Here is a 222963-nt window from a genome sequence, read left to right on the forward strand (position 1 = left end):
TCGCGCTCTTCATCGATGGAGCCAATCTCTACGCGACGGCGAAAACTCTGGGCTTCGACATCGATTACAAGCGCCTGCTGAAGGAGTTTCAGAGTCGCGGGACGCTGCTGAGGGCGTTCTACTACACCGCCATCATCGAGGATCAGGAGTACTCCTCGATCCGCCCGCTGATCGACTGGCTCGACTACAACGGCTACACCGTCGTCACCAAGGCGACCAAGGAGTTCATCGACGCCTCCGGCCGCCGCAAGGTCAAGGGCAACATGGACATCGAGCTCGCCGTGAACGCCATGGAGCTCGCCGAGCACATCGATCAGATGGTGCTGTTCTCCGGTGACGGCGACTTCCGCTCCCTGGTCGAGGCCGTTCAGCGCCGCGGCGTGCGGGTCACCGTGATTTCCACGATCGCGAGCCAGCCGCCGATGATCGCCGACGAGCTGCGCCGGCAGGCCGACGTCTTCACCGACCTCGTCGAGCTGCAGTCCAAGCTCGGTCGCGACCCGTCCGAGCGCCCCGCCCCGCGTGACCGCGGCGACCGCGAGGCGCGCCACCACGCTCCGCAGTTCCTCCAGCGCGCGACCACGATGGCGCCGGCGAGGGGCGATGACGACTTCGAGGAGTGAGGCGGCCCGGTCAAGCCGCCAGCCTCTCAGCCTCGTCCCCGACCGTGACTGTCCGCTCTGTCCGCGCCTGGTCGCCTTTCGCGAGGCGAACCGCGCGCGCGAGCCATTGTGGCACAATGCACCGGTTGCGCCTTTCGGCGACATCAAGGCGCGCCTGCTGATCGTCGGCCTCGCGCCGGGGATGCAGGGCGCCAACCGTACCGGCCGTCCCTTCACCGGCGATTATGCCGGCGACCTGCTCTACGCGACGCTGCTCGAATACGGCTTCGCCAAGGGCAAATATCAGGCGCGTCCCGACGACGGCCTGAAGCTGGTCGACTGTCGGATCGCCAATGCGGTGCATTGCGTGCCGCCGCAGAACAAGCCGCTGCCGGTCGAGATCAACACCTGCCGGCAGTTCCTCGCGGCGAATCTCGCAACGATGCCGAACCTGCGCGCGATCGTCGCCCTCGGGCGTATTGCGCACGACACCGTGCTCAAGCCGCTGAACCTGAAGGGATCACAGGCCCCCTTCGGCCACGGCGCCGTGCATCAGGCCGGCGCATTCAGGCTCTACGACAGCTATCACTGCTCCCGCTACAACACGAACACCCGCGTGCTGACGCCGGACATGTTCCGCTCCGTGTTCGCGAAGGTGAAGGCCGACCTCGACTAGTCCTTAGACGAGCCCGTGGCGGGATTGCCCTTCAGCCAGTCCAGGACATCGCCGGCGTTTCGGTCGGGCGGAAACACCGGATAGAACACACGCGTGATCCTGGCGTCGTCAACGATCAGCGCGAGGCGCTTGATCAGCGTCAGGCCCGCGACCTCCATGGTCGGCAAATTCAGGGCGCGCGTCAGCGCCAGCTTCTCGTCCGAGAGCACCGGGAACGGCAGATGCAGCCGCGAGGCCATCTCGGTCTGGTACGCGTTGCTCTGGGTCGAGAGGCCGAACACCTGCGCGGCACCGGCGGCCTTCAGCTCGGCGAACAGATCGCGAAATGCGCAGGTCTGCGGCGTGCAGCCGCGCGCGCCCGGGATCATGTCCCAATCGTCGACCAGCGCGATCTTGCCGGGCTCGCCGGTGCGCGGATAGGCGAACACCACGGTTCGGCCACGCAGCGCCGACAGCGCGACCGACGTGTCGTCAGTCGCGAGCAGGCTGACCGGCGGCAATGTCATGCCTTTCAGGTGCGCGGCACCACCGTCGTCCGCGGGTGCGGGAATCCGGCTCCAATCGACCTCGAGCAGGTTTCTCTGAGTCATCCCGCTATCCCCTCGCACGCATCAGCCGGCCCTTCTCCCGGCTCCAGTCGCGCTTCTTCTCGGACTCGCGCTTATCGTGCAGCTTCTTGCCCTTTGCAACCGCTAGCTGCAATTTCGCGCGGCCACGCTCGTTGAAGTAAAGCTTGAGCGGGATCAGCGTCATGCCTTCGCGGTCGACCGCGCCCATCAGCTTGTTGATCTGCTTGCGATGCAGCAGCAGTTTTCGCGGCCGCTTGGGCTCGTGATTGAAGCGGTTGCCCTGGAGATATTCCGGAATGGTGGCGTTGATCAGCCAGATCTCGCCGTCCTTGGAATCGGCGTAGGATTCCGCGATCGTGCTCTTGCCGCTGCGGATCGACTTGACCTCGGTACCGGTCAACGCAATGCCGACCTCGATCGTATCCTCGATTGCATAGTTGAAGCGGGCCTTGCGATTTTCCGCCATGACCTTGATCGGACGTTCGTTCTTGTCGGCCATGGAAGACAAACCTGATCGAGATGCGCGAGGACGCTAACAGTTTGGATGAAGCGCGCGCGTCAAGACTTCTTGAGGAGATCGCGGATCTCGGTCAGCAGCTCGACCTCGGCCGACGGCTTCGGCGGAGCGGCAGGCTCTGCCTCGTCCTTGCGCTTCAACTTGTTCATGGCACGGATCACCAGGAACAGCACGAAGGCAATGATGATGAAGTTGATCGTCAGCGTGAGGAAGTTGCCCCAAGCCAAGACGGCGCCCTGCTTTTTCGCGTCCGCGAGATTTGCCGCGGTGACCTTGCCCGAAAGCGGCGTGAAGTAGTTCGAGAAGTCGAGACCGCCGGTGGCCGCACCGATGATCGGCATGATCACGTCGCCGACCAGCGACGTCACGATGGCGCCGAAGGCCGCGCCGATGATGACGCCGACCGCGAGGTCGACGACGTTGCCCTTCATGGCGAACTCGCGGAACTCCGTGAGCATCCGCGTGCCTCTTTCCTCGATCGCCATGAAAAGCTCCCCGTTCGGCTAGCGCGTCAGTTGATGAGGCCAGCATGAACCATCGCGCTGCGCACGGCAACGCGGGTCGGTTCGGTGACCGGCACCATCGGCAGCCGCAGCGTTTCGTCGAGCTTGCCGAGCAGCGACAGCGCGTACTTGATCGGCGCCGGATTGCTCTCGATGAAGAGGTTGTTGTGCAGCGGCATCAGCTTGTCATGCAGCTTCAACGCGGTGGCATGGTCGCCCTTCGCCCAGGCGGCCTGGAACTCGGAGCACAGCCGCGGCGCGACGTTCGATGTCACCGAGATGCAGCCATGGCCGCCATGCGCCATGTAACCGAGGATGGTCGCATCCTCGCCCGAGAGCTGGTTGAAGTCCTCGCCCATCGCCGCGCGCTGCTGCGAGACGCGGACCATGCTGGCGGTGGCGTCCTTGACGCCGGCGATGTTCTTCAGCTCCCAGAGCCGCGCCATGGTGTCGACCGACATGTCGATCACCGAGCGCGGCGGAATGTTGTAGATGATGATCGGAATCCCGATCGCGTCGTTGATCGCCTTGAAGTGCTGGTACATGCCTTCCTGGGTCGGCTTGTTGTAGTAGGGCGTCACGACCAAAACCGCGTTCGCGCCCGCCTTCTCGGCGTGCTGGGCGAGCTCGATCGCCTCCTTGGTCGAGTTGGAGCCGGCGCCGGCGACGACAGGCACGCGGCCTTTCGCTTCCTCGATGCACCATTCGACGACCTTCTTGTGCTCGTCATGGCTCAGCGTCGGGCTCTCTCCGGTGGTGCCGACGGGAACCAGGCCGTTGGTGCCCTCTGAAATCTGCCAGTTGACCAGGGAGCGAAACGCCGCCTCGTCCAGCGAGCCGTTCTTGAAGGGCGTGACCAAGGCGGTGAACGATCCCCGGAATTTTGTCTTGGCTGCCATGGACTTCCTCCGTACGCGGCAATCTTGAGCGCAGGCCGCATTCATATCGGGTCTATCCCGCCGGTAAAAGACCCGCTCCCGTCTGACGCACCGTTTAGGCCGCGATTTTGCCGCGGTGGTGGTGCAAACCGGGCGAAGGTAAGCGGCTGTTGGTAATTTGTCCGCATATTCAATCAAATACAGCCAGATCTTGTACAGCTAGGTCTTGAGCCAATTGACTGATTCGGGGCGACGAAACGCCGTGATCTCATTTCCGCGCGCCGCATGGCGATCCACCGGCCTGATCGTGTGCCTGATGGCAGGGCTGTCGGCCGGCTGCGCCGCCTGGGCCAAATCCAATGAGACAACCGCGGAAACGGCCAAGGATACCGCGAAGGAAACCGCGAAACCCGCAGCCAAGCCAGCCGCCAAGGACACTGCGAAAGGTGCGTCCAAGGGAACCGGCAAGGAAACTCCGAAGGACGCCGCCAAGGGAGCAAGCAAGGGCGCGACCAGTGCCCCCGCCAAGGATGCCGCGAAGAAGCCTGCCAAGGATGTGGGCAAGGATGCTGGCAAGAACGCTGGCAAGGAACCTGCGAAGGACAAGCTGAAGCCTACGGCTGCCGCGCCAAAGTCAACGCCGACCGTTGGCGGCTCGGTCCCGAAGACCGCCCCCGCGCCGGCTGCGACGGCCATCGTCAGACCGACCGCCCCGGCCCCCGCCAAGCCCGTCGCGGCTCCTGTCCTGGCTCCTGCGACCCGCCAACATGCCGCCCCGCGCAAGCCGGTCACACCGGCTGCGGTTGCTGCGACCTCCTCGACGTCGCAAGCCGACAAGGACACGCTGGAGACCGTGATCGAGCTCGTGCGCAAGCGCAAGGCGGGCGACGCCACCAATGCCGCGGCCGCGATCTCGGATCCCGTCGCGCGAAAACTCGCGGAATGGATCATCCTGCGCAGCGAGGACAATGGCGCGACTGTGGAGCGCTACCGCGCCTTCCTCTCCGCCAATCCGAGCTGGCCGTCACAGACCTTCCTGCGCCGGCGACTGGAGGCCGCGATGTGGGACGACAGGCGCGACGACCAGGTCGCGTGGTCGTGGTTCGAGAACGAATCGCCCGTGTCCGCCAAGGGCCGCTTCACGCTCGCGAAGGCGATGCTGGCGCGCGGCGACCGCGCCAACGCCGAACGTCTGGTGCGCGATGCCTGGCGCAGCGACCCGATGTCGGAAGACACCGAGAACAACGCACTCGACCAGTTCGGCGCGCTGCTGACGCCCGGCGATCAGAAGGCGCGGATGGACACGCTGCTCTACGGCAGCGAGAACGAGGCTGCACTGCGTGCTGCGAAGCGCCTCGGCGCCGGCTATGTCGCACTCGCCAAGGCCCGCATCGCCTCGCTCAAGAAAGCGCCGAATGCCCGAGCGCTGCTCGAAGCCGTGCCGCGCGAGCTGCACGGCGATCCCGGCTTCATCTTCAGCAAGATCCAACTGCTGCGCCGTGATGAGAAATTTGCGGAAGCCGCCCAGCTCATGCTGTCGGCACCGAAGGATCCGGGCCGGCTCTACAATCTCGACGAATGGTGGATCGAGCGGCGCCTCCTGGCGCGCAAGATGATCGACACCGAGGAGTTCCGCAGCGCCTATCTGATCGCGCGCGATGCCGCCCTGCCCTCGCGCGACATCTACAAGACCGAGCAGGAGTTCACCGCCGGCTGGATCGCATTGCGCTTCCTCAACGATCCCGCGGCTGCCACCCAGCATTTTGGCCGAATCGGGATCGGCAGCGTCAATCCGACCACGCTGGCGCGCGCCGGCTATTGGCAGGGCCGCGCTGCGGAAGCTGCAGGCCGCCAGCAGGAGGCGCGCAACGCCTACGCGCGGGCAGCCGAGCAATCGACCAGCTATTACGGCCAGCTCGCACGCGCCAAGCTCGGCCTGCCGCAGATCGAGCTCAACGCTCAGCCGCGCAGCCGCGGTGCCGAACGGCTGGAGATCGTGCGCGCCGCGCAGCTGCTCTACGAGCTCGACGAGCGCGAGATGGCGATACCTGTTCTCGCCGACATGGGCGAGAACGGCGATCCCGAAGCGCTGGCCGGCCTCGGCGAGCTCACCCAGCGCCACAGCGACGCGCGCGGCATGCTGCTGCTCGGCAAGGCCGCGCTCAATCGCGGGCTGCCGTTCGATTTCTATGCCTATCCCATAAACGGCATTCCGCAGTTCACGCCGATCGGCCCCGAGGTCGAGCGCAGCATCATCTACGCCATCGCGCGGCAGGAGAGCGCCTTCAATCCCTCGGTCGTCTCGCCGGCCCAGGCCTATGGGCTGATGCAGGTGACGCCGGACGCCGCGCGCTATGTCTGCAAGCGGCACGGCGGGACCTACGATCTGGGACGTCTGAAGAACGATTCGGCCTACAACGCCACGCTCGGCTCGGCCGAGCTCGGTGGGCTGCTCGAGGACTATCGCGGCTCCTACATCATGACCTTCGCCGCCTACAATGCCGGCCGCGGCAGTGTGAAGAAGTGGGTCGATCGTTACGGCGATCCGCGCGATCCCAAGGTCGACGCGGTCGACTGGGTCGAGCTGATTCCGTTCTCCGAGACACGCAACTACGTGCAGCGGATCATGGAGAACCTTCAGGTCTACCGCGCCCGCTTCGGCGGTGGCACGCGGTTGCAGATCGAAGCCGATTTGCGCCGCGGCGCCGGCAGCGTGGAGTAGCGGCATCTTCCCTCGACTCGCTGCCGGGAAGCCCTTTGGTGGCGGCCGCCAATGTCGCCGGGACTTGAGCCACCGAAGAAGAACTGACGTGTGATCGTCAGCCGGGGCTTTCTCGACACGCGCCTCGTGAGTGCTAGAATCTTCGAGACTGCCAGAACCTTGGAACTGCCAGAACCTTGTGGAGCTGCCAAGCTCTTCGGGCCTGCAGGGTCGTGGTCAGATCGGTGAGCTCTCCGTTGCCCTGCGGCTCCAAGAAGGCATCGATCCCTTCCGGCTGAACACCTGATAAGCGGGGGTTCGCAGGTCCGCGATGGTTCAACGACGGCCAGAACCCGCGCCTCGGTCGGGGCTGGCGTGCAGCGCAGAGATCCCCTCTCCCCGACGCAGCTTCGATCAGGTCACGACGAACGATCGAGCAATGGACAGCGACGCTCCAACGCGGTCGCCATGGGCGGAGGCAAAAACAAGCATCACCGGCAAAAGAAAAAGCCCCGGCGGTTTCCCGCCGGGGCTTTCTATCAGGTCGTTAGACCGAACTTACCAGTTGCGCTGAGCGCGGAGGAGCAGGGTAACGGTGTCCTGATCCTTCAGCTCGTAGGCTGCAAGCGGCTTGCCCGTCGTACCGGACGGAGTAACGGTGCCAATGACACCAGAATACTTCTGGTCGATACGGGTCCAGGCAACGTCAGCCGAGAACGTCAAGTTCTTGACCGGGGTCCAGCGGGTGATGAGACCCACCGAGCCGACGGCGAAGTCCGGGTTACAACCCGTCACACCGGCAATGCCGCCGAACACGCCACCAGCACCACCGGCGCCGCAGATCGTGGTCTTGGCCAAGGAACCGAACTGGGCCTGGGCGTAAGCACCGTAGATCGCGGTGTTCCAGTAGGGATCCCAGTTGTGGGTGTACGCACCGCGGAAGCCCCAAGTCTTGACCGTTTCCTGCTGGCTGCCCGTGACGAACACGGTGTCCGGAGCATTGGCGAAGCCGACGCTCTGGTAGGCAACGCCGGAGCTGCCAAACATCGAGTAGCTGCTGCCCGCGAGGTTCTGGAAGTTGTAGCGGGTCGCACCGTCGGTGTAGACGCCCTGGATGTTGATCACGTCACCCGCACCGGTCGGGATGTTCTTGATCGACAGAGCGAGCTGAACCGCCCAACCCCACTTGTCATCGGGATGACCGGTGGGTTCGGTCGCGCCGTAGTAGGCAACGTGGTTGTCATGTGCAGCCACCGACGCCTGGAAGAGACCCCAGGCCTGGTCGACGCGGACCATACCAACGAGGTTCGGCGAACGCGTGCCGCCGATGGCGTTGGAGCCATACGAGCCACCAAGAATGCCAGCCGCAGACGCGCCGGTCATGTTCAGGTTGCCGGCGTCATAGTAGGCCGCCCTATCTTCAGCCGAGAACGCTGCCGTCACGCCCTGACCGAAGTCAGCGGTGTAGGAGAACTGGTTGACACCAGTGACCGTGCCGCTGCCGCCGACGAGACCGTCGTAGTTGTTGCCCGGGTAGTTGGTCCAGGGCGCGTCGAACTGCGACACGGCCTTACCCATCGTGAAGCCAGCGAACTGGATGAAGGCGTAGTACACGCCGAGCGAGCCGCCCGAGGTGCCGCCGTCGTTTCCGTTGATCGAGGAACCGACGAGAGCCGGGGCCGCACCCGAGGTGTTGAGGGCCAGCGTGCTGCTGTAGGCGGTCGTGCCGGTCGCGCTGCCGGTGCCGTTGTAGTTGCCGGTCGTCCAGGAGAACACGCCGTCGAAGAAGGTACGGACAACGCCGTACTCGGTCGCGGTGCGCGTGTCGATGTTGAGATCTTCACGAGCGCGCATGGTGTAGTAGTTCGTCAGACGGTTGCGGGCACCGTTATTGCCGGTGAACTGACCGCTGTAGTCCGAGTTGGTGTTCAGCGCGACTTCAGCGCGCAGATAACCACCCAGCTTGATGCAGGTGTCCGTGCCGGGGATGTAGTAGAAACCCGCACCGTACAGGGAGCAGATCTTCACGTATTCGACCGCTTTGGCCTTCACGGGGAGATCGGCTGCCTGCGCTCCGCCGACAGCGATCAGACCCGCTGCGGAACCGAGCAAAAGGCTCTTAACCAACTTCATGTTAAACCTCCAAGTTTGCCATAGGGAAGGTTCCGGATCCGCTGGGTGAAGACACCCTAAGGTTGGTTCCCTTGTCCCTTAAATTCACCGCTTAGTCGCTTCGCGCCTTCGGACACACCCGCTGAACGCGAGGGACTTAAGCGAACCACCTAAGACGGGACGACCTCGGGATGCCCCCCTCCGTCGCTCAGTCACAATTACCGAACGCCCTTGCACACACAACAACAGAACGCTTCAGAACGAGCCGATGGAGCGTGTTTTCCGCCAGGTGTTGCACAAATAACACGCAGATGTGATCAGGGCGACTTTGTAACGGCTTGAATTTGTTGGATTTTTTCGACGGGTTTCATTTGCCGTCAAAAGTTCCGGCACCGGCCCCTCACACCCGTGGAGACGCTCTGCTGTGGATCTGAGCCGGTCGAATCGTGGAATCAACCTAAGGACTCGGCGCGGGCCACCCCTTCGGGAACTGGCTGGCCTGACCATTAAGCGGCTGCGATCGTCATCCCCATCCGCGCGCTGGAACTTCGATATGATCCGGCGCCAAGCCGTCTGATATCGTTGATACATAGCCTCGAAAGCTGTCTCCAGCCGCTTGGCGTAGAGCGCGGCATCAAACAGTGATGCGGTCAGGTGGTTCCCTTGCAGCCGTCCGCGAATATCCGCCAGCTTCTGTTTATCAAGCGCCAGCTCGATCGCGAGTGCTTCATAATCCGCACGCGTTCGCGTGATCAGCTCAGGCAGGCCGACAGCGCTCAGCAAGCTTGCCGCCACGCGGCCGGCGAAACTGTTCCCGATGTGGGTCACCACCGGCAGACCAGCCCACAGCGCGTCGCTGGCCGTCGTATGTGCGTTGTAGGGCAGCGTATCCAGGAAGAGGTCGGCGAGGCGATGGCGCCCCAAATGTTCGGATGAAGACGCAACGCGCCTTGCAAACACCAGGCGATCCGGGTCGACGCCCCTGCCCTTGGCTTCCTTCCGCAGATTCGATTTTGCGATCTCGCCGACGTCGGACAGCCACAAGACCGACTGGTCCACGCTCTTCAAGATATTCATCCAGGAGCCAAAGACAGCCGGATTGATCTTGTAGGCGTTGTTGAAGCAGCAAAACACAGTCCATTCCTGCCGCAAATCGTGGTCGGCCCGATCGGGCGCAGCATCGTCGATTGTCCCGACGCGATTATCACGCGGCATGAAGCTGCCGGGCAAACGAACGACCTTCTCGTCGAAGAATTCGCTGTTTTGATCTGGCAGCACGATCGGATCGGCAATGATGTAGTCGACTAGCTCCCCGCTCCCCAACGTCCCCGCGAACCCAAGATAGTTGACGACGATCGGAGCCGGACTGGCCGCGAACAACGACAGCCTGGCATTGTGCGTATGGCCAGCAAGATCGACTAGAATATCGATCTGCGCATCGTCGATCGCTTTCAGGACTTCACCGTCGAGCTTGTGCTCGCAATCGACAAAGCGATGAAATGACTTTTCGAGCCGCTTGCGGAGATCGCTGTTGTCGTCAGGACCGATTGAAAACGCATACGTCTCGAAGCGGTCGGGATCGTGACTCTCGAATATCTCGGCGGTGAGGTACCCGACCGGATGCTTGCGAAAATCAGGCGAAACATATCCGACCCGGATCTTGTCGTGGCGACGGATTTCACCCCCCCTCTCGTTTTGGAGGCATGCGGGAGCTTTGCCCTCACCAACTCCTGGCGCAGCTGAGCTGATCATCGGGAGAATCCGTCAGGGACAGCAAAGCAAAGGGAGAGCTATTGGCCTTCCCGAGCCGTATTGCTGCCGTCAACCGGCCGATCTCTTCGTCCAGATTGTCCCAATTGCACAGGTTCATCTTCGCAAGGAGACGCAAACCCTCGATGCCCTCCAGGTCGGGCCTGATCGACACCGCCTTGTCGAAGGCGATGAAGGCTTCGTCATGGCGCCCGAGCTCGGTAAAGACGTTGCCACGGCCAATCCAGGCCCCCTCGATGTCGGCCTTGATCGCGAGCGCCTTGTCATACGCGGCAAGAGCCTCCTCGTAGCGCTTGAGCCCCCACGCAACATTGCCGCGACCAAGCCACGCCTCGGCGAGATCAGGCTTGATCGACAGCGCCCGGTCGTACGCAGCGAGTGCATCGTCACGGCGCTTGAGCTCGGTGAGAACATTGCCGCGGCCAAGCCAGGCTTCCGCCAGATCAGGGCGGATCGACAACGCCTGTCATAGGCAGCCAACGCCTCGTCAAGGCGCTTGAGATCGAAGGACACGTTGCCCCGACCAAGCCACGCGTTCTCCAGGTCGGACTTGATCGAGAGCGCCCTGTCATAGGCTGTCGAGGCTTCGTCGTAGCGCTTCAGGCTCCAGAAAACATGCCCCCGGGCAACCCACGCGCTCTCGAGGTCGGGCTTGATCGAGATCGCCTTGTCGTACGCAGCCAGCGCCTCGTCGTGGCGCTTGAGATCGGTGAGAACTTCACCTCGGCCAACCCATGCACTCGGGACATCCGGCCTGGCCGACAGCGCCTGGTCGTACGTGGCAAATGCGTCGTCGTACCGCCTGAGATTCCGGAGTGCGTTGCCTCGACCAAGCCATGCAGTCTCCAGGTCAGGCCTGATCGACAACGCCTTGTCGTAGGCGACGAGGGCATCCTCGAAACGTCTGAGCTTTTCAAGGCAGCCGCCCTTGCTTGCGTAGGCATCGGCAAAGTTCGGATTGTAGAATGTCGCCTTGTCGAATTGCTCAATCGCTTCGCCATAGCTTCTCGCGAACTCGGCCAGGATCGTACCTCTGTTGTGATACGAAAGGGGATTGCGCGGATTCACCGCCAATGCGCGCGTGAAATAGGCCAGGGCTTCCTGAGGCCGATTCAGCGCTTTGAGCGCATATCCATAATTGCTGAGGGCCTCGTCGCTGCTTCCGTTCAGGGCCACGGCCGCCCTGAGATGCATCTCGGCCTCCGCAAATCGACCTTGTACGAGCTTCACCACGCCCAGGAGATGTTCGACTTCGAAGATGTTCCTGGCGGATTTTGCGATCTGCTGCAGTATTCTTTCCGCTTTGACCAAATCATGGGCGTGAAAGGCTTCGACAGCACGTCGAAATTTGGTCTGCAGTTCACCCGCCAAGTCCATTCCTCCCTCGGGACGTCGGTCAATCATACCATCGGTCCCGACATTGCAAGATGAGACCGTAGCGGCATGAGAACGTAGCGGCGTAGCCCGGCAGCCCTTCCCCGCTTTGGTCTCGAGGGCGCGGTTCCAACCGAAAGAGCAATCGCGCCAAGACAGGCTCTCCTTGATTGCGGCGACCTCCGGCGCGACGGGGTAGCCCCTCAGCCGGCGAGCGAGTTATCCCGACTAATAGTAAGAGCGCCCTTCCCGCAGCCTGACACGGGACCCCGTCGGCCGATCTGAGGGCAATCACCGCTCCATAGCTTGTGGCGAATGGCGGAGAGAGACAATCAAATCAATCACTTGCAACTGAATCACTTGATAGAGGCGGTCGGCGACGAAGGCAATCGTCCCACGCGCGGGCCATCCGATCCAATTTGAAAGCAAAATCAATCGTTTATGTGGATGAAGGGAGCCTTTGTCCGCGCCAGAACCGCTCTAAATACGGGCGCCAGAACCTCCAGCTTTGTGTCCGTTATCGCGGCGTTACGTTCTCGCGCGGAGAGCAAACCGCTTGGTTTCGGAATTCGCTGGGAATATTCGAGCAAAAACACACGCTTCCAAATTGACCAGCCCGAGTAATTAGATGCATAAGGCTCGCACCGGAGAGGTGGCCGAGTGGCTGAAGGCAACGCTTTGCTAAAGCGTCATACGGTCTCAAGCTGTATCGAGGGTTCGAATCCCTCCCTCTCCGCCACCCCGCCGCGGAATCCGAGATCTGTGCGTTCCTTCACCTGACACGCGACGGTGGCCTCATGCCGCTCCGAATCCGGTTGGCGGACCACGAGGGAACCTGATTCAGCACAAATCAGCTTCACCTGTGAAACCAAGAACGAGATTCTCCGCTCAGTGGGCGGCGACCCACGCCCTCGCCTCGCGCTGCGCGGCCGAGATGTCCGCGTCCGACATCTGCCCGGCAACTTCCTGGCGCAGCGTCACGGCGTCCTTGCGGCCCTTCAGCGCGGCGAGGTTGAACCATTTGTGCGCGGCGACGAGATCGACGAGACCGGAGCGTCCGCTCGCCCAATACAGGCCGCGCTCGAACAGCACGTCCGACAGCGCGCCTGCGTCGATCGGCGTCGCGGTCTCCAGATCAAAAGTACCCTGAAACATAACGCATCCCCTTTTTTCTTATGCCGCCTCGTCCCCGAGCGCGGCTCCCGTCCAATCAACTGTTCAACTCATCCCCGAGGCTTGTTGCCCGTGCCGTTTGCCGGCTTGTTGGAGGTAATGTGGCGGGCAAATTTGAATGGCAGTTTAAGTATCGCGATGAAGCAGACGTAAACGCGCCCGCCCCAGGCGCGCACGACAAATGCAAGAAGTCCCGGTTTTGCAGGCACTTCTGCAATTCGTCAGATTCGGTTTACCTTGGGATTTTGGGAGAACGATAACCATCGCGCACGGTGACGGGCGTGCAGTGATGTCCCCTCCGCTCTCGTCACCGGTATTCCAGAGACAGCAATGGTCCCACGAGAAGCTGCGGCGTACTGGATCCCGGTCGGAGCCGGGCGATGACACCGCGAATGAGAAGCGGCGCGCGAACAGCGTGCAATTGCGCCGCAGCCTCCCTGTTCAAGCAGGGCGCGCCTATGAAGAAACATATGGCGGGAAGCTCGACTGCGGCCATCTTTCGAGACGCCCGCCTGCGGCGGCCCTCAGGATGAGGGACGAGTATGCGGCAACATCAACGCAGATGGATGCAGCTGAGGCACATCCCGAGGAGGCCGCGAACCAGTCGTCTCGAAGGACGAGGCGCTCGCTCAGGCATCGCTGAGACTTCATATGCGACAGCCCTGCCTGCTCAAGGGCAGCACAGCCACGCCGCGATCAGATCAACAATGTGGGGATATGGGAATGCCGGCAATACCCCGGCCTCATGAGAACGAGGGCGTCGGCGAACACGTCAGGACCAGCTTCCACGTCGGCCCGAAGGCCACTTGTGAAATTGCGGAGCCCCTTACGGAGAACCGCACGAACGAAGAAAACTTGTTTCTTCTGCCGGACCGGCCTTTGGCGAGCGAACCCGCGAAAGAGAACGATCCGACCGTTGACCTGATGTCTCGCCGACACCCTCTATCGTCGACCAGAACCTTCGAGAAGGCGCTGATGACGTGCCGGCTCTCTAGGAGCCGGCAACTTCAAAAAGCGAAGTTACTTCTTCTTGGCGACCTTGCGGGTCTTCTTCGCAGTCTTCTTCACTGCGCTCTTCGCCTTCTTCGCCTTCTTTGCCTTCTTAGCTTTCTTGGCCATGTTGCCCTCCGATGTGTGAGATGGCTTAATCGCTGCATGCAGTCGGGGATCGAGTGCACACTCATCCCGAATACACCAACACAACGAAAAAAACAGCGTCTCGCTTAAAGAAGTGTTGACGGCGAAACGCGCCTGCGCTGGCGAACACGATGCAAACGGACTGCACGATGTGTGCATGCGAGCGCAGAGAGTCCCCGCGGCATCGACGTTCGCAAAAGATGCGACTGCAGAAAAACACTATGCAGCAAGTATTTTTCTGCACGCGCGCATCGCGCACGATCGATGTAATGACCTGTCGCGTCAATCGCGCGAGCGCCTCGCGAGGGCGCTTCGCGGACTCTGAGTCGCGACTTTTGGCAACGAAAATATTTTCATGATTAACGGCGCGAGCGCTCGTCGGAGCGTGTGCAAGTCGCCGTTTTGCGCGAATCGCGTGACGGCGATTCGGTCGGCGTATCGCGTTCGATCGGGATGAAGTTCGTCGCCGAGGATGCGCGCGAGCGTCGCATCGCGAACCGAAAGCGAGGTGACGACGCCTGTCCGTCACCTCGTTCGAACGTGCGAGGTCAGATGCCGAGCTTGGACTTGAGCAGCTCGTTGACGCTCTGCGGGTTGGCCTTGCCGCCGGATGCCTTCATCACCTGGCCGACGAACCAGCCGAGTGACTGCGGCTTGTCCTTGACCTGCGCCGCCTTGTCGGGATTGGCCGCGATGATGTCGTCGACGACCTTTTCGATCGCCGAAAGATCCGTGACCTGCTTCATGCCGCGGCTTTCGACCAGCGCGCGGGGATCGCCGCCCTCCTGCCAGACGATCTCGAACAGATCCTTGGCGATCTTGCCGGAGATCGTACCCTCGCCGATCAGGTCGATGATCCCTGAGAGCTGTGCGGCATCGACCGGAGAGTCCGTAATATCCCGGCCTTCCTTGTTGAGACGACCGAACAGCTCGTTGATCACCCAGTTGGCGGCGACCTTGCCGTCGCGCGCGCGGTTGGCGAGCTTTTCCAGCACGGTCTCGTAGAACACCGCGCTCTCGCGCTCGGCGACCAGCACGCTGGCGTCGTAGGCGGACAGGCCGAGATCCGCGACGAAGCGCATCTTCTTCTGGTCCGGCAACTCGGGCAGCTCAGCCTTCAGTTCGTCGACGAAGCTTTGCGAAAACTCCAGCGGCAGCAGGTCGGGATCGGGGAAGTAGCGGTAGTCGTGCGCCTCCTCCTTGGACCGCATCGACCGCGTCTCGCCCTTGTTTGGATCGTAAAGCCGGGTCTCCTGGTCGATCGCGCCGCCGTCTTCGAGGATTTCGATCTGGCGCCGGGCCTCGTACTCGATCGCCTGGCCGATGAAGGTGATCGAGTTCATGTTCTTGATCTCGCAGCGGGTGCCGAGCGGCGCGCCCGGCTTGCGCACGGAGACGTTGACGTCGGCGCGCAGGGATCCCTTCTCCATGTCGCCGTCGCAGGTGCCGAGATAGCGCAGGATCGAGCGCAGCTTGGTCACATAGGCCTTGGCCTGCTCGGCATCGCGGATGTCGGGTTTGGAGACGATCTCCATCAGCGCCACGCCGCATCGGTTGAGGTCGACATAGGACATGGTCGGCGACTGATCGTGCAGCAACTTGCCGGCATCCTGTTCCAGATGCAGCCGCTCGATGCCGATCGTGGCGGTCTTGCCGCCGTCCAGTTCGACCACGACCTCGCCTTCGCCGACGATCGGCGACTTGTACTGGCTGATCTGGTAGCCCTGCGGCGAGTCCGGATAGAAATAATTCTTGCGGTCGAACACCGAGCGCAGATTGATCTGCGCGTTCAGCCCGAGCCCGGTCCGGACAGCCTGTCTGACGCATTCCTCGTTGATGACCGGCAGCATGCCCGGCATCGCCGCGTCGACCAGCGACACATGCGTGTTCGGCTCGCCGCCGAACGCGGTGGAGGCGCCGGAGAACAGCTTCGCGTTCGACGTCACCTGAGCGTGGACCTCCAGGCCGATGACCATCTCCCAGTCACCGGTTGAGCCCTTGAGAAGCTTGTGGGGTGCGGCAGGTGCGTTCATGGCTTGACTGGTTCCTTCATTGACCCCTTGGCCGCTCGCGCTTGCCCCCCTTCGAGAAGCCCGTTGAGCGATCGAAGCACATCGGCCGGCTGGCGCAGCGCGATCTCGCGGCGGCCCATCACCTCGATCTCTCCGAACAGCGCGTCGACCTCCGGTGAGGAGGCGAACACGAAGCCGTCGAACGACGTGCTCTGCTCCTCGAAATCGTTGGAGATCTCGACGCGGTAACCGTGCGCCTTGAGACGATCGACGACCTCCTGATGGAGAGCCTGCGAATGGGTTGCGATGAAGAGATAATCGACGCGGCGCTTGGCGAGCACGCTCTCCGCGCCCTGCAGCATCTCGACCTCGAAGGCCTGGATATCGGCATGCAAGATGTCGAGATGCTTGATCTTCCTGTCCCTGAAGAAGGCATCGACCTCGAATTTGCCCTTGCCGACGAAGGCCTTGACGAACTCGGCTCGCAAACCATTGCGCGCGAAATTATCCTGACCGGTCTTGAGACATGCGGGATCCGGCTCGACCAGAATGACCTCCGCCTTGGGCCGCGCCTTCTTGAGCCACATCGAATAGTGGCCCCAATAGGCGCCGAGCTCGATCATGGACGGCAGCTCGCCGAGCCGCTTCAGCAATTCCTGGAAGACATATTCTTCCAGCGGCTCGTGGACGCCGCGATTGATGATGAGCACACTGCTGAAAGGGCCGTAATAGGCTCCGGGCCCGATGCCCGGAACCTTCAGGCCGTTATGCAGATAGACCTGGTCGCCTTCGACGAGGCCTGCCATCGGGACGCGTTCGATCAGGAGGTTGAGCGGATCGGAAACGATCTCGCGAAAGCGGCCGAATAAATCCTCCGGCTTCGCTTTCGGACTCGTGAAACCAGGCTCGCTCATGTGGATGCACTCCCACCCAGCGCATCGACGATGCGCTGCCATTCTGCTTCAAGCGAATCCGTTGCCACGGGCCGGCCAGCCTGGCGGTACCAATAGCCGGCATTGCCGAGGTCGCCCTCGACCCGGTGCAGATAGGCGTGCACCCAGGCGGCCTCGCGGCTGCTCTCGTCCTGAACGATTCTGTGCGCCTGGTCCCAGTCGCCCTTGGCGGCCCACCACAGTGCGGCGAGCGGCGCGCTGAGATCCGGGGGCGGCGCGGCGCCGTCGAGGCTGCCGATATACGCCGCCATGTTCACCACCATTTCGCCGGCGTGAAGCGGCCGGCGGCCTGCTCGATCACCTCGCCGAGCGAGAACAGCGTCTCCTCGTCGAAAGGTCGGCCGATCAACTGCAAGCCGAGCGGCAGGCCCTGCGCGTCCTTGCCGGCCGGCACGGCGATGCCCGGCAGGCCCGCCATGTTCACGGTCACCGTGAAGATGTCGTTGAGGTACATCTCGACGGGGTCCGCCCCACCCTTCTCGCCGATGCCGAAGGCCGCCGACGGCGTCGCCGGCGTCAGGATCGCGTCCACGCCCTTGGCGAAGCAGTCCTCAAAGTCCTTCTTGATCAGCGTGCGCACCTTCTGGGCCCGCAAATAATAGGCGTCGTAATAGCCGGCCGAGAGCACGTAGGTGCCGATCATGACGCGGCGCTTCACCTCCGCGCCAAACCCTTCGGCGCGGGTGTTCTCGTAGAGTTCGTTGACGTTCCGGCCCTGCTCGCGCAGGCCGAAGCGCACCCCGTCGTAGCGCGCGAGGTTGGAGGACGCCTCCGCCGGCGCCACAATGTAATAGGCCGGCAAGGCGTATTTGGTGTGCGGCAGTGACACTTCAACGAGTTCGGCGCCGGCCGCTTTCAGCCAGGCCGCACCCGCTTCCCAAAGCTTTTCGATCTCGGCCGGCATGCCGTCGAGACGGTATTCCCTGGGAATGCCGATCTTCATGCCCTTCACGGACTTGCCGATCGCAGCCTCGTAGTCCGGCACGGCCATGTCGACCGAGGTCGTGTCCTTCGGATCGTGGCCGGCCATCGAGCGCAGCAGCATCGCGGCATCGCGCGTGCTGCGCGCGATCGGACCGGCCTGGTCGAGCGAGGAGGCAAAGGCGACGATGCCCCAACGCGAGCAGCGGCCATAGGTCGGCTTGATGCCGACGGTTGCGGTGAACGCCGCCGGCTGGCGGATCGAGCCGCCGGTGTCGGTCGCGGTTGCGCCCATGCACAGCAGCGCCGCCACGGCGGAGGCCGAGCCGCCGGACGAGCCGCCCGGCACCAGCGTCGTGTTGCTCCCGTCGCGCCGCCAGGGATTGCCGACCGGGCCGAAGCACGAGGTCTCGTTCGACGAGCCCATCGCGAACTCGTCATTGTTGAGCTTGCCCAGCATCACCGCGCCGTCGCGCCAGAGCTGCGAGGTGATGGTGGACTCGTAAGTCGGCACGAAATTGCCGAGGATTTTCGAGCACGCCGTGGTGCGCACGCCCTTGGTCGCGAACAGGTCCTTGATGCCGAGCGGAATGCCGGCGAGCGGCCCCGCATCGCCCTTCCCGATCCTGGCGTCCGCTTCGCGCGCCATGGACCGCGCCTGGTCCGGGGTCTCCATGACGAAAGCATTGAGCACGCGCGCGGCTTCGATCGCGTTCAGATGCGCGTCGGTCAGCTCGAGGGACGTGAAAGTCTTGGCCGCGAGGCCCATGCGGGCCTCGGCGAGCGTCAGCGATGTCAAATCGGTCATTTATTGATCGGGCTGCAGAAGAACGGAGACAGGGACTTGTCGTTGGCCGGGTCGTCTTTTTTGGCGGCCGCTTTCGCAGCCGCTTCGATCTCGTCGAGCACGGCATTCACCGCGACGTTGGGGTCGGCAGCCTTGCCCTGCCGCTCCATCTTGTCGAGATAGTTCATGTAAGCCTGATAGGCCTTCTCGTCGTCGCAAAGCATGCACATCGGACTTCGTCCTGAGACTCTTTTGACGCGTTTTCTTTACGCGAACCGGCTTCCACTTCGCTCGAAAACGCTACGTAAATTACTCAACAACCTTCGGCACCAGGAAGAAGTGACCTTCGGTCGCGGGCGCGTTGGCAACGATATCGTCGGCGATCTCGCCGTCATTGACCAAATCCTGCCGCTTCTTCATCTGCATCGGGGTGACCGAGGTCATGGGCTCCACACCCTCGACATTGACCTCCGAGAGCTGCTCGACAAAGGCGAGCATGGCGTTGAGCTCGCCCTGCAGATGCGGAACCTCGCCCTCGGAAACCGCAATGCGCGCCAGATGCGCGATGCGGCGGACGGTAGCGGCGTCGACGGACATTATATAAGGCCTCTCACGGCAAAACCTATGTGCCGTATAGCAGAGGCCGCTTTTGCGCCGCAACCGGCGGCGGGATCTATCCGGCGAGAGCTTTCAGGCGGGCCAGGGCCGATTTGGCGAGATCGCGGGTCAGTTCAGCCGCCGGGACCTCGCGGCCCAGGGCGATGGCCTGCCCGGCCCAGAGGTTGGTGAAATCCACCGTGCCCTGCTTTTCGGCAGCCGCCTTCAGCGGTCCCAGCGCCGTTGCGGCATGAGGAAATGGCGGTGCGTCCGGCGAAATCGGGCCGGCCTCGCGCATCAGGCGGTTCTGGACGCCGCGCGCCGGGCGCCCCGTCATGACATTGGTGATGACGGTGGAATCATCCCGCCCTTCGGCGAGCGCCGCGCGGGCCGCCGCACTGACCTTGGATTCCGGACAGCGCAGATAGGCACTTCCGATCTGCACGCCTGCCGCGCCGAGCGCGAACGCCGCCGCGATGCCGCGGCCATCCGCAACGCCGCCAGCCGCAATCACCGGGACCTTCACCGCGTCGACCACCTGCGGCACCAGCGCAAAGGTGCCGGGCTGTTCCGAGATCTTGTCGGTCAGGAACATGCCGCGATGGCCGCCGGCCTCCGCACCTTGTGCGATCACCGCGTCAGCGCCGTGCTGCTCGAGCCAGATCGCTTCCCTCACCGTGGTCGCCGAGGAGATGACGAGACATCCTGCCGCTTTGACCCGCTTGAGCAGCGCGGCCTCCGGCAGGCCGAAATGGAAGCTGACGATCTCCGGCTTCAGCTCCTCCACCACCGCGCAGAAGCCGGCGTCGAACGGCGCGCGATTCGCGGCATTGATGGGTGCGGCGGGATCAAGGCCATGCTCACGGTAGTAGCCCGCGAGGCGCTGCTTCCAGCGCGCCTCCGCCTCGGCCGTGAGCTCGATCGGTGTGTGGCAGAAGAAATTCATGTTCACCGGCGCGGAGACCCGCTGCCGGATGATGTTGACCTGCTCGCGCGCCTTGTCCGGCGACAGCATCGCGCTCGGCAGCGAGCCGAGCCCCCCGCCTTGCGCAACGGCGATCACCAGCTCCGCGTCCATCACGCCAGCCATCGGCGCCAGCACGATCGGGAATTCGGTCTTGAAGAGGTCAATCAGTCGACGGTTCGGCCACATGGTTGTTCTCTCGCAGTTTAGGCGGACACGCTGGAATTACGCCGACCGGCTAGCAATTGCTCGGCCTCGGTCGCGATCCGTTCGACGATTTCGGCGGCGGACGGAATATCATGGATCAGGCCGACAGCCTCACCGGCAAAGACCGCGGCGACCTCAAAATTGCCCGCTGCCCTTGCCGCGGCATAGTCGACGGTCACCTCGGCGGCGCGCTGCAGCAGCTCGACCTCGCGGCCGGTCCAGCGCCTGATATGATCGTTGACCAGCGTTCGCGCGGTGAACGGCGCCGGCCAGAACAGGCTGCGCGACCAGTCGACGATGACGCCGCGCACCGTGTCATTGGGATCGGCGTCGCGAATGCGCTGCTTGGCCTCCTCCGCACCATTGGCCTCCACGCTCGCATAGAAGCGCGTGCCGATCAGCACCCCGGAGGCGCCCAGCATCATCATCGCCGCGAGCCCGCGACCATCGGCAATTCCGCCGGCGGCAACCACCGGCACGCGGCCGGCCGCGAAATCGACGATCGCAGGCACGATGTCGACGGTGGTGCGCGATGCGCCATGGCCCCCGGCTTCGGTCCCCTGCGCGATCAGGATGTCCGCACCGGCGTCGAGCGCCTGCTTCGCCATGTCCTCGCTCTGCACCTGGCAGATCAAGCGCGCCCCGCACGCCTTGATGCGCGCTGCAAATGGTGCGGGATCGCCGAATGACAGCATGATCGCTTGCGGATTGGCAGCGAGCGCGATGTCGAGAAGTTTTGGTTGTTTTGCCAGGCTCCAGGTGATGAAGCCGATACCGAACGACGCAAAGCCGATCAGCTGCCTGGTCTCGGCCTCGAGCCGCTCCTGATCGCCGTAGCCACCACCCAGGATCCCGAAGCCGCCGGCCTCGCTGACAGCCCGCGTCAGCCGGCTGCCGGCGATCGTGTCCATCGGAGCCAGCAGGATCGGATGCTTGATCCCCAGGAGCTGGGTCAGCGGCGTGGTGATCGGCATGGCTCCTCCGCTCTCGACACGAACATTAGTCCAGAATACCATTCTCTAAAATTGAATTCAAACGAACGCTACCATCTCAAAAGCGAAACGATGCCATGGAACTCAGCGACATCCAGACCTTCGCCGCCGTCGCCCGCACCGGGGGCATCACCCGCGCGGCCGAAGAGCTCAACACGGTGCAGTCGAACGTCACCCAGCGCGTGAAGGCGCTGGAGGCGGAGATCGGTACGCCGCTGTTCGAACGGCATAGCCGCGGCATGACCCTGACCGGCGCGGGCAAGCGCCTTTTGCCCTACGCGCAACGGATGTCCGCATTAGCGCGCGAGGCCGTGCTCGCTGCCTGCGACGACGGCGAGCCCAAGGGACCGCTAGCGATCGGCTCGATGGAAACGACCGCGGCCGTGCGGTTGCCGCCGCTGCTGGCTGATTTTCATCGCCGCTTTCCCGCCGTGCGGCTGAGCCTGCGCACCGCGCCCACAGCCGACCTCGTCGCTTGCGTGCTCGAAGGCACGCTCGACGGCGCCTTCGTCGCAGGTCCGATCGCGCATGCAGATCTCACCACGACAAGCGCGTTCCGCGAAGAGCTGGTGCTGGTGAGCGCGCGGCGCTGGGCCACGCTCGCCGAGCTGCGCGCCGGGACGCCGGAATCCGGCCCGACCGCGCTGACGTTCCGCACCGGCTGCACCTACCGGCAGCGGCTGGAACAGATCTTTGTCGAGTTCGGCTGGCCGTCGGCCGCACGCTTCGAGCTCGGCACGCTCGACGGCATGATCGGCTGTGTCGCCGCCGACATGGGCGTGACGCTGCTGCCGCGCGCCGTGGTCGAACGCAGTGCGATCAACGGCAGCGTATCGATCCACGCGCTGAGCCATTCGCACGCGCACGTCGAGACGCTCTTCATCCAGCGTCGTGCCGGACATCAAACCAGTGCGCTGAACGGATTTGCCGCTTGCCTGAAGCAAGACGACGATGTCATCGCGGCCTGAGATGCCAGCGCCGCAACGCAACCAAAGCCCAGATCGCCTCGACCACGCCGAACGGCCAGGCCCCCTGCAGGAAGCCGTAAGCCGAACCGAGCACGCAGGACATCGCGAACAGCAGCACGAACCAGTGGCTGCGGTCTTCCAGGGCGTAAGTGACCAGCATCGCTGTCACGGCGACCAAGCCGAATAATGTCAGCGCATCCATAGTTACAGGTTCACTCCGCAGCCTGACGCGTGATATGCGCTGATCCCATGCCGGCTCTTATCCTGCCTCTCGTCGATGCTGCAACCCACTGGCCCGAACGCGGCGGGTTGGTCGGCCTTGATCTCGGTACCAAGACCATCGGCGTTGCCGTCTCCAATCCGGACCGTCGGTTAGCGACCGGCGTCGAGACCATCCAGCGCAAGGCGTTCAAGCAGGATGCCGCCCGGCTGCTCGCGATTGCCAGTGAACGTAAGGCCGTCGGCTTCGTGCTCGGCCTGCCCATCAACATGGACGGCAGCGAAGGCCCGCGCGCGCAATCGACCCGGGCGTTTGCCCGCAACCTCGCCGGCCTGACCGCGCTGCCCATCGGCCTCTGGGACGAGCGTCTGTCGACCGCCGCGGTCGAGCGCGAGCTGATCGGCATGGACGTCAGCCGCGCCAAGCGCGCCGAAGTGATCGACGAGCACGCCGCGATCTTCATCCTGCAAGGCGCGCTCGACCGCCTCGCCAATCTGCGCGCAGCCCCGGGGCCCGGCTGATCCATGGCCGTCGTGATCGCGGCGCTCCTTCCCGTCTTTATCCTCATCGTGCTCGGCGTGGTGCTGAAGCGCACCCTGATGCGGCTCGACACGCAATGGAACGGGCTGGAGCGGCTGACCTATTTCGTGCTGTTTCCGATGCTGCTGATCCAGACGCTGGTGAAGGCCGACCTGTCCAGGGTGCCGGTCGCCGGCGTCGGCGGCGCGCTGCTGCTCTCCGCGCTCGCGATGTCGCTGCTCTGCCTCGCGCTCCGCCCGGCCCTGTCGCGTCTCGATATCGACGGCCCCGCCTTCACCTCGATCTTCCAGGGCGCGATCCGCTGGCAGACCTATGTGGCGCTGTCCGTCTCCGCCAATATGTTCGGCGAGGTCGGGCTGGCGCTCGCCTCCGTCGCGATGGTGGCGATCATTCCGCTGGTCAACGTCCTCAGCGTGGCGGTGCTCGCGCACTACGCCGCTCCGGAGAAGCAATCCGCGCGCGCGATCGTCATGACGGTTGTCCGCAATCCCCTGATCTGGGCCTGCGTGATCGGTCTCGTCATCAATGTCATCCACCTGCCGCTGCCCAGGATCTGGCATGAGGTGGCAGACGCACTCGGCCGCTCCTCCCTCGCCATCGGCCTGCTCGTCACCGGCGCCGGCCTGCATCTTGAAGGCCTGCTCCGCCCCAGCGCAGGCGCCGCTATCGGCGTGGTGTTCAAGCTGGTGCTGATGCCCGTGGTCGCCCTGGTGCTCGCCGTCTGGTTCGGACTGTCCGGCGACAGCCTCGCCATCGTCGCGATCTGCGCCGCCGTGCCGACTTCCACCAGCGCCTATGTGCTGGCCCGACAGATGGGCGGCGATGCCCCACTACTGGCGCAGATCATCACGCTGCAGACGATCCTGGCGGCGATCACGATGCCGATCGTGATCGCGCTGGTGGCCTAGAATTCGTCATTGCGGGCGCAGCTCTCCTTCTCGTCATTGCGAGGAACCCTTGCGACGAAGCAATCCAGAGTCTCTCCGCGGACAGATTCTGGATTGATTCGCTTCGCTCGCAATGACGGAACTTGGGCGACCGTCGGGCTAGCTCCCCAGCCACATCGTCAGCACCACCGCCGTCAGATTGTTCAGCGCGTGCAGCACGATCGTGAGCCAGAGCGAGCTGCTGCGATAGCGCATATAGCCAAACCACAGGCCGATGGAGAAGACCTCGGCGAGGAAGTACAGGTCGTATTGCAGGTGCACGACCGTCCACAGCAGCGACGACAGGATGATCGCGCCGGGCACGCGCAGGAAGCTCGCCGACCAGCCGCGATAGAGGAAGCCGCGCGCCAAAACCTCTTCCGACATCGGCGCTGCCACGCTGAAGGCGAACAGCAGGAAGAAGGCTGCGCCCTTGTCGCGACCAGATTTCAACAGATCGGTCATGAAGCCCGGCGTGGCCTCGCGGCCGAGGCTCCGCGACATCGTCTCCCAGGCCACGACGATCAGGATGAGGCCAACAGCGCCAAACAGGAGTTGCTTCCAGGACGGCCAGCGTAGCGCGAGATAGTCGACGAAGGAGGCCCTCTTGATGCGGATGGCAAGCCACACCGCAGCCAGTGTCGCCGGCAAGCCCAGTATCACCGACAGCGCGAGCGCCTGCGGCTCGCCGCCGACGAGCTGAAGCGAGGCGAGGTCCATCGGCAGGCCACGCTGCACCGCCAGCAGAACGATGGCGCCGATCTGCCCGACGAACATTGCAGCGAAGATAACGATCCCCCACAGCGCCGTGCCCCAGAATTTCCAGACGCGCGGCGCCTCGTGCGCAGGCGTCACGGTCGGCGGCGGATGATCGGGATTGAGCGAATCCATCAAAGCGCTTTCATTGGGAGGCATTCCGGGCGGGTCGGTTGCGATCTACTTCATCCGCGGCGGAATCGGGAAATCATAGGCCGCCCCGCCCGCCCCCGGCAGTGAAAAGTGCCACCACTCCTTCGCATAGTTCACAAAGCCTTGCCTCGCCATCGCAGCCACGAGCCGCTTGCGCCAGGCGCGCTGGTCCGGACTGACCGTTGGCGCGGAGGTGTGCCCTTTCACGTCGGTACAGTCGTAACCTGTGCCCATGTCGACACTGCCCTCGGGCGGGCGCGCCTCGACCGGCGCGGTACAGTCGGCGTAGGCCTTTGACGGGTCGTATTTGCCTGAATTGTCCGCCTTGAGATCGACCAGCGTGAGATCGAGCGCGGCGCCCGTCGAATGCTGCGAGCGGCTTGCGATGTAGCCGAGGCGGAACAGCTCGGTCTTGGGAATTTTGGGATTGTAGCGCCGCTCGGCAACCGTCTCCTGGCCGTTCTGCGACCACCTGACCATGTCGAGCGAGGCCCGCGCCGGCCGGTAGCAGTCGAACATTTTAAGCGAGAGATTTTGCGCCACCAGTTCCTGCTGCACCGCCTTCAACCGCAGCCCAATCTCCCGCTTCACCACGCATTCGCCGACGCCGTAGCCGGCGAGCGGACGGCCGACGAAATTGTTCGAGGTGGCGTAGCGGATGTCCTGGATGATGCTGGGGTCGATGTCGCGCAAATAGACGAAACCGCCGGGAAGCGATTGGGCGTGGGCGGTGCTGATCGTCATGAGCGCCAGGAGCGCTGCCAGAATTGATTTCACGAAATGCATCCCAGTCGTCATGGCCGGGCTTGCCCCCCCCATCCACGCCTTTTCTGCGACAGCACCTTAAGAAAGTGGATGCCCGGGACAAGCCCGGGCATGACGAAGAAGACGGAGACAGCTCACGCCACAGCGATAAGACCGACAGATCGGGGGATAACTCCCCTCATGGGCTTTGGCCCTTGCCCCCCCGGCCATCCCCGCCTATAGCTCTCGCTTTAATGACATCGAAATCGACCTTTGTCCTCGGCCACCGGCATTTGCTGGGCATCGAGGGCCTTTCCGCGGCCGACATCACCGGCCTCCTCGACCTGTCCGAAGAATATGTCGAGCTCAACCGCCAGGTTGACAAGAAGCGCACCGTCCTGCGTGGACGGACGCAGGTAAACCTCTTCTTCGAGGCTTCCACCCGGACCCAATCCTCGTTCGAGCTCGCCGGCAAACGGCTGGGCGCCGACGTCATGAACATGTCGGTGTCCTCCTCGTCCATCAAAAAGGGCGAGACGCTGGTCGACACCGCCATGACGCTCAACGCCATGCACCCGGATATCCTGGTGGTGCGCCATCACGCCTCCGGCGCGGTGGAACTGCTGGCCCGCAAGGTCGACGGTTCCGTGATCAATGCCGGCGACGGCGCGCATGAGCATCCGACACAAGCCCTGCTCGACGCGCTGACCATCCGCCGCAACAAGGGGCGGCTCGAAGGCCTCGTGGTCGCGATCTGTGGCGACGTGCTGCATTCGCGCGTCGCCCGCTCCAACATCATCCTGCTCAACGCGATGGGCGCCCGCGTCCGCGTCGTGGGCCCCTCCACGCTGCTGCCGCCCGGCATCGAGCGGATGGGCGTCGAGGTCGCGCGCGACATGCGCGAGGGGCTCAACGGCGCCGATATCGTCATGATGTTGCGGCTCCAGCGCGAGCGCATGAACGGCTCCTTCGTGCCGTCGACCTCCGAGTATTTCCATTATTTCGGGCTGGACCAGAAGAAGCTTGCCTACGCCAAGCCAGACGCCCTTGTCATGCATCCCGGCCCCATGAACCGCGGCGTCGAGATCGACACGGCCGTCGCTGACGGCGCGCAGTCCCTGATCCGCGAACAGGTGGAAATGGGCGTGGCCGTGCGCATGGCGGTGCTGGAAGCGCTCGCCCGCAACCTGCCGAACGCGTGATGCTCATGTTGACCGACCGCCGACCCATCCTGCTTGCCAACGCCCGCGTCGTCGACCCCTCCCGGGATTTCGATGGTCCCGGCGATGTCCTGATTGCCGACGGCATCATCCGGGAGACCCGCCGCGGCATTGGCGCTGCCGGCGTCCCCGAGGGCACCGACGTCGTCAACTGCGCCGGCAAGATCGTCGCACCCGGCCTGATCGACATGCGCGCCTTCGTCGGCGAGCCCGGCTTCAGCCATCGCGAGACCTTTGCGTCTGCGAGCCAGGCGGCTGCGACCGGCGGCATCACCACCATCATCTGCCAGCCCGATACCTTGCCGGTGATCGACAACTCGGCGACCGTCGACTTCGTGATGCGTCGCGCCCGCGACACCGCGATCGTCAACATCCAGCCGATGGCGGCGCTGACCAAGGGCATGCAAGGCGAGGAGATGACCGAGTTCGGCCTCCTCAAGGCGGCCGGCGCGATCGCCTTCAGCGACTGCGACAAGAGCGTGATCAATGCGCAGGTGATGCGCCGCGCCTTGACCTACGCGCGCGATTTCGACGCGCTGATCGTGCACTACACCGAGGATCGCGATCTCGTCGGCGAAGGCGTGATGAACGAGGGCGAATTCGCCTCGCGACTCGGACTGATGGGCATCCCGAACGCGGCGGAGGCCGTGATGCTGGAGCGCGACATGCGCCTGGTCGCGCTCACCGGCGGCCGCTATCACGCGGCGTCGCTGACCTGCATCGAGTCGCTCGAAATCCTCCGGCGCGCCCGCGACGCCGGCCTCGCCGTGACCGCCTCGGCCTCGATCAACCACCTTGCGCTGAACGAGAACGACATCGGCCCTTACCGTTCGTTCCTGAAGTTGTCGCCGCCACTGCGCACCGAGGACGACCGCCGCGCGCTGGTCGCCGCCGTCGCCTCCGGCCTCGTCGACGTCATCATGTCCGACCACAATCCGCAGGACGTCGAGGTCAAGCGCCTGCCTTTCGCGGAAGCGGCCCCCGGCGCCATCGGGCTGGAGACCATGCTCCCGGCGGGCCTTCGCCTCGTGCACAATGACGAGCTGGATCTCAAGACGCTGATCCGCGCGATGTCGACCCGGCCGGCCGAGATTTTGGGATTGCCTGGCGGAACCCTGCGCACAGGCAGCCCCGCCGACGTCATCGTGATCGACCCCGATGTCCCCTGGGTGGTCGATCCCGCCGACCTCAAATCGCCCTGCAAGAACACGCCGTTCGACGAGGCCCGCTTTACAGGTCGCGTGGTGCGCACCATTGTCGGCGGACGGACGGTATACGAGCATGTCTGACGTGCGGAGCTGCAGCCAGGGAATTTGCAGACATGGCGCTTGAATTGTTCCTGCCGGTGGCTTTTGTCATCGGATACCTGCTCGGCTCGATTCCGTTCGGACTGATCCTGACGAAACTCGGCGGCACGCAGGACATCCGCTCGATCGGCTCCGGCAGCATCGGCGCCACCAACGTGCTGCGCACGGGGCGCAAGGGCCTTGCCGCCGCAACCCTGCTGTTCGACGCGCTCAAGGGCACCGTGGCGGTGGTGATCGCGGGCTACATCGCCGGTCCCAATGCCGCGATGCTGGCCGGGCTCGGCGCCTTCCTCGGCCATCTCTTCCCGGTCTGGCTCAAGTTCAAAGGCGGCAAGGGTGTCGCCGTCTATATCGGCATTATGCTCGGGCTGTTCTGGCCGGCTGCGGTGGTGTTCTGCCTGCTCTGGTTGGCGACCGCCTTCACCGCCCGCTATTCCTCGCTCTCGGCCCTGGTCGCCTCGTTCATCACCCCGCTGTTCCTGTTGTGGTTCGGCCAGCCCGCACTCGCGACGCTGGCGGCGGTGCTGACGCTGCTGTTGTTCTACGCTCATCGCGAGAACATCAAGCGGCTGCAATCGGGCAAGGAAAGCCGGATCGGCGAGAAGGCATAAGCCGGGAATCCACGGATACCGCGGCACCCCTTCTGCATTATATCGCAAATGGTGTTCGCAACTTGCAGCCGAATCACGGCTGTATGGACGAACGGGTTCCAGGCCTTGGCCCTGATCATGGACATGGCTCTACGCGGTTGCTCAGAATGAGCGAGAAGATTGTCAGCGCGCATGTTGAAGATGGCTTGCAGGGCACTGCGGCAAGCCGGATGCTCTCGACCACGGATATCTGGTCCGGTGCGCCCTCGCCGGTTCCTGCTCCCAAGCCTGTGCCCGTTTCGCCACCAGCGCCGCAGCCTGCTCGCATCGCGCAAGCTCCTCTAACAGTTGAGGCAGTGATCGCCGCGGGACCAGTTGCACCCGCGCAACCCCTAGCGAACCAATGGCCGCCGCAAAAGCTATCGCTGGCGCTTCAGGGCGGCGGCACCTTCGCCGCGTTCACCTGGGGCGTGCTGGAGCGGCTGCTGGAAGAGCCATCCATCGCAATCGACACCATCAGCGGCGCCAGCGCCGGCGCCATCAACGCGCTGCTGCTCGCCTCCGGTTTCGCCGAGGGTGGCCGCGAAGGCGCGCGTGCGCGGCTGAACCGGTTCTGGATCCGGCTGATGCACGAAGCCTCGTTCCGATCGCTGATGCTGATCGGCGGCTTCTCGCCGGCGGGAAGCTCGGTCGCGTTCGGTCCGACGCTGCGCTCCGGCCAGTTCGATCCGTTCGATCTCGATCCGCTGCGGCAGGCGCTGTCGCGCGACATCAACTTTTCCGCCTTGCGCGACCCACGCTGCCCGAAGCTGCAGATCGCAGCGACCCGGATCCGCGACGGGCAGCAGCAGATCTTCCGCAACGACGTGATCACGGCCGACGTCGCGCTGGCCTCGACCTGTCCACCGCTGGTTCATTGCGCGGTGGAGATCGACGGCGAGGCTTATTGGGACGGCGGCCTCGGCGGCAACCCGCCCCTGCTGCGGCTCGTGCAGGACACGACGAGCACCGAAATCCTGCTGGTCCAGGTCACGCCGGCGCGCGACAGCTACGTGCCGATCACGCTCGCCGCGATCGACCGCAGGCTGGATCAGATCGCGGCCAACGCCGCCCTCAATGCCGAGATCGCAGCGATGGAATGGGCGCAATCGCAGGCCGCATCGTCGCTGCGGCTCTCCAGGATCGCCGCGGAAGATTTCGTCGACGGCCTGGCGCAGCGCTCGTCCACCGACCTCGGCCGCGGCTTCATTCGTGCGCTGCACCGGAGCGGCCGCGAGGCCGCCGGACGCTGGCTCAAGCAAGGTGCCGATCACGGTCCAGCGCCGGCCGCATCCGGCCAGCGCATCGTTCCCCGCGAGCCTGCGCTAGCCTGATTTCGCCAGCGCCTGCTCCAGGAACCACGCCGTCGCCAGCGCATGCGCGTCGTTGCCGAAGCGTGCGATCACCTGCACGCCGATCGGCAGGCCATTGGCCTTGAGCACGGGCACGTTGACGCAAGGATTGCCCATCAGTGTCCAGAGCCTGTTGTAGCGGGGGTCGCCGGTGCTCGCGAGCTCCTTGGCCGGCGGAGTGCCCGGCGCCGAATAGGTCAGCAGCACGTCGAACCCCTCGAACAATTCGCCGATCTCGCGGCGTCCGCGGCGGCTGATCCGGCGTGCGTCGTCATAGTCCTTGGGTGTGAGACCGACCGTCGCATCGAGACTGGCGCGCAGCATCGGCGCGATCTCGTCGTGGCGTTCGGAAAATTCCCAGGCGAGCGCGCGATGCGCCTCGAAGTCCTGGATCACAGGATGGATGCGCCAAGCCTCCTGCACCGCCTCCGGCAGATCGATAGTCTTCACGCTGGCGCCAGCCTTCTCGGCGGCCTTGATCGCGGCTTGCAGCCCCTCTTCGGCGGCCGGCTCCACGGCACCGGCAAACTCCTGCCTGACCACGCCGATGCGCGGCGCCTTCGCCGGGACGATGCCGGCGAATTCGGTGCGGCCGGTCATCGCCAGCAATCCGCGCGCGAGATCTTCCGCGCGCGCGCCGAACAGGCCGACCGTGTCGAGCGCCCACGAATAGCATTTGACGCCGACCGTCGGCAGCATCCGGAACGACGGCTTGATCGCGGTGGTGCCGCAATAGGCCGCGGGCCGGATCACCGAGCCGCCGGTCTGGGTGCCCAGAGCCAGTGGGATCATGCCGGCACCGACGGCCGCGGCCGAGCCCGAGGACGAGCCGCCCGGCGTATGGCCAAGATTGTGCGGATTGAGTGTCGGGGTCGGATCGCGCGAGGCGAACGCGGTGGTCGTGGTCTTGCCGATGATGGTGGCGCCCGCACGCTTCAGCATCATCACGACAGGCGCGTCGGCGCGCGGTTGCCAGCCACGATAGATCGACGATCCCATCTCGGTCGGGAAATCGGCGGTGTCGATGATGTCCTTGATCCCAACCGCGATACCGCGCAGCGGCCCCGCGCCTTGCGCCTTCGCGGAGCTGTCGTGACGGACGAAGGCGTGGACCTCCTTCTCCCGCGCCTCGATCGCCGCATGCGATTGCGCTATGGCGGACTCGGGCGAAAGCTCGCCCGCTTCGATGCGGCGCTGGAGGTCGGCGAGTGAGATCATGGCAATACCCTTCTTATTGGGATCGCTTTTAGCATCGCGACGAAGCCGCGCAAGCGCACGCCGCTGTTGCCCACGCCCTCAGGTTGTTCCATGCTGTGCCTGCAAGGAGCCGCCGTGGACGCCATCAATCCAAGTGTAGAGCTGACCGAGGCCGACCGGATCGACCGCCTGCGGCTGATCCGGTCCGACAATGTCGGGCCACGCACGTTCCGGTCGCTGGTCGATCATTTCGGCACGGCGCGCGCGGCGCTGGAGCGGCTGCCGGATCTCGCACGCCGCGGCGGTGCGCAGCGATCGGCGCGCATCTGTGGCACCGACGAGGCGCAGGCCGAGCTCGCCGCGAGCCGCAAATTCGGAATTGCCTGGCTCGCGTCCGGCGAGGACGGTTATCCGGCGCGGCTGGCAACGCTCGACGATGCGCCGCCGCTGCTCGCCGTGCGCGGCGACAATGCAACGCTGATGCGGCCGATGATCGCGATCGTCGGCTCGCGCAACGCCTCCGGTGCGGGCTTGAAATTCGCCGGTCAGCTCGCCCGCGAGCTTGGCGAGGCCGGCTTTGTCGTCATCTCGGGGCTCGCCCGCGGCGTCGACCAGGCCGCGCACCGCGCCAGCGTGGAGAGCGGCACCATCGCCGTGCTCGCCGGCGGCCATGACTGCATCTATCCGCCGGAGCACGGCGATTTGCTGGCCTCGATCCTCGACCGCAAGGGTGCCGCGATCTCCGAGATGCCGCTCGGCCACGAGCCGCGCGCCCGCGACTTCCCCCGCCGCAACCGGCTGATCTCTGGCGCCGCGCTCGGCGTCGTCGTGGTGGAGGCGGCGCACCGCTCGGGCTCGCTGATCACCGCACGCATGGCGGCCGAACAGGGCCGCGAGGTGTTCGCGGTGCCGGGCTCGCCGCTCGATCCGCGCGCCGCCGGCACCAACGACCTGATCAAGCAGGGCGCGACGCTCGTCACCGAAGCCGCCGACGTCGTCAACGCGGTCGCACCGATCATGGAGCGGCCGCTGATGCGCACCGCGAACGAGCCCGACAGCGAGCCGTTCGAAAGCGATCCGCAAGGACACGACCGCGATCAGATCACCAGCCTGCTCGGCCCCGCCCCTGTCACGATCGACGATCTCGTGCGGATGTCCGGCGCCTCGCCGGCCATCGTGCGCACCGTGCTCTTAGAGCTCGAGCTCGCCGGCCGGCTCGAACGCCACGGCGGTGGCTTGGTCTCGCTGCTTTAAGGAGTGTTCCGCTCGTCGAAGCGCGTGCGCGCCGAGGCGATCTGCTCCTGATGCGTGATCGCCCATTCGCCGAGTGCCCTCACCGGCTGCTGCAGTCCGCGGCCGAGATCGGTCAGCTCGTAATCCACGCGCGGCGGAATGGTCGGGAAGATCGTGCGTGTGACCAGCCCGTCGCGCTCGAGCCCGCGCAACGTCAGGGTCAACATCCGCTGCGAGATGCCGTTGATCATGCGCTTGAGCTCGTTGAAGCGCTTGGGCCCGTCGCTCAGCATCATGATCACGAACACGCTCCATTTGTCGCCGACGCGCGCGAGGATCGAGGCGACGCCGCGGCAGTCCGCGTGGTCGCGATCCGGCATCGGCGGGGCAGTCAAATCGATGTGCGCAGGTTTCAAGGATGTGCCCATGGCTCAAAAAGGTGCGTTCTTGCGGGGATTTCGATAGTCACTCATGTAGCTCTGGTTACAAACATATACCAGGGTGATCCCGAATGAAACTCCTCCACATCGACTCCAGCGTGCTCGGCCCCCACTCCGTTTCCCGGCAGGTCTCCGCCGCCATCGTCGACCGTCTCAGGCAGGCGACACCGTCGCTCGACATCGTCTACCGCGACCTGACGCAGAGCCCGCTCGCCCATCTCTCCGGTTCGCATCTGGCGGCCGCGCAAGGCGCGCCTGCGCCGGCGGAACTCGGCCCCGACCTCGCCGCTAGCAAGGCCGCGCTGGACGAATTCCTTGCCGCCGACATCGTCGTGATCGGCGCGCCGATGTACAATTTCACCATTCCGAGCCAGCTCAAGGCCTGGATCGACCGGGTCCTGGTGGCGGGGAAGACGTTCAGCTACGGCGCGAACGGACCGCAGGGCCTTGCCGGCGGCAAGCGCGTGATCTTCGCGATCTCGCGCGGGGGCTATTACGGCGCGGGCACGCCCGCCGCGTCGCTGGAGCACCTCGAAAGCTATCTGCGTGGCGTGTTCGGCTTCATGGGCATCCATCATCCCGAATTCATCAGCGCCGATGGCATCCAGGTCGGGCCGGAGCATCGCGAGAAGTCGCTCGCAAGCGCGCTTGAGGCGGCAACCAGCCTCCGCGCGGCCTGACGCAACGCGCACATCGTCAGCCGCCGCAACATCGCTTGCGGCGGCTGATCGACCGGTGCGCGGTCGGCGAAGCTAAAACCAGGCGCCCTGAATGCCGAGGATGACGGCGACGAGCGAAACGAACAGGCCGATGCCGGAGAAAAGAGCGACCCCGATGAATTCGGAGGTGTCGGAACGCTTGGCGGGAATGGTGGAGTTATCGGTGTAAATACGCGGTGCTGAAATCGGGGAAATAATACGAGCTGCCTTTGGCATATCGGGCTCCCTTGAAAATGAGTCTTCGTGACCCCCTGCCCGTAAAAGTGTCTTGGCAGCGCAAGCGAAGGTTCAACGCCTCACGCAACGTTCAGAAAATACAGCTCGCGAGAGGTGGGAACCGGTCGGCGCAACCGGTTTGCGTGCGCCGACCGATTCAATTTTCACTTCAATTGATCAGCCGCGATAGATCGGCGCGCCGCTCGGCGAGGCGACTGCGCCGCCGTCGACGAAGATTTCCTGGCCCTGCACATGCGCGGAATCGTCGGAGGCGAGGAACAGCACCGTCTTCGCGACGTGATCTGTTTCACCAATGCGCCCCAGCGGCGTCGTCAGCGCGATCCGCTTCTCGAACGCCTTCTCGGCTTCGGGCGTCGCGGTCGCAGGTCCCCAGATCGGCGTGCGGATCGCACCTGGCGCGACCACGTTGACGCGAATGCCGCGCGGCGACAGTTCTGATGCCATGATCCGCGCCATCGCGCGCACGCCGGCCTTGGCGGCGCCATACGCCGAATAGCCGGGAATGCCGAGCACGGAGATCACCGAGCCGCTGAGGATGATCGAAGCGTTGTCGTTGAGATAAGGCAGCGCGGAATGCACGGTGAAGAACACGCCGGTCAGATTGGTGCTGATGACCTTCTCGAAGACCTCCAGCGTGGCCGACCCCAGCGGCGTGCCGCCGGCGATGCCGGCATTGGCGAACACGATGTCGAACTTGCCGAACTTTTCGGCGCCCTTCTTGATCGCAGCTTCGGTCGCCGCAATGTCGGTGGCGTCCGCGGCGAGCGCGAGCGCGTTCGGCCCGAGCTCCTTCGCGGCCGCCTCGAGCGTCTCCTTGTTGCGCCCGGTGATCACCACCTTGGCGCCCTCGGCCACGAACAGCTTTGCCGTTGCCAGCCCAATGCCGCTATTGCCGCCGGTGATCAGGGCCGTCTTGTTCTTCAGTCTCACGTTCGCCTCCAGTGGTTGCATCATAAAACTATGATTGCCATCTAGGCTATCTGGTTTTAAGATGCAACCACACGAGCGCGTGAACGGCGACTGGACCGTGCGATCGCGAAAGGACCGGACCATGGTGAAACGAACGAGCTTCGAGGGGGATGCCTGCCCGATCGCACGCTCGCTGGAGGCGATCGGCGACTGGTGGTCGCTGCTGATCATCCGTGAGGCGCTGTTAGGCCTGCGCCGCTTCGGCGAGTTTCAGAACAAGCTCGGCATGGCCAAGAACATCTTGTCGGCCCGGCTGCGCGCGCTGGTCGACCACGGCATCCTGACCACGGCCCCCGCCTCCGACGGCAGCGCCTACCAGGAATATGTGTTGACGGAAAAGGGCCGCGGCACTTTCCCGATCCTGGTAGCCCTGCGGCAATGGAGCGAGGAATTCGACGATCGGCCGTCGGAGATCTCGACCATCCTGGTCGATCGCGAGAAAGGCCGCCCGGTGAAGAAGCTCGAGCTACGCGCCGAAGACGGGCGGCTGCTGACGCAAGCCGATACCATGCTGAAGCCGCGGCCAGCGCCGCGACGGCGGTCGGCCTAGTAACGTCGAACTGCCACCACCCCGTCATTGCGAGCGCAGCGAAGCAATCCAGACTGCCACCGTGGAAAGACTCTGGATTGCTTCGCCGCGCTCGCAATGACTGCGTGGGGACTTGTACAAAACATCGACGGCGTCAAAGATGGCGAGACACAGCAAGTGGCACCACGATGCCCCTCCTCGCCATCGTCTATTTTTCCATCTCAGGCACCACCGAGAAGCTGGCGCACGCGGTCGCGCGCGGTGCGGATGGCATGGCGGATGTCACGCTCTGTCGCATCACCGGCGGCGATATCGTATCAGGCCGGTTTAAGAATGAGAGCTTGCTGGAGACGATTGACGGCGCTAGCGCCGTTGCGTTTGGCAGCCCCACCTACATGGGCGGACCGGCCGCTCAATTCAAAGCGTTTGCCGACGCTTCAAGCGATCGATGGAGCCAGCAACAATGGGCCAACAAGATCGCAGCAGGATTCACGACGGGCGCCTGCGCTGGCGGCGACCAACTCCACACGCTGTCCTACTTTTCCATTCTGGCCGCGCAACACGGCATGCTCTGGTGCGGACTGGATATTCCGGGTGGCGAGGACCCGAGCGGTCGGAATCGTTTAGGCAGCCAGCTTGGCTTGGCAACACACTTGATTGACGGCTCGTTGCCTCAGAGCGACCTCGGCACGGCCGAATATCTCGGTCAGCGATTGGCCAGAATGGCAAGCCGCAACGGCTAACCTCACCCGTCATTGCGAGCGAAGCGAAGCAATCCAGAGTCCGCGGTGCGATTCTGGATTGCTTCGCTGCGCTCGCAATGACGACTTTGGTGCAGCGTGCTCCAATCTCTCGCCGTCATCCTGAGGTGCTCGTCCTGCAAAGCAGGGCGAGCCTCGAAGGACGACAGCCCGGCTGCATCCCGGCCGCTCATCCTTCGAGGCTCCCGGCGCGATGCTTTGCATCGCGCCACTCGCGCCTCAGGATGACGGGTCTGATACTCGCCGGGTGCCCTCACGACAGCTTGCGCTTGCTCCGCAGCCGCAGATGCTCGTCGGCCTCCAGCTTGGTCATTCCCAGGAGATAATGCAGCACGTCGAGCTTGTGCCGCTCGGCAAGCTTGCGCAGCGCCCCGACCTGCTCGGCGATGAAGGCGACCGCCTCCTCGACGCCGCCCTCCCCCGGTTCCTCGTGACGCGAGCCTCCCGCCGCGCGCGATGCGGCGCCCGCCCGTTTCTTTCCTGGCTTAGTCACCAGCCCCCACCCGAATCCATGCCCCGCGGAAACATTACGCCGACATCGGCCGCAACTCAAAGGTGGTATTTTGCAACTTTCTCGATATGAAACTTTTCCCATCGGGATGGCTTTCAACACCCCTCGATTTGACAGCGACGGCCTCACCACCCATGTTCGGGACGAAAGGGCCGACCCGAATCTCATCGAATTCGGCCCCAAATTTCCCCATAAGTTACTGGAACTACATGAATATCGTCATTGTGGAGTCGCCGGCGAAAGCCAAGACGATCAACAAGTATTTGGGCTCGTCCTACGAGGTTCTGGCCTCGTTTGGCCATGTCCGCGACTTGCCGGCGAAGAACGGCTCCGTCGATCCCGACGCCAATTTCAAGATGATCTGGGAGATCGACCCCAAGGCGGCCGGCCGGCTCAACGACATTGCCAAGTCCCTCAAGAACGCTGACCGCCTGATTCTCGCCACCGACCCTGATCGCGAGGGCGAGGCCATCTCCTGGCACGTGCTGGAGGTCTTGAAAGAGAAGCGCGCGATCAAGGACCACAAGATCGAGCGCGTGGTGTTCAACGCCATCACCAAGCAGGCGGTCACGGACGCCATGAAGCATCCGCGCCAGATCGACGGTGCGCTGGTCGACGCCTATATGGCGCGCCGCGCGCTGGACTATCTGGTCGGCTTCACCCTTTCCCCCGTGCTGTGGCGCAAGCTGCCGGGTGCCCGCTCGGCGGGCCGCGTGCAGTCGGTAGCGCTGCGGCTGGTCTGCGACCGCGAGCTCGAGATCGAAAAGTTCGTTGCCCGCGAATACTGGTCGCTGATCGCGACCCTGCTGACGCCGCGCGGCGACGCCTTCGAAGCCCGTCTCGTCGGCGCCGACGGCAAGAAGATCCAGCGCCTCGACATCGGCACCGGCGCGGAAGCCGAAGACTTCAAGAAGGCGCTGGAAGCAGCCGCCTACGCGGTGACCACGGTCGATGCCAAGCCGGCCCGGCGTAATCCGCAGGCCCCCTTCACCACCTCGACGCTGCAGCAGGAAGCCAGTCGCAAATACGGCTTTGCGCCGGCGCACACCATGCGCATCGCGCAGCGGCTCTATGAAGGCATCGATATCGGCGGCGAGACCACCGGACTCATTACTTATATGCGTACCGACGGCGTGCAGATCGACCCGTCCGCGATCACCCAGGCCCGCAAGGTGATCGGCGAGGATTACGGCAACGCTTACGTTCCGGACGCGCCGCGCCAGTACCAGGCCAAGGCCAAGAACGCCCAGGAAGCCCACGAAGCGATCCGGCCGACCGACATGTCGCGCCGCCCCGATAGCATGAGCCGCAAGCTCGAGTCCGATCAGGCGAGGCTCTATGAGCTGATCTGGAAGCGCACCATCGCGAGCCAGATGGAATCGGCCGAACTGGAACGCACCACGGTCGACATCACGGCGAAGGTTGGCGGCCGCACGCTGGACCTGCGCGCCACCGGCCAGGTCGTCAAGTTCGACGGCTTCCTCGCACTTTATCAGGAAGGCCGCGACGACGAGGAGGACGAGGACTCCCGCCGCCTGCCCGCGATGAGCCCGAATGACGCGCTGAAGCGGCAGTCGCTCGCCGTCACCCAGCATTTCACCGAGCCGCCGCCGCGCTTCTCCGAAGCCTCGCTGGTCAAGCGCATGGAAGAGCTTGGCATCGGCCGGCCCTCGACCTATGCCTCGATCCTCCAGGTCCTCAAAGACCGCGGCTACGTCAAGCTCGAAAAGAAGCGCCTGCACGGCGAGGACAAGGGCCGGGTCGTGGTCGCGTTCCTCGAAAGCTTCTTTGCCCGATACGTCGAATACGATTTCACCGCCAATCTGGAAGAGCAACTCGACCGCATCTCCAACAACGAGATCTCCTGGCAGCAGGTGCTGAAGGATTTCTGGACCGGCTTCATCGGCGCGGTGGACGAGATCAAGGATCTGCGCGTAGCCCAGGTGCTCGACGTGCTCGACGACATGCTGGGCCAGCACATCTATCCGCCCCGCACCGATGGCGGCGACATCCGGCAATGCCCGAGCTGCGGCAACGGCCGGCTCAATCTGAAGGCCGGCAAGTTCGGCGCCTTCGTCGGCTGCTCGAACTATCCGGAATGCCGCTACACCCGTCAGCTTGCCGCCGACGGCGAGGCCACGGCCGATCGTTCGCTCGGCCAGGACCCTGATACGGGTCGCGATGTCTGGGTCAAGGCCGGCCGGTTCGGCCCCTACATCCAGCTCGGCGAGCAGAAGGATTATGCGGAGGGCGAGAAGCCGAAGCGCGCGGGCATTCCGAAGGGGACTTCTCCGGGAGATGTCGAGCTCGAGCTTGCGCTCAAGCTGCTGTCACTGCCGCGCGAGATCGGCAAGCACCCGGAAACCGGTGAACCGATCACCGCAGGTCTCGGCCGCTTCGGGCCGTTCGTGAAGCACGAGAAGACCTATGCCAGCCTCGAGGCCGGCGACGAAGTGTTCGACATCGGCATCAACCGGGCCGTGACGCTGATCGCGGAGAAAATCGCCAAGGGCCCGAGCCGCCGCTTCGGCGCCGATCCCGGCAAGGCAATCGGCGACCATCCCACCCTCGGCACCGTCACGGTGAAGGGCGGCCGCTACGGCGCCTATGTCACCGCCGGCGGCGTCAACGCGACGATCCCGAGTGACATCGAGAAAGACGCCATCACGCTGCCGCAGGCGATCGCGCTGATCGACGAGCGCGCGGCCAAGGGCGGCGGCAAGAAGCCGAAGAAGGCGGCGAAGCCCGCCAAGGCCAAGAAGGCTGCGGCCAAGGCCGCCGACGGCGATGACGCCGCGCCAAAAACCAAAAAGCCGGCCGCGAAGAAGGCGGCCAAACCCAAATCCGAATCCACCAGCAAGGCGCGCGCCGCCGTGTCGTCGACGGCCAAGACTTCGGCCATCAAGACGTCGCCGACCAAGGCAGCTGGCGCCAAAGCTCCGGCCAAGAAAAGTGCCGGCACCAAATAGAGGCTAAGTGAAACGCAAGAATGACCGTGGCTTTCCCGACAGGGCAGCCATCGTCGCCTTCATCAAGGCAAATCCCGGAAAGGTCGGAACCCGCGAAATTGCGCGCGAGTTCGGCCTGAAGAACGCCGACCGCATCGAGCTCAAGCGCATGCTGCGCGAGCTCGCCGACGACGGGCTCGTCAAGAAAAAGCGCCATACGATTTCAGAGCCGGACAGCCTGCCGCCGACGCTGGTCGCCGACATCACCGGCCGCGACACCGACGGCGAGCTGGTGGCCTCCCCCACCGAATGGGACGAGGTCGAAAGCGGCGAACCGCCAAAGATCCTCATCACGATGCCGCGCCGGCCAAAACCCGGCACCGCGGCCGGCGTTGGCGATCGCGCGCTGCTGCGGGTCGAGCGCTCCGACGAGACCGAAGGCCCGGCCTATCGCGGCCACATCATCAAGGTCTTCGACAAGACCAAGAGCCGCATCCTCGGCGTCTTCCGCAGCCTGCCCGAGGGCGGCGGACGGATCATCCCCGTCGACAAGAAGTCCGCCGACCGCGAGCTGAACATCGCGCCGACCGAGACACACGGCGCGCAGGACGGCGATCTCGTCAGCGTCGACATCATCCGCTCGCGCGGCTTTGGGCTGGCATCAGGCCGGGTCAAGGAGAAGCTCGGCTCGGTCAAGTCGGAGAAGGCGATCAGCCTGATCGCGATCTACGCGCACGACATCCCCCTGCAATTCCGTCCCGCGGCAGAGCGCGAAGCCGAAGCGGCGGAGCCGGCCAATCTGAAGGGGCGCGAGGACTGGCGCGACGTGCCGCTGGTCACCATCGATCCGCCGGATGCCAAGGATCACGACGACGCGGTGCACGCGCAGCCGGATCCTGATCCCAACAACAGAGGCGGCTTCATCGTCGATGTCGCCATCGCCGACGTGAGCTTCTACGTGCGGCCGGGCACCGCGCTCGACCGCGACGCGCTCGACCGCGGCAACTCGGTCTATTTCCCCGACCGCGTCGTGCCGATGCTGCCCGAGCGCATCTCCAACGATCTGTGCTCGCTGGTGCCGGGCGAGCCGCGCGGCGCGCTCGCGGTGCGGATGATCATCGCCCCGGACGGGCGCAAACGCTCGCACAGCTTCCATCGCATCCTGATGCGCTCCGCAGCCAAGCTGAACTACGCCCAGGCGCAGGCCGCGATCGACGGAAGGCCGGACGACACCACCGGCCCCCTGCTCGATCCGATCCTGCGGCCGCTCTATGCGGCCTATGCCTGCGTCAAGCGCGCGCGAGACGAGCGCGATCCGCTCAATCTCGATCTGCCCGAGCGAAAGATCCTGCTCAAGCCCGACGGCACGGTCGACCGCGTCGTCGTGCCCGACAGGCTCGACGCGCACAAGCTGATCGAGGAGTTCATGATCCTCGCCAATGTCGCGGCAGCCGAGATGCTCGAGAAGAAGTCGCTGCCGCTGATCTACCGCGTGCATGACGAGCCGACCCTGGAAAAGGTCCACGCGCTCGCGGAATTCCTGGCGACGCTGGACGTTCCGTTCGCGAAAGGCGGCGCGCTGCGCCCCGCTCTGTTCAACCGCGTGCTGGCGCAGCTCGAAGGCCACGACCACTTTCCGCTGGTGAGCGAGGTCGTGCTGCGCGCCCAGGCGCAGGCTGAATATTCCTCGGAGAATTACGGTCATTTCGGCCTGAACCTGCGCCGCTACGCGCATTTCACCTCGCCGATCCGCCGCTATGCCGACCTCGTCGTGCACCGCGCGCTGGTTCGCGCGCTCGGGCTTGGCGAAGGCGCGCTGCCCGACACCGAGACGCCGGAAACCTTGAGCGAGGTCGCAGCCCACATCTCGGTCACCGAGCGGCGCGCGATGAAGGCGGAGCGCGAGACCGTCGACCGCCTGATCGCCCATCACCTCGCCGACCGCATCGGTTCGAGCTTCCAGGGCCGCGTCTCCGGCGTCACGCGCGCCGGCCTGTTCGTCAAGCTCGCTGAGACCGGCGCCGACGGCCTGATCCCGATCCGATCCCTCGGCACGGAATATTTCAACTATGACGAGGGCCGGCACGCCCTGGTCGGCACGCGCAGCGGCACCATGCATCAGCTCGGTGATGTCGTCGACGTCCGCCTGATCGAGGCAGCTCCGATCGCGGGCGCGCTACGATTCGAGCTGCTGTCATCGTCCGGTGAGTCCGCGCCGCGGAACCGCAGGGGATCCGGTCCGCAACGCCGCCCCTCGTTCAAGGCGCATCCCGGGCGCAGTCCCGACAAGAAGCGCAAGCCGGACAAGCCGAAGCCCGGCAAGGGCAAAAAGGCGAAGGGAAAAAGCAAAGGCAAGGGTCAGAAGGGTAAGGCATGGTGAGCACAACCCCGAAGATCTGGACCCGCGAGACCGCCCTCGTCGAGAAGCGCGACGTCTTTGCTGCGATGAAGCGCGGCTTTCGCGGCCGCTGCCCCCGCTGCGGCGACGGAAGACTGTTCCGCGCCTTCCTGAAGACCGCGGACAATTGCTCGGTCTGCGGCCTCGATTTCACCCCGCATCGGGCCGACGATCTGCCCGCCTATCTCGTCATCGTCATCGTCGGCCATATCGTGGTGCCCACCGTCCTCTGGATCGAGACCAATTACACCACGCCGGTCTGGATCAGCTTCGCGGCCTATCTGCCCTTTACCTTCGTCGCCTCGCTGGCACTGCTGCAGCCGGTGAAGGGAGCCGTGGTCGGATTGCAATGGGCTCTGCGCATGCACGGGTTTGACGAGAACCCGACGGATGGTATTCCGCCGGTGTAGGCAAAATAAACAAGAAGCAGTTTGGGTGAGGACATGACGGATACGTCGCAGGCAGCCGACAAGGCCAAGATCCACGAGGGCAAGGAAGCCGACCATCATCCCTATTTCCGCCCGCGGGATGCGGCGACATTGATCCTGGTCGATCGCAGCGGCGCCATTCCAAAAGTCTTGGTCGGCAAGCGCCACGACAACGTGGTGTTCATGCCCGGAAAGTTCGTCTTCCCCGGCGGCCGCGTCGACAAGGACGATTATCGCGTGCCGTGCGCGGCGCCTGTAACCGCCGAGCTGGAAGCCAATCTCGCCAAAGGCAGTCCGAAGACGCCGGCCTCTCGCGCGAAGTCGCTGGCGATTGCCGCGATCCGCGAGGCCTGCGAGGAAACGGGTCTCTGCCTCGGGCGCAAGGCCGAAGGCAAGGCCAAACTCGAAGGCGCCTGGAAACCGTTCGCCGATGCGGGCCTGTTGCCCGACCCCTCAAGCCTGTTCCTGATCGCGCGCGCGATTACCCCGCCCGGCCGCGTCAAGCGGTTCGACACGCGCTTCTTCACGGCGGACGCCTCCGCGATCACCCATCGCGTCGACGGCGTGATCCATGCCGATGCCGAGCTTGTCGAGCTGGTCTGGGTCGAGCTCGGCTCGAAGCCGCTCGCCGATCTCCATCCGATGACGCGCAACGTGCTCAACGAGCTCGACGCGCGCCTCGCCACCGGCCCGCTCCGCCATGATGCACCGGTGCCGTTCTTCCATTTCTACGGCGGCAAGATGCAGAAGGACATTTTGAGCTGATCAGTTTGTGACGTCCGCATCGTCCGCATCAGGCTCGGTGCCGACATAGTCGCGCGCGGGAACGTTCAGCACTCGCCCGAGCTCGCTGGCGAACCGACTGGCTTCCTCGCGCTTGGTGAAGCTCATCAGCGTGATCGGCTCGGTCCCTTTGTTGCCGCAGAGATTGACATCGTATGTCGTCAGCGCCGGATCGTCCTCGTCGGTAATGCTGATGAAATGATAATCGGCGAGATCGCGATGGTTGCGAAAATTCAGCGGGCCGAACTGCCTGGTGATGACGATCTGGCGCAGCGTCTCGTTCAGAACGACGAAGGTGCGGAAGGTGAGCAGGATGATTCCGGGGATGCCGACGAGCAACCCGAGTCCCGTGAACACCAGCACCGGCATGAGATCATCGGCGAGCCGGCCAAAACCGGAGAAATCCTGCCGCAGGCCGAGCGCGACATTCCACAGCAGATAGAAGCTCGCCGCCAGCAGCGGCAATGACAGCAGCCGCCCGACCCAGGGCATGGGCCGGTCGATGCGGACGATGCGCCCGTCCACGGTCATTGCACCTGCCATCGAAAGTCTCCTCGGGAGCGAAAGTCATGGCTTGGTCGGAGTGAGCCGTGGATCGGTTCGATGGGACTCCTCCGTCGTTCCGGGCGTGGCCCGGGATGACGCGAATGTGCTGAGCTGACATCGAAAAACAAAATAATCTTCCCGCCTCCCCCGATGGCGGAGTTCCGCGGCGTGCCTATGTCTTCCGGAACGACACCAAAAACGGATACCGGGCGATGGCACAACGGCAACTCAAGCTTGGCGCGTTCATGCGCCCGATCAGCATCCACACCGGCGCCTGGCGCTATCCCGGGGCCTGGCCCGACGCCAATTTCAACTTCAGCCACATCAAGACGCTGATCCAGAAGCTCGAGGCCGGCAAGTTCGACGCCTTCTTCATGGCCGATCACCTCGCCGTGCTGAACATGCCGGTCAATGCGCTCAAGCGCAGCCACACGGTCACCTCGTTCGAGCCGTTCACGCTGTTGTCGGCGCTCTCGGCCGTCACCGAGCGGATCGGCCTGATCGCGACGGGCTCGACCACGTTCGACGAGCCCTATCACGTCGCGCGGCGCTTCGCCTCGCTCGACCATCTCAGCGGCGGCCGTGCGGGCTGGAACATCGTCACGACCTCGAACCCGGATGCAGCGCTGAATTTCGGCCTCGACGACCACATGGAGCACGCCGAGCGCTACAAGCGCGCCCGCGAGTTCTACGACGTCGTCACGGGCCTGTGGGATTCCTTTGCCGATGACGCCTTCGTGCGCGATGTCGAAAGCGGCGTGTTCGTCGATCCCGCCAAGATGCATGTGCTCGACCATCAGGGCAAATATCTGAAGGTGCGCGGTCCCCTCAACATCGCCCGCCCGGTTCAGGGTTGGCCGGTGATCGTACAGGCCGGCGCCTCCGACGACGGCAGGCAGCTTGCGGCAGAGACCGCGGAGGCCGTCTTCACCGGCGGTGGCAGCCTTGCCGACAGCCAGAAACTCTATGCCGACATCAAGGGCCGCATGGAGAAGGTCGGCCGCGATCCCGAACACCTCAAGATCCTCCCCGGCGCCTTTGTCGTGGTCGGCGACAGCGTCGACGAGGCCAGGGAGAAGCGCGCGCTGCTCGACAGCCGCGTGCATTACGACAGCGCCATCGCCTCGCTCTCGGTCGTGCTCGGCACGGATGCCTCCGGTTTCGATCCGGATGGACCGCTTCCCGAAATCCCCGAGACCAATGCCAGCAAGAGCGGTCGCCAGCGCATGGTCGACCTCGCCGCCCGCGACAAGCTCACGGTGCGCCAGCTCGCTCAACGCGTTGGCGGCTATGGCGGGCTATCCTTCGTCGGCACGGCCAAAACCATTGCCGATCAGATGGAGGAATGGCTGGTCGGGCGCGGCTCCGACGGCTTCAACATCATGTTCCCGTTCTTGCCCGCCGGCCTAGACGATTTCGTCGACAAGGTGGTGCCGGAGCTGCAGCGCCGCGGGATTTTCCGCAAAGAGTATGAAGGGCCCACTTTGAGAGAGAATCTGGGCCTGCCGCGGCCCAAAAACTGGTTCTTCGAGGCGTAATCGGGCCGATTTGGGCGGTTTTCGACCCCTAAAATCTTGACATCAGGCCGTTTCTGGCTAGGTTGCCGGCCAACGCGGGCCATTTGGCCGGCTCCAGATTCCCTTCATTCCTGAGGTTCTGAACATGGCCAAAGCGGTCACCATCAAGGTCAAGCTCGTGTCCTCGGCCGACACCGGCTTCTACTACGTCGCCAAGAAGAATTCGCGCACCATGACCGACAAGCTGGTCAAGAAGAAGTACGACCCCGTCGCGCGCAAGCACGTCGAATTCCGCGAAGCCAAGATCAAGTAAGATCGCGGAACGTAGAAGACTTTCGCGGGGCCCCTTCGGGCCCCGTTTTATTTTGGCCCCTCTCGCGTGTCCCGGATGCGCAGCAGCGCCCCGTGGACGTGACGCTGCGCTGCGTCCGGGGCACGAGGGCTGAGCTCGGCACAGCGAGTCATCGCCAGATTTTGTTCAACCCTCGGTTGCTCGCTTCCGAATGTATGTTAGCGTGCACTTGCCGGGCGGGAATGTCCGTCCGGCTTTGGAAGGACATGGTCATGAGATTCTCATCAAGCCTTGTCGTGCCTTCAACCATCGCTGCCTTGTCAACAATCTTGCTGTGCGCGCCGGCAGCGTCGCAAATCCCAACCGGCTCCGCCGCCACGATTCCCCCCGTCACGGTCGACGCGCCGAAACGGGTGGCAAGGCCGCACGTGTCGGAGCGGGGAGCAAACACAATTGCGCCGCGTCGGACTGTATCAACAGCTCGAACCCCAACCGCCCGCACGCCTTCGTATGCGCCGGGTTCTGTGATGGGGAGGATTGCCGGCCTGGAGAAAGTCGCCAGCAGCTGCAACGGTGGCTGTGCGTCAAGCTTCCCAAGCGGCAAGGATCCGTGGGTTGGATGCAGCGAGTCAGGCGGCAACATAGACTACGGTCCTTTCTCGCCAACCTGCCGCGACACCATCACCCACAAATCCTACCTGGATTGCGTCGACACCAGGACGTTCCTGGGCGACAACCGAAACAAGGCCCACTGGTTGTGCAGCAGCCTGGCCGCCGGCAACAGGTTTAAGGTCGCCGATCTCAAGCGATCAGCACGCACGCGTTAGTCCATCCTCTCCGCAGTCCTTCTGTTGCGATCGAGCTTCAGCTCACTCGTGTCCAGACCCGGACGCAGCGCGTGGCGTTGCGTCCGGGCATGAGAGCAGGGTTACGTGACTAACCCAAAGATCCTGCGCATTTCGACCACGACGGACCAAGTGTGACGCACCTCGCAGAGCGCCTTCACCACCTCCGATATCTCCAGCGGGATCGTTGCATGAACCTGGTCCATTCCCGTGAAGAGCCATTTGCCGTTGCTGGATCCGCTGCGCTTCGCCGCCGCCCTCGGCGTCGCCATGTTTCACCAGATGTTCTGGTCCTGGGCCTGGACCTCGATCGGCGTCCCCGGTTTCGAGCGCACTGTCGCCGCCGATGTTCTCTACCCGTCCGCCGCGCCCTACACGTGGTTCGGCTGGGTCGGCGTCGAAATCTTCTTCGTCATTTCCGGTTTCGTCATCGCGAATTCCGCGAGCACGTCGTCGCCGGGCGGATTTCTTCTTGGTCGCGCCCTCAGGATTTATCCGGCGGTCTGGGTTTGCGCCACCGCGACCTTCCTCATTCTGCTCCTCTTCGGGAGCGGACCGGCATCCGAACTCATTCTGCCCTACGTCCACGCCATGCTGATGGTCCCCAAGGGAGTCACAGGTCAGTGGCTTGACGAGGTCTACTGGACCCTGGCAGCCGAGACGGCATTTTATGGTCTCGTGTTCTGCGCGATGCTCACCAAGAAGGTCACCCTGCGGCACCTCGCCTGGGGTCTCACCATCTACAGCGCAATCTTCAATGCCGTCGCGCTACTCGTGCTGTCATGCACGACGCCATCCGACTTGCCTTATCTCGTCATTCTGATGTTCCGGGTGCCGTGCGCGGCATTCCTGCTGACGCATGGCTGCTTCTTTGCGCTGGGGATCTGGCTGTTCATCTCCGCGAACAGACAATTGACGGCGCTCGAACAGGTCGCAATTGCCATCACGTGTCTATCAGGCGCGGCGGAAATCTACTTCTTCGCCTCGTTCTTCTTGACGTCCATCCCCGCCATCTCGGATCAATCGGCTCTCGTGCCGATCATGGTCTGGGCTGCTGCAGTGCTCCTCATTGCCATCGCCGCGAAGCGGAGCAGGCGCTCTGCGGGCAAAGCTTCTCCTGAAACACCAGCCTATTTGAGAACGCTCGGACTGATCACCTATCCGCTCTATCTCACGCATAACGTCATCGGCACCGCGATCATTCGTGCCCTGGTCGATGCCGGCTGGGATGCCACCTCGGCCGTCTGGATCGCGCTGGGCCTGCTTGTCCTGGTCTGCTGGGTCATCTGCGCGAAGGTCGAGCCCGCCGTCAGATCCGCCTTTATGCAAACGCTTTTGTATTTCGGAAAACTACCGGAAAGGCGGCTGGCAACCAGACGCCCGGCGTTGGCTCGTGGACTGCGCCTTCGCCCCGTTGTGGCGAAGCCGACCAAGGGACGATTGCAAGCAGCAACGTGATGGCAATTCTCATTAGAGCATGAACCGCGGACAGCGATGTGACATGCGACGTCTTTTGCAATGTCCCTACCAGACGTGCCAAAAAGGAAATCGTATAGCTGGCCGCGCGGCGGATGATCTGCCGACGTGCCGCGCGGGGACTACTTCAACGTCGTGCCGAACTGAATTGCCTTGCCTGGAAAGCATTACCATTTACCGCGCGCTGGAATGCGCGGAGAATCAGTTGCAGACCTCTTGGTTCATGCCCCAGCTCCCGGGCCCGTGCTTGCCTTGTTGATAGACCTCAAGATGACAACCTGGGCGAACCGGCCTGCAGCCAGCACCGTTGCAGACCATTTGTCCGCTCCTTTGCGCTACGGGTTTGGTCGACTTCCCACTCTGCTGCCGGGCGTCTTCTCGTGTCGTCGACTGGTCGCGCGTCGCAACGGGCTTCCTGCTATCCGTCTTCTCGCATTCATTCTCGGCATTGACGCGATAATCGGTACGGCAGTTGATCTTTACGCAGACTTCGCCATCCGGCTTGAAGCCGTGCTCGCAGACCAGCGGACAGACCCGACCGGGCTTGGCTTTGATAGCGTCCAGGACGTCGAAGGTCGCGAGCTTGGCTTCAAACTTTGTTCCAGCGTACTTGTTGAAGGTCAACAGCGACCGCTGGGACGACGCATTCCAGTCGCCGTCCGCAGCAGCGGATAGACATCCGACCCGACGTAGCTCGGACTGGATCAGCTTCGCTGTTTCCTGGGGGGGGTGGCTTGGCTCTGCAGAGGTTGGCGCGATGGCAGCGACCTTCTGGTTGGCGCTTTCCTGCCCCTTCTCCGTTGGCAGCCTAGCTGCGAGTTCGGCTGCCGATTTGTCTTCGGCGATCTTATCAGCGAGTGCCTTATCGGCGCTCTGCTTGGCGGCGAGTGCCGTGGCGGCTGCCTCGGCGTCCTTCCTTCGCTGTTCGGCGGCGGCGGCTCTCGCCTCCTCGATCTGCTTGGCTCTCTCGGCGACAAGACGGGCATCCTCGGCGGCTTTGGCTGCGGCTGCGGCCTTCTCCTGCTCCGCCTTCTTGGCGCGAGACGCGGCGAGCCGCGTCTTTTCCTCTTCGGCTAGGCGAGCCTTCTCTGCTGCGGCAGCGCGGGTTTCCTCGGCAGCAATCTTCTTGAGCTGTACCTTCGCCAAATCTGCGTAGTAACCGTCCGGAAATGCTCTTAGAAACGCTTCCCATCCGTCGCGGTCGCCGGCCTGGAGCGCGAGTTCATAGTCCCTGCGAACGGCATCCAGTGTGCTCGCCTGCGGAGCCGTGACGACTGGCTTTGCCGGCACCAACGGCACGTCATTTCCACCGAGCGAGCCGTAAACGTAGGGCTCCTGCTTGTAGCCGGTATTTTTGAGGACATCGTCGCGAACAAAGCCAAGAGCTTTGCGCAGGTCCAGCCCGGGGATCGGCAGACGCTCGACCAGCGCGGTCGCGAACGGGCTGTTTTTCCAGTCGCCATCTGAGGCGGTGGAGCCCGCTTTTGCGGCAAAGGCGATCATCGTGTTCGGACTAGCCGGCTCAACCTTGGCAAGGCCGCGACCAATCGCACGCGCCGCCACCGTGCGCTTCATGGTCTTGGCAAATGGGTTATCGCGGCAGGCATCGAGGATGACGAGACGGAGCTGCCTAGCCGGCTCTATGGCGAAGAGCACCCGGTCCAGCGGAAAGGTCTCATCTAAAACGTCGGTGTCGGTCTCTAGCGCGGCGTCAGTGGGGATCAGATAATTATTACCATCTAGCTCGATACCGTGGCCGGCGTAGTAAATGACGGCGACATCGGAATCGCGCGCCTTAGCGCCAAACTCGCGAAGCGCCTTCCGCATGTCCACTACGGTTAGGTCGAGCTTGATATCAACAACGTCGAACCCGGCCTTACTGAACATGCCCCCGACCAGGGCGGCATCGTTCACGGGGTTGGCGAGCCTTGGTACACTCTTGTAGGTAGAGTTCCCGATCACCAGCGCGACCCGTCGCTCGGCATGTGCTGAGCCGCAAGCGAGCCAGATGAAAAGAAGAAATGAAAACCAGCCAAAAGCCTTCATCGCCGCCCCGAATATAAGTGGTCAGCCTAAGTGGAGTTCGGGGAAAAACAAGCCGCGTCTCTGTGACGTCTGTCACGCTCCATATCCTTCCGCCGCGCCCGCTCTGCGACGGACCGTCAGCAACGGGTCACAAGCGGCCGATCACGACCAACCAGCGCGGCGTCCGCTGTAAACTTCAAAGCGGACGCCCATGAGGACACGCCCAGCCTACGCCGTCCGTAACACCGGCGCCGGCGGCTGCGACGGCCGGATCAGCGCGAAGGCGACCTGGATGATGCCGCCGGCAAGCCCCAGTGCGACGCCGATGCGCCAAGCCATCGTGTACGAGCCGAGCGCGTCGTAGAGTACCCCTCCCCCATACGCGCCGAGGAAGCTGCCGATCTGGTGGCTCATGAAGGCGAGGCCTTGGATCATCGCCTGCCAGCGCAGGCCGAACATCTCGGCCACCGCGCCCGCGACCAGCGGTCCCACGCCCATCCACAAGAAGCCCATGATCGCGCCGAACAGCAGCGTCGAGGCAGGCGTTGCCGGCAGCATGAAATACCAGGCCAGCGCCAGCGAGCGCAGGACGTAGATGCCGCCGAGAAGCGCGAGCTTGTTCCAGCGCTGGCCAGCCCAGCCGAAGAACAGCGAGCCGAGCACGTTGAAGCCGCCGATCATGCCGAGCGTCTGCGCGCTCAGCATCGGATCGAGGCCGCAGATCGCGAGATAGGACGGCAGGTGCGTGGTGAGGAACACGAGCTGCATGCCGCAGACGAGATAGGCGCAGGTCATCACCACGAACGACGCATTGCCGAAGGCGGTCTTCGCCGCGATCATGGCCGTGGCATCGACGATCTCGTCAGTCGCGGGCTTCGGCAGCGGGACCGCGTCAACGCGCCCGGCATACCAGGCCGCCGGGATCATCAGCACTGACATCACGACGAAGCCGGCGAGCCCGACGCGCCAGCCAAAGCCCTCGTTGAGCATCTGCCCGAGCGGCGCCGACAGCAACGCGCCGAGCGAGCCCGCGCCGGAGACGATGCCAAGCACGGTGGAACGCACCGTCGCGGGTACCGCGCGCGCCGCCACCGACATCGCGATTGCCGCCGCGGTGCAGGCGAGCGAAGTGCCGATCAGCACGCCGGCGCCGATCATGATGGCGACGAGACCGTTCGCGGTTGCCATCAGCACCAGGCCCGCGATGTACATGAATGAGCCTACAATCATGATCGGACGGAAGCCGTAGCGCGTGGTCATCGCGCCGGCGAGCGGCTGGAGAAAGCCCCAGGCGAGGTTTTGCACGGCCAGCGCCAGCGTGAAGTCGGAGATCGACAGATGGATGTCGTGGGTCAGCGGCTGCATGAAGATGCCGAGGCTCTGCCGCAGCCCCATGCTCAGCGTCAGCATGATCGAGGCGCCGATCAGGATGGGCAATGTCGGGCGCAGGACCTGCAACAGGGGCATTTTCGTCTCCCTCACCGGCGCGGCGCGAGCGCCGTCGTCTGCAATATCGGTTGATTTTGGTTACACAGACCTGTGTACTTAGGCTATGGATAGCGTGCACTGTCAAGCCAACAGGACATTCACCGCCGCATGGCTCCCCCGCCGGCCCCACAGACGATGAAAGAGCGGATCCTCGCGACCGCCGACAAGCTGTTCTATCTGCAGGGCATTCGCGCCATCGGGGTCGACACCATCGCGGCCGAGATCGGCATCTCCAAGCGCACGCTCTACAACCACTTCCCCTCCAAGGACGCGTTGATCGCGGCCTATCTGGAGCGCCGCTTCGTGCAGCCGCGCCCCTCCGACAAGCCCCCGGCCGAGCAAATCCTCGCCACCTTCGATTCGCTGGAGCGCCGCTTCGCCGCAAAAGATTTTCGCGGCTGTCCGTTCGTGAATGCGGTCGCCGAGCTTGGCCCGGCGGACCGCGCCGTGAAGAAGATCGCCATCGCCTTCAAGGAAAGCCGTCGCGTCTGGTTTCGCGACCGCCTCAACGAGCTCGGCGTTGCGAACGCGGAAGCACTCGCAACGCAGCTCGTGCTGCTGGTCGACGGCTCCATCGCGCAGGACCTCGTCCGCGACGACCCCGCAATGGCGCGTGCCGCGAAGGAAGCGGCGACAGTGTTGCTGCGGAATGCCGGGGTGGATGTGGGAGATGAGGCTGCTGTGAAGCCAGGCAGGCGGCCGGTTCGGCATCCCTGAAGCAGCTGCAAGATCATAACCCGGTTCGCTCGCCGCAAGAAGTCTGGATCGGAAAGCACGCACCGCAACATCCGTTTGCCGTGCTTCACCTTCGATCTCTTGAAGCGAGTGGACTGAAAGGAACCATCGTCATTTCGGCGTCGTTGACCTTCTTTACACCGGAGAAGGTCATGAACCGAAAATCGCTTCTTCTTACAGCCGCGCTGTCCTTCGCTGTTGCCGCTCCCGTCTTCGCACAAGGCGGCGGCGGAGGTGGTGGTGGCGGAGGCGCGGGTGGCGCGGGTGGCGCGGCCGCGAGCGGCGGCGCCTCCGGATCATCCGCGAGCTCAGGCGCAGGTACTGGCACGTCTGGGGCCGCCAACGGAGGCCCCTCGGCGCCATCCGGCATGGGCACAAACGGAACTTCCACCGGCGCTCACACCAACAACTCTCCAACCAACCCGAACGTTCAACCCCCCACGCCGAACGGAAATACCGCCAGCACACCGGCCGCGCCGAGCAGCTCCGGCGCGGGCAACACCGCGTCCGGGTCGACACAGACGGGCACGCCAAACGGGACCGACAGGTCCGGCATCACGGCAACCAACGGTGCCAATAGCGACAACAAGGCTCAGATCAGCCCCGCGGAGCAAGCAAGGACGGGGATCAAGACGCTTCCACAGGATCAAACTCCAGGAGCCGTCAGTGCGCCGGGCGTTGGTGTCGGTCATGCGGCGAACGGCTTGCCGATCGGCACGCCCGGGTCGGGGACCAGCAACGTCGATCAGAAGTAACCCGGACTTTCTCCATCTCCACAGGGCCCGCTACGGCGGGCCTTTTCTGTGACGTCCTGAAGGGAGTGGAAGGCCTAGGGCTGCGAGGGCGAGAAATGGCGTAAACTTGGCATCAAGCACCCCTGCCGATACACTGGTTTCTTTTTGGGGCGCGCCCATGATTAGATTTTCGTCGTTGCTGCCATTTTCACTTCTGATCATCTGTAGTCCGGCCGCGGCCGACGAGATGAAGATCCAATTCGCGTTTGCACCTCCCCGGCCCTGCACCACCGTCTTTCCAAATCCCGAAATCAAGATGAAAAGTGTTCCCCCCGGCACGCGCACGATCGTCGTCAGGTTTCGCAGAGAGAAGAACTACGAGATGGGCGGCCAGGAGATCCCATTCCCCTCAGATAACATCGTGAAGCCGGAGAGCTTACGAACCTGGGGCCCCTGCAATTCCGGCCTGTACACTTACGAGATCATCGCAAAGTCCAGCACGGGCGCGGCTCTGGCCAAGGCAGAATGGTCGGAGCCGTATCCTCCCTGACTTGAAGGGTGGACGCCCGCTTGTCCGGACGCGGCGTGCCGAATTCCGCGCCGGAGCCTGTCATCGGGCTCGCCGAAGGCGAGACCCGGTGGCGGGGAATGACGGCTGAGTTCGTGGGGCGTTCGGGATGTTAGCAGCATGCTCCTGTTTTGCCCGACGAGTCAAACGGCGTTGGCGGCTGCATCAGCCATTTTGCCACCCGCGTAAGCCATTGATCCGACTAGCGTCGGCTACTGTGCATGGGGTTGTTTTCGCGATTTTTTTTGCGCCGGCCGGTGCGAGCGGCCTCACGCCGCGTGCGACACCACGCGATTGCGGCCGTCGTGCTTGGCGCGGTAGAGCGCGGTGTCGGCGCGCTTGAGCACGTCGCCAACCGCCTCGCCCTTCTGCTCCAGCGTGGTCAGGCCGATCGAGATCGTGACCTCGATGCGCTTGGTGCCCTTGTGGATCGCAAAGGGCTCGCCGGCGATCGAGCGGCGCAGGCGCTCGGCGACCATGCCGGCGACGTGGAGATCGGTCTCGGGCATCACGATGACGAATTCCTCGCCGCCGTAGCGACAGGCAAGGTCGATGCCGCGGATCGACTTGCGGACCCGCACGGCGAATTCGCGCAGCACGTCGTCGCCGGCGTCGTGGCCGTAATTGTCGTTGATCGACTTGAAGTAGTCGATGTCCAGGATCATCAGCGCCAGCGGCTTGCCGCGGGTTGCGGCCTGCTCGGCCAGCGTCGCGAGATGGCTCTCCATGTAGCGGCGATTGTGCAGCCCGGTGAGCGCGTCCGTGATCGCCATCTCGATCGAGTTCTGCACGTTGTCGCGCAGATGGTCGGTGTAGCGGCGGCGCCGGATCTGGGTACGGGCCCGCGCCAGCAGCTCGATCTTGTCGATCGGACGCAGCAGATAGTCGTTGACGCCGATCTCGAGCCCACGCAGCAGCCGCGTCGAGTTCTCGGGGTCGGCGATCGCCAGGATCGGCACATGCCGCGTGCGCTCCAGCGAGCGCGCCTGGCTGCACAGCCGAAGGCCGTCGAAATTGTTGAGGTCGAGCGAGACGATCAGCAGATCGTAATTGCCCTCGGCGGCGTGGAACAGCGCCTCCGTCGGGTTCGGCTCGACATCGATGGTGTGCTCGGCGGCGAGGATCGTCGCCAGCCGCTCATAGGAAGACTGGCGGTCGTCGACCAGCAGAATGCGGCCGCCCTTGCCGGTGTCGGAGATTGCACTGCGCTCGGGTGCCTGCATGCCGATCTCGAGCGAGGTGATGGCGCGCATGCGCAGCTCGTCCGTCATCATCTTCAGCCGCGTCAGCGAGCGCACGCGCGCGATCAGCACGACATCGGAGACGGGTTTTGTCAGGAAATCGTCGGCGCCGGCCTCCAGCCCGCGGTTGCGGTCGGCCGGGCTGTCGAGCGCGGTGACCATCACGACGGGAATGTGATGCGTGGCCGGATCGGTCTTGAGGCGGCGGCAGACCTCGAAACCGTCGATGTCCGGCATCATGACGTCGAGCAGGATGATGTCGCATTCGGCGCGGGCGCAGATCGCCAGCGCCTCGGTGCCATTGGCGGCGGTCATCACGTCGAAATATTCGGCGGACAGGCGGGCTTCGAGCAGCTTGACGTTGGCAGGGACGTCGTCGACGACGAGAATACGCGCGGACACTGTGAACTCACTTCCTATCCGATGAAACGTCGGACCGTCTCAATGAATTTGCCGACCGAGATCGGCTTGGACAAATAGGCCTCGCAGCCGCCCTCGCGGATGCGCTCTTCATCGCCCTTCATCGCGAACGCCGTGACGGCGACGACGGGAATATTGCGCAGCTCCGGATCGTCCTTGATCCAGCGCGTCACCTCCAGGCCCGAGACCTGCGGCAATTGGATATCCATCAGCACGAGGTCGGGCCGCATCTTGCGAACGAGGTCGAGCGCCTCGTAGCCGTTGCTGGTGCCGGTGGTCTGGTAGCCGTGCGCCTCCAACAGGTCGCGGAAGAGCTTCATGTTGAGCTCGTTGTCTTCCACGATCAGGACGGTCTTAGCCATCCCGCCCTCCTGATTGGTCCGCAGACCGATGCATGTGACGCCTCAGGCGCCGGTCGCCGGCGCTTCGAAAACTGGATTCAAACTAGCCTCGAATTCGCTTGAGTTTCGTTAAACCCGAGGGCCGACTTTCTGCGATGTGGTTTCCAGTTGCTTGTCGGGGGTCGCAAGACTTGGGCAAGAGACTTGGGAACGAGACTCGGGCATGGTGACCCCAAAGTAGACACCGAAAGTTAACGGAAAGGCAAACCGGCCACGTGAAAAAGCCTGTTCACAACCCGCGCGAAGTCGCTGAAATCGTTGCGCTTCAGGCGCTGTCTTTCGTCGCGGGCGAGCCGGAGCGGCTGGGCCTGTTCCTGGCCGAGACAGGGGTTGGCCCGGAGATGCTGCGCAATGCGGCCTCGGACCCCAATTTCCTGCTCAGCGTGCTCGATTTCGTGATGCGCGACGACGCCACCGTGAAAGCCTTTGCCAGCACTGCGGAACTGCATCCGACCAACGTTGCCGCAGCGCGGCAGGTTCTCGGCGACTCGCTCGGCGACCCCAATTGGGAGCGCGACGTGCCGTGACCTCCCTGGAGACGGCCGGGCCCCGCTGCTTCTGCCGGGATTGTTCGGCCGATCTGGATATGGGCGTGCGGCGCTGTTCCGCCTGCGGTTCCCCCCGCCTCGCCCGCCACCGCGCGCTCGCAAGCCTGACCATCGCCCATATCGACTGCGACGCCTTCTACGCGACCGTCGAGAAGCGCGACAATCCCGACATCGCCGACAAGCCCGTCATCATCGGCGGGGGCAAGCGCGGCGTGGTGTCGGCCGCCTGCTACATCGCCCGCACCTACGGGGTGCGCTCGGCCATGCCGATGTACAAGGCGCTGGAAGCCTGCCCGCATGCGGCCGTGATCCCGCCGGACATGGCGAAATATGTCCGGGTTGGGCGCGAGGTGCGCCAAGCCATGCAGGCGCTGACGCCGCTGGTCGAGCCGCTCTCGATCGACGAGGCTTTCCTCGACCTCTCCGGCACCGAGCGGGTACACGGCATGATCCCGGCCAAGGTGCTGGCGCGGTTCGCACGCAACATCGAGCGCGACATCGGCATCAGCGTCTCGGTCGGCCTCTCCTGCAACAAGTTCCTGGCGAAGATCGCCTCCGACCTCGACAAGCCGCGCGGGTTTGCCGCGCTCGACCAGGAGGAAGCGCGCGAGATGCTGGCCGACAAGCCGGTCGGTTTCATTTTCGGCGTTGGACCCGCAACGCAGGAGCGTCTGGTGCAGCGCGGCTTCCGCATCATCGCCGACCTGCAGAAGGCCGACGAGATCGAGATGATGCGGCAGTTTCCGAGCGACGGCCGCAGGCTGTGGCGGCTCGCGCGCGGCATCGACGACCGCCGCGTCGAGCCTGATCGGGGTGCCAAGACGATTTCGAGCGAAACGACGTTCGAGACCGACATCCGCGACTTCGCGACGCTGGAGAAGATCCTGTGGCGGCTGTGCGAGAAGACGTCGTCTCGCCTCAAGAGCAGCGAGCTCGCCGGCTTGACCGTCACGCTGAAGCTGAAGACCGCCGATTTCCGCCAGCGCACGCGCTCGCAGTCGATCATGGCCCCGACACAGCTTGCCGCAAAGATCTTTTCGATCTGCCGCGAGATGCTGGCGAAAGAGATCGACGGCACCGCCTTTCGCCTGATGGGCGCCGGCGTCAGCGCCCTGCGCGAGGGCTCGGTTGCCGACGACACCGACATGCTCGACCGCCGTGCCGCCCACGCCGAGCGCGCGGTGGACAGCTTGCGCAAGAAATTCGGCAGCGCCGCAGTGATCCGCGGCATCGCCTACGAAGGGCCGGAAAAGGCGCAGGAGTGATGACAGGCGAACGCGATCTCGACGCGCTGCTGAAACACATGAAGCCGGAGATGCGGCCGGGCATTTTCGTGTTCTGCACCATCCCGACAGACCAGTCGATCCCCGCGGCGCTCAGCCCTTTGCTGACGTTCCGCGAGCAGGAAGGAACGACGCTCGTGATCACTCGCGAACAGGCCGAAGCGGCGGGACTACGCTACGCGTTTGCATCGTGCCTGATCACCCTGACGGTTCACTCCGCACTCGATGCGGTGGGCTTTCTGGCCGCAATCACAGCACGCCTCGCCACAGCCGGCATCAGCGTGAACGCCGTTTCGGCGTTCCACCACGATCATCTGTTTGTGCCGGCTGACAGGGCGGACGACGCGATGGTTCTTCTGCAAAAGATGTCCAAGGCTACGCGCTCGTAGCCCGGACTACGCTTCGCTCCATCCGGGCTACGGGAAAGATCTCAATCCGCGACCGCCACCGCCTCGATCTCGATCATCCATTCCGGCGCGGCGAGCGCCGAGACGCCGACCAGCGTGCTCGCCGGCGGCTCCATGCCTTCGAAGAAGGCCGAGCGGGCCTTGCCGATGATCGGGCGCAGCTCCGGCTTGTAGTTCACGACGAAGGTCGTGATCTTCACGATGTTGGCGTAGCTCGCGCCGGCTGCTTTCAGCGCGTGCCCGAGATTCTGCATCACCTGTGTGGTCTGCGCGGCGATGTCGCCCTCGCCGACGATCCGCCCCTCCTCGTCCACCGACACCTGGCCGGAGATGTAGATCGTCCGCACCCCCGTGGCGGTGACGACATGCGAATAGGCGGGATTGTGATGCAGGCCGCTGGGGCGGAGATGATCGAGCTTGGGCATGGTGAGCCTCCCGGATGTTTGTGGTTGGGAGGAGCGTAGCCAGAGACCGCGTTGCAGGCCAGCCCTCAATTGCAGGGCTTGCTGTCCTTCGCGTCGAACTTTCCCATCGCGCCCGAAATCACAAAATCGTTGTAATCGAGCACAAGCTGGCGCGAGACGCCGTTCTCGTAGAGCTCGAACGCCATCGCGTAGACCGGCGTCTGCTCGCCTTCCTTCTGCTGGGCCTCGCGGTCGAAATAGCTGACGGTGACGGGCCAGCGCTTGAGCGACTTCATGTGCTCGTCTGACGTCGACGGATCGGGCGAACCTTCGCGTTCGGCCGGGATCGGCTGGCCGATCACGGTCAGCGTGTTGTAGACCTTCTGGCCATCGTCGGAGCCGTCATAGACCGAGAGCTCGAGCAGCGACTTGCCGTCCTTCGCGGCGGCAATGATGCGCTGGATCTGTTCGGTCGGGAATACGATCTTTCCGTCGAGCGTAAAGCTCTTCGGCGCCGGCAGCTTCAGCTTGACATTGATGTGGTCGCCGTCGCGCTCCGCCGAACCGTCGACCCGGCCGGCGTCAGCCTCGTTCATCCGCGTCTCGATCTTGAAGCGGTAGCTTTTACCGCCAGCGTCCTCCCAGGAATTGGAGCGGAGGTCGCTGAGCGTGACCTTACCCTCGCCGCTGTCGAGCTCGGAGACCTGGCGGAATTCGGAGGTGTAGCCCTCGCACGAACTTCCCGTGAAATTGTAGAGGATGCGGCCGCGCGCGCTGTTGATCGAGTTGGAGCGCGATTTCACCAGGCTCAAATCATAAAGCGCCTGATGCGCGAGGAACGGACCGTTCGCGGCTAGCGCCCCGCCTCCGGGGCCGAGAGCGGCCGCCGCGAGCGCCGTCACACCGAGCGAAGTCCGGAAAAGGTGCAGCATGTCTGGTCCCTTGGGGAAAGCGCAGATTCGACATTTTAATGAACGTTCCATTGCGTCGCAACTGAGGCCGTTTCACGTAAAGTTGCGGCCCCCGCGTTGAACCTCCTGCGCTGCCTCAACAAAATCCCACCCCGAGGGTTGCTTGCATGTGGCGGCACGATGGGCGAAACAGGTCCCGCCCCGAGCTGCATCGGATGCGCCGGGGCTGATGGATTTTTGGACAACGAGGTCGGACATGGCGGGAACGGTCGAGCAGAAGCTGGCGGAACAAGGCATCAAGCTGCACGAGGCCCCCACCCCCGTGGCCAATTACGTGCCGTTCGTGCGCACCGGTAATCTGCTGTTCGTCTCGGGTCAGGTCTGCTTCGATCCCGCCGGCAAGCTGATCGCCAAGGGCAAGCTCGGCGCCGGCGTGACCATCGAAGACGGCGCCGCCGCCGCCCGCGGCTGCGCCGTCAACCTGCTGGCCCAGGTCAAGGGGGCGCTCGGCGACCTCGACAAGGTCGTGCGCGTGGTGCGCCTCGGCGGCTTCATCAACTCGGCGCCGGATTTTCTGGACGGGCCGAAGGTCCTCAATGGCGCCTCCGACCTGATGGTCGCCGCCTTCGGTGACAAGGGCCGTCATGCCCGCACCACCGTCGGCGTCGCCTCCCTGCCCGCGGATGCGGCGGTCGAGGTCGAAGGCGTGTTCGAGGTCGCCTGAGGCGAATGCGCGCTCCTGATTGGCTGACAGCCCGCCCGGTCGCCCATCGCGGCCTGCACGACATTTCCCGCGGCATCGTCGAGAACATGCCGGGCGCGGTGCAGACTGCGATTGCGGGCAATTTCTCGATCGAGGTCGACATCCAGCTCTCCGCCGACGGCGAGGCCATGGTGCATCACGACCATGCGCTCGGCCGCCTTACCGAGGCCACCGGCCCGCTGGTCGAGAAAACCGCCACTGAACTGAAGGCGCTCACGTTCAAGGACACGGCCGAGCGGATGATGTCGCTCAGCGACCTCTGCGGCTTGGTCGCCGGCCGCGTGCCGTTGGTGATCGAGGTCAAGAGCCATTTTGATCGTGACCGCAAGCTGGTGACGCGGATGGCGGAGGTGCTGGCGTCCTATGACGGCCCCGCCGTCGGAATGTCCTTCGACCCGGACCAGGTGCTGGCGTTGCGCGAGCTGCTGCCTTCCCGCCCGCGCGGCATCGTCGCGCAGCGGAGCTATCAGGACGACTACTGGGCCGACCTGACCCGGGAGCAGCGCGATAGCATGCTGTACCTGCGCCACGGCTTCCAGACCCAGCCGCACTTCGTCGCCTTCAGGGTCGACGACCTGCCCGCCCCGACCCCCTGGATGGCCCGCAATTTGTTCGGCTGCGCTCTGCTCGGGTGGACCGTGCGTACGACCGAGCAGCGGACGCGGGTCGCGCAACATGCGGACCAGATGATCTTCGAGGGCTTCGTGCCGTAGGCTTGATGTTTCCCACTCTTGAAGTCGCTGCTGCAATGCACGATCTTGGGCACGATGGCACCATCCGAAATCACCCTTGAGGCCGTACCTTCCATTGGCGAAGTATCGCCGGACGACTGGGATGCCTGCGCCAATCCCGGCAAGTCTTGCAACGGGCATGACAAGGGAACCTCATCCGGGCTTCCAGGCGATTCTCTCGGCCTCTCAAAGCCTGCCTATAACCCCTTCGTCTCCCACGCGTTTTTATCGGCCGTTGAGAAATCGGGTTCGGCCACGATCCGCACCGGCTGGGGACCGCGGCATCTCGTGGCTAAGATCGACGGCCGCGTCGCCGGTGTCGTGCCCTGCTACCTGAAATCGCACTCGCAAGGCGAATATGTCTTCGACCGCGGCTGGGCCGATGCCTATGAGCGCGCCGGCGGGCGCTACTATCCGAAGCTGCAGGTTTCGGTTCCCTTCACGCCGGCCACGGGACCGCGGCTGCTGGTCCGCGACGGCGTCGACCACGCGCGTATCACGGAGGCACTGGCGAGCGGGCTGGTGGCGCTGTGCGGCGTCAGCAAGGCTTCCTCGGTCCACGTCACCTTCGCCCGCGAGGCGGAGTGGAAGCTGCTGGCCGAGCACGGCTTCCTCCAGCGCACCGACCAGCAGTTCCATTGGCACAACGAGGGTTTTGCGAGTTTCGACGATTTCCTGGCGACGCTGAACTCCCGTCACCGCAAATCGATCAAGCGCGAGCGGCGCGATGCACTGGCTGCCGGGATCACCATCCACTGCCTCACGGGCAAGGACATTACCGAAGATGCCTGGGACGCCTTCTTTCAATTCTACATGGAGACCGGCTCACGCAAATGGGGCCGGCCTTATCTGACGCGGAAATTCTTTTCGCTGATCGGCGAGACCATGAGCGATGACGTGCTGCTGGTGATGGCGCGCCGCAACGATCGCTGGATCGCGGGCGCGATCAACTTCATCGGATCGGACACGCTGTTCGGCCGCAACTGGGGTGCGGTAGAGCATCATCCCTTCCTGCATTTCGAGGTCTGCTACTATCAGGCGATCGACTTCGCCATCAAACGCAGCCTGGCGAATGTCGAGGCGGGCGCGCAGGGCGAGCACAAGATCGCACGCGGCTACCTGCCACGGACCACCCACTCCGCTCACTTCATCGCCGATCCGGGCTTGCGCCGCGCCATCGACGATTACCTCAAGCGCGAGCGCGCCTATGTCGCGGAAGCCGGACGTGAGCTGGCCGAGCTCGGCCCGTTCCGCAAAGGCGCCGACGAGGTGCCTTGACGGTTCGCTGCGGCTGGTGACAGTAATCGCAAAATTCTAGGGAGCCGCCGCCATGACCGCCTACGACCCCAACAATATCTTCGCAAAGATCCTGCGCGGTGAATTCTCCTGCCACAAGGTTTACGAGGATGAGCACGTGCTCGCCTTCCTCGATATCATGCCGCGGGTACCTGGCCACACCCTGGTGATTCCAAAAGCCCCTGCCCGCAACATCCTCGACATCAAGCCGGACGACTACGCGCATGTCGCCCGCGGCGCGCACAAGATCGCAGCCGCGGCGATGACGGCATTCAAGGCCGACGGCATCACCGTGCAGCAGTTCAACGAGGCGGCCGGCGGACAGGTGGTGTTTCATCTCCACATGCACGTGATGCCGCGCCACGACGGCGTGGCGATGCTTCCGCCCGCCAGCCGCAAGGAAGACGTCAAGGTGCTGGAAGAGAACGCGACCAAGTTGATCGCGGCGTTGAAAGCGGGCTGACGCTCTCGCGTCATTGCGAGCGCAGCGAAGCAATCCAGACTGTGTCCGTGGTGGCGGTCTGGATTGCTTCGTCGCAAGAGCTCCTCGCAATGACGGAGGAGAGACTTCACTCCGTCTGGAAATCCCCCGGCTGCGGCGCGGCCAGCGGCGTGAACTCGCAACGATCCGGCTTAATGTCGATCAGTGGCGTGTTGTCGAGGCAATCGAGCCCGCGCACCAGAATCGCGTTGCCCTCGATACCGACGAGCTTCACTATCGACGTGCCGATCGGATTGGGGCGCACCGGCGAGCGCAGCGAAAACGTGCCGCGCGTCTTCTCGTTGTTCTTCGGGCTTTGCAGGACAATGTCGCGGCGCGACTTGTCGAGCCAGTAGAGCACTTCGAGATTGCCGTAGAAATCGACGCCCTTGATCGCCGGCACGAACGGCTCGAAGATCTCGAGGCGGCATATCGGGCCGTCATGCCGGCCCTGTCGCGGGGTCTCCAGCCGCGAGTTCCAGGGCGTGCGGATGCGGCCGATGAAGACGAGGCCGGCATCCTGCGTCGGCGGCAGCTCGATGGAGACTTCACCCTCGCGGAGCTCGTTTTCGCGAACCATATTTCCAATTCCCTGCTGTTCGCCGGTGGTTTTAGCCCAACCACCACTTGCCGGCCAGCATGAAGACTTCGCCCGCGACCACGCCCGCGAAGATCGAGCGGCGGGTCAATAGGAAGACGACGAGGCCGGCGCCGACCGCACCGTAGCGCAAGGCATCCGGCACGCTCGCAAGCGCCCCGGGCGGCTCGACCACGATCTGGGCGATGACGCCGGCCAGGATCGCGGTGGCGACCGCCCGTACCCAGACCAGAAGCTCGGAGCCCTCGTCGATGCCGCCGCCGAACCACAGGCCCAGCATGCGCCATATCTGGTTGGGAACGACGCCGGCCACGAACAGCACCGCCAGCGCGTGCCAGTCGCCAATGAGCTGCGCAAAGCTCATGCGCGCACCTCCCGCCACCAATGCACGCCATAGGCGATGGTACCCGCCACGAGGCCGCTGACGAGGATGTCGAGGCCGGAATTCATCTTCGCGGCCAATGGATAGAGCAGAACCCCCATCGCGAGCGCGACGACGTCGGCGACCTCGCGGCTGTTGCGCGCGGTCGAGAACAGGAAGGACAGCGGCGTCAGCAAAAGGATCGCCGCCCCAAGCGTCTGGGTCAGATTCGCGGCAAGGAAATAGCCGACCGTGTTGGCGGTGAGACACACCGAGACAAGTCCGAAGCCAAGTCCGTTGACGAATGCGATCCGGCGTTCACGCGGCACCTGCGGCAGGAAGCGATGGCATTCGACCCACAGTGTCACCGCGGTGAGATGCGCCGCGAAAAACAGCTCGCGCCGCTTCGTCGTCGGCGTGCGCATCAGCGGCAGCACCGAGACCACCATCGGAAACAGGCGGACGGCGCTGACCGTGACTGCGATCGCCGACTGGATGATCGTCGCGCCTGAGCCGAGCGTGGTGATCAGGATAATCTGCGCCGGCCCCGCCCAGACGAACAGTGTCGAGCAGAGCGCCCATAGCAGGCTAAAATGGGTGTCGTGGGCGAGCGCGCCAATGCCGAGATAGGTCGCGAACAGGACGAGGGTGAGGATCGTCTGCGTGATCGAGCGCAGTCCCCACGCAAAGGCGCGCCAGGGACTTTGCCATTGAGGTGAATCGAGCGGAGGAAGCGCCACGGGAGTCTTGGCCGGGTGAGGAATCGTGCCTGCATAACGGGCAATGCGGCGCCTCGCGTCAAGGAAGCGCGCGGCGGGGCTGGCATGCACGCTGGGACAGATGCCCTATCCGCTCACACCGCGATTCTTCAGCACGAAGCATGCCCCGCCAGCCTTGCGGATGCGACCGCAGAGTTCATCCGCCTCGCTCCGCGTATCGGCGCCGATGCGCACCTGGTATAAGGCGCGCGTGCCACGGCTGCGCATCACTGAGCTCAGCAGGCTCGGATCACGTTCGCCGATAACGGCGCCCAGCCGCGTGACCGCGCGGGAATACATCGCCAACGCCCGGTTGCGGTCAAAGCCCGCGGCGAGCTGCACGCCCCAGATCTTTGCAGCCGCAAGCTCCACATGCTGCTCGAGCTCGGCGACGAAGGCATTCGGCGCGCGCTTCAACAGCGCCATCAGATCGCGGCAGCTTGTCGGCGGCGCGCTCGGCGGCCCCTTGCCGGTCGCGCCTGCCTTGGCCCAGGCATCGACGCTCGTGCCAGTGATGGCAAGAACGTAATTGCGGGTCTGCTCCGGCATGCCGCCGGTGCCGGCGAGCCATTCCTGCACCCGGCGCGGCCCGGCATTGTAGGCGGCCGCCGCCAGGCCGAGATTGCCGAACTGGTTGCGCAGCTCGTTCAGGAATTCGGCCGACTTCGGCAGCGCCTGCACCGGATTGAAGGGATTGAGCAGCCCGCGCTCGCTCGCGGTGCCCGGCATGAACTGCGCGATCCCCTGCGCGTGTTCCCCGCTGCGCGTCATGGGCCCCACCGCATCGGCCTGGAAGCGGCTCTCCTGCCAGATCACGCGGGCGAAGAACTCCAGCGGCAGATTGGCATCGCGCGCTGCGGCCTCGACGATCAGGCAGATCGATTCCCGCGTGTCGCTCTCGCGCGCATCCGCGGGCTTCGCCGGCGGCGTCGCGAGCTCTTCGACGCTGGGGACGGCGACATCGGTCTTGGCGGGCGAACTGTCCCATGCCGCGGCCTGGGCCGCCGAGACGAGCAGCGCGGGGATGATGCACATCGCCATCTGCACCCATCCTGTGCAGGCATGGCGGTGGCGCGCCTCGGCGCGGCATGCGACAGTATGATCTGCCATGTTGTGGCATCGTGCCATGGTTCGACGAGTTGCCAATATATGCTGCCTGACCTGCTTCTCCCAATGCGTTACCCCGCCAAACGGATCCGCGCGATCCTTGTCCTCGCCGCGCTCATCCTGAGCGTCGCGCCAGCCGCCGCGCAGGTGGCGTCTCAGGACGCGTCTCAAGTCAATTGGCGGATGACCACGGAATACCCCGAGAATAACATCTCCGGGATTGGACTCTCGACTTTCGCCAGCCGCGTCTCCGACCGTACCCACGGTTTCGTGACCGTGACCAACGCCTTCGACAACCAGCTCAAGATCAACTCGGGCGAGATGCCGCGCGCGGCGCTGGACGGCCGGATCGCGGGCGGCGATGCCTTCGCGGGCGCGCTCTCGGGCCTCGATCCCGTGCTCGGATTGTCCACCCTGCCCTTCCTGGTGCAATCGGTGGATCTTGCCCGCGCCACCAATCTGCGGGCGCGCCCGCTCTATGAGAAGGCGCTCGCGGCGCGCGGCCTCAAGCTGCTGTATGTGACGATTTGGCCGGCCACGGGCCTCTGGTCGGAGCGGCCGCTCGAAGGCGCCGACGATTTGCCGAAACTGAACTTGCGAACCTACGATGCCAACTCCACCGAGGTCATGCGCGCGGCCGGCGCGAACGCGCAATTCCTGCCGATGGACGCGGCGCTCGCCGGACTGAGGGAACACCGGCTGAATGCCTTCCTCACCTCCGGCGACGGCGGCGCGGGGCGCAAATTGTGGGACTTCCTGCCGCGTTTCACGGCCATCAACTACGCGATGCCAATCTCGATTGCCTTCGTCCGCAGCGACGCCTTTGCCGAACTCTCCGAGCCGATGCAGCGCGAGGTGCTGGCCGCGGCGGCCGAGACAGAACAGAGCCAGCTCGCGCTACTGACCCACCGCACCATCGAGAACTATGCGCGCATGCGCGACAATGGCGTCCATATCGCCGAGCCGGCGCCTGCGTTCCTTGTCACGGAGCTTCGGAAGGCAGCAACGAACGCCATCGCCGCCTGGGAAACCCGGGCAGGCGCGGAGGCGACCGCCATCGTCGAATGGGCGAGACAGCAATGAGGGAGCGCTAGCGGCATCAGCAATGAACGCTCCGCTGGTGTCGCTGCCTACTGCCTTAGTCTTTGACCGGAACCGGGATTTCGCCCCGGATGGCGCGGTCGAGGGCATCGATCAGCGCCTGGATTTCGATGAACTTGTTGCGCGCGCGCTCGGCCGTGTCGCGCACAAAGGGAGCGGCCAGCACTTTCGCATGCGCGTCCCTGTCCTCGATCATGCGATCACGGGCCTTCTTCAGGGTTTCAAGTCGCTCGCTCATCCGGCCTCTCCTGGAAAATTGTCTCGACCTCTCGTCCGGGTTCGCCGATCAACGAGAACGCGGCGAACGAGCACCTCTCAACAGCCGCGACAGATGTTCTTCAGCTTCGCTGCGGTTCTGGCCTCTTCCGCCACGAACGGGTCCTTGTAGGCAGCACGCGATCCATCGTTCTCCGCAGCAGCAGGCTTTTTTTCCTTCGGAGGAAACGCAGCATCGTAGCAGGCGAGACGTCCGCTCGTGCTTTCGATCGCGCGGCAGTCCGGTCCTGCCGCGACAGCGCCTTGCGGCAGTGTCCCAAGTATCAATGTGCCAAGCATCGACGCGACAAGAAGCGCTCTCCGGCGGATCCGGTAAACCAGACGAAAACGAGTCATGCACGCTCCTGCTTAGTCGGCGGGAGCGCTGGTGACCCTCAGTCACCGGTTGATGCCAAGGAAGGGCGGTGATGGCACGACTCTACGCTTCCCTCCCGCGAATAGCGAGCTTTAAGGGATATGCGGTATCGGGAAGGCGAATTTCGGCGTGATGATGGTTACGCGTTTGCCTTGGTCCCCGGCCTCGTTTAGGTCTGGCAATAGGCGGCGGTATCAACACAGGCGCGGCAATATGGTGACAATCTATTTCGATCTCGACGGCACGCTGACCGACCCGAAGCCCGGGATCACGCGCTCGATCCAGTACGCCCTGGAGCGGCTCAACGTCGCGGTGCCGAGCGAGGACGAGCTGACCTGGTGCATCGGCCCGCCGCTGCATGCCAGCCTGCAAAAGCTCACGGGCAGCGCGGAACTCGCCGATCGGGCGCTGCTGCTCTATCGCGAGCGCTTCAGCGAGGTCGGCCTGTTCGAGAACGAGGCCTATGCCGGCATCATGGACACGCTGACAACGCTTGCCGCGACAACACCGCGCATGTTCGTGGCGACCAGCAAGCCCGCGGTCTACGCCACCCGTATCGTCGAGCATTTCGGCCTGAAACCGTATTTCGAGCGCGTGTTCGGCTCCGAGCTCGACGGCACGCGCGTCGACAAGCGTGACCTGCTGCGTTACGCGCTCGACGAAGCCAAGGTCGATCCTGCCAGCGCGATCATGATCGGCGACCGCAGCCATGACGTGGTCGGCGCCCGCACCAACGGCATGACCGCGATCGGCGTGCTCTATGGCTACGGCAGCGAGGCCGAGCTGCGGGACGCCGGCGCGCATCACATCTGCGCCGCGCATCCCGAGTTGCTCGGTCACTGCGTGATCTAATCGATCAAGCGCTGACGGTCTCCACCGCCGCCAGCATGCCGGTCCTGGGATGACAGTTCAGATATTCGAAGAACTGCTCGTCGGCAGCCGCCACGGTGACCTCGTGGTAGAGCCGCAGTTTTGCCGAGGGGCCGAGCGTCGAGAGGTACTTCATCGCTGCGCCGAATATCCTGACGTGGGTCGGATGCGATTCCGCCCACCGCTCCAGCGCAGCCAGGCTCTTCCACCAGCTTTGACCGTAGGACTTTTCACTCGCGTCCCCACCGGCTGCAAGCACGCGCATGTAACGGTTGGCGTAGCAGCCGATGCCGAGGCCGTCATTGCGCAGGAAATCCATGCCCTCGCGCAACACCGGTTCGACGTCGTCGAGATAGAGCTTTCGCTCCGAGGTCTCGGTATCGCTCCAATCCTGGCCTGATCGGATCAGGCACAGATTGTCGTGCGCCTGCACGCGCAGCCGCGCGCCGTCGCGGATCAATTCGGGATTGCCGCCCGGCAACATTGGATCGGTCTGCGACAGCGGGATGCGGTCGCGCATGCCGCCCCAATAGGCGCGCTCCTGCACCTCGCCGCTCATGCCGCCGGCAATAGCGGCGACGCCCTCCGGCCGGCCGAGCGAGGAAAATAGCGTCTCGTGCCGCGCCACAATGGGGCGCAGCACCTCGATGAAAGTGCCGATGCCCCCGCGCTGCGTTCCGGTCCAGGCCTCGCGCGCCGGTGCAAACCATTTGTCGAACCGCGCAATGTCGTCCCAATAGGCCACCGAGACGACGTTCTCGTAGCCGGCCTGATCAACATATTGCGCGCGGTCCCAATGCGAAGGACCGCCTTCCGCGGCAAACCGCGCCGCGATGTCGGCGAGCGCGTCCGTTGCAGCCGCCGACGCCGTGCCGCGATACTGAAGGCCGAAATAGGCCATCACGACCCGGTTCACTCCAGGCTTATAGCGCGCCACGAAGGACGGGTATGGCGGCTGGTAATCGTCCGGCACGCGCTTGTGGCGCGTGCGTGGAGTCTCGAGATGCAGAGGAATTGCGGATTCCATGATCGTGCCTCCCCTTGATTCCGGCGATCAGCTCGCCGCCGCGGCAATGTCCGTGGGCTCGACGGTGTCGACCGGCAGCGCAAACTGCTCGACGCGCTGGTATCGCTTCTTGTTGAGCAGGAGCCGCGTCACATCAGGGCGCGAATAGTGCCCGGCTGGATCAGCGGCGTTCTTGGCGACACCGATGGCGCCAAGATCGATCTCGGCAATCAAGAGGCCCTCCTGGTCCGGCGCGAGCTTGTCGCCGATCTGGCTGCCATCGGGGCCGTAGATCGCAGCGAAGCCACCGCCGGCATGCAGCAGCGCGTGCTTGTCCGGCCGATCGCAGAGCTCGTCGATCATCGCTTGCGAGACCGTCGCGCAAGGGGCGAGCACGAAGCAGGAGCCCTCCACGGCATAGACGCGCGAGGCGGCGTTATTCACCTCGGCGCCGAGCGCCGGCGCGAAGGGATCGTAGAGCGAAAAGCTCGGCCAGGCCGCGACATGGACCTGCTCGTTCTGGGCATACATCGCGTATTTCGACAGCGGCTGCAGATGCTCCCAGCAGCACAATGCGCCGATGCGGCCGATGTCGGACCGCGCGTGCACGGCGAGATCGCTGCCGTCGCCCTCACCATAGACAGTGCGCTCGGCATGGGTCGGCCGCAGCTTGCGGCGCTTTGCGATGGTCTCGCCGTCCGGCCCGATCAGCCATTGCGCCAGATAGAGACTGCCGCCGTCGCGCTCGGACAGACCGAGCACGGCAGTGAGCTTGGCCTTGCGCACGGCATCACGCAGCCGCTCGGCCTGCGGATTGTCGTAGGACAGCGAATTGTCGAAATAGCGCTGCACGAAGCCGCGGCCGATCGCCCAGGCCGGCGAATCCATCCAGATGTGCCAGGGGTAGCCGGGGATGAAGGCTTCCGGAAAGGCGATCAGCTTGGCGCCCTTCTCGGCGGCGTCCCTGATCAGGGCGATCGACTTGTCGATCGAGGCATCGAGATCGAGCCAGGCGGGCGCCGCCTGCACCACCGCGACCTTGTATTTCGGATGTTCGATGCCCATTCCCACCTCCCTTGCCGGTTGATCGGAAGCCAGGTCCGATGCAGTCTATTTGACCAAGCCGGGCGGCGGGCGCTCGACCACGGCGGAACAAAAACTCGACCGGACGGAATCGTCGGCCCGGTACGGGATTTGCCTCCGTCAGTGGGGACCTGCGCCGACACGCGATTTTGCGGGATGTGAAAGGGAGGCTCTGCAGATGCCAATCAGTTCACCACGGACGACAGCCCAGGCCACCGCCGCCTTGCGCTCTGGCAGGATATCGTCTGCGACGTTTTCGTCGGACTCGACTGCAAGTCCGATCTTGGCAGCGCCTTTCGCGGCTCGGTCACCCGGGCGCCACTGGGCAAGGCGGAATGCTCCGAGGTCTGCTCCGACCGTCAGCACGTGTTGCGCACGCCCTCGCGCATCGCGCGCTCGGATCAGGATTTCATCCTGATCGCGCTCGGCAATCGCGGCGCCGGCGCTGTGGTGCAGGACGGCCGCGAGGCCGTGGTGCATCCGGGAGAATTTGCGCTCTATGACACCACCCGTCCCTACGAGCTGAAATTCGACGGCATCTTCACGCAGACCATCTTCAAGGTGCCGCGCGAGATGCTGCAGCGCCGGCTCGGCGCGAGCGAAACTCTTACCGCCACCTCTTTCGGGCCGGACTCGCCACTGCAGAGGATCGCCTACGACTTCATCTACCGGCTCTGCCAGAGCGCGGATCAGATCGATCCGCACCACGCCGCCGCTCTGTCGGAACAGGCCATCGATGTCCTGGCGATGGCACTTGGCGAGCGGCTGGGCAAGACGCCGCTGCCGTCCTCGACCCATCGCTCCGCCCTGCTCTACCGGCTGAAGGCGCATATCCGGGCTCATCTTGCCGATCCCGACCTCTCGCTGTCCGAGACCGCAGCGGCGCTCGGCATCTCGTCCCGCTACGTCAACGATCTCCTCGCCGACGAGGACACCTCGTTCCAGCGTTACGTCCTCGGTGAGCGCCTCGCCCAATGCAGGCGCGACCTCGCCTCCCCCGTGCTCACTCACCGCCACATCAGCGAGATCGCCTTCGCCTGGGGCTTCAACGACCTCTCGCATTTCGGCCGCGTCTTCCGCGAGCATTTCGGGATGTCACCGCGCGACTTCAGGCAGAACCAGTCGCGGCATTGACGTCCGGTTAGCCACTGGCCCGAGCCTTCGCTTCAGGCGAAGGCCATGCTCGTGAATTCCAGATTGTCAGGTGCTGCCGCCGGGATCAGGCTCTGCACATGAGAACCAACGCCCCGATAAGCGGATCGGAGGTCTTGCTCGGCGTGATCGCGATCCGGCTCGCGGTGCTGGTCGCGGTGGGCTGGGGCCTGACGCTCCTGCCGCAGCAGGCGCGCGAGAGCGAGGTCGCCTGCCTTCAATCGCCACTAGCGAGGAGCGCGGCTCGGCTTCCCGCGACGACGGTCGGTCCGCGCGTGATTGACGCAGCATTCGATGACATGCGTCTGCACGACTAGGCCGCCCCCAAGCAAGGCCGGTATGTGAGCGCGGCGTAGGACACGGCGCGTGCTTGCACTACCATCCGGCACAGAGGTCGCGGGGATCAATCAGCGGCCAGCCGAGGAGCAAATCGATGGAATACCGACGCCTGGGCCGCTCGGGCCTCGTGGTGCCCGCCTTGAGTCTTGGGACCGGCACCTTCGGCGGCGTTGGCCGCCTCGCTGCGTGGGGCGCGACTGACGCGACCGAAGCGCGGCGCCTTCTGGATATCTGCCTCGATGCCGGCGTGTCGATGTTCGACACCGCGAACGTCTATTCGCTCGGCGAGTCCGAGCGCGTTCTTGGCGAGGCCATCAAGGGCCGCCGCGACAAGGTTTTGGTCTCGACCAAGGCGACGTTCCGCTTCGGCGACGGCCCCAATGACATCGGGTCGTCGCGCCAGCATCTGCTCGCGGCCATCGATGCTTCGCTGAGCCGGCTCGGTACCGACTACATCGACCTGTTCCAGCTTCACGGCTTCGATGCCTTCACCCCGCCTGAAGAGGTGCTTAGCACTCTCGATGTGCTCGTGCGTGCCGGCAAGATCCGCTACGTCGGCGTGTCGAATTTTTCGGGCTGGCACCTGATGAAATCGCTTGGCGTTGCCGACAAACATGGCTTCCCGCGCTACGTCGCCAACCAGACCTATTATTCGCTGATCGGACGCGACTACGAATGGGAGCTGATGCCGCTCGGCCTCGACCAGGGCCTCGGCGCAGTGGTCTGGTCGCCGCTCGGATGGGGACGCCTCACCGGAAAGATACGCCGCGGCCAGCCAAAGCCTGAACTGAGCCGCCTGCCCAAGACGGCTGAGTTCGGCCCGCCCGTGCCGGACGAGCATGTTTATCGCGTCGTCGATGCGATCGACGAGGTCGCCAAGGAAACGGGCAAGAGCGTCTCGCAGATCGCGCTGAACTGGCTGCTGCAGCGTCCGACCGTCTCGACGCTGATCATCGGCGCGCGCAACGAGACGCAGCTGCGCGAAAATCTCGGCGCGGTCGGCTGGTCATTAACCAAGGACCAGATCGCAAAGCTCGATGCGGCGAGCAAGGTGACGCTGCCCTATCCCTACTGGCACCAGCGCACGACTTTCACCGACCGCAATCCACCGGCGGTGTAGCGGCCGGGGCGCCGGCGCAGTCCGGCTTGAGCTGCATCAAGCCGGTCCGCGCCGACAGTGGCATCGTGCGCACCCGTGAGGCAGCCCGATGCGCCGATTTGCCATGAAGGCCCTGTTCACCGCTCTCAATCTCAACCGCGCCGAGCGGAGCGGAATCGATTGGGACCGCACCATCCGGATCGTCTCGACCGCGGTGACGGTTGGGCTCGTCGCGCTCTATGTGTTCGGGAAGTCGACCTCGCGCTGGTGAGTCCGCGAAGGCCGTTCCGACCCATGCCCGCGGTGCCGGGAGACCCGCCCCCGACGCAGGAACCGCCCGTATCCTGCCGGGTTGCGATGCATCTCGCAATTTCCTAATCCGGAGACGAACCACGGCTCGAATCAAGCACGCCGCCCTCATGTCGCCAGCCCCCATGGAGCACGCCGACGGCCTGCCGCAGCCGCAGCGGGGGCAGGCGGTCCTGACCATTGCGCTCGGCATCATCATGGCAGTGGTCGACAGCGCCATCGCCAACGTCGCGCTGCCGACGATCGCGGCCGACCTCGACGCGAGCCCGGCGTTCTCGATCTGGATCGTCAACGGCTACCAGCTCGCGATCACGATCTCGCTGCTGCCGCTGGCTTCGCTCGGCGAGATCGTCGGTTATCGCCGCGTCTATCTGGTCGGGCTGGTGCTGTTCACGCTTGCCTCCGCATTCTGCGCGCTGGCGCACACGCTGCCGCTGCTCACGATTGCACGCATCGTGCAGGGCTTCGGCGCGGCCGGAATCATGAGCGTCAACGCAGCGCTGGTGCGTTTCACTTACCCCCGCAGCCAGCTCGGCCGCGGCATCGGGCTCAACGCTCTCGTCGTCGCCTTCTCGGCCGCGGTCGGCCCGACGCTCGCAGCCGGTATCCTGGCGTTCGGCAGCTGGCCCTGGCTGTTCGCCATCAACGTCCCGCTCGGCGTGGTGACACTGGTGCTGGGCCTGCGCAGCCTGCCGCACACCAGGCCTGCGAGCCATTCCTTCGACTGGCAGAGCGCGGGGCTGTCCGCGATCACTTTCGGCGTCGGCATCGCGGCCGTCGATAGCGTCGGTCATGGCGAAGCGGCGATCACCTGCCTCGTGCAGTTCGCCGTAGCGCTCGTCGCCGGCGCATTGCTGATCTACCGCGAGACCCACATGGCCTCGCCGCTGCTGCCGATCGACCTATTGCGTATCCCGGTGTTCGCGCTGTCGATTGCAACCTCGATCGCCTCGTTCTGCGGGCAGATGCTCGCCTTCGTTGCGATCCCCTTCTACCTCCAGAGCCGCTTCGGCTATTCGGCGGTCCATATGGGCCTCTTGATCACGCCATGGCCGATCGCGGTGGCGTTCGCAGCCCCCCTCGCCGGCCGCCTGGTCGAGCATTATCCGGCCGGCCTGCTCGGCGGCATCGGCCTCACGCTGTTCGCCTGCGGCCTCGCTGCGCTCGCTTTGCTGCCGGCGGCGCCGACGCCGCTCGACGTGATCTGGCGAATGGCGCTGGCCGGCGCCGGCTTCGGCCTGTTCCAGACCCCCAACAACCGCACCATGATCGCAGCCGCCCCGCGCGAGCGTGCCGGCGGCGCCAGCGGCATGCTGGGCACGGCGCGGCTGCTTGGGCAGACCACCGGGGCAGCGCTGGTCGCGCTGTTCCTCGGCCGCTATCCGATCGAGGGAACCAGGATCGCGTTGCTGACAGGCGTCGGCTTTGCGCTCTGCGGCGCGGCGCTGAGCATGTTGCGGCTGTCGCCCGCCGGCGCGCGCGGCGCCGAGCATGTTCGGGTGCAGGACGACCAGCGCCTGCGCGGCGAATAGCGCGTGACCATTTGGGAAGGCCGATTTCGGCTGGGTCCGCCCCTCCTCACATCTTCACCATCTCGGTGCGATATTTCGGCAGCAGTGCTGCGATCAGCTTGCCTTTCTCGGCCATCTCTTCCGGAGTCGGCTTCGGCGGTGGCGACGTGCGGCCTTCGACGGGAAAGCCAACCGCCAGGAAGAATTCGTCCTGTCCCGCTGGCGTGCACATGCAGAGCATACGGGCCATCTTGCCGGACACGTTCTTGAACGCGTGCGGCGCATTGGCCGGAACGTTGACGGTCGACCCCGCACTTACGGTGTGGGACTTACCGCGAAAGGTGAATTCAAGTTCGCCTTCGAGCAGCGTGAACATTTCCTCGAAATCGTGGCGGTGCGGCGGGGGCCCGCCGCCGGCGGGCACCAGCATGTCGACCAGGCAATAGCGTCCTGCGGTCTGCGCGCCTGACACCAGGACCGTGTAGGTGCCGCCGGCCACGGAGATATGCGGCACGTCAGCGCCGTCGGGATTGGCGACCCTCAGGGCGCGTGCGGGATCGTCGGCGGGGATCGAGGAAGCTGACGACGAGTTTGCAGAAGGCGTGTTGGTCATGTCGGATCTTCTTGCTTATATTTGACTGCCAATAAGAAAGGCCGGCTTCTCAGCCGGCCTTTTCAATTCATCGCGTGCGGATCAAGCCTTGACCAGCGGGCTCTTGGTCGGCCCCTTCGAGCCGCCGGGGCCACCTGGCTTGGACTTGCCCGGCGGGCGCTTGCGGGCTCCCGGGAGCTTCTCCTGCTTCGGCGTGACCGGCCCCTCGACGAACTCGAAGCCGATCTTGTCCTTGGTCTCGTCGGCCTCGTCCTTGACCAGAACGACGCGGACATGGCCGCCACCCTTGAGTTTGCCGAACAGCACCTCGTCGGCCAACGGCTTCTTGATGTGCTCCTGGATCACGCGAGCCATCGGACGTGCGCCCATCTGCTCGTCGTAACCATGCTTCACCAGCCAGGTCTTGGCGGGGTCGGACAGTTCGATGGTGACGTCGCGATCGCCGAGTTGCGCTTCGAGCTGAAGCACGAACTTCTCGACCACCGTACCGATCACCTCGACACTGAGATGGCCGAACGACACGACGGCATCGAGACGGTTGCGGAATTCCGGCGCGAACTGCCGGTTGATCGCCTCGTGGTCGTCGCCTTCCCGCTTCGAGCGCGTGAAGCCGAACGCCTGCTTGGCGAGATCGGACGCGCCCGCATTCGTGGTCATGATCAGGATCACGTTGCGGAAGTTGACCTGCTTGCCGTTGTGGTCGGTGAGCCGGCCGTGATCCATGATCTGGAGCAGCACGTTGTAGAGATCGGGATGCGCCTTCTCGATCTCGTCCAGCAGCACCACGCAATGCGGATGCTGGTCGACGCCGTCAGTGAGCAAGCCGCCCTGATCGAAGCCGACATAGCCGGGAGGCGCGCCGATCAGGCGCGACACCGTGTGCCGCTCCATGTATTCGGACATGTCGAAGCGCAACAGCTCGACGCCGAGCGACGCCGCGAGCTGTTTCGCGACCTCGGTCTTGCCGACGCCGGTCGGACCAGAGAACAGATAGCAGCCGATCGGCTTCTCCGGCTCGCGCAGGCCGGCACGCGCCAGCTTGATCGAAGCGGCGAGCGACTCGATCGCCTTGTCCTGACCGAACACGGTGCGCTTCAGGGTCTGCTCGAGATGCTTGAGCACCTCGGCATCGTCCTTCGACACGCTCTTCGGCGGGATCCGCGCCATCGAGGCGATCGTCGTCTCGATCTCCTTGATGCCGATGGTCTTCTTGCGCTTGTTCTCGGCGACCAGCATCTGCGCCGCGCCGGATTCGTCGATCACGTCGATCGCCTTGTCCGGCAGCTTGCGGTCGTGGATGTAGCGCGAAGAGAGCTGCACCGCAGCCTCGATCGCCTCGTTGGTGTATTTCAGCCGGTGGTAGTCTTCGAAGTACGGCTTGAGGCCCTTGAGGATCGCGATCGCGTCCTCGACCGTCGGCTCGTTGACGTCGATCTTCTGGAAGCGCCGCACCAGCGCGCGGTCCTTCTCGAAGTGCTGGCGGTATTCCTTGTAGGTGGTCGAGCCCATGCAGCGGATGGTGCCGGAAGCGAGCGCGGGCTTGAGCAGATTCGAGGCATCCATCGCTCCGCCCGACGTCGCGCCCGCACCGATCACGGTGTGGATCTCGTCGATGAACAGGATGGCATTGGGATGCGCCTCGAGCTCCTTCAGCACCTGCTTCAGGCGTTCCTCGAAGTCGCCGCGATAGCGTGTACCGGCGAGCAGCGTGCCCATGTCGAGCGAGAACACGGTCGCAGCCGCCAGCACCTCCGGCACCTCGCTGTCGACGATGCGCTTGGCCAGGCCCTCCGCGATCGCGGTCTTGCCGACGCCGGCCTCGCCCACGAACAGCGGATTGTTCTTCTGCCGGCGGCACAGCACCTGGATCGCGCGGTTGATCTCGGAATTGCGTCCGATCACCGGATCGATCTTGCCATCCCGCGCCTTCTTGTTGAGGTTGACGCAATAGGTCTCGAGCGCCTCGCCCTTCTTCTTGGCGTCCTCGCTGCCCTTGGTCTCCGTCTCCTCGTCGACGCCGCGCACCGGCCGCGCCTCGGAGACGCCCGGCCGCTTGGCGATGCCGTGGCTGATGTAGTTCACGGCGTCGTAGCGCGTCATGTCCTGCTCCTGCAGGAAATACGCGGCATGACTCTCGCGCTCGGCAAAGATCGCGATCAGCACGTTGGCGCCGGTCACCTCTTCGCGACCGGACGACTGCACGTGGATCACCGCGCGCTGGATCACGCGCTGGAAGCCTGCGGTCGGCTTGGCGTCGTCGGCGCCGTCCGTCACCAGGTTCTCGAATTCGGTCTCGAGATAATTGACGAGGCTCGTACGGAGCTTGTCGAGGTCGACGCTACAGGCGCGCATGACGGCGGCTGCATCGGAGTCGTCGATCAGGGAGAGCAAAAGATGCTCGAGCGTCGCGTATTGGTGATGACGCTCGTTTGCGATCGCCAGTGCACGATGCAGGGATTGTTCAAGGCTTTGGGAAAAAGTCGGCATTCGCGTCCTCTATGGCCCCCACCATCATGATCGCCATCGCCCGGTCAGGCAACAACAACCTTTGTCACATATAGTTATACAAGATCGCGGCGAAAGACCGGTTCCGCGGCTCAGGCGGCTGCACAGCTGAGGTATTTTTCGATGCAAAACCCGTTCCGGTTTGGGTACGATCGGCACCGGTCCGAAATTCCGTAGTTTTGCCGCAACGAACATCGCGCGCAGACATCACGCGGCAATCACATTGCGGCATGCACAAGCCGGCTTCGAACGCGCCGTAACGTGTCGAGTCTTACTTCTTTTCCATCACGCATTGCAGCGGATGCTGGTGCTTGCGAGCGAAATCCATCACCTGCGTTACCTTGGTCTCGGCGATCTCGTAGGTGAACACGCCGCACTCCCCGATCCCGTGATGATGAACGTGCAGCATGATCTTGGTTGCAGCCTCGGCGTCCTTCTGGAAGAATTTCTCCAGCACATGAACGACGAATTCCATCGGCGTGTAGTCGTCGTTCAGGATCAGCACACGGTACAGGTTCGGCCGTTTGGTCTTCGGCTTGACCTTGGTGATGACGGACGTGTTTGGCGCGGAGGGACCGCCGGAACGGTTCTCGTCGTTGCTCATCAGGGCAGCGTGGGCGGCGGCGGCCGCGGACGGATCTGGTCTGGAAGACAGTTGCGGCATGGCTCAGGCGTTCAAATTCCCCACGGAAGCGTATGACGGTTTGCCGCGCAGCCCCGGCTTTTGGAGCTTCGCACAGGCGCACCGCCTTGTTGGATCGCCGCTTCCAGCCGGTCCGGTCCAAGCCGGATCGGCCTCACCGAATATGGGCCTGCCCCCGGCTCGCCGCAAGCGTACGACAGCTCGGCCGATGCGGCCATGGCGGTCCCGATTCCCGGTCCGGGCGATCCTTGCCAAGGTTAATCAATCCGGACTGATTTGACAAAAGCTTCCGCCCCGCCCGTTTAGAAGATGTTGACCAGGAACCCGGCTGGCAACGTGGCTGCGGCTGTTTCGCGCGGGCTATCTCCGGTTTTCTACGGACCGATTTACCCTGCGTTCAACGGCGTGGCGCGAAAACGGGCAAAGTCACAGATTTCCGGGAATCGTCATGTCTCGCCTGCCATTCGTCAGCCGTATTGGTCGACACCTCGCCCGGTTTGCAGCGGCCGAACAAGGCAATATCGCCGTGATCTTCGCCATCGCGCTGCTCCCGGTTTTAGGCTTCGTCGGAGCTGCAATCGATTACAGCCGCGCGGCCCAGGCTCGTTCCGCAATGCAGGCGGCCCTCGATTCGACCTCGCTGATGGTCTCCAAGGATCTGTCGTCCGGCACCATCACGACGTCGCAGATCAGCATCAAGGCGCAGGCTTATTTCAACGCCCTGTTCACCGCCACCAACGCCCTGCCGTCGGTCAGCATCGCGGCCACTTACACCGCAAGCACCAGCATGGGCTCCACCATCCAGGTCACCGGCACCGGCACCTACACGACCACCTTCATGAAGGTCGCGGGCTTCCCGACACTCGACGTCGGCGCCAATTCCACCAGCGCCTGGGGCCTGGTGCGCATGCGCGTGGCCTTGGTGCTCGACAACACGGGGTCGATGGCCGACGACGGCAAGATGGCGGCGATGCAGACCGCCGCGAAGAGCCTGGTCGACCAGCTCAGCCTGCTCTCCAAGACCGATGGCGACGTCTACATCTCGATTGTTCCGTTTGCCAAGGACGTCAACGTCGGCGCCAGCAACTACAGCAAGTACTGGGTCGATTTCAGCGATTGGGACGCGGCCCGCGGCACCAGGTTCGCCAACCACAACACATGGACGGGATGCGTGGTCGACCGCGACCAGGACTACGACACGAAGAACACGACGCCCACGAGCGGCAACGCGGGAACACAGTTCCCGGCCGAACAGTACTCCTACTGCGACCCCGGCAGCTCGTCCTATCTGCAGCCAATCATGCCGCTGAGCTACGACTGGAGCTTACTCAAGAGCCGGATCGACGCCATGAAGCCCACCGGCAACACCAACCAGGGCATTGGCCTCGCTTGGGGCTGGATGACGCTGTCGGCTGGCGATCCCATGAACGCGCCGGCCAAGGACCCCAACTACACCTACAAGGATGCGATCGTGCTGCTCTCCGACGGTCTCAATACGCAGAACCGCTGGTACAGCAACGCCTGGCAAATCGACGCGCGGCAGAAGAAGCTGTGCGACAACGCCAAGGCGGCGAACATCACGGTCTATACGGTGCAGGTGAACACCGGCAGCGATCCGACGTCCAGCGTGCTGCAATATTGCGCCAGCGGCACCGACAAGTTCTACCTGGTGACGAAGGCAGATCAGACCGTCTCGGTGTTCAAGGACATCGGCACGTCGTTGTCCAAGCTGCGCGTCGCGCGCTGAGATCGACACGCCACGACAAACAAAAAAGCCCGGCTGCTTCAGCCGGGCTTTTGAATCCAGGACGTCAGGAAACGTTAGCTGGCGGCCGGAGTGAACTTCGACACGATGGTCTCGACCGGCTTGAAGGCCTGCTTGGCGAGGTCGCTGTAAAGGCCGGCGATCTTCTGCGATTCCGCGACGAAGGACTCGTAGGCGGAACGGGCGAATTCGGTCTGCGCTTCGACGGCCTTGTCCAGCGACTTCACGCCGGAAAGCTTCTCGACGAAGGACTTGGTGTCTTCGAACGACTTCTTGGTGTAGTCGCCATAGGCGCTGGCGATCGCCTGAAGGCCGTGCTGCATCGAGGTCGCGGAGGCGACGTACTGCTCGAAGTGCTCTTTCCCGTAGCCTTGAAAGTCTTCAACCTTGAACATTCGGAATCCTTTTCCCTAGCTCTCGTCGGGAAGCCCCGGCTCCCTGACCCTGCTTACAATTAGTGCAGCGCACAAAAAAGTCAAGAATTTTGTGCGACGCACAAAAATAAGGACAAGTTCGCACCAATTCCCGGGTTTTCCCGCAAGGGTTCCTTAAGGTTTTGGAAACCGCAGCGCCCTACTTTGATTCCCTGGACGTGTTCAGCTTCCACAAGCGGCCAAAAGCCGTTGGAGAACATCACCTTAGCCAGAATAGCGGCTCAGGCCCAACGTCCCCCGCAGCGAACACCTGCGGAAGGACAGCCTGAGCAGGTAATGATCCCGGGTCCCATGGGCACAATTTCGCCTCACGAGCCGGTGATCAAGTCAGAAACGGGGACGGGGTTTCATGCTTCGTAAAAACTTGTCTTCCTCGCGCTTGGCGCGGGTTGGCGTTTTTGGGCTTCTTGCGGTCACCAGTGCGGTCATCTTCACCACAGATGCTGCCGAGGCGCGGCGCCACCGTCGTCACTACGCGCACCACCGCGTGCAGCGCGATGTGTCCGAGAGTTCCAGCCCGAAATTCGCGTCGATCATCGTCGACGGCAATTCCGGGTCCGTGCTTCAGGCAACGAGTCCCGACGGGATCCGCCACCCGGCCTCGCTGACCAAGATCATGACGCTCTATCTGCTGTTCGAGCGCCTCGAGTCCGGGAAGTTGAAGCTCGACACCGAGATGCCGGTGTCGCAGCACGCCGCCGATCAGGATCCGACCAAGTTGAACCTGCGTGCCGGCCAGACCATTCGCGTCGAGGACGCAATCAAGGGTCTCGTCACCCGCTCCGCCAACGACGCAGCCGTTGTAATCGCGGAAGCGATTGGCGGCGACGAGGACGACTTCGCCCAGATGATGACGCGCAAGGCGCGTTCGCTCGGTATGTCCAGGACGGTTTACCGCAACGCCAACGGTCTTCCCAACGACGAGCAGGTCACGACCGCGCGCGACCAGGCCACGCTCGGCCGCGCCATCCAGGAGCGCTTCCCACGCTACTATCGCTATTTCGCGACCTCGACGTTCAACTGGCGCGGACAGTCGATCCGGAACCACAATCATCTGCTCGGGAATGTCGAGGGCGTGGACGGCATCAAGACCGGCTACACCCGCGCCTCCGGCTTCAATCTCGTGACCTCGATGCGCCGCGGCAACCGCCACCTGATCGGCGTCGTGCTGGGCGGCCGCAGCGGCGGCTCGCGCGACGCCATCATGCGCAACCTGCTCGCGGAGAACCTCGATAAGGCCGCGACCACCCATACCGTCGCCGCGGTCACCGAGCGCAACGGCTCCGACGCCGCTGCCGAAGTCGCTGATGCGTCGGATACCCCGGCACGCTCCGCTCCGCAGGTTCAGGCTGCCCCTGCTCCCGAAGCAGCCCCGTCGCGTCTCGCCGCGCGCCTGTCGACGCTTGCGGCTGCGACTGCCGCGGTGCCGCCGGCTCAGCCCAGATCTGAAGCCAACAAGCCTGAAGTTCGGTCGACTGAATCCAAGATCGAGCCTGCGCCGCTCACCAATGGCGTGATCTCGAGCCAGCCCCTCTCGATCATCCCCGGCTCGTCCGAGCCGATGAAGCCGGTCCGGGTCAAGACCGTGCAGGTCAAGGCCGGCACCGTGAAGGTCGCCTCCGCCGCCCCGGCTCAGATCGCACCGCAGGTCACGAGCACGATCGCGTCCCGCTCCGACGTCGCCGAAACCTCCGGCGCCGTCGTGGCCCGGGCAGACCTCATCAACAAGCCCGAGGTTGCCAGCCAACCGGAGGCGCCGAAGGCCGAGATCGCCCGTACCGAGCTGCCGCGTCAGCCGGCGGGCTTCGGCACCGGCAATGGCATCCTCGGCGTATTGCCGGCCGCCGCCGCCGCCGCACCCGCCCCGGCTGCTACGAAGCTTGCGTCAGCCGACCCGGCGCTGCAGCCGATCCAGATGAGCACCACCGCGAAGCCGGTCGTCACCCACAGCGGCTGGATCGTCCAGGTCGGCGCGCTCGAGAGCGAGAACGAAGCCCAGCAGCGAATCGACGCGGCGCGCAGCTCGGCTCGCGGCCTGCTCAGCAAGGCCGATCCGTTCACCGAGCCAGTCGTCGCGAAAGACAATCGCAAGCTCTACCGCGCCCGCTTCGCCGGGCTCGACCGCGACCAGGCGGAAGCCGTCTGCCGCACCCTGAAGCGTGCCGATATCTCCTGCATGACCGTCCGCAACTGATCTTTTCGCGCCGTTCCAATCAAAATGCCCGCGCCTTGCGCGGGCATTTTCATTTTCGGGATACGGTGGCCGACGAGGCTGTTCCACGACAACCTCTCGTCAAGGATTTACGGTTAAAACTTTACGCAAGGGATCGACCACGCCGACAATGGCGGGCATCGGGGCGACGGCAAACAGAGCAAGCGGGGCTCACACGGGACGAGCGTTTGTAGCGTGGTGCCGGAGTTAGCCGTTATGCGTGCGAAGCAGAGTATCCTTGGCCTCGTTTACCCGGGCAGCGAGATACGTCGAGCCCCCCTGGTCGGGATGCAGTTTCTTCATCAGGGACTTGTGAGCCCGGCTGATGTCGTCACGGCCCGCCCCCGGCTGCAGGCCAAGGATCTGATAGGCCTCCTCCGTCGTCATTTTGCCGGTCGCCACCGTGCGGCGCTGCCCCCCTGCCGCGTCGCCCTGCGCGTTCTGACGCCAAGCGGGAAACCGGCGGTCCAGATAGCTTTCAAGTAGGGCCACGCTCTCGGCGTCGAACGCCGGGACCATTGCCAGCAGGGCCGCGAGATCGAACTCATCGAGATCGCGCCCGGCGTGAGGCCCGGCGACGATCCGGCCTCCGAGCTGGCCGGAATCGTGATCGAGCCGCATATCCAGAAATTGCGAGCGCACGCGCGACGCCTGACCGGCCGGGCGCGTCGCGCCGGCGCCGAACAGCCCGCCGATATTGCCGAAGCCGGCGTTTGCCATCGGTGTCCAGCCCAGGAGCCCGGCGCCGAATATCCCGAGCGGGATCGCCACCACCAGTTCGCCCTTCAATCCCGTGAACGCTGCGACAGCCAGCGCGACCACGCCGCCACCGAACCTGATCGCGCGTGCCAGCACGGCCGGATTGGCCGAACGGAACATCTGGAGCAGCAGATAAAGGGTGATAACAGCGATAGCACCGGCAATCAGGGTCATGGCCTGAATATAGTCGGCCTATCGCCAAAAAGCATCGAGTCCTTGGCCCCGCAGACCGCTGCAGCGCTACTTCATCTGGCCGATCAGCCTGGCCGCGCCACTGGCGGTCTTCGCCAACTGCAACAGCGCCTCGCGTCCGCCAGCCGCGTAGGCGGCGGCTGCGCGCAACAGCTCGCGCAACTGCGCCGCCGCGCCCGGATCGAAGCGGCACCAGGCGCCGCCGGTCAGGCGGGCGATCTCGCGAAAGGCCTGCTCGGCCACCGCGTCATGGCCTTCCTGAAATACGAACACAGGCACCTTGAGCATGCCGAGCTCGCCGGCCTTGGCGCAGAGTTCGTCGACGTTCTCTTCCATGGCGTCGCCGACGAAGACGACGGCGCGCACGCCGGATGCGACAGCCTCGCGCCGCGCCTCGCTCAGCACCTTGCCGATCTGGGTGTCCCCGCCGCGGCAATCGATCTTGCCCATCAGCGTCGCAAGCCTGGCGCTGTCGGAGATCCATCCCGTGGCGCGGCACTCGTTGAAGCCGCGATAGTAGACGAGCCGGATGTCGAGACTGCCGAGCGCGGCGGTCTCACGGAACATGTCAGCCTGAAGCGCACAGGCCATGTCCCAAGTCGGCTGCCGGCTCATCGTCGCATCCAGCGCGAAGATCAGCCGCCCCTTCGCACCGGGCGCATGCGGTGACAGCGCGCGCGCGTTTGCGACGAAGGCGGCGATGTCCTCCGCGGTCGAGGTCCCCGCCTGCGGCACAGCGCCGCCTGGTTGCGTCGAGGCGGCATCGCGGCCGCGCGGTTTGATGGGTTCGCCGGACATTCCTTGACCTTGGCGTGAACGGCTAATGTGGTCAGCGCATGCCGCCCGGTCAATGTGCAAAGCCCCCGCAGGCGGAACCCGGCGGAGGCTTTGAAAATCGGTATCGACAACGAGGAAGGCGTCAGCTCTTGGCAGGCGCCATCAAAGCGACCGGCCCGGGCTCGAGAATCTTGGGCGGGGACGACTGCGTATCGACCGGCGCCACTTCACTGTCAGTCGCGCTCAGGAACTTGTCGAGCATGCCCTGGATCGAATTCTTGGCCGCGTCCGGACCGGTGTCGCGCATATCGTTGTGCTGGAATTCGGTCTTCACGACCTGGATACCGGCCTTCTCGCATTCCTCGTCGGTCGGGATCACGCCCGCATCGGCCTTGAACTGCGGATCGGTGGAGCGGAACGACAGGATCTTGAACTTGCCGGCAGTGACGAAGGGCACGCGAAGATTGTCGAGCGTGACGACCTTCTTGACCTCATCCGGATACTGCTTGGCGAAATACATCGTGATGTCGCCGCCCATGGAGTGGCCGACCATCGTCACCTTTTCGTAGTCGGCGTTGGGCTGAACCTTCTTCATCTCCTGCATGGCGAGATGGATGTTGGCGACGCCGCGCAGGATCTGCGGCAGCCGGCCGACATAGATCTCACCGGGCTTGGTCACCATCGGAGGATCGGTCGGCAAATCATGCTGCGGGCTGACGACGAGATAGCCGCGCGCGGCGAAAATATTGGCGAGGAAGCCGTACTCGGTGTTCTTGACAGTGTTGCCGTGGTTGATCACGGCGACCGGCATCGTGATCATGCCGGCGTTGGCCTGCATTTCCTTGTCACGACGGATCGCGATATCGACGGGCACCGCACGGTTGTCGCGCGAGGCATCGTAGAAGGTGATGGTCTCGTGCCTGATTGCCCACTTGCTCGCCGTGAAATAGGCGACGCCGCAGAGGGCACTGACCGAAACCAGAACGGCAATTCCACGCTTCATTTTCGTCCTCAGCCTCAGGCTCTTGCGGCCTGAATCCCTGTTGAAAATCGTGTTCTTCCGGAGCTCTTCGGCCCCTGGTCGCCTATTCCCTAATATATGTCACAGCCGCGTGACAGAAAGGCTAAATATTGTGAACTGGCAGCCCTTTCATTGTGCGGCGCACACGTTTGTTGGGCACCTCGCTCTCATACGGCTACGTCAGGGTGCACGTCACCTTCCGACGCAACCTGTCTCGATCGGGTTCAATTTTGCAGTAAACGCGGGGTGAAAACTGTTGAGCGCGGGCTGGGTTCCCACGGGAGACCGGCCGCTTTGATCGACCGGAAGTAGCGATATACCGCCGCCTCAGGCGCCGAGGATGTCGTGGACCTCGAGCGGCTTGTCTACCTGGTTGAACCACTCGGCACGGTTGGCGGCGCGGCGGCGTCCGCGCTCATCGAGCGGAAGCTTGAGCTGGCGGAGCAGGCTCGTCACCTCCTCCCGCGCGGTGAGATGGCCGAGATTGGGTCGCATGCCGAGGGTGGCCTCGTCGATCTCGTCCAGCGCGGTCAGGCCGCGCGGGAAGAACTCGCGATAGACGACGCGTTCGGCGAAGCCGTCGACGTAGCGGAAGCCCAGCCGCATCGACAAATCCTTCAACCCCTCGGCAACCAGCTGCTTGTTGCGGGAGCCGAGCATCGACAGGCGGTTGCGCACGACGATCCAGTCGGTGGTCGCGCCGTCGAGCTGGCGGCGCTTGCGCCTGACATCCCGCACCATCTCGGCGTAGTGGCTCTCGCCCGTCACCGCGTAATTGGCGGGGTCAACGGTGCCGAGCACATCGAAATCGAGGAAGCTGTCGTTGATCGGGGTCACCAGCGTGTCGGCCATCGAGTGCGCAAGCCGCATCAGGTAGCTGTCGGTGCCGGGCGTATCGATGACGATGAAGTCGAAGCTGCTCTCGACCGCCGAGACCGCCTCCATGAACTGAAGGAACTCCGAATTCTCGTTCTCGGCGACCTGCATGGTCTCGCCGAGCTTGATGCAGCGATGCAGCGGCAGTTCGAGGTCGAGCTTGGTGCGGCGCGCCCAGGCGGAACGGTTGTTGATGTAGTGAGTAAAGCTCTGCTGACGGCAGTCGAGGTCGATGGTGGCGACGCGCTGGCCGGCTTTCAGAAGCGCGACTGCGATGTGCAGGGCGGTCGTCGACTTGCCGGAGCCGCCCTTCTCATTGCCGAGCACGACCACATGCGCCGAGCCGGACTGGCCTTGGCTAGCTTGCACAAGCATCGCGATCCTCAACACCCCTGACGAATATCTTCGAGTTGGCCGCGTCTGCGGTCAAGTGAAATGCGTGACAGGCAATACAAATCGCGGCGCGCCGACCTTCATCATGAATCGCCGCGCCGCTTCGCGTCTGTGATCCAACCCACAATGTCGCGACCTCTTACGCGGCTTTGCGCGGGATGCTGTGCCGCATCCGGATGCGTGGCGTCCATGGTCGCCGCTTGTTAAGGTTAGCCCGCCGGGCGCCGGGACGCGCCCGCCGATTCCCCAACTCCGTCGAGTTCTGATGTCACGCAGCCCCTTGATCGCCCGCACGGTCCCCACCTTGCGAAGCGCCGTCGACAATCTTCGCAAGCGAAAGGCCACGATCGCGCTGGTCCCGACCATGGGAGCGCTCCATGACGGCCATGTGTCGCTGGTGCGCCTGGCCAGGCGGCGCGCGAGCCGCGTCGTGGTGTCGATCTTCGTCAACCCGACCCAGTTCGCTCCGACCGAGGATTTTGGCGCCTATCCGCGAACCTGGAAGGCCGATCTCGCCAAGCTGGCCGCCGAGGACGTCGATATCGTCTGGCATCCCGGCGCCGAGGCCATGTATCCGGAGGGCTTTGCCACCCGCATCGTGCCGGAGGGACCAGCGCTGGCCGGCCTCGAGGACCGCTTCCGCCCGCATTTCTTCGGCGGCGTCGCCACCGTCGTCGGCAAGCTGTTCACGCAGTGCCGGCCGGATGTCGCGATCTTCGGCGAGAAGGATTTTCAGCAGTTGCGGGTGGTGGCGCAGATGGCCCGCGACCTCGACCTCGGCGTCAAGGTGATCGGTTCCCGCACCGTGCGCGAGCGCGACGGGCTCGCGATGTCCTCGCGCAACGTCTACCTGTCACCACAGGAGCGGCAGACCGCGACCACGCTGTACCGCGCCATGAAGGACAGCGCCGGGCGCATCCGCGTCGGCGAAGAGGTCGCAGCCGCAATGGCACGCGGTGCCGCGATGATCACGGCGGCCGGCTTTGAGCTCGACTATTTCGAGGTGCGCCATGCAGCGACCCTGGCGCCTGTCATCTCGCGCAAGGACGGCCCCTTGCGCATCCTGGTCGCGGCCAAGCTCGGCACGACCCGGCTGATCGACAATATCGCGGTGTAACCGCCAAGGTTGATCTTGCACCTTTGCTCGCCCGGAGGGATGATCGGCACGAGGAAGCGAGCCGACTGGCGGGGCATGTCATCCATCAGCGCGAGGATCGTGAGCTGCGTGCTGGCGCTCGTTGCAGCAGGCGCCGTACAGGCCCAGCAGCGTCCGCCGATCGGCGCCTTCGGCTCGCCGCCCGACGCCATGATCTTCTACGTCGCCCATGGCCCGGCCGATGCCTGCGGGCCCGGGTGTTCCGACTGGATTGCCGCGGAAGGGGCTGTGCAGTGGGATAGCTACAAGCGGCTGATCGCGATCCTCGACCGTCAGGCCGGGCGCAAGCTGCCTGTCGTGATCCATAGCTGGGGCGTATCCAATCTCAAGGTCGCAAGCAGCCTCGGCCGCATCCTGCGCGACCGCGGCCTCGACGCCACCGCCGGGACGACCGAGGTCACAGCCTGCGCCAGGAAGCCGGACGCCGAATGCTTTACGCTGAAGCGGCCGGGCGGACCGCTCGATGCAAGATTGTCGGCGTCGAATCTGATTTGCGATTTTGCCTGCGTGCTCGCGCTGGCGGGCGGCGTGCATCGCAGCCTGCCGCCGGGCACGAAGGTTGTGCTGGGCAGCCGCTCCGTCCGTAACCGGCTCGCGCCCAACATCCCGGCTGAGCAGCGCGAGAGCCTCACGGAGTATTTTGGCGAGCAACACCGGAAATATCTGAACGAGATGGGCATTGCGCCCGATCTCGTCGACATCGTGGATGGCATCGGCGAAGGCGGGCGCCCCGTCGTCATACCGCCGTCCGACTGGGCGCGGCTGCACATCGTGACGCCGTCGCAGTGACGCCTCGCAGTGACGCCTTGGGAGTAGCGGACTACAACAACCCGAGATCGCGCAGCTCGCGCCGCATCGGCTCCGGCATCGCCGCGATCGAGCCGGCCGCGGACTTACCGAGATCGGGCGGCACCGAATCGTCGGCGAGATAGCGCCAGCCCTGGAACGGGCGCATCGGCCGCGGCGACACCGCGATCACCTTCGGCTGCATCACGATCCGGCAGCGCCCGATGCCGTCCTTGTCGCGGAACGGCTCGATGCCGATGATCTTTTCGCGCGCGGCGACCTCGCCCTTGATCACCCAATAGAGCGACCCGCCCGACAGGATCTCGGCGTCGCGCTTGGGCACCATGCGGGTGATGTGGATGTGATGCTGCGGCAGACCCTTCTTCTTGGCGGTCTGCATCCGTTCGGCAGTCCACTCCTTCAATTCCTTGACGGATTCGCAGCCGACGGCGAGCTTGATCAGATGTAGTGGCATGCCCCCAGCATTAGCCGGGCAGCCACGCATTTGGAATGCCGATCTACTCGTTATCCGCAGCCGGGGGAGCCGCGGGCGGCGGCGTGAGCGGAACCGGTGCTGCCGCCGGCGCCCGCGCAGCCTTCGGCGCAGGCGGCTTCTTCGCGGCGGGAGCCGCGGTCTGTGCCGAGGCCGCTGCCGGGACGCGCGGAGCCGGCGCGGCCGCTGCGTTCGCTGTGGGCGATGCCTGGCGCGTCGGCGGCTCCGGATTCATGATGCTGACCGGCGGCGTCGACGAGGCACTCGGGAACTCCGCATTGGTCGGCTTGCCCGTCGGCATCGACGGCGGCAGTCCGGCAAGCGCGGCAGTGGCCGGCAACGATTGCGCCGTTGCAGGCGCATTCCAGGTCGGCGCGTAGCGCGCGACCAGCGTGTCGTAGAGATGGGAATCCATGTTGGCGGCGACCTGCTGCTGGTCGGTCAGCGAGCGGAATGCTGCGCAGTCGAACTGCGTGCAGCCGTCGCGCGCGACCAGCACCTGCGCGACCAGGCCGTAGCGATCACGCTCCAGCGATTTGCGCAGCACCTTGATGTCGGGCGTCAGGCTCCTCTCCGCGGTCGCGGCATCGCCGAGCGCCGTCAGCCGGTCGATCCTGGCCGCGGTCGTGGAGACGGCCGCAGCCGCCGCGTCAGGCGCGCCGAACAGCGCCTTCTCGCAGCCAATGGCCACGGCTTCGCCGGCGAGATCGTCGAGACAGGACAGCGCCGGCAGGCTCGCAGCCATCGCGGCCTGCGCGCGCGCCTCGGTCGGCGTGGTCTGCCCCGCCGGTCCATCGACGCGCACCACGGCAGCCAAGGCGATGGCAATGGCGAGTAGTGCAACAACGGTCAGCGCGCCGTTGGCGACCGATCGCTCGGCGCGCAGCAGCGTGACCAGGAGGATCAGTCCGAAGAAGCCGGCAGCCGCCAGCATCATCCACATTGGAAACGCCGGCGAGCGCCAGATTTGGTCGAGCGACGAGGCCCATGCCCAGTTCATGCGCGACGTCCCCTCACGCGAGCAGAGAGCGAATGGTCAAAGCGAGCACCGAGAGTCGGCTGCTGCCCCCGGCCCACCTTTTGAAGGTGAAGCGGGCCTTTTGACGGCGGCAGAATACAATTCCCCGGGACGCGCCAATGCGCGGATAGCGGCGGCCTTCAGGACAGCGCGAGCTGGCTTTCCTTGGCGACGCGTTCGAAGGCTTCGGTCGAGCTCTTGATCCGGTACTGACAGTCGTCACCATCGGTCGGCAGGAGGCGGATGACCTCATACGAGCCGCTGGCAGCGGGGCGTGCGACATTGCTGGCGGTGAACAATACGCGCGCGCCAATAGGGAATTTGTGCTTCAACACCCTCTCCATCACTCAAACAACGCCTGCCACGCCCATGGTCCCACTGCGTCGGCCGGCCGGAAACCCAGCCGTGGTATAGCATGCGGCGGGCGTTTTTGGCCAGCAGTATGCAACATGGCAAACGTACGAATTTTGCAGTTATTTCAGAGTGATGCCGCCAGCCGATGATACCGCTGGAACCGGTTCTTCAGGCGGTATGGGGCAAACGACCGTCGGGGCTGGCGTGATCCACCGCCTTGGGCAGTTCCTGGGCCGTGAGGTCCCTCTCCTTGCCGACCACCCGGGCGATCGAGCGCCGCCGGCTTGCTGCGTCAAGCGAGACCCGATCGCAACCACAGATTACACGTTCTCGAACTTTTCGATGATGAGCGTTTCGGCGAGCGCGTCCCGGGTCCATTCCTGGAACGCCGGCAGCGCCAGCATCGTGTCCATGTAGGCCCGAGTCTCCGGCGTGACCTCGATTGCGTAGGTGCGGAAGCGGTGCACGACCGGGGCATACATCGCATCCGCCGCGCCGAAGCGCCCGAACAGGAACGGTCCATCGGCGCCATACCGGGTCCGGCACTCGCGCCAGATCTCCTGCACGCGCGCGATATTGGCCTCGGCATCCGCCGACAGCGTCACGGCGCGCACCGGGCGGTGCAGATTCATGCCGCATTCGTTGCGAAGGGCCATGAAGCCGGAATGCATCTCGGCGCACACCGAACGGGCATGGGCGCGGGCGGCGGCGTCGTCCGGCCACAGCTTCACTTCCGGGTAGCGCTCGGCGATGTATTCGATGATGCTGAGCGAATCCCACACCGTGATGTCGCCGTCGACCAGCACCGGCACCTTGCCGGCGCGGCTGAACGAGATGATCTGCTCCTTGTCCGCGGGATTGTCGGTGTAGAGCGGGATCAGGGTCTCCACGAACGGGATGTCGTTGGCTCGGAGCGCGAGCCACGGCCGCATCGACCATGACGAGTAATTCTTGTTACCGATTGCGAGTTTCAGCGCAGCCATGTCATCAGTCCTTCTCGATACGCCCTTTAGCGAGCCGCTTTTAACGCCATCGCCTGCCGCCAATCAATCGTTGCTGCACCTCGCCATGCGTGGCAAGCGTTGCGATCAGGAGACACACATGAGCAGGCATTGGGTCGACATCACCGCCGTCGGCTTCTTCATCATCGAATGGCTGGTCTACGCGCTGACGCTGGAGCATTCGGCCTATGGCCGCGACAGCCTGTCGGCGCGCATGAACCGCTACCGCGAGGTGTGGGTGCGCCGGCTGCTCGACCGCGACGCGCGCATGGTCGACATGCAGATCATGGCCTCGCTGCAGAACGGCACCGCCTTCTTCGCCTCCACCAGCCTGATCGCGCTCGGCGGCGCGCTGGCGCTGCTGCACGCGACCAACGACGCGATCACGATCTTGAGCAAGCTGCCGATCGATCTCAGCACCTCGCCGGCCATGTGGGAGCTGAAATGCGTCGGCCTCGTCCTGATCTGCGTCTACGCCTTCTTCAAATTCGCATGGTCGTACCGCCTGTTCAACTATGTCGCGATCCTGTTCGGCGGCATGCCCGCGGCCTCGCAGCGTGACACGCCGGAGGCCGAAGCCCATGTGATCCGCACCTCGCGCCTGTTCGAATCCGCCGGCCGCCACTTCAACCGCGGCCAGCGCGCCTTCTTCTTCGCACTCGGCTATCTCGGCTGGTTCGTCAGCCCCTGGGTGTTGTTCGTGACCACGGCCGCCGTGGTGATCGTGACCTGGCGGCGGCAATTCGCCTCGAGCGCGTGGGAGGCAATGGCGCCGGAGGTGGTGGACGGCGAGGAGATGAGGCGCGGTCGTTGACGCGCTTGTGTCCCGGACGCGCTGCAGCGCTCTTGCGCTGCGTCCGGGGTACGAGGGCGGAGTGTGGCGGACAAGTCGCTGCGCTCGCATTGACGCAGTATGAGGCGGCAGCGCCACTTTTCCAGCTCGCATTTTGAGTTGCAGACATAGCTTCGCACTCTCGCGGCGCATTTCGCCCGTATCTTTGCCTGGTCACCTCCCCCTCTTATCCAAGGGCACAGGGAAGCCTGCGATCATAATCCTAAGCCGGCGTCTCGGCCTGTGCAGCGATTGCCTCATGGGAACTCCTGAAGTCGCTTTGATCTATCTCAATTCTCTGACTTGAGCGGGCATCAGTTTGAGGGAGTCGCGTCCATCGCTTCGCCGCGCCGGCCGGGCGGTTGGGCGCTTCCAGGGAGCTCGATATGATCAAGTCGCTCGGAATTGCCACGTCCGCCTTCTTCTTCGCAGTATCGGCTCAGGCGATGACACCTGCCCGATTTCACAGCCCGAAAGCCTGATTACGGAAGTCGCTGCTGCCTGCGGCGTCGGTAGGGCACGTATCAACGGCGTGTGCGTGGCACGGACCACCGTCCGGCATACCCGTCGGGCGGTTCGCAGATGTGTGAGAGGGACGACGTGCTGATTGGTTGTCCTCAAGGACAATACGCAGATTGGTGCGTCGCGATTAGAGTTCTGGAGTACCGACCCCAACGGTACATCGACGCCCCCACCGGCCTCAGTCTTTCCAGACTGAGGCCGTCTTGCGCCTGAAAGGTTGGACGGACCTGGTCACCTTGTGGGATTTATCGACGCGGGGAACAACTCCAACTGCAACGCTGATGCCGGCACGCCAACAATCAGCCTTTGAGAGCCGGTCATCGTCAACTGACGAAGCCGACGCTGCAGGTGAATAGCGCAAACACAAAAAGCAAATGTTTACGCAATTTACCACTCGACCATCAACGCGATGGTCTTCATTTTCTGGTCTGATAATTGCCTTGCGCACCTTGTTTGGTCGGATGCTCGGAGTGGTCCTGTCGTAGTGGAGGTGGCGGCATGTCCGAAATGGTCGAAGTGCTCGCCGGAACGAGTTTATTTCTACTCGCCTTCTCGCTGCTGATATTCGACATCCCCCGCTACACCTTATCGTTGGTGTCTCTTGCTCTGTTCAGCTCGAAGCGGCGAAGCGCCAGCGGGACGGTTTGCCAAGCGAGGGTAAGCGTGATTATCCCGACGTTCAACGGCGGCTCCGGGCTTGCTCCTTCGATCAGCTCGCTGCGCCGGCAAACCCTCCGACCTGTCGAAATCATCGTCGTCGACGACGGCTCCACCGACGAAACACGTGCGGTCGCGGAGCGGGCGAGAGCGCAGGGGCAGGTTGACATGGTCATCTGCCATGGGACGCGCTGCGGCCGCAGCGCCGCCATCAACGCTGCAGCACGGTTTGCCCGCGGCGATCTTCTCTTGACCGTAGATGCCGACACTGTCTTCGAACCGAACGCGGTTGAGCGCCTCGCGGCTGCGTTCAGCGATCCGCTCGTCGCCGGCGCAAGTTGCAGCATCGCGATCAGCAACGAGCGCGACTCGATATGGACAGGACTTCAAAGCGTCGAATACCTGATGTCGATCACCGCGGGGCGGTCGATCCTAGACGTGGTGGATGCGATCGCGTGTCTGTCCGGCGCCTGTTCCATGTATCGCCGGGATATTTTCGCGCAGCAGGGCGGGCTCGACGTCGGCCCGGGAGAGGATATGGAATACACCTTGCGGCTCCGCAGGCTCGGCTATGTCATTCGCTTCGTGTCCGACGCCTGGGCGGAAACAGCCGCCCCCGCAAGCGGCATAAGTCTGCTGCGCCAGCGCGCGCGCTGGGATCGCGATGCTCTGCGCATCCGTTTCATGATGTATGGCGAGCTGAGTTTTCGCCACCCGCTAGAGCGTTTACCGGACACAATCCAACGGCTGGACTTCATCGTCTTCGATCTCGTTCCGACGCTCAGCCTGCCATTCTACTTGGCCTACATTGTGCTGTTGTTCGGCTCGGATGCCGTGTTGTTTCTTTCGGCGATATACGTGCTGCTGCTCTGGATCTCGGTCTTCAATATGGCACTTGTGTTCGCCCTATTCCATCGATCCGTCGGAACCTTTGGCTGGAATATGGCGCTGATCTTTCCGCTTTACCAAGGCGTCTATCTGAAGTGCGCGCGGTTCTTTTCCTACTCTTCGGAAATCATCTTTGCCTCGTCGCGGAACGATGATTTCGTGCCGCCGCGCGTTCGCCGTGCACTATTCGGCGATCGGACGAAGGAAGTGGCCAAATGACCATCACGCTAACACGACTCGATCCCCATATCCCCGACCCCATCGAGAGCCGTCGGCGCGCGGCGGGACGGGCTGTCCGCGCCGCCTATGCGACAATCGTATTCGGCATACTCGCATTCTTTGTCGTCTATTTCGGGAGGCCAATTCTCTATCTCGGCGGGCCGGGCAGCGTGTCCTCACCAAGATATTTGATTTCACTGCCTTACATCGTGCAGATCAACAGCATCACCGTGCTGAGAGGTGCATCGGTCAAGGCCGGCGAAGAAATCGGAAGGGTTCGGTCTCCGCAGCACGATGAAATTGTCGCCACCTATATGCGCTCGCTCGCGGACATCGCCGGCCGCAGAGCGGAACTGCGTGTCAAGGCCCGGGTTGCGCGCGAATCTCTCGACGCGGCGCGCTCACATCTGCGGCTTGCTGAGGAAGCCGTCGAACTTATCGCAAACTCATCAGCCGCGAGCCTGAATTACCGTATAGACATGTCCCGGGAGCGCGCCTTGGCGAACAAAGCCGTGGTCTCGCAGGAGGCGGAAGCCGCCGAAGCCAGCACTCAATTGGCCGCTCTCGACGAATTCAGCCGGCAACTCGGTGATCGCCTCGAAAAGGTTGAAAGCAGCTTTGCAGATGGGAGAGTCTTCGCGCCCATAGCTGGCATAGTCGCGAACAATCCTGCGCGCGCCGGCCAATCGCTGGTGGCGGGCACTCCGATTGCAGAAATTCTCGACCCCACTGATGTCTTCGTCGACTGGTACGTTCCTAACGAACGCCTGTCCGATCCAAAAGTCGGCAACGAAGTGTTTGTCCTGTTCGGCAACCGGCGAATTCTGGGCGAGATCATTGAAATCCTGCCGGTGTCAGATGTGTACCCGGGACCGGGCTCGTCAGTGGCGCGCGAGCGTACCGCCTCGCAAATCGCGCGAATTAGGTTCAGCCCAGGCGCGCATCTCCCGGCGCTGAACTCGGCCGTCGACGTCCACATGCACTATACGCAACTCAGCGCGCGGATCGCTTCCGTGCTGGTGGGACTATTCGGGCTCGACGAGCTGTGAGAGGGAGCGAGGTGCAGCATGCAGATCGAAGGGACTCAAACGAATTGCCCGGCTTGCGGCTCATCCGCTCTGATCTCGTTTCCGGTATTCCACCACATGATCTGCGCCTACGTTGGTCCGGAGTATGACTTCGCACCAAGCATCGCGGGATATACGTGCCCGAAGTGCTGCCGCGACATTGTGTCGGCTGACCCAGCATGCGAGATCCTGGGCACTAGCGCGCGGTGCACAAGGTGTTGGGTTGAGATGGTGGTGTCCCCAGCGTGTGCTCCGGCTGGCTTGTAAGGACTAGCGGCGATCTCGGGCTTGTCCGTCGCCAGACGCAAAGTTGGACGTACGGTCATTCTATGCGCTGAGCAGCAAGTCCGGATGGAGCGCAGCGGCGTAATCCGGGAAGGTGCCGAATGCCGGGCGAGCGGCCCCGGATTACGCTTCGCTTCCGCCTTCGCTCTTAGAGCTACGGCGGACAAGCCATCCGGGCTACATGATGACCTGCTATCCGCCGAAATCCCGTGGGCTGAACGGCAGGTCCATCACCTTCCATTCCCCGTATTTGTCGGCCGGCAGCATCTTGTAGGGCTGGCAGGCCTGAAGCGCGCTCATGGCGGACTTCACAAGCGCCACGCCCTTCGCGGACGGCGGGGCTTCGATCAGGATCGGCTCGCGCGCCAGCGTGCCGTCGGTGGCGAGCACCGTGCGCAGCTTTATGTTGACGTTGTCGGTCGGCGCGACCCCCGCCGGCAGCTTGGCGCAGCTTCGCAAGTGACGGCGCAGCTCGGCGATGATTTCGGCCGGCAGCTTGGCCGCGATTGAATCCTTGGCATCGCCGCCATCGTCCTTGGGGGCGTCCTTCGGCAGCTCCGTCGGCAATTCCGGCGGCAGGCCCAGCATGACACCGTACTTGACGGTGACGTCGGGCTCCGGCGCCTGATAGAACGGGGGCGGCGCGGCCTCTGGCTGGGGCATCGCTTGCGGCAGGAGTTGCGGCGCCGGGGGCTGCGGCGTCGGGGGCTGCGGCATGGCCTGAGGCGGCGGCGACTGCGATGGCTGAGGCTGTGGCTGTTGAGGCTGCGGTTGCGTCTGCGTGTTTGCCTCGCGCTGCTGCTGAGGCGTCTGTGAAGGCTGTGGCTGTTCGGGCGAGGCCTGCTGCTTCGAGGACGGTGCTGCGGCCTGCTGCTTCGCCTCGGGCTTCGGCGCGGCGGCCGCCTTGTCCTTGTCGGTGAAATCCAGCTTCGGCAGTTTCAGGTCAGGGGTCGGCTCCGGCGGCTTCGCCTTAAGTTTTTCCTCGGCCTTCTCCTCGGCCTTGGCCTCCTCCTGCTTCACCTGCTCCGGCGTCACGATGCTGACGGAAACCGATTCGGGCGGGCTGGCGTGAAACGGATGGACTTCGCTGATCACGATGATCAGCGCGACCAGCGTCAGATGGGCGATTGCCGACGCTGCAATGTCCGTCCGTATGATCTTCCGCAGTTCCATCGCCTGACTTCAGGTTGCCAAGCTGGTCCTAGCATACGGCAGCCCCCTCTCAATCCCATTTTGGCGCGAAGCCGAAATCGGTCAGGCGGCCCTTGGGACTGGCCAGCGCGGCGATTTGGGCCATCTCGTCGTCCGAAAGCTCGAAATCGAAGATCTCGATGTTTTCCGACAGGCGTTCGACGCGCGAGGTGCGCGGGATCGCAGCGACATTCTGTTGCAGCAGCCAGCGCAGGCAGATCTGCGCCGGCGTCTTGTGATGCAGACGCCCGATCTCGGCGAGCGTCTGGTCGCTCTTGATCCGCCCCCTGGCGATCGGGCTGTAGGCGACCAGAGCGAGCCCGTGCTGATCGCAGGCCGCCCTCACCTTCGTCTGGTCGAGATAAGGGTGGTATTCGACCTGGTTGCAGGCCAGCGGCTCCGGCGACAACGCCACCGCCTGTTCGATCAGCGCCACGGTGAAATTGGAGACGCCGATGTGGCGGGTCAGGCCCATGCGCTTGGCATGCGACAGCGCGCCCAACGTCTCCTCCAGCGGCACGTGCGAATTGGGCCAGTGCAGCAGCAAGAGATCGACGGAGGGAAGCCGCATGCGCACCAGACTCTCCTTGACCGAGCGTTCGAGATCGTGGGGCGCGAAATGATTGGTCCAGACCTTCGTCGTCAGGAAGATGTCGTCGCGGCGCACGCCGGAGGCGCGCAGGCCGTCGCCGACCTCGCGCTCATTGTCGTAGACCTGTGCGGTATCGATGTGGCGATAGCCGAGCCGCAGTGCCTGCTCGACCACACGCGCGCACATGCGCCCGCTCAGCTCCCAGGTTCCCAACCCGATCGCCGGTATCCTTGCGCCATTGGTCTCGACGAACAGCATGAGGAATCCTCTCTGTCGCGGTCGCCCCAAATCATCATCCAGGCGTCATTATGAACCCGGCTGGCGACACTGCCAACGGGCGACGTCGGCGGCCGAGCCGGATCTTCGGCGCAATGCTAACGGGAGGTTCGCGCCAAGCCCTGACTCGAGCCATGACGTCAGGCTTTGAGCTCAGGCTTTGGCGAGCGCCTGGAACACGGTGTCGGGCGCATGCGCGATCACGGCGAGCAGCGCGCGGGCGGGTCCCCGCGGGGCCCGCTTGCCCTGCTCCCAGTTGCGGATGGTCTCGACGGGAACGCCGAGCTTGGCCGCGAACTCCATCTGCGTCAGGCAGGCGCGGCGGCGTAAATCGCGCACGGCGAGCGAGCTGGCTTCGGCGGGCGCTGCGTTGGGTACCGGCTGGATTGGAAATGGCTGGACCGGAAACTCCTGCCCGTCCCGCAACTCGACAATCCGTCCGTCCGCCTTCAGCCGCACACGCATGCTCATTCCCCCAAGCAAGGCGATGATGCGGCAGGCCGCTTAAGTTCGAATTAAAGATGATGGCCAGTAGCCCGGATGGAGCGCAGCGCAATCCGGGGCGTCTCTGGAGCCGATGCAGAGGCCCGGATTACGCTTCTCTCCATCCAGGCTACGGATTTCAATAGCTCCTACCTGAGCCCGAACCACAAGGTCGCGATTCCCAGGAAGGAGAAGAAGCCGACGACGTCGGTGACCGTTGTCACGAACGTGCCTGACGCCACCGCCGGATCGGCTCGCACACGTTCGAGTGCCATCGGGATCAGGATGCCGCCGAGCGCGCCGGCGAAGAGGTTCACGATGATCGCGAGTCCGATGACGATGCCAAGGCCCGGGATCCTGAACCAGGCCACCGCGGCGACGCCCGTGATCACGGCAAAGGCGAGACCGTTGACGAGGCCGACCAGACCCTCGCGCACCACGACGCGCCATGCATTAGAGGAGCCGAGCTCGCGCGTCGCCAGCGCGCGCACCGCGACCGTCATGGTCTGGGTCGCGGCATTGCCGCCCTGGCTCGCGACGATCGGCGCCAGCACGGCAAGCGCCACCATCTTCTCGAGCTGGCCCTCGAACAGGCCAAGCACGGAGGACGCCAGAAAGGCGGTGGCGAGATTGACCAGCAGCCAGTTGAACCGCGCGCGTGCAATGGTGAACACCGTGTCGGACAGCTCTTCGTCGCTGTTGACGCCGCCGAGCGCCTTGAGGTCCTCGTCCGCCTCTTCCTCGATGACGTCGACAACGTCGTCGACGGTGATGACGCCGACGAGGCGGTCCTGGGTGTCGAGCACGGGGGCTGCGACGAGGTTGTACTTGCCGAACATGCGGGCCACCTCCTCCTGGTCCTCCAGGACGGAGACGCGGCGGCGATCCTCGTCAGTCAGCTCGGCAAGCGCCACCGGGCGGCGGGCACGCAGCAGCACGTCGAGCGAGACCGCGCCCTGCCAGTGCTGCTCCTTGTCGACCACATAGATCTCGTAGAAGCGGTCGGGCAGATCCGGCGTCTCGCGCATGTAGTCGATCGCCTGTCCCACCGTGAAATCCTGCGGCACGGCAATGAACTCGGTCTGCATCCGGCGGCCGGCGGAGTTTTCCGGATAAAGCAGGCTGCGCTCGAGCACGACGCGCTCCTTGAGCGGCAGCTTCTCGAGAATCTCCTCCTGATCGGCCTGATCGAGCGTTTCCAGCAGCTCGACCGCGTCGTCGGATTCGAGCTCGCGCACACCTTCCGCGACCGTCTGCGGCGGCAGTTCCTCGAGGATCTCCTCGCGCACGCCCTCGTCGAGCTCGTTCAGCGCGGAGAAGTCGAAATCGCGCCCTGTCAGCTCGACCAGGCGGACCCGATCGTCTGGCTCGAGAGCCCCGATGAGATCGCCGAGATCGGCCTCGTGCAGCTCGGCAACGCAGGCGCGCAGCGCGGCGCTGTCGCCGGCCTCGATCGCATGGGCAATTTCCGCGACGAATTCGTGACGAATTTCGCCGTCTTCATTGCGCATCGGCACGTGGTCGAGTACCGATTCCGCGGCAGACGCGGCACCGTCCAGATGTTCATCCATGGCGCGCCTCGCCGTCCGACAGGTTGGAACGAGTGGTCTGAGCTGTTGGTTCAGGCAATACCCACAAGGCAACTCTGAGCGCAATGACAAAGATGCTTCGACTGAGGCGGACCTCGATGGCGGCCGGCGCAGCCCTCGCGGCCCTCACCGGCATCGCCTCGACTGAAGCCGCCGAGTGCCCGCGCAAGGACGCGCTCGGCACCTCCCGCATTCTGAGCGTCGACGCCAAGACCACGCCGCGCGTGGGCCTGAAGAGCTTTCCGCAGACGTTGGCCCTCGCCGATCACGAGGTCGTGCTGACCTTCGACGACGGACCGCATCCGCCGACGACCTCGAAGGTATTGGCGGCGCTGGCGCAGGAATGCGTGCGCGCGACTTTTTTCCTGATCGGCCTGCACGCCTCGGAACACCCCGACATGGTCAAGCGCATCGCCCGCGAGGGCCACAGCATCGGCCACCACACCTTCTCGCATCCGTTCATGGCGCGGATCCCGCTCGACAAGGCGAAGAGCGAGATCGACCGCGGCATTGCCGCCGACGAGATGGCGCTGCACGGCACGCCGACGACGACACCCTCGACGCCGTTCTTCCGGTTTCCCTATTTCGAAGCGACGCAAGCCGAGCTCGACCTGCTACAGTCCCGCGGCATCGTCGTGTTCGGGGCTGACCTGTGGGCCAGCGACTGGAACGAGATGACGCCGGAGCAGGAATTGAAGCTCGTCACCGAGCGGCTCGCCGCCGCCGGCAAGGGGATCATCCTGTTCCACGATCCCAAAGCGCGCACGGCCGCGATCATGCCGGCCTTCCTGCGGTATCTGAGGGAGAACGGCTATCGGGTGGTTCACGTCGTGCCGGCGGGCACATCGCAGAAGAGTGCCGACGCGCATTGATGCCGGAATGTCACGCCGGCGCAAAATGGGGTGATTTGGGCCCTATTAACAGTCTGTTCATGCTACGCCATGCAAGTATTGAGGGGACTTGCAACGGCAAAGGCTCTTGCGCCTGAACCGTTTGCTGATGTCTCCGACCTACTATGGCGGCAATCGCTTAAGAGGGCAGACGGGGTTCATGATCGGAAGTAGCGTTGTTGCTCGGACGCGATCGTGGATCGTCCTTTGCTTTGGCGGATTCCTCGGCGGATTTTTGGGTGTCCTGACCATCGGCTCGCCGGCCATTGCGGCCGACTGCCCCGGCCATCCGGACGCACTCGGGACCTCCCGCACGCTCGTGGTCGATCCGCACGAGCATCCCCGCATCGGCACCATGCAGTACCGCGAGACGCTGCCGCTGAAGGACCATGAAGTCGTCCTGACCTTCGACGACGGTCCGTTGCCGAAATATTCCAACCAGGTGCTGCAGATCCTCGCCGACGAGTGCATCAAGGCGACCTTCTTCATCATTGGCGAACAGGCCAAGGCGAACCCGGAAGGCGTGCGCAAGCTGGTCGCAGCGGGCCATACCGTCGGCACGCACAGCATGAACCATCCGCTCACAATGGACCGGATGCCGCTCGACAAGGCCGAGGCGCAAATCAATGGCGGCATCGAGTGGACGTCGGCAGCGATGACCGATCCGTCAAAGCTCGCTCCGTTCTTCCGCATTCCCGGCCTGATGCGCGCCGACGGCGTCGAGAACGTTCTGATCTCGCGCGGAATCCAGGTCTGGAGCGCCGATTTCCCGGCCGACGACTGGCGCCATGTGTCGTCCGATCGCGTCTATCAGCTCGCGATCCAGCGGCTTGAGGCCAAGGGCAAGGGCATCCTGCTGCTGCACGACATCCAGGCCCGCACGGTGGCGGCGCTGCCGAAGATCATCCGCGACCTCAAGGCGCGCGGCTATCGCATCGTGCACGTGGTGCCCGCGACCGCCGAGCAACCGGCGACGCCGACCACGCCGGTGGAATGGCTGCTGCATCCGCCGACCGAGACCACACCGATCGCGCGCTGGCCGGCCGTGCCGAACTTCGTGTTCGCGCAGACCAAGACGCTTTCGGCACCCTCGCTGGCCGACCTCAACGCACAGGCCGCGCACCAACCGCTGCTGCCGCACAAGACCATGGCGCTCGCCAATGTCGCGGCCACCCTGCCCGTGCCTGGCCGCGATCTCTTTGCGATCCCGGAAGGCTCGGTCGAGGTGCTGCTGTCGACGACCTTGTCGCGGCGCGCCGCGACGCGCCTGGCGATGGCAGCCGAGACGCCCCGCGCGGCCAAGAGCAAAGCCGGCAAGTCGCGCGCTCCCCGCACCGCGCACGCTGTTCATGGCACACCGAAGCATGCCGCAGAGGCCGAGGGCACTACCCCCAAGAGCACTGCGCCCAAGAGCGCCGCGCCGCGCCCGACCCGCGTGGCGAGCCTGAAGAAGCGCGCGCAGTAGAGCTTACTGTCGCATGATGTTGGCGACGCAGAGCAAGACGATCAGCGCCAGGAAGAACAGGTCCATATAGGACTTGACCTCGCCGTCTCGCCGCAGCCGGGCGACGTCAACCACGACCTGCCTGCGCGCGTTCGTTCCGCCCGCGCCGTCATTGATCGGCCCTTGCAGCCGCTTGGTCTCAGCCTCCAGCCGCTCGATCTTCTGGTAGAAGTAAAACGCCCGGAGCGTCGAAGCTGCGCGCATGCCGGTATAGACCAGCACCAGGATCGCGATGATCGCCCGGTTCTGGTACTTCTCCATGAAATTCAGGCTGAAATAGACCATCGCCATGAATGCGAAGTTGGTCACGAAGCGATAGACGAAGCTTAAAAAGACCATGCGGGCTCAAGCCTTGGAGGGTGGCGCAACCGGACCGTGTTGCAAATGCGGGAATCAGGAGCCCAGACCGGAACAGCCGGCCTGAATGCCATGCAGGCCCGTCTACGCCAACTTTGTTTCAACGAAGATACTATTGCCCCTGCAATGCCGCCTTTTAGCCACGTCCGGCCATAATGCAAGCCGGAGCAAGGCCGCCGGTGCCTTCCGCGCGCCTGTTGGCTGCAACGGCTCCTTGGAGATTTCGCGGAAGTCCCGATAGACTGGGGCCGCCACATGTGGGGTCTGCCGATGCCGAAGAAGGGAATCACCGGCCACGACGACTGGGTTCTGACCGAGGCGCTGGCGACTGCGCTGGTCGCGCTGGAGCAGCTCGACACCAAGCACCAGCCGAGCGCGCACATGGACGACATCCGCAAGATGCTCTCGAACGGCAAGGAGCCGGCGGCGGTGAGCCTGCATCTCGCCCAGGCCAAATGCCGGCTGTTTCCCGACCTCGATCCGCTGGAGATCTACCGGGAATACGGCATCGGCGAAGAGTATGGCTGAGAGCGCCGTTGACCGGCCGGACCTAAGGTCCGCCGGCGACAGATCCGGCGATCACCATGACCAACGCGGCCAAGTCGATCTTGCCGTTGACGATCAGCTCCTCCGAGGCTTTCGCGTCGTCCGCGCGTTCGACCTTCAGCAATTGCGGCCGGTTCGCCGCCTGCCGCTTCAGCTCCTCAACGATGGCTTCCGTGAGTTTCTCTTCCAGCATGGGCTTGTCCTCAGGCCGCCATCGCACGGCAGGATTGTGCGCAGGAGCGGCACATGGCGACGCACTCCTCCATGCCGCCGACCCGCTCGCAATCCTCGGCGCATTCGCTGCAGATTTCGGCGCATTCGCCGCATGTGTGCCGGTGATGCGGCGTGTTGATCAGCATGAAATGCGCCGCCGTCCGGCACATTTCGGCGCACGCCATCATCAGGCGGAAATGCTTGGGCTCGACGTGCTTGCCGCCGGTTTCGAGGCAATGGTTCATCGCAGTGCCGAGGCAGGTCTGATAGCAGCTCATGCAGAGCGCGATGCAGCGCGTCATGTCTTCGGATTGAGCCATCCGGTTTTCTCCAATGCTCGCCCCCTGCATGGGTCAACCAGTGGGATGTTGCGATCGTTCCTGCCATCGCGGCGATTGTGAACACCGGGGAACTTCGCGAAGCTAGCCGTAACGCCTTGCGCGCACCGCCCGGTAGCGAGCATCGGTCTGAGGCTTGATGAACAGCGCCGCCACGCTTGGATGGCGTTTGCGTATCTCGGCCTCGATCGAAACGACGCATCGCTCGATGTCGTCGGCGCGCTTGTCATCCGCAAATTCGATGCTGAGGGCCGCAACGACCTCGACCGGCGACAGCTGCACCGTCAGAAGACCGTTGGCCCTGAGCACGCCGGGCGAACGTCTTGCGATGTCGAGGACCGATCGCGCAAGCTCCGGATCGGCAGGCTCGCCGATCAGCAGGCTCTTGCTCTCGCGCGCGAGACCGATCGACACGATCGCCAGCAATATCCCGATCAGGATCGAGCCGATCCCATCCCAGACCGGCTGGCTCAGTACTACGGCAGCCGCGGTGGCCGCCGCGGCAATGGCGATGCCGACCAGCGCCGCGCTGTCCTCGAGCAGCACCATGAATGCCGGAGGATCCTTGCTGCGAACAAAAGCCTGATAATATCCGAACCGCTGGCCGTCCGAACTGAAGCGCCGCAGGGCAACCAGCCAGGAGCCGCCTTCAAACAGGAACGACAGCCCGAGCACCACGAAGCTGACGATCGGACTTTCGATCGGCTCGGGTGCGGCGACATGCAGAATGCCCTGATACAGCGAGACGCCGGCGCCCAGCGCGAAGATCAGCAGCGCAACGATGAAGCTCCAGAAATACAGCTCGCGCCCATAGCCGAGCGGATGGGATTCGTCGGGCGAACGGCTCGCGCGCCGGTAGCCGTAGAGCAGCAGGATCTCGTTGGTCGTGTCGACGAGCGAATGCACCGCTTCGCTCGTCATGGCCGAACTTCCCGTCCAGGCGGCGGCGCCAATCTTCGTGACCGCGACCAGGACATTGCCGAAGAGCGCCGCATAGACCGCGGACTTCGAGGATGATTCTGTTGCCAATGTCCGATACCCCGTTCCTCATGCCAGCCGCCGCGGCAGGCTGTGGTGGATGGTGCAGGCGGCGAGCGCGGCGTGGCCGAACGCGACCGAGATCTGGTGCAGGTCGGTGACGACGTCGCCGATCCCGTAGAGCCCATCGACCGAGCTGCGCTGATGGTCGTCGACTTTCAGGTAACCCTCCCCGGTATGTTCGGCCCCCAGCTTCATCGCAAGATGCGAGCGCACCTCCGCACCCATCACCGGGTAGACCATCTCGAATTGCGCCGTCCGGCCGTCGGCGAAGACGGCTTCGACTCCGTGGTCTCTCCGCCTCAGGCGCAGGCCGGGGGCGACGACGATCTCGACACCCGCGTCATTCAGCTCCGGTGCGGCGGCCTTCCCGTCATCCTCGCCCGTTGCCAGCAACGTTACGTCGCGCGAGTAGCCGCGCATGAAGAGCGCCTTGCCGGCGGCGCGGTGAAGCGGACCGACGATGCCGATGCGACGGCCGATCGCCTCGTAGGCGTCGCAAACGGGGCAGTAGCGCAACAGCCCGTCCGCGACCGCCGCGCGCCATTCGTCGAACGACGGATGGACGTCGACGATGCCGCTGGCAAGGATGACGGTGGCGGCCGTATGCGCGCCGCCGTTCCAGATCGCCTGAAAACCGTGATCGTGTCGTCGCAAGCCGGTGACCTCGGCATCAACGCGCGTGACCGCGAGCTCGCCGAGTTGCGCGGACATGCGCGCGAGCAGGTCGGTGCCGGACAGGCCGTGGACGAAGCCCGGCACATTGTGACTGCGCGGGATCAGCGCCGCCCGGCTCGCGCCTGCGTCCACAACACAGACGCGGCGCCGAAATCGCGCGAGGTAGATCGCAGCCATCAGCCCGGCGGGGCCGCCGCCGACGATCAGGCAATCATACGGCTGATCATTCGCCGTCATTTTGGGTTTGGATCGGACAGGCCCGCACCGGGCTCGCGAAGCTGTCCACTCCGCGCCAACCGGACCGCACTGCCCAGGGCGCGCGCGACGTTCTGCACCTCTGTCTGGAATGCCTTGTCGTCATCGAGCGCGCGGTGCGAGGTGGCGTATGGCTCCATGTAGCCGACATAGCCATCGACCTCGGCGAAGCGGCCCGCCGAGATCAACTGCATATCGGTCAACCAATCCGACAAGGCCCGGCGCACGCCCTCGGCACCGACCGCATCGCCGTGAACGACAAGGCCGAAATGACGACCGGCGAGATGGCGCGGATAAGACCAGCCCTTCAGCTCCAGAGCCTTCGCCTCTGCAGCCTTCTTGCCGTGGGTCGAGGTCGGATCGGGATTGCCGCCGTCGGCGCAGACCATGCGGTCCATCATCGCCTTCAGGCCGGCGGGCACGTGATACCAGTTCACCGGCGTCACGATCAGGATGCCGTGGGCCGCGACCCAGAGCGGATAGATATCGTTCATCCAGTCGTCGGTCTGGCCCAGCGAATAGTTCGGATAGCAGCTGCACGGCCAGTGGCAGAGCGGCATCGCCGTTCCGACGCAGGACTTGCAGGGATGGATCGTCTTGCCGAACTCCGAAGTCAAGCGCGACAGATCGAGGATGTCGACGGCAAACCCAAGCTCGGCAAAGACCGGCTCGGCGAGCTCGACCAGACGCCAGGTCTTGGACATCTCGCCGGGACAGGTGTGCTCGCTACGGGCCGAGCCGTTGATGATCAGGATGCGCGGCGTCTCGTCCGCATCGTCATGGCGTCGCTGCGCCGCCAGGATGTTTGCGCGCGCATCGAGCCAGTCGATGGCGATGTCGTAGTCGGGATCGGAGAATCCGGCACCCGCCTTTCGCGTCAGCGGGGCCTTGCGTGAACCGCTGTAGGCATCCCAGGCCGCGCCGACGATCGCGTCGAGCTCGCGCTGGAGCGGTGCAAAGGCGGGATCGACGAACCGGCTCCGGTAGCGGCGCTCGAACGCCTCGCGCGAGAGCTTGACGGGCGGCATCCCCTTGCGAATGTCGGCTTCCGTCATGCTGGCTCCTCGCGAGGTCGGTACAGTCGACCAACCCGGGGCGCAGCGCGCGGTTCCTCGTCACTCTCCTCTCGTCGCTCTACTGGCGAACAACTTCCAGCGGCACATCGAATTGCGCGATGCGCTGGTCCAGCCGCCACAGTTCGATGCGGTGCACCAGCACGAGCGAGGCGGCCTCGCGCTTGGCCTGTTCGTCATCGTCGCAGACCAGGTTGATGCATCCAAACACATGCCCGTCCGGATCGATCTGGAAAGCGCGGTAGTGCTTGATGCTCCGCATCATCATCCTCCTCGTCTCGGGTAGACGGGTTCGCTCAACCAGTCCGTCAGGTTCGAGGTCACTTCGTTCTGCATGGCGCGCTGAAGCAGCATCTCGCGCTCCTTGCCGGGCGGCAGGCTGCGCGCGCGCTCGCGGGCGGTTTCGGCGAAGGCCGCTAATCGCTCCTGGAGCGATTGGGTCTGTTTCCTGCGGTTGCGTTTGGCGGTCATTGTACTTTCACAAAGCCCTTTGGATGGAAGGAATTGGCCCCGGCGGGAGGTTGGCGCCGGGGCCGGAGTTTCGTGCCGGTTGGGGCGGCCCAGACCGGCAGCGTTCGAAGCTTCGGCCGCAACCGCAGGTTCCTGCATTTCAGTAAGTTAACGGGGCGTGATTTTGCGGGTGCGAAGCACAGCGGCCGAGCAGCGCCGGACGCGCGCAGCGGGGCGCCATCCGGGCGCGTGCTGCACGTTCACTTCGTCGGCCCCTATTCCGGCTGCACAAGGTGTTGGGGGGGCTGCTCTTCGCGATCGTCGCGAAGAGCCTTGAGCTCCGCACGCAACATCGCACTTTCCATCACCACGCGGCGCACCTCGCGCTTCGCATTTTCAAGCTGATCCGCGACCGCTCTGTGCTGCGCCCGAAGGACGCGGCTTGCTTCGATCGCGCGCTCAGCGCGGGAAAGCAGGACGTCGTTCATGGACCGAGAGTATAAAAGCTTCGCGACGAAGGCGCCTTTACGTAAGTTACGTAAGTTACTCAAAACCAGCCGTCCGCTCAAAAACACCCGCGAACACTAACCTGGATCAAGTACCTCGGAACACCCGATCGGATACGGGACCAACGACCGTTCCCAGGCGAGAAAGCGCTTAGGCCCGTCGATAGAGTTGCAGATAGCTCGGCGAGAACAGCGCCGCGTCCTTGAGCGCATCGAGATCGGTGATGGTCAGCGTGCGATCGCGCAGCACGATCAAGCCGGAGGCACGCAACTCCTGAACCGTGCGGTTGAGATGGACCACCGACAGGCCGGTGGCGTCCGCAAGATCCATTTGCGTCACCGGCATCACGCAGGAATTGCCCTCGACCATGCCGACAGGACGCAGCCGCTCGATGATTTCGCAGAACAGATGGGCCACGCGTTCAAAGGCCACCCGGCGGCCGAGGTTGATGGCCCATTCGCGCTGGATCGCGTTGTTGACGAGCGTCTCGCACCAGAACGCTTCCGCGAGCCCACGGTCGCCAGCCACCAGATTCTCGAACCGCGCGCGCTTGATTTCGGTGTAGACGACCGGCGTCATCGCCGCGATGGAATGATCCATCACCGAGAGCAGGAACGCGTGCGCGTCGCAACTCTCGCCGGGAAAGAGAAAATTGACGATCTGGCGCCTGCCATCCTCGAGCGTCTTGTAGCGGCAGAGCCAGCCCGACAGCACCAGGCGCACGCTGTCGACCGGATCGCCCTCCGAGATCAGATCCTCGCCCGCCCCTGCGCGCTGGATTCCCTCGAGCATTGCGTATTCGAGCGAAGTGCGGGCCTCGGCCGACAACGATCTCAGCACGTTCAGCCGGCGAATGACCGGATCCAGCAGGCTGCGATCTAGCGTCGACAAGGGCATCAGTTGGCTACCGCCGGTGTATGAAACGCGCGCTTGCTGAGGGGAATGGCGATCGTGCATTCCAGTCCCCTCGGATTGAATGCCATCGTGGTCTGCCCCTTGAACTCGAACGCGAGTGTGCGCTCCAGGAGCTCGGTCCCAAATCCCTTGTGCGGCGGCGGCGCAACCGGCGGCCCACCGCGCTCCCGCCACTCGAATACCAGCTCCGCCGGCTCGGTGCCCTGCTCAATGCGCCAGGAAATCTCGATGCGACCCGTCGGCCGGCTCAGGGCGCCATATTTCAGCGCGTTGGTCGCGAGCTCGTGAATGGCAAGCGCGAAGGTTTCCGCGGCCTTCGAGTGAAAACGCACCGTGGGCCCGCTGACACGCACCTGCTCGCCTTCTCTCGCATTATAGGCCAGCAGCTCCTCGACCGCGAGGTATTCGAGATCAACGCCGCCCTCGGGGTCGCGGGTCACCAGCGCCTGGGTACGGGCGAATGCGTTGAGCCGGCCGTCGAGGTGGGAAGCAAACTCTTCGACCGTCGAGCTCGTATCGGCCGTGCGACGCGCGATCGAGCGCACCACGCCGAGCGTGTTGCGGACGCGGTGCTGGAGCTCGGCCAGCAGCAAGCGCTGCCGCTCCTCGGCGCGGGTGATGGCGGTGATGTCGACGAAGGTGATGACTACCCCGGCGATGAAATTGTCGATACTGCGATAGGGCAGGATGCGCACGATGTAGCGCGTGCCGCCGTCCGGGTCCCTCAGCTCGCGCTCGGCGATGGCGAGCGTGCGCAGCACGCCGCGAATGTCGTCGTAGAGCTCCTCGATCGGGATGCGCGCCTTGATGTGCGCGATGGGACGGCCCGTGTCGGTTTCGACGAGATGCAGAATTTGCGTGATCGCCGGCGTGAAGTTCATCACCCGCAAATCGTTGTCGAGGAACACGGTCGCAATCTGGGTGCTCTCCAGGAAATTCTCGAGGTCGCTGGTGGCGCGCGTCAATTCCTGGACGCGGTGGGCCAGCTCGCCGTTGACGGTGGTCAGCTCCTCGTTGACCGACTGCAGTTCCTCGCGCGAGGTTTCGAGCTCTTCGTTTGCGGACTGAAGCTCTTCGTTGAGCGACTGGTATTCCTCGTTCGAGGACTTCAGCTCCTCGTTGGTGCTTTCGAGTTCTTCGATGGTCGCCTGAAGGCGCTCCCGCGTCGCCCGCAGCTCGCCTTCGATACGCTCCACATGCTCGGTCTGCACCAGCGCATTGGGCTGGCCCTCTTCGGGATCAATGGCGCGGACCGGGCCTTCCTTGAACAGGACGACGAAATTGCGATGGCCGCTGCCGCCATCCTGAATCGGCTCCACCGTGATGTCGACGAGAATGCGATGGCCGTTGGCGCCGAGTTGCACCTGCACGACATGGGCGGCCTCGTTGGTCTCCGTCGCGCGACTGAGCACCGCGCGCAGTTCCAGGCGGAGATCGCGGTGGACAAGTTGGAGCAGGTCTAGCGTAGCGACCCCTGCCGTCGGTTCGATGAAGCGGCCGGTGCGCCCGGAAAAATGCAGGACCTGAAAGTTGCCGTCGGTGATGACATAGGCCGGCGAGTAGCGTTCCGCGACCCGCTGCGCGCGGCGCTCCAGCCCGACGTCGGGGCGGAACGAGCGCGCCGGCACCACCTCGAGGGTTGCCCTCCCCGCAGCGGTCGTGATTGGAAATTCCGGCGGCAGCCGCGTTCCGGTCTCGAGCTTCTTGAAGATGCGGGCGCGGCGGTCGATCGGCACGAACAATTTTGGATGCCGCGTCACGTTCTCGGAATTGCCGAGGAACAGGTAGCGATCCGGCAGAAGTGCGAAATGGAATAGCGGGATCACCCGGTTCTGCAGTTCGGCATTGAGATAGATCAGCAGGTTGCGGCAGGAGACGAGATCGAGCTTGGAGAACGGTGCGTCCTTGATCACGTTATGCTGCGAGAAGATGCACATTTCGCGCAGCTCCTTGACCACGCAATAGGTGTCACCCTCGCGCACGAACCAGCGCGCCAGCCGCTCGCTGGTCATGTCCGCCTCGATCTTGGTGCGGTAGCGGCCGACGCGCGCGGTCGCCAGCGCCCGCCCGTCGATATCGGTAGCGAAGATCTGAACCTGCGGCGCGGAGTCCATTTTTGCCATGTGCTCGCGCAGGAGGATACCGATCGAATAGGCCTCCTCTCCAGTGGCGCAGCCGAGCACCCAGACGCGAACCTGCTGGCCCGCGGTCTTGCCTTCGAAGATCTTCGGGACGATCTGGCTCTCCAGCACCTCGAATTCGCGCTTGTCGCGGAAGAATTCGGTGACGCCGATCAAGAGATCGTTGAAGAGGTGCTGCACCTCGTCCTGGTCGTTGCGCAGGAAATCGACATAGGCGGAAATATCGGCGATCTGAACCACCTGCATGCGTCGCTGCACGCGGCGCAGAAAGGTATTCTGCTTGTAGCCGTGGAAATCATTGCCGGTCTTGCTGCGCAGGACGTCGGCAATGCGCGACAGCGAGGTCGCCGCAGCGGCCAAGACCTCGTCGAACCCCTGCTTCTCTTCCAGCCGCCGCAGATGACGGGCATAGACCTGGATGTGCTCGGCGATGTCTTCGGCGGTCAGCACGTAGTCGGCGATCGCGGCCGGCGTATCGGTGTCCTTCAGATGATCCGCCTCGTCGCTCGCGCCTTTTTCGGCGATCGCGAGACCACCGTGATCCTTCAGCGTCGCGGTCCCCAGCGTGCCATCGCCGCCGATGCCTGACAGGATCACACCGATCGATTGCTCGGCGCGTTCTTCAGCCAGCGACACCAGGAAGCTGTCGATGGTGGCCCGCTCGCCCGGCGCCTGCTCGGCCTGTCGGACTGCGAAGCGCCCGCCACGGATGGTGGTGATCATCGCCGGCGGGCATAGGTAGATCGTGCCGCCCTCGATGGTCTGGCCGTCGCTGATGTCGGCGACCTTGCCGCCGCTGGAATTCTGCACGATCCGGCGCAGCCGGGGTTCATCGAGCGCCTCATGATGTTGAAGCGCCAGCACGACGGCCTGGTCGGCCCCAAGGGTCAACTTGCCAAAGAAGCGTTCGATGCTGCCCAGAGCGGTCGGCGGGGCACCCACCCCGATGATCAGCGGGGAGTTGATCTGGCGCTCTCTTTCGACCGACTGGTCGCCGACTTCATGCATGGTCTTCGGTGGCTCTCATTCACTGCGGGGACTGGATGCCCGCTCGCCGCAATAGCAGAATTGATGTTATCTCAACAGGTGAAAGGCGGAAATGTCACGCTGCGTTCCATACAGCGAGCGTCGTTGTCAATTCCCGACCACCGGCCCATAGTTGCGTGCGGCAGGAGCCCTAGGATGCAAACGTCCGACGAACTCGCGGCCCTGATCAGGCGGGCCGAGGATGCCACCGCGACCGCCCGCCGGCTGCTCCGTGAGAACGACCGTTTGCGCCGCAACGTCGAGCGGCAACTCGACTTCATGTATGAACTCGGCGCAGATTTCGGGCGGCCTGCCGCCCGGATCACTCCGGACCGACTTGCTGCCGAAGGTAGGCAATCCGCTGCTCGATCAGGACACGATGGCGCAGCCATTCGGTCAGGGTCTGCTTCAGGGCCTCCGCCAACCGCTCCGCCAGGGCCGCCTCATGGCTGCCGGCACTGAGTTGACGGATCCGATCCTCCTGGTCTCGGATGCGCTGCCAACCCTCTTCGATATCCCGATCGGCCTTGGTCAGATGGCGGCGCTCGGTATCGAGCTGCTCCGTCCATTCGGCGAGGGAAATGTTCATGGCGACCCTCAAGCCTCCCGGTTGCGAACCGGAGGATCGAGCGACTTTAGCACAACCCGCCGGATCATGTCGGCATATTCACGATATTCGGCAGCCCGCGCCTGGTACATCTCGGCAACCGCGGGCCGGCCACTGCGCCGGCCGTCGGCGGCCATGCGCTGCACCAGCTCAGCCCGCTCCTCGATGATACGCAGCGCGACCCGCAGGGCTTCATCCACTTGCCCCTCCTGCTCCTTGGCGAGGATGTCGGCGGTGTAGGCGTGACCGACCTGGCAACGGAAGCGCATCGGGTGCGACTCCTTGATCTCGGACATCACGCCCCCGCAGGCCGGACAGGTCAGCGCAACCGGATCAGCCACCGAGATGAGCTTGTCACTGCCGATCCGCTCGCCGGCCGCGATCTCGACCTCGAGCCGGATCTCCGGCGGGATCGGCAGCGCGGCGCCGGCAACTTCCCTGGTGAGATCGGACAGGACATCACCCATTCCGGCGCCGGGAACGCAAAGATCGATGATGGAGGCCTCCAGGGCGCTCCTTGGCATCTCATCGGCGATGGCGTCCGAGGGGTCCTGAACCACGGATATCCCGCCGCAACGCTTGATCGCGTTGAGACCGGCCGCACCGTCGGACAACAGGCCGCTGAGCAGCACGCCGATCACGCGCGGGCCGTAATTGATGGCGGCCGAGCGAAACAAGGCGTCGATGGCCGGCCGGACCATGTTCTCGCGCGGACCCCGCCCGAGGAAAACGCGATCGTCGGACAGCAGCAGGTGATGGTCCGGTGCGGCCAGGTAAACCTGGCCCGGCTCGATCTTCATGCCGTTTTCGGCCTGCCGGACCGGGAGCGGGCCGGCGCTGCTGGCGACCGTAGAGAGAATGCCGATGCCTTGCGCCGGGATGTGCAGCACGATGAACACCGCCGCGGGCAGATCCGGCGGCAGGCGGCCCAGGATCTGCTTCAGCGGTGCGGTCGCGCCGGCCGAGCCACCTATGACGATGATGTCGCGGTTGCTCATGGAACCCACTTTCGGTTGTAACGTTTGTACCAAGGCGGGTCACCGCCCTATGTTCCTATGGACCGGAAAGGAAGGCATGGGAGGCGTCATGGTGATATCGCCCACGTCGTCAGATCCGCTGCCGCCGCTCAGCGGGCGGCGGATCTTCGTTGTCGAGGACGAATATTTTCTCGCCGATGACATCGGCAGGGCATGTCGCGAGCTAGGCGCAGACGTCGCAGGCCCGGTGGGCGATCTCGATGACGCACTCAGGATTCTGCACGACGGCAGCATCCTGGATGCCGCCGTGCTCGACGTGAACATCCGCAGCGAGATGATCTTTCCTGTCGCGCGCGAACTGAAGGCACGGAACATACCGTTCCTCTTCACGACCGGATACGACAAGGTCACGATCAGTCCGGAATTCCACGACGTGTTGATCTTGGAGAAACCGATCGATCTGCCGGCGATGGCCCACAGGCTGGCCGCACTGATCGCCGACCCGCAGGGGTGAGCCGAACGGCGATCAGAACAGATGCGCGAAAGCGAGCCAAGCGGTCACCGCCAGGCACAGGAGCACCGCAGCATAGGGCAACGCGATCCGCAAATCAGCAGCCCTCCCCGCCATTAACCCATCATCATCCAGACGATCGCCGCCATCATCACCAGAAAACCCGTGATTGCCGTTGCGATAAAGGCCTGTTCGACGCGATCCATCGGCATCACAGCCCCCTTCTCCAGCCCAACCAATCTGGCGGACTGGGAAGCCACGCGCATTAGGCTATGTGAATCGGATTCCTCCTTTGTCGATCCGCGGGAGCGGCGGGGTCCTCAGCCTAGATTGCGACGGCATCGTTCTACGACTTCGCCGTGCCCGGCTCCGCCATCTTGCGATGCTGCTTGGCCAACATCTCGTTGGGCGTGACGTTGGCGATTGTGGTCTGGATCTTGTTCTTCATTCCGGTCACGATGTCGGACTCGCCGCGCAACATGGCGTCGAAGCCGGCCTTCGCCACGTCGTAGGCGCTGTCCTTCGGCTCGGTGCCGACCTTCGTGTCCATCATGTCGGCGCGGCGAAAGAACTCGGTTTCCGTGGCGCCCGGCATCAGGCAGGTGACGGTGACGCCGCTGTCGCGCAGCTCCTCGCGGAGCGCGAACGAGAATGAATCGAGGAATGCCTTGCTGGCGTTGTAGACCGCCTGGAAGCTGCCCGGCGTGAATCCAGCGATCGAGCCCGTGATCAGGATACGGCCCGAATTGCGGCGAAGCATCTCGTTGCCGGCGCGATGGATCAGATACAGCGTGCCGGTGATGTTGGTGTCGACAAGGTGCTTGATCCTGGCAAAATCCTGGTCAAGGAAGGCCTTACCGAGGCCGACGCCGGCATTGGCCAGCAGCGCGTCGATCGGCCGGTCGCCGACCGCGGCGCAGAGCTTGTCGACGCCTTCGGTGGTGGCGAGATCGGCCTCGACCGCCTCGACGCTGGTGCCGAGCCTGCGGAGATCCACGGCCACCCTCTCGATCTCGGGCTCATTCGCCGCGATGACAAGGTTGAAGCCTCCTTGGGCACAACATCTGGCGAGTTCCAGCCCGATGCCGGTGGAGGCGCCGGTAACGACAGCAAGTTGGTTGGCGGCCATGAGCGTATCCTTCGCTAGTCCTTGAGTGGGATTGATGACGCTCCAATCACCGCGGTGGCCGCTCGTTCCTATCGGGGACGCACTCTGGTGCGGCGCAAAGATTCTGCACCGTACGATAGCAACCATCGTTCGCTGTTCGACTTGGATGCCTCGTAGCTCGCGGGAGGACAGAGATGAAGGCGCTGGTTTGGCACGGCAAGGAAGACATTCGCTGCGACACCGTCACCGATCCTGAGATTCAGGATTCGCGCGACGCGATCATTAAAGTCACGAGCTGTGCCATCTGCGGCTCGGACCTGCACCTCTTTCACAATTACATACCGGGCATGCTGCCCGGCGACATCATGGGCCATGAGACCATGGGCGAAGTGGTCGAGGTCGGCTCGGGCGTCGACGGCAAGCTGAAGAAGGGCGACCGCATCGTCGTGCCCTTCACAATCATTTGCGGCGAATGCGACCAGTGCAAGCGCGGCAATTTCTCGGTTTGCGAGACGACCAATCGCAAGCGCCACCTCGCTGAAAAAGTGTTCGGTCATTCCGGCGCCGGCCTGTTCGGCTATACGCATCTGACCGGCGGCTATCCGGGCGGCCAGGCCGAGTATCTGCGCGTGCCGTTTGCCGACGCCACCCATATCAAGGTGCCCGCCGGAATTCCCGACGAGCAATTGCTGTTCCTCAGCGACATCTTCCCGACCGGCTGGCAGGCCGCCGTGCAATGCGACATCGAGCCGACCGATACGGTCGCGATCTGGGGCTGCGGTCCGGTGGGGCAGATGGCGATCCGCAGCGCCATCCTGCTCGGCGCCAACCAGGTTATCGCGATCGACTGCCTGCCTGAACGGCTCAGCATGGCCGAAGCCGGCGGCGCGACCACCATCAATTTCGAGAACGAAAGCGTCCTGGAGCGGCTCGAGGAGCTCACCGACGGCAGAGGCCCCGAGAAATGCATCGATTGCGTCGGGATGGAGTCGCATGTGATGGCCTCCCTGCCCGACACGCTGCTCGACCGCGCCAAGCAGATGGTGATGGTGGAGAGCGACCGGCCGCATGTGCTGCGCGAGATGATCTATGTCTGCCGTCCCGGCGGCATCCTTTCGGTGGCGGGCGTGTACAGCGGATTTTCCGACATGCTTCCGATGGGCGCCTTCATGAACAAGGGCCTGACGATGCGCACCGGCCAGACCCACGTCAACCGTTGGACTGACGACCTGCTCCATCGCATCGAGGAAGGTCAGATCGATCCGTCCTTCGTCATCACCCACACCGTCCCGCTCAGCCAAGGCCCGGAGATGTATCAGGTGTTTCGCGACAAGCGCGACTCCTGCGTCAAGGTCGTGTTGAAGCCCTGAGGAGCAATATCCATGTTTCATTTCTCCAATATCGTGCGCACCAAGGGCGATCCGAAGATCGTCGAGGGCGGCCCGAGCCTGAAGCGCCCCGAAGACCAGCTCGCCCGCGCGCTCGGCTGGTTCAGCATCGGTCTCGGCGTCGTGGAATTCTTCGCGCCGCGGCGCGTCACGGAAACGCTGGGCATGGAAGGCCATGAGACGATGGTCCGCGCCTTCGGCGTGCGCGAGATCCTTGCCGGGATCACGACACTCTCGGTCGAGAAGAACGCTGGCCTGTGGGCCCGCGTCGGCGGCGACGGTCTTGATGCCGCCGCGCTGCTCTCGGGGCTGACCGCGGACAATCCCAAAAAGGGCAATATCGCGCTGGCGCTGCTGATGGTCGGCGGCATCGCGCTGCTCGACTACCGCGCCGCGCAGGACACCAAGCCGCGGCGGCCGCCGCGCGACGCACGGCGCAAGCTGTACCCGAACCGCAGCGGCTTTCCCAAGGGCATCGAGAGCGCCAGAACAGCAGCCAAGCAGATCGCAGCGCACGCCACGGCGGGGCGGACCTGAGGACGCACGACGAGGTAATGCAAGGAAATGAGCGAGGCGTCCCGTGACGAAGGTGCATGGTGGGAATCCGCCGTCATCTACGAAATCGCACTGATCTCGTTCCAGGACTCGGACGGCGACGGCAAGGGCGACCTTGCCGGCCTGACGTCGCGGATCGATTATCTGAAGTGGCTCGGCGTCGACGCGATCTGGCTGACGCCGATCTACAAGAGCCCCTTCCGCGACCTCGGCTACGACATCTCCGACTACTGCTCCATCGACCCGGCGTTCGGTAGCCTCGATGCGTTCGACCGCCTGCTCAAGGCCCTGCACGCAGCAGAGATCCGCGTGATCCTCGATCTCGTGCCCAATCATACTGCCAACGATCACGCATGGTTCGTCGAGAGCAGCAGCTCACGGAACAGCGCGAAGGCCGATTGGTACATCTGGGCCGACGCAGCCGAGAATGGCGGTCCGCCCAACAATTGGCTAAGCCGCTTCGGCGGCAGCGGCTGGGAATGGTGCGAGGCGCGGCGGCAATATTACTACCATTCCTTCCTGGTCGAGCAGCCCGATCTGAACTGGCGCAACCCGCAGCTGCGCGCCGCGATCGCCGACGTCATGCGCTTCTGGCTCGATCGCGGCGTCGACGGCTTTCGCGTCGATGCCAGCGCCGTCCTGATCAAAGACGAACTCCTGCGCGACAATCCGCATAACCCGCAAGCGAAAGGCAAGCCGCCGCCGCAGTGCCAGACGCCTGTCTTTACCGACGATCGGCCGGAGACGATGGATTGCATCGAATTCATCCGCGAGGTGATCGATGGTTATCCGGGGCGGATGTTGTGCGGTGAGGTCCAGGGCAAGACCGACCGCATCGGCCACTTCTACGGCAACGACCGACCGCGCCTGCATTTGCCGCTCAATTTCGCGCTGCTGGACTCGCAATGGGACGCGCTGTCCCTGCAAGCAACGATCGACGCGTATTACAACGCCATCCCGGATCATGCATGGCCGGTCTGGGTGATCGGTGGTCACGACAAGCAGCGGGTCGCGAGCAAGATCGGCGACGCGCAGATGCGGGTGCTGGCGATGCTGCTGATGACGCTGCGGGGAACGCCGTTCTTCTTCATGGGCGACGAGATCGGCCGCAAGCGCGTTCCCATTCCGTCCGACCGCGTCCGCGACCCCTTCGAGAAGCTCGTGCCGGGCTACGGCCTTTGCCGCGATCCGGAACGCGCGCCGATGCGTTGGGACGACAGCACCAACGGCGGCTTCACCACCGGCAATCCGTGGCTGCCGCTGGAGCCGCCTGACGGCGCGGCCAACGTGGCCGGGCAGCGGCGCGACCCGCGTTCGATCCTGGCGCTGTTTCGCGCGCTGATGACGTTGCGGCGCGAGCACGCGTGCCTGCACCACGGCGGTTACGAGCCGCTACGCGCGCAGAACGACGTGCTTGCCTACAGGCGGACGGGTGACGGCAGCGACATTCTGGTCGCGCTCAACATCGCCGCCGAGCCGCGGAAATGGCACTGGCAAGGTCGCGGCCGCCTGTTGATGTCGACGCATCTGGACCTGCCGTCCGAGCCGCTGCCGGGTGCCACCATCCTGCTCCGCGGCAATGAAGGCGTGATCATCGCGATCGAGCCACGGTGAGACCGAGGAACCATCCGCGCGGCAGCGAGTCTCATCAACGCTTCCGACGTCCCCCCTGCCGGAGGCAGAGTAGACCAAACCGCGGCCCCGGCGCTCACCCCCTTCAAGCGCCGGGGTAGCGGCGTGAGCCTGGAGGCGGACCATGAGCAAGACCAAGGGCCTCGGTCAGCGGATCGCTGGCAAGACGAAGCAGGCCATCGGTGAAATCGTCGGGGATCAGGATCTCCATGAGGAAGGCAGGGAGCAAGCGGGGCACGGCCGGGACGAACAGAGCAAGCCGAGCGAGCTCAATCCGTCGAAGAAACTCAATCAGCTGACGTGAACGCCGTCGCGCCGTCCGCCATTTCCTGTTCAATTCGCCCCGGTGATGAAGCCGCCTCACGGCGGCGCTCCCGCTGGATCGCCGCTGCCCAACTCGGCCTGATCAGCAGCACCTTCTCGACCATCGTCAGCCAGCTCTTCGCCGCGCGCATCGGACGCGATGCCGCCGTCGACTGGATGACGGTCGCCGCCATTCCCGCGCGCGATTGGGCGATCAGCGCAGAGCCGTCGTGGAGCGCGATCCTTGCCGGGATCGCGTTCCATCAATGGGCGGACTTTTCCTGGGCGCTGGTCTTCTTCGGCGTGCTCGGACGCTGGACCGCCGACCTGCGGCCGCTCACGATCCTGCTGCTCGCCCTGCCATGGGCCGTGTTCTCGTCAAGCATGGAATGGTTCATGTTGGTGCCGCTGTTTCCGTTCTGGCAGCCGCTGTTCACGCTGCAGCAGCCGTACTGGATCGGCCTGCTCGTCCACAGCTCCTCGGCCGTGATGTACCCCCTGTTCGCCAGGCTGCGCTGGACGGGGGGAGCTGCACCCGCGCGCAATGTTCGCTTCACCAATGCCTGGATCACCGGCGCGCTGGCCTTGATCGCCCTGCTCGGCGCGACCGCGTTGTTCGGCGGCCATGGTTACGAGCCGCCGTGGATGGGCCACGACAGAGACGCGGACCAGACTTACATCCGTCACATGACCGCGCATCACGCCCAGGGCATCGCGCTGGCGCGGATCGCCGCGGAGCGCGCGCAGGACCCGCATCTGCGAAAGCTGGCGATGCTGATGGTCGCAAGCCAGACGGGCGCGAACCGGATTTTCGAGACCTGGTGGCTGAGCTGGTTCGACACCGAGATGCCCGATTGCAGCTCGGACGAACGTGCCGCCATGCCGGGCTTCCTGACGCAGGCCGAGATGCGGCAGGTCAAGGCCGCGCCGGCGGATCAATTCGACACGCTGTTCGTCGAGACGATGAGCAAGCATCACGCCGGCGCGGTCAGGATGGCCGACCAGATGTGGCATAGCGGCGGCGATCTGCGCCTGCGTGTTATGGCCCACGCCATCCGCCACGAGCAGCAGGGGGAGATCGCGCTGATGCACGGCGCGAGCGGCATTGCTGCCGTCACCACGGCGTTCCGCAACATGCTCGGCGACAACGTCAATTGAGTAGATTGCACCCTACTCGCGCCAGAACTCCGCCAATTCCTCGGCGGTCATCAGGTCGACCTGGCCGTGAAAGCGGGTGCGGTACATCGTCATGAGCGCATCGTGGCCGACATCGGACGAGCTGCACAGCGCATCCTCGACGATGACGACCCTGAAGCCGAGATCGACGGCGCTCAGGACCGTCGAGAGCACGCAGACGTCCGTCTCTGCCCCGGTGATGATGACCGTGCGGACTCCCTTGTCCACCAGCAGGCTCGCGAGGCCGGGATTGCTGAACGCCGAATAGGCCGGCTTGTCGATGACGGCCGCCGGGGGAACGAAGCGGCTCAGGGCCGGCACGAGTTCAAGACCGGACGGCGGAAGATGTTTGCGGGTCGCCTGTCGCCAGCGACGAAAATAGCTCTGCCACTGTCCGGGCCGATCCTCCGGATCTTCCGGCGTGATGAATCGCGTGAAGATCGTTCTGGCCTGATGGCGCGAAACGATCGAGGCGATCGTCGGCAAGACCCTCGCCATCCATGGCGTCGCCCAGAGACCGCCGGGAGCGAAGATGTTCTGCATGTCGATGCACAAGTGAACGGCGTCGCTGATGTCGGTCACGTCCGACGCGCTGTCTCTCATCGTCCTTCACTCCTGTGGGCGTGATCGACGGCGTTCACGACGCCGAGATCGGAGCCTCTCCGCCCTCGACGATCTCCGGAAGGACGTCCTTGAACAAACGCACCGGAATGGATTTCGCAGCAGGGACCTTGCTGCCCTCCGCCTGATGCCAGAGCGGAATGAGCACGTTGCACTCGGGATAATAGGCCGCAATGCTCCTGCGCGGGATGCCATAGGGGACGATTTGGAGCTCGCTCAAGCTGCGCGTGACGCCATCGCCCGCCTCCGTCACCAGCGTGACGGTATCTCCTGCTTTCACCCCGTCTTCCTCCATGTCAGCGGGATTCATGAACACGACGTAGCGGCCACCCTCGATGCCGCGAAAGCGATCGCCTTCGGCGTAGATCGTCGTATTGAACTGTCCGTCGGCGCGCAGTGTCATCAGCTCGTAGACTCCGTCGGTCTCGCGGGGTGGCGCGAAGGCCGACTTTGGAACGGTGAAGTTCGCCTTGCCGTTCGGGGTCTTCCACTTCCGCTCGCGCGCCGCGAGCGGCCGCGCAAAACCGCCGGGTTCGAACATGCGCGCATTGAAGTCCTTGAACTGGTCGGGATAGGTGCGCTCGATGGCGTCCCGAACCCGCGAATAGTCGGCGACCCAGGCGTCCCAATCGATCTTGGGGTTGGGCTTCAACGTTGCCTTTGCCAGGGCGGCGACGATCGCCGGCTCCGACAGGAGATGGTCGGCCACCGGCTTGCGCTGGCCGCGCGATCCGTGAATGCAGGTGGTGGAATCCTCCATCGACACCGATTGTGCGCCGCTGGCCTGCCGGTCGATTTCGATCCGGCCGAGGCACGGCAGCAGATAAGTGACCTCGCCCGGCACGAGGTGGGTCCGGTTGAGCTTGGTCGCGATCTGCACCGATAGGCGCAGGCCGGACCAGGCGGGCTCCATCAGGGACCGCTCGGGAACGGCGCGCAGGAAATTGCCGCCGAGGCTGACGAAGCCGCGAACGTCGCCTTTCAGAATGCCCTCGCAGGCGTCGACGGTGGACAGTCCCTCCCACCGCGGCGGCTCGAAGCCGTAAAGCTCCGCAAGCTTGTCGAGCGGCACCAGCTTGGTCTTCTCGGAAATGCCGACGGTGCGCTGGCCCTGCACGTTGGAGTGGCCCCGGATCGGCGAAATGCCGGCACCGGGCTTGCCGATATTGCCGCGGAGCAGCAGCAGGTTGACGATCATCTTGTTCGTCTCGACGCCGTGCTTGTGCTGGGTGATGCCCATGCCGTAATTGGCGATCACGGCCTTAGCCTCCATATAAGTGTTCGCGGCCTCGCGCAGGGCACCGCGCGAAAGCCCCGAGGCCCGTTCGATCTCCTCCCAATCCTGTGCACGGCAGAATTCGGCGAACTCCTCGAAGCCGGCCGTGTGCTGCCGGATGAATTCGACATCCACCACGCGCGCAGTTTCATTTTCCCGAGCGAGGTCGTCCGCCTCGATCACCCATTTGCAAATCCCAACGATCGCCGCCGCGTCGCCGCCGACACGCACCTGATAATATTGCGAGCTGATGCGCGTGCCGCCTGCGACCATCTGGACCGGATTTTGCGGATTGACGAACCGCTCCAGGCCGCGCTCGCGCAGCGGATTGAACGTTATGATCGGCACGCCGCGCTGCGCCGCCTCCTGGAGCGGATGCAGCATGCGCGGCGCATTGGTGGTGGTGTTATGGCCGAAGAAGAAGATGCAATCGGTGATCTCGAAATCCTCCAGCAGCACCGTGCCGACCGGAACTCCGATCACCTCCGGCAGCGCCACCGACGTCGTCTCGTGGCACATGTTCGAGCTGTCGGGGAAATTGTTGGTGCCGTACATGCGGCCGAACAATTGGTACATGTAGCTGGTTTCGAGCGAGGCACGTCCGGACGTGTACATCACGACGGAACGGGGATCGAGCCGGTTCAGCTCGGCGCCGATATCCGCAAAGGCCTCGTCCCAGTCGACCGCTAGATATTTGTCGCTTGCCAGGTCGTAACGCATCGGCGTCGTCAGTCGCCCCTGCTCCTCCAGTTGATGATCGGACCAGGTTCGTAGTTCAGTCAGCGTATGTTGCGCAAAGAACTCCGGTGTCGCGGTCTTGCTAGTAATCTCCCAGGCGGTCGCCTTGGCACCGTTCTCGCAGAACTCGAATGGACGTGGCTTGGCCGGCTTGGCCCAGGAGCAGCTCACGCACATGAATCCGTCGGGCTTGTTCTGCTTGAGCAGGATCTCGCTGCCGAGAATGGCGACCTCTTCCTGCGTCAGGATGCTTGCAACGGCTTTAAGTGAGCCCCAGCCGCCTGCCGGCGCATCATTGTTCTCGACCTTTGCCTTTTGCCGCATGGCGTTTCCTTCAATCGCAAGCCCTGCACGCAGAACCCGAGATGGGATGGCAAGTTCCAACCGTTCGGAACCTTGCTCCGGTTCGTGCGTCGATGAATCGACGTAGGACGAACACCCATGCACGGCTCTCGATCCGGCGCACACGATCGCGCATCCATGCCCACGCCATCCGTGAGAATGCCCCGGCTCACGTCGAGCGGGACGCACGATGAGCGGATGCTGGCCGAGGAATGTCCCGTGGCACTCGTCTACGACGGAACGACCGTCGCCGTTGTGATGGCAACTCCCGCCGATCTGACCGACCTTGCTGTGGGATTCAGTCTGACCGAAGGGATCATCGGCGACATCGGCGAGATCGAGGAGCTCACGGTCGTTCCCGGTCCCGATGGGATCGAACTGCGGCTATGGCTGCGACCGAATGCCGGGCGACGGCTGAAGGAGCGACGGCGACAGCTGGTCGGGCCGACGGGTTGCGGCCTGTGCGGCATCGACAGCCTGCGCGAAGCCGGCCGTATCGCTCAGTGCGTCGAGCAACCGGCGAGCCTCACGCCGGAGCAGATCAGCATGGCCATCGCAGTCCTCACCGAGTCACAGATCCTCAACCACAAGACACGCGCCGCTCATGCCGCGGGTTTTTTCCGGCCAGGCAGCAAGACCATGATGGTGCGCGAGGACGTGGGGCGCCACAACGCCCTCGACAAGCTTGCCGGCGCTCTCGCCATCGAAGGCGCATCCGGCGGCGCCGGCGCCGTCATCCTCACCAGCCGGATATCGGTCGAGATGGTGCAAAAAACCGCCGCGATGGGCGCCGGCATTGTCGTCGCCATGTCTGCACCGACTGCGCTTGCGGTCCGAACGGCGGAGGCCAGTGGCATCACGCTTGTCGGTATCGCACGGGGCGACGAATTCGAGATCTTCAGCCATCCGGCGCGGGTGTTCATGCCCGCGGCCACGCAGATCGAGCCGGAGTTTCGACCGCAGGCAAACTAAGGGAACCCGGGCATGAGGGGTAGCGAACTTCGTCGCGCTCACCTTGCTCGACATATGTCGATGGTGGAATCGGCTTGCGGTGCTTCCTCACGAAGCGTAATTTTCAACTCTACGTAGCTCATTCGAAAGCATCTATCGGGTTCGGCCAAGCGGGAGACAGCAATGGCGGATGTCCCATGGCACCTTTCCGGTGACTATTTCGAGAATTGCAATTGCAGCATCGTGTGCCCCTGCCTGATGTCGGCGGCGCCGCCGTTGACCGCGCGACCGACCGAGGGCTTCTGCAACGTACCGCTGATCTTCCACATCGAGACCGGCCGCTATGGCGAGATCGCGCTCGATGACCTGAATGTGCTCGTCATCCTCCACGCACCTGGGGTCATGGCAGACGGAGACTGGTCAGTGGCCGCCTATATCGATCAGCGCGCCAACGATGACCAGACCGAGGCCCTGGCTGCAATCTTCACCGGCGGTGCCGGCGGTCCCATGGCCGCGTTCGCGCCTCTGATCAGCAAGAACCTGGGGGTACGCAAGGTCCCGATCACGTTCCGGATCGACGGCAAGACGCGGTCCGCGGAAATCCCCGGCATCCTGCACATGTCCGTCGATCCCCTGCCGACCATGCATCCGAGCGGCGAGATGTGGACGAACATCGGCCATCCGGTCAGCCCCGACGCCATGGTGATGGCAGTCGGCGCCGCCGGCAATACCTTCAGCGATCATGGCATGCGCTGGGATAATTCCGGCAGGAACGGCCTCTATGCGCCGATCCGCTGGTCGAACCAGGCGTAATGTAAACTCCAGATACGGCCTGCATCGGTGGCCGGCAGCATCGATCGCACAACATCGATCGCAAATGACGGACAGCCCCTTGGAAGCCGTGCTGCGGCGCGATCGCTGGATCGTCGGCGGCGCGATCGTCCTCATGGTCGCGCTGGCGTGGAGCTATGTGCTCTGGCTCGCCAACGACATGGACATGGGCGGCATGGACATGACCGAGTTCCGCATGATCCCGGCTGGGATCGGAATCATGCTGCCAGCCGACGAGCCGTGGCGAACAATCGAGTTCGCCTATGTGTTCCTGATGTGGGCGGTGATGATGATCGGAATGATGGCTCCCTCGGCCGCGCCCATGATCCTGATGTACGCCCGCGTAGGTCGACAGGGCAAAGCGCAAGGCAAACTATTCGCAGCGACCGGCTGGTTTGCCGCCGGCTATCTCCTGGCCTGGTGCGGCTTTTCGCTGGCAGCCACCTTGCTCCAATGGGCGATCGAACGGGCCGCCCTGCTGGATTCCCGGATGGCGATCGCGAGCAACCTGCTCGGCGCCATCGTGCTGATCGCGGCGGGCGTCTATCAATGGACACGGCTCAAAGACGTCTGCCTCGCCCAATGTCAGTCGCCGTTTCTGTTCCTGATGCGCCACGGCGGCTTTCGCAGCGAGCTGCGAGGCTGCTTGCTGCTGGGCTTTCGGCATGGAGGTTATTGTGTCGGCTGCTGCTGGGTATTGATGGCGCTGTTGTTCGTGGGCGGCGTGATGAACGTGCTCTGGATTGCGCTTTTGTCGTTGCTTGTACTTTTGGAGAAAGTCACGCCGGTGGGACGCTGGATCGCGCGCGCTGCCGGCATTGCCTGTGTGGCTGCGGGCGCGTGGCTCCTGCTGACCTTGCCGAAGTGATTGCGAGTCGCGGACGACGATCGCGCCGACTCTCGGCCGCGAGATCGAACATCGAAGACTGGGGGAGGCCCCGTTCCAAGGTTCGCAGCGCGAACACGGCGGGCACCGAAGATCGCGAAACAATCTTTCGCGTGTCAGTTTGCTTGGTGCGCTCGGAGGGACTCGAACCCCCACGATTTTACTCACTGCCACCTCAAGGCAGCGCGTCTACCAATTCCGCCACGAGCGCTTTTGGGGATGCCGGCTTTAGGCTTTGAAGGCCAACCGGATCAACGGCGCCGATCTAACAAATCCATCAGAGGGGTACAAGCCTCCAAAGGCCCTGAATTCCACAAGCTTGGCAGGAAAGTTCCGGCTCTTCGCGCCGGGATCGGCCTTTTCCGCCTGCCCAGGCGGCTGCGCGTGCCCGGGCCGCTACCGCGTGCCCAGGCCGCTACCGCGTGCCCGGGATACGGGGCAGCATCTGCTTGACCTCGACCGCGATCCGGTTGCGGTCGACCAGCACGACGCCGGAGGCGACGGGCAAATTATTGGCCAAAACCTTGACCTCGTCGGCCTCGGTTGCGTCCAGCTCGATGATGGCGCCGCGGGAAAGACGTAATACTTGATGGATCGGCATGGTTGTCGTCCCGAGGACGACCATGAGATCCACGGTGACTTTGTCGAGAGTAGGCACTTCAGCACCACCGCAACTTGGGACTAGGACTAGGGACTTGGTATTTGCGCCTGGGATCATCACCCGGTTATGGTTAGCCAATGGTTAATTCACCCCAAAACCCCCGCCAAGAGCTCGATTTGACGGCGTTTTCCGCCTCTTCCGGCGAGCCCGTGGAGTGGCGGATTTCGGACGCGCCCGTGCCCTATCCGGAGGCCGTGGCCGAAATGGAAGCGCGCGTCGCGGCGATTGCGGCGGGTGAAGCTCCGGAGCTGGTCTGGCTGCTGGAGCACCCCCCGCTCTACACGTCCGGCACCTCGGGCAAGGAATCTGACCTGCTCGATGCCCGATTCCCGACCTTTGCCACCGGGCGGGGCGGCCAGCTCACCTATCACGGGCCCGGCCAGCGCGTGGCCTATGTCATGCTCGACCTGAAGCGCCGCCGGCCGGATGTCCGGGCCTATGTCGCGAGCCTGGAAGAGTTGATTCTGCGAACGCTCGCCGCGTTCAACATCCGTGGCGAGCGGCGAGAGGACCGGGTCGGCGTCTGGGTCAAGCGGCCCGACAAGGGACCCGAGCATGAGGACAAGATCGCCGCGATTGGCGTCCGGCTGAAGCGCTGGGTCTCGTTCCATGGCATCGCCATCAATGTCGAGCCGGAGCTGTCGCATTTCGACGGCATCGTGCCCTGCGGCGTCGCCGATCCCCGCTACGGCGTCACCTCGCTGGTCGACCTCGGCCAGCTCGTGACGATGAGCGATGTCGACGTGGCGCTTCGGCAAGCCTTCGAGGAGCTGTTCGGGCCGACCCAGGCGCTGATGCCGGAAGCGGCGGCCTAACTTCCGGTCTCCCTTATTCTCCGCAAACCCGGAATCAGCTACGCTTGATCTCGGTGTCGCCCCCGCCTCCCCCCTCCGCCGGGAAAGTACATTTCATACCGGGCGAATTGATCATCGGACCGACTGTTCGAGCGCCAGGCATAAGGAGGGGTTGCGTTTCAGCTCGCAATGGGAGGTTTTTGCGATGAGACTGTCTGCACCCATTTATCATCTGAAGCGAAGAGCGAAGCGCCTGTCCCGCGAGGAAGGCATTCCGCTGCACGATGCGCTCGACCGCATCGCCGCGACGGAAGGCTTTTCCGCATGGAGCATGCTCGCGGCGAAAGCTGCCGCAGCGACGCCGGCCAACCGGCTTTTCCCGCAATTCCAACCGGGGGACCTGGTGCTGGTTGGCGCGCGTCCCGGCCAGGGCAAGACCCTGATGAGCCTGGAGCTTGCCGTGGAGGCGATGCGGTCAGGCCATCGCGCCGCGTTCTTCTCGCTGGAATACACCGAGAAAGACGTCTTCGATCGCTTTCGGGCGATCGGCGTGGACCTGGCGCAATTCGAAAAACTCTTCGAGGTCGATTGCTCCGACGCCATCAATGCCGACCACGTCGTCAAGCAGATGGCCGCAGCACCGCGCGGCACCGTCGTGGTGATCGACTATCTGCAACTGCTCGACCAGCGGCGGGAAAATCCCGACCTTTCCGTTCAGGTGCGCGCGTTGAAATCATTCGCGCGCGACAAGGGATTGATTGTCGTCTTCATCTCGCAGATCGACCGTTCCTATGATCCCTCGCTCAAGCCCTGCCCTGACCTGGACGATGTCAGGCTGCCGAACCCGCTCGACCTGAAGCTGTTCGACAAGACCTGTTTCCTGAACAAGGACGAAGTTCACTTTCGCATAGCGAGCTGACGATCAGGAGGCTCAACCGGTTCAGGCCGCGGGTGAGATCGTTCACCCGCGGTCCGCGGTTCACGCCTTCTCCGGCGAAACCTCGAGCTTGCCGGCGACGTAGCGCCGCTCCTGGGTCAGGCCGCCAAAGCCGTAGGCATCGCCCTTGACCTCGTCGACATGCAGATAGGTCTCGTGATGCAGCGGGCCCAGGATCCCGGCCATGCGCTGGAACATCGCGGCGAGATAGGCGGCCTTCTCGTCCTTGGTGTTGGTGCCTTCGCTGACGTGGATGTCGATCCAGTAGCTCGCGAGCTTTTGCTCTGCGAGCGACTTGCCGCCGGCGAACCAGTCGGCCGCCTCCACCGACTTCACGATGATGGCCGTGACCTCAGGATCCTTGTGTAGGATTTTTGCGGTGAGCTCGGACACGGCGCTCGCGATGTCGGCCTTCAGCGAGGGCGACTGGCGGGAGGTGGTGTAGGACACGGTGATCAGCGGCATGGTCGTTCTCCTCGGATGTCGCGCAGGTTGCGCGGCGTTGGTGAGAAGCTAGACCCGCCCTCGACATTTTGGTATCTTATCTCTGTTGATACCAGTGATAAGAGATAATAATGACAGCAACGCTCGACATCGCCACCGTCCAGGCCTTCCTGCTGGTTGCCGACCTCCAGAGCTTTACGCGGACCGCCAAAGCGCTCGGCACGACCCAGGCGGCCGTCAGCCTCAAGCTGCAACGGCTGGAGACGCTGCTGGGAAAACGTCTCGTCGAGCGCTCGCCGCGCGCGGTCCGTCTTACCGCGGATGGCGCAGCGTTCCTCGAGCGCGCCCGCGCGCTCATCGCGGCGCATGATTGCGCGCTGTCGGGCGAGGGATCAGTCGCGCAGTCGCTCTCGCTCGGCATCTCCGACCATGCCGCGGGCCCGGAGTTGGTACCGCTGCTCGAACGCCTGCATGCGATGTCCTCGAACCTCACGCTCGCCGTCACCATCGGCTTCTCCCGCGAGATGCAGGAGGCCTATGATTCGGGCCAACTGGATGCGGTGATCGTGCGCCAGGAAGGCAGCCGGCGCGGCGGCGAGAAGCTGGCCGAGGACGAGTTCGGCTGGTTCGCGTCACGACGCTTCACAGTGCCAAAGGGGCCTTTGCCGCTCGCGACGCTCGCCCCGCCCTGTGGGGTCCGCGCCATCGCCGTGCGCGCGCTCGATAAGGCTGGCCTGAAATGGCGTGAGCGCTTCGTCGGCGGCGGCGTCACCGCCGTGGTTGCAGCCGCGCTCGCCGGACTTGCAATCGCGCCGCTGGCGCGACGGATCGCGCCCCCCGGGCTGGTCGACATCGGGCCGACCCACAAGCTGCCGAAACTCGGCAGCTCGAAGGTGATGCTACATTCCAAGGTCAGCGATCCCGCCAAGCTGGCGGCGCTGCGCGCAGTCGCGGCAACATTCCGGAGCGTGGCGGCGATCTGACGCCGCACGGCTTTACAAGATTGCTTCGAACGCACTGCGCAGCGTCTCGTGCCGGAACACAAAACCGCGGCTCAGCGCCTTGTTGGGCAGCACGCGCTGACCGCCGAGCAGGAGCTCGTCGGCGAAACCGCCGCCGATCCGGCGCAGCAGGCCGCCGGGAATCCGGAACACCGCGGGCCGATGCAGACGGCGGCCTAGCTCCTCGCTGAACTTTGCGTTGGTGACAGGGATCGGCGCGGTGGCGTTGACGGGGCCGGCGAGATCGGGCGTCGCCATCACATAGGCGATCAGCCGGATCAGATCGTCGCGCTCGATCCAGGACATCCACTGCCGCCCGTTGCCGATGGGACCGCCCAGCCCGAACTCGAACGGCGTCAGCAAGCGCGTGATGAAGCCGCCTTCGGTGCCGAGCACGAGGCCGATGCGCAAATTGACCACGCGGACGCCGAGATCCTCCGCCGGCCGCGCCGCCGCCTCCCAGGCCGCACACAGCTCGTGGCTGAAGCAGGCGTGCGACTTCGCCGATTCCGTCAGCACATGGTCGGCCCACAGGCCATACCAGCCGATCGCAGAGCCGCTGACGAGCACCTCGGGCTTGCGTTCGAGCCGCGCGATCAGCTTGACGATCTCGCCGGTCATGTCGATGCGCGAGCCGAGAATCTTCGCGCGCTTCGCCTCGGTCCACAGGCCGTTGCCAATCGGCTCGCCGGCGAGATTGACGACAGCGTCGATAGGAGCGTCCGAGGCGAGCTGATCGAGGCTCGTGATCAAAGTGACCGGCGGCGGCAGCATCTCGGCCTTGGCGGGATTGCGGATCAGCGCAATGACGTGATGCCCTGCTCCGCTGAGGCTCGCGGCGAGGCGGCTGCCGATGAAGCCGGTGGCGCCTGATATCAGCACCGTCTTACGGTCGGACAGCTTTTCGACGAGCCCGTGCGCGGGAGCGCTTCTCATGCGGCTGAGCCGGCGCATCGCCGCAAAATCCCTGACACCGCACAGCGCGGCGCCGACCGCACACGCCGTCGCGGCAATGCTGAGCAGGCCCTGATACACGACCATCACGCCGAGGGGCTGCGTGGCCCAATCGATCAGCACCGGCAACAGCAACACCAGGATGGCGCCGTAATTAATCGCGAGCAGCGTGTGATTGACCCGCTCGCTCGGCGGCAGTTTTCGGCTGAGATCCTCCTCGACGAAATCCATCAGCGTGATGACGATCTCGGCGACCAGCACCGCGACGATCAGCAGCGCCAGCGCGCCATGGACTTCGAGCCAGCCGAGCACGAGGAACAGCAGCGCATAAAGCATGTTGCGAATGCCGTGCAGCTTCAATTCGAAACGCTGCGACGGACGCCAGGCCAGGCGCTCGGTGAATTCGTGGTGATAGAAGGTGTCGAACACGCCCATCACGATCTGGATGGCGATGAGCGTCCACATGAGCTGTGTCATGACACGGCCTCCCTGAACATTGCGGACTGGTGGATCAGCGCGCCGTAACGCGGATGAATGACATCGAGGGTAAAGCGGAAGGCGCCCTCGCCGAGATCGCTGTGTGTCACCGTGAGTTCGCCCGGCGTCAGCCATCGCGGCAGGGGAATCCACAGGCGCCCAAACTGGAGCCCGTAGCCGGCGCTGCGAAACGTCAGCGCCTGGTCCTCGACCGCGATGCGGAGCGCCATCGAGACGCCGAAGCCGACATATTCTTCCAGCCCGGTCGGGCCGGCAAAACGTTTGGCGGAATGGATCACTTGCGGAAAGCCGCGCTTGCGCGCGCAGATGCGGGTCCAGGTCTGGCCGCCCCCGGCGTCTTCGGTCACCGTGACGATGATGGGGACGCCGGTGTCGCGCCCGGTCGGCAGCGGACCGCCGATCAGGCGCACGGCTTGGGCGAACCACCAGCCGATGTCGCTGAAGCCGATCTCATCGACCACACCGACATAGACGACGCTGTCGCCGTCGGCGACGCGTTTCGAAAAACGTCGCCAGGTCGCCAGCGGCAGCCGGCCCCAATCCTCATCCGACAGCAGCGCGCGGAAACGGCGATCGTCGAGCAGTTTCGTGTGAGCGAAGGTCGACGCGTTGGAGCCTGATAATCTCGCCGACGTCATCGCACCCTCCTCAAACCTATTTGGCCTTGCCCAGCGGCAGCAGATTGGCGATCTTCTCACCAAGCCGCATCAGGGCGGCCAGCCGCGGCCGCGGCACCTTCAGCATCTGCATGAACCAGTGGTCGGCGAGCTCGGTGAAGGCGAGCATCTCCTTCAGCCGTTTGCTCGCGACCGGATTGATGGTCGGATCGTCGGCGGCATCGGATACGCAGGCTCTGAGCGCTGTGATCGCCGGATCAAGCTCCCGCTCCTTGCGCCGCGCCGCAATCCTGGCCGCAACCTCCCAAATGTCGGTCTCGGCCTCGTAATGGTCGCGGCGATCGCCGAGAATCGGGACGCGCCGGATCAAGTTCCAGGTAAGCAGCTCCTTGAGCGAGTTGGAGACGTTGGAGCGGGCCATGCCGAGGGTGTCGGCGATGTCCTCGGCCGTCATCGGCGCCTCGGCCAGATAGAGCAGCCCGTGGATCTGGCTGACCGAGCGATTGACGCCCCACTCGTCTCCCATGTCACCCCAATGCAGGATGAAGCGCTCGACGGCGGCTGGGAGCTTCCTTCTTCCGGTTGTTTCTGTCATGACAGAAATATCTGACGGATAGGATCGGCTGTCAACAGCATCCGCCGGCTTGCGTGCTGCATACGGGCTCGCAATATTGCTTAAAAAGGTTCCAAACTCAGGGAACAATCCGCCATCTGCGGCGTTTGCTCCCGTTAAGGCAGGGTCCGGGAATGGTCGAGAAGTTCAGTCAGCAGAGAGACTTGTTCGAGAGTGAACGCAGTTTCCGCCTGTTGGTTGAAGGGGTCGCCGACTACGCCCTGTACATGCTGGATCCGACCGGGATCATCACCAGTTGGAACATCGGCGGCGAGCGCATCAAGGGCTATTCGCCTGGGGAGATCCTCGGCCAGCACTTTTCCCGTTTTTACACCGAGACCGACCGCGCCAACGGCAAGCCCGCCCGTGCGCTCGGGATCGCGCGGGACAAGGGCCGCTACGAGGAGGAAGGCTGGCGCGTCCGCAAGGACGGCACCTTCTTCTGGGCGAGCGTCGTGATCGATCCCATCTACGAGGACGGCAAGCTGGTCGGCTTCGCCAAGATCACACGCGACATCACCGAGCGCCGCAATACCCAGATCAAGCTCGAGGCGATGCAGAAGCAGCTCGCCGAATCCCAGAAATTCGATGCGCTCGGCCAACTCACCGGCGGGGTCGCCCACGACTTCAACAATCTCCTGATGATCATCAGCGGCAGCCTCCACATGCTGAAGCGAGGGGCCGACGACGAAGCCAAGCTTCAGCGCGCGATCTCGGCCATCGAGACCGCCACCAGGCGCGGCGCGGCGCTGACCAACCAGCTCCTCACCTTCGCACGGCGGCAGAGCGTCAATCCGCAGGCGATCGACTTCGCCGACCGCATCGCGGCGATCCGCGAGGTGCTCGATGCCGGCGTCGGCAGCTCCGTGCGCCTTGCTTTCGACGTCAGCGGCGACGTCTGGCCGATCAGGACCGACGTTTCCGAGCTCGAGACCGCGCTGCTCAACCTCGTCATCAATGCCCGCGACGCGATGCCCGACGGCGGCACGGTGACGATCGCAGCGCGCAATCTCGTGCTCGACGAGGACCCCCTCGTGGGCGAATTCATCGCGATCGACGTCAGCGATACCGGCCTTGGCATTCCCTCCGACGTTCTCGACAAGATCTTCGAGCCGTTCTTCACCACCAAGCCGATCGGAAAGGGCACCGGCCTCGGTCTCTCCCAGGTGCACGGCTTCGCCCATCAGGCCGGCGGCACGATCCGGGTCGCGAGCGCGCTCGGCAAGGGCACGACCTTCACCATCCTCCTGCCGCGCGGAGAAGACGAGCCATCGCGCGAGGCGGCGGGAGAACCGGCGTTCCAAGGCAGCGGCACGGTGCTGCTGGTCGAGGACAATCCGGACGTCGCCGCCGTCAGCATCGGTCTTCTGGAGCAGCTCGGCTATCAGGTGCGTCGCGTCGCGGACGCCGAAGCCGCCTTGAGCGAGATCGAGAAGAACGGCGTCGACTTCGTGTTCTCGGATATCGTCATGCCCGGCAAGATGGACGGGCTCAGCCTCGCCCATCACCTCCGCCAGATCCGTCCCGGCCTGCCGATCCTGCTCGCCACCGGCTACAGCGAAGTCGCCGCAGGCGTGCGCGGCGATTTCCCGATCCTGCGCAAGCCCTACGAGATCCACGAATTGAGCGAAGCGATCGCCAAGCTGCCGCGGTAATTCTTCAGCTACACCGTCGGCAACACCGAGAACGCCTCGCCTGCCCGGCGCAAGTTCAGCTCATCGACGTCGGCCGTCTCGCTGGTGACGCTGTCGACGCGCGAGGACGGCGGGCCGTGGCGGCACAGCGCCACCATGTCGGCGACGTGCTTCGGCGGCCCTGCGAACAGCGCTTCGACGCTGCCGTCGCGGCGGTTGCGGACCCAGCCCTCGAGACCGCAGGTCGTCGCCTGATGCTCGAGCCAGGCACGATAGCCGACGCCCTGCACGCGGCCGCGGATCATGACCTGGAGGATCGCCCGGCTCATTTTGTCAGTCCGAGGACAAGGGCGCTGCGCGCCTTGACGTCGGCCTCGCGCGTGAGGCGGCTGATCAAGTCCGACGACGGCAGGCCTTTGAGATTCTTGGGCGCTGTGCCGTCGCGCAGCGCCTTCTGCGTCTCGTAGACCGCCTGCGTTGCGGCCGCGATCGGCGCATGGCCCTGAAGTGCGATGCGCACGCGCTGGCCAGCGAGGTATTCGAGCACGTTCAACTCCTCCGGCGCGCCGCCGAGCACGATCGGCAGGCGCGTGGCGGATGCGATGGCCTCGAGCTCGGCGCGCGACTTGATGCCGGTGAAGAACAGCGCATCGACGCCGGCGGCCTCATAAGCCCTGGCGCGGCGGATCGCATCGTCGATCGAGGTGATCGAGGCCGCACCGGTACGGCCCATGATGACGAGCGAGGGGTCGCTGCGGCCGTCGAGTGCCGCCTTCATCTTGCCGACGCCCTCCTCCAGCGAGATCAGCTGCGTCTTCGCTTCGCCGAAGCCAGCCGGCAGCAGCGTGTCCTCGATGGTGAGGCCGGCGGCACCCGCCGTCTCCAGCTCCTGCACCGTGCGGCGCACGTTGAGCGCGTTGCCATAGCCGTGATCGGCATCGACCAGCACCGGAAGTGCCGCCGCACGCGACATCCGCCGCATCTGCTCGGCAAGCTCGGTGAGCGTGATCAGCGTGATGTCCGGATCGCCGAGCACCGCGAGCGAAGCCACCGAGCCGCCGAACATGCCGAGCGGAAAACCGAGATCCTCGGCGATGCGGATCGAGATGGCATCGTAGACCGAGCCGGGATGGACGCAAATCCCGCCCGACAGGATCGATCGCAGTTTTTCGCGGCGGGAACGAAAGGCCATGGTGATGTCTCGGTTAGGTCATGGAGGCCGCAGCATACTCCGTCATTGCGAGCGAAGCGAAGCAATCCAGAAATGCATCCGCAGAGACAGACTGGATTGCTTCGTCGCGGAGCCTGTCATCGGGCCGCGCTTCGCGCGGACCCGGTGGCTCCTCGCAATGACGTTACGAAAACTCCAAAATCAGCGCATCCACCGCGAGCGTCGCGCCGGCGCTGGCGTGGATCTTCTTCACCGTGCCGTCCTGCTCGGCGCGCAGAACGTTCTGCATCTTCATGGCTTCGACCACCGCGAGGGTCTCGCCGGCCTTGACCTCCTGCCCTTCGGTCACCGCGATCGAGACCACGAGACCGGGCATCGGACAAAGCAGCTTCTTGCCGGTGTCGGCAGCCGTGGTCACCGGCATCAGCCGCGCCGAGGCAGCTTCCGCTTCGGTCCAGACATAGACCGGCACCTCGACGCCCTGATGCGCAAGGCGGATGCCGTTCGCAATCGGGCGCACCTGCACTGCGACGACGTGGCCGTCGATGGTGCCCTGCCAGACCGGATCGCCCGGCTTCCACGCCGACTGCAACAGATGCGGATTGCCGGCCTTGCCGTCGGCATCGACGAAACGCACCGCGACCGCCTCGCCCTCGCGCGCGACTTCCAGCAGGATCTCCTGGCGGTCGAGCCAGACCGCACGGCGACGTTCGCGTTGCACGATGCGGCCGCCCATCTGACCCGAGATCTGCCGCTTGCGCTCGCCCAGCACGTGATCGATGGCGGCGCCGACCGCGGCAAGCCGCCGTGCGACCTCGCCCTCCGGCACGCGCACGGCAAAGCCCTTGGGGAATTCCTCGGCGATGAAGCCGGTGGAGAGCCGGCCTTCGCGCCAGCGCGGATGATGCATCAGCGCCGACAGGAACGGGATGTTGTGGCGGATGCCGTCCACATAGAACGAGTCCAGCGCGGTGGCCTGTGCCTCGATCGCGGCGGCGCGCGACGGCGCGTGGGTGACGAGCTTGGCGATCATCGGATCGTAATGGATCGAGATCTCGCCGCCTTCCTGCACGCCGGTGTCGTTGCGCACGGTGATCCCGTCCTGGCTCGCTTCCGCCGGCGGACGGTATTTCACCAGGCGACCGATCGAGGGCAGGAAGTTGCGGAACGGGTCCTCGGCGTAGAGGCGCGACTCCACTGCCCAGCCCGTCAGCGTGACGTCCTTCTGCGTGATCGCGAGCTTCTCGCCGGCGGCGACGCGGAGCATCTGCTCGACGAGGTCGACGCCGGTGACGAGCTCGGTGACGGGATGCTCGACCTGGAGGCGCGTGTTCATCTCCAGGAAGTAGAAGCTCTTGTCCTGCCCCGCGACGAATTCGACGGTGCCGGCGGAGTCGTAATTCACCGCCTTGGCGAGTGCGACCGCCTGCTCGCCCATCTTGCGGCGGGTGGCTTCGTCGAGCAGCGGCGACGGCGCTTCCTCGATGACCTTCTGGTTGCGGCGCTGGATCGAGCATTCGCGCTCGCCGAGATAGATCACGTTGCCGTGCTTGTCGCCCAGCAGCTGGATCTCGATATGGCGGGGGTCGACGATGAACTTTTCAATGAAGACCCGGTCGTCGCCGAACGAGGCCTTGGCCTCGGCCTTGGCGAGGTTGAAACCCTCTGCGACCTCGGAGGTCGAATGCGCGATGCGCATGCCCTTGCCGCCGCCGCCGGCGGAGGCCTTGATCATCACGGGATAACCGATCTCGTCGGCGATCTTGACCGCGTGCGTGGCGTCCTCGATGACGCCGAGATAGCCGGGCACGGTCGAGACTTTCGCCTTCGCGGCGGCCTTCTTGGATTCGATCTTGTCGCCCATCGCCGCGATCGCGCCCGGGTTGGGGCCGATGAAGACGATGCCGGCCGCCTCCAGCGCGCGCGGAAACGCCTCACGCTCGGACAGGAAGCCGTAACCGGGATGCACGGCCTCGGCGCCGGTCTTGCGGCAGGCCTCTACGATCTTCTCGATCACCAGATAGCTCTCGGCCGCAGCCGGCGGGCCGATCAGCACGGCCTCGTCGGCCATCTCGACATGGAGGGCGTCGCGGTCGGCCTCGGAATAGACCGCGACCGTCTGAACTCCCATGCGGCGAGCGGTCTTGATGACCCGGCAGGCGATTTCGCCGCGATTGGCGATCAGAATGCGTTTGAACATGCTTTTCTTGAGTCTCGACCTTGGGCGGGACCCTTCCCTGGCCGTTGGAGCCTATGGGACGGGCCGTGTGGCTCCCGTGGTACATCAAAATAGGCCGGAGGCAACGGTCAAAATCCGGGTCCTCTGGCGTACCAGCGCAAGACCAAAGCTAGACCGAAACGGGTCTGGCGGGCCCCTGGGCGGCCTACGGCTTCCCGGCCTTGCCCACATTCCGGACCAGGCCGTGAATGAAGCCGAGCTTCTCGACGACGACCGGCGAGAGGATGAACGGATAGAGGTCGCGCATGCCCATGGCGCGGTTGACACTGTTCATGGCGAAGGTGAAGGGCAGCCATGCGTTGACGATCGCCTCGACGTCCCTCGCTTCGTAAGGGTTGAAGCGGATGCGCGTCGTCAACTCCCCGTCGCGATCGACCTTGGGGCGCACCTCCATGCCGAACTCGCTAGCCATCTCCAGGGTGTCGACGATGTGAAGATAGTGGGCCCAGGTCTCGGCGAAATCCTCCCACGGATGCGTCGTCGCGTAGGCAGAAACGTAGTTCTGCTGCCAGTCCGGCGGGGCGCCTTCGGCATAGTGGCGCTGCAAGGCCTGGCCGTAATCGGCGGAATCGTCGCCGAACACGGCACGGCATTCGTCCAGCTTGCCGCCGTCGCGCACTAGCACGTCCCAGAAATAGTGCCCGACCTCGTGGCGGAAATGCCCGAGCAGCGTCCGGTAGGGCTCGCCCATCTCCAGCCTGCGCCGCTCGCGCTCGATGTCGTCGGCCTCGGTCAGGGCGATCGTGATCAGGCCGTTGTCGTGACCGGTCAGGACCTTCTGCCCGCTCTGCGGATCGTCGGCGAGGAAATTGAAGATCAGGCCATGTTCGGGATTGTCCTGCCGGGTCTGGAGCGGCAGCTTCCAGCGGATCAGGGAATAGAACAGCCGGTGCTTCGCCATCTCCAGCTCGCGCCAGCCGGCGAGTTGCGCCGGATCCGACAAGTCCGGCACGACGCCGTTATGGCGGCAGGCGCGGCAGTAGCCGGTGGTATCACCCGCATCAGTCAGCCAGTTGCAGGCATCATGCTCGGCATTGCTGCACAGCATGCGGCTTTCGCCCTTGGTCGCCAGCGTCTTCCAGGCCTCTCCGTCGGGCTCGATCGCCGACATCGTCTCCTTCTCCGGCAGGAACGCGACGCGGTGGCCGCAGCGCTCGCAGGCACGGTTCTCGAAATAGATGACGTTGCCGCAGGCCTGGCAGACAAAAAGCTTCAAGATTTAGCCTCTTCGGAAAGCGAGTTTTTATGAATGAAAGTTGCGGCGCCTCGCGGATACGCGCGCGGAGGGCTCATCGTTCCAAGGTTCGGAACAAATAGCCAGACCCGGCGTTCTTTCATGCCCATCACACTGCATTCGGCGACGTCTTTCTTTCCATATACCCTTTGGGCAATGGCCATCACGCTTCGTCTGTGTGAATATCCGTCCGCCACGTGCGCTCTCGCATCACCCCGGCCAACGCCTTGAACGATCCTTTGCCCGAGACCATCGCCGCCGAAAGGCTGCGCCAGCACCTGGAAGACGTCGCGCGCGAGCGCGACAACGCCTATCGCGCGCTCCAGGAACGCGAAGCCGAGCTTGCGCGCATCCAGCGCATCGGCAAGGTCGGCGGTCTCGAAGTCGACTTCCGCGAAGGCTTCAAGAACCGCCGTTCGCCGGAATATCTGATGCTCCACGGCCTGCCGCCGGAAGCCGCCGACGAGTCGCACGAGGACTGGATCAATCGCATTCATCCGGACGACCGGGACGCTACGGTGAAGCACTTCATCGATGCGCTGTCCGGTACCAGCGAGGACTACACCGCCGAATACCGCATCATCCGTCCCAGCGACAGCGAGACCCGCTGGATCCGCGTCGTCGCCAAGATCGAGCGCGATCGTGACGGCCACGCCCTCCGCCTCGTGGGCGCCCATATCGACGTCACCGACCAGATGCTGGTGCGCGAGACCCTGCGCGAGAGCGAGGAGCGCTTCCGGCTGATCGCCGACAGCGCGCCGGTGCCGATCTGGGTCACCAAGCTCGACCGCACGCGGTCCTTCGCCAACCAGGCCTATGTCGATTTCGTCGGCCTTCCCTATGACCAGGCCATCTCCTTCGACTGGCGCAAGGTGCTGCATCCGGACGACCTGCCGCATGTGCTGCAGCAGTCCGTCCAGGGTGAAGCATCGCTCAAGCCGTTCGTGCTGGAAGCCCGCTACAAGAACGCCGACGGCGAATGGCGCTGGCTGCGTTCGGAATCGCAGCCACGCTGGGACCCGACCGGCAGGCATATCGGCTTCATCGGCGTGGCCCATGACATCACGGTGGCCAAGCAGGCCGAAATCGAGCTGCGGCAGCTCAACGAGACGCTGGAAGAGCGCATCGTCGAGCGCACCGCCGAGCTCGAATCCAACGAGGCGCGGCTGCGCGCGATCCTGGAGACCAGCAACCAATACCAGGGCCTCGTCAATCTCAGGGGCGAGCTGCTTTACGCCAACACGACCGTGCTCGACGCCATCAAGGCGAGCCCTGCGGACGTGATTGGAAAGCCGTTGTGGCAGACGCCCTGGTTCAGCACGACGGAGGGCATGAACGCGCGGGTGCGCGAGGCCTTCGACACCGTGCTCAAGGGCGAAGCCGTGCGGCTGGAGATGCGCCTGCGCCTTCCCATCGGCGAGCGCGATTTCGAGTTCGGCATGCGCCCGGTGCTCGACCGCCACGGCAACATCACCGGCGCAGTGCCCGAGGCAGTCGACATCACCGAGCGCCGCCGCGGCGAGGAAGCGCTGCGGCAATCGCAGAAGATGGAGGCGATCGGCCAGCTCACCGGCGGCGTCGCGCACGACTTCAACAATCTGCTCACCATCATCCGCTCGGCCACCGATTTCCTGCGCCGCCGCGAGCTGCCGGAGGAGCGCCGCCGCCGCTATGTCGATGCTATCTCCGACACCGTCGAACGTGCCTCCAAGCTGACCGCCCAGTTGCTGGCGTTTGCGCGCCGGCAGCCGCTCAAACCGCAGATCTTCAACGTCGGCAGCCAGGTTGAAGGCGTCGCGCAACTGGTCCGGCCGCTGGTCGGTGGCCGCATTGAAATCGCGGTGGAGGTTCACGATGGCGACTGCTTCACGGTCGCCGATATCGCGCAATTCGAGACCGCGCTGATCAACCTCGCCATCAACGCCCGCGACGCCATGGACGGCGAAGGCCGTCTCACCATTGCGGTCCGGAAAATCCAGGGCATCCCTAACCTGCGCGCGCAATCGGCGCGCGGCGGCGACTATGTCGCGATCTCGGTCGCCGACACCGGCAGTGGCATTGCGCCGGAAAACATCGAGGCCATCTTCGAGCCGTTCTTCACCACCAAGGAGGTCGGCAAGGGCACCGGCCTCGGCCTGAGCCAGGCCTTCGGCTTCGCAAAGCAGTCGGAGGGCGACATCGCCGTGACGAGCACGCATGGTGAAGGCGCGACCTTCACCATCTATCTGCCGCGGGCGCAAAGCCCCGCGACAGCTCAGGAAGCCGCGGCGCTGACCTATGAGGCCGCGGCCACCGGGCGCGGCTATCGCGTGCTCGTGGTGGAAGACGACGACGAGGTCGGCCGCTTCTCCACGGAGCTGCTGGAAGACCTCGGCTATGTCGTCCGCCGCGCCGCCAACGCCAATGCGGCGCTCGCCATCCTCGGCGAGAACGAGTTCGCCGTCGACCTCGTCTTCTCGGACGTCATCATGCCCGGCATGAACGGCGTCGAGCTCGCCGGCATCATCCGCGAACGCTATCCGGGCCTGCCCGTCGTGCTCACCTCTGGTTACAGCAACGTTCTCGCCGAGAACGCCGATCGCGGATTCGAGCTGATCCAGAAGCCGTATTCGGTGGAATTGCTCTCGCGTATCCTGCGCAAGGCGATCACGGCAAAGCCGTCGGTGACGCGGTGAGTGTAAATCCAAGAACGCTACGTCATCCCGGCGCGGGCCAGGATGACGGCGGGATGTTAGGGTGCGGTTGCCCGCATAACGACCGCTGAACGGCATCCCATCGGATATTCATCGGCTGAAACTCGGCCCCGCCATGCTGGCGCCGGCGCGGTGCTGCCGGCAATCGACTTTTGAGGCGCCCTTCGATCCGCGGAACCAGGCCGGCATCACGACGGTTGCTGCCAGGGCGAATTTGAGCCTCGATCGAGGGACCGATGTCGAGCCAAAACCGCGATAAAGGCCCCGATCAGGCGAGGCGTGCGGCCGCGCGTTGGATGCAGCGAATTTTTTCCTCGCCGACGTCCGCGACGGGCTCGGGCCTTATCTCGCCGTCTATCTCCTCACCGAGCAGCGGTGGGACGAGGCGCGCATCGGCCTCGTCATGTCGATTGCGACGATCGCGGGCATCGTGGCGCAGACGCCGGCCGGCGCGCTGCTCGATGCGACGCGGTCCAAGCGGCTGGTGATGGTGATCGCCGCGATTATGGTCACGATCGCCTCGCTGTCGCTGCCGTTGTTTCCCGGCTTCATGCCGGTCGCGATCTCCCAAGGCATCGCGCAGGCCGCCGCCGTGGTGTTTCCGCCAGCGATCGCCGCGGTCTCGCTCGGCATCTTCGGCTATGCCGCCTTCACCCGGCGGATCGGCCGCAACGAGACGTTCAATCACGCCGGCAATGCTGTCGCGGCCGGGCTCGCAGGTCTCTCCGCCTATTGGTTCGGACCGACTGTCGTGTTCTACCTTCTCGGCGCCATGGCGATCGCGAGCCTCGTCAGCATCCTCGCAATCCCCGCCCGCGCCATCGATGACGATCTTGCCCGCGGGCTCGACGACGCCGATGCGGACGAGCAGCCTGAACGTGCCTCCGCTCTCAGCGTACTCCTGACCTGCCGTCCTCTGCTGGTGTTTGCGATCTGCGTCCTGCTCATTCATCTCTCCAACGCCGCGATGCTGCCGCTGGTCGGCCAAAAGCTCGCCTTGCAAGACAAGAACATGGGCACCAGCCTGATGTCGGCCTGCATCGTCGCGGCGCAATTGGTGATGGTGCCGTTCGCGATGCTGGTGGGCGCGAAGGCCGACCGCTGGGGCCACAAGCGCTTCTTCCTAGCCGCGCCCCTGATCCTGCCGCTCCGGGGAGCGCTCTACACGCTTTCGGACAATCCGTTCTGGCTGGTCGGCGTGCAGCTTCTCGACGGCTTCGGCGCCGGCATTTTTGGCGCGATCTTTCCCGTCATCGTCGCCGACCTCATGCGCAACACCGGCCGGTTCAACGTCGCGCAAGGCGCCGTCATCACCGCCCAGAGCATCGGGGCGGCGCTGTCGACGACGCTCGCCGGCTTTGTCGTGGTTGGCGCGGGCTACAGTGCGGCCTTCATCACGCTTGGCGCGGTGGCCGCAATCGGCGCCGCCGTCTGTTTTGTCGCGCTACCCGAGACGCGGCAAATCGCAGATGGCGGTCCGCGTCCCCGAGGGAAGACAGCGGCGGTGGCTTCGGCTATCGCTGCCGAATGAACCGACACATCTCAAGGATCGACCGTGCCGTCTGACGCCATCCTGGCCTGGAGCATCATCGTCGCCGCGACCGCAGGCGTCATCATCCGGCCCTTTCGCCTGCCGGAGGCGATCTGGGCTGTCATTGGCGCCAGCGCACTGGTGCTGCTCGGCTTGCTGCCGTGGCGGGATGCGCTCACGGGCATCGAGAAAGGCGTCGATGTCTATCTCTTCCTGATTGGCATGATGCTGATCGCCGAGCTGGCGCGGCTCGAAGGCCTGTTCGACTATCTCGCGGCGCTCGCCGTGGAATATGCCTGCGGTTCGCCGCAGCGGCTGTTCCTGCTGATCTATATCGTCGGCACGCTCGTCACCGTCCTGCTCTCGAACGACGCCACCGCGATCGTGCTGACGCCCGCCGTCTATGCCGCGACGCGCGCCGCCGGCGCCGAGCCGCTGCCTTATCTCTTCGTCTGCGCATTCATCGCCAACGCCGCAAGCTTCGTGTTGCCGATCTCCAACCCGGCCAATCTCGTCGTGTTCGGGGCGCATATGCCCGAGCTCACCGAATGGCTGCGCCTGTTCGCCCTGCCCTCGGCGGCCTCGATCCTGCTGACCTATGTCGTGCTGCGGCTGACCCAGCACCGCGCCCTGAAGGAAGAGACGATCGCGCGCAGCGTGCCGCATCCAAAGCTCGGCCGCGGCGGCAAGCTGACGGCCATCGGCATCGTGGCGATCGGCATCGTGCTGGTCACCGCCTCCGCGCTGGACAAGCAATTGGGCCTGCCGACCTTCGTCTGCGGCGTGGCGACGGCCGCCATCGTGCTGCTGCTCAGCCGGCAATCGCCGCTACCCGTGCTGCGCGGCGTCTCCTGGAGCGTGCTACCGCTGGTCGGCGGGCTGTTCGTGATGGTGGAAGCGCTGATCAAGACCGGCGTGATCGGACGGCTCAGCGCGCTGCTGCACGAAGCCGTCGGTCAATCGGTGACGAAGGCGGCCTGGAGCGTCGGCATCGCCACCGCGATCGCCGACAACATCGCCAACAATCTTCCCGTCGGCCTCGTTGCAGGCTCAGTCGCCGCCGGCGATCATTTGCCCGCACCTGTCCTGAGCGCCATCCTGATCGGCGTCGACCTCGGGCCCAATCTGTCGGTGACCGGTTCGCTCGCCACCATCCTGTGGCTGGTGGCGCTGCGGCGGGAGAAGATCGAAGTCGGCGCCTGGCCGTTCCTGAAGCTCGGACTGCTGGTGACGCCGCCCGCCCTGATCGCGGCATTGGCTGCCACGATCAGGTAGTTGCGAGATCAATCGTTCTCGTAGCCGTAGACTTCCGGCAGGATGAAGATCGCGGCGAGCAATCCGATCAGCGGGAAGATCGCGACCATCAGCGTCGCATTCGCCTGCCCGATCGCAGCGAACACCGTCGGGAACAGGAAGATCGCCAGGAACGACGGCAGCTTCACGAACATGTAGGCGAAGCCGCTGGCGGTGCCGCGATATTTCGGCTTGGCGACCATAGTCGGGATCGTCATGCAGTTCGACGCATCCCAATAATGGCCCCACAGCATCGCGGCAGCCGCGAACGGCAGCAGGATCTTGTTGTCGGTGTAGAGCGCGAAGGCTGCGACCAGCAGCGAGACCAGCACGATCGAGAAGCCCGCGATCGAAATACCGCGATGGCCGATCTTCGGCGTCAGCAGCGGACCGACCCAGCCCGATACGGCGGCGAAGGAGAACAGCGCCATCGTCACCAGATTGATGCCGAGCACGCTCGACACGCCGACCATCACAAAGAGCACCGGCAGATAGAACGCGAAGGTCGAGAACTCGCTAGCTTGCGCGAAGCAGGCGATCCAGCCGTAGATCGTGGCGCGCCAGCGGATCGGATCCTTCTTGAGGTCGGCGAGGAATGCGCGGGTGGAGACCTTGGGCACCTCCACGTCATGGTCCGGCAGCATGGCGAGATCGTCGTTGAACATCTCGCGCGCCACCTGCTTGGCCTCGCGGTAGCGTCCCTTCTGCACCAGCCACACCGCCGTCTCGGGCACGTCGTGCCGCATGATCAGGATGATCAGCGCCGGCAGCGCGCCGAGGCCGAGCGTCACCCGCCACAGCGTCTCGTGGTGAATGTCGAGCAGCAGGAAGATCACGATGACGCCGATCGTCAGGACCTCGCCGACCGCGAACATGAACTGCCAGCGGTTGCCCATGACTTCGCGCTCACCCTTGGCCATGGATTCCATGATGTAGGTGTAGCCGGTCGAGATGTCCGAACCGAGCGGAATGCCGAGCAGGAAGCGGATCACGACGAGCCAGCCGACGCTGGGCACGAAGGCCTGCGCCAGCGCCAGCACGATGAACAATACCATCGTCACCAGGAACATGACGCGGCGGCCGATCTTGTCGGAGAGCCAGCCGCCGAGCAGTGCGCCGATCATGGCGCCGCCTTGCGTACCGGCCGCGGCCAGGCCCAGCATCAGCGGATCGGGATTGAACTGCTCCTTGATGAAGATCAGCACGAAGGCGATCGAATAGAGGTCCCACGCTTCGACCAGGATCGAGGCCATCATCAGCCAGCCGACCTTGTTGCCCTTGGGACTGTAGTTCGTGATGAGATAGCGGACCGCGGCTTCGCTCGCGGTCGGTTGTGGCATCGCCATCGTCGACATCTTTGGTCCTCTCTTCAAAACTCTCTTACGTGCCAAGCAGCGGCTCGATGCTGCAATCGAGCAGGCGCGGGTCGATCCCGACCTCCATGCCGGTGAACATCTCGCCCATGTAGTCGATCAGTGCATCGCTCGCCTTCACCGCGTCCTCGACACGACGATTGGCAACCGCATTAAGAATAGCCAGATGATGATCGATTGTTCCTGACAGCTCGGCCTGTCCCGGCATGAACCGGTGGTGGATGTAGCCGATGCGCCGGTACAGCGTGTGCAACGGGCGCAGCGTGTGCACCAGAAACGGTTCGCCTGCCGCCTCCAGCACCAGCGCGTCGATGCGGCGGTCGATATGATTGAACTCGTCGAGGGTCAGACTGGCGCGGCGCTCGCGCAAAAGTCGCTCGATGTGCAGCGCCTGATTGCGGTGCGAGAGGCTGGCGCGATCGGCCGCAAGCCGGATCACGAAGCGCTCCATGTCGCGGCGCAAGGCCAGCAGCATGCGTTCGCGTGCCAGATCGATCGGCGCAATGCGCAGACCGTGGCGCGGACGGATGATGATCAATGTATCGGCGGAGAGACGATTGACGGCGTGATGCACCGGCGTACGGCCGAACCCGGTGATGTGCTGCAATTCCAGCATCGTCATGAACTGGCCGGGCTTGAGCTCGCAATGGACGAGCAGCTCTTCGATCCTCTGATAAGCGAGCTCGAAGAAGTTGAGACGGTTGCGCCGGGAGGGCTTGCCCTCGCCGTCGTCGTTCCTCACCACCTCGAGCGCGCGCTTGCGCGTTGCCATGTCGTCTCTCCCCTCAGCCCGCGCCGTCGTTGCAGAGCGGCGCCTAGTTGGTGATATCCCTAAAACATGTTGTGATATATTACAAGCGAGCGTAAGACTCCGCGCGTGCCCGCACCATGCTGCGGTGCAGAATGACAACAAGACGGCGCTGCGCGCGCCTGCGATGGGAGGAGTATTGCCGTGAAGATCACGTCGATCGAGACGCTGCGCACCGAAGAATTCTCCAACGTCATCTGGGTGCGCGTCCACACCGACACGGGCATGATCGGTCTCGGCGAAACCTTTTACGGCGCCGGCGCAGTTGAAGCCCAGATCCACGACACCTTTGCCGGCCGCCTGCTCGGCCGCAATCCGCTGCATATCGAGGCGATCCATCGCGACATGCTGAATCTGCCGATGGCGCAGTCGTCCACCGGCGTCGAATATCGCGCGGCTTCGGCAATCGACATCGCGCTGTGGGACCTGTTCGGCAAGGTCTGCAATCAGCCGGTACACCAAATGCTCGGCGGCCTCTGCCGCGACAAGCAGCGCATCTACAACACCTGCGCCGGCACCCAATATGTCCGCTCCACCAATATCAGCCCGGTCGCGAATTGGAATCTCGGTGGCTCCAAGGGGCCCTACGAAGACCTCGATGGCTTCATGAACAACGCCGATGCGCTCGCCGAAAACCTGCTGGAGAGCGGCATCTCCGCCATGAAGATCTGGCCGTTCGATCCCGCGGCGCAGGAGAACAAGGGTCTCTACATCTCCGCCGCGCAGATGAAGCAGGCGATCGAGCCGTTCGAGAAGATCCGAAAAGCGGTCGGCGACAAGATGGAGATCATGGTCGAGCTTCACTCGCTCTGGAACCTGCCGACCGCCAAACAGATCGCGCGCGCGCTCGAGCCCTACAAGCCAACCTGGTACGAAGACCCGATCCGGATGAACTCGCCGCAGGCGCTGGCCGAATACGCCCGCTGCACCGACGTCTGGGTCTGCGCCAGCGAGACGCTCGGCTCGCGCTTTCCCTACAAGGACATGCTCGACCGCGACGCCATGCACGTGGTGATGGCGGATCTGTGCTGGACCGGCGGCCTCACGGAAGGCCGCAAGATCGCGGCGATGGCCGAGACCTATCACCGGCCCTTCGCGCCGCACGACTGCATCGGCCCGATCGGCTTCATCGCCGCCATCCACATGTCGTTCAGCCAGCCCAACACGCTGATCCAGGAATCGGTGCGCGCCTTCTACAAGGGCTGGTACAATGAGCTCGTGACCACCATGCCCACGATCAAGGACGGTTTTGTCTATCCGATGGAAGGCCCCGGGCTGGGCGTCGACCTTCTGCCCGCCGTATTCGACCGCTCCGATTTGACCGTGCGCCGTTCCAACATCTGAGGATCTTTTGAGATGAGCACCGCCCTCTTCGACCTTTCCGGCCGCACCGCGCTCGTGACCGGCTCCTCCCGCGGCCTCGGCCGCGCCATCGCCGAAGGCATGGCCAAGGCCGGCGCCAGGCTGATCATCAACGGCGTCGATCCCAAGCGCGTCGAGCAGGCCGTCGCCGAGTTTCGCGCCGCCGGCCACCAGGCCGAAGGCGCCGCTTTCAACGTCACCGACGAGCCCGCGATCGTCGCCGCCTTCAACGACTTCGACAACAAGGGCATCGCCGTCGACATCCTCGTCAACAATGCCGGCATCCAGCACCGCAAGCCGCTGGTGGAGTTCACCACCGACGAGTGGCGCAAGGTGATCGAGACCAACCTCACCAGCGCCTTCGTGATCGGCCGCGAGGCGGCCAAGCGCATGATCCCGCGCAAGCACGGCAAGATCATCAATATCGGCTCGCTCGGCAGCGAGCTCGCGCGTCCCACGATTGCGCCCTACACCGCTGCCAAGGGCGGTATCAAGAACCTGACCCGCTCGATGGCGGTGGAATGGGCCCAGCACGGCATCCAGGCCAACGCGATCGGCCCCGGCTACATGTTGACCGACATGAACGAGGCGCTGGTCAACAACACCGATTTCGACAATTGGCTGATGGGCCGCGTCCCCTCCAAGCGCTGGGGCCGACCGGACGAGCTGGTGGGCGCAGCGATCTTCCTGGCGTCGGATGCCTCGACCTATGTCAACGGCCAGATCATCTATGTCGATGGCGGCATGATCGCTGCGATGTGAGCCGCGAAACGCTGAGGGAGCCAACCATGCGCGCCGTCGTCATTCACGCACCGAAAGATCTGCGGATCGATAGCTATCCGGATGCAGCGCCCGGTCCGGGTGAAGTCCGCGTCAAGATCGCGAACGGCGGCATCTGCGGGTCCGATCTGCACTACTATCATCACGGCGGCTTCGGTGTCGTGCGCATCCAGCAGCCGATGGCCCTCGGGCACGAGATCGCCGGCGTGGTCGCAGCCATCGGTGACGGCGTCGCGAACGTGAAGCCGGGCACCCGCGTCGCGGTCAATCCGAGCAAGCCGTGCGGCCAGTGCCTGCATTGCCAGGAGGGTATGCGCAACCAGTGCCTCGACATGCGCTTCCTCGGCAGCGCGATGCGCTTTCCCCATGTGCAGGGCGGCTTTCGCGAATTCATCACGGTCGATGCGGCGCAGGCGGTTCCGATCGCCGACAAGCTGTCGCTGGCGGAAGCCGCGGTCGCTGAACCGCTCGCGGTGTGCCTGCATGCCGGCAAGCAGGCCGGGCCCCTGCTCGGCAAGCGCGTGCTGATCACCGGCTGCGGCCCGATCGGCGCGCTGATGATTTTGGTCTCACGCTTCGGCGGCGCCGCCGAGATCGTCGTGACAGATGTTGCCGACGCGCCACTTGCGGTCGCCAGGAAGCTCGGGGCCAGTCACGCCATCAATGTCGCGGCCGATGCCACGGCGCTCGATCCCTGGCGGACCGGTAAAGGTGTGTTCGATACGCTGTTCGAGGCCTCGGGCAACCAGGCCGCACTGCGCACCGCGCTCGACGTGCTCAGGCCCGGTGCCATACTGGTGCAGCTCGGTCTCGGCGGCGAGATGACGCTGCCGATCAACTCCATCGTCGCCAAGGAATTGCGGCTGCGCGGCACCTTCCGCTTCGATCCCGAGTTCGAGCTGGCGGTGCGGCTGATGGGTGACGGCCTGATCGACGTGAAGCCGCTGATCACGGCGACCATGCCGTTCGAGAACGCGGTCGCAGCGTTCGAGCTCGCCAGCGATCGCTCGCAGTCGATGAAGGTGCAGCTGACGTTCTGAGCGAGGACCGCTGCTATTGGTTCTCGATCAACCGGTCGCTGACCAGCCGCACCGCGCCCCGTTTCCACGAATAGTCCGCGCCCAGGCGCAGGCCGCTGTCGCCGCGTGCGAGCACCGCGCCGGTCCTGGCGTCGCGCACCTGGAAGCCCAGCGTGTATTCGGTGCGGCTGACCCGCCGCACCACGCCGATCAGCGACTGGTCCGCGCCGAGCTTCTGCGCAATCGCCGCCTCGCAGCCGTCGCAGTCGCGCAACGCACGCGCCTTCAGCGCCTGGCCGCCGACATCGACGATGCGGTAACGGCCGGATTGACCCAGCGCCTCGCGCACGCTGCCGGTGACCTCGGCCAGATATGACGCATCCGATGTGGCCGACGCGCCAGCCGAAGCGGCGGTCGTATCCTCTAGCTCGAAATCGAAGACGGCCATGGCAATCGGCGCAGGCGTGGCGAGTGCGGCCATGATCTCGCGCGACACGAAGATCTCGGCGCGCTCCCATGATTCATCATTGTCGCCCCGGAAGGTGTAGAGCTTGTCCATCACGACCTTCCTGCCGCCGACGTCGATCACGGCGATCTTGGCCCATTGCACCAGCGTGCTCGTCTTCTGGATGCCGCCGATCACCTTGAACGCCGCGCCGTCCTGGGCCGACGACACGAGCCGGTAGCGCCGATCTCCGCCGATATCTTGCCGGAGCGCGGCCATGAAGGCCGCCAGCCGTCGCTCGTGGGCGGCGGTCTGGTTGGCGGGCTCTGCTGACGTATCGGTATAACTGAAATCGTCCATGGCGATGCCGATGGCGGTCTCGGCGCCGGCCAGCGCATAAGACACCGGAAGGACGACGAGGAGACAGACTGAGAGGATCAACCGGCGCAGGTGCATAATGTGCCTCGTATAACGGAGCGGCGCGCCAATCTGGACGGCGCAATCAGGCCATGCAGCGGCGCCGGTCCCGCCGATGGCCGGGAAAATTTCACGACGGTGCACCGCACTGGCGCCTGGCGGCTTTGCGCCGGATGCGTTCTGCCGTTTAATGCGGACGCGACAAACCCGTTCGCACCAGGTGCCTGCCGATGTGGAACCGCCCGAGGTTCGATCTCAAAGTCCGTCTGACGTTGCGCGTGGCCGCGATATCGGCCGCCTGCTTCGCCGCCATCTCCGCCTATTTCCTGATTACGGCCGACCGCGCGGCGCATGCGCGCCTCGACGATATCGCCGCCATCGTGGCCAAGACGCTGGAGCTGCAGCAGGGCAAGATCCAGTGGGTCGCGAGCCCGCGCTCGGACTTTCCCAACCTCGACCCCGTTTCGGCTTATGTGATGACGCCCGGCCTGTGCCTGGCGTTCCGCGGCACCAGCGGCGACGTCCTCCAGCGCTTCTGCAGCGGCGCGCCCGTTCCGGCGAACCCGCCGCCGCAAGCCTTCACGGCCTTCTATCGCGGCTTGTTCGACCCCGGCCGAGAAGCCGCACGGCCGGTAATCGTGCGCGGGACGAAGCTCGGCGAGGCCGTGGTCTCGGTCGAGCCGGCCGTGCAGACCGCGGAAGCCTGGCACGAGGCCGGCCGCCTGATGCTCGCGCTCGCGATCGCGCTGCCGCTGCTCTGCGCGCTGGTCTACGCCGCGCTGGCACGCGCGCTGCGCCCCACCCGCATGATCCGCACCGGCCTCGAGCGGATTGCCGCCAACGACCTCACCACGCGGCTGCCGCCGTTCGACCTCGCCGAGCTCTCCGCGATCCGCGACGGCTTCAACCATCTCGCCGAAAGCCTCGAGACCGCGCTTGCCGAACGCAGCGAGCTGACGCGGAGGCTGATTGCGCTCCAGGACGAGGAGCGCCGCCATCTCGCGCGCGAGCTGCATGACGAGTTCGGCCAATCGCTCGCCGCCATCCGCGCGCTCGCCTCCTCCGCCCGCCAGACCGCCGCACAAGAGTGTCCCTCCCTGCTTGGCGAATGCGACGGCATCGCGCGGACCGCAACCGGCATGATGGAGACGTTGCGCGGCACACTGTTCCGGCTGCGGCCACCCGATGTCGAGGAGCTCGGGCTCGTTGCCAGCCTCGAAGGCCTCGTCGCGGGCTGGAACGGGCGCAGCCGCGGCGAGACGCGCTTCTCGATCCGGTTCGACGGCGCATTCGAGACCCTGCCGGCCACGATCAGCGCCAGCCTCTACCGGATCGTGCAGGAGGCGCTCACCAATGCCGCCAAGCATGCCGTCGCCACACGAGTCAGCCTGGAATTGACGATGGGGGCGAGCGAGATCGCGCTTGCGATCGACGATGACGGACGCGCGACCGATTCCGTCGCGAAATCGGGAATGGGCCTGCTCGGCATGCGCGAGCGCGTCGCGGCTTTGCGCGGCCAATTGAGCTTCGAGGCTGCGCCGAACGGCGGCTCCGCACTGCGCGTAGTCATTCCGCTCGCAGCCGCCGATCGGCCGCCGCTGGAGCACGCCGCATGAGCGCGGCCGACGCTACCATTCTGCTGGTCGACGACCATTCCGTCGTCCGCGAGGGCTACCGCTCCGTGCTCCAGAAGCAGCCGGGACTACGCGTCATCGCCGAAGCCGCCGACGGCGCGGAGGCCTACCGTCTCTACAAATCGGAGGCGCCCGACCTCGTCATCATGGATCTGAGCATGCCCGGCATCGGCGGCATCGAGGCGGTCAGGCGCATCAGGCAATGGGACAAGGGCGCGAGGATCCTCGTCTTCACCATGCACGAGAATGCCGGCTTTGCCGTGCAGGCAATCCGCGCCGGCGCCAGAGGCTACGTCACCAAGACCAGTCCCCCGGAGACGCTGGTGCGCGCCGTGATGGACGTGCTCGCCGGCAAGATCGCGATCAGCCCCGACATCGACCATGAGCTCGCGCTGAGCCGGCTGGCCGGGGAAAGTTCTGCCGCCGACGTCCTCACGCCGCGTGAGTTCGAGGTGCTGCGGCTGCTGCTCGCCGAGAACACGACAGAGGAGATCGCGGAGACACTCCACGTCAGCCCCAAGACGGTGGCGAACCTGCATTCTCTGATCAAGGACAAGCTCGGTGTCGGCTCCGACATCGAGCTGGTCCGGCTGGCGCTGCGCCAAGGCATCTTGACGGAGGTCGATCTCGGCGAGGCCTGATCGCTCAGGCCAGATAGCGCGTGAGATAGCCTTCCATCGCGTAGAGCGCACAGAGCGCGAGGCTCGACCACACGGCGACGGTGAAATACAGGAACATCCAGGTCAGCTCGCCCTTCCAGTGCGCGATGTCGTGGGTCACGACCCAGCGGGTCGAAACGTCATGCAAGCCTTCGAGGAAGCCGAGCAACCTGTTGCCCTCTTCATGCCCTGCCCGCCAGCGGCTGAGATACATCGGCACGTCGACGGTAACGAGGAAGGCCAGGAAGCAGGCGATGCCGACGATGCCGGCAATCAGCGCCCACCGCACCGGCCCCTGGAATTCCGGCATCAGCCGGCACAGCGCGATGCCCGCGAGGAAGAATGTCACGGCCCAAAGCGAGTTCTCGATTGCGTTGAAGAGGAAGTTGGTCGTCACCACCGCATACCAGGAGAAGCACTCCGCGATGATGATGAGCGGCACGATCACCCACGCGATGTTCACGACCGTCTCGGCGCCCGTCATGGTCCCGAGTTGATGCAGGATGACCGCCCATTGCGCGGCGAAGCACAGTTCGGCCACGGTCGCGACCGTGCGGCCGACGAAGACGCTGGAGAGCCAGGTGTCGAACAGGCAGATGCGCTGCACGTCGGCGCGCGGCAGGAAGGAACGGAAGGCGCAGCCGAAGACATAGCCGGCGCAGAGCAGGAACATCAGCCCGATGTCGGAGCCACTACTGAGGCTGCCGGAGGGCGTCGGGGAGAACGCGCGGTACAGCATGAACCAGACGAGAATGTTGGCAGCACTGACCAGCGTCAGGGACCCCCACCACCACGCGAGGGGATTCGTCCGCGCCTGCCACTGCAACATGAATCGCTCCGATGTAATCGATATGACATTCAGTCGTAATAAACCTGTCACAACAAGCCACGGAATCGCGACGAAAATCTGTGCGCGGCGGAGCCCTTCGCGCACATTTTATCCCCGCCGGCAAAGCCGCGCCGTGTCCGAATAGTGGACATAACGGCACATTTTCTGAATCTATTGGACAACGGGCGAGACCGGGTTCATTAAGCCCGCATGGTCAGAACCGCGTCCAAACCGATCCGCGCCTCCTCGTCCGCCGCCGCCGTGCTGGCGGACAGCGTCGATGACGCTGCGTTCGCGACGACGCTGGCAAAAGGTCTCGTGGTGCTCGAAGCGTTCAAGGCGGGGGCGACGCAGCTCGGCAACATGGACCTGTCGACGCTGACCGGGATTCCGCGTCCGACTGTGGCGCGACTGACTCATACGCTCGCCGAGCTCGGCTACCTCCGCTACGATTCCGAACGCGCCAAATATCGCGTCGGCGCGCGTGCACTTCGCATGGCGCATCCGCTGCTCGCTGACATGCAGTTCCGCCAGGTCGCGCGTCCGATGATGCAGGAGCTGGCACAAAGCGTGCGCGGCACGGTCTCGATCGGCCTGCTCGATGCGACCTCCATGATCTATGTCGAGACCGCGCGCTCCGGCGACGTCGGCCCGCACGTCCCCGACATCGGCATGCCCATTTCCGTGGTGATGACGGCAATGGGCCGTGCCGCGGCGGCGACCTTGCCGCAGGCCGATGCCGCGCAGCTCGAAGAGCGCATTGCAAGCGAGGATACTGAGCTGTGGTCGGCCTTCCGCGAGGCCTACCGCGCCGGCCTCGCACAATGCGCCAGCCGCGGGTTTTGCACGTGCTTCGGCGAGTACATCGCCTCGATCCATGCGGTCGCGGCGCCGCTGTTTCATGCGCGTGAGGCGAAGCAGGCCTTTTCGATCAATTGCGGCATTCCCGCATTCCGGCTCCAGCCCGGCCAGCTGGAGGGCGAGATCGGCCCGCGCATTGCCGCCCTTGCCGACAGCATCCGCACCATGATTGGGGCGGCGCCGCCCACCGAAACACAAAAGCAAAACAAGAAGAGCGCCAAGCGATGAACAAGGCAATCGGCGCTCCGCCACCGGGAGGCCACCATGACCGTCACACGGCGAACATTTTTGGGCACCCTCGCCCTTTCGCTATCCGGACTTCCATTTACTGCACGCGCTGAGGACGCCTGGCCGTCGCGTATGGTGCGGCTGATCTCGCCTTACGGGCCCGGCGGCTCCAACGACATCTCGCTGCGGCTGCTGGCCGAAGAGTTCGGCCGCAACCTGCACCAGCAGTTTATCGTCGAAAACAAGCCGGGCGCCGGCACGCGCATCGCCAACGACACGGTCGCGCATGCGCCGGGCGATGGCTACACACTTCTCTATGTCGCGGCCCCCTACGCCACCGCCGAAGCGCTGTTCGGCAAGCTGACCTATGAGCGCAAGGACCTGCAGCCGGTCGCGATGGCGGTGATCGCGCCGCTGTTCCTGATCATCAGCGCGGACGCGCCGTTCAAGACGCTTCCCGAATTGATCGCCTACGGCAAATCGAAGCCGGATGGCCTGACCTTCGCCTCGCCCGGTGCCGGCTCGCAGCCACATCTTGCCGGCGAACTCCTGTTCAGGGATGCCGGTGTCAAGGGGCTCAACATCCCCTTCCGTGGCGATGCCGCGTCCTACACCGAGCTGCTCGCCGGCCGCGTCGACGCCACGCTGACGGCGCTGCCGACCGCACTGCCTTACATCCAGAGCGGCAAGTTCATTGTGCTCGGCGTTGCATCGGCCGAACGCAGCGCGCTCTATCCGCAGGCGCCGACCTTGCGCGAGCAGGGTTTTCCCAACGTGGCTGCGGCCGGCTGGTACGGCTTCATGGCGCCTTCGACGACGCCGCGCGCCATCATCGACAAGCTGCAGGCCGAAGTGCTGCGCGCGCTGGCCGAGCCGGCGATCAAGGACAAGCTGACCGCCCAAGGCCTCGAAGTGCGCGCCGGCACCGCGGCCGAATTCGGCCAGTTCATCGACAACGAAACAAAAAATTGGACCGGGCTGATCCGCGAGGCCGGCCTCAAGGGCGAGTGACAGTCACGAACGGGGAATGGGAATGAAAAAACTACGTCTCAAACATGTCGCGGCAGCCGCGATCGCTCTCGCGCTATCGATCCCGGGGGCACAGGCGCAGAAGAAATACGATCCCGGCGCTTCCGACACCGAGATCAAGGTCGGCCAGACCGTCCCGCTCAGCGGGCCGGCCTCGGCCTATGCCGTCATCGGCAAGACCCAGGCCGCCTACATGAAGATGATCAACGACCAGGGCGGCGTCAACGGCCGCAAGGTCAATCTGATCCAGTATGACGATGCCTATTCGCCTCCGAAGACGGTTGAGCAGACCCGCAAGCTGGTCGAAAGCGACGAGGTGCTGCTGACCTTCCAGATCATCGGCACGGCGCCGAATGTCGCCGTGCAAAAATATCTTAACGCCAAGAAGGTCCCGCAGCTCTTCGCGGCAACGGGCGCGGCGCGTTTCACCGATCCGAAGAACTTCCCCTGGACCATGGGCTTCAACCCCTCCTACCTCGTCGAAGGCCGGATCTACGCGCAATATATTCTGAAGAACCATCCGGACGCCAAGGTCGGCGTGCTCTATCAGAACGACGATCTCGGCAAGGACTACCTCGCCGGCTTCAAAGCAGGTCTCGGTGACAAGTCGAAGCTGATCGTCGCCGAGACGTCCTACGAGATCACCGAGCCGACCATCGATTCGCAGATCCTGCGGTTGAAGGATGCAGGTGCCGACGTGCTGTTCAGCGCCACGACGCCGAAACAGGCCGCGCAGGCGATCAAGAAGGTTGCCGAGATCGGCTGGAAGCCGCTGCACATCATCGACATCAACGCCTCCTCGGTCAGCGCGGTGCTGAAACCCGCCGGACTCGACAACGCCAAGGGCGTCGTCAGCGTCGGTTATGTCAAGGATTCGGCCGACCCCGAATGGAAGGACGATCCCGGCATGAAGCGATATCTCGCCTTCATGGCCCAATACTACCCGGAGGGCGACAGGGATTCGAACCTGAACGTCTACGGCTATATCACCGCGCAGCTGCTGGTGCAGGTGCTGAAGCAATGCGGCGACGATCTCACGCGCGAGAACGTGATGCGCCAGGCCGCCAGCCTGAACAACATCACACTCGACCTGACGCTGCCGGGCATCTCGGTGACGACGACGCCGACCGACTACCGCGTCAACAAGCAGTTCCAGATGGTGCAGTTCGACGGCCAGCGCTGGCAGAAACTCGGCGACATCGTCACGGACGAGGCGAAGGAATGAAGCGCCCCTCATCCTGAGGGGCGCGCGCCTTGAAGAATGAAGGCCTCACCGATGGTCCTCGTGCTTCGAGGCGGCCGCTCCGCGGCCTCCTCGGCATGAAGGAGGAAGGTGGCTGCTCGCCCTATCTCTTCATCCCACACACATAGGCCGCAAGCTTGTCGAGCGTCTGGTAGCCGTATTCGACGGCACCGAAGCTGATCATGCCGTCGCGCTGCGCCGTGCTCGACGCCAGCTGCCGCATCATCAGAACCGTCTTGCCGTTACTCTGTTCGGCGAAGGTGATTGTGAAACGGAACAGTCCGGGATCCTCGTCCTGGTCGGCGCCATGGTCCATCTCCATCAGCGACGGCCGTTCGATGCGGCGAAAGCGCATGCGGTTCGGGTAGACGGTGCCGTCGGGACCGATCATGTTGAAGCGCCAGACGCCGCCGACCCGCACGTCGATCTCGAAGGTCTCGAGCTTGAAACCCTTCGGCCCGAACCATTGCGGCAGGTGCTTTGGGTCGGACCACGCTTCGAACACCAGATCGCGCGGCGCGTCGATCACGCGCGACATCACGATCTCGCGGTCGAGCGACCATTGCGACAGGGCGGGATTGGCAGAATTCGTCATCGTCAGGAACCTTTCCGTTTGGTTGTCTTGCCGGCTGTGTTGTTACTTGTCTTGGACGGCCGCTTGGCAGCGGCCCTGTCTTTCTTCAGCTTCATCACATACGCTTCGAAGCGATCAAGCCGCGCCTCCCAGATCGCGCGCTGATGCTGGAACCAGTCCTCCGCAGTGAGGAGCGCGTCAGGACTGAGGCGGCAGGTGCGCACGCGCCCCGATTTCTCCGACAGGACGAGACCGCTCATCTCCAGCACATGGATGTGTTTCATGAAGCTCGGCAGCGCCATCTCGAAGGGACCGGCAAGCTCGCCGACCGACGCCTCACCTGCGCAGAGCCGCATCACGATCGCCCGCCGGGTGGGATCGGCAAGGGCCGCGAAAACCTGATCGAGCTGGGATAATTGGTTAGCCATGAGGCTAACTATAGGACTGTCGCCATCCGGCGTCAACATTGTTATCCAATTAGCTAAGTTAATTTTGCCGACTGGTAGCCTGGATTAAGCGAAGCGTAATCGGGGGCCGCTCGCTCGGCTGCGGCACTTTCCCGGATTGCGCTTCGCTCCATCCAGGCTACGGACTGTCGCAAGGCTCCGCAGACGGAACCCACCACGCGCGATCGTGAATAGGGGGGCACGGTCCTTCCCGCTACAAGAGACCGGGGGCGCATCGAATCCTGCGCCAGAGCCGTGCCGTCTGTTGTCACCTCATCGTACCTCACCCGACGGGCGCTGGCCCGGGCTGCGTTCGTTCCGCTCGCGCTTGCCTGGCCGCGCGGCGCCGCCGCGGATTCCGACATGATCGCGCAGATGCGCGACATCGTCGCGAACGAGCTGGCGCCGACCGCAACGCCGGACCAGCCGGGCGGTCTGGCCGCCGCGCTTTATGCCGGCAACCATGTCGAGTTCTTCAACTACGGCTTTGCCGACGACGCCACGCGAAGGCCGGTCACGCCGGACACGCTGTTCAACCTCGGTTCCCTGCGCAAGCCGTTCGAGGCGACACTGGTCGCGCTCGGCACCCTCCGCGGCGAGCTGCGGCTCGACGATCGTCTGGTGAAATATCTCCCGGAGCTCACCGGCGACTATATCCGCCGCGTCACCGTCGGCGAGCTCGTCACGCACACCTCAGGCATGCTGCTGCCGACCGACCATCCGCCCTGGCCGAGCGACACTTTTTCCCGCGCGCAGCTCATCGAGATGTTCAACAGCTGGAGACCGCAAGCCGGCGAAGCGCCCGGCAAGCAGCGCATCTACAGCCACGCCGGCTACGTGCTGCTTCAGCTCGTGCTCGAGCGCTGTTGCGGCGCTCCGATCTCGACCCTGCTCGAACAACGCATCCTCAGGCCGATCGGCATGAATGCGACCTCCGTGCCCGAACGCGGCGAAGACAGCCGTGCCGTCATGGACGAGGCCTGGATGCAGCGCGCGGTCCAGGGCTATTCGGATCAGGGTATGGCGATCGGCCCCATCGGCAACCAGCAGAGCTATTTTGATTTCCCCGGCACGGGCCAGATGTTTTCCTCGCCGCGGGATCTCTCGATCTTCGTTGCCGCCTGCGTCGACGGCCGATCGATCGACCCGCGTTTGCGCGAGGCATTGCGGATGACACAGCACGAGATCTTCCGCGTCGACGAGAAGTTCGGACAGGGAATGGCCTGGGAGACGGTGCGTCGTCCAGGCGTCACCGTCGTCGACAAACCGGGTGGGCTCAACAACGCCTCCGGCTATATCGGCCTCGTGCCCGCACAGCGGATCGGCATCGTGTTGCTGGCAAATCGCGGCGAATACCCGCACGAGATCGCCCGCTACAAGATCCTGCCCGCGCTGGCGAAGCTCATGGGCCCGCACTGAACACATCCCTTAAAACAGAAAGCCCCGGCTGAGCCGGGGCTTTCCACGCCAGATCAGAAACGGGATGAAGCTCAGTACCTGGCGACGACGGGTCCGCCAAACTTGTAGTTCACGCCGACGCGCGCGATGTTCGATTTGAGATCGACCGAATGGGTGAAGACGTTGGCCGGAAACGCGCCGCCAAGCAGATTGGTGCTGGTCACGGTGCTGCGTCCGAGATCGACGTAGAGATATTCTGCCTTGAGCGACCAGCCGCCGCCGACGGCATATTCGGTGCCCACACCTGCGGTCCAGCCGACCCGCGTGTCGCGGATCGCGGCCGACTCGGTCGCGGCGGCGAACGTGTCGGTGAAGTTGAAATTGCCCTTCACCTCGGCGATGGCCGCGCCGCCGGTGGCATAGAGCAGCTAGGTCGGAGCCGCGAGGAAACCGATGCGGCCGCGGATGGTGGCGAGCCAATCGGCCGAGACCGACGACGACACGGTGAAGCCGGTCGGCGCGCAGCAGGGATAGAGCGCCGAACCCGTCGCACTGCCCTTGAAGCCGAAATAGTTGACGTCACCTTCGAGGCCCAACACGGCGTTGTTGACCTGCCAGTTGTGGCCGGCGGTAAAACCGCCGGTGACGCTGGAGCTGTTGACCCGCTGGGCGCCGACTGCCGCGATCGCAGTAACACTGGTGTCCGCGAAATAGCCGGCGGGAGCGAACGCGGTCGAGGTGGCCGGATCGGCACTGCCCCACTGCCCGCCGACATTGCCGCCGACGTAAAAGCCGGTCCAGTTGTAGGCCGTCGCCATCATCGGCGCCTTGGTGTAGTGCGCCGCGAGGTCGGCCGCCTGCACGGATGCGGAGCCCAAGACAACCGCGGCAACCGCCAGCAAAAACTTCTTCATTCCGGTCTCCTTACCCCACGCGATTGATCTCGCGTTTCGAACGCGCGCGGGCGGAAGTTGTCCGGCGCAGTTCGGGCATAGGCTGCCGGTCCCTCGCCGTCTTGGGCTGCGGCGAAGTTCATAGAGACTGTGACGTAGTGTGAGCCGTGCGGCGCGCGAACGCGTGACGGGTGTGACTCGAGAGCCACGCATCACCCTGCGGCAGCGGCGGGCCACGCACACCACTGTCGCATCGCGACACCCCGCGCGACGCGATTCGAATCCCCGCCTCTCAGACCGAACGCGTCAGTCCGCCGTCAACGCGGATGTTCTGTCCCGTGATGTAGGCCGCGCCGTCGGACGCCAGGAACGAGATCGTCGCGGCGATCTCCTCGACCTTGCCGTAGCGCCGCATCGGCACGCTGTCGCGGCGTGCATCTAGCTCTGGCAGGCTGTCGATCCAGCCCGGCAGCACATTGTTCATGCGGATGTTCTCGGCGGCATGGGTGTCGGTGAAGATCTTGGTGAAGGCGGCAAGGCCAGCGCGGAACACCGCAGAGGTCGGAAACATCGCGCTCGGCTCGAATGCCCAGGCGGTCGAGATGTTGATGATGGCGCCGCCCTTTTGCGTTTGCATGTATGGCATCACCAGCCGGGTCGGACGGATCACGTTGAGCAGATAGGTGTCAAGGCCGGTGTGCCATTGCTCGTCGGTGATCTCCGTGATCGGCGCCCGGGGCCCGTGGCCCGCGCTGTTGACGAGCACGTCGATGCGTCCCCATTTGGCCATAGCGCCGTCGACAAGCCGCTTCAGATCCTCGTTCGACTTGTTGGAACCGGTGACCCCCAATCCGCCGAGCTCGGCTGCCAGCGCCTCGCCCTTGCCGGAGGAGGACAGGATCGCGACGCGAAAGCCGTCGGCTGCGAGCCGGCGCGCAGCCCCTGCCCCCATGCCGCTGCCGCCGGCGGTCACGAGTGCGACCTTCTCTGCTGCCATCTCTGCTGCCATGACCGATCATCCTCTATGATATCGCGGAGGCGAGCCGCATGCCCGGCCTATCATGAGGCCTTCTACCGCCGGACCAGGCGGAAGGTCCACCGTCGAAAGCGACTTGAAAGATGAGCGATTTGCAGATCCGCAATTTGCGCCCCGAGGAGATCGCCATCGCTGTCGACTGGGCCGCGGCGGAGGGCTGGAATCCGGGCTTCTCCGACGCCGCCTGTTTCGCGATCCCGGACGCGCGTGGCTTCTTTGTCGGCGAGATCGACGGCGAGCCGGTCGCGACCGTCTCCTGCGTCAACTACGACGATCGCTTCGCATTTCTCGGCTTCTACATCGTGCGATCGGATCATCGCGACAGAGGCCACGGCCTGCGCATCTGGAACGCTGCGATTGCGCATGCGGGCGCTCGCGTGATCGGTCTCGACGGCGTCGTGGCGCAGCAGGACAATTACCGAAAGTCCGGCTTCCAGCTTGCTTACGCCAATATCCGCTATGGCGGCATCGCCGCCGCACCATCGAGGCCGCCCGCCGATGTCGTTGCGCTCGACACGATCCCGTTCGCGCTCGTTGAAGCCAACGATGCAACGGTGTTTCCGGCTCCGCGCAGTGCCTTCCTGCGGGCCTGGATCGGCACGTCAGGACATGTCGGTCGCGCATTGCTGCGCGATGGCAAGCTCGCGGCATGGGGTGTGATCCGGCCGTGCCGGACCGGCCGCAAGATCGGCCCGCTCGTCGCCGACGACCGCGCGGCGGCGGAGGCGATCGTGCAGGCCTTGCTGGCGAGCGCGAACGGCGGCGAGATATTCCTCGACGTCCCCGCCGTCAATCGCGAGGCGATTGCGCTCGCGGAATCGCTCGGGTTGAAGCCGGTGTTCGAGACGGCGCGGATGTACACGGGACCTATCGCGCCGCTGCGGATCGACCGCGTCTTCGGCGTGACCAGTTTCGAGCTGGGCTAGCTCAGTAGCAGCGCATGATGTTCACGGTGTGCTCGCCGCCGCCGCGGCCGGGCACAGTCACCTGCTCCGTCGGACAGCTCGGCACGTAGGGCCGGTCGGACGGCACCACGTTCGGCGGGAAGCGATGTGTCCAATCCCAGGGAACGTCGTACGTATAGGTATAGCGCACGTCGCTGGAAACGGGTTGGGCGGTCTCGGCAAAAGGCTGACCGTAACCTGCATTGTCATAGTAGAACCCGCCGCCGCCTGGCCAGTAGACCCAAGGCGTGTTGCGGCCACGGAACCTGGCGCCCGGCGCAATCGGCGGACGCGCCGCCGGACCGGAAGGCGTGGCGGCATGTCCGACGGTGCCGCCGGGTCGGGCAAAGCTGTCGCTGGGGGCAAGGAGCAGCGCGGCTGCGCTGAGCGAGGCGAGCAACGCCCCAAATGATCTGGACATCATGATACGCACCAACTCGTTTGGCTTCGCGGATAGCGGCTCCCCACGACACGCTAGGCCGGGCTGTCGCCCACCCGCAAACGTATAATTAATTATTGGTTAAGGCACGGAATTAACGGGGAACAGACTGCGGCAAGACGCCCGGGATTCCGGCTGATGTCGCACGTGTTCCGGAAAACGGACTTCATAACCAGTTGATCGGAGTTGATCGGTTCGATCGACGACACCCGGAACGCTCCCGCACTGCGGTCGTTGGCTCCCTACACAAGCAAGGAGCATCTCCAATGCAGAATAAGTCGAAACTCCTCTGCCTGATCACGGCTTCACTCGTCGCGGGCACGTCGGCCGCCTCGGCTCAGGGCTATGATTGGAACGGATCGCGCGCGGGATGGGACCGCACCGCCCCGGCCTATCAGCCGGTTCAGCCCCGCGCGTACTATCCGGATGTCGCTGGACCATACGGTGCGCTCAACGGCACCAATCATCCGGCGCCGAGCTCGACGCAGGGCGATGTCGGCCCGGAGGGCAATAACAACGGTACACTGACCGGCGTCTATCGCAGCTGGTAACGCCCGCTCACGATCTGGCCCATCGTCCATCGCGGACGGTGGGCCTTCGTGCGTCAGCGGCCCTGCTGCTTGCGCAGCCAGTCCAGCATATCCTGCGCATTTCCGGTGCCCTGCGTCACGATGGTGGTGTTGCCACCGCTGCGGCGATAGACCGTGGTGCGCCCGGGCTCCTTCTCGATCTTGACCTCGGCTTGCGCCGGATCGCCGCTCTGGGTGATGACGGACGTGCCATTCTCGTCCTGAACTATTGTGGTGTGGCCGTCACCTGACTCGCCGGCTCCCGCCGGCCCGGTTGCCGTTGCCATCATGATGATCGTCCCTGCTGCAAGTGCGATAAACCTCATGTTGCACCTCATCTTCACGATCACCGGCTGAACTGAAATATCGACAGCCAGTTGAAGCGCCCGAATTGTCGCACCGTTCCCGTGTTCATGTCTCCGATCTGGAGCAGAAGGGCGTTGGTGGACTTGCCGACCTGGGTGATATCGGCAATGTTGCTCACGCCCGACTGACCGATCGCCAAATTGGTCGTGCCACCCACCTGGATCACGTCGACATAATTTCGCGTGCCGTTCTGGATGATCGTCGCATCGACCGTTCCCGTGCCACCGATCTGGATGACACGCGCGATATTGATACGGCTGTTCTCTTCGATCGTGACCGGCTGGACATTGTTGCCGAACTGCACGACCGTTTCGATGCTCACGTTCCGGTTCGTTACGCCGCGCTGGACGGATCCGGCGGATGCCTCGGACGCGACGCTGACGGCGAACAATGCCGCCAATGCCAGGAGTAGCCTAGCGCATTTCATCGCTTGCCCCCATTACATTTCTGGCGACGAGGTCGCGCCCGGCTCAATGGCTATTCTGGACAACAGTCGCCGAGTTGAACGCACCGAACTGAGCCAGGAAACTGCTGGTGGACTGGCCGGCCTGGCCGACAAACGCGACATTGTTCACGCCCGCCTGCCCGACCGATGCCGATGTCGTCCCGCCGAATTGCAGGATTCCGGTCGCGTTGTTTGTGCCGTTTTGAGTGACGGTCGCGCTGGTGCTGCCGCCGATCATGAACACGCCGGCCATGTTGAGCTGGCTGTTCTGGTTCAGCACGACCGGCGGGCCGCCGAGCGATACGATGGTCTTGATGTCGGCGGTCTGCGCACCGGCCGATCCGGCGCCCACGCAACACAAGGTGAGAAATGCGCCACAGGCGGCGCCTGAAAAATGCCTCATGACATGCCTCGCGACTGAAAATTGATTTGCGATCAAGGAGTCTGCTGCAAAATTGTCGAGCCGTTCAGGATTCCGAGCTGTCCGACGGCCGCCGCGTTGTTCGCGCCGATCTGGCCGATCAGGCTCGAATTAAAGCCACCGGCCTGGCCGAGTAACGCGGTGTTGGACGCCGTCGCGGTGGTGCCGCCCTGCCCGATCACCGAAGTGTTGACGGTGAGGAGCGAGCCCGTCTGCAACGTGGTCGCAGTATTGGTGGCGCCGAATTGCATCGTGGTGGCGCTGTTGTTGGTGCCGCCACTCTGCGAGATGAAGGAGTTGTTGGTGGTGCCGAATTGCAGCACGCTGGCCGAGTTGCCGGCCTGGGCATCGACGGCGGTCAGCAAGCTGAACGCGACGATCGTGGCAACTAGATATTTTTGATGCATGACATTTCCTCCGCGAAAGTCGGCGGACAAGCTCTCACCGAGTCGTCCGGCCCGAGGCGGTGCTTTCAAGGATGGCGCGGACGCGCCGCAGTTGACGCGTCCGGCCAAACGGGGCTGGCTTAGTGCGCCGTCTGCGAGACGGTGCTGCCGTTGACGCCGAACACGCTGAGTTGTCCGACGGCAGCGGCGTTGTTCTGGAGCGCGGCAGGCCCGAACGAGTTCTGGGTGATCGCGCTGCCGTTGTTGCCGAACGCCACCTGGCCGGTCGTCGCCGAGTTCTGCACGCCGACCTGGTTGACCGTGCTGCCGTTGTTGAGTGAGGCCGCGCTGGTGCCCTGCATCGTGCTCGCGCTGTTGATGATGCCGAGCTGGCTGGTCGAAGAGGTGTCGTTGGTGAGGCCCTGCTGCGAGACGCTGGAACCGTTCACGACGCCCACCTGCACGGTGGTCGAGGTGTTGGCGGCCTGCGCGGCGGAGGACAGGGCGAGCACGGCAACGGAAGCAAAAAACAATTTGCGCATGGAATATCCTTTCTGGCTAAGATCTCTGACTGGGTTCGGATGCCGTCTTGGAGGAGGCCGACATCGCAGGACCGACTTTGAACCGATCGGGCTGCATGCGACAGACTGCAGTTCATGCTAATCGGTACGGACTAGACGTTGCGCTGCGCCTTAGGTGTCCGCGCACTAGCTGTACGGTTGTCCCGTGCCGGTTCGTGTTGTCTCGTCTTCGCGTCCCATGCTGTCGACCAACCGCACCACCTCGATCGGCGAACGAAGCTCCAGCTTTCGCATCATCCTGGTGCGATGGACCTTGGCCGTCACTTCGCTCACGCCGAGTCTCGCGGCGATCTGCTTGGCAACGAGACCTTCGGCCATCAACAGCATGATCTCGCGCTCCCTCGCCGTGAGCGTCTCGACGCGCTGGCGCGCTTCGCGCACGCTATCTTCACGTTCGAGCCGCCTGCGGTCGCGCTCGATGCCGTGCCTGATAGCGTCGAGGATCTCCTGCTCGCGGAAGGGTTTTGGAAGAAACTCGACTGCGCCGCGCTTCATCGCCTCTACCGAGACGCGGACGTCGGAATGGCCGCTGATGAAAACGATCGGGATGAGCACGCCCGTCTCGGCGAGCCGGCGCTGAAGCTCGAGGCCGGTCGGCGCGGTGCCGGGAAAGCGGACGTCGAGCACGAGGCATGAAGGCCCGCCGGAAATAATCTCCCCGAGAAACTCGTCGGTCGATGCAAACAATTTTACCTGATGCCCGGTCTCCTCGCAGAGACTTCCTATCGCGGTTCGAATCTGGATCTCGTCGTCAATGACATAAACTGTAGCTTGACCTGAACTCATGGCAACGGGCTCCCCGGCTTGGGGCTCGATGAACAAGCAACGAGCCATCCATTCTTCTTGCAAGCGAGATCAAGGTGCTTGGATGAATTCGCGGGGATCGAGCGAGTCGCTCCGGTCCGCCGCTTCGACGTCTTAGGGCCAACACCCGTTCAAGACGAGTGAAGGCGTTCACATATCGGGTTTCGTGATTGGGGGGATTCGCCCTGGCGACCTGCGGCATCATGGCGATGCGCGATATCGACAATGCGACGATCTGGCGTCGGAACTTCGGTATCGCCGACTGCGTCATGGCGTCGCCACCCACGTGCCGACTTGAACGCCGGGCGCTGGCCGCTTCGGCCAGAGCAGACGGGACGTTCAGTCAGCTTGTCGAGTTCGATACCGCGCGCGTCATATCGATACGCTCCGTATGCATTTCCGGCAAGTCACGAAAGATAGCACCCCGCAGACTTTACTTCTGGATCATCAAGCGCGCCCGACCGTCGCCCCGGCAACAGCGACACACTGACGATCGACTGCGTTTTCTGGGATTTACAACCATAGCGCGACCTTTGTCTGTGCCGCCAACGATGCCATTTCAAGAGGCGGGGTTTTTGATATGCGATTTGTGCCAGTTATTGCCTTGCTCGGAACTGCATGCGGCCTCGCCACGGTCTACGCCGCGGGGCCGGCCGTCATCGGCGACGCGGCCGGGGCCGCGGCGGAGAAAGCGGCCCGCGCCTATGAATCGACCCAACGGCTGCTCAAACCCGTCGGGCCGGAAGCACGGAGCTTCGGATCGGATGCTCCCGTGTTCCGCTTTGCCTCAATCCAGCGCGGCAGCATCGAGCAGACCATCACCGTCACCGGCGCCCTGCAGCCGGTCAAGACGATCGAGGTGGGTTCCCAGTTATCCGGGCAGCTCGCCCGGGTCTATGTCGATTTCAACGACACTGTCAGCAAGGATCAGCCGCTCGCCCTGATCGATCCGCGCAGCTTTGCGGCCAAGGTCGACGAAGCCAGGGCGGCGGTGGCGGTGGCGAACTCCTTTGTCGACATCGAGCGGGCCAAGCTCGACCGCGCCAGGATCGATCTGCAAAACGCCAGGGGCAGCAGAGACGTACTCGTGGCCAAGCTCGACAGCGCGCAGGCGGTCAAGGCGTCGGCGCAGAAGACCTTGCAGCGCAAGCTGGCTCTACAGTCACAAAACGTCGTGGCGATAACGGCGGTGGATGACGCCCAGACGGAGTTCACCGCGAGGCTTGCCCAAGAGCGCGAAGCCGAAGTCCTCATGTCCCTGAACGCCTACTCAGTCGACGGCGCGCAGGCCGATATCCGCCGGATCGAGGCGGAATTGCAACAGGCACGAATGGCCGTACCGGAGAAGGCGGCCGTTCTCGCTGCGGCCCAGGCCGATCTCGACCGCACCGTGATCCGCTCGCCGATCGACGGCGTCGTCGTCGGCAGGTTCGTCAACGAGGGCCAGACGCTCGCGGTCGGACTGGAATCGCGCACCACGTTCGTGGTCGCGCACCGGCTGGAGGACATGGAGATCCACGCGCAGGTCGACGAAGCCGATATCGGGCGCATCGCCCCCGACCAGCGCGCCCATTTCACGGTGGATGCCTACCCGGACCGCCGCTTCGAGGCGGTGGTGCGGCAGGTGCGCAAGGCTCCGCAGAACCAGCAGCACGTCGTGACCTACACCGTCGTCCTGGCGACCTCCAACCTTGACGGCGCGTTGCTGCCCGGCATGACCGCCTTGGTGAAGATCGTGATCGAGCGGCAGGATGACGTGCTGAAAGTGCCGCTTGCCGCGTTGCGCTTCCAGCCCTCCGGCACGCAGCCGGATGCCGCGGCGCGCAGCGGGGTGTGGGCACGCACCGCAAGCGGCTCGCTCCGGCGTATTCCCGTGACCGTCGGCGCGGCCGGCACCGAACAGGTCGCGCTCAGGAGCGGAGACCTCGTCGAGGGCAGTCAGGTCGCTGTGGGCCAGGCCATCCGGCCGGCCGGCATGGAGTTTCTCGGCATCAGGTTCGGATCATGACGGCCCTCCCGCCCCTCATCAGCCTGCAGTCGGTCTCCAGGACCTATCGCGCCGACGGAGTGGCGGTGGCCGCGGTGCGCAACGTCAGCTTCGACATCGAACGAGGCGAGATCGTCGCGGTGATGGGACCGTCCGGCTCGGGAAAATCGACGCTGATGAACATGCTAGGGCTGCTCGACCTGCCGAGCGAGGGCGCGCTCTATCTCGAGGGAACCGACGTTGCCGATCTCTCGGAAGACCACCGGTCGTCCCTGCGCGCCCGCAGCATCGGCTTCGTATTCCAGTCCTACAATCTGCTCGCGCGCCACAATGCGATCGAGAACGTCGCACTGCCGCTGGTCTATTGCGGCATCGGCCGCAAGGAACGTCTGGCCCGCGCCGAGCAGAGCCTGGAGGCCGTCGGCATGGTGCACCGGGCCCACCACTTCCCGCGGCAGCTCTCGGGCGGCGAGCAGCAGCGCGTCGCGATCGCGCGCGCCCTGATCGCCTCTCCGCTGATCGTGCTCGCCGACGAGCCGACCGGCGCGCTCGACAGCCGTACCGGCGCCGAGATACTGGCCCTGTTCGCCGCGCTCAACCGGACCGGCCAGACCATCGTGATGATCACGCATGATCCAGGGATCGCGACCCAGTGCGGGCGCACGATCCGCCTGCATGACGGCGAGCTCGTCGCTGACGAAACGCTGGTACCGATCCTGCCGAAACGGAGCGCTGCGCCATGACGATGCTCCAGGGCTTCCAGATCGCGTTGCACGCCTTGCGCCTCAATCCGTTGCGCAGCATCCTCACCATGCTCGGCATCGTGATCGGCGTCGCCTCCATCGTGACCGTGTTTGCGATCGGGTCCGGCGCGCAGCTTCGGCTGCAGGAGCAGATCCGCTCGATCGGCGCCAACGTGCTGATGATCAACCCCGGCGCGGTCTACCAGGGCGGCGTACGTCTCAAGGATGGCAGCAAGCTCACCATGACCGAGAGTGACGTGCAGGCGATCCTCGAGCAGATCCCCGAGATCCAGGCTGCGGCCGGCTCGATTGCAGGAACGGCGCAAATCATTCACGAGAGCAAGAACTGGAACACGACCATCAACGGGACGACGACCGGGCACTTCATGGTGCGCGACTGGCAGCTTGCGACCGGGCGCTATTTTTCCGGAAGCGAGGAGGCAGGAGCCGGCAAGGTCGTGATCCTCGGCAGCACGGTGGCGCATGAGCTGTTCGCGCCCGGCGAGGACCCGATCGGCGCACAGATCAGGATCATGAAGGTGCCGCTCGAAGTGGTCGGTGTTCTCGACCGCAAGGGACCGGCGCAGGACGACGTCGCCTTCGTGCCGCTCACCACGGCCAAGTTGCGCTTCCTCGGCAGCGCAAGCAACATCAACCGGGATTCGGTCGCCTACATCATCGCCAAGGTGGCCGCGGACGGACAGATGGCGGGGGCGCGAACGGAGATCGAAAACCTGCTGCGGCAGCGCCACCGTATTCCCGCTGGCCAGGAGGACGACTTCAAGGTCCAGGATCCGGCCGCCGCCATGGAAGCGCAGCAGGGAGCGATCCGCACCGTTGCGCTCCTGCTCGTCGCCATCGCCTCGGTCTCGCTGCTCGTTGGCGGCATCAGCATCATGAACGTCATGATCGTGTCGGTCACCGAGCGCACGCGTGAGATCGGAATCCGCCGCGCGCTTGGCGGGCGGATGCGGGACATCCGTCTTCAGTTTCTCTGCGAGGCGCTCGTGCTCTGCCTGCTCGGCGGCGCGATCGGCGTCGGTGCCGGCGTCACGCTCTCGATGACGGTCGCTCGCATGGCAGGATGGATCACCTCGATCGACGGCCAGGCGATCGGCCTTGCCCTCGCCTTCTCGATCGCGACCGGCCTGATCTTCGGTTTTTATCCCGCCCACAAGGCATCCAAGCTCAGCCCGATCGAGGCACTCAAGACGGAGTGAGAATATGCTGGGGTGTTCGCATCGACCAAAGGCCACGGAGGAGCAGTCATGAGTCCGGATCCGAAACATTCTATCACGCCGACGCCACGCGAGCGGGACCTGATGATGCTGATCGCACGCGGAATGCAGAACAAGAACATAGCCTACGAGCTCAAGATCTCGGAGAACACGGTCCGGGCGCATATCGGCAACATCATGCGCAAATACCGCCTTCAGAACCGGACCCAGATCGCGATCATCTTTGCCCTCCAGGCGGCGCCGCCATCGCTTCGCCGCAACCTGGCCAATGGCGGCCGCAATTCGGCGACGGCAACGCCGGCCAAGGCGGTCGCGCAGAATACACTGGTGCCGACGGCGCCGGATTGACCGCCGGGCCACAATCCCTTGCGTCACTTCGGGCGAAACACCCAAGTCCGGGGTCAACGGAACGGCGGCAAAATATTTCTCTTTATTAGAATTCGGATTTTTGTTAGGAATTTCTCACTCCGGCCCAAGGAAGAGGGGCGTATCGCGATCGTCACGAACGCGGGCCGGACGGCGGTGGACGTTAGTCACATCGGCGCGAATGGCTTCGCAGGGCGGGCAACCGTGAGTGAAGGCCTCGCGCACACGACCGGTGTGATCGGCGTACGGCAAAATCGTGTGGTCCTGACGCCCGGGGTCTGTGCGTCAAGCGTTGCGGTGATGTGGTGGCTCAACCGGGCCCGCGCATCAGCCATCCGCAAGGCGACGGGGGCAATAGTGCATCGCTCCCCGGGGAGAGCGCGACATAAGCCGTAAAGCCACTGCGCAGGGAAGGCCGGATGTTGGGCTTCACCTGTATGCCGCTGTGCAATCTTGTTCACGACAATCTCGCACAGTGGACCGCGGGTGCCAGCCGGCACTCGGTCTTCCCTGCGCCCTCTTTCATTTGAGGGGGAGGCGATGAAGCAAAGCTCGGGCAAAACAAGCCGCGAGACGGCGAAGGTGTGTCTGCGATCCGGAATGCGAATGGAAGCGTGACGCTGCCACCCAAAGACGCCGTCATTGCGAGCGCAGCGAAGCAATCCAGGCTGTCGCCGCGGAAAGACTCTGGATTGCATCGCTGCGCTCGCAATGATGATGCTGAAGCAGCTGCCCACCAAAATTCCTGTCTCGTGCCCCGGACGCTGCGCAACGCCTCTTGGCCGTGCGCTGCAGCGCGTCCGGGACACGCGGACCGCCCTGCCCTTTCTTTACATGCCGCTCCGCTCTTGTAACAAAACCGTCATGCAGCGAAACTAAACGAAGCCGGGGGCCGCGGTTGGCGGCCAAGCCGCCTCGCAGGGAGAGATTTTGATGCGCCGTTCATTGGTGTTGCTGTCAGCCGGACTGACAGTGTTGTCCGCCGGACTTTCGACCGGACCTGCCTCCGCAGAGAACAACACGCCCCGCAACCTGATCCTGTTCATTCCGGACGGTCTGCGGGCGCTGAAGGTAACACCCGAGACCGCCCCGGCAATGGCCGAAATCCGCGACAAGGGCGTCAATTTCAAGAATTCGCACTCGCTATTCCCGACCTTCACCATGGCCAACGGCTCGGCGATGTCGACCGGCCATTATCTCGGCGACACCGGCGTGTTCTCCAACACGATCTGGACCAACTACACCTCGGTGCCCGCAGGCGACACCGTCGTCCCGTTCATCGAGAACGACGCCGTGCTCGGCGACATCGACGAGCACTTCAAGGGCGACTACCTCAACGAGGACACGATCCTGAAGTTGGCCCGCGACAAGGGCTACAGCACCGCCGCGCTCGGCAAGCATGGTCCGACCTATCAGTTCGACCACACCGACAAGCCCGAAAAGGCCGGCCTGCATTCGGTCGTGTTCGACGACGCCACAGGCGGCAAGAACGGCGTGGCGCTATCGGACGAGATCAAGGCCGCTCTCACCAAGGCCGGCCTGCCCCTCGCCACGCCGCCGCGCGGCGACAACTCCAAGGCGGGGGATGCCAAGACGCCCGGCACCACGGCGGCCAACGTCGCGCAGCAGGCCTATTTCGCCGACGTCGCGGCCAAGGTCGTGCTGCCGATGTTCAAGGCGCGCAACAAGCCGTTCGTGCTGGTGTTCTGGTCGCGCGACCCCGACGGCAGTCAGCACAACACCGGCGACAGCCTCAACCAGATCATGCCCGGCATCAACGGGCCGACCTCGATGGCCGGCATCAAGAATGCCGACAACAATCTCGCCCAGCTCCGCAAGGCGCTGGACGAGCTCGGCCTTGCCGCAAACACCAACATCATGGTCCAAGCCGACCACGGCTTCTCGACCATCTCCAAGGAAAGCAAGACCAGCCCCTCGGCCAAGGTCAGCTATGACGACACGCCGAAGGACTTTTTGCCGATGGGCTTTCTGGCGCTCGACCTTGCCAAGGCGCTCGACCTGCCGCTGTTCGATCCCAACGACAAGAACGCCAAGGTCGAGGGCAACAAGCACCCCAAGGCCGGCAACGGCGTGCTCGGCAAGGATCCGGAAAAGCCCGATCTCATCGTCGCCACCAATGGCGGCTCCGACCTGATCTATTTGCCGAACAAGGACAAGAAGCTGGCGGCCAAGACCGTCAAGGTGCTGCTCGAGCAGGATTACGTCTCCGGCCTGTTCGTCGACGACTCGCTCGGCCGCTTCCCCGGCACGCTGCCGCTGTCGAGCGTCAACCTGCGCGGCAAGGCGGCGACGCCGACGCCGGCGATCGTCGTCAACTTCCGCTCCTATGCCAGCGATTGCGGCGAGGCGCCGACCAACTGCTCGGTGCACGTCGCCGACACCGTGCTGCGCCAGGGCCAGGGCATGCATGGCAGCTTCAGCCGCGGCGACACCATGAACTTCATGGCCGCGATCGGTCCGGACTTCAAAACCGGCTATGTCAGCGAGATCCCGGTCAGCAATGCCGACGTCGGCATGACGGCCGCCCAGCTCCTCGGCCTGCGCGCATCGCAGAACGGCGGCCTCGTCGGCCGCGTGATGTCGGAGGCCATGCCCAACGGCATCGTGCCGAAGGCGTACAAGGGGGTCGAGAAGTCGAAGAAGTCAGAGAACGGCCTTCAGACCGTGCTGAACTTCCAGCGCGTCGGTAGCCAGCGCTATTTCGACACTGCCGGTTTCCCGGGCCGCACGCTCGGCCTCGAGTTGGACACCGGCAAACAAAAAACGGCGGGGAAATAACCCCGCCGTTCAAATGCGTCCTCGTGAGAGGCGCAGAATTTTACATGCCGATGTCGAACACGTTCGGCAATTGGCCCGCCAGAGGCAGCGCGGTGGCGCCCAGGAAGGTCGCCACCATCGCCATCAGGCGACGGTTGTTCTGGCGCTTGCCGCGCATCTGGCCGGCGATCCACTCGAGCATTTCGCTGTTGACCTTGGAGGCATAGGACGGCGCCCACCCCTCGATATCGGACTCGGCCGACAGCGCGAGGCTACGCGGCGGCACCTTCAAGCCGGAGGCGCTCGCCGCATAATGGGCGACCGCCTTGGCCAGCAAATCGTCGAACCGGCCGCCATCGGTGCGCTCGGTCGCAGCTTCGTTGATCTCGAACAGCGCTTCGGCTTCAGCACGGCTGACCGGCTGGTCGTTGACGGCCGAGGCGGTGAGAATGCGGACGCACCAGGCAGTGTCATCGGCATCGAGCGAGCGGGAGAAGTGCACCCTTCCCTTGGTGGTCGGGCCTTCGCCCGTGATCACGCCGTCGCGCACGATAGTCAGTGCATGGGCCGAGGTATCGCGGCAGGACGGTTCGAGGGACGGCGACTCAACAGACTTATGCGCAGCGGCAGACATAGTTCACTTCCAGATTTCTTCTGATCGGCCAGCATTTTCATGCCGGCGTAAAGGGGTGGTTAATGATTCGGTACGGGGATCGCGACTTTTCGAGATAGTTGCCAATTGGTCGCTGTCAGGACCATTTTGGTTCTGGGAAGCGACGGGCGAGGGTGATGGAAGTCATAAAAGGCTTTCTCGGGGCAATCACGCCCGTATAGCCCCGGTGGAGATGTTTCGCCGCAGGCGCCGCTGTAACAAAAAGGTGCTAGGAAATCAGGCCTTCAAAGAAGGAATTCACATTTTACTTGAAGCGGTTCAGTTAGCGTTCACTTGGGATCGCGAAGACCTTATAATGGTCATGACGGTCAAAGATGAATTCTCAAGTAAATTCAATAGCATGAGGTAGAACCATGACACTTCCGATCGGCGCCACCGCCCCCGATTTCGAAGCCGAGACCACCGAAGGGAAGATCAAGTTCCACGACTGGATCGGCAATAGCTGGGCGCTGCTGTTCTCGCACCCGAAGGACTTCACGCCGGTTTGCACAACCGAACTCGGCGCGCTCGCCAAGCTGAAGCCGGAATTCGACAAGCGCGGCGTCAAGCTGATGGGCCTCTCGGTGGATCCGGTCGATCGCCACGCCAAATGGTCGGAGGACATCAAGGAGACGCAAGGCGCGGCTCCGAACTATCCGATGATCGGCGACACCGATTACAACGTCTCCAAGCTGTACGGCATGCTGCCGGCCGCGATCTCGGGCGATCCCCTCACCCGCACCGCCGCTGACAACCAGACCGTCCGCAACGTCTTCATCATCGGGCCGGACAAGAAGATCAAGCTGGTGCTGGTCTATCCGATGACGACGGGCCGGAACTTCCAGGAGATCCTCCGCGTCATCGACTCGCTCCAGCTCACCGCCAAGCATCGCGTCGCGACCCCGGCCGACTGGTCGCAGGGCGACGACGTCATCATCGCGGGCTCGGTCTCCAATGACGAGGCCAAGACGATCTACCCGCAGGGCTGGAAGGAGCCGAAGCCCTACATCCGGATCGTGCCGCAGCCGAAATAACCCAACTGTCATTCCGGGCGATGCGTCAGCATCACCCGGGATGACGATGTCAGCTCTTACGCCGCGCGCACGCGTTCGAGAAAGCCCTCGACCTCGGCCTTCAGATGCAGGCTCTCGCCCGACAACGCTTGGGCGGAGGCAAACATCCGGCTGGACGTCTCACCGGTCTCGTTCGCACCCTCGGCGGCCTGACGGACGTTGACGGCGACATCGGCCGTGCCCGATACCGCCGCGCGAACGCTGGCGACGATGTTTTGGGTCGCGCTCTTCTGCTGCTCGACCGCCGCCGAGATCGAGCCCGCGATGCCGCTGATGCGCTCGATGGTCTGGCTGATCGCCTTGATGGCGACAACCGATTCCTCGGTCGCAAGCTGCATGCTGGCGATCTGGTTCGAGATCTCGTCGGTCGCCTTGGCGGTTTGGCCGGCGAGCGTCTTGACCTCCTGGGCCACCACCGCAAAGCCGCGGCCGGCATCGCCCGCGCGCGCGGCCTCGATGGTCGCGTTCAGCGCCAGCAGATTGGTCTGCTCGGCGATCGAGGTGATCAGTTTGACGACATCGCCGATGCGCGCGCCTGCCTCGGAGAGCTGCGCGATGCGCTGATCGGTCGCCTCGGCCTGCCGCACGGCCTCGGCGGAAATGACGTTCGATTCCTGCACCCGCCGGGTGATTTCAGAGATCGATTGAGACAGCTCGTCCGAGGCCGAGGCCGCCGAACGCACGTGCTCGGAGGCGTTTTCGGAAGCTCCGGCCGAGCGCGCCGACAGATCGGCGGTGGAGCGCGCGGTGTCGGTAAGCTGCCGCGCCGTCCGCTCGAATTCCCCTGACGATGTCAGCACCTTGTCGAGAATGCCGCCGACACCGCCACGGAACTCCTCGACGAAATTGCGCAACTCGGATTTGCGCTGCTCGGCGGCTGCGGCCGAAGCCGCCGCCTGCTCGCTGCGCATCCGCGCCCGCTCCTGCGAATTGCTCCTGAACACCGCGACCGTGCGGGCGATCTCGCCGATCTCGTCGGCGCGATTTTCGCAATCGATCTCGACGTCGCTCTGGCCTTCGGCGAGCGCCGTCAGCGAGCGGGTGACCGAGGTGAGCGGCTTGGTGACACGGCGGACGACCAGCAAGGTCAGGACCAGCACCAGCAACGCGGCGAGGCCGGCGGCAGCCGCCATGCTTTCGATCGTCTGGGCCAGCATGCTCTCGAACTGGGCCATCGGGATGCCGACATAGAGGATGCCGGCGACCTTGCCGCTGGCGTCGGCGACCGGGAAATAGGCGGTCATGAAGGACTTGCCGAACAGGGTGGCCGGGCCCTTGTAGGCCTCGCCACGACGCAGCAGCGCCTGCGCCGGGTGATCGGCGGCAAGCTGGGTCCCGACGGCACGGTCGCCATTTTCCTTCTTCACGTTGGTCGAGCGCCGCACGAACTGCCCGCTCGCATCGTCGAACACGAACAGGGTCGCGTTGCCGCCGACATAGGACACCGCGCGATCGACGATGGCGTGATCCTTGAAGTCCGGCATCTTGGGAATCTCGGCGCGCGCGACCGCGCCATCCCGCATCGTGATCTTCGCATCGGGAACGATTTCGGCAAAGGCCAGAGCCAACGTGCGCAAACTCACCTCGATGTCGCGGAGCGCGCGATCATTGAAAGCGGAGCTGAGCGACCAATAGCCGGCGCCGACCACGAGCGCCGTATTCATAGCGATCAGCAGCACGGCGCACAGGAGCGCCTTGGTGCCAAGCTTGAATTGCGGCAGAAACTTCGCCGTTGCTCGTCCGTACATGAATGAAATTACCTCCGTAATTCCTGCATATTCGTGCAATCGGCTTACGGTCACATTAACGGCGGTTCCAATCGCCACCCCGCGACATGCTTTCCAAATCGTTAACGAGGACACCCTGACCACGCCCAGAACTGCGCCAAGGATCACGCCAAGTGCTCCGCCCATCATCGTTTGGTTTCGAGACGACCTCCGCCTGTCCGACCACCCCGCCCTCCACGCTGCCGCCAAGGCCGCTGCGACGACCGGGGCGCCGGTGATCTGCCTCTATGTGCTGGACGACGCGGCCGGGCGAGCGCCGGGCGCCGCGGCGCGCTGGTGGCTGGCGCAGTCGCTGCGGGCGCTCGGCGCCGACATTGCCTCCCGCGGCGGATCGTTGATCCTGCGCAAAGGGCCGGCGGCCAGGGTGATCGCGGAGGTGGCGCGTGAGAGCGGAGCGCGTTCAGTCTACTGGAACGGGATCGCACAGGCGCCGCATCAGGCGATCGAGCGGCAGCACGAAGCGGCACTGGCAAAGATCGGCGTGGACTCGCAAAGTTTCCCGGGCGACTTGCTCGTTCCGCCCGCGGCGATCCGCAACAAGGAAGGCCGCGCCCTGCGCGTGTTCACACCATTCTGGCGGCGCGTGCTGGCGCTCGGCGATCCGCCGAAGCCACTGCCGGCACCGAAGGAGCTGCGTCCTGCGCCGACGATCGCCAGCGACGCGCTGGAGGCCTGGAAGCTCGAGCCGCGCAAGCCCGATTGGGCCGGCGGCCTGCGCGAGACATGGACCCCCGGCGAAGCCTCCGCCCGCGCCCGCCTGCGCAATTTCCTCAAGCATACTGCACAAGGCTATGTCGGCGATCGCGACCGCCCGGACCGCGAGGGCACCTCACATCTGTCACCGCATTTGAGGTTCGGCGAACTCAGCCCGCGCCAGGTCTGGCACGCCGCGCGGTTCGCCGCGGCGGAGAACCCTGCGATCGGACCCGGTGTCGACAAGTTCCTGAGCGAGCTTGGCTGGCGTGAGTTCTGCCGGCACCTGCTCCACGACCACCCCAACCTTGCCACCAAAAACCTGCAAGCGAATTTCGACGGCTTCCCATGGAAGCCCGACGCCAAGGCGCTCGCCGCCTGGCAGCGCGGACGCACCGGCTATCCCATCGTTGACGCCGGCCTACGCGAGCTCTGGCACACGGGCGTGATGCACAACCGGGTGCGAATGGTGGTCGCCTCATTTCTGGTCAAGCACCTCCTGATCGACTGGCGCGACGGCGAAAGCTGGTTCTGGGACACGCTGGTCGATGCGGATGCCGGCAGTAATCCCGCCAACTGGCAGTGGGTCGCCGGCTGCGGCGCCGACGCGGCGCCCTATTTCCGCGTGTTCAATCCGGTGCTCCAGGGCGAGAAATTCGATCCGGATGGAGCCTATGTCCGGCGCTGGGCGCCCGAGCTAAAGGACGTGCCGGCCAAGTTGATCCACAAGCCCTGGGAGGCCACGCCGATCGAGCTTGCGAGCGCCGGCGTCACGCTCGGCAAGACCTATCCGCAGCCGATCGTCGATCATGCCAAGGGACGAGAGCGCGCGCTCGCCGCCTACGCCAAGATCCGCAAAGGTTGAGCGTTGCTTTGACACAATTATGAAACGCGCTATCGTCATCGCTCCATGCAAACCGTGGGGGACACTATGGACGACGACAAGCCGATCACCGAACAGGCGATGGACACGATCACCGCCGCCGTGGAAGCGACCAAGGACGCAGCTGTCACTGCGGTGAAGAAGGTCAGGAAGGCCGCCAAGAAGGCTGCGAAGAAAGTAGCGCCGAAGAAGGCTTCCAAGAAGAAAGCCAAGAAGGCTGCGAAGAAAACTTCGAAGAAGGCCACCAAGAAGGCTTCGAAGAAAGCTGCAAAGAAGTCGTCGAAGAAGGCCGCCAAGAAAACGGCAAAGAAGACTGCCAAGAAGGCGACCAAGTCGAAAAAGAAGGCCAAGAAGGCCAAGCGCTGATCGCAACGCCGAGGTCTCCGGGGGCGGACGCGCCCGGAGACGGCTCCAGCGATGCCCTACCCTCGCCGCTTGGCTGCACGCCGGCCCGGGTGATGCTCGCCCTGCGGATCGCGGAATTCGCTGCGATGACCGCGCCGGTCCTCGGCGTTGAAGCGCCGACGCTTCTCGGGCGAGCCGAACGCCTTGATCACCTTCCTGCCGTTGACCTTCTTGATGATGTAGCCGCCCTCGGTCATCGAGAACGGCTCTTTCAGCGTTCCCTTGTGGTCGAACTTGGTGCCCCGGGGATGCTTGAACGGTTCGAACCAGGACGGATAGACGAAGTTCGACATCTCGAAGCCGGCGACGAAGAAGGTGTCCTCTTCCACGGCGTCACAGACCTCATAGGCGTATTGGGTGTTCGGGTTTTTGTCGGCCCAGAGATTGGCCATGGGATCGAGCACCATCTCGAACAGCTCGTGCGAGGCCGCCACGCTGACCGGCTCGTCGCCCAGCGGTTTGACGAAGATCTTTGAGATCGGCTGGCGGCGATGCGTCAGCTCATGGCGGCCGAGCATGTTCTTGTGGGAGGCGTCGTCAAAATAGACCAGCTGCCACTCGCCCGGCTTCGGCTTTTCGCTGACATAGAGGTCGACCGGATAGCCCCACACCGGCAGGAAGTGCTTGTCGTAGCATTTCTGGAGCGCCGCTGTGAGCCTGGCCATCTTGCGGCCGCTGATCGTCGGCTCCGCGTAGTTGATGCAGGCAATCCGGACCGGCTTCAGGGACCTGCCAAGCAACGCGCGTCTCGCCTTCTTCATGGAAATCACCTGTGAAAGGGCCACTGAAATGCGCCGACCCTAGCACGATCTTGCCGCGCACGTCAGGGATGTATTCCGGCGGCCCGGCCCGCCGGTCCTAGAAGCGTCGGTTGACCACAAACACCGCAGCCGCGCACATCACCATGCCGGCGATCGCCAGCGCATCGAGCTTTTCTCCAAACAGCAGATAAGCCATCAGCGCCGTCACGGCGGGCACCAGATAGAACAGGCTTGCAACAGACGTGGCGGCGGCATGGCGGATCAGCCAGTACAGCAGCCCGATCGACCCGATCGAGAGCGCCACGGCGAGCCAGGCCAGCGCCAGCATGAACTCGCGCGTCCAGTGCACCACGCGGTCCTCGAACAGGAAGGCGCCGATCGCGAAGAAGATCGTGACGGAGATGTACTGCACGAGATTGCCGGCGCGCCAGTCGATGTGGTTGCAATAGCGGCGCTGATAGAGCGTGCCGAGCGTGATGCTGATCAGCGCGACGACGGAGGCGAGCCAGCCGAGCCCGGCTTCGCCGGTCATGGGACGGCCGTGCAGGATCAGCACGACGCCGCCGAGGCCAAGGACGAGCCCCGCCCATTGCACCGGCGTCACCTTCTCCCCGAGCCAGCGGTTGGCGATGGTCGAGGTCAGGATCGGCTGAAGGCCTGGAATGAGCGCGGAGAGCCCTGCCGGAATCGAATGCGCGATCGCGATTGCGGTGCCGCCGAGATAGAAGCCATGGACGAGAATGCCCGCGACGGCGCTGTGCGCGATACCGATACGGTCCGGCCATTTCGGTCGCGCAATCGCGACGATGATCGCCATCAGACCGACCACGAACGCCATGCGGATGGCGAGGTAGGTCAAGGGATCGGCATTGTTGACGACGTATTTGGTGCCGATGAAGCCCGTGCTCCAGAGCAGGACGAACAGGATCGGCGCGGCGCGGGCGGTCAGGGCTTCTTGATTATGATTCATTGCCGCCTCATTGCCCCACCGGGGGCCAATGCGGCAATGCGAATTTCGGCCAATTTCGTCCGCACGATGCTGCGCTGCGACGGACCGGACGGCTCAGCCGCTCACCATTCGTCCGGACAGGGATCGATGATCTTCCAGAGCTCGACGCCGTTCTTGATCTTTTTCATGTCGGTGGTGAGCCCGCCATTGCGGCGGATCCAGTCCTTCACCGCGTCGGGGTAATAGGCCATCAGGTCGGACGTCCCCTCCGCGCTGGTGACCTTGATGCCGAAGGTGAAGGCCTTGTCGTAGTAGGCTTGGTGGAAGCCGAGGCTGGCGCGCGGCGTCACGCAGATCTTGTTCATCGGCACGATGCCGAGCACCAAGGTGCAGGCCGAATTGCAGATGCCGTCGATGATGACGCGCTCGCCCTTTTCGCGGACGCGCTTGTACTTGGCCTTGTACTCCTCGACATAGCCGCCGTGGTCGCGGGTAATGTGCAGCTCGGCCCGCGCCGGCGTGGCGGCGACGACCGAGAGCAACAGCAGGCTCAGAAGCGTGATGCGCATGGCGAGGTGACGGCGAAAGCCTTCAGGAATGGACCGGCCTCGAAGGACCCCCAAGATGATCCCCGGGCCGGCAACACGATATTTAACCGAATTCTCTTTGGTCATACTTGTGTGGGGAATTCGTTAAGCATCTCGAAAAGGCCAAAAATGGGCAAGTCTGGACCATAGAACCGGCAATTCTGTCACACCCACCCGGGAATCCGCGGGATTGGCACCGATTTCCGGGCTGCAGACGGGTGTTCCGGCCGCCCGAACTGGCTATAAACGGCTGACCTATTCGTGCGGGTTCCGGAGATTCGAGATGAGCAAGTTGAAGCTTGTAGCCGCGATTGCTGCCCTGTCGGCCGCGATTCTTGCCCCTGGCCTCGCAGAGGCACGGGGACATCACCGGTACCATCGCTATACCACGAACCCGCTGCCCTACCCGATCAGCTATCTCCACAATTACGGGCCCGGCATGACTCCCGGGACGTTCGCCTTTTACGACGGCCCGTCGACCAACCATTGCTACCAGAGCGCAGCCGCCTATGTCGGCCAGGACCGCCGCCGGCACCCCTGCTACTGAGGGGCGCAGGCGCGTCGCGGGGGCCGCTATTTGGCGGCGCCCGACCGCAGCAATTGCTTCTCGATTTCGTAGACCGGCAGTTTGACGAGGTCCTTGCCGACCTCGCCCTGGAGTGCCTTGCGCACCACATCCGAATAGTCGGCGCGGATCATCCCAAGCGCACGCGGCGAGGCCACCATGGTCAAGGCGGAGGTCTCGCCTGAGCTGACGGCGGCATCGAGCCGTCCGGCCAGGCTGCGCAGGAAGGCGCGCTCGGCCTCGTCGTGCCAATCAGTCTGCTCCACCGAGCTACGCGCGGTGCCGGCCGCGCCATGGAGCCTGCCCGGCGCGTCGGTCCCTTGCGCGCCGGTCGAGGAATTGGGCTGCTCGTGCACCTCCCTGGTGTGGAGATTCGGAAACATCTCGTCGCCGAGGTTTTCCAGAATGAGCGCCTTGCGCCCGTCGCACACGACCAGCCAGTCACCCTTGTCGATTCTCATTTTGTCCATTGCACAGCTCCAAAGCGACCTCGCGAGCCTGCTCTTCGAATTGCTCGAAAGGCTGGCCACGACGCCAAGCTTAGGGACGAAGCCGCATCGGAGAATTGCGCGGGATCAAGGATGGTGGCGATGTCCTGCGGGGCGCAAACGCAAGCGCAGCATTGGTCAAGAGCGCGAACCTGGGATAGTCTGGCGGAGCCAAAGGTCAGGCCTGCGGCGGGCTGGCTGAAGACCTGTTCATCAGCATTACATTTCGCCCCCGCCACAATTTGATCAGAACAAACTTCGATATCCCTGTATTGCGTAAGCGGAGAAAGACATCATGAAGCTTAGAATTGGCCTCGTCGCCGCGACCCTGCTGGGTGCGTTGGTCGCATCATCGGCGGCGTCCGCCATGCCCATCGCGCCTGCTCCTGCGACGCCGCAGGTTTCCGACGTCGAGCAGGTCCGCATGGTCTGTGACGCCTGGGGACGCTGTTTCTGGCGCCCGAACTACTATGGATACTACGCGCCGCGGCCCTACTACGGTCCCCGATATGCACCGCGCTTTTACGGTGGGCCTCGCTATTACGGACCACGCTATCGCCGCTGGTAATTCTAAAGGGGCCCTCCGGGGCCCCTTCGCTTTTGCGAGATCAAGGATGTTGGTCTGGAGTCATTCCAAAACTGATCTAGATCAAAGACGAAATCCGCTACGCCGTCATTCTCCGACGATGGTCGATTTGATCGTTTTTCGATGTCCCCAGACGGGCATGAACGTGCAGACACATCTTGAGAAGCAACAGAGACAGGAGGCGCAGAGCTTTGCCTCCTTCGCCTGTCCCGCCTGCACGCGGCTGCATTTCATCGACCTCGCCTCCGGCCAGCCGATGACTCGAGACCGCTGACGACGACATCGATCCGCCGGCTTCATGCCATGATGTCCGCAATACTACGGCCCGGAATCCGGTTTACTGAAGCGCGATGTTTCGCCATTGATGGCGATGTTCCGACGTTCATTTGATTGTCATATTGCAGCAGCCGGCCGCACGCATGTTGTTCGACGCCCTCGCCCCATCCTCGGCGCTTCAATTGATCGGCTTTGCCGACGTCGATGCGTTTCGGCCGATCGAGTCGATGGAGGATGCGAGAAGCATTCCGCTCGACGTCCGGAATTTCGCGGCGGCTCGCGCTGTCGTCTCCCTGCCCGGCTGCCGCATCGTCATGATGCGCTCGTTCGCGCGCATCCTCGACGCCGCCTATCGGATGCCCGGGGGGATGGTGATCCTGCCCATGACGGACGACCTTCAGGTCAATTCCAAGGGCATGGACCTGGACGCGCGTTTCTTCATCGCGCTCCGCGGCAGCGATGAATGCCATTTCGTCGAGCGCCGGACCAATCATCATGCGATGATCATCTTCTCACCCGGCATGAGCGACCGGGGCTGGTTCGATCAGGCGGACGATTTGCGGGCCTATGTCGCGAACCGCCCCGCTTTGCTCCACATACGGCAGCTCCTGCTCGACATTCTGCGAACCGCGTCGGTGCAGCCGGCCCTGTTCGAAACGACCGAGGTCGCCGCCCATCTCCAGGAGGGCCTGCTGCTCGCGCTCGACGATCTGTTTCGCATCGATCCGCTCTCGGACCGGAGTGCGTCCGTCCAGGGCGAGCGGTCGATCAAACTTGTGCAACGGATCGACGATTACGTCGCAGCACATCCGACTACTCCGATCTATACCGCCGATCTCGCCGGCGAGTTTGGCGTCTCGATCCGGACGCTCGGCGGCGCCGTCAGCAAGGTGCGCGGCATGAGCCTGCACCAGTACATTCGCCTGAAAAAATTGTGGGCGACGCGGTCTCGCCTTCTCAAGGGCAGCGGCGCCACCGTCGCCACATGCGCGCGCGCCCAAGGCTTTCACCATTTGGGGGAGTTTGCCGCAGCTTACCGCGCGACCTTCCACGAAGCGCCGTCCGACACGCTGGCCCGGGGCCGGCAAGCCGGTCCGACGGCTGGTTGACCAGACCCGGCTCCAGTCTTTCCAGTGCGGCGCGCGCCTCAAGGGAACCAGTTCCCTCGAACTGCATTATCCGAGCGGTGCGCCGGCAGCGCACTGAAGCACCCCGCGCGCCCTACGTGCGGGGTTTTTCTCGCCGTCAACCAAGTGGTTCAGGAAGAGAAATGTCTATTAGCCGCAACGTATTGTTTCTGATCATCGGTGCTCTGGTCATCACGGCGGCCGTGCTCGGCTACAATCTCTACCAGACGAAGCAGCCCGATGGCCTACAAATCAATGTCGGTCCCAACGGGCTGAAGATCCAAGGCAAATAGAGGCGGCTCACGGCCTCGCGCCCTATCCGAATACTGTGGCCTGACAATTGGCGCGCTCGGAGAGATTCGAACTCCCGACCCTCGGAATCGAAATCCGATGCTCTATCCAGCTGAGCTACGAGCGCCATGGCCCAGATCTGGGCCGTAACCGAGACGCCCAGATCGCTGCTGGCGAGCCAGCAGGCCGGATGACGTTCGGATGGGTTCGAATTAGCAGAGAGGCCGGCCAATAAAAAGCCCTTCCCGCCTCGATTCGAGGCGGGTCAGACCCGCCCTTACCAGGTGCTGTTGAAGAAGCCGAAATGCGGCTGCTGCGCCATCACCATCATCGGCCGCCCTTGCTGCGGCACCGGATGCGTTCTGGCGACCTTGCGCTTGGGCTGCTGCGCCGAGAGCTGAGAGGATTGGGTCGGAGCGGGCTGGGCCTGCGCCTGAACTTGCGGCTGAATTTGCGTCCTGGCTTCGGTCTTCTTGACCGCAGCGGTATCGGCCTTCGCGGCCGGCGTGAATTGGGCGAACGTCTCGCGGACCCGCGCCTTGGCTGATATCTCTGCCAAAGCGGGTGACATGCTCTCCACGGGCGGCTGGGGAGCCGCGACGGCGGCGATCTTCACCGCGGGGGCGGCAAGCGTCGGCTGACTGGTGTCGAGTACGACACGCTCCGGGAGGTGGCGATCGGACCGGATCCGAATCAACGGCTGTTCGTTGCTTGCGGTTGCGATAGCCTGCGTCACAGGCGAAGTCGGCAGAACGTAGTTCGCCGCGAACAGCAGTGCGAGCAAGGCTCCACCGACAAAGAAGAAATACCGAAAGATGGGCATTGGCCACGCTCCGCCCGCCGCATCCCCGCGTGGGCTCTCCGCCTTAACAGGCGATCATTTAATTGGTTCCTGGCCCAGCCGTTCGGTTCAAATGGCGACGCCAAGTTTTTCGGCCAAGCCCCCGGGACAGTAACTTTTCCGCTACCCGGCACTGCCGGCCTTATGTCCGGCGTGCTGCCACAAGCGAACACTTCGCCTGATCGGCATTCACGTTGACGAAGCCGACAGGAATGCGCGCAAAAGTCTTGCGGCTCTTCATGCTGACCGGATCCGCCAGAACGCGGGTGCGGTCGGTGAGATGACTGCCATCGCGCCGCGCAAAAGCGCAGACGATCTCGACATCCTTTACGGCATAGTCGTTGTCGTTGCGCAGCGTGAGCGTCACCAGCGCCTTCGAGCCAAGGCCACCGCGGCGCCAGGTCTGAGATGAAATCCTGATCCGGCCGAGTTCTGCCATTGTCGGAATCGGAGCTTCGGAAGGCGGCGACGCGGCGGCCGCATCGCCCGAAGGCGCCGTCGCGACAGCTGCCATCTCAGACGTCACCGGCTCTGCACTGTTGCCTCTGGAGAGGGGGAGCAGCATCCAGATGCCGCAACCGACGATGATTGCCGCCAACAGCCACAGCAAGCCTCGCCCAAATGAAACGCTCGCGATCGTCACCGCCCGCGCCAGTCGTTCGCCGGTCCCGGCGAAACGCCCTAACCCGATGCGGTCTAACCCAGCGTTCATGGTCGCCTCACCGATCGCGGCGGAAGCACGTTCGACAACGGATTCGGCCACTGCTTACCTTAATCGGGAAGGCGAACTAAGGTTCCCGCGCAGCTGCCGAGTCGGCAAGAGCGGTGGCGGTCACGGGCCGAGGCCGCTAACATGCGCTGCAACATCAAGATCCGTCGGGAGAACACGAAATGCCAGTCGTCACTTGGGATCACGTCCATCTGCGCAGCCCCGATCCGGAGGCCACGGCGGCCTGGCTGCGGGACATCCTCGGTGGCGAGATCGTGCAAGCGCCCGGACGGATCGACGTGAATCTCGGCGGCGCAAGGATCTTCATTGCGCCGCTCGAGGGCGACAATGCGGTCAACCCGCCGCCGCCGCACCCGCATCAAGGCCTCGACCATTTCGGTCTCACGGTGAAGGACATCGACGCCGTCGCCGCCGAGTTCAAGGCCAAGGGCGTCACTTTCACGCGCGAACCGACCACGATCCGCCCCGGCGTGCGCATCTGCTTCATCCGCGGCCCCGAAGGCATCTCCATCGAGCTGCTCGAGCGCGACAAGAAATATACCTGACACGGCGCGCGCCGCATCGGCTCACCGGGCGACGTTGCCGCCCGGCGTGCCTCAAGTCATGCTGCCGGGCATGAAGCAGCGGACGGCGACGCCCATGTAGCCGTAGATCGGCCAGACCATGGTGCGCCCCACCCGGTTCGGCTCCGAGATCACGGCCTCCTCGGGCACCTCGACCCAGACGAGCTCCTGCGGTCGGCCGTCGATCACGTAGCCATAGCGCGGGACGCGGACCCGATAGTGCCCGTCCTTGCTGTCCCAGTCGGCGTCTGAAAGCGCCGAGCCGTCGGCATCGGAGCAACAAGGCCCCTTGCCGCTTCGCAGTCCGTCGAACCAGGCCTTCAATTCGGCATTGGTGTTGACGAACTGGCCGCGGTCGCGCGCGTGGCCGACGGGGGCCGCGAGTGCGATCAGGGCCTGGACGCATGCTAGGCTCGCAACGGTTCGCCAGCGTGCCGCGCCGCCGATCCGCCGTTGTCGTGTTTCGCAAATCGTCGGACGCACACCGTACAGACGCGGCTTCTCGCCGCCGGAATCGATCCAGTTGCTCACGTTTGTCTTGCTCCAGCACCCCGCGGCCAGTGCAACAATGGTTATGCATTTCGCGGGCCAACTTGATTCGCAACGACTGGCCTCGCTTCATGATCAGACCGTCATGGCAGTGTCATAGACAAGCCGGGACAATTACGGCTCACGGGCAAGCTCGCAAGGTCGGCAGCCAAACTGCCGCGTTGCGTGGCTGCATGCCCTTTGGCATAAATGCACTACCGGTTACGCCATTGGGCGATGGCGGCCGGCCTTGGGACGTGATGAAGAACGGCCTCTATTCGATTCACGTGAACCTGCTCGATGGTCGGGTCGGCAAGGGCAGCGGCGTGATTCTGTTTCGCGACGGCAAGATTCTTGGCGGCGATGCCTACCTCTATTACACCGGCAGCTACACGGTGAAGGACAACACCTTCAAGGGCGAGGTGCTGGTCCAGCGTCACACCTCGCCGCGGGGTGACGACAATCCGCTGTTCGGCGGACCTGCCGCAGTTGGCATCGGCGTCAGCGGCACGTTCACGGAGACGCGCGGGGACATGACGGGCACCGCGTTGGTCGGAAAGGCCAGCCAGATTTTCGGCGCGACGTTGCACAAGCTTGCAGAGGCCGACTAGAGCTTCGGTTCTGATTGAATCAGAACTGAAGCTCTCAATTGTTGTTTCGACGCGTTTTCTTCACGCGAAGCCGGCATCCACTTCGCTCGAAAACGCGTGAGCTATTCCGCGGCCTGCTCGAGCGGCGCCACGCGCGGCAGGATGATCTGGATACGTGTGCCGCTGCCCGGTTCGGAATCCAGATCGAGCCGTCCGCCGAGCCTGTTCGTGACGATGCTGTAGACGATGTGCAGCCCGAGACCGGTGCCGCCCTGGTCGCGCCGCGTCGTGAAGAACGGATCGAAGGCACGGCGGCGGACATCGAGCGACATGCCGCAGCCATTGTCGGAGAAGATGATCTCGACATTGTCCTTGCCGGACTCGCGCACCTGGATGTCGATGGTCCCCGGCCGGCCGTCCGGGAAGGCGTGCGCCACCGCGTTGAGAAACAGATTGGTCAGCACCTGGCCGTACGGTCCGGGATAGCTGTTCATGGTCAGATCGGGCTGACACTCGACATTGAGCGTCAGATTGTGCTTGCGAAGGCCCGGCCGCAGACTCATCACCACCTGCTCGGTGAGGTCACCGAGATCGAAGCTGCGCTGGTCCGAATAGTTGCGGTCGGCGGCGACCTGCTTGAACGACTGGATCAGCTCGGCGGCGCGATTGAGATTGGAGACGAGCTGCGAGGACGCATCGCGGCTGGTGTGGAGAAAGTCGTTGAGCGCAGAGCGGCGCAGCTCGCCGCGCTCGACCTCGGCGGTGAACATCGCGGTCTTGCGCTCCAGCGCGGAGGCGACCGTGAGGCTGATGCCGACGGGATTGTTGACTTCGTGGGCGACGCCGGCGACGAGGCGTCCGAGCGCCGCCAGCTTCTCCGCCTCGATCAGCGAGGCCTGGGTCTCGCGCAGATTGCGCAGCGCGGTCTCGGCGGATTCCTTGGCTTTCCGCATCTCCTGCTCGCCGCGCTTGCGCTCGCCGATGTCGAGCGCCACGGTCACGATCCGCTCGATCTCGCCTTCGGCATCGAGCAGCGGCAGCTTGTTGACGAGCCATTGCCGCATGTGGCCGGACGAATCAATGTACTCCTCTTCGTAGAAGCCGAGACCTTTTCGCAGCGTCAGCACGCGCTTGTCGCTCTCGTCGGACTTGGCCGCGCCGTAGCGCGACATCAGGTCGGCCGTGGTGCGGCCGAGCGCATCGCCCGGCTCGATTCCGAAGATGCCGGCCATGTAACGGTTCATCAGCACGTAGCGCAGGTCGCGGTCCTTGACGTTGATGACCGCGGGCACGGTGTCGATGACCTGCTGGAGCAGGCGCCGTCCTTCGGCGATGGCGTCTTCCGCGCGCTTCTGGTCGGTGATGTCGCGCAGCGTGCCCTCGTAGCGAACGATGTTGCCCGCCTCGTCGCGGACGCCGGTGGCACTGTCGGACAGCCACAGGATGTCGCCGCCGCGCTGGCGCACCTGGTATTCGAACTCGCGCACCATGCCGTCGCGGGCCATCAGCCGCTGATATTCGACGCGCGCCTCGGGATTGAGATAGATGGTGTGGGCGATGTCGTTAATGCTGTCGATCAGCTGCTGCGGACTGTCATAGCCCATCATCCGCGCCAACGCCGGATTGGCGTTGAGGAGGTCGCCGGCAGGCGTCGTGACATAGATGCCATCGACCGAGCCCTCGAACAGTTTCCGGTAGCTCTCTTCGGCGAGGCGCTGCTCGGTCAGTGCGCGCACCGCCGCCTCGCGCGCCGTGTCCGCCTCCTCCAGCGCGCGGCGGAACACTTCGGCCGCCCGCGCGATGTCGCCGATCTCATTGTCGAGATCGGCGGACGGGATCGAGGTGTTCTTCTCGCCGGCTGCGAGCGCGCGGATCGACCGCGCGATCTGGGCGAGCGGACGGACTGTCCGCCGCACCACGAAGCCGGCCGCGAGAATGCCGATCAGCACGCCGATGGTACCGAGCACGATGCTCTGCCAGCGCGCCTCCGTCAGCGTGCGGGCGAAGTCGCGCGACAGCACGTGGCCGCGCCGGGCGCTGACCTCGCGCAGCAATTCGGTGACGCGGCCGATCAGCCGGCCCTCGGTTCCCAGCACCTCGCGATCGATGTCGGCGATCTGCCGTTCACGGACAGCGACCGCGATGATCGCCTCGGCGTAGTCGTTGACGGCCGATCTGAGCTTGGGATCGGTGACGCCCATCGCCCGCATGCTCTGCGCCGCCTGCTCGGCCGCGGACGGGTTGCGCGCAAGCAACCCGAGCGCGATCCGGCTCTGCGCTTCCGACAGGCGGGACGCCAGCTCTCGGTCCGCTGTGCCGGAGACAGCCGCGTCGAACTGGTCGCGGAGCGGCGGCAGGCCGGCGAGCAGCTGGGCGCGGCGGTCGATCAAGGTCGAAATCCGCTCCAGCCCGCTGCGATAGGTCGCAAGCCGCTCGCTGACCCCGTCGATCATGTCCTGCTGCTCGGGCACGAGCTCGATGCGGGTCTTCTTCAGGATGTCACTGAGCGTCGAGGCCGCCTCGCCCACCTGCTTGAACTGGATGCCGGCGCCGGGATCGGTGACGAAGTCGCGCGCGGCGAGCCGCAGCTCGTTCATGCGGCGGTCGATGTCCTCGGCGAGGTCGCCGACGCTCTGGAGCCGCTGCAGCTCGGCAAAGGTCGTGTCGATGTGCCGGATCGCGATCACGCTCGCGGTCGAGGTGACGATGATCACCGCCAGCACCAGAAGGAAGCTGCCGAAGGTGAGCTGGCCGATGGAGAGCGAGAATGTTCGCTTTTTCTCAGGGGTCGGCGTCAATTCGGCGGACATTGGCGATGTGAGGACCAGGCTATTGGAGCTCCAATATACGACGTATTGCGGTCCCGGGGGAACATGCGTCTAGCCGCCGAATATCCTTAATATTAAAGCCCTGCCGGACCCCCTCCGCCTTGGCTTTATGACGTTTTGATGCCGGCCGGCCGCCTGGCCGGGATGGTCATGGCGGCGACGCCGAGGACGACGCAGGCAAGGCCGATCCAGGCGGTCCGGCTCAGGCTCTCGCCGAGGAAGGCGACGCTGATGGCAACCCCGATCGGCACGCGCAGATAGGCCTGCGCGGTGGTGCCGACCGAGCCCAGGGTCTGGATCAGGCGGAAATAGATCACGAAGGCCGCGGCGGTCGAGAAGGTCGCCAGCGCGAGCAGCGCCAGCACGGAACTCAGCGAGGGCGAGAGCGTCCAGGGCTGCTCGAGGATGAGCGAGGCCGGGATCAGCGCCGCCGCCCCGGCCAGCAACGAACCGGCCGCGGGCGCCATGGGATCGAGGCCCTTGAAGCCGCGACCGAAGATGGCGGCGCAGGCGTAGCAGATGGTGGCGGCAACGATGGCGGCCTCCGCGACGAGGCCGCTTCCGACATCATGGAAGGCATCGACGCCGACGATCAGCAGGATGCCGGCCATGCCGGCAACCACGCCGACCAGCTTGCGCGGTGTCGTCGCCTCGTGACGCGTCACGACCGCCGTGAGCAGGAAGGTGAAGATCGGGCCTGCCGAGTTGAGGATGGTCGCGAGCGCGGCATCGACGTGGCGCTCGCCCCAGGCAATCAGCGTCCAGGGGATCACGCTGTTGAGCACGGCCTGGAAGGCGAAGCGTTGCCAGGTCGCGGCAGCCGTCGGCAGCCTGATGCCCCGCACCCACATGATCGCGAGCAGCAGCAGGCCCGCAATCGTGGTGCGCGCCGCGATCAGCGTGATCGGCGGAATGGTGGCGACGCCGAGCTTGATGAAGGTGTAGGAGCCGCCCCAGAGCGTCGCGAGCGCGAGCAGCAGCGCCAGCTCGACGACAATGTTGTTGTCCTGCCGGTTGTCCATGTCGCGTGCCTCGTCCTGTTGTCAGGAACGGAACGTAGCGCGTCTGCCCTCGCGGATACTTCGTTGTGTGTCGAAGTGTCCTAGCCGAGCGCCCCGACCTCGAACACCTCGCCGTCATAGCCGGCCTCGCGGGGAATGCGGAGCTGACGGCCGGTTTCGGTCTCGGTCATGACAGGCAACACCGTGACGACTGACATGCCGCGGGCGTGCTCGAGCGCGGCGCTGACGCTCGACTGCTTGGCGAGCCGGATCAGATTGCGCGTGGTCGGGAACGGCAGCTTGAAGCGGCCGCTCTCGCCGCCCTCCACCGCCTCGCGCGGCGAGACCCAGATCGAATCGGTCGATTCGCGGCCGTCATGTGCGCCGAGCTGGTCGGGCGGTGCTGCCGCAAGGAAGAACCAGGTGTCGAAACGTTTTGGCATCCCCTCGGGCGTGATCCAGTGCGCGTAAGGCACCAGCGTATCGAGTGCGAGCTGGAGGCCGTTGTCGGCCAGAATGCTCAGGAAGCTGACCTTGTGCTCGTTGAGCGCGACGCGATGCGCATCGGCGATCTCGCCGGCGCGCCTGGCATCGACCGGCGTGCCCGATCCTTTCGACCGCGCCAGCAGGATGCCGCTTTCCTCAAAGGTCTCGCGGATCGCGGCGATCCGAAAACCGCGGTCCGCTTCGCTCAAGCCCTCGCCGCCCGAATACAGGTCGGAGCGCTTGACGATCTCCTGATCGCCGGCATCGACGCTGCCGCCGGGAAACACCAGCGCGCCCGAATTGAACTCGATCTGATGATGGCGGACCATCATGAAGACTTCAATTTCGTCGCGGCTTTTGCCGTCGACCTTCGTGCGGTCGCGCAGCAGAAGGATGGTCGACGCAGGGCGCGATGCTGATGCCTCGGCCATTCGACTAACCTGCCGCGCTGGATTGCGGGCCGAGATTGGCGCGCTTGTCGACGCGGGCGACGCGCGACAGCAGGTAATCGACCTCTGCCTTCGCCGTCGGGGTGATGGTGGCGCCGGGCTTACGCTGGGCGCTGGAGGCGATGATGCCGCGCTTCTGCAGCACGTATTTGCGCACGGCAAGGCCAGCGCCGGGCTGCTGCTCGTAGCGGATCAGCGGCAGATGCGCGTCGAACAGATCATGGGCGGCGTCGCGCTTGCCTTCCTTCGAAAGCCGCACGACGTCGATCAGGAGTTCGGGGAAGGCATAGCCGGTCATGGCGCCGTCGGCGCCGCGCTCCATCTCGAAGTCCAGAAAGAGTCCGCCATTGCCGCAGAGGATCGACAGCGGCCGCAGCGAGCCGTCCTTCTGGAAATTGCGCAGCGTCGAGATCTTTTCCAGTCCCGGCCAGTCCTCGTGCTTGAGCATCACGCAATTGGGATTGTCGGTGACGATCTTGCGGATCACGGCGGGAGTGAACACCACCGACAAGGTCAGCGGATAGTCCTGGAGCACCCAGGGCACGTCGGGGCCGATAGCCTCGGCCGCCTGCTTGTAATAGCCGATGATCTGGTCGTCGGTCCGCAACGACGGCGGCGGTGCGATCATCACACCGGCCGCGCCTGCCTCCATGGATGCCTTCGCCAGCGAGCGCATGGTGGCAAAGCCCGGCGCGGAGACGCCGACGATCACCTGCATTGTCTTGGCGCGCTTGACGAAGCGTACCGCCACCTGCTCGGCCTCGGCGGCATCGAGCTTCGGCGCCTCGCCAAGAATGCCCAGCACCGTGACGCCGTCGCAGCCGACCTCCTCGTAGAAATCGGTCAGGCGGTCGATCGAGCGCTCGTCGATCCGGCCGTCATCGTGGAACGGCGTCGGCGCGATTGCGAAGGTGCCCTTGGCGTCGGCGGTAAGCTTCATCGTTGTCCTTGTTTCTCTCTGTCGATGGCTAAAACCGCCGCGCCCCCATCTTGATCTGCTCTTCGGAGAAGAAGATCTCCTTGGCATGATCGGCGATGTCCTGGGCCTTCCAGCCCATGTGCGGCGGCTTCCAGCCGTCCATTTCCATCATCCGCATTTCGCGCACGCCGCGGGGCCCGGACACGCCCAGCACCTTGCCGGTCTGGTCGCCGGACAAGTCGCTGACCATGTATAGCACGGCCGGCGCGATGCCGTCCGGCCCCAGCGCCGCACCGGGGTTCTCCTTATAGCGGGGCAGGTCTGCGGTCATGCGGGTCAGCGCGCCCGGCGCAAGCGTCCAGATCCGGATGTTGTATTTGCGGCCCTCGATCGCCAGCACGTTGGACAGGCCCCAGATGCCGCCCTTGGCCGCGCCGTAATTGCTCTGGCCAAAATTGCCGATCAGGCCCGAGGTCGAGGAGGTGTTGACGATGACGCCACCGCCATTTTCCCGCATCCAGCGAAACACCGGCATGGTGCAACAAAAGGTGCCCTTCAGATGCACCTTGATGACCTTGTCCCAGTCCGACTCGCTAGCCTTGGCGAAGGTCTGGTCGCGCAGAATGCCGGCATTGTTGACGAGGATGTCGGCGCGGCCGAAGTGCTTGATGGCGTCGTCGAACACCGACTGGCCGCCTTCCATGGTGGAGATGTCGGCGCCGTTGGCGACCGCCTTGCCGCCCTCGGCCTTGATCGCATCCACCACGAGCTGCGCCATCGATGTGTCGGCGCCGGAGCCGTCGCGGGGGCCACCGAGGTCGTTGACGACGACGGAGGCCCCTTCCCGCGCGAACAGCTTTGCGTAGGCCTCACCAAGCCCGCCGCCCGCGCCGGTGACCAGCGCAACCTTGCCATCGAGTAGTCCCATGGTGGCGTCTCCCTGTTTTGTTCTTTTGCTCCGTTATGGCCGGGCTTGCCCCCGCCATCCACAAACTTGATCGCCAACCGCGCGAAGAACGTGGATGCCCGGGGCAAGCCCGGGCATGACGAGATAACTCAGAGCGCGTCGAGCGGCATCATCACCCCAGCACCGTCTTGCCGTTCTTGATTACGGTGACGCCGCGCGACTTCACCTTGGCTTCGAACGAGATCACGCTGCCGTCCTTCCAGAGGTCCATGGTCACGGTCTCGCCGGGATAGACCGGCGAGGAGAACCGCGCGACGTGCTGGCGGAATGCGGAGGCGTCGTAGTCGGCATAGGTCTGCAGCACGCCACGGCAGGTGATGCCGTAGGTGCACATGCCGTGCAGGATCGGACGCGGAAACCCGGCCTTCTTCGCGAACTCAGGGTCGGAGTGCAGCGGGTTGCGGTCGCCGCAGAGGCGATAGACCAGCGCCTGGTCGGGGCGCGTGACGATGTCGATGGTCGTGTCGGGTGCGCGCGACGGGATCTTGTGCGGATCCGGCTGGGTCAGGTTCGGCCCGCCAAAGCCGCCGTCGCCGCGTGCGAAGCGTGAGGCGACCAGCGTTGCCAGCTTCTCGCCCTTCTCGTTCTTGAGCACGGTCTGGTGGCTGATGACGACGCCCTTGTCCTTGCCCTTGTCGTAGACTTCAACGACGGAGGAATCGGCGGTGATGTGCGCGGCGACCGGCAGCGGCTGGTGGAAGGTGATATCGCGCTCGCCGTCGACCACCATCACGCGGTTGAGGTTCATCTCGCCCGGACCCGCGCCCCACGCCGCAACGGACGCGAAGGTCGGCACCACCTTGAGCGGCCGCGGTGTCAACGTGCCCTCATTGACAAAGGCAAGCTCGTTCTCGTCCATCGGATTGGCGCCGAGGCCGATACCGTAGGCATAGAGCATCACTTCGCGGTCGGTGTAGGAATATTTCTGGCCGAGGTTTTTGAGGCCTTTGAGTTCGTCGTATCTGGCTGACATTTTTGTTGTTTCCTCCCCGTGGTGTTCATCCTCATGGTGAGGAGGCGCTCTTGCGCCGTCTCGAACCATGAGGATGCCCGAAACGCTTTCTTTATTGTGGCCATTCTTCGAGACGCTTGCTTCGCAAGCTCCTCAGGATGAGGACCGCCCTAAGCCGGCGTGAAGAACGGCAGCGGTGCGCCATCGGTCGGCTTGAACACCACTTTCACCTTCTGGCCGATCTTCAACGTCGTCAAATCGCAATCGACGAAATTGGTCTGGAGCGACGGCCCCTCCTTCAGCGTGACGTAGCCGATCGCGTAAGGGCCTGTCGGCGACTTCCGCATCAAGCTGTAAGTGTAGATCGTGCCTTCGCCCGAAGACTCCTCCCACACCGTCTTGTCGGAGTAGCAGAACGGGCAGATCGCGCGCGGGAAGTAATGCGCTTCGCCGCAGGCGGTGCAGCGCTTGATCATGAACTTGCCCTGCTTGGCCGCGTCCCAGAACGCGGCTGTCTCGGGGTTGGTCACCGGGGCCGGATATTTCTTGGCTTCGCTCATCACACGCGCTCCAGAATCGCAGTCGAGGCGGCGTGGCGAACACCCAAAAGCCCGCCGGTGCCGTGGGCGATGGCGAGATCGCAATTCTTAACCTGCACCTTCGGATGCGCCTCGCCGCGCAGCTGCCGCACGGCCTCGAGGATCTTGGTCATGCCGCCGCGGTTGACGGGATGGTTGCTGCAGAGGCCACCGCCATCGGTGTTGAACGGCAGCTTGCCGACGCCCGAGATCAGATTGCCGTCGGCAACGAACTTGCCGCCCGCGCCCTTCTTGCAGAAGCCGAGGTCTTCGAGCTGCATCAGCACCGTGATGGTGAAGCTGTCGTAGATCGAGGCGTATTTGATGTCCTTCGGCGTGATGCCGGCTTCCTCGAACGCACGCGGGCCCGACCAGATGCCAGCGGAGTATGTGAGGTCGAGATCCTTGCCGCCGCGCGGGCCCTTCATCGCCTCGCCGTGGCCGATCAGCTTGACCAGCGGCTTCTTCAGGCTTTTTGCGATCTCGGGTGTCGTCACGATCAGCGCGCCGCCACCGTCGGAGACGACGCAGCAATCCATGCGATGCAAGGGATCGGAGATCATCGGCGAGTTCAGGACGTCCTCGACGGTGACGACGTCCTTGAGCATCGCATGCGGATTGTACTGCGCGTGGTGCGAGGCCGCGACCTTGATCCAGGCGAGCTGCTCGCTGGTGGTGCCATAGTCGTGCATGTGGCGCATGGCACACATGCCGTAGGCATTGTGCGTGGTCGCGCCGTAAGCCGTCTCGAAATCGGCCTCGGCGCCGGCCGCGCGCGGCGGCATCGCCCCGGTGCGCGGCTTGCCGGCCAGCGTGATCAGCGCGATCGAGCACTTGCCCGCGGCGATGGCTTCAGCGGCGTGGCCGAGATGGATGATGTAGGAGCAGCCGCCGGTCTCGGTTGAATCGACATGGCGCAGTTTCTTGGTGTTGAGGCCGAGATAATCGACCATCGGCCAGGCGCCGCCCGGGGCATCGCCCGCGCAGAAATAGCCGTCGACATCGTCCTTGCTGAGCCCGGCATCCTCGATCGCGCCCTTGGCGACCTCGGCATGGAGCTGCGCGGTGGATTTGTCCGGCGCGTGCCGGGTCGGGTGTTCGTAGATCCCGGCAATGTAGGCCTTGCCCTTGATGGTCAAATAAGGTCTCCGCTGGCGTTTCTCGCTTCCGTTTTTTTCTGAACCGCTGCCGCCCTGTTGGCAAGCGCGGAAATATTCCGCCGGGCGAGAGGGCAGCGGGTTCGCGCAAATCGCCGAGGTGCGGTCGGAACGCCTCTGCTTCCGGAATCGTCATTGCGAGCGCAGCGAAGCAATCCAGGAATCTTTCCGCGGACGCATTTCTGGATTGCTTCGCTGCGCTCGCAATGACGGGGGCGACGGGCAGAACCCTAAAGGTGTTTTGCCCGACGGCACAAGCGGTTTCGTTTTATCGGAACGCCCTCTTTTGCGAAAACAACCCCATGCACAGTAGACCGGTGGTTGATTTCAAACAGGAATTTGGTGGGTGGATCAGCGCCCCCACCCCACAAATTCTACTCCGCCGCGATCTGCCGCGGAGCCGGCGGCGGGTTCGCGAGGTCGGCGGCGAGCTGGGCGTAGCGGGCCTTGGCGTCCGCGACGGCCTTCTCCTTCACCGGGCCATAGCCGCGGATGCGGTCGGGCAACGACAGCAGCTCCACCGCGGTGTCGATCGTGAGCGGCGACAGCAGGCCGAGCACGGTGGCGACGTCCTTCTCGTAGCCGGCGATCAGATCGCGTTCGAGCTTGCGGTCGGCGCTGCGACCGAAGATGTCGAGCGGCGTGCCGCGCAGGACCTTGAACTTCGCCAGCACGCGAAACACCGGAAGCATCCACGGGCCGAACGCGCGCTTCTTCGGGCGGCCGAGCGCATCGACGCCCCTGCTGAGAATAGGCGGGGCGAGGTTGAAGTTGAACTTGAAGTCGCCCTCGAACTGGTTGCGGAGCTGTTTTTCGAACGCACCGTCGGTGTAAAGGCGTGCGACTTCGTATTCGTCCTTGTAGGCCAGCAGTTTTGCGTAGTTGACCGCAACGGCGCGGGTCAGCGCCTCGTCATAGCCGCCCTGCCTGGCGGCGTCGCTGACCTGGTCCACCAGCTTCCGGTAGCGCTTGGCCAGCCGGCCGTTCTGATAGGCCGTAAGATGCTTGGCGCGGTGCTCGATGAGTTCGTCGAGCGTCATCGCCTCCAGCGTCTTCGGTGCGACGACGTCGTCAGTCCCCTTCAGCATGTCTACCAGGCGCTGGGGGTCGGCGACCGCGAGCCGGCCGAGGCGGAAGGCTTCCTTGTTCATCTTGATCGAGACGCCGTTGACCTCGATCGCCTGCTCGATCGCTTCCGCCGACAACGGCAAGAGGCCCTTCTGATAGGCGTAGCCCATCATCATCATGTTGGTTGCGATGCTGTCGCCGAGCAGCTGCTCGGCCGGCTTGGTGAAGTCGAAGAACACCGAATCCTTGTGCAGCGCGGTTTCCAGCAACCCGTTCAGCTTGCGGGTCTGGAAGTTGAAATCGCGGTTGAGAACGAATTCGGCGGTGGGAATGACGTGGCTGTTGATGATGCCGCGGGTGCGGCTGCTGTCGCAGAGCGAGATGGTGTCCTTGGCAACCGCGACCACCTCATCGGCTGCGAGCACCACATCGGCCGTGCCGGTGACGATGCGCGAGCAGGTCACCTCGGCCGGATGATCGGACAGGCGGACGTGGCTCAGCACCGCCCCACCCTTTTGCGCCAGGCCCGACATGTCGAGGATCATCGAGGCCTTGTCCTCGATATGGGCGGCCATGCCCAGCAGCGCGCCGATGGTCAGCACGCCGGTCCCGCCGACGCCGCCGACCGCGATATTGTAGGGCCTGTCCAGGTTCGGGCGCGATGCCGGCTCAGGCAGCGCGCCGATATCGCCGACGCCCGCCGGCGCACGCTTGCGCATCTTGCCGCCGTCGACGGTGACGAAGGACGGGCAAAAGCCTTTTACGCAGGAATAATCCTTGTTGCAGGTCGACTGGTTGATGGCGCGCTTGCGGCCGAACTCGGTCTCCAGCGGCTCGACCGAAATGCAGTTCGATTGCACCGAGCAATCGCCGCAGCCTTCACACACCGAAGGATTGATGAGCACACGGCGCGCCGGATCTTCCATCGTGCCACGCTTGCGGCGGCGGCGCTTCTCGGCGGCGCAAGTCTGCACGAAGACGATCGCGGATGCACCCTTGACCTTGCGCAGCGTTTTCTGGACCGCGTCGAGCTCGTCACGATGCGCTGTCTTGACGCCGGGCGCGATCTCGTTCGCCGGATAGGCGTCGGGATTTTCGGAGACCAGATAGATCTCGCGGATGCCTTCGCTGTGAAGCTGGAAGGTGATCTGCTGCGGCGACAATTCGCCGTCGACATGCTGGCCGCCGGTCATCGCGGTCGCGTCGTTATAGAGGATCTTGTAGGTGATGTTGGCGCCTGAGGCGATCGCCTGGCGGATCGCGAGGCTGCCGGAGTGGAAATACGTGCCGTCGCCGAGGTTGGCGAACACGTGCTCTTCCTTGGTGAAGGGGGCAACGCCGACCCAGGGCACACCCTCGCCGCCCATGTGTGTGAAGGTCTCGGTGGAGCGGTCCATCCACAGCGCCATGAAGTGGCAACCGATGCCGGCAAAGGCGCGACTGCCTTCGGGCACCTTGGTCGATGTGTTGTGCGGGCAGCCCGAGCAGAAATAGGGAGTGCGGGCGACAGGCGCGGTCGCCTGCATTTGCGACGCCTGGCGGCCGTTGAACCAATCGGCCTTGGCGCGCAGCATCGTTGCAATTTCGGGATTGAGATCAAGTCGAAGCAGCCGCTCGGTGAGCGAGCTGGCCAGCGAGGCGACGCTGAGTTCTTCGGCAAAGGGGAGGAAGCGCTTGTCGTGGTCGTCCATCTTGCCGATGATCCGGGGACGGACATCGTCGCGCCAGTTGAACAGCTCCTGCTTCACTTGATTTTCGACGATCTCGCGGCGCTCTTCGATGATGAAGATTTCCTCGAGGCCCACGGCGAATTGCCGGACGCCTTCCGGCTCCAGAGGCCACGGCATGCCGATCTTGTACAATCGAAGTCCGATCTTGGCGGCGACCTCGGGTGTGATACCGAGCTCGCGCAGCGCCTGCCGGATATCCTCGTAACTCTTGCCGGACGCCATGATGCCATAGCGGGCATTCGGCGAGTCCATGGTGATGCGATTGACCTTGTTGGCGCGCGCAAAAGCGATCGCGGCAAAGCCCTTGTAGTCCTGCAAGCGGCGGTCCTGGGCGAAGCGGTCGTCGGGCCAGCGCAGATTGAGGCCGCCTTCGGGCATCTCGAAATCGGTCGGGATCACGAACGGCGTCATCTCGTCGGTGAGATCGATCTCGGCGGTGGTCTCCACCGTCTCCGTGATCACCTTCATGCCGACCCAGCAGCCCGAGTAGCGCGACATCGCGATACCGAGAAGACCCATCTCGATCATCTCGTGGACGCTCGAGGGGTAGAGATAGGGCATCAGCGCCGACATGAACGCGTGGTCGGACTGATGCGGGACCGTCGAGGATTTTGCGCCGTGGTCGTCGCCGGCGAGACACAAGACGCCGCCGTTTTTGGCGGAGCCCGCGGCATTGCCGTGGCGGAAGACGTCGCCGCAGCGATCGACGCCGGGGCCCTTGCCGTACCAAATGCCGACCACGCCGTCATACTTGGCGCCGGGCGAGAGGTTGAGCTGCTGCGAGCCCCAGACCGCGGTCGCGGCCAAATCCTCGTTCACGCCGGGCTGGAACTTGATATTGTACTGCTCGAGATGTTTTCGCGCGGCGAACAGCTGCTGGTCATAGCCGCCGAGCGGTGAGCCGCGATAGCCGGATATGAAGCCGGCGGTGTTCAACCCCGCGGCACGGTCGCGCCGGATTTGGGCCATCGGCAGCCGGACAAGGGCCTGAATGCCCGTCGTGAAAATATGTCCGGTGTCCTGGGTGTATTTCTGATCGAGACTGATCGGACCCTGGTTGATGCCCATTATGTCCTCTTCCGCCCTTTTGAGCGCTTGGCTGCTTAAGCCGTTGCCTGCCCGTTGTTTTTAGCTAGGGCGCGCCGACCATTTCCGCCACTCTATGTCGGATATTTCACGCTCCGCATCACAATTCTGGACCAAAGGCAGCGCCGGGTAAAAATCGCAATTTCGTGGCTGCATTGGCATCCGCGATTTTCATTTTGTGTCACCATACCCCCGCCGTCGCGCAACGAATTGACGCCTGGTCATCCGGGACGGCGTCGATGGGTCGCAGGAGAGGCTTTCGATGCGGACGATTCTGGCTGGCTTGGCTCTCGTGGCTCTGGCGTTGTGCAGTGCGGTTGCGAACGCGGCCGTCGCTGCCGAGCCGTCACCGGAGCTGATCGCCGCTGGCAAGGCGCTGGTGGAAGCCGGCGACTGTGCCGGCTGCCACACCGCCGATCCCGCCAAACCGTTCGCGGGCGGAAAGCGCATCGACACGCCGTTCGGCGCGATCTACGCGCCGAACCTGACGCCGGACCGCGACACCGGCATCGGCGCCTGGACCGACGCCGACTTCACCCGCGCAGTGCGCACCGGCGTCGCGCCCGACGGCTCCAACTATTACCCGGCGTTTCCCTACCCCTATTTCACGCGGATGACGAAGGACGACACGCTGGCGATCCGGGCCTATCTCGGAACGCTCGCGGCCGTCCCGAGCCGCAACAAGCCGCCGGAACTGCGCTGGCCGTTTGGCTATCGTGGCCTGATGCGGATCTGGAACGTGATGTATTTTAAGCCGGGCCTGTTCGAGCCGGACCAGAGCCAGAGCGCGGCGTGGAATCGGGGCGGTTACCTTGTCACCGGGCTCGGTCATTGCGGCGCCTGCCATACGCCGAAGAACTATTTCGGCGCGGACAAGCAGGCGCAGGCCCTCGCGGGCAACGAGGTCGGCGGCTGGTACGCGCCACGGCTCGATGGCGCCGCCCGCACGGGGCTGAAATCGTGGAGCGTCGAGGACGTCACCGAATATCTTCAGAGCGGGCGCAACGCCAGGAGCCATGCCAGCGGGCTGATGGCGGAGGTGGTCGTCAACTCGACCTCGAAGATGAGCGATGCCGACGTGCGCGCAATCGCGGTTTACCTGAAGAACCTGCCGCCAGCGCGGCGTGAGACGATCGTGACGCCGCCTGACGATGCCGAGATGAAGGCCGGCCAGGCCATCTACGCCAAGCTCTGCATCGCCTGCCATGAGGCCGACGGCACAGGCGCACCGCGCATCTATCCGCCGCTGCCCGCCAACGCGCTGCTGCAATCAGTCAATCCGTCCTCGACCTTGCGCATCATCCTCGACGGCGCCCACACCGTGACGACCCCGCGCGCGCCTAACACCGGGGAGATGCCGGCCTATTCCAACCGGCTCTCCGACGAAGAGGTCGCAGCAGTGACGAACTACATCCGCAATTCCTGGGGCAATGCCGCGCCGCTGGTGACGCCGGCGCAGGTGGCGAGGGCGCGGAAGCAGGAGCCGTAGCTCAAGGCTCCCGCTCCTCCTCCGTGAACACGAATTTCGGCATCTCCCATTTGTAGCGCACCGCCAGCAGGCGAAAGCTGATGCCGAGGACGAACGTCAAAATGGTCCAGAGCTCGGCGTTCAGCTTGAGACCGAACGCGGTGGCATAGAACAGTCCCGTCACCACCGAGACGCTGGCATAGAGCTCGGAGCGGAACAGCAGCGGCACATCGTTGCAGAGCACGTCGCGCAACACGCCGCCGGCGCAACCGGTTACCATGCCGGAGACGATGACGATCGGCAGCGTGGCATCCATCTGCCAGGCGATGTCGCAGCCGGTCATGGTGAAGACGACGAGGCCGATGGCATCGAGCACGATGAAGGCCAGTTTCAGCCGGTGCACCAGCCGCGCCATCAGGATGGTGAGGAAGGCAGCGCCTCCGGCCAGTGCGAGGTAGATGGGGTTCTGCACCCAGGCCAGCGGATAATGCCCCAGGAAGAGATCGCGCAAAGTGCCGCCGCCGAGCGCCGTGATGCAGCCGAGGAAGCAGACGCCGAGCCAATCCATGCTGCGGCGGCCGGCTGCGAGCGCAGCGGTCATGCCTTGCGCCGCGACCGCAACCAGCGACAACAGATGCAGCACGCTATCGCTCGGCGGCGAGCTCCACATCGCTTTGTTCCCTTCCGTCAGCGGAGCTTACGCTTCAGGTTCCCCAGCGAACAGGTTCCCGATTCCCGCCGCGGGCGCAACATGCGACGAAAGCATTAAGAGGGGCGGAACAGAATCTCGCATCCACGGGTTGTCCCGCCGCAATAATCGAGGAGAACCAATCGATGGCTGACGACCGTTTTATCAACGATCCGTACCGCCCGAATCTCGCCGATGATGAGTATCGCAATGCGGCGCGACGGGATGCCCAGCTTCAGGTCGACCCGGAGCTTGGCGAAGGCCCCGCCTCCAGCGGCAAAGTAGCCCTGTTCGCAGTGGCAATCGCCTTGGTGCTGGGTGCCGTATTCTACGGCCTGAACAACACCGGCACCAGCAACCAGGCCAGCACCACGCCGGCGACGCAGACCGCTCAGCAGGCACCGGCCACCAATCCGGCCGCACCTCCCGGCATGCGCGACGTGACGCCGCGCACCAACACCGGGCCGGGCGTGACCACGGGCGCCGCACCGAGCAAGCCGGCCCCGGATACGCCGGCACCGGCTGACGGCGCGAAGTAACGAATTGCAACAATATGCGACAGCGGCGGGATTCAGATCCCGCCGCTTTCGTTTGTCTTTAGCCGAACATCTTGTTGAGCTCGCCGCCGGGATAGCCGCTGCCGAGCTCGGTAAAGGTCCCCTTCTCCGCCATTTCCTTCGCGGCCCGCATGAAGCCGCCCCAGGCGGCGCGAGCGAGTGAACCGCCGACGCTGATCCGGCGCACGCCAAGATCGGCAGCTTCCTGCAATGACAGCCCGGAGCCGCCGATCAACAGGTTGAACGGTTTGGGTGCGACAGCCTTCACCACCGCGGCGATGTCCTCGCGGCTCTTGAGGCCCGGCGCGTAAAGGCAATCGGCGCCGGCATCGGCGTAAGCGGTGAGCCGGTCGATGACGAGCTTGAGGTCGGTCACGCCCCACAGATAGGCCTCGCAGCGGCCGACCAGGAGCACGCCGCTATCGCCGATCGCCTTGCGCGACGCCTTGATGCGCTCGACTGCGAGCGCGCGCTCGTAGATCGGCTTGTCCTTGTCGCCGGTGGAATCCTCGATCGACAGGCCGGCAACGCCGGTGCGCACACAGCGCTCGACATTGTCCGCGACCTTGTCCGGCTCGACCGCAAAGCCGCCCTCGAAATCCGCGTTCACCGGGATATCGACGGACGAGCTCAATGCCGCCAGATGCTGACAGACGTCCTCGACGGAGACGTGGTTGTCGGCCTTGCCGATGGTCCAGGCAAAGCCCGCACTCGACGACGCGAGTGCCTTGAAACCGAGATGCTGCAACGCTTTCGCGCTGCCGACGTCGACCGGATTGGGCAGGCTGAAGCAGCCGCTCTCGTGCAGCTTCCTGAAGGTCGCGCGCTTGTCAGCAGTTGTCACGTGCATGTTTCTCTCCCTTGTTGGCCGCGCAGAGATGGGGACGTGCCGCCGCGCGCGCTAGTGCGCGTCGTGCACCGCGCGGCTGTCCTTTGGCGCCTGCTCGCGATCATTCATGCTGTAGTCGCGGATGACGCTGGCGATACGCAAGTGATAATCGGCGAAGATTTTTGCGCGGCCCTTGGCCTGGGTGCGGCGGTGCTCCATCGTGTTGCGCCAGGCCTGCACGGCCGCCTCGTCCCGCCAGAACGACACCGACAAGATCTTGCCCTTGTCGGTCAGGCTCTCGAAACGCTCGACCGAGATGAAGCCGTCGATGGTTTGCAGGATCGGCTTGAGGTCGGCCGCGAGGTCGAAATAATCCTGGCGGTGTTCCGGCTTCGGCCAGACCTCGAAGATCACGGCGATCATGGGCATCTCTCCTGTCGTTGATGGCCTACGATACCACTTACAAAACCACTTGGCGCAGAAACGTGCGCTCTTCCGCGAGGATGAATTTGTGCTCCTCGGCGAAGTGGAAGTTCGCCATGCCTTCCGTATCCTGACGCAGCCGGGCGCGATAGGCCTCATACGCAGCCAGACTCTCGAAGGTGATCAGCGCAAACGCGATATTGTTGGTGCCCTCGTACGGCATGAAATAGCCGATCAGATCGCCGCCGCATTTCGGGATGATGGTGAGCCAGCGCTTCGAATACTCCTCAAACTGCGCGCGCTTGAACGGATCGAGCTGGTAGCGGATGAAGACGGTGATGGACATGATGGGCTCCTCTGGTTCCACACCGTCATTGCGAGCGCAGCGAAGCGATCCAGGAATCCCTCTGCAGAGGCAGCCTGGATTGTTTCGTCGCCAGTGCAAAATTGCTTCGCAATTTTATCACGGGCTCCTCGCAATGACGAGCAACCCCACGCTACACGCTTGCCCCACCGCAATGCTTCGGCTACCATCGAAGCATGAAATCAGGTCCAGACATCGCCATGATCGCTTCGCTCGTCGGCGATCCCGCACGCGCCAACATGCTCACGGCGCTGATGAACGGCCGCGCGCTCACCGCGAGCGAGCTGGCGCAGGAGGCCGGCATCACACCGCAGACCGCGAGCTCGCATCTTTCCAAGCTCGAGGCCGGCGGCCTGATCGAGCCGGAGAAGCAAGGCCGCCATCGCTATTACCGCCTCACCGACGACGACGTCGCCGGTGTGCTGGAGGGCCTTGCGGGCCTCGCCGCGCGGACGGGCCATATGCGCGTGCGCACCGGGCCGAAGGATCCGGCGCTGCGGCGGGCCCGGATCTGCTACGACCATCTCGCCGGCGATCTCGGCGTGCAGATGCTCGACACCCTGCGCGCGCAAAACCTTGTCAGGCAGAAGAAGCAGGAGATCGAGCTGACGGCGGAGGGCGAGCGCTTCCTGGCGAAGCATTTGCAGATCTCGCCCGACATGCTCGCCCATCCGCGCCGCCCCGTGTGCAAGGCCTGCCTCGACTGGAGCGAGCGGCGCCATCATCTCGCCGGCACGCTCGGCGCCGCCATGATGCAGCGTTTCGCCGAGCTGAAATGGGCCGCCCGCGACGCCACGCCCGGCAGCCGCGTGGTGAATTTTACGCGCACCGGCGAGAAGCAGTTCGCCGCGTTGTTCGGTGACGGGCGGGACTAAACACAACTCCGTGTGAACGACGTCTCTCGCTTGACCCGGCCATCCACGTGTTTATGGCCACGGTTGTCACACACAGAGACCCCCATGATCCGCTTCGCTTCGGCCGCGCTCGTCGCCGTCCTCATCGCCTCTCCGCTCACCTCCACCCACGCCGCCGACATCGTCCCGCGCGAACCTTACGGCATCGCGCTCGAAGGCTTTGCCTATCCTTACCCCGTGCACCTGCTGCCTGTTGTCAATGACGGCGAGCAGCTCAGCATGGCTTATATGGATGTGCCGCCTGCGCAGCCAAACGGCCGCACCGTGGTGCTGCTGCACGGGCGCAACTTCCCGTCGAGCTACTGGGCGCCTGTTATCAAGATGCTGAGCGAGGCCGGCTTCCGCGTCGTGGTGCCGGACCAGATCGGCTTCGGCAAATCCTCCAAGCCGACGGGCGAATTGCATTTCGACACGCTGGCGCGCAACACCATCGCGCTGCTCGATCACCTCAAGATCGACAAGGCCGAGATCGTCGCCCATTCGCTCGGCGGCATGCTGGGCGTCCGCATCGCCCGCGCCTATCCCGACCGCGTCGCCCACCTTGTTCTGACGGCCCCGATCGGGCTGGAAGACTACCGCCTCTATGTACCGCCGACGCCGACCGAGAAGATCATCGAGACCGAGGACAAGCTCACGGCTGATGGCTATCGCAAGCAGCTCCAGACCAATTATGCCATCAAGCTGCCGCCGGACGCGATCACGCCGTTCATCGACGCCCGCTTCAACATCAAAGGCAGCCCTGATTATTCGCGCTGGCTGCGCGCCTTCGTCAGTTCCGGCCAGATGATCTATCGCGAGCCGGTGGCGCACGAGATCGCACTGATCACCGAGCCGACGCTGTTCATCATGGGCGCCGACGACCACAACGCACCGGGCCGACCGAACGCGCCCGAGGCGCTGCGCGCGAAAATGGGAGAGAACGCCGAGCTGGCGAAGGCACTCGCCGCGAAGATGCCGAATGCGCGAGCCGAGGTGATCCCGGACACCGGCCATCTCGTCTTCCTGGAGGCGCCTGAGAAGTACAAGGAGCTGGTGCTGGGTTTTCTCGGCCGGTAGCGTCATTGCTGTCGTCCGGAGCCGCGTGCGGGGAATGTTCATGCCGCATTCAGGTCATGATTGGCAGGTTTGGCTGGCGTCGTGTCGGCATGTTGCGATTTTAACGTGTCGAATCGTATCTTTTGATTCATGGTGCGCCGAAAGCGCCAAGCCCTCCTAGTACCTGCCCCAATCCTGCCCCCAAAACCTACCCCAAGGACGAGAAGGAAGATCGAATGAAATACCTGTTTGCCGCCGTGATGCTCGCCAGCGCGGTCGTTGGTTTCAGCGAGGCGGCCAGCGCCGCCGGCGGTTGCGGCCCCGGCTGGTATCGCGGCGCCTATGGCGGCTGCCGCCCGATGCGCGGTCCGGTCGTTGTCCGCCCGGGTCCGATCGTGGTTGCGCCAGCCCCTGTCGTGGTCGTGCCCCGCGCGCGCGTGTGCCCCTACGGCTTCCGCTGGTACGCCGGCCGCTGCCGTCCGTTCTGATCTCGTTTTTCGCATTGCGAAATGGCCGCGCGGCGAAAGCCTGCGCGGCCATTTTCTTTTTGAGCGCCTGACGTCGCACCGGGATGTTTCGAATCAGAACGGGGACCGCGATCGCGGTCCCCGTTCAAGCCTCGCTTAGCGCGACGCTTACCAATGGCGGCGGTGCCAGCGTCGGCGATGCCAGCCCCAGTGACGGCGGCGCCAACCCCAATGACGGTGGTGGCCGTGCCAGTGCACCTGCTCCGGCTTCAACTGCGCGGCTTCATCGCTGCTCGTGACTGCGGGATGAGCGTCGGGATTGCCTTGCGGCTTGCTGGGATCACCGAGCGGCTGCAGCGCCAGCGGCGCGGCCTGTGCAGCGGTCGTGAACGCGGCAGCTCCGGCCGCGACACCGATTGCAAATTTCAAAAAGTTCCGGCGCTCCATGACTTCTTTCCTCTTGGATGGTCGTGCCAGTGATGCGGAGGCGAGTGTCGCGGTGACGACATGAACCGAAGCTGAATCGCGCGTTCAGCTTCGTTGCGCGGGTGACAGGAGAACTCGCAGCAGTAGCCGGGTGCTCTATTTCCCGAACTCCTGCGCCAGCACCAGCAACTCGCGCGTGCGCGTCACGTCGGGCCAATCGCGGTGGAAATCAGCCACCAGTTGCGTCAGCGCATCGCCCTTCAGCATGGCCTGCAGCGCAGCCTCGCTCTCGAACTGATACATCGCCTGATGCAGGGAGGGATCGTCGAGGCTCCAGAACCGCCAGGCCTTAGCCACACCGAACGCCTTCATCGCGTCGGGCAGATGTTCCGTCTCGTACCACCTGTCGAAGGCGGCGCGCCTGCCGGCATCGGTGACGATGGCGCGGACGACGAAGAAGGCTGACGGCATCGGATTTCCTCCTGTTGTTTGGAATGAGACTAGCCGATGACGGCGACGACGACAAAAAAGGACGGCACCGGTGTCGGAACGCGTATCGCTCGCCCGTCCTATGCCCGAACAGCAGACGGAGACACCACATGCCCGACCTCACGCTCACCACCTTCGACTGGGTTCCCCCGCCCCCGCGCGGTTTCGTGCGCGACCTTCGGGTGCGCTGGGCGCTCGAAGAGGCCGCATTGACCTATCGCGTCGCGAGCGCGCCGTTCGACGGGCGCGGCGCCGAGCATCTTGCGCACCAGCCGTTCGGGCAGGTGCCGTGGCTGACCGACGGCGATCTCTCGATCTTCGAGAGCGGCGCGATCCTGCTGCATCTCGGCGGCCTCAGCGCAAAGCTGATGCCATCAGATCCGCGCGGCCGCAACGAAGCCACGGAATGGCTGTTCGCCGCGCTCAATTCGGTGGAGATGGCGAGCCTGCCCTGGACGATGTCGAAGTTCATGGGCCATCCGAGCGATACGGCCGCGTGGAAATTCGTCGACGACTTCCTAAAACTCCGCCTCAAGCACATGGAGGCGGTGCTGGCCAACCGCGAATGGCTGGCAGGCACGTTCTCCGTCGCCGACATCCTGATGTCGGACGTGCTGCGCGTCGTCGATCAGTTCGATGGGCTCGCGGACAGTCCCGCCTGCCGCGCCTACGTCGCGCGCGCCACCGCCCGCCCGGCCTTCGCCAAGGCCCACGCCGACCAGATGGCGCATTTCGCTGCGGCGGACGCGACCCGCTGACACCGCACCCGCGTGAGGTGTGACGTGCCTCACATAATGAATCCGGCGATGGCCGTAGGGTCACGGCCATCAAATCAACCCTGCGGAAGGTGACACATGGCCCGCATCGCATATCTCAGAGACCAGCTTGCCCGCGCCGAACGGCTGGCAAAGGCGATCCTCGACCGCCAAACCGCGGAGCAGCTTCAGGCGTTCGCAGCCGAATGCCGCGAGGAGTTGCAGGTGCTGTCGCGCAGGGCTGCGGCGTAAGGCTGCTCGGTTACACGAGCTTCATCGGCGTATCGGCGACCACGCGAAGGTCGATGCGGCTGATCAGTTGAGACCGAAGCGCCTCTGCATCACCGATCGCGCTCTCCGTCTGCCGCAACGTGCTGACGTTCGAGCCAAGCGAGACAATTCCGCCGAGCACCAGAGCGATCGAGCCGAGCGCGGCGGTCTGGCCCATCCCGAGCAAGCCGAGGATCGTGATCAGCAACAGCGCAGCGCCGCCGCCGATGGCGAGCTTTGATGCCAGGATGTACTTCCGGCATCGCTCGGCGATCTCGGCCAAAGCCTCGATACGCGCTTCGATGTCGGATATCTCGTCGGTCGGATCGCTGTCGGTCATTGGATTTGGATCGAGGATGCCAACTCAGAAGCAGAATCGGTAGCCCGCATGAGCGAAGCGACATGCGGGACTTGGATAGAAAACCCGGATGTCGCTACGCTCATCCGGGCTACGCCTCGCGCTCACAACGGCAAATTGTCGTGCTTCTTCGCCGGCGTTTCCACCTTCTTGTCCTTCAGCATCGACAGCGCCCGCGCGATCCGCTTCCGCGTCGAGTGCGGCATGATGACGTCGTCGATGTAGCCGCGCTCGGCCGCGATGAAGGGCGACAGGAAGCGGTCTTCGTATTCCTTGGTACGCGCGGCGATCTTGTCGGGGTCGCCGATGTCGGCGCGGAAGATGATTTCGACCGCGCCCTTGGCGCCCATCACCGCGATCTGGGCGGTCGGCCAGGCATAGTTCATGTCGGCACCGATCTCCTTGGAGGCCATGACGTCGAAGGCGCCGCCATAGGCCTTGCGGGTGATGATGGTGACCAGCGGCACGGTGCACTGCGAGTACGCGAACAAGAGCTTGGCGCCATGCTTGATCAGGCCGCCATATTCCTGCGCGGTGCCCGGCAGGAAGCCCGGCACGTCGACGAAGGTGACGATCGGGATATTGAAGGCATCGCAGAAACGAACGAAGCGCGCCGCCTTTCGCGAGGCGTCCGAGTCGAGCACGCCGGCCAGCACCATCGGCTGGTTTGCGACGAAGCCGACGGTGCGGCCCGCGATGCGGCCGAAGCCGGTGACGATGTTCTTGGCAAAGGCATCCGCGATCTCGAAGAAGTCGCCCTCGTCCACGACCTTCAGGATCAGCTCCTTCATGTCGTAGGGCTTGTTCGGATTGTCGGGGATCAGCGTGTCGAGCGACATGTCGACCCGGCCGATGTCGTCGAAACTCGGCCATTCCGGCACGCCGTCCGTGTTGTTGGATGGCAGGAAGTCGATCAGGCGCCGCATCTGCAACAGCGTCTCGACGTCGTTCTCGAAGGCGCCGTCGGCGATCGAGGAGCGCGTGGCGTGCACCGAGGCGCCGCCGAGCTCTTCCGCCGTGACGACCTCGTTGGTGACGGTCTTCACCACGTCCGGGCCGGTGACAAACATGTAGCTGGTGTTCTTCACCATGAAGATGAAGTCGGTCATCGCCGGCGAATAGACGTCGCCGCCGGCGCAGGGGCCCATAATGACGGAGATCTGCGGGATCACTCCCGAGGCGAGCACGTTGCGGCGGAACACGTAAGAATAGCCCGCGAGCGCCGCGACGCCTTCCTGGATGCGGGCGCCGCCCGCGTCATAGAGGCCGATGATGGGCGCACGCGCCTTCATCGCCATGTCCTGGAGCTTTGTAATCTTCAGCGCGTGCGTTTCCGACAGCGACCCGCCGAACACCGTGAAGTCCTTGGCGAAGACAAACGTCTTGCGGCCGTTGACGGTGCCCCAGCCGGTGACGACGCCGTCGCCGGGCACCTTGTTCTTCTCCATGCCGAACTCGGTGGAGCGGTGCTCGACGAACATGTCGAATTCCTCGAACGATCCCTTGTCGAGCAAGAGCTCGATGCGCTCGCGCGCGGTCAGCTTGCCGCGGGCGTGCTGCGCCTCGATGCGCTTCTCGCCGCCGCCGAGCTTTGCGCCGGCGCGACGGTCTTCAAGGGCGTCCAGGATATTCTTCATTTGCTCCCGCCAGTTCTTAGCCTAAATGCGATTGCCGGGGGTTCTAACACGGCATTTTGCGGGCCGGGAAGCGGCTTTCGGTCCCGCAGGGCTGCCTTGCCGCAGCGGGAAAGCGCAAGGAATTTCAAAGTTTTGCCTGGGAGACGAGCATGACCGAAGGAGCGGCCGAGACCGGCGCGGCGACGGGCGGCGTCAACATCCTGCTGCGGCTGGAGGGCCTGACCCTGTTTGTGGGGATGGTGATGCTCTACTGGGCCTGGGACGGCTCATGGCTGGTGTTCGCACTGCTGTTCTTCGTCCCCGATCTCAGCTTCCTGGCATACCTGTCGGACGCCAAACTCGGCGCGATGGTCTACAACGCCGCCCACAGCTACATGGCGCCAGTCGCGCTGCTGACGCTCGGCTTCGGCCTCGCCTCGCCGCTCACCCTGTCCATCGCCTTGATCTGGCTCGCCCATATCGGCATCGACCGGGCGCTGGGCTATGGCCTGAAATATTCGGCCGGGTTCGGCTTCACCCATCTCGGCCGGATCGGCCGGCAGAAGGATACCTGACGCAGTTGCAAATCTGGCCCTGCCCGGTTGACCGGGCGCGGCGATTCAGGCTTGCTCCAGGCTTGCGATCAGGCGCCGAATGTTGCGTGAGCTCAGTCGGTACGGCGGCGGTCATCATTTCCGGCTGCAAGCATCACCTCATGTCCGCGACGGTCGTTCCACTGCCGCCGAACCCATCGTCCGAAACCACCGACTTCCTGCGGCGCATGGCCAGCATGGTGTCGGGGCGGAACGGCGAGATGCTGTTGCGCGCGGCCGCGCTGATCGAGTCGCTGACGCAACGGGCGATGTCGGCGGAACGCCTCTATCACCGGGAGCACGAAGAGAACACGCGCAACCGCGAGCTGCGCGAGGCCGGTGAGATGGCGTCCGACGCCGTGGTCAAGCAAATTGACGCGCTGCGCAGCCAGCTTGCCGAGGTCACCGCGGCCGCGGCGGCCGAGCGCGCAACATTCGATGCCGAGCGCGGCAACCTGCTCGGCCTGATGCAGCAGGCCGAGAGCCATATCGGCCAGCTCACAAGCGAGCTGGAGACGCTGCACGCCTCGGTCGACAGCTTCAACGAGACCGCAATCTCCGTGCCGATCGAGGTGCTGCGGCTGGCGCGCACCCAGTTCGATTTCCTCTCCGCCGGCTTTGCCCGCAAGGGCGACGTCATCTCGCAGGCGATGAGCGAGATTGGCGGTTTTGCGATCGACCAGGCGCTGACGGTGAAGAAGGCCGATCCCGCCTGAGGCGAACCGCCGGCTTGCGTCAATTTGACAGCGCGCAGGCCTGTTGTTCTACTCACTGAAAATCACGGGGGAGGATCCGATGCCGACGGCATTCCGCGTCGCCATGGCGCTCTGCATTTCAACGCTGTTCGTCGGCATGGGCGCCAACGCACAATCGCTTCCCAGGGAAGTCGCCACCCGCGCCGAGATCTACCCGATCCCCTCGCTCACCCTCTCCGACCAGCAATTCCTCAGCGGTGATGCCGCGGCCGGAAAGCCGGTGACGGTCGCCGGCGAACTGCGCGTCGCGCAAGGCAGCGGAAAGCTCCCCGTCGTGGTGCTGATGCACGGCTCGAGCGGCGTCGGCGCCACGACCGAGGCCTGGGTGCACGCGTTCAACGCCATGGGCATCTCGACCTTCGTGATCGACGGCTTTACCGGCCGCGGGCTGACGGTGGTGGGGCCGAACCAGGCCCTGCTCGGCAGGCTCAACCTCGTCATCGACATCTACCGCTCGCTGGAGATCCTCGCAAAACATCCCCGCGTCGATCCTGATCGCATCGTGCTGATGGGCTTCTCACGCGGCGGACAGGCGACGCTCTATGCGAGCCTCAACCGCTTCCACAAGCTCTGGAACAAGTCCGGCATCCAGTTCGCCGCCTACATTCCCTTCTATCCCGACTGCTCCACGACCTATCAGAACGACATGGACATCGCCCCGCGCCCGATCCGCATTTTCCACGGCACGCCCGACGACTACAATCCCGTCAAGAGCTGCAAGGCTTTCGTCGAGCGACTCAAGACGGCCGGCCGCGACGTGGTGCTGACCGAATACCCCGACAGCGCGCACGGCTTCGACAGTGGGCTGCTCGGCGTCAGTACCGTCGCCGTGTCCGCGGGTGCGCAGACGGTGCGCAACTGCCAGATCCGCGAAGGCGACGGCGGCGTGCTGATGAACGCCGATACGAAAGCGCCGTTCACCTACCAGGACGCTTGCGTCGAGCTCAATCCGCGTGTCGGCGGCAATCCAGCCACTGCCGCCGAGTCGCGCAAGGCCGTGGAGGAGTTTTTGCAGGCGCTGTTCAAGCTGGGGTAGCGCTGGGAAGCAGCTCGGCCTTGGGAGCCGGCGTCGGCGCCACATACTCCGTCATTGCGAGCGAAGCGAAGCAATCCAGAATCTCGCCGCGGAGGCAATCTGGATTGCGTCGTCGCAAGGGCTCCTCGCAATGACGGAGGCTACGGCTCGCCCGGCTTGAACGGCTCCTGCTTGTCCGGCGGCACGGTCTCCTCCGCCATTGCCAGCAGCATCGCGACCATCACGTAATTGCCGGCGACTGCGGTGAGGTCGACAATCTGCTGGTCGTTGAAGACCTTCTTCGCGCGCGCATAAGTTTCGTCGCCGATCTTCTTCGTCGTGGTGAGCTCGGTGACGAAGTCGTACACGACGGCCTCGTCCTCGGCCATGTTCGCAGGCCGCTTATTCGCCTTCAGCTCCGCGATGATCTCGGGCGACAGACCCGCCTTCGCCGCGAGCGGCGCATGGGCGTACCACTCCACCTGGGAACGCCATTGCCGCCCGATGATCAGGATCGCGAACTCGTTGAGTTTTGTCGGGACCGAGGTCTCCCAGCGCAGATAGTGGAACAGGTCGAACAGGCGCTGGCCGAGCACCGGGCTGCGGATCATCGGATTGTAGGGACCGCCGATGCCGACGCTCGAGACCTTCATGATCTGCTCGCCGAGCGGTTTCTGCTTGGCGTCGAGCTGGTCCATGGTGAGCTGCGGAAAGCGCGGCTCCTTGCTGGTGGCGGGCGCTGCAAACATCGTGGCGGCGAGCCAGCCGCCCGCCGCGGCGAGTGTGAGCGACGACAGCCAGAGTGGCGTTGAGTTCATGTTGTCCTCCCGGTTTTTCTTGACCGGGGGATGCTAGTCGAGCAACACCAGCGTGATAGCGCTAGATCGCGCCGATCTCGGCAAGGCAGGCTTGCGTCAGGGGCATGCGCTCGCCGACCAGACGCGGCTCCTTGCAGTCCATATTGAGCGCGAACACGGTGTGCGCTTCGCCCTTCTCGGCCCAGCCCACCATCCAGCCCAGCGACGGCTCGCCGCGCTCGGCGCCAAGCAGCCCGGACTTGGCGCGAATGACGCTATCGCCGACCTTGGTCACCGGCAGGATGTCAGCGACAAGATCCTGACTGCGCTTCGAAATCGGCAGCGCGCGGCGGCGCAGCCTGTCGACGAAATCGACCTGCTCGACCGGATCGATGCGCAAGGCGCCGGTGAGCCAGAACTGGTCGATGCCGCCGCCGATGTCGCGATTGCCGTAGTCGAACAGATCGACATACTTCTGCATGCGCTCTTGTCCGATCCGGCGTGCGATCTCCTGATAGACCGGCACCGCGCTGACGAGAATCGCGCTGCGCAGCGTGTGGTCCTTGTTCCAGGCCTCGATCGGACGCTTCACGCCGTCCCAGGGAAATACGTCCTTGTCGGGGTCAGTGACGACGCCAGTTTCGAGCGCGATTAGCGAGTTCGGAATCTTGAAGGTCGAAGCCGGCAGCTTGGCTTCGCCCGAACGTTCCTTGTCGCTGGCGACGACCAGATAGTCCTCGACCTTGTAGCCGACGAACGTCCCGGCCGTGCCGAGGTCGGTGAAGCGCTTTGCGAGGCTGTCACGGATCTCGTTGCGCGGCGGCGCGACATGGGCGAATGCACGCGCTGGCAAAGCGGCAGCTGCGGCGAGAAGGCCGAGGGTGGAACGGCGGGTGAGCACTGGCGATGTCCGTTACGCGATAAAGTTGGCCGCGACCATGCAGCCGCTATCGTGGTGAAACGATGACAGCTACCGCCTGCCCGACAGCCGCAGTACGAACACCAGCACTTCGGCGACGGCCTTGTAGAGGTCGGGCGGGATCTCCTCGCCGAGCTCGACCTTGGAGAGCGCACCGGCCAGGATCTCGTTCTCCTCGATCGGGATGTCGTTGGCCTTGGCGATCTCGACGATCTTTTCGCCGATGGTGCCCTTGCCCTTGGCGACGACGACAGGCGCGTTGCTGCCCTTCTCGTAATGGAGCGCAATCGCAAGCTTCGACGGGTCGCTCATGTGGCGCGATCCAGGAAGTGGCCGGCGCGGGCCGGTGCGGGCTGAGGCGGGGTGCCGTCGCGGACCAGGATGTCGCCGGGCTTGAGCTCGGCCCTGGTCAGGGCCTGGTTGAGCTCGCCGATTCCGGCGCGGAGCTGCTGTGCGGTCGCCGGCCGCTCCGCCCACATCCGCACGAAGGTCTTGTCGCCGTTCAGCGCAATCAAAGCGTGCACGGGGCCGGCCGGTTCGACATTGAGTGTGAAGCGCGCACGCCAGGCCCGCCTGGCGGGATCAGCGGATTCATTGCCGCCGTCGCGCGAGATCTCGAACTGCGCCATTGCAGTGCCCTGCGGCGTTGCGAACGGAATCTCGAAATTCCACTGCGGCACAGTCGGATCGATCCTGTGACCGCTGGCGTCGGTGCGATCGGGGAGCGAAGCGACCTGGAGCAAGGTCTGCCGCGCGAGGGCGGCATCGGTGTCGTCGAGCAGGCGATGCACGGTCGCAGAGAGTGGTGTGTCCGGTACGAGTGACGGCGAGGCAATCGATTGCGGCGACGGCAATGCGCCGCGAACCGGCGGTGGCGTTGCGCGCGCGGCGGCTTCAAAAACATGTCCGTCGGGCACGGCCTTGTTCGAGCCCGGCAAGTTACCCGTCATGCGCGGCAGATCTTGCGTGATCTCTTGCAGGAGGCTCGCGGCAAGGCCTGCGGTCATGGTCCGCGGCATCGCGGCCTGCGGCGCGCCGCCAGCGGCGTCCGCCAACACAGAGGCTGCGAGATTGGCGCTACGCGGCGGTTGGGCGATCCCGGGTTCGGTTGACGGCGTTGCGGCCTGTGCAGCCTGCGTCTGCGCGGCAGCGACCTGCGGTGTCGCCACGGTGCCAGCTGGAAGGGCGGCACCTTGCGCCTGTGGCGCGGTGGCCTCGAGCGTCGTCAGCGTCTGGCGCAGTACCAGCAGCGCGGCTTTCAAATCCGGCATCGTTCCGGAGGACGGAGTCGCGCCTGCGGCGAGCGAGGCTTCGAGGAGCAGCCCGGACTTCTGGAAAGCGGACTCGATGTCGCCGCCTTCGAGTCCGGTGTTGAGCGGCGTCTGCTGCGCCAGCACGCCCAGCATCGCCTGCTTCAGCCCCGCCGGAAGATCGCTGCCGGTGACGACCGCGGCCAGATTGGCGAACAGCGGCGCCTGGCTGCCTTGCTTCGTCACGGCCTCGGCCGAGGCTTCTGTGACGGCGACCTGCTCGGTCGGTGTGAGGGCATTGCGGGCCGCGCCCACCGACGGCACTAGCGGCGGGCTGTCCACCAGCGAGGCCGCAGCCGGCGTCAATGTGACCTGATCGGCGGCCGCCTCGCCTGCCCCGCCCATGACGGCGAGCCGGATGGTGCCGCCGTTCTGCGACACCGCAAGCTGGAGATTTTGGCCTGGTGTCAGCGCCACCTCTGACATCACATCCATCGAGAGGTTGGCGATCGCGATCCGCACCAGATTATCGGCGAGCACGCTGACCACTCGGGCGTCGACCACGCTGCCGGCCTGCAGCACAAGATCGGGCGTCGCCGCGTCAGCAACAGGGCTGGCGGCACTGACGGGAAGAATCGAGCTTATCGGCGTCGGCATCGTGGGGCCCATGGAACGCTGGCCCCCACCCTAAGGCCGCCCTCGTAAACCTCTCGTTAAGGACCTTTGGCCGCAGGCGGCTTCACAGCGGCCAAAACCGCCACGGCAGCCTCGAAATCCCGCAGTCGGGCGGCGCGGCGGCCGGCCGCTTCTTCGTCCACGCCCCATTTCTCGGCGTTCCAGTCCTCATCGACATAGGCTGCCGCCCAAACCTGGTTGGCGTCGCGCACGCCATGGGCAAGCGCCAGCGCCAGCAGCGCCGAGCCGGTCAGGGTGGTGATCACGTGGAGGGCGGCGACCGACCAGGCGTCCCCTGGCAAGGCCCCACGCGCGGCCTGGAGCGCCTCATCTGGCTGCGTCACATGCATGACGCCTTCGGACAGGATGAAGTGCGCCCCCAGCGTCTCCGCGGCCCAGAACAGCACGGGATCCCAATGCGCGGCTTCGCGGGCGACAAGCCCCTCGGGATGGCCGGCGCGATAGAACAGCAGATCGGACTGGAGGTATTTTGCAAGGTCGTCCGTGACGAGATCGACGCGGTCGACGACGCCCTCGACGACGCTGTTGGCGATCCGCGTCAGCGGCATGGTCATGGGCTTGATCGTCTCGTCCTGATCCGCCCACTCCGCAGCCACTGCGTCGGCCAGCGCGCGCGAAGGGATGATCACCTGGCGGCCGGACGGCGTGCGGATCGGCTTGCCATCGAGGGTGATGGCAAAGCCGCCCTCAGCCTCGGCCACCCCCACCTCCTTGTAGAAGCGCTTGCGCAACGGCACGCGCGCGGCCTGGCGGACCAACTCCTGCGGATCAAGCGGGGATCGCCCCGCAGCTTCATCAAACAATTCGCGCATCTGGTTCCGATCCCTGTTCAGTCACCAACCTTCCGCCGCCGGCCCGTTCAATTACTCTTCAGGCGCGTTCTCGATCGGATCAAATCTCGTTGCATCGAGCCCGAGCAGGTTCCACGACTGCTGCATGTGCTGCGGCAGCGGCGCGGTGGCATCGATGAAGCCGCCGCGCGGATGCGGAATGACGATACGGCGCGCGAGCAGATGCAGCCGGTTTTGCAGGCCGCCCGGCAATTGCCAGTTCTCGATGTTGAAATATTTGGGATCGCCGACGATGGGGTGGCCGATATGTTCCATGTGGGCGCGCAGCTGGTGGGTGCGCCCCGTCACCGGCTTCAGCGACACCCAGGTCAGCTTGTTGCCGGCAGTCTCGACCACCGCATAGTAGGTCACCGCGTGGCTTGCGCCCTCGTCGCCATGCTGGGCGATGCGCATGATGGTGTCGTCCTCGCTCTCCTCCTTGGCGAGAAATGTCGAGATGCGGCCCTGCTTCGGCTTCGGCAGGCCCGGCACCAGCGCCCAATAGGTTTTTCGCGCCGACCGCGAACGGAATGCGCCGGTGAGATGCGAGGCGGCAAAGCGGGTCTTGGCGACCAGGAGACAGCCCGACGTCTCCCTGTCGATGCGGTGCACGAGGCGCGGCTTCTGGCCCTTGGAATCGCGCATCACCTCCAGCATCTGGTCGATGTGTCGCGTCATGCCCGAGCCGCCCTGCACGGCGAGTCCGGCCGGCTTGTTCAGCACGAGAACGTCGTCATCCTCGTAAATCGTCATCTCCTTCAGCGCGGCAAGCGTTTTTTGCGCCGCCTCCGACTCGGGGTTGGGTGCCTTCGGCGTGTCGAGCTTCAGCGGCGGAATGCGGACGCTCTGGCCCTCCTCCAGCCGGTCCTTGCTGTCGACGCGCTTGCCGTCGACGCGCAGCTCGCCTTTACGAACGACGCGCTGGATGTGGGAGAACGACAGGCCGGGAAAGTGCGCTTCAAGGAAGCGATCGACGCGCATGTTGTTCTCGTCGGCCGTCACCTTGACGGTCTGCACCTTGGTCGGCAGCAATGCTTCGACGGGGGGCTTTGCCGGCGCAGCCTTTTCCGGTTCGGCTTTGGGCGCGCGCCGCTCGACGCGCTCGCTCGCGAAGCGCGGCGGCTTCGCGCCCGGCTTTCCGCCCGGCCGAGGCCCAGCCGCCTTCGCGCTGCGCGCCTTGAACGGGCGCGCCTCCTTGCGCTCATCGCGCTCGCGAGGTTTTGGGTTCATTCTCTTGATGCGGCGGCTCATGTGGTTTTTCCAAACGTTCGTGTCGACTGCACCGTCGCGCGGCGCGGCAGCGACGCAACCTGCGCCCCCACCTCTTTTTCCGCGAGGCGCAGCTCATATTGCTGTTGCAGGTTCATCCAGAACTGCGGGCTGGTGTCGAACCAGTGACCAAGACGCAACGCCGTATCGGCCGTGATGCCGCGCTGTCCATTGATGATGCCGGTGATCCGGTTCACGGGTACATCGACCTGACGCGCGAGTTCTGCGGCGGAGATGCCGAGTTGTCGCAGTTCTTCGGCAAGATGTTCACCGGGATGTATGGGCGTGCGGGGCATGGCGATTTCTTGGCCGGACTAGCGTGAATTACGCGTTACGTAAACCGTAAATCGAACCCTATAGCAAGCCCGAAAGGGTTAGGCCCCACCCCGCTCCTTCCGCAACTTCGCCCAATAATCCAGCCGCTTCCTGATCTCCCGCTCGAACCCGCGGTCGGGCGGGTCGTAGAAGGTCTGGCGGCCCAGCGCTTCCGGGAAGTAATCCTGGCCGGAGAAGGCGTCGGGGGCGTCATGGTCGTATTCGTAAGATGCGCCGTAGCCTTCCGACTTCATCAGCTTGGTCGGCGAGTTGAGGATATGTTTCGGCGGCAACAGCGAGCCGGCCTGCTTTGCGACCTGCATCGCCTTGCCGAAGGCGGTGTAGACGGCATTCGATTTCGGCGCGGTGGCGAGATAGACCACGGCTTGCGCGATCGCGAGCTCGCCCTCGGGATGACCGAGGAAGTCGAAGGTGTCCTTGGCTGCGTTGGCGATGACCAGCGCCTGCGGATCGGCAAGCCCGATATCCTCGACCGCCATGCGCACGACACGACGGGCCAGAAACAGCGGGTCCTCGCCGGCATCGAGCATGCGCGCGAGATAATACAGCGCGGCATCGGGATCGGAGCCTCGCACCGACTTATGCAGCGCCGAGATCAAATTGTAATGGCCGTCGGCCGACTTGTCGTAGATGGGCGCGCGACGCTGCAATATTTCCTGCAACTGCGCGGCGTCGAAAATCTCGTCCTTGCGCGCGGCGCGCCAGACTTCCTCGACGAGCGTCAGCGACGCGCGGCCGTCGCCATCGGCCATGCGCACCAGCACGGCGCGCGCTTCCTCGTCGAGCGGCAGCTTGCGGCCCTCGACCTCCTCGGCATGCGCAAACAGCTTTTCGATCGCGGCCGCGTCGAGCGAGCGAAACACCAGCACGCGCGCCCGGGACAGAAGCGCCGCGTTGAGTTCGAAGGACGGATTTTCGGTGGTGGCGCCGACCATCACCACCGTGCCGTCTTCCATGACGGGCAGAAACGAATCCTGCTGGGCGCGGTTGAAGCGATGCACCTCGTCGACGAACAGCAGCGTGCCCTTGCCCATCTCGCGGCGTGCACGCGCCGCCTCAAAGGCCTTCTTCAAATCGGCGACGCCGGAGAACACCGCGGAGATCTGCTCGAAATGCAAATCGGTGGCGTCCGCGAGCAACCGCGCCACCGTGGTCTTGCCGGTGCCGGGCGGGCCCCAGAACACCAGCGAGCCCAGCGTGCGCGTCTCCAGCATGCGCGTCAGCGCGCCGTCTGGACCCAGGATGTGATCCTGGCCGACGACCTCCGAGAGCGCGCGCGGCCGCAGCCGATCCGGCAGCGGATGCGGAGCCTCGTGATCGAGCCCCGCCGCGGCGAAGAGAGTTGGCGTCTCCTGTGGTCGCTTCGGACTCATCCGCCCAGCGTGACGTTGATCTGCTGGCCGCCGCGCACCAGCGTGATGCGCCAGATGCGCTGGCGCTCGGCCGCCGCCTTTTCGAGATCGCTGGTCTTGCTGATCTTCTGGTTGTTGACCGCCAGGATGACGTCGCCCTTCTGGAAGCCGACATTCGCGGCCGCGCTGTCGCCGCCGAGATCGGTGACCACGACGCCTTCGGTATCGGCGTCCAGATGCAGCTCGTCGGCAAGCGCCGGGGTGATGGTCGAGACCTTCGCGCCCTGGAGAGGCGAGCGCGCGGTGATGACGAGCTCGTTGCGGCCGGCATCGGGCGCGGCGTCCAGCGCCACCGTCAGCTTGACCGGCTTGCCGCCGCGCTGCACGTCGATCTGCGCCGTGCCGCCGAGCGGCCGTGTGGCGAAGCGATAGTCGAAAGCGTTGGGATCATCCACGGTCTGGCCGTCGATCGAGACGATCAGGTCGGAGGATTTCAGCCCGGCCTTGGCCGCCGGCCCGTTCGGGACGACGCTTGCGACCAGCGCACCGGTCGGCGAACGCAGGCCGAGACTCTCGGCGATCTCCGGAGTCACCGCCTGCAATTTCGCCCCTAACCAGGGCCGCTTGACCGCCTTGCCGCCACCCTTGGCGGAGGCGACGACGACGCGCACCATGTTGGCGGGGATCGCGAAGCCGATGCCCTGCGAGCCGCCGGAGCGCGAATAGATCGCGGTGTTGATGCCCGCGAGCCTGCCGTTCATGTCGACCAACGCGCCGCCGGAATTGCCAGGATTGATCGCCGCGTCGGTCTGGATGAAGAACTGATAGTCGGTGATACCGACCTGCGTGCGCGCCAAGGCCGAGATGATCCCGTGAGTCACGGTCTGGCCGACGCCGAAGGGATTGCCGATCGCCATCACGACGTCGCCTACCAGCAGTTCGTCCGAATTGGTGAATTCGAGAGCCGGAAACTTCTCCTTGGTGTCCTTCAAACGCAGCACGGCCAGATCGCTGCGAGAGTCCTTCAGCACGATCTCGGCCTCGAACTCACGCTTGTCCGACAGCGACACCTTGACCTGGTCGGCGCCTTCGATGACGTGGACGTTGGTGACAACGAGCCCCGACGCATCGACGATCACGCCCGAACCGAGCGAGCGCTGCACCTGCTCCTGCTGCTGGCCGGGCACGCCGAAGAAGCGGCGGAATATGGGGTCGTCGAGCAGCGGGTTGCGGTTCTGCACCACCTTGGCGGCATAGACGTTGACAACCGCCGGCTGCACCCGCTGCACGATCGGCGCATAGGACAGCCGCAGTTCGGCGGGCGAGGACGGCACACGGCGGTCCTGCGCGGCGGCCGGATTGAAGTTGGCCGAAAAGGCTATGCACAGTGCCGTGACGACGGCGGTCCAGGTCGATCGAAACATTCCTACCTCTTGGAAAAGACGCCGGAATATAGGCGCGTTCGCCCCCCATTAGAAGGGCGCCCGGCGGCATATTCAGGGGCCTTTTCGGTGTGGCCGGCCTGCAAGCTCTGCGTGCGAAATCGCAATTTGCCGGGGCTGCCGATTGGCACGATGTGCGTCATCTTGCATGGTGGCG

The 222963-nt window shown here is 64.4% G+C and carries 228 protein-coding genes, 3 tRNA genes and 3 pseudogenes; 99 read left to right on the forward strand and 135 right to left on the reverse strand.

What is annotated here, in order from left to right; all coding sequences use genetic code 11:
* Both N551_RS0112670 and N551_RS0112675 read left to right on the forward strand, forming a co-directional pair.
* A partial coding sequence (locus N551_RS0112670) for an NYN domain-containing protein (protein WP_027567289.1) occupies nt 1-623 on the forward strand: 623 nt, incomplete at its 5' end.
* Nucleotides 604-1278, forward strand: coding sequence for a uracil-DNA glycosylase (locus N551_RS0112675; RefSeq protein ID WP_027567290.1), 675 nt, complete (start codon nt 604-606; stop codon nt 1276-1278). The genes N551_RS0112670 and N551_RS0112675, both read left to right, overlap by 20 nt.
* Here the strand turns inward: N551_RS0112675 and N551_RS0112680 are convergent.
* From N551_RS0112680 to dapA, 4 genes are read right to left on the reverse strand one after another with little or no spacing between them, the layout of a single operon-like run.
* Nucleotides 1275-1868, reverse strand: coding sequence for a peroxiredoxin (locus N551_RS0112680; protein WP_027567291.1), 594 nt, complete (start codon nt 1866-1868; stop codon nt 1275-1277). The genes N551_RS0112675 and N551_RS0112680 overlap by 4 nt on opposite strands.
* 4 nt (nt 1869-1872) lie before the next feature.
* Complete coding sequence (gene smpB, locus N551_RS0112685; RefSeq protein ID WP_027567292.1) at nt 1873-2346, reverse strand: SsrA-binding protein SmpB; 474 nt, start codon at nt 2344-2346, stop codon at nt 1873-1875.
* A gap of 59 nt (nt 2347-2405) precedes the next feature.
* Complete coding sequence (gene mscL / locus N551_RS0112690; protein WP_027567293.1) at nt 2406-2822, reverse strand: large conductance mechanosensitive channel protein MscL; 417 nt, start codon at nt 2820-2822, stop codon at nt 2406-2408.
* A gap of 53 nt (nt 2823-2875) precedes the next feature.
* The gene (gene dapA / locus N551_RS0112695) at nt 2876-3766 is read right to left on the reverse strand and encodes a 4-hydroxy-tetrahydrodipicolinate synthase (RefSeq protein WP_007603384.1); all 891 of its coding nucleotides are present in this window, start codon (nt 3764-3766) and stop codon (nt 2876-2878) included.
* A gap of 295 nt (nt 3767-4061) precedes the next feature.
* On the opposite strand from dapA, the gene N551_RS0112700 reads away from it, so the two are divergent.
* Nucleotides 4062-6467 carry a lytic transglycosylase domain-containing protein gene (locus N551_RS0112700; RefSeq protein ID WP_035961368.1) on the forward strand — a complete coding sequence of 802 codons (2406 nt, stop codon included), beginning with the start codon at nt 4062-4064 and terminating at the stop codon, nt 6465-6467.
* Nucleotides 6468-7004: 537 nt separating this feature from the next.
* On the opposite strand, the gene N551_RS0112705 is transcribed toward N551_RS0112700, so the two are convergent.
* From N551_RS0112705 to N551_RS39655, 4 genes and pseudogenes are all read right to left on the reverse strand, one after another.
* The gene (locus N551_RS0112705; protein WP_027567295.1) at nt 7005-8579 is read right to left on the reverse strand and encodes a porin; all 1575 of its coding nucleotides are present in this window, start codon (nt 8577-8579) and stop codon (nt 7005-7007) included.
* 234 nt (nt 8580-8813) lie between these two features.
* Nucleotides 8814-10310, reverse strand: a complete 1497-nt coding sequence (locus N551_RS0112710) for a hypothetical protein (protein WP_027567296.1) — start codon at nt 10308-10310, stop codon at nt 8814-8816.
* On the reverse strand, nt 10279-10788 hold the full coding sequence (locus N551_RS35355) for a tetratricopeptide repeat protein (protein ID WP_051462698.1): 510 nt from the start codon (nt 10786-10788) through the stop codon (nt 10279-10281). The genes N551_RS0112710 and N551_RS35355 overlap by 32 nt, the downstream gene beginning before the upstream one ends.
* Nucleotides 10789-10802: 14 nt before the next feature.
* Nucleotides 10803-11732: pseudogene (locus N551_RS39655) on the reverse strand (tetratricopeptide repeat protein); the annotation flags it as partial.
* A 616-nt stretch (nt 11733-12348) separates the two neighbouring features.
* On the opposite strand from N551_RS39655, the gene N551_RS0112725 reads away from it, so the two are divergent.
* Nucleotides 12349-12441: transfer RNA gene (locus N551_RS0112725), tRNA-Ser, on the forward strand.
* Nucleotides 12442-12590: 149 nt separating this feature from the next.
* Here N551_RS0112725 and N551_RS0112730 read toward each other — a convergent pair.
* The 9 genes from N551_RS0112730 to N551_RS0112780 form a co-directional block, all read right to left on the reverse strand.
* Nucleotides 12591-12857 (reverse strand): hypothetical protein, encoded by a 267-nt coding sequence (locus tag N551_RS0112730; RefSeq protein WP_027567298.1) that lies wholly within the window; start codon nt 12855-12857, stop codon nt 12591-12593.
* Between the two features lie 1703 nt (nt 12858-14560).
* A complete protein-coding gene (gene gatB, locus N551_RS0112745) occupies nt 14561-16045 on the reverse strand; it encodes an Asp-tRNA(Asn)/Glu-tRNA(Gln) amidotransferase subunit GatB (protein ID WP_027567299.1) in 1485 nt (494 codons plus the stop codon).
* Entirely contained in the window at nt 16042-16938 is an 897-nt protein-coding gene (locus N551_RS0112750) for an FkbM family methyltransferase (RefSeq protein WP_027567300.1), read from the reverse strand. Before N551_RS0112750 ends, gatB begins: the two co-directional genes overlap by 4 nt.
* Nucleotides 16935-17240 (reverse strand): hypothetical protein, encoded by a 306-nt coding sequence (locus N551_RS0112755; protein WP_027567301.1) that lies wholly within the window; start codon nt 17238-17240, stop codon nt 16935-16937. The genes N551_RS0112750 and N551_RS0112755 overlap by 4 nt, the downstream gene beginning before the upstream one ends.
* Complete coding sequence (gene gatA / locus N551_RS0112760; protein ID WP_027567302.1) at nt 17231-18706, reverse strand: Asp-tRNA(Asn)/Glu-tRNA(Gln) amidotransferase subunit GatA; 1476 nt, start codon at nt 18704-18706, stop codon at nt 17231-17233. The genes N551_RS0112755 and gatA overlap by 10 nt, the downstream gene beginning before the upstream one ends.
* The gene (locus N551_RS0112765; RefSeq protein ID WP_007611210.1) at nt 18703-18915 is read right to left on the reverse strand and encodes a hypothetical protein; all 213 of its coding nucleotides are present in this window, start codon (nt 18913-18915) and stop codon (nt 18703-18705) included. The genes gatA and N551_RS0112765 overlap by 4 nt, the downstream gene beginning before the upstream one ends.
* Before the next feature lie 79 nt (nt 18916-18994).
* Nucleotides 18995-19282, reverse strand: coding sequence for an Asp-tRNA(Asn)/Glu-tRNA(Gln) amidotransferase subunit GatC (gene gatC / locus N551_RS0112770; RefSeq protein WP_007603335.1), 288 nt, complete (start codon nt 19280-19282; stop codon nt 18995-18997).
* Between the two features lie 76 nt (nt 19283-19358).
* The gene (locus N551_RS0112775; RefSeq protein ID WP_027567303.1) at nt 19359-20435 is read right to left on the reverse strand and encodes a nitronate monooxygenase family protein; all 1077 of its coding nucleotides are present in this window, start codon (nt 20433-20435) and stop codon (nt 19359-19361) included.
* 17 nt (nt 20436-20452) lie between these two features.
* The gene (locus tag N551_RS0112780; protein ID WP_027567304.1) at nt 20453-21427 is read right to left on the reverse strand and encodes a nitronate monooxygenase family protein; all 975 of its coding nucleotides are present in this window, start codon (nt 21425-21427) and stop codon (nt 20453-20455) included.
* Between the two features lie 95 nt (nt 21428-21522).
* Here N551_RS0112780 and N551_RS0112785 point away from each other — a divergent pair, with 95 nt between their 5' ends.
* Nucleotides 21523-22413, forward strand: a complete 891-nt coding sequence (locus N551_RS0112785; protein WP_027567305.1) for a LysR family transcriptional regulator — start codon at nt 21523-21525, stop codon at nt 22411-22413.
* Here the strand turns inward: N551_RS0112785 and N551_RS0112790 are convergent.
* A complete protein-coding gene (locus tag N551_RS0112790; protein ID WP_027567306.1) occupies nt 22400-22615 on the reverse strand; it encodes a hypothetical protein in 216 nt (71 codons plus the stop codon). The genes N551_RS0112785 and N551_RS0112790 overlap by 14 nt on opposite strands.
* A 47-nt stretch (nt 22616-22662) precedes the next feature.
* Here N551_RS0112790 and ruvX point away from each other — a divergent pair, with 47 nt between their 5' ends.
* Nucleotides 22663-23154 carry a Holliday junction resolvase RuvX gene (ruvX, locus tag N551_RS0112795; RefSeq protein ID WP_027567307.1) on the forward strand — a complete coding sequence of 164 codons (492 nt, stop codon included), beginning with the start codon at nt 22663-22665 and terminating at the stop codon, nt 23152-23154.
* 3 nt (nt 23155-23157) lie between these two features.
* Nucleotides 23158-24081 (forward strand): AEC family transporter, encoded by a 924-nt coding sequence (locus tag N551_RS0112800; protein ID WP_027567308.1) that lies wholly within the window; start codon nt 23158-23160, stop codon nt 24079-24081.
* 138 nt (nt 24082-24219) lie between these two features.
* Here N551_RS0112800 and N551_RS0112805 read toward each other — a convergent pair whose 3' ends face one another.
* Nucleotides 24220-24990, reverse strand: a complete 771-nt coding sequence (locus N551_RS0112805; protein WP_027567309.1) for a CPBP family intramembrane glutamic endopeptidase — start codon at nt 24988-24990, stop codon at nt 24220-24222.
* A gap of 45 nt (nt 24991-25035) precedes the next feature.
* The gene (locus N551_RS0112810; RefSeq protein WP_027567310.1) at nt 25036-25794 is read right to left on the reverse strand and encodes a M15 family metallopeptidase; all 759 of its coding nucleotides are present in this window, start codon (nt 25792-25794) and stop codon (nt 25036-25038) included.
* 212 nt (nt 25795-26006) lie between these two features.
* Between N551_RS0112810 and N551_RS0112815 the strand changes: the two genes are divergently transcribed.
* From N551_RS0112815 to N551_RS0112830, 4 genes are all read left to right on the forward strand, one after another.
* Nucleotides 26007-26954 (forward strand): aspartate carbamoyltransferase catalytic subunit, encoded by a 948-nt coding sequence (locus tag N551_RS0112815; protein WP_007603315.1) that lies wholly within the window; start codon nt 26007-26009, stop codon nt 26952-26954.
* Nucleotides 26955-26959: 5 nt separating this feature from the next.
* Nucleotides 26960-28261, forward strand: coding sequence for a dihydroorotase (locus tag N551_RS0112820; RefSeq protein ID WP_027567311.1), 1302 nt, complete (start codon nt 26960-26962; stop codon nt 28259-28261).
* A gap of 32 nt (nt 28262-28293) precedes the next feature.
* Entirely contained in the window at nt 28294-28890 is a 597-nt protein-coding gene (gene plsY, locus N551_RS0112825) for a glycerol-3-phosphate 1-O-acyltransferase PlsY (RefSeq protein WP_027567312.1), read from the forward strand.
* Nucleotides 28891-29036: 146 nt separating this feature from the next.
* Entirely contained in the window at nt 29037-30242 is a 1206-nt protein-coding gene (locus N551_RS0112830) for a patatin-like phospholipase family protein (protein WP_027567313.1), read from the forward strand.
* Here N551_RS0112830 and N551_RS0112835 read toward each other — a convergent pair.
* Nucleotides 30234-31478, reverse strand: a complete 1245-nt coding sequence (locus N551_RS0112835) for an amidase (protein WP_027567314.1) — start codon at nt 31476-31478, stop codon at nt 30234-30236. The two genes, N551_RS0112830 and N551_RS0112835, sit on opposite strands and share 9 nt — an antisense overlap.
* Nucleotides 31479-31568: 90 nt before the next feature.
* On the opposite strand from N551_RS0112835, the gene dprA reads away from it, so the two are divergent.
* The gene (dprA, locus tag N551_RS0112840; protein ID WP_035961326.1) at nt 31569-32711 is read left to right on the forward strand and encodes a DNA-processing protein DprA; all 1143 of its coding nucleotides are present in this window, start codon (nt 31569-31571) and stop codon (nt 32709-32711) included.
* Here dprA and N551_RS0112845 read toward each other — a convergent pair.
* Nucleotides 32708-33118 (reverse strand): helix-turn-helix domain-containing protein, encoded by a 411-nt coding sequence (locus tag N551_RS0112845; protein WP_027567316.1) that lies wholly within the window; start codon nt 33116-33118, stop codon nt 32708-32710. The genes dprA and N551_RS0112845 overlap by 4 nt on opposite strands.
* 83 nt (nt 33119-33201) lie before the next feature.
* Between N551_RS0112845 and N551_RS0112850 the strand changes: the two genes are divergently transcribed.
* Nucleotides 33202-33810 carry an FMN-dependent NADH-azoreductase gene (locus N551_RS0112850; protein WP_027567317.1) on the forward strand — a complete coding sequence of 203 codons (609 nt, stop codon included), beginning with the start codon at nt 33202-33204 and terminating at the stop codon, nt 33808-33810.
* 72 nt (nt 33811-33882) lie between these two features.
* On the opposite strand, the gene N551_RS0112855 is transcribed toward N551_RS0112850, so the two are convergent.
* Nucleotides 33883-34065 carry a hypothetical protein gene (locus N551_RS0112855; RefSeq protein ID WP_027567318.1) on the reverse strand — a complete coding sequence of 61 codons (183 nt, stop codon included), beginning with the start codon at nt 34063-34065 and terminating at the stop codon, nt 33883-33885.
* Between the two features lie 177 nt (nt 34066-34242).
* Nucleotides 34243-35016, reverse strand: coding sequence for an SDR family oxidoreductase (locus N551_RS0112860; protein WP_027567319.1), 774 nt, complete (start codon nt 35014-35016; stop codon nt 34243-34245).
* 121 nt (nt 35017-35137) lie between these two features.
* Between N551_RS0112860 and N551_RS0112865 the strand changes: the two genes are divergently transcribed.
* Both N551_RS0112865 and N551_RS0112870 read left to right on the forward strand, forming a co-directional pair.
* Nucleotides 35138-35605 (forward strand): helix-turn-helix domain-containing protein, encoded by a 468-nt coding sequence (locus N551_RS0112865; protein ID WP_027567320.1) that lies wholly within the window; start codon nt 35138-35140, stop codon nt 35603-35605.
* Nucleotides 35606-35772: 167 nt separating this feature from the next.
* A complete protein-coding gene (locus tag N551_RS0112870; RefSeq protein WP_027567321.1) occupies nt 35773-36327 on the forward strand; it encodes a flavodoxin family protein in 555 nt (184 codons plus the stop codon).
* 271 nt (nt 36328-36598) lie between these two features.
* On the opposite strand, the gene N551_RS0112875 is transcribed toward N551_RS0112870, so the two are convergent.
* Nucleotides 36599-36838 (reverse strand): hypothetical protein, encoded by a 240-nt coding sequence (locus N551_RS0112875; RefSeq protein WP_007603303.1) that lies wholly within the window; start codon nt 36836-36838, stop codon nt 36599-36601.
* A 227-nt stretch (nt 36839-37065) separates the two neighbouring features.
* On the opposite strand from N551_RS0112875, the gene topA reads away from it, so the two are divergent.
* From topA to N551_RS0112900, 4 genes are read left to right on the forward strand one after another with little or no spacing between them, the layout of a single operon-like run.
* A complete protein-coding gene (topA, locus tag N551_RS0112885) occupies nt 37066-39825 on the forward strand; it encodes a type I DNA topoisomerase (RefSeq protein WP_027567322.1) in 2760 nt (919 codons plus the stop codon).
* A gap of 7 nt (nt 39826-39832) precedes the next feature.
* The gene (gene rnr, locus N551_RS0112890) at nt 39833-42184 is read left to right on the forward strand and encodes a ribonuclease R (protein WP_027567323.1); all 2352 of its coding nucleotides are present in this window, start codon (nt 39833-39835) and stop codon (nt 42182-42184) included.
* Nucleotides 42178-42612 carry a DUF983 domain-containing protein gene (locus tag N551_RS0112895; RefSeq protein WP_027567324.1) on the forward strand — a complete coding sequence of 145 codons (435 nt, stop codon included), beginning with the start codon at nt 42178-42180 and terminating at the stop codon, nt 42610-42612. Before rnr ends, N551_RS0112895 begins: the two co-directional genes overlap by 7 nt.
* A gap of 33 nt (nt 42613-42645) precedes the next feature.
* Nucleotides 42646-43395, forward strand: a complete 750-nt coding sequence (locus tag N551_RS0112900; protein ID WP_027567325.1) for an NUDIX domain-containing protein — start codon at nt 42646-42648, stop codon at nt 43393-43395.
* Here the strand turns inward: N551_RS0112900 and N551_RS0112905 are convergent, their stop codons facing one another.
* Nucleotides 43396-43956, reverse strand: coding sequence for a hypothetical protein (locus tag N551_RS0112905; protein WP_027567326.1), 561 nt, complete (start codon nt 43954-43956; stop codon nt 43396-43398).
* A gap of 215 nt (nt 43957-44171) precedes the next feature.
* On the opposite strand from N551_RS0112905, the gene N551_RS0112910 reads away from it, so the two are divergent.
* From N551_RS0112910 to N551_RS0112930, 3 genes are all read left to right on the forward strand, one after another.
* Nucleotides 44172-45497 (forward strand): LLM class flavin-dependent oxidoreductase, encoded by a 1326-nt coding sequence (locus tag N551_RS0112910; protein WP_027567327.1) that lies wholly within the window; start codon nt 44172-44174, stop codon nt 45495-45497.
* A 124-nt stretch (nt 45498-45621) separates the two neighbouring features.
* Nucleotides 45622-45789, forward strand: coding sequence for a 50S ribosomal protein L33 (gene rpmG, locus N551_RS0112915; RefSeq protein ID WP_007603295.1), 168 nt, complete (start codon nt 45622-45624; stop codon nt 45787-45789).
* Between the two features lie 1034 nt (nt 45790-46823).
* The gene (locus N551_RS0112930; RefSeq protein ID WP_027567329.1) at nt 46824-48071 is read left to right on the forward strand and encodes an acyltransferase; all 1248 of its coding nucleotides are present in this window, start codon (nt 46824-46826) and stop codon (nt 48069-48071) included.
* A gap of 219 nt (nt 48072-48290) precedes the next feature.
* Here N551_RS0112930 and N551_RS0112935 read toward each other — a convergent pair whose 3' ends face one another.
* Together N551_RS0112935 and N551_RS0112940 are read right to left on the reverse strand one after the other, a co-directional pair.
* Nucleotides 48291-50135 (reverse strand): caspase family protein, encoded by a 1845-nt coding sequence (locus N551_RS0112935; protein ID WP_027567330.1) that lies wholly within the window; start codon nt 50133-50135, stop codon nt 48291-48293.
* Nucleotides 50136-50342: 207 nt separating this feature from the next.
* Nucleotides 50343-51581, reverse strand: a complete 1239-nt coding sequence (locus N551_RS0112940; RefSeq protein ID WP_027567331.1) for an MFS transporter — start codon at nt 51579-51581, stop codon at nt 50343-50345.
* Nucleotides 51582-51710: 129 nt separating this feature from the next.
* Between N551_RS0112940 and N551_RS0112945 the strand changes: the two genes are divergently transcribed.
* A complete protein-coding gene (locus N551_RS0112945; protein ID WP_027567332.1) occupies nt 51711-52319 on the forward strand; it encodes a TetR/AcrR family transcriptional regulator in 609 nt (202 codons plus the stop codon).
* A 448-nt stretch (nt 52320-52767) separates the two neighbouring features.
* Here N551_RS0112945 and N551_RS37915 read toward each other — a convergent pair whose 3' ends face one another.
* Nucleotides 52768-52926, reverse strand: a complete 159-nt coding sequence (locus N551_RS37915) for a hypothetical protein (protein WP_155809657.1) — start codon at nt 52924-52926, stop codon at nt 52768-52770.
* Nucleotides 52927-53387: 461 nt separating this feature from the next.
* Between N551_RS37915 and N551_RS39255 the strand changes: the two genes are divergently transcribed.
* Nucleotides 53388-53621, forward strand: coding sequence for a hypothetical protein (locus N551_RS39255; RefSeq protein WP_245287767.1), 234 nt, complete (start codon nt 53388-53390; stop codon nt 53619-53621).
* A gap of 287 nt (nt 53622-53908) precedes the next feature.
* Here N551_RS39255 and N551_RS0112960 read toward each other — a convergent pair whose 3' ends face one another.
* A complete protein-coding gene (locus N551_RS0112960) occupies nt 53909-55282 on the reverse strand; it encodes a PleD family two-component system response regulator (RefSeq protein ID WP_027567334.1) in 1374 nt (457 codons plus the stop codon).
* A gap of 14 nt (nt 55283-55296) precedes the next feature.
* Entirely contained in the window at nt 55297-55662 is a 366-nt protein-coding gene (locus tag N551_RS0112965) for a response regulator (protein ID WP_007611272.1), read from the reverse strand.
* Nucleotides 55663-55916: 254 nt separating this feature from the next.
* Here N551_RS0112965 and N551_RS0112970 point away from each other — a divergent pair, with 254 nt between their 5' ends.
* From N551_RS0112970 to N551_RS0112980, 3 genes are read left to right on the forward strand one after another with little or no spacing between them, the layout of a single operon-like run.
* Complete coding sequence (locus tag N551_RS0112970; protein ID WP_027567335.1) at nt 55917-56228, forward strand: DUF3572 domain-containing protein; 312 nt, start codon at nt 55917-55919, stop codon at nt 56226-56228.
* Nucleotides 56225-57514: a DNA polymerase IV gene (locus tag N551_RS0112975; RefSeq protein ID WP_027567336.1), complete on the forward strand. Its 1290-nt coding sequence runs from the start codon at nt 56225-56227 to the stop codon at nt 57512-57514. The genes N551_RS0112970 and N551_RS0112975 overlap by 4 nt, the downstream gene beginning before the upstream one ends.
* Nucleotides 57514-57921: an ACT domain-containing protein gene (locus N551_RS0112980; RefSeq protein ID WP_027567337.1), complete on the forward strand. Its 408-nt coding sequence runs from the start codon at nt 57514-57516 to the stop codon at nt 57919-57921. Before N551_RS0112975 ends, N551_RS0112980 begins: the two co-directional genes overlap by 1 nt.
* Nucleotides 57922-57962: 41 nt before the next feature.
* Here the strand turns inward: N551_RS0112980 and N551_RS0112985 are convergent, their stop codons facing one another.
* Nucleotides 57963-58364, reverse strand: coding sequence for a RidA family protein (locus N551_RS0112985; protein WP_027567338.1), 402 nt, complete (start codon nt 58362-58364; stop codon nt 57963-57965).
* Between the two features lie 65 nt (nt 58365-58429).
* Nucleotides 58430-59275 (reverse strand): cell envelope integrity EipB family protein, encoded by an 846-nt coding sequence (locus N551_RS0112990; RefSeq protein WP_007611285.1) that lies wholly within the window; start codon nt 59273-59275, stop codon nt 58430-58432.
* A 235-nt stretch (nt 59276-59510) separates the two neighbouring features.
* Between N551_RS0112990 and N551_RS0112995 the strand changes: the two genes are divergently transcribed.
* From N551_RS0112995 to N551_RS0113010, 4 genes are read left to right on the forward strand one after another with little or no spacing between them, the layout of a single operon-like run.
* The gene (locus tag N551_RS0112995; RefSeq protein ID WP_027567339.1) at nt 59511-59978 is read left to right on the forward strand and encodes a RidA family protein; all 468 of its coding nucleotides are present in this window, start codon (nt 59511-59513) and stop codon (nt 59976-59978) included.
* A 5-nt stretch (nt 59979-59983) separates the two neighbouring features.
* A complete protein-coding gene (locus tag N551_RS0113000; RefSeq protein ID WP_027567340.1) occupies nt 59984-60730 on the forward strand; it encodes a glycerophosphodiester phosphodiesterase in 747 nt (248 codons plus the stop codon).
* Between the two features lie 54 nt (nt 60731-60784).
* A complete protein-coding gene (locus N551_RS0113005; protein ID WP_027567341.1) occupies nt 60785-62026 on the forward strand; it encodes a GNAT family N-acetyltransferase in 1242 nt (413 codons plus the stop codon).
* Nucleotides 62027-62078: 52 nt separating this feature from the next.
* Nucleotides 62079-62507 carry an HIT family protein gene (locus tag N551_RS0113010; RefSeq protein WP_027518417.1) on the forward strand — a complete coding sequence of 143 codons (429 nt, stop codon included), beginning with the start codon at nt 62079-62081 and terminating at the stop codon, nt 62505-62507.
* Between the two features lie 106 nt (nt 62508-62613).
* Here the strand turns inward: N551_RS0113010 and tsaA are convergent, their stop codons facing one another.
* From tsaA to N551_RS0113030, 4 genes are all read right to left on the reverse strand, one after another.
* Nucleotides 62614-63105 carry a tRNA (N6-threonylcarbamoyladenosine(37)-N6)-methyltransferase TrmO gene (gene tsaA, locus N551_RS0113015; RefSeq protein ID WP_027567342.1) on the reverse strand — a complete coding sequence of 164 codons (492 nt, stop codon included), beginning with the start codon at nt 63103-63105 and terminating at the stop codon, nt 62614-62616.
* Between the two features lie 31 nt (nt 63106-63136).
* The gene (locus N551_RS0113020) at nt 63137-63487 is read right to left on the reverse strand and encodes an AzlD domain-containing protein (RefSeq protein ID WP_007603256.1); all 351 of its coding nucleotides are present in this window, start codon (nt 63485-63487) and stop codon (nt 63137-63139) included.
* Entirely contained in the window at nt 63484-64224 is a 741-nt protein-coding gene (locus N551_RS0113025; RefSeq protein ID WP_027567343.1) for an AzlC family ABC transporter permease, read from the reverse strand. Before N551_RS0113025 ends, N551_RS0113020 begins: the two co-directional genes overlap by 4 nt.
* Before the next feature lie 105 nt (nt 64225-64329).
* Nucleotides 64330-65283 carry a transglycosylase SLT domain-containing protein gene (locus tag N551_RS0113030; protein ID WP_027567344.1) on the reverse strand — a complete coding sequence of 318 codons (954 nt, stop codon included), beginning with the start codon at nt 65281-65283 and terminating at the stop codon, nt 64330-64332.
* Nucleotides 65284-65391: 108 nt separating this feature from the next.
* On the opposite strand from N551_RS0113030, the gene N551_RS0113035 reads away from it, so the two are divergent.
* Nucleotides 65392-66432: a TRAP transporter substrate-binding protein gene (locus tag N551_RS0113035; protein ID WP_027567345.1), complete on the forward strand. Its 1041-nt coding sequence runs from the start codon at nt 65392-65394 to the stop codon at nt 66430-66432.
* A 55-nt stretch (nt 66433-66487) separates the two neighbouring features.
* Here N551_RS0113035 and N551_RS0113040 read toward each other — a convergent pair whose 3' ends face one another.
* Both N551_RS0113040 and N551_RS0113045 read right to left on the reverse strand, forming a co-directional pair.
* Nucleotides 66488-66688: a hypothetical protein gene (locus tag N551_RS0113040; RefSeq protein WP_027567346.1), complete on the reverse strand. Its 201-nt coding sequence runs from the start codon at nt 66686-66688 to the stop codon at nt 66488-66490.
* Between the two features lie 77 nt (nt 66689-66765).
* Nucleotides 66766-67062, reverse strand: a complete 297-nt coding sequence (locus N551_RS0113045; RefSeq protein ID WP_027567347.1) for a hypothetical protein — start codon at nt 67060-67062, stop codon at nt 66766-66768.
* 232 nt (nt 67063-67294) lie between these two features.
* Between N551_RS0113045 and N551_RS0113050 the strand changes: the two genes are divergently transcribed.
* Nucleotides 67295-67933 carry an HAD family hydrolase gene (locus N551_RS0113050; RefSeq protein WP_027567348.1) on the forward strand — a complete coding sequence of 213 codons (639 nt, stop codon included), beginning with the start codon at nt 67295-67297 and terminating at the stop codon, nt 67931-67933.
* A 4-nt stretch (nt 67934-67937) separates the two neighbouring features.
* Here the strand turns inward: N551_RS0113050 and N551_RS0113055 are convergent, their stop codons facing one another.
* Both N551_RS0113055 and N551_RS0113060 read right to left on the reverse strand, forming a co-directional pair.
* On the reverse strand, nt 67938-68978 hold the full coding sequence (locus tag N551_RS0113055) for a phenylacetaldoxime dehydratase family protein (protein WP_027567349.1): 1041 nt from the start codon (nt 68976-68978) through the stop codon (nt 67938-67940).
* 27 nt (nt 68979-69005) lie between these two features.
* Entirely contained in the window at nt 69006-70022 is a 1017-nt protein-coding gene (locus N551_RS0113060) for a carbon-nitrogen hydrolase family protein (protein WP_027567350.1), read from the reverse strand.
* Between the two features lie 204 nt (nt 70023-70226).
* Here N551_RS0113060 and N551_RS35370 point away from each other — a divergent pair.
* The 5 genes and pseudogenes from N551_RS35370 to N551_RS35375 form a co-directional block, all read left to right on the forward strand.
* Nucleotides 70227-71174, forward strand: a pseudogene (locus tag N551_RS35370) (helix-turn-helix domain-containing protein); the annotation flags it as partial.
* Between the two features lie 98 nt (nt 71175-71272).
* Nucleotides 71273-71509, forward strand: coding sequence for a hypothetical protein (locus tag N551_RS0113070; RefSeq protein WP_027567351.1), 237 nt, complete (start codon nt 71273-71275; stop codon nt 71507-71509).
* A 116-nt stretch (nt 71510-71625) separates the two neighbouring features.
* The gene (locus N551_RS0113075; protein ID WP_027567352.1) at nt 71626-72651 is read left to right on the forward strand and encodes an aldo/keto reductase; all 1026 of its coding nucleotides are present in this window, start codon (nt 71626-71628) and stop codon (nt 72649-72651) included.
* An 88-nt stretch (nt 72652-72739) separates the two neighbouring features.
* Entirely contained in the window at nt 72740-72901 is a 162-nt protein-coding gene (locus tag N551_RS38755; RefSeq protein WP_197031132.1) for a hypothetical protein, read from the forward strand.
* 148 nt (nt 72902-73049) lie between these two features.
* Complete coding sequence (locus tag N551_RS35375; protein WP_051462700.1) at nt 73050-74471, forward strand: MFS transporter; 1422 nt, start codon at nt 73050-73052, stop codon at nt 74469-74471.
* 46 nt (nt 74472-74517) lie between these two features.
* On the opposite strand, the gene N551_RS0113090 is transcribed toward N551_RS35375, so the two are convergent.
* The 3 genes from N551_RS0113090 to clpS form a co-directional block, all read right to left on the reverse strand.
* Nucleotides 74518-75063 (reverse strand): cupin domain-containing protein, encoded by a 546-nt coding sequence (locus tag N551_RS0113090; protein WP_027567353.1) that lies wholly within the window; start codon nt 75061-75063, stop codon nt 74518-74520.
* A gap of 81 nt (nt 75064-75144) precedes the next feature.
* The gene (gene clpA / locus N551_RS0113095) at nt 75145-77550 is read right to left on the reverse strand and encodes an ATP-dependent Clp protease ATP-binding subunit ClpA (protein WP_018455181.1); all 2406 of its coding nucleotides are present in this window, start codon (nt 77548-77550) and stop codon (nt 75145-75147) included.
* A gap of 289 nt (nt 77551-77839) precedes the next feature.
* A complete protein-coding gene (gene clpS / locus N551_RS0113100) occupies nt 77840-78172 on the reverse strand; it encodes an ATP-dependent Clp protease adapter ClpS (RefSeq protein WP_018455182.1) in 333 nt (110 codons plus the stop codon).
* A gap of 487 nt (nt 78173-78659) precedes the next feature.
* On the opposite strand from clpS, the gene N551_RS0113105 reads away from it, so the two are divergent.
* On the forward strand, nt 78660-79958 hold the full coding sequence (locus N551_RS0113105) for a pilus assembly protein (protein WP_027567354.1): 1299 nt from the start codon (nt 78660-78662) through the stop codon (nt 79956-79958).
* 74 nt (nt 79959-80032) lie between these two features.
* On the opposite strand, the gene N551_RS0113110 is transcribed toward N551_RS0113105, so the two are convergent.
* Nucleotides 80033-80371 carry a phasin family protein gene (locus N551_RS0113110; RefSeq protein ID WP_007603238.1) on the reverse strand — a complete coding sequence of 113 codons (339 nt, stop codon included), beginning with the start codon at nt 80369-80371 and terminating at the stop codon, nt 80033-80035.
* 388 nt (nt 80372-80759) lie between these two features.
* Here N551_RS0113110 and N551_RS0113115 point away from each other — a divergent pair, with 388 nt between their 5' ends.
* Nucleotides 80760-82604: a D-alanyl-D-alanine carboxypeptidase gene (locus N551_RS0113115; protein ID WP_027567355.1), complete on the forward strand. Its 1845-nt coding sequence runs from the start codon at nt 80760-80762 to the stop codon at nt 82602-82604.
* A gap of 225 nt (nt 82605-82829) precedes the next feature.
* On the opposite strand, the gene N551_RS0113120 is transcribed toward N551_RS0113115, so the two are convergent.
* From N551_RS0113120 to N551_RS0113135, 4 genes are all read right to left on the reverse strand, one after another.
* Nucleotides 82830-83555, reverse strand: coding sequence for a DnaJ domain-containing protein (locus N551_RS0113120; RefSeq protein WP_027567356.1), 726 nt, complete (start codon nt 83553-83555; stop codon nt 82830-82832).
* A gap of 66 nt (nt 83556-83621) precedes the next feature.
* Nucleotides 83622-84371, reverse strand: a complete 750-nt coding sequence (locus tag N551_RS0113125; RefSeq protein ID WP_027567357.1) for a hypothetical protein — start codon at nt 84369-84371, stop codon at nt 83622-83624.
* A gap of 121 nt (nt 84372-84492) precedes the next feature.
* Nucleotides 84493-85353: an alpha/beta fold hydrolase gene (locus tag N551_RS0113130; RefSeq protein ID WP_007603233.1), complete on the reverse strand. Its 861-nt coding sequence runs from the start codon at nt 85351-85353 to the stop codon at nt 84493-84495.
* A gap of 345 nt (nt 85354-85698) precedes the next feature.
* Nucleotides 85699-86622: a division plane positioning ATPase MipZ gene (locus tag N551_RS0113135; protein ID WP_027567358.1), complete on the reverse strand. Its 924-nt coding sequence runs from the start codon at nt 86620-86622 to the stop codon at nt 85699-85701.
* Between the two features lie 283 nt (nt 86623-86905).
* On the opposite strand from N551_RS0113135, the gene panC reads away from it, so the two are divergent.
* The gene (gene panC, locus N551_RS0113140; RefSeq protein ID WP_027567359.1) at nt 86906-87757 is read left to right on the forward strand and encodes a pantoate--beta-alanine ligase; all 852 of its coding nucleotides are present in this window, start codon (nt 86906-86908) and stop codon (nt 87755-87757) included.
* A 75-nt stretch (nt 87758-87832) separates the two neighbouring features.
* Entirely contained in the window at nt 87833-88585 is a 753-nt protein-coding gene (locus N551_RS0113145) for a hypothetical protein (RefSeq protein ID WP_081747838.1), read from the forward strand.
* 31 nt (nt 88586-88616) lie between these two features.
* Here the strand turns inward: N551_RS0113145 and N551_RS0113150 are convergent, their stop codons facing one another.
* The 4 genes from N551_RS0113150 to N551_RS0113165 all read right to left on the reverse strand — a co-directional run bounded on the left by N551_RS0113150 (nt 88617) and on the right by N551_RS0113165 (nt 91430).
* The gene (locus tag N551_RS0113150; RefSeq protein WP_027567361.1) at nt 88617-89057 is read right to left on the reverse strand and encodes a DUF1489 family protein; all 441 of its coding nucleotides are present in this window, start codon (nt 89055-89057) and stop codon (nt 88617-88619) included.
* Nucleotides 89058-89100: 43 nt separating this feature from the next.
* Entirely contained in the window at nt 89101-90075 is a 975-nt protein-coding gene (locus N551_RS0113155; RefSeq protein WP_027567362.1) for a hypothetical protein, read from the reverse strand.
* Nucleotides 90076-90233: 158 nt separating this feature from the next.
* Entirely contained in the window at nt 90234-90437 is a 204-nt protein-coding gene (locus N551_RS0113160; RefSeq protein WP_007611353.1) for a hypothetical protein, read from the reverse strand.
* 330 nt (nt 90438-90767) lie between these two features.
* Nucleotides 90768-91430: a glutathione S-transferase family protein gene (locus tag N551_RS0113165; protein WP_027567363.1), complete on the reverse strand. Its 663-nt coding sequence runs from the start codon at nt 91428-91430 to the stop codon at nt 90768-90770.
* A gap of 118 nt (nt 91431-91548) precedes the next feature.
* On the opposite strand from N551_RS0113165, the gene N551_RS0113170 reads away from it, so the two are divergent.
* From N551_RS0113170 to N551_RS0113180, 3 genes are all read left to right on the forward strand, one after another.
* Nucleotides 91549-92262 (forward strand): DUF599 domain-containing protein, encoded by a 714-nt coding sequence (locus N551_RS0113170; protein ID WP_027567364.1) that lies wholly within the window; start codon nt 91549-91551, stop codon nt 92260-92262.
* A 1038-nt stretch (nt 92263-93300) separates the two neighbouring features.
* Nucleotides 93301-94566 carry a glycosyltransferase gene (locus N551_RS0113175; RefSeq protein ID WP_027567365.1) on the forward strand — a complete coding sequence of 422 codons (1266 nt, stop codon included), beginning with the start codon at nt 93301-93303 and terminating at the stop codon, nt 94564-94566.
* Entirely contained in the window at nt 94563-95615 is a 1053-nt protein-coding gene (locus N551_RS0113180; RefSeq protein ID WP_027567366.1) for an HlyD family secretion protein, read from the forward strand. Before N551_RS0113175 ends, N551_RS0113180 begins: the two co-directional genes overlap by 4 nt.
* Nucleotides 95616-96110: 495 nt before the next feature.
* Here N551_RS0113180 and N551_RS0113185 read toward each other — a convergent pair whose 3' ends face one another.
* From N551_RS0113185 to mgtE, 4 genes are all read right to left on the reverse strand, one after another.
* Nucleotides 96111-97091: a hypothetical protein gene (locus N551_RS0113185; RefSeq protein ID WP_027567367.1), complete on the reverse strand. Its 981-nt coding sequence runs from the start codon at nt 97089-97091 to the stop codon at nt 96111-96113.
* Nucleotides 97092-97140: 49 nt separating this feature from the next.
* Nucleotides 97141-97959, reverse strand: coding sequence for an aldo/keto reductase (locus N551_RS0113190; protein WP_027567368.1), 819 nt, complete (start codon nt 97957-97959; stop codon nt 97141-97143).
* Between the two features lie 171 nt (nt 97960-98130).
* Nucleotides 98131-98448 (reverse strand): DNA-binding transcriptional regulator, encoded by a 318-nt coding sequence (locus N551_RS0113195; RefSeq protein ID WP_027567369.1) that lies wholly within the window; start codon nt 98446-98448, stop codon nt 98131-98133.
* Between the two features lie 161 nt (nt 98449-98609).
* Nucleotides 98610-100031: a magnesium transporter gene (mgtE, locus tag N551_RS0113200; RefSeq protein ID WP_027567370.1), complete on the reverse strand. Its 1422-nt coding sequence runs from the start codon at nt 100029-100031 to the stop codon at nt 98610-98612.
* Nucleotides 100032-100114: 83 nt separating this feature from the next.
* On the opposite strand from mgtE, the gene N551_RS0113205 reads away from it, so the two are divergent.
* Both N551_RS0113205 and N551_RS0113210 read left to right on the forward strand, forming a co-directional pair.
* On the forward strand, nt 100115-100921 hold the full coding sequence (locus tag N551_RS0113205) for a polysaccharide deacetylase family protein (protein WP_155809663.1): 807 nt from the start codon (nt 100115-100117) through the stop codon (nt 100919-100921).
* Between the two features lie 178 nt (nt 100922-101099).
* Entirely contained in the window at nt 101100-102404 is a 1305-nt protein-coding gene (locus N551_RS0113210) for a polysaccharide deacetylase family protein (protein ID WP_027567372.1), read from the forward strand.
* A 3-nt stretch (nt 102405-102407) separates the two neighbouring features.
* On the opposite strand, the gene N551_RS0113215 is transcribed toward N551_RS0113210, so the two are convergent.
* Nucleotides 102408-102782: a hypothetical protein gene (locus N551_RS0113215; protein WP_027567373.1), complete on the reverse strand. Its 375-nt coding sequence runs from the start codon at nt 102780-102782 to the stop codon at nt 102408-102410.
* A 288-nt stretch (nt 102783-103070) separates the two neighbouring features.
* Between N551_RS0113215 and N551_RS38765 the strand changes: the two genes are divergently transcribed.
* Nucleotides 103071-103328: a hypothetical protein gene (locus tag N551_RS38765; protein ID WP_007603214.1), complete on the forward strand. Its 258-nt coding sequence runs from the start codon at nt 103071-103073 to the stop codon at nt 103326-103328.
* Between the two features lie 22 nt (nt 103329-103350).
* On the opposite strand, the gene N551_RS0113225 is transcribed toward N551_RS38765, so the two are convergent.
* The 12 genes from N551_RS0113225 to N551_RS0113280 all read right to left on the reverse strand — a co-directional run bounded on the left by N551_RS0113225 (nt 103351) and on the right by N551_RS0113280 (nt 113585).
* Complete coding sequence (locus tag N551_RS0113225) at nt 103351-103539, reverse strand: hypothetical protein (RefSeq protein ID WP_027567374.1); 189 nt, start codon at nt 103537-103539, stop codon at nt 103351-103353.
* 10 nt (nt 103540-103549) lie between these two features.
* Nucleotides 103550-103879 carry a four-helix bundle copper-binding protein gene (locus N551_RS0113230; RefSeq protein WP_027567375.1) on the reverse strand — a complete coding sequence of 110 codons (330 nt, stop codon included), beginning with the start codon at nt 103877-103879 and terminating at the stop codon, nt 103550-103552.
* A gap of 102 nt (nt 103880-103981) precedes the next feature.
* Nucleotides 103982-104926, reverse strand: coding sequence for a cation diffusion facilitator family transporter (locus N551_RS0113235; RefSeq protein ID WP_027567376.1), 945 nt, complete (start codon nt 104924-104926; stop codon nt 103982-103984).
* A gap of 18 nt (nt 104927-104944) precedes the next feature.
* Nucleotides 104945-105850 (reverse strand): NAD(P)/FAD-dependent oxidoreductase, encoded by a 906-nt coding sequence (locus tag N551_RS0113240; protein WP_027567377.1) that lies wholly within the window; start codon nt 105848-105850, stop codon nt 104945-104947.
* Nucleotides 105847-106923 carry a flavodoxin family protein gene (locus N551_RS0113245; protein WP_027567378.1) on the reverse strand — a complete coding sequence of 359 codons (1077 nt, stop codon included), beginning with the start codon at nt 106921-106923 and terminating at the stop codon, nt 105847-105849. Before N551_RS0113245 ends, N551_RS0113240 begins: the two co-directional genes overlap by 4 nt.
* Nucleotides 106924-107002: 79 nt before the next feature.
* Nucleotides 107003-107203, reverse strand: coding sequence for a hypothetical protein (locus tag N551_RS0113250; RefSeq protein ID WP_027567379.1), 201 nt, complete (start codon nt 107201-107203; stop codon nt 107003-107005).
* 2 nt (nt 107204-107205) lie between these two features.
* Complete coding sequence (locus N551_RS0113255; RefSeq protein WP_027567380.1) at nt 107206-107412, reverse strand: hypothetical protein; 207 nt, start codon at nt 107410-107412, stop codon at nt 107206-107208.
* Between the two features lie 254 nt (nt 107413-107666).
* Entirely contained in the window at nt 107667-107879 is a 213-nt protein-coding gene (locus tag N551_RS0113260) for a hypothetical protein (protein ID WP_027567381.1), read from the reverse strand.
* Between the two features lie 169 nt (nt 107880-108048).
* On the reverse strand, nt 108049-108795 hold the full coding sequence (locus tag N551_RS0113265; RefSeq protein WP_027567382.1) for a Crp/Fnr family transcriptional regulator: 747 nt from the start codon (nt 108793-108795) through the stop codon (nt 108049-108051).
* Nucleotides 108795-111962, reverse strand: a complete 3168-nt coding sequence (locus tag N551_RS0113270; protein WP_027567383.1) for a CheR family methyltransferase — start codon at nt 111960-111962, stop codon at nt 108795-108797. Before N551_RS0113270 ends, N551_RS0113265 begins: the two co-directional genes overlap by 1 nt.
* Nucleotides 111963-112302: 340 nt before the next feature.
* Nucleotides 112303-112569: a hypothetical protein gene (locus N551_RS0113275; protein WP_027567384.1), complete on the reverse strand. Its 267-nt coding sequence runs from the start codon at nt 112567-112569 to the stop codon at nt 112303-112305.
* An 8-nt stretch (nt 112570-112577) separates the two neighbouring features.
* Nucleotides 112578-113585 carry a chemotaxis protein CheB gene (locus tag N551_RS0113280; RefSeq protein WP_027567385.1) on the reverse strand — a complete coding sequence of 336 codons (1008 nt, stop codon included), beginning with the start codon at nt 113583-113585 and terminating at the stop codon, nt 112578-112580.
* A gap of 88 nt (nt 113586-113673) precedes the next feature.
* On the opposite strand from N551_RS0113280, the gene N551_RS0113285 reads away from it, so the two are divergent.
* Nucleotides 113674-114078 carry a response regulator gene (locus N551_RS0113285; RefSeq protein ID WP_155809697.1) on the forward strand — a complete coding sequence of 135 codons (405 nt, stop codon included), beginning with the start codon at nt 113674-113676 and terminating at the stop codon, nt 114076-114078.
* Nucleotides 114079-114421: 343 nt separating this feature from the next.
* On the opposite strand, the gene N551_RS0113300 is transcribed toward N551_RS0113285, so the two are convergent.
* The gene (locus tag N551_RS0113300) at nt 114422-115204 is read right to left on the reverse strand and encodes an SDR family oxidoreductase (RefSeq protein WP_027567387.1); all 783 of its coding nucleotides are present in this window, start codon (nt 115202-115204) and stop codon (nt 114422-114424) included.
* A 173-nt stretch (nt 115205-115377) separates the two neighbouring features.
* On the opposite strand from N551_RS0113300, the gene N551_RS0113305 reads away from it, so the two are divergent.
* From N551_RS0113305 to N551_RS0113325, 5 genes are all read left to right on the forward strand, one after another.
* Nucleotides 115378-116553 carry a zinc-dependent alcohol dehydrogenase gene (locus N551_RS0113305; protein ID WP_027567388.1) on the forward strand — a complete coding sequence of 392 codons (1176 nt, stop codon included), beginning with the start codon at nt 115378-115380 and terminating at the stop codon, nt 116551-116553.
* Nucleotides 116554-116565: 12 nt separating this feature from the next.
* A complete protein-coding gene (locus tag N551_RS0113310) occupies nt 116566-117108 on the forward strand; it encodes a hypothetical protein (RefSeq protein ID WP_027567389.1) in 543 nt (180 codons plus the stop codon).
* A gap of 27 nt (nt 117109-117135) precedes the next feature.
* Nucleotides 117136-118740, forward strand: coding sequence for an alpha-amylase family glycosyl hydrolase (locus N551_RS0113315; protein ID WP_027567390.1), 1605 nt, complete (start codon nt 117136-117138; stop codon nt 118738-118740).
* 142 nt (nt 118741-118882) lie between these two features.
* Nucleotides 118883-119062: a CsbD family protein gene (locus tag N551_RS0113320; RefSeq protein WP_027567391.1), complete on the forward strand. Its 180-nt coding sequence runs from the start codon at nt 118883-118885 to the stop codon at nt 119060-119062.
* Nucleotides 119059-120219 (forward strand): DUF305 domain-containing protein, encoded by a 1161-nt coding sequence (locus N551_RS0113325; RefSeq protein WP_027567392.1) that lies wholly within the window; start codon nt 119059-119061, stop codon nt 120217-120219. Before N551_RS0113320 ends, N551_RS0113325 begins: the two co-directional genes overlap by 4 nt.
* Nucleotides 120220-120231: 12 nt before the next feature.
* Here N551_RS0113325 and N551_RS0113330 read toward each other — a convergent pair whose 3' ends face one another.
* Together N551_RS0113330 and N551_RS0113335 are read right to left on the reverse strand one after the other, a co-directional pair.
* On the reverse strand, nt 120232-120840 hold the full coding sequence (locus tag N551_RS0113330; protein ID WP_027567393.1) for a cysteine hydrolase family protein: 609 nt from the start codon (nt 120838-120840) through the stop codon (nt 120232-120234).
* A gap of 34 nt (nt 120841-120874) precedes the next feature.
* Nucleotides 120875-123196 carry an FdhF/YdeP family oxidoreductase gene (locus tag N551_RS0113335; RefSeq protein WP_027567394.1) on the reverse strand — a complete coding sequence of 774 codons (2322 nt, stop codon included), beginning with the start codon at nt 123194-123196 and terminating at the stop codon, nt 120875-120877.
* A gap of 156 nt (nt 123197-123352) precedes the next feature.
* On the opposite strand from N551_RS0113335, the gene fdhD reads away from it, so the two are divergent.
* The 3 genes from fdhD to N551_RS0113350 all read left to right on the forward strand — a co-directional run bounded on the left by fdhD (nt 123353) and on the right by N551_RS0113350 (nt 125864).
* The gene (gene fdhD, locus N551_RS0113340) at nt 123353-124186 is read left to right on the forward strand and encodes a formate dehydrogenase accessory sulfurtransferase FdhD (protein ID WP_027567395.1); all 834 of its coding nucleotides are present in this window, start codon (nt 123353-123355) and stop codon (nt 124184-124186) included.
* Nucleotides 124187-124348: 162 nt separating this feature from the next.
* The gene (locus N551_RS0113345; protein WP_027567396.1) at nt 124349-124978 is read left to right on the forward strand and encodes a DUF1326 domain-containing protein; all 630 of its coding nucleotides are present in this window, start codon (nt 124349-124351) and stop codon (nt 124976-124978) included.
* Between the two features lie 64 nt (nt 124979-125042).
* Nucleotides 125043-125864 (forward strand): DUF2182 domain-containing protein, encoded by an 822-nt coding sequence (locus N551_RS0113350; RefSeq protein WP_027567397.1) that lies wholly within the window; start codon nt 125043-125045, stop codon nt 125862-125864.
* A gap of 144 nt (nt 125865-126008) precedes the next feature.
* On the opposite strand, the gene N551_RS0113355 is transcribed toward N551_RS0113350, so the two are convergent.
* Nucleotides 126009-126093: transfer RNA gene (locus N551_RS0113355), tRNA-Leu, on the reverse strand.
* Nucleotides 126094-126297: 204 nt separating this feature from the next.
* A complete protein-coding gene (locus N551_RS0113360) occupies nt 126298-126540 on the reverse strand; it encodes a FliM/FliN family flagellar motor switch protein (protein ID WP_007603171.1) in 243 nt (80 codons plus the stop codon).
* Between the two features lie 80 nt (nt 126541-126620).
* Between N551_RS0113360 and lipB the strand changes: the two genes are divergently transcribed.
* On the forward strand, nt 126621-127358 hold the full coding sequence (lipB, locus tag N551_RS0113365; protein WP_027567398.1) for a lipoyl(octanoyl) transferase LipB: 738 nt from the start codon (nt 126621-126623) through the stop codon (nt 127356-127358).
* Between the two features lie 184 nt (nt 127359-127542).
* The gene (locus N551_RS0113370; RefSeq protein ID WP_027567399.1) at nt 127543-128256 is read left to right on the forward strand and encodes a DNA helicase; all 714 of its coding nucleotides are present in this window, start codon (nt 127543-127545) and stop codon (nt 128254-128256) included.
* A 60-nt stretch (nt 128257-128316) separates the two neighbouring features.
* On the opposite strand, the gene N551_RS0113375 is transcribed toward N551_RS0113370, so the two are convergent.
* Nucleotides 128317-128739, reverse strand: a complete 423-nt coding sequence (locus tag N551_RS0113375) for a 4-oxalocrotonate tautomerase family protein (protein WP_027567400.1) — start codon at nt 128737-128739, stop codon at nt 128317-128319.
* 110 nt (nt 128740-128849) lie between these two features.
* Between N551_RS0113375 and N551_RS0113380 the strand changes: the two genes are divergently transcribed.
* Complete coding sequence (locus N551_RS0113380) at nt 128850-129701, forward strand: LysR family transcriptional regulator (RefSeq protein WP_027567401.1); 852 nt, start codon at nt 128850-128852, stop codon at nt 129699-129701.
* 12 nt (nt 129702-129713) lie between these two features.
* Here the strand turns inward: N551_RS0113380 and N551_RS0113385 are convergent, their stop codons facing one another.
* The 3 genes from N551_RS0113385 to N551_RS0113395 are packed head-to-tail and all read right to left on the reverse strand — an operon-like array spanning nt 129714 to nt 132383.
* The gene (locus N551_RS0113385) at nt 129714-131150 is read right to left on the reverse strand and encodes a TIGR01777 family oxidoreductase (RefSeq protein WP_027567402.1); all 1437 of its coding nucleotides are present in this window, start codon (nt 131148-131150) and stop codon (nt 129714-129716) included.
* A complete protein-coding gene (locus N551_RS0113390) occupies nt 131147-131809 on the reverse strand; it encodes a DUF4166 domain-containing protein (RefSeq protein ID WP_027567403.1) in 663 nt (220 codons plus the stop codon). The genes N551_RS0113385 and N551_RS0113390 overlap by 4 nt, the downstream gene beginning before the upstream one ends.
* 16 nt (nt 131810-131825) lie before the next feature.
* The gene (locus tag N551_RS0113395; protein ID WP_027567404.1) at nt 131826-132383 is read right to left on the reverse strand and encodes a GbsR/MarR family transcriptional regulator; all 558 of its coding nucleotides are present in this window, start codon (nt 132381-132383) and stop codon (nt 131826-131828) included.
* Nucleotides 132384-132535: 152 nt separating this feature from the next.
* Here N551_RS0113395 and N551_RS0113400 point away from each other — a divergent pair, with 152 nt between their 5' ends.
* Complete coding sequence (locus N551_RS0113400; protein WP_027567405.1) at nt 132536-134056, forward strand: PAS domain-containing sensor histidine kinase; 1521 nt, start codon at nt 132536-132538, stop codon at nt 134054-134056.
* An 8-nt stretch (nt 134057-134064) separates the two neighbouring features.
* Here N551_RS0113400 and N551_RS0113405 read toward each other — a convergent pair whose 3' ends face one another.
* From N551_RS0113405 to N551_RS37925, 5 genes are all read right to left on the reverse strand, one after another.
* Nucleotides 134065-134364: an acylphosphatase gene (locus N551_RS0113405; RefSeq protein WP_027518495.1), complete on the reverse strand. Its 300-nt coding sequence runs from the start codon at nt 134362-134364 to the stop codon at nt 134065-134067.
* Nucleotides 134361-135227 carry an oxaloacetate decarboxylase gene (locus N551_RS0113410; protein ID WP_027567406.1) on the reverse strand — a complete coding sequence of 289 codons (867 nt, stop codon included), beginning with the start codon at nt 135225-135227 and terminating at the stop codon, nt 134361-134363. The genes N551_RS0113405 and N551_RS0113410 overlap by 4 nt, the downstream gene beginning before the upstream one ends.
* A 163-nt stretch (nt 135228-135390) precedes the next feature.
* Nucleotides 135391-137406, reverse strand: a complete 2016-nt coding sequence (locus N551_RS0113415; RefSeq protein WP_027567407.1) for an acetyl/propionyl/methylcrotonyl-CoA carboxylase subunit alpha — start codon at nt 137404-137406, stop codon at nt 135391-135393.
* Nucleotides 137407-137590: 184 nt separating this feature from the next.
* Entirely contained in the window at nt 137591-138661 is a 1071-nt protein-coding gene (locus tag N551_RS0113420; protein ID WP_027567408.1) for a putative zinc-binding metallopeptidase, read from the reverse strand.
* Nucleotides 138658-138843 (reverse strand): hypothetical protein, encoded by a 186-nt coding sequence (locus tag N551_RS37925; RefSeq protein ID WP_155809665.1) that lies wholly within the window; start codon nt 138841-138843, stop codon nt 138658-138660. Before N551_RS37925 ends, N551_RS0113420 begins: the two co-directional genes overlap by 4 nt.
* Before the next feature lie 33 nt (nt 138844-138876).
* Here N551_RS37925 and N551_RS0113425 point away from each other — a divergent pair, with 33 nt between their 5' ends.
* The 3 genes from N551_RS0113425 (at nt 138877) to N551_RS0113435 (ending at nt 144178) form a co-directional block, all read left to right on the forward strand.
* Nucleotides 138877-141354, forward strand: a complete 2478-nt coding sequence (locus N551_RS0113425; RefSeq protein ID WP_027567409.1) for a PAS domain S-box protein — start codon at nt 138877-138879, stop codon at nt 141352-141354.
* A 310-nt stretch (nt 141355-141664) separates the two neighbouring features.
* Nucleotides 141665-142903, forward strand: coding sequence for an MFS transporter (locus tag N551_RS35380; RefSeq protein ID WP_051462702.1), 1239 nt, complete (start codon nt 141665-141667; stop codon nt 142901-142903).
* Nucleotides 142904-142927: 24 nt separating this feature from the next.
* Entirely contained in the window at nt 142928-144178 is a 1251-nt protein-coding gene (locus N551_RS0113435) for an arsenic transporter (RefSeq protein ID WP_027567410.1), read from the forward strand.
* A gap of 8 nt (nt 144179-144186) precedes the next feature.
* On the opposite strand, the gene N551_RS0113440 is transcribed toward N551_RS0113435, so the two are convergent.
* Together N551_RS0113440 and N551_RS0113445 are read right to left on the reverse strand one after the other, a co-directional pair.
* A complete protein-coding gene (locus N551_RS0113440; protein WP_027567411.1) occupies nt 144187-145551 on the reverse strand; it encodes an MFS transporter in 1365 nt (454 codons plus the stop codon).
* 25 nt (nt 145552-145576) lie between these two features.
* Complete coding sequence (locus tag N551_RS0113445; protein WP_027567412.1) at nt 145577-146341, reverse strand: GntR family transcriptional regulator; 765 nt, start codon at nt 146339-146341, stop codon at nt 145577-145579.
* 180 nt (nt 146342-146521) lie between these two features.
* On the opposite strand from N551_RS0113445, the gene N551_RS0113450 reads away from it, so the two are divergent.
* The 3 genes from N551_RS0113450 to N551_RS0113460 are packed head-to-tail and all read left to right on the forward strand — an operon-like array spanning nt 146522 to nt 149559.
* Nucleotides 146522-147721: a mandelate racemase/muconate lactonizing enzyme family protein gene (locus N551_RS0113450; RefSeq protein WP_027567413.1), complete on the forward strand. Its 1200-nt coding sequence runs from the start codon at nt 146522-146524 to the stop codon at nt 147719-147721.
* Nucleotides 147722-147733: 12 nt separating this feature from the next.
* Nucleotides 147734-148501: an SDR family oxidoreductase gene (locus N551_RS0113455; protein ID WP_027567414.1), complete on the forward strand. Its 768-nt coding sequence runs from the start codon at nt 147734-147736 to the stop codon at nt 148499-148501.
* Between the two features lie 26 nt (nt 148502-148527).
* Nucleotides 148528-149559 carry an L-idonate 5-dehydrogenase gene (locus N551_RS0113460; protein ID WP_027567415.1) on the forward strand — a complete coding sequence of 344 codons (1032 nt, stop codon included), beginning with the start codon at nt 148528-148530 and terminating at the stop codon, nt 149557-149559.
* A gap of 13 nt (nt 149560-149572) precedes the next feature.
* On the opposite strand, the gene N551_RS0113465 is transcribed toward N551_RS0113460, so the two are convergent.
* Nucleotides 149573-150439: a DUF3280 domain-containing protein gene (locus N551_RS0113465; protein WP_027567416.1), complete on the reverse strand. Its 867-nt coding sequence runs from the start codon at nt 150437-150439 to the stop codon at nt 149573-149575.
* Between the two features lie 191 nt (nt 150440-150630).
* Here N551_RS0113465 and N551_RS0113470 point away from each other — a divergent pair, with 191 nt between their 5' ends.
* Both N551_RS0113470 and N551_RS0113475 read left to right on the forward strand, forming a co-directional pair.
* Nucleotides 150631-152016, forward strand: a complete 1386-nt coding sequence (locus N551_RS0113470) for a HAMP domain-containing sensor histidine kinase (protein WP_027567417.1) — start codon at nt 150631-150633, stop codon at nt 152014-152016.
* Complete coding sequence (locus N551_RS0113475) at nt 152013-152675, forward strand: response regulator transcription factor (protein WP_027518509.1); 663 nt, start codon at nt 152013-152015, stop codon at nt 152673-152675. Before N551_RS0113470 ends, N551_RS0113475 begins: the two co-directional genes overlap by 4 nt.
* Before the next feature lie 4 nt (nt 152676-152679).
* On the opposite strand, the gene N551_RS0113480 is transcribed toward N551_RS0113475, so the two are convergent.
* Nucleotides 152680-153522, reverse strand: a complete 843-nt coding sequence (locus N551_RS0113480) for a hypothetical protein (protein WP_027567418.1) — start codon at nt 153520-153522, stop codon at nt 152680-152682.
* Between the two features lie 210 nt (nt 153523-153732).
* Here N551_RS0113480 and N551_RS0113485 point away from each other — a divergent pair, with 210 nt between their 5' ends.
* The 3 genes from N551_RS0113485 to N551_RS0113495 are packed head-to-tail and all read left to right on the forward strand — an operon-like array spanning nt 153733 to nt 156865.
* Nucleotides 153733-154611: an IclR family transcriptional regulator gene (locus tag N551_RS0113485; protein WP_027567419.1), complete on the forward strand. Its 879-nt coding sequence runs from the start codon at nt 153733-153735 to the stop codon at nt 154609-154611.
* A 36-nt stretch (nt 154612-154647) separates the two neighbouring features.
* The gene (locus N551_RS0113490; RefSeq protein ID WP_027567420.1) at nt 154648-155622 is read left to right on the forward strand and encodes a tripartite tricarboxylate transporter substrate binding protein; all 975 of its coding nucleotides are present in this window, start codon (nt 154648-154650) and stop codon (nt 155620-155622) included.
* A 22-nt stretch (nt 155623-155644) separates the two neighbouring features.
* Nucleotides 155645-156865, forward strand: a complete 1221-nt coding sequence (locus N551_RS0113495) for an ABC transporter substrate-binding protein (RefSeq protein ID WP_027567421.1) — start codon at nt 155645-155647, stop codon at nt 156863-156865.
* A gap of 121 nt (nt 156866-156986) precedes the next feature.
* Here the strand turns inward: N551_RS0113495 and N551_RS0113500 are convergent, their stop codons facing one another.
* Both N551_RS0113500 and N551_RS0113505 read right to left on the reverse strand, forming a co-directional pair.
* Nucleotides 156987-157478, reverse strand: a complete 492-nt coding sequence (locus N551_RS0113500) for an SRPBCC family protein (RefSeq protein WP_027567422.1) — start codon at nt 157476-157478, stop codon at nt 156987-156989.
* Nucleotides 157479-157480: 2 nt separating this feature from the next.
* A complete protein-coding gene (locus N551_RS0113505) occupies nt 157481-157885 on the reverse strand; it encodes a helix-turn-helix transcriptional regulator (protein ID WP_027567423.1) in 405 nt (134 codons plus the stop codon).
* Between the two features lie 381 nt (nt 157886-158266).
* On the opposite strand from N551_RS0113505, the gene N551_RS0113510 reads away from it, so the two are divergent.
* On the forward strand, nt 158267-159322 hold the full coding sequence (locus N551_RS0113510) for a serine hydrolase (protein WP_027567424.1): 1056 nt from the start codon (nt 158267-158269) through the stop codon (nt 159320-159322).
* Between the two features lie 71 nt (nt 159323-159393).
* Here N551_RS0113510 and N551_RS39660 read toward each other — a convergent pair.
* Both N551_RS39660 and N551_RS0113520 read right to left on the reverse strand, forming a co-directional pair.
* Nucleotides 159394-160215, reverse strand: a pseudogene (locus tag N551_RS39660) (outer membrane protein).
* 271 nt (nt 160216-160486) lie between these two features.
* Entirely contained in the window at nt 160487-161191 is a 705-nt protein-coding gene (locus N551_RS0113520) for an SDR family oxidoreductase (RefSeq protein WP_027567425.1), read from the reverse strand.
* A 122-nt stretch (nt 161192-161313) separates the two neighbouring features.
* Between N551_RS0113520 and N551_RS0113525 the strand changes: the two genes are divergently transcribed.
* Nucleotides 161314-162156 (forward strand): GNAT family N-acetyltransferase, encoded by an 843-nt coding sequence (locus tag N551_RS0113525; protein ID WP_027567426.1) that lies wholly within the window; start codon nt 161314-161316, stop codon nt 162154-162156.
* Between the two features lies 1 nt (nt 162157).
* On the opposite strand, the gene N551_RS0113530 is transcribed toward N551_RS0113525, so the two are convergent.
* Entirely contained in the window at nt 162158-162598 is a 441-nt protein-coding gene (locus N551_RS0113530) for a hypothetical protein (protein ID WP_027567427.1), read from the reverse strand.
* A 281-nt stretch (nt 162599-162879) separates the two neighbouring features.
* Here N551_RS0113530 and N551_RS0113535 point away from each other — a divergent pair, with 281 nt between their 5' ends.
* Complete coding sequence (locus tag N551_RS0113535; RefSeq protein ID WP_027567428.1) at nt 162880-163164, forward strand: hypothetical protein; 285 nt, start codon at nt 162880-162882, stop codon at nt 163162-163164.
* A gap of 53 nt (nt 163165-163217) precedes the next feature.
* Here N551_RS0113535 and N551_RS0113540 read toward each other — a convergent pair whose 3' ends face one another.
* From N551_RS0113540 to N551_RS0113565, 6 genes are all read right to left on the reverse strand, one after another.
* Nucleotides 163218-163508 carry a hypothetical protein gene (locus tag N551_RS0113540; RefSeq protein ID WP_027567429.1) on the reverse strand — a complete coding sequence of 97 codons (291 nt, stop codon included), beginning with the start codon at nt 163506-163508 and terminating at the stop codon, nt 163218-163220.
* Between the two features lie 20 nt (nt 163509-163528).
* Nucleotides 163529-163870 (reverse strand): curlin, encoded by a 342-nt coding sequence (locus N551_RS0113545; protein WP_245287772.1) that lies wholly within the window; start codon nt 163868-163870, stop codon nt 163529-163531.
* Nucleotides 163871-164018: 148 nt separating this feature from the next.
* Nucleotides 164019-164396: a curlin gene (locus tag N551_RS0113550; protein ID WP_027567431.1), complete on the reverse strand. Its 378-nt coding sequence runs from the start codon at nt 164394-164396 to the stop codon at nt 164019-164021.
* Between the two features lie 32 nt (nt 164397-164428).
* The gene (locus N551_RS0113555) at nt 164429-164821 is read right to left on the reverse strand and encodes a curlin (protein WP_027567432.1); all 393 of its coding nucleotides are present in this window, start codon (nt 164819-164821) and stop codon (nt 164429-164431) included.
* Nucleotides 164822-164940: 119 nt separating this feature from the next.
* On the reverse strand, nt 164941-165342 hold the full coding sequence (locus N551_RS0113560) for a hypothetical protein (RefSeq protein WP_027567433.1): 402 nt from the start codon (nt 165340-165342) through the stop codon (nt 164941-164943).
* 165 nt (nt 165343-165507) lie between these two features.
* Nucleotides 165508-166167: a response regulator transcription factor gene (locus tag N551_RS0113565; protein WP_027567434.1), complete on the reverse strand. Its 660-nt coding sequence runs from the start codon at nt 166165-166167 to the stop codon at nt 165508-165510.
* A gap of 598 nt (nt 166168-166765) precedes the next feature.
* On the opposite strand from N551_RS0113565, the gene N551_RS0113570 reads away from it, so the two are divergent.
* The 5 genes from N551_RS0113570 (at nt 166766) to N551_RS0113590 (ending at nt 173318) form a co-directional block, all read left to right on the forward strand.
* A complete protein-coding gene (locus N551_RS0113570; RefSeq protein WP_027567435.1) occupies nt 166766-168193 on the forward strand; it encodes an efflux RND transporter periplasmic adaptor subunit in 1428 nt (475 codons plus the stop codon).
* Entirely contained in the window at nt 168190-168915 is a 726-nt protein-coding gene (locus N551_RS0113575) for an ABC transporter ATP-binding protein (protein WP_027567436.1), read from the forward strand. The genes N551_RS0113570 and N551_RS0113575 overlap by 4 nt, the downstream gene beginning before the upstream one ends.
* Complete coding sequence (locus N551_RS0113580; protein WP_027518531.1) at nt 168912-170135, forward strand: ABC transporter permease; 1224 nt, start codon at nt 168912-168914, stop codon at nt 170133-170135. Before N551_RS0113575 ends, N551_RS0113580 begins: the two co-directional genes overlap by 4 nt.
* A 48-nt stretch (nt 170136-170183) precedes the next feature.
* Nucleotides 170184-170501 (forward strand): response regulator transcription factor, encoded by a 318-nt coding sequence (locus N551_RS0113585; RefSeq protein ID WP_027567437.1) that lies wholly within the window; start codon nt 170184-170186, stop codon nt 170499-170501.
* 951 nt (nt 170502-171452) lie between these two features.
* Nucleotides 171453-173318 carry an alkaline phosphatase family protein gene (locus N551_RS0113590; RefSeq protein ID WP_027567438.1) on the forward strand — a complete coding sequence of 622 codons (1866 nt, stop codon included), beginning with the start codon at nt 171453-171455 and terminating at the stop codon, nt 173316-173318.
* Between the two features lie 40 nt (nt 173319-173358).
* Here the strand turns inward: N551_RS0113590 and N551_RS0113595 are convergent, their stop codons facing one another.
* Nucleotides 173359-173931 (reverse strand): hypothetical protein, encoded by a 573-nt coding sequence (locus tag N551_RS0113595; RefSeq protein ID WP_027567439.1) that lies wholly within the window; start codon nt 173929-173931, stop codon nt 173359-173361.
* A 392-nt stretch (nt 173932-174323) separates the two neighbouring features.
* Between N551_RS0113595 and N551_RS0113605 the strand changes: the two genes are divergently transcribed.
* The gene (locus N551_RS0113605; RefSeq protein WP_007603114.1) at nt 174324-174983 is read left to right on the forward strand and encodes a peroxiredoxin; all 660 of its coding nucleotides are present in this window, start codon (nt 174324-174326) and stop codon (nt 174981-174983) included.
* A gap of 56 nt (nt 174984-175039) precedes the next feature.
* On the opposite strand, the gene N551_RS0113610 is transcribed toward N551_RS0113605, so the two are convergent.
* Nucleotides 175040-176770 carry a methyl-accepting chemotaxis protein gene (locus N551_RS0113610; RefSeq protein WP_027567441.1) on the reverse strand — a complete coding sequence of 577 codons (1731 nt, stop codon included), beginning with the start codon at nt 176768-176770 and terminating at the stop codon, nt 175040-175042.
* Nucleotides 176771-176963: 193 nt separating this feature from the next.
* Between N551_RS0113610 and N551_RS0113615 the strand changes: the two genes are divergently transcribed.
* Nucleotides 176964-178367, forward strand: a complete 1404-nt coding sequence (locus tag N551_RS0113615; RefSeq protein WP_051462737.1) for a deoxyribodipyrimidine photo-lyase — start codon at nt 176964-176966, stop codon at nt 178365-178367.
* A gap of 66 nt (nt 178368-178433) precedes the next feature.
* The gene (locus N551_RS0113620; protein ID WP_027567443.1) at nt 178434-178751 is read left to right on the forward strand and encodes a hypothetical protein; all 318 of its coding nucleotides are present in this window, start codon (nt 178434-178436) and stop codon (nt 178749-178751) included.
* 56 nt (nt 178752-178807) lie between these two features.
* Here the strand turns inward: N551_RS0113620 and N551_RS0113625 are convergent, their stop codons facing one another.
* From N551_RS0113625 to N551_RS0113635, 3 genes are all read right to left on the reverse strand, one after another.
* Nucleotides 178808-179551 (reverse strand): hypothetical protein, encoded by a 744-nt coding sequence (locus tag N551_RS0113625; RefSeq protein WP_027567444.1) that lies wholly within the window; start codon nt 179549-179551, stop codon nt 178808-178810.
* 97 nt (nt 179552-179648) lie between these two features.
* Nucleotides 179649-180521 carry a DMT family transporter gene (locus tag N551_RS0113630; protein ID WP_027567445.1) on the reverse strand — a complete coding sequence of 291 codons (873 nt, stop codon included), beginning with the start codon at nt 180519-180521 and terminating at the stop codon, nt 179649-179651.
* A gap of 101 nt (nt 180522-180622) precedes the next feature.
* The gene (locus tag N551_RS0113635; protein WP_027567446.1) at nt 180623-181069 is read right to left on the reverse strand and encodes a hypothetical protein; all 447 of its coding nucleotides are present in this window, start codon (nt 181067-181069) and stop codon (nt 180623-180625) included.
* Between the two features lie 301 nt (nt 181070-181370).
* On the opposite strand from N551_RS0113635, the gene N551_RS0113640 reads away from it, so the two are divergent.
* A complete protein-coding gene (locus N551_RS0113640; protein ID WP_027567447.1) occupies nt 181371-181634 on the forward strand; it encodes a hypothetical protein in 264 nt (87 codons plus the stop codon).
* Between the two features lie 26 nt (nt 181635-181660).
* Here N551_RS0113640 and N551_RS0113645 read toward each other — a convergent pair whose 3' ends face one another.
* Nucleotides 181661-182122, reverse strand: a complete 462-nt coding sequence (locus N551_RS0113645) for a host attachment protein (protein ID WP_027567448.1) — start codon at nt 182120-182122, stop codon at nt 181661-181663.
* A gap of 313 nt (nt 182123-182435) precedes the next feature.
* Here N551_RS0113645 and N551_RS36980 point away from each other — a divergent pair, with 313 nt between their 5' ends.
* The 3 genes from N551_RS36980 to N551_RS38770 all read left to right on the forward strand — a co-directional run bounded on the left by N551_RS36980 (nt 182436) and on the right by N551_RS38770 (nt 184422).
* Nucleotides 182436-182708 (forward strand): hypothetical protein, encoded by a 273-nt coding sequence (locus N551_RS36980; protein WP_081747828.1) that lies wholly within the window; start codon nt 182436-182438, stop codon nt 182706-182708.
* 437 nt (nt 182709-183145) lie between these two features.
* Complete coding sequence (locus tag N551_RS0113655; protein ID WP_027567449.1) at nt 183146-184111, forward strand: helix-turn-helix domain-containing protein; 966 nt, start codon at nt 183146-183148, stop codon at nt 184109-184111.
* A gap of 161 nt (nt 184112-184272) precedes the next feature.
* Nucleotides 184273-184422: a hypothetical protein gene (locus tag N551_RS38770; protein ID WP_197031134.1), complete on the forward strand. Its 150-nt coding sequence runs from the start codon at nt 184273-184275 to the stop codon at nt 184420-184422.
* A 48-nt stretch (nt 184423-184470) separates the two neighbouring features.
* On the opposite strand, the gene N551_RS0113665 is transcribed toward N551_RS38770, so the two are convergent.
* The 3 genes from N551_RS0113665 to N551_RS0113675 all read right to left on the reverse strand — a co-directional run bounded on the left by N551_RS0113665 (nt 184471) and on the right by N551_RS0113675 (nt 185973).
* A tRNA-Arg gene (locus tag N551_RS0113665) sits at nt 184471-184547 on the reverse strand.
* A gap of 150 nt (nt 184548-184697) precedes the next feature.
* The gene (locus N551_RS0113670; protein ID WP_027567450.1) at nt 184698-185243 is read right to left on the reverse strand and encodes a hypothetical protein; all 546 of its coding nucleotides are present in this window, start codon (nt 185241-185243) and stop codon (nt 184698-184700) included.
* 160 nt (nt 185244-185403) lie between these two features.
* Nucleotides 185404-185973, reverse strand: coding sequence for a hypothetical protein (locus N551_RS0113675; RefSeq protein ID WP_027567451.1), 570 nt, complete (start codon nt 185971-185973; stop codon nt 185404-185406).
* Between the two features lie 179 nt (nt 185974-186152).
* Between N551_RS0113675 and N551_RS0113680 the strand changes: the two genes are divergently transcribed.
* Nucleotides 186153-186536 carry a VOC family protein gene (locus N551_RS0113680; RefSeq protein WP_027567452.1) on the forward strand — a complete coding sequence of 128 codons (384 nt, stop codon included), beginning with the start codon at nt 186153-186155 and terminating at the stop codon, nt 186534-186536.
* A gap of 51 nt (nt 186537-186587) precedes the next feature.
* On the opposite strand, the gene N551_RS0113685 is transcribed toward N551_RS0113680, so the two are convergent.
* Entirely contained in the window at nt 186588-187085 is a 498-nt protein-coding gene (locus N551_RS0113685; RefSeq protein ID WP_027567453.1) for a hypothetical protein, read from the reverse strand.
* A gap of 257 nt (nt 187086-187342) precedes the next feature.
* On the opposite strand from N551_RS0113685, the gene N551_RS0113690 reads away from it, so the two are divergent.
* Nucleotides 187343-187693 carry a GrlR family regulatory protein gene (locus N551_RS0113690; RefSeq protein WP_007603093.1) on the forward strand — a complete coding sequence of 117 codons (351 nt, stop codon included), beginning with the start codon at nt 187343-187345 and terminating at the stop codon, nt 187691-187693.
* 101 nt (nt 187694-187794) lie between these two features.
* Here N551_RS0113690 and N551_RS0113695 read toward each other — a convergent pair whose 3' ends face one another.
* From N551_RS0113695 to N551_RS0113735, 9 genes are all read right to left on the reverse strand, one after another.
* The gene (locus N551_RS0113695; protein WP_027567454.1) at nt 187795-190482 is read right to left on the reverse strand and encodes a PAS domain S-box protein; all 2688 of its coding nucleotides are present in this window, start codon (nt 190480-190482) and stop codon (nt 187795-187797) included.
* 125 nt (nt 190483-190607) lie between these two features.
* Nucleotides 190608-191522 carry a DMT family transporter gene (locus N551_RS0113700; protein WP_027567455.1) on the reverse strand — a complete coding sequence of 305 codons (915 nt, stop codon included), beginning with the start codon at nt 191520-191522 and terminating at the stop codon, nt 190608-190610.
* An 80-nt stretch (nt 191523-191602) separates the two neighbouring features.
* On the reverse strand, nt 191603-192418 hold the full coding sequence (locus N551_RS0113705) for an NUDIX hydrolase (RefSeq protein ID WP_027567456.1): 816 nt from the start codon (nt 192416-192418) through the stop codon (nt 191603-191605).
* A gap of 4 nt (nt 192419-192422) precedes the next feature.
* On the reverse strand, nt 192423-193376 hold the full coding sequence (locus tag N551_RS0113710) for a dihydrodipicolinate synthase family protein (RefSeq protein WP_027567457.1): 954 nt from the start codon (nt 193374-193376) through the stop codon (nt 192423-192425).
* Between the two features lie 28 nt (nt 193377-193404).
* Nucleotides 193405-194283, reverse strand: coding sequence for an SDR family oxidoreductase (locus N551_RS0113715; RefSeq protein WP_027567458.1), 879 nt, complete (start codon nt 194281-194283; stop codon nt 193405-193407).
* 151 nt (nt 194284-194434) lie between these two features.
* Complete coding sequence (locus N551_RS0113720) at nt 194435-195295, reverse strand: MaoC family dehydratase (RefSeq protein ID WP_027567459.1); 861 nt, start codon at nt 195293-195295, stop codon at nt 194435-194437.
* A 149-nt stretch (nt 195296-195444) separates the two neighbouring features.
* Nucleotides 195445-195834 carry a Zn-ribbon domain-containing OB-fold protein gene (locus N551_RS0113725; protein WP_007611535.1) on the reverse strand — a complete coding sequence of 130 codons (390 nt, stop codon included), beginning with the start codon at nt 195832-195834 and terminating at the stop codon, nt 195445-195447.
* The gene (locus tag N551_RS0113730) at nt 195834-196991 is read right to left on the reverse strand and encodes a thiolase domain-containing protein (RefSeq protein ID WP_027567460.1); all 1158 of its coding nucleotides are present in this window, start codon (nt 196989-196991) and stop codon (nt 195834-195836) included. The genes N551_RS0113725 and N551_RS0113730 overlap by 1 nt, the downstream gene beginning before the upstream one ends.
* Nucleotides 196992-197383: 392 nt before the next feature.
* Nucleotides 197384-200875, reverse strand: coding sequence for an indolepyruvate ferredoxin oxidoreductase family protein (locus tag N551_RS0113735; protein ID WP_027567461.1), 3492 nt, complete (start codon nt 200873-200875; stop codon nt 197384-197386).
* Between the two features lie 280 nt (nt 200876-201155).
* On the opposite strand from N551_RS0113735, the gene N551_RS0113740 reads away from it, so the two are divergent.
* Entirely contained in the window at nt 201156-202382 is a 1227-nt protein-coding gene (locus N551_RS0113740; RefSeq protein WP_027567462.1) for a cytochrome c, read from the forward strand.
* Nucleotide 202383: 1 nt separating this feature from the next.
* Here the strand turns inward: N551_RS0113740 and N551_RS0113745 are convergent, their stop codons facing one another.
* On the reverse strand, nt 202384-203031 hold the full coding sequence (locus N551_RS0113745; protein WP_027567463.1) for a trimeric intracellular cation channel family protein: 648 nt from the start codon (nt 203029-203031) through the stop codon (nt 202384-202386).
* Nucleotides 203032-203195: 164 nt separating this feature from the next.
* Between N551_RS0113745 and N551_RS0113750 the strand changes: the two genes are divergently transcribed.
* A complete protein-coding gene (locus N551_RS0113750; protein ID WP_027567464.1) occupies nt 203196-203588 on the forward strand; it encodes a hypothetical protein in 393 nt (130 codons plus the stop codon).
* A 58-nt stretch (nt 203589-203646) separates the two neighbouring features.
* Here N551_RS0113750 and N551_RS0113755 read toward each other — a convergent pair whose 3' ends face one another.
* From N551_RS0113755 to N551_RS0113765, 3 genes are read right to left on the reverse strand one after another with little or no spacing between them, the layout of a single operon-like run.
* A complete protein-coding gene (locus N551_RS0113755; protein WP_027567465.1) occupies nt 203647-204456 on the reverse strand; it encodes an oxaloacetate decarboxylase in 810 nt (269 codons plus the stop codon).
* Nucleotides 204457-204507: 51 nt separating this feature from the next.
* Entirely contained in the window at nt 204508-204858 is a 351-nt protein-coding gene (locus N551_RS0113760; protein WP_007603077.1) for an antibiotic biosynthesis monooxygenase, read from the reverse strand.
* A gap of 37 nt (nt 204859-204895) precedes the next feature.
* The gene (locus tag N551_RS0113765) at nt 204896-205204 is read right to left on the reverse strand and encodes an NIPSNAP family protein (RefSeq protein ID WP_027567466.1); all 309 of its coding nucleotides are present in this window, start codon (nt 205202-205204) and stop codon (nt 204896-204898) included.
* Nucleotides 205205-205398: 194 nt separating this feature from the next.
* Between N551_RS0113765 and N551_RS0113770 the strand changes: the two genes are divergently transcribed.
* The 3 genes from N551_RS0113770 (at nt 205399) to N551_RS0113780 (ending at nt 207659) form a co-directional block, all read left to right on the forward strand.
* Entirely contained in the window at nt 205399-206097 is a 699-nt protein-coding gene (locus tag N551_RS0113770; RefSeq protein WP_027567467.1) for a winged helix-turn-helix domain-containing protein, read from the forward strand.
* A gap of 84 nt (nt 206098-206181) precedes the next feature.
* Nucleotides 206182-207192: an alpha/beta fold hydrolase gene (locus tag N551_RS0113775; protein ID WP_027567468.1), complete on the forward strand. Its 1011-nt coding sequence runs from the start codon at nt 206182-206184 to the stop codon at nt 207190-207192.
* Nucleotides 207193-207407: 215 nt separating this feature from the next.
* Nucleotides 207408-207659, forward strand: a complete 252-nt coding sequence (locus tag N551_RS0113780; RefSeq protein WP_007603074.1) for a GCG_CRPN prefix-to-repeats domain-containing protein — start codon at nt 207408-207410, stop codon at nt 207657-207659.
* A gap of 147 nt (nt 207660-207806) precedes the next feature.
* Here N551_RS0113780 and N551_RS0113785 read toward each other — a convergent pair whose 3' ends face one another.
* Together N551_RS0113785 and N551_RS0113790 are read right to left on the reverse strand one after the other, a co-directional pair.
* A complete protein-coding gene (locus N551_RS0113785) occupies nt 207807-208085 on the reverse strand; it encodes a twin-arginine translocation signal domain-containing protein (protein WP_027567469.1) in 279 nt (92 codons plus the stop codon).
* A 135-nt stretch (nt 208086-208220) separates the two neighbouring features.
* On the reverse strand, nt 208221-208535 hold the full coding sequence (locus N551_RS0113790) for a hypothetical protein (RefSeq protein WP_027567470.1): 315 nt from the start codon (nt 208533-208535) through the stop codon (nt 208221-208223).
* Nucleotides 208536-208663: 128 nt separating this feature from the next.
* Between N551_RS0113790 and N551_RS0113795 the strand changes: the two genes are divergently transcribed.
* Both N551_RS0113795 and N551_RS38775 read left to right on the forward strand, forming a co-directional pair.
* On the forward strand, nt 208664-209311 hold the full coding sequence (locus tag N551_RS0113795) for a glutathione S-transferase family protein (RefSeq protein WP_027567471.1): 648 nt from the start codon (nt 208664-208666) through the stop codon (nt 209309-209311).
* A gap of 96 nt (nt 209312-209407) precedes the next feature.
* Nucleotides 209408-209560, forward strand: a complete 153-nt coding sequence (locus tag N551_RS38775) for a hypothetical protein (protein ID WP_018456483.1) — start codon at nt 209408-209410, stop codon at nt 209558-209560.
* Between the two features lie 10 nt (nt 209561-209570).
* On the opposite strand, the gene N551_RS0113805 is transcribed toward N551_RS38775, so the two are convergent.
* Both N551_RS0113805 and N551_RS0113810 read right to left on the reverse strand, forming a co-directional pair.
* A complete protein-coding gene (locus N551_RS0113805; protein ID WP_027567472.1) occupies nt 209571-209918 on the reverse strand; it encodes a hypothetical protein in 348 nt (115 codons plus the stop codon).
* A 122-nt stretch (nt 209919-210040) separates the two neighbouring features.
* Nucleotides 210041-211573, reverse strand: a complete 1533-nt coding sequence (locus N551_RS0113810; protein ID WP_007603066.1) for an acyl-CoA carboxylase subunit beta — start codon at nt 211571-211573, stop codon at nt 210041-210043.
* A 149-nt stretch (nt 211574-211722) separates the two neighbouring features.
* On the opposite strand from N551_RS0113810, the gene N551_RS0113815 reads away from it, so the two are divergent.
* From N551_RS0113815 to N551_RS0113825, 3 genes are all read left to right on the forward strand, one after another.
* Nucleotides 211723-212127 carry a DUF4260 domain-containing protein gene (locus N551_RS0113815; RefSeq protein WP_027567473.1) on the forward strand — a complete coding sequence of 135 codons (405 nt, stop codon included), beginning with the start codon at nt 211723-211725 and terminating at the stop codon, nt 212125-212127.
* Nucleotides 212128-212267: 140 nt separating this feature from the next.
* Nucleotides 212268-212861 (forward strand): hypothetical protein, encoded by a 594-nt coding sequence (locus tag N551_RS0113820; RefSeq protein WP_027567474.1) that lies wholly within the window; start codon nt 212268-212270, stop codon nt 212859-212861.
* 79 nt (nt 212862-212940) lie between these two features.
* A complete protein-coding gene (locus N551_RS0113825; RefSeq protein ID WP_027567475.1) occupies nt 212941-213936 on the forward strand; it encodes a dienelactone hydrolase family protein in 996 nt (331 codons plus the stop codon).
* Nucleotides 213937-214076: 140 nt separating this feature from the next.
* Here the strand turns inward: N551_RS0113825 and N551_RS0113830 are convergent, their stop codons facing one another.
* The 9 genes from N551_RS0113830 to N551_RS0113870 form a co-directional block, all read right to left on the reverse strand.
* Nucleotides 214077-214733: a carboxymuconolactone decarboxylase family protein gene (locus tag N551_RS0113830; protein WP_027567476.1), complete on the reverse strand. Its 657-nt coding sequence runs from the start codon at nt 214731-214733 to the stop codon at nt 214077-214079.
* 61 nt (nt 214734-214794) lie between these two features.
* Nucleotides 214795-215613, reverse strand: a complete 819-nt coding sequence (locus N551_RS0113835) for a penicillin-binding transpeptidase domain-containing protein (protein WP_027567477.1) — start codon at nt 215611-215613, stop codon at nt 214795-214797.
* 69 nt (nt 215614-215682) lie between these two features.
* Nucleotides 215683-215943 (reverse strand): EscU/YscU/HrcU family type III secretion system export apparatus switch protein, encoded by a 261-nt coding sequence (locus N551_RS0113840; RefSeq protein ID WP_007603059.1) that lies wholly within the window; start codon nt 215941-215943, stop codon nt 215683-215685.
* Nucleotides 215940-217538: a flagellar hook-length control protein FliK gene (locus N551_RS0113845; protein ID WP_027567478.1), complete on the reverse strand. Its 1599-nt coding sequence runs from the start codon at nt 217536-217538 to the stop codon at nt 215940-215942. Before N551_RS0113845 ends, N551_RS0113840 begins: the two co-directional genes overlap by 4 nt.
* A gap of 56 nt (nt 217539-217594) precedes the next feature.
* The gene (locus N551_RS0113850) at nt 217595-218389 is read right to left on the reverse strand and encodes an ATP12 family chaperone protein (RefSeq protein WP_027567479.1); all 795 of its coding nucleotides are present in this window, start codon (nt 218387-218389) and stop codon (nt 217595-217597) included.
* Between the two features lie 51 nt (nt 218390-218440).
* On the reverse strand, nt 218441-219658 hold the full coding sequence (locus tag N551_RS0113855; RefSeq protein WP_027567480.1) for an RluA family pseudouridine synthase: 1218 nt from the start codon (nt 219656-219658) through the stop codon (nt 218441-218443).
* On the reverse strand, nt 219655-219972 hold the full coding sequence (locus N551_RS0113860) for a HigA family addiction module antitoxin (RefSeq protein ID WP_027567481.1): 318 nt from the start codon (nt 219970-219972) through the stop codon (nt 219655-219657). The genes N551_RS0113855 and N551_RS0113860 overlap by 4 nt, the downstream gene beginning before the upstream one ends.
* A gap of 78 nt (nt 219973-220050) precedes the next feature.
* Nucleotides 220051-221385, reverse strand: coding sequence for a replication-associated recombination protein A (locus N551_RS0113865; protein WP_027518575.1), 1335 nt, complete (start codon nt 221383-221385; stop codon nt 220051-220053).
* On the reverse strand, nt 221382-222788 hold the full coding sequence (locus N551_RS0113870) for a DegQ family serine endoprotease (protein ID WP_027567482.1): 1407 nt from the start codon (nt 222786-222788) through the stop codon (nt 221382-221384). The genes N551_RS0113865 and N551_RS0113870 overlap by 4 nt, the downstream gene beginning before the upstream one ends.
* Nucleotides 222789-222963 lie beyond the last annotated feature (175 nt).

Origin of the sequence: Bradyrhizobium sp. URHA0013 (assembly GCF_000518345.1) — a bacterium.
In the GTDB taxonomy this organism is placed as follows: Bacteria; Pseudomonadota; Alphaproteobacteria; order Rhizobiales; family Xanthobacteraceae; genus Bradyrhizobium.

Bases quoted from the DNA above. Each gene is read 5' to 3' on its own strand.
- N551_RS0112675 (WP_027567290.1), top strand. From the start codon at position 604: ATGACGACTTCGAGGAGTGAGGCGGCCCGGTCAAGCCGCCAGCCTCTC.
- N551_RS0112680 (WP_027567291.1), bottom strand. From the start codon at position 1,868: ATGACTCAGAGAAACCTGCTCGAGGTCGATTGGAGCCGGATTCCCGCA.
- smpB (WP_027567292.1), bottom strand. From the start codon at position 2,346: ATGGCCGACAAGAACGAACGTCCGATCAAGGTCATGGCGGAAAATCGC.
- mscL (WP_027567293.1), bottom strand. From the start codon at position 2,822: ATGCTCACGGAGTTCCGCGAGTTCGCCATGAAGGGCAACGTCGTCGAC.
- dapA (WP_007603384.1), bottom strand. From the start codon at position 3,766: ATGGCAGCCAAGACAAAATTCCGGGGATCGTTCACCGCCTTGGTCACG.
- N551_RS0112700 (WP_035961368.1), top strand. From the start codon at position 4,062: ATGGCAGGGCTGTCGGCCGGCTGCGCCGCCTGGGCCAAATCCAATGAG.
- N551_RS0112705 (WP_027567295.1), bottom strand. From the start codon at position 8,579: ATGAAGTTGGTTAAGAGCCTTTTGCTCGGTTCCGCAGCGGGTCTGATC.
- N551_RS0112710 (WP_027567296.1), bottom strand. From the start codon at position 10,310: ATGATCAGCTCAGCTGCGCCAGGAGTTGGTGAGGGCAAAGCTCCCGCA.
- N551_RS0112730 (WP_027567298.1), bottom strand. From the start codon at position 12,857: ATGTTTCAGGGTACTTTTGATCTGGAGACCGCGACGCCGATCGACGCA.
- gatB (WP_027567299.1), bottom strand. From the start codon at position 16,045: ATGAACGCACCTGCCGCACCCCACAAGCTTCTCAAGGGCTCAACCGGT.
- N551_RS0112750 (WP_027567300.1), bottom strand. From the start codon at position 16,938: ATGAGCGAGCCTGGTTTCACGAGTCCGAAAGCGAAGCCGGAGGATTTA.
- N551_RS0112755 (WP_027567301.1), bottom strand. From the start codon at position 17,240: ATGGTGGTGAACATGGCGGCGTATATCGGCAGCCTCGACGGCGCCGCG.
- gatA (WP_027567302.1), bottom strand. From the start codon at position 18,706: ATGACCGATTTGACATCGCTGACGCTCGCCGAGGCCCGCATGGGCCTC.
- N551_RS0112765 (WP_007611210.1), bottom strand. From the start codon at position 18,915: ATGTGCATGCTTTGCGACGACGAGAAGGCCTATCAGGCTTACATGAAC.
- gatC (WP_007603335.1), bottom strand. From the start codon at position 19,282: ATGTCCGTCGACGCCGCTACCGTCCGCCGCATCGCGCATCTGGCGCGC.
- N551_RS0112775 (WP_027567303.1), bottom strand. From the start codon at position 20,435: ATGTGGCCGAACCGTCGACTGATTGACCTCTTCAAGACCGAATTCCCG.
- N551_RS0112780 (WP_027567304.1), bottom strand. From the start codon at position 21,427: ATGCCGATCACCACGCCGCTGACCCAGCTCCTGGGGATCAAGCATCCG.
- N551_RS0112785 (WP_027567305.1), top strand. From the start codon at position 21,523: ATGGAACTCAGCGACATCCAGACCTTCGCCGCCGTCGCCCGCACCGGG.
- N551_RS0112790 (WP_027567306.1), bottom strand. From the start codon at position 22,615: ATGGATGCGCTGACATTATTCGGCTTGGTCGCCGTGACAGCGATGCTG.
- ruvX (WP_027567307.1), top strand. From the start codon at position 22,663: ATGCCGGCTCTTATCCTGCCTCTCGTCGATGCTGCAACCCACTGGCCC.
- N551_RS0112800 (WP_027567308.1), top strand. From the start codon at position 23,158: ATGGCCGTCGTGATCGCGGCGCTCCTTCCCGTCTTTATCCTCATCGTG.
- N551_RS0112805 (WP_027567309.1), bottom strand. From the start codon at position 24,990: ATGGATTCGCTCAATCCCGATCATCCGCCGCCGACCGTGACGCCTGCG.
- N551_RS0112810 (WP_027567310.1), bottom strand. From the start codon at position 25,794: ATGCATTTCGTGAAATCAATTCTGGCAGCGCTCCTGGCGCTCATGACG.
- N551_RS0112815 (WP_007603315.1), top strand. From the start codon at position 26,007: ATGACATCGAAATCGACCTTTGTCCTCGGCCACCGGCATTTGCTGGGC.
- N551_RS0112820 (WP_027567311.1), top strand. From the start codon at position 26,960: ATGTTGACCGACCGCCGACCCATCCTGCTTGCCAACGCCCGCGTCGTC.
- plsY (WP_027567312.1), top strand. From the start codon at position 28,294: ATGGCGCTTGAATTGTTCCTGCCGGTGGCTTTTGTCATCGGATACCTG.
- N551_RS0112830 (WP_027567313.1), top strand. From the start codon at position 29,037: ATGAGCGAGAAGATTGTCAGCGCGCATGTTGAAGATGGCTTGCAGGGC.
- N551_RS0112835 (WP_027567314.1), bottom strand. From the start codon at position 31,478: ATGATCTCACTCGCCGACCTCCAGCGCCGCATCGAAGCGGGCGAGCTT.
- dprA (WP_035961326.1), top strand. From the start codon at position 31,569: ATGCTGTGCCTGCAAGGAGCCGCCGTGGACGCCATCAATCCAAGTGTA.
- N551_RS0112845 (WP_027567316.1), bottom strand. From the start codon at position 33,118: ATGGGCACATCCTTGAAACCTGCGCACATCGATTTGACTGCCCCGCCG.
- N551_RS0112850 (WP_027567317.1), top strand. From the start codon at position 33,202: ATGAAACTCCTCCACATCGACTCCAGCGTGCTCGGCCCCCACTCCGTT.
- N551_RS0112855 (WP_027567318.1), bottom strand. From the start codon at position 34,065: ATGCCAAAGGCAGCTCGTATTATTTCCCCGATTTCAGCACCGCGTATT.
- N551_RS0112865 (WP_027567320.1), top strand. From the start codon at position 35,138: ATGGTGAAACGAACGAGCTTCGAGGGGGATGCCTGCCCGATCGCACGC.
- N551_RS0112870 (WP_027567321.1), top strand. From the start codon at position 35,773: ATGCCCCTCCTCGCCATCGTCTATTTTTCCATCTCAGGCACCACCGAG.
- topA (WP_027567322.1), top strand. From the start codon at position 37,066: ATGAATATCGTCATTGTGGAGTCGCCGGCGAAAGCCAAGACGATCAAC.
- N551_RS0112895 (WP_027567324.1), top strand. From the start codon at position 42,178: ATGGTGAGCACAACCCCGAAGATCTGGACCCGCGAGACCGCCCTCGTC.
- N551_RS0112900 (WP_027567325.1), top strand. From the start codon at position 42,646: ATGACGGATACGTCGCAGGCAGCCGACAAGGCCAAGATCCACGAGGGC.
- N551_RS0112905 (WP_027567326.1), bottom strand. From the start codon at position 43,956: ATGGCAGGTGCAATGACCGTGGACGGGCGCATCGTCCGCATCGACCGG.
- N551_RS0112910 (WP_027567327.1), top strand. From the start codon at position 44,172: ATGGCACAACGGCAACTCAAGCTTGGCGCGTTCATGCGCCCGATCAGC.
- rpmG (WP_007603295.1), top strand. From the start codon at position 45,622: ATGGCCAAAGCGGTCACCATCAAGGTCAAGCTCGTGTCCTCGGCCGAC.
- N551_RS0112935 (WP_027567330.1), bottom strand. From the start codon at position 50,135: ATGAAGGCTTTTGGCTGGTTTTCATTTCTTCTTTTCATCTGGCTCGCT.
- N551_RS0112940 (WP_027567331.1), bottom strand. From the start codon at position 51,581: ATGCCCCTGTTGCAGGTCCTGCGCCCGACATTGCCCATCCTGATCGGC.
- N551_RS0112945 (WP_027567332.1), top strand. From the start codon at position 51,711: ATGGCTCCCCCGCCGGCCCCACAGACGATGAAAGAGCGGATCCTCGCG.
- N551_RS39255 (WP_245287767.1), top strand. From the start codon at position 53,388: ATGAAAAGTGTTCCCCCCGGCACGCGCACGATCGTCGTCAGGTTTCGC.
- N551_RS0112965 (WP_007611272.1), bottom strand. From the start codon at position 55,662: ATGGCTAAGACCGTCCTGATCGTGGAAGACAACGAGCTCAACATGAAG.
- N551_RS0112980 (WP_027567337.1), top strand. From the start codon at position 57,514: ATGACAGGCGAACGCGATCTCGACGCGCTGCTGAAACACATGAAGCCG.
- N551_RS0112985 (WP_027567338.1), bottom strand. From the start codon at position 58,364: ATGCCCAAGCTCGATCATCTCCGCCCCAGCGGCCTGCATCACAATCCC.
- N551_RS0112990 (WP_007611285.1), bottom strand. From the start codon at position 59,275: ATGCTGCACCTTTTCCGGACTTCGCTCGGTGTGACGGCGCTCGCGGCG.
- N551_RS0112995 (WP_027567339.1), top strand. From the start codon at position 59,511: ATGGCGGGAACGGTCGAGCAGAAGCTGGCGGAACAAGGCATCAAGCTG.
- N551_RS0113000 (WP_027567340.1), top strand. From the start codon at position 59,984: ATGCGCGCTCCTGATTGGCTGACAGCCCGCCCGGTCGCCCATCGCGGC.
- N551_RS0113005 (WP_027567341.1), top strand. From the start codon at position 60,785: ATGGCACCATCCGAAATCACCCTTGAGGCCGTACCTTCCATTGGCGAA.
- N551_RS0113010 (WP_027518417.1), top strand. From the start codon at position 62,079: ATGACCGCCTACGACCCCAACAATATCTTCGCAAAGATCCTGCGCGGT.
- tsaA (WP_027567342.1), bottom strand. From the start codon at position 63,105: ATGGTTCGCGAAAACGAGCTCCGCGAGGGTGAAGTCTCCATCGAGCTG.
- N551_RS0113020 (WP_007603256.1), bottom strand. From the start codon at position 63,487: ATGAGCTTTGCGCAGCTCATTGGCGACTGGCACGCGCTGGCGGTGCTG.
- N551_RS0113030 (WP_027567344.1), bottom strand. From the start codon at position 65,283: ATGGCGATGTGCATCATCCCCGCGCTGCTCGTCTCGGCGGCCCAGGCC.
- N551_RS0113035 (WP_027567345.1), top strand. From the start codon at position 65,392: ATGCTGCCTGACCTGCTTCTCCCAATGCGTTACCCCGCCAAACGGATC.
- N551_RS0113040 (WP_027567346.1), bottom strand. From the start codon at position 66,688: ATGAGCGAGCGACTTGAAACCCTGAAGAAGGCCCGTGATCGCATGATC.
- N551_RS0113045 (WP_027567347.1), bottom strand. From the start codon at position 67,062: ATGACTCGTTTTCGTCTGGTTTACCGGATCCGCCGGAGAGCGCTTCTT.
- N551_RS0113050 (WP_027567348.1), top strand. From the start codon at position 67,295: ATGGTGACAATCTATTTCGATCTCGACGGCACGCTGACCGACCCGAAG.
- N551_RS0113055 (WP_027567349.1), bottom strand. From the start codon at position 68,978: ATGGAATCCGCAATTCCTCTGCATCTCGAGACTCCACGCACGCGCCAC.
- N551_RS0113060 (WP_027567350.1), bottom strand. From the start codon at position 70,022: ATGGGCATCGAACATCCGAAATACAAGGTCGCGGTGGTGCAGGCGGCG.
- N551_RS0113070 (WP_027567351.1), top strand. From the start codon at position 71,273: ATGAGAACCAACGCCCCGATAAGCGGATCGGAGGTCTTGCTCGGCGTG.
- N551_RS0113075 (WP_027567352.1), top strand. From the start codon at position 71,626: ATGGAATACCGACGCCTGGGCCGCTCGGGCCTCGTGGTGCCCGCCTTG.
- N551_RS38755 (WP_197031132.1), top strand. From the start codon at position 72,740: ATGCGCCGATTTGCCATGAAGGCCCTGTTCACCGCTCTCAATCTCAAC.
- N551_RS35375 (WP_051462700.1), top strand. From the start codon at position 73,050: ATGTCGCCAGCCCCCATGGAGCACGCCGACGGCCTGCCGCAGCCGCAG.
- N551_RS0113090 (WP_027567353.1), bottom strand. From the start codon at position 75,063: ATGACCAACACGCCTTCTGCAAACTCGTCGTCAGCTTCCTCGATCCCC.
- clpA (WP_018455181.1), bottom strand. From the start codon at position 77,550: ATGCCGACTTTTTCCCAAAGCCTTGAACAATCCCTGCATCGTGCACTG.
- clpS (WP_018455182.1), bottom strand. From the start codon at position 78,172: ATGAGCAACGACGAGAACCGTTCCGGCGGTCCCTCCGCGCCAAACACG.
- N551_RS0113105 (WP_027567354.1), top strand. From the start codon at position 78,660: ATGTCTCGCCTGCCATTCGTCAGCCGTATTGGTCGACACCTCGCCCGG.
- N551_RS0113110 (WP_007603238.1), bottom strand. From the start codon at position 80,371: ATGTTCAAGGTTGAAGACTTTCAAGGCTACGGGAAAGAGCACTTCGAG.
- N551_RS0113115 (WP_027567355.1), top strand. From the start codon at position 80,760: ATGCTTCGTAAAAACTTGTCTTCCTCGCGCTTGGCGCGGGTTGGCGTT.
- N551_RS0113120 (WP_027567356.1), bottom strand. From the start codon at position 83,555: ATGACCCTGATTGCCGGTGCTATCGCTGTTATCACCCTTTATCTGCTG.
- N551_RS0113125 (WP_027567357.1), bottom strand. From the start codon at position 84,371: ATGTCCGGCGAACCCATCAAACCGCGCGGCCGCGATGCCGCCTCGACG.
- N551_RS0113130 (WP_007603233.1), bottom strand. From the start codon at position 85,353: ATGAAGCGTGGAATTGCCGTTCTGGTTTCGGTCAGTGCCCTCTGCGGC.
- N551_RS0113135 (WP_027567358.1), bottom strand. From the start codon at position 86,622: ATGCTTGTGCAAGCTAGCCAAGGCCAGTCCGGCTCGGCGCATGTGGTC.
- panC (WP_027567359.1), top strand. From the start codon at position 86,906: ATGTCACGCAGCCCCTTGATCGCCCGCACGGTCCCCACCTTGCGAAGC.
- N551_RS0113145 (WP_081747838.1), top strand. From the start codon at position 87,833: ATGTCATCCATCAGCGCGAGGATCGTGAGCTGCGTGCTGGCGCTCGTT.
- N551_RS0113150 (WP_027567361.1), bottom strand. From the start codon at position 89,057: ATGCCACTACATCTGATCAAGCTCGCCGTCGGCTGCGAATCCGTCAAG.
- N551_RS0113155 (WP_027567362.1), bottom strand. From the start codon at position 90,075: ATGAACTGGGCATGGGCCTCGTCGCTCGACCAAATCTGGCGCTCGCCG.
- N551_RS0113160 (WP_007611353.1), bottom strand. From the start codon at position 90,437: ATGGAGAGGGTGTTGAAGCACAAATTCCCTATTGGCGCGCGCGTATTG.
- N551_RS0113165 (WP_027567363.1), bottom strand. From the start codon at position 91,430: ATGGCTGCGCTGAAACTCGCAATCGGTAACAAGAATTACTCGTCATGG.
- N551_RS0113170 (WP_027567364.1), top strand. From the start codon at position 91,549: ATGAGCAGGCATTGGGTCGACATCACCGCCGTCGGCTTCTTCATCATC.
- N551_RS0113175 (WP_027567365.1), top strand. From the start codon at position 93,301: ATGTCCGAAATGGTCGAAGTGCTCGCCGGAACGAGTTTATTTCTACTC.
- N551_RS0113180 (WP_027567366.1), top strand. From the start codon at position 94,563: ATGACCATCACGCTAACACGACTCGATCCCCATATCCCCGACCCCATC.
- N551_RS0113185 (WP_027567367.1), bottom strand. From the start codon at position 97,091: ATGGAACTGCGGAAGATCATACGGACGGACATTGCAGCGTCGGCAATC.
- N551_RS0113190 (WP_027567368.1), bottom strand. From the start codon at position 97,959: ATGCTGTTCGTCGAGACCAATGGCGCAAGGATACCGGCGATCGGGTTG.
- N551_RS0113195 (WP_027567369.1), bottom strand. From the start codon at position 98,448: ATGAGCATGCGTGTGCGGCTGAAGGCGGACGGACGGATTGTCGAGTTG.
- mgtE (WP_027567370.1), bottom strand. From the start codon at position 100,031: ATGGATGAACATCTGGACGGTGCCGCGTCTGCCGCGGAATCGGTACTC.
- N551_RS0113205 (WP_155809663.1), top strand. From the start codon at position 100,115: ATGACAAAGATGCTTCGACTGAGGCGGACCTCGATGGCGGCCGGCGCA.
- N551_RS0113210 (WP_027567372.1), top strand. From the start codon at position 101,100: ATGATCGGAAGTAGCGTTGTTGCTCGGACGCGATCGTGGATCGTCCTT.
- N551_RS0113215 (WP_027567373.1), bottom strand. From the start codon at position 102,782: ATGGTCTTTTTAAGCTTCGTCTATCGCTTCGTGACCAACTTCGCATTC.
- N551_RS38765 (WP_007603214.1), top strand. From the start codon at position 103,071: ATGCCGAAGAAGGGAATCACCGGCCACGACGACTGGGTTCTGACCGAG.
- N551_RS0113225 (WP_027567374.1), bottom strand. From the start codon at position 103,539: ATGCTGGAAGAGAAACTCACGGAAGCCATCGTTGAGGAGCTGAAGCGG.
- N551_RS0113230 (WP_027567375.1), bottom strand. From the start codon at position 103,879: ATGGCTCAATCCGAAGACATGACGCGCTGCATCGCGCTCTGCATGAGC.
- N551_RS0113240 (WP_027567377.1), bottom strand. From the start codon at position 105,850: ATGACGGCGAATGATCAGCCGTATGATTGCCTGATCGTCGGCGGCGGC.
- N551_RS0113245 (WP_027567378.1), bottom strand. From the start codon at position 106,923: ATGACGGAAGCCGACATTCGCAAGGGGATGCCGCCCGTCAAGCTCTCG.
- N551_RS0113250 (WP_027567379.1), bottom strand. From the start codon at position 107,203: ATGCGGAGCATCAAGCACTACCGCGCTTTCCAGATCGATCCGGACGGG.
- N551_RS0113255 (WP_027567380.1), bottom strand. From the start codon at position 107,412: ATGACCGCCAAACGCAACCGCAGGAAACAGACCCAATCGCTCCAGGAG.
- N551_RS0113260 (WP_027567381.1), bottom strand. From the start codon at position 107,879: ATGAACGACGTCCTGCTTTCCCGCGCTGAGCGCGCGATCGAAGCAAGC.
- N551_RS0113265 (WP_027567382.1), bottom strand. From the start codon at position 108,795: ATGCCCTTGTCGACGCTAGATCGCAGCCTGCTGGATCCGGTCATTCGC.
- N551_RS0113270 (WP_027567383.1), bottom strand. From the start codon at position 111,962: ATGCATGAAGTCGGCGACCAGTCGGTCGAAAGAGAGCGCCAGATCAAC.
- N551_RS0113275 (WP_027567384.1), bottom strand. From the start codon at position 112,569: ATGAACATTTCCCTCGCCGAATGGACGGAGCAGCTCGATACCGAGCGC.
- N551_RS0113280 (WP_027567385.1), bottom strand. From the start codon at position 113,585: ATGAGCAACCGCGACATCATCGTCATAGGTGGCTCGGCCGGCGCGACC.
- N551_RS0113285 (WP_155809697.1), top strand. From the start codon at position 113,674: ATGGTGATATCGCCCACGTCGTCAGATCCGCTGCCGCCGCTCAGCGGG.
- N551_RS0113300 (WP_027567387.1), bottom strand. From the start codon at position 115,204: ATGGCCGCCAACCAACTTGCTGTCGTTACCGGCGCCTCCACCGGCATC.
- N551_RS0113305 (WP_027567388.1), top strand. From the start codon at position 115,378: ATGAAGGCGCTGGTTTGGCACGGCAAGGAAGACATTCGCTGCGACACC.
- N551_RS0113310 (WP_027567389.1), top strand. From the start codon at position 116,566: ATGTTTCATTTCTCCAATATCGTGCGCACCAAGGGCGATCCGAAGATC.
- N551_RS0113315 (WP_027567390.1), top strand. From the start codon at position 117,136: ATGAGCGAGGCGTCCCGTGACGAAGGTGCATGGTGGGAATCCGCCGTC.
- N551_RS0113320 (WP_027567391.1), top strand. From the start codon at position 118,883: ATGAGCAAGACCAAGGGCCTCGGTCAGCGGATCGCTGGCAAGACGAAG.
- N551_RS0113330 (WP_027567393.1), bottom strand. From the start codon at position 120,840: ATGAGAGACAGCGCGTCGGACGTGACCGACATCAGCGACGCCGTTCAC.
- N551_RS0113335 (WP_027567394.1), bottom strand. From the start codon at position 123,196: ATGCGGCAAAAGGCAAAGGTCGAGAACAATGATGCGCCGGCAGGCGGC.
- fdhD (WP_027567395.1), top strand. From the start codon at position 123,353: ATGCCCACGCCATCCGTGAGAATGCCCCGGCTCACGTCGAGCGGGACG.
- N551_RS0113345 (WP_027567396.1), top strand. From the start codon at position 124,349: ATGGCGGATGTCCCATGGCACCTTTCCGGTGACTATTTCGAGAATTGC.
- N551_RS0113350 (WP_027567397.1), top strand. From the start codon at position 125,043: ATGACGGACAGCCCCTTGGAAGCCGTGCTGCGGCGCGATCGCTGGATC.
- lipB (WP_027567398.1), top strand. From the start codon at position 126,621: ATGGTTAATTCACCCCAAAACCCCCGCCAAGAGCTCGATTTGACGGCG.
- N551_RS0113370 (WP_027567399.1), top strand. From the start codon at position 127,543: ATGAGACTGTCTGCACCCATTTATCATCTGAAGCGAAGAGCGAAGCGC.
- N551_RS0113375 (WP_027567400.1), bottom strand. From the start codon at position 128,739: ATGCCGCTGATCACCGTGTCCTACACCACCTCCCGCCAGTCGCCCTCG.
- N551_RS0113380 (WP_027567401.1), top strand. From the start codon at position 128,850: ATGACAGCAACGCTCGACATCGCCACCGTCCAGGCCTTCCTGCTGGTT.
- N551_RS0113385 (WP_027567402.1), bottom strand. From the start codon at position 131,150: ATGACACAGCTCATGTGGACGCTCATCGCCATCCAGATCGTGATGGGC.
- N551_RS0113390 (WP_027567403.1), bottom strand. From the start codon at position 131,809: ATGACGTCGGCGAGATTATCAGGCTCCAACGCGTCGACCTTCGCTCAC.
- N551_RS0113395 (WP_027567404.1), bottom strand. From the start codon at position 132,383: ATGACAGAAACAACCGGAAGAAGGAAGCTCCCAGCCGCCGTCGAGCGC.
- N551_RS0113400 (WP_027567405.1), top strand. From the start codon at position 132,536: ATGGTCGAGAAGTTCAGTCAGCAGAGAGACTTGTTCGAGAGTGAACGC.
- N551_RS0113405 (WP_027518495.1), bottom strand. From the start codon at position 134,364: ATGAGCCGGGCGATCCTCCAGGTCATGATCCGCGGCCGCGTGCAGGGC.
- N551_RS0113410 (WP_027567406.1), bottom strand. From the start codon at position 135,227: ATGGCCTTTCGTTCCCGCCGCGAAAAACTGCGATCGATCCTGTCGGGC.
- N551_RS0113415 (WP_027567407.1), bottom strand. From the start codon at position 137,406: ATGTTCAAACGCATTCTGATCGCCAATCGCGGCGAAATCGCCTGCCGG.
- N551_RS37925 (WP_155809665.1), bottom strand. From the start codon at position 138,843: ATGGCCATTGCCCAAAGGGTATATGGAAAGAAAGACGTCGCCGAATGC.
- N551_RS0113440 (WP_027567411.1), bottom strand. From the start codon at position 145,551: ATGTCGACGATGGCGATGCCACAACCGACCGCGAGCGAAGCCGCGGTC.
- N551_RS0113445 (WP_027567412.1), bottom strand. From the start codon at position 146,341: ATGGCAACGCGCAAGCGCGCGCTCGAGGTGGTGAGGAACGACGACGGC.
- N551_RS0113455 (WP_027567414.1), top strand. From the start codon at position 147,734: ATGAGCACCGCCCTCTTCGACCTTTCCGGCCGCACCGCGCTCGTGACC.
- N551_RS0113460 (WP_027567415.1), top strand. From the start codon at position 148,528: ATGCGCGCCGTCGTCATTCACGCACCGAAAGATCTGCGGATCGATAGC.
- N551_RS0113465 (WP_027567416.1), bottom strand. From the start codon at position 150,439: ATGCACCTGCGCCGGTTGATCCTCTCAGTCTGTCTCCTCGTCGTCCTT.
- N551_RS0113470 (WP_027567417.1), top strand. From the start codon at position 150,631: ATGTGGAACCGCCCGAGGTTCGATCTCAAAGTCCGTCTGACGTTGCGC.
- N551_RS0113475 (WP_027518509.1), top strand. From the start codon at position 152,013: ATGAGCGCGGCCGACGCTACCATTCTGCTGGTCGACGACCATTCCGTC.
- N551_RS0113480 (WP_027567418.1), bottom strand. From the start codon at position 153,522: ATGTTGCAGTGGCAGGCGCGGACGAATCCCCTCGCGTGGTGGTGGGGG.
- N551_RS0113485 (WP_027567419.1), top strand. From the start codon at position 153,733: ATGGTCAGAACCGCGTCCAAACCGATCCGCGCCTCCTCGTCCGCCGCC.
- N551_RS0113490 (WP_027567420.1), top strand. From the start codon at position 154,648: ATGACCGTCACACGGCGAACATTTTTGGGCACCCTCGCCCTTTCGCTA.
- N551_RS0113495 (WP_027567421.1), top strand. From the start codon at position 155,645: ATGAAAAAACTACGTCTCAAACATGTCGCGGCAGCCGCGATCGCTCTC.
- N551_RS0113500 (WP_027567422.1), bottom strand. From the start codon at position 157,478: ATGACGAATTCTGCCAATCCCGCCCTGTCGCAATGGTCGCTCGACCGC.
- N551_RS0113505 (WP_027567423.1), bottom strand. From the start codon at position 157,885: ATGGCTAACCAATTATCCCAGCTCGATCAGGTTTTCGCGGCCCTTGCC.
- N551_RS0113510 (WP_027567424.1), top strand. From the start codon at position 158,267: ATGATCGCGCAGATGCGCGACATCGTCGCGAACGAGCTGGCGCCGACC.
- N551_RS0113520 (WP_027567425.1), bottom strand. From the start codon at position 161,191: ATGGCAGCAGAGAAGGTCGCACTCGTGACCGCCGGCGGCAGCGGCATG.
- N551_RS0113525 (WP_027567426.1), top strand. From the start codon at position 161,314: ATGAGCGATTTGCAGATCCGCAATTTGCGCCCCGAGGAGATCGCCATC.
- N551_RS0113530 (WP_027567427.1), bottom strand. From the start codon at position 162,598: ATGATGTCCAGATCATTTGGGGCGTTGCTCGCCTCGCTCAGCGCAGCC.
- N551_RS0113535 (WP_027567428.1), top strand. From the start codon at position 162,880: ATGCAGAATAAGTCGAAACTCCTCTGCCTGATCACGGCTTCACTCGTC.
- N551_RS0113540 (WP_027567429.1), bottom strand. From the start codon at position 163,508: ATGAGGTTTATCGCACTTGCAGCAGGGACGATCATCATGATGGCAACG.
- N551_RS0113550 (WP_027567431.1), bottom strand. From the start codon at position 164,396: ATGAGGCATTTTTCAGGCGCCGCCTGTGGCGCATTTCTCACCTTGTGT.
- N551_RS0113555 (WP_027567432.1), bottom strand. From the start codon at position 164,821: ATGCATCAAAAATATCTAGTTGCCACGATCGTCGCGTTCAGCTTGCTG.
- N551_RS0113560 (WP_027567433.1), bottom strand. From the start codon at position 165,342: ATGCGCAAATTGTTTTTTGCTTCCGTTGCCGTGCTCGCCCTGTCCTCC.
- N551_RS0113565 (WP_027567434.1), bottom strand. From the start codon at position 166,167: ATGAGTTCAGGTCAAGCTACAGTTTATGTCATTGACGACGAGATCCAG.
- N551_RS0113570 (WP_027567435.1), top strand. From the start codon at position 166,766: ATGCGATTTGTGCCAGTTATTGCCTTGCTCGGAACTGCATGCGGCCTC.
- N551_RS0113575 (WP_027567436.1), top strand. From the start codon at position 168,190: ATGACGGCCCTCCCGCCCCTCATCAGCCTGCAGTCGGTCTCCAGGACC.
- N551_RS0113580 (WP_027518531.1), top strand. From the start codon at position 168,912: ATGACGATGCTCCAGGGCTTCCAGATCGCGTTGCACGCCTTGCGCCTC.
- N551_RS0113585 (WP_027567437.1), top strand. From the start codon at position 170,184: ATGAGTCCGGATCCGAAACATTCTATCACGCCGACGCCACGCGAGCGG.
- N551_RS0113590 (WP_027567438.1), top strand. From the start codon at position 171,453: ATGCGCCGTTCATTGGTGTTGCTGTCAGCCGGACTGACAGTGTTGTCC.
- N551_RS0113595 (WP_027567439.1), bottom strand. From the start codon at position 173,931: ATGTCTGCCGCTGCGCATAAGTCTGTTGAGTCGCCGTCCCTCGAACCG.
- N551_RS0113605 (WP_007603114.1), top strand. From the start codon at position 174,324: ATGACACTTCCGATCGGCGCCACCGCCCCCGATTTCGAAGCCGAGACC.
- N551_RS0113610 (WP_027567441.1), bottom strand. From the start codon at position 176,770: ATGTACGGACGAGCAACGGCGAAGTTTCTGCCGCAATTCAAGCTTGGC.
- N551_RS0113620 (WP_027567443.1), top strand. From the start codon at position 178,434: ATGGACGACGACAAGCCGATCACCGAACAGGCGATGGACACGATCACC.
- N551_RS0113625 (WP_027567444.1), bottom strand. From the start codon at position 179,551: ATGAAGAAGGCGAGACGCGCGTTGCTTGGCAGGTCCCTGAAGCCGGTC.
- N551_RS0113630 (WP_027567445.1), bottom strand. From the start codon at position 180,521: ATGAATCATAATCAAGAAGCCCTGACCGCCCGCGCCGCGCCGATCCTG.
- N551_RS0113635 (WP_027567446.1), bottom strand. From the start codon at position 181,069: ATGCGCATCACGCTTCTGAGCCTGCTGTTGCTCTCGGTCGTCGCCGCC.
- N551_RS0113640 (WP_027567447.1), top strand. From the start codon at position 181,371: ATGAGCAAGTTGAAGCTTGTAGCCGCGATTGCTGCCCTGTCGGCCGCG.
- N551_RS0113645 (WP_027567448.1), bottom strand. From the start codon at position 182,122: ATGGACAAAATGAGAATCGACAAGGGTGACTGGCTGGTCGTGTGCGAC.
- N551_RS36980 (WP_081747828.1), top strand. From the start codon at position 182,436: ATGAAGCTTAGAATTGGCCTCGTCGCCGCGACCCTGCTGGGTGCGTTG.
- N551_RS0113655 (WP_027567449.1), top strand. From the start codon at position 183,146: ATGTTGTTCGACGCCCTCGCCCCATCCTCGGCGCTTCAATTGATCGGC.
- N551_RS38770 (WP_197031134.1), top strand. From the start codon at position 184,273: ATGTCTATTAGCCGCAACGTATTGTTTCTGATCATCGGTGCTCTGGTC.
- N551_RS0113670 (WP_027567450.1), bottom strand. From the start codon at position 185,243: ATGCCCATCTTTCGGTATTTCTTCTTTGTCGGTGGAGCCTTGCTCGCA.
- N551_RS0113675 (WP_027567451.1), bottom strand. From the start codon at position 185,973: ATGAACGCTGGGTTAGACCGCATCGGGTTAGGGCGTTTCGCCGGGACC.
- N551_RS0113680 (WP_027567452.1), top strand. From the start codon at position 186,153: ATGCCAGTCGTCACTTGGGATCACGTCCATCTGCGCAGCCCCGATCCG.
- N551_RS0113690 (WP_007603093.1), top strand. From the start codon at position 187,343: ATGAAGAACGGCCTCTATTCGATTCACGTGAACCTGCTCGATGGTCGG.
- N551_RS0113695 (WP_027567454.1), bottom strand. From the start codon at position 190,482: ATGTCCGCCGAATTGACGCCGACCCCTGAGAAAAAGCGAACATTCTCG.
- N551_RS0113700 (WP_027567455.1), bottom strand. From the start codon at position 191,522: ATGGACAACCGGCAGGACAACAACATTGTCGTCGAGCTGGCGCTGCTG.
- N551_RS0113705 (WP_027567456.1), bottom strand. From the start codon at position 192,418: ATGGCCGAGGCATCAGCATCGCGCCCTGCGTCGACCATCCTTCTGCTG.
- N551_RS0113710 (WP_027567457.1), bottom strand. From the start codon at position 193,376: ATGAAGCTTACCGCCGACGCCAAGGGCACCTTCGCAATCGCGCCGACG.
- N551_RS0113715 (WP_027567458.1), bottom strand. From the start codon at position 194,283: ATGGGACTACTCGATGGCAAGGTTGCGCTGGTCACCGGCGCGGGCGGC.
- N551_RS0113720 (WP_027567459.1), bottom strand. From the start codon at position 195,295: ATGTCAGCCAGATACGACGAACTCAAAGGCCTCAAAAACCTCGGCCAG.
- N551_RS0113725 (WP_007611535.1), bottom strand. From the start codon at position 195,834: ATGAGCGAAGCCAAGAAATATCCGGCCCCGGTGACCAACCCCGAGACA.
- N551_RS0113735 (WP_027567461.1), bottom strand. From the start codon at position 200,875: ATGGGCATCAACCAGGGTCCGATCAGTCTCGATCAGAAATACACCCAG.
- N551_RS0113740 (WP_027567462.1), top strand. From the start codon at position 201,156: ATGCGGACGATTCTGGCTGGCTTGGCTCTCGTGGCTCTGGCGTTGTGC.
- N551_RS0113745 (WP_027567463.1), bottom strand. From the start codon at position 203,031: ATGTGGAGCTCGCCGCCGAGCGATAGCGTGCTGCATCTGTTGTCGCTG.
- N551_RS0113750 (WP_027567464.1), top strand. From the start codon at position 203,196: ATGGCTGACGACCGTTTTATCAACGATCCGTACCGCCCGAATCTCGCC.
- N551_RS0113755 (WP_027567465.1), bottom strand. From the start codon at position 204,456: ATGCACGTGACAACTGCTGACAAGCGCGCGACCTTCAGGAAGCTGCAC.
- N551_RS0113760 (WP_007603077.1), bottom strand. From the start codon at position 204,858: ATGATCGCCGTGATCTTCGAGGTCTGGCCGAAGCCGGAACACCGCCAG.
- N551_RS0113765 (WP_027567466.1), bottom strand. From the start codon at position 205,204: ATGTCCATCACCGTCTTCATCCGCTACCAGCTCGATCCGTTCAAGCGC.
- N551_RS0113770 (WP_027567467.1), top strand. From the start codon at position 205,399: ATGAAATCAGGTCCAGACATCGCCATGATCGCTTCGCTCGTCGGCGAT.
- N551_RS0113775 (WP_027567468.1), top strand. From the start codon at position 206,182: ATGATCCGCTTCGCTTCGGCCGCGCTCGTCGCCGTCCTCATCGCCTCT.
- N551_RS0113780 (WP_007603074.1), top strand. From the start codon at position 207,408: ATGAAATACCTGTTTGCCGCCGTGATGCTCGCCAGCGCGGTCGTTGGT.
- N551_RS0113785 (WP_027567469.1), bottom strand. From the start codon at position 208,085: ATGGAGCGCCGGAACTTTTTGAAATTTGCAATCGGTGTCGCGGCCGGA.
- N551_RS0113790 (WP_027567470.1), bottom strand. From the start codon at position 208,535: ATGCCGTCAGCCTTCTTCGTCGTCCGCGCCATCGTCACCGATGCCGGC.
- N551_RS0113795 (WP_027567471.1), top strand. From the start codon at position 208,664: ATGCCCGACCTCACGCTCACCACCTTCGACTGGGTTCCCCCGCCCCCG.
- N551_RS38775 (WP_018456483.1), top strand. From the start codon at position 209,408: ATGGCCCGCATCGCATATCTCAGAGACCAGCTTGCCCGCGCCGAACGG.
- N551_RS0113805 (WP_027567472.1), bottom strand. From the start codon at position 209,918: ATGACCGACAGCGATCCGACCGACGAGATATCCGACATCGAAGCGCGT.
- N551_RS0113810 (WP_007603066.1), bottom strand. From the start codon at position 211,573: ATGAAGAATATCCTGGACGCCCTTGAAGACCGTCGCGCCGGCGCAAAG.
- N551_RS0113815 (WP_027567473.1), top strand. From the start codon at position 211,723: ATGACCGAAGGAGCGGCCGAGACCGGCGCGGCGACGGGCGGCGTCAAC.
- N551_RS0113820 (WP_027567474.1), top strand. From the start codon at position 212,268: ATGTCCGCGACGGTCGTTCCACTGCCGCCGAACCCATCGTCCGAAACC.
- N551_RS0113825 (WP_027567475.1), top strand. From the start codon at position 212,941: ATGCCGACGGCATTCCGCGTCGCCATGGCGCTCTGCATTTCAACGCTG.
- N551_RS0113830 (WP_027567476.1), bottom strand. From the start codon at position 214,733: ATGAACTCAACGCCACTCTGGCTGTCGTCGCTCACACTCGCCGCGGCG.
- N551_RS0113840 (WP_007603059.1), bottom strand. From the start codon at position 215,943: ATGAGCGACCCGTCGAAGCTTGCGATTGCGCTCCATTACGAGAAGGGC.
- N551_RS0113845 (WP_027567478.1), bottom strand. From the start codon at position 217,538: ATGCCGACGCCGATAAGCTCGATTCTTCCCGTCAGTGCCGCCAGCCCT.
- N551_RS0113850 (WP_027567479.1), bottom strand. From the start codon at position 218,389: ATGCGCGAATTGTTTGATGAAGCTGCGGGGCGATCCCCGCTTGATCCG.
- N551_RS0113855 (WP_027567480.1), bottom strand. From the start codon at position 219,658: ATGAGCCGCCGCATCAAGAGAATGAACCCAAAACCTCGCGAGCGCGAT.
- N551_RS0113860 (WP_027567481.1), bottom strand. From the start codon at position 219,972: ATGCCCCGCACGCCCATACATCCCGGTGAACATCTTGCCGAAGAACTG.
- N551_RS0113865 (WP_027518575.1), bottom strand. From the start codon at position 221,385: ATGAGTCCGAAGCGACCACAGGAGACGCCAACTCTCTTCGCCGCGGCG.
- N551_RS0113870 (WP_027567482.1), bottom strand. From the start codon at position 222,788: ATGTTTCGATCGACCTGGACCGCCGTCGTCACGGCACTGTGCATAGCC.